General features: G+C 33.1%; 188 protein-coding genes, 1 tRNA gene, 2 pseudogenes and 2 other annotated features (2 of these 193 only partly in view). Of the genes and pseudogenes, 170 read left to right on the forward strand and 21 right to left on the reverse strand.

Annotated features, from left to right (window positions below; all coding sequences use genetic code 11):
- The 11 genes from galE to DWW96_RS02020 form a co-directional block, all read left to right on the forward strand.
- A protein-coding gene (gene galE, locus DWW96_RS01970; RefSeq protein WP_022089684.1) for a UDP-glucose 4-epimerase GalE crosses the window boundary here: on the forward strand, positions 1-537 show its 3' portion. Its footprint begins 489 nt before the window's first position; the window shows 537 of its 1,026 coding nt (coding positions 490-1,026); its start codon lies beyond the left edge, outside the window; its stop codon occupies positions 535-537.
- Positions 538-552: 15 nt separating this feature from the next.
- Entirely contained in the window at positions 553-1,866 is a 1,314-nt protein-coding gene (locus DWW96_RS01975; protein ID WP_117908650.1) for an LCP family protein, read from the forward strand.
- A gap of 239 nt (positions 1,867-2,105) precedes the next feature.
- Complete coding sequence (locus tag DWW96_RS01980; RefSeq protein WP_117908652.1) at positions 2,106-3,722, forward strand: trypsin-like peptidase domain-containing protein; 1,617 nt, start codon at positions 2,106-2,108, stop codon at positions 3,720-3,722.
- Positions 3,723-4,059: 337 nt separating this feature from the next.
- On the forward strand, positions 4,060-5,625 hold the full coding sequence (gene clpX / locus DWW96_RS01985; RefSeq protein ID WP_117908654.1) for an ATP-dependent Clp protease ATP-binding subunit ClpX: 1,566 nt from the start codon (positions 4,060-4,062) through the stop codon (positions 5,623-5,625).
- Positions 5,626-5,878: 253 nt separating this feature from the next.
- On the forward strand, positions 5,879-8,086 hold the full coding sequence (locus DWW96_RS01990; protein ID WP_117908656.1) for a glycosyltransferase: 2,208 nt from the start codon (positions 5,879-5,881) through the stop codon (positions 8,084-8,086).
- Positions 8,061-9,296 carry a nucleotide sugar dehydrogenase gene (locus DWW96_RS01995; protein ID WP_117908658.1) on the forward strand — a complete coding sequence of 412 codons (1,236 nt, stop codon included), beginning with the start codon at positions 8,061-8,063 and terminating at the stop codon, positions 9,294-9,296. Before DWW96_RS01990 ends, DWW96_RS01995 begins: the two co-directional genes overlap by 26 nt.
- Before the next feature lie 32 nt (positions 9,297-9,328).
- Positions 9,329-10,018, forward strand: a complete 690-nt coding sequence (locus DWW96_RS02000; RefSeq protein WP_022089690.1) for a glycosyltransferase family 2 protein — start codon at positions 9,329-9,331, stop codon at positions 10,016-10,018.
- A 3-nt stretch (positions 10,019-10,021) separates the two neighbouring features.
- Positions 10,022-10,381, forward strand: coding sequence for a DUF2304 domain-containing protein (locus DWW96_RS02005; RefSeq protein ID WP_022089691.1), 360 nt, complete (start codon positions 10,022-10,024; stop codon positions 10,379-10,381).
- Between the two features lie 284 nt (positions 10,382-10,665).
- Positions 10,666-12,381 carry a S8 family peptidase gene (locus DWW96_RS02010; RefSeq protein WP_022089692.1) on the forward strand — a complete coding sequence of 572 codons (1,716 nt, stop codon included), beginning with the start codon at positions 10,666-10,668 and terminating at the stop codon, positions 12,379-12,381.
- Positions 12,382-12,525: 144 nt separating this feature from the next.
- Positions 12,526-14,259 (forward strand): proline--tRNA ligase, encoded by a 1,734-nt coding sequence (locus tag DWW96_RS02015; protein WP_117908660.1) that lies wholly within the window; start codon positions 12,526-12,528, stop codon positions 14,257-14,259.
- 310 nt (positions 14,260-14,569) lie between these two features.
- Positions 14,570-15,883 carry a HEAT repeat domain-containing protein gene (locus tag DWW96_RS02020; RefSeq protein ID WP_158562624.1) on the forward strand — a complete coding sequence of 438 codons (1,314 nt, stop codon included), beginning with the start codon at positions 14,570-14,572 and terminating at the stop codon, positions 15,881-15,883.
- A gap of 151 nt (positions 15,884-16,034) precedes the next feature.
- Here DWW96_RS02020 and DWW96_RS02025 read toward each other — a convergent pair whose 3' ends face one another.
- Positions 16,035-16,571, reverse strand: coding sequence for a hypothetical protein (locus tag DWW96_RS02025; RefSeq protein ID WP_117908662.1), 537 nt, complete (start codon positions 16,569-16,571; stop codon positions 16,035-16,037).
- 355 nt (positions 16,572-16,926) lie between these two features.
- Between DWW96_RS02025 and DWW96_RS02030 the strand changes: the two genes are divergently transcribed.
- The 23 genes and pseudogenes from DWW96_RS02030 to DWW96_RS02145 all read left to right on the forward strand — a co-directional run bounded on the left by DWW96_RS02030 (position 16,927) and on the right by DWW96_RS02145 (position 42,462).
- Positions 16,927-17,346, forward strand: coding sequence for a transcriptional repressor (locus DWW96_RS02030; protein WP_022089696.1), 420 nt, complete (start codon positions 16,927-16,929; stop codon positions 17,344-17,346).
- A gap of 81 nt (positions 17,347-17,427) precedes the next feature.
- Positions 17,428-18,468, forward strand: a complete 1,041-nt coding sequence (locus DWW96_RS02035; protein ID WP_243002993.1) for a metal ABC transporter substrate-binding protein — start codon at positions 17,428-17,430, stop codon at positions 18,466-18,468.
- 15 nt (positions 18,469-18,483) lie between these two features.
- The gene (locus tag DWW96_RS02040; protein WP_336306647.1) at positions 18,484-19,173 is read left to right on the forward strand and encodes a metal ABC transporter ATP-binding protein; all 690 of its coding nucleotides are present in this window, start codon (positions 18,484-18,486) and stop codon (positions 19,171-19,173) included.
- Entirely contained in the window at positions 19,173-20,012 is an 840-nt protein-coding gene (locus tag DWW96_RS02045; RefSeq protein ID WP_117908670.1) for a metal ABC transporter permease, read from the forward strand. Before DWW96_RS02040 ends, DWW96_RS02045 begins: the two co-directional genes overlap by 1 nt.
- Positions 20,013-20,039: 27 nt before the next feature.
- A complete protein-coding gene (locus tag DWW96_RS02050) occupies positions 20,040-22,466 on the forward strand; it encodes a DUF4125 family protein (RefSeq protein ID WP_117908673.1) in 2,427 nt (808 codons plus the stop codon).
- A gap of 16 nt (positions 22,467-22,482) precedes the next feature.
- Positions 22,483-24,558, forward strand: a complete 2,076-nt coding sequence (locus DWW96_RS02055; RefSeq protein ID WP_243002994.1) for a YgiQ family radical SAM protein — start codon at positions 22,483-22,485, stop codon at positions 24,556-24,558.
- Positions 24,559-24,687: 129 nt separating this feature from the next.
- On the forward strand, positions 24,688-26,634 hold the full coding sequence (locus DWW96_RS02060) for an oligopeptide transporter, OPT family (RefSeq protein WP_117908677.1): 1,947 nt from the start codon (positions 24,688-24,690) through the stop codon (positions 26,632-26,634).
- Positions 26,635-26,719: 85 nt separating this feature from the next.
- A complete protein-coding gene (locus DWW96_RS02065; protein ID WP_117908679.1) occupies positions 26,720-27,061 on the forward strand; it encodes a PqqD family protein in 342 nt (113 codons plus the stop codon).
- Positions 27,058-27,405: a hypothetical protein gene (locus tag DWW96_RS02070; RefSeq protein WP_117908681.1), complete on the forward strand. Its 348-nt coding sequence runs from the start codon at positions 27,058-27,060 to the stop codon at positions 27,403-27,405. The genes DWW96_RS02065 and DWW96_RS02070 overlap by 4 nt, the downstream gene beginning before the upstream one ends.
- Positions 27,406-27,644: 239 nt before the next feature.
- A complete protein-coding gene (locus tag DWW96_RS02075) occupies positions 27,645-29,141 on the forward strand; it encodes a hypothetical protein (RefSeq protein ID WP_117908683.1) in 1,497 nt (498 codons plus the stop codon).
- Positions 29,142-29,163: 22 nt separating this feature from the next.
- Positions 29,164-29,601 carry a GatB/YqeY domain-containing protein gene (locus DWW96_RS02080; RefSeq protein ID WP_117908685.1) on the forward strand — a complete coding sequence of 146 codons (438 nt, stop codon included), beginning with the start codon at positions 29,164-29,166 and terminating at the stop codon, positions 29,599-29,601.
- Positions 29,602-30,021: 420 nt separating this feature from the next.
- Positions 30,022-31,002: a LacI family DNA-binding transcriptional regulator gene (locus DWW96_RS02090; RefSeq protein ID WP_158562625.1), complete on the forward strand. Its 981-nt coding sequence runs from the start codon at positions 30,022-30,024 to the stop codon at positions 31,000-31,002.
- A gap of 287 nt (positions 31,003-31,289) precedes the next feature.
- Positions 31,290-31,940 (forward strand): ribulose-phosphate 3-epimerase, encoded by a 651-nt coding sequence (locus DWW96_RS02095; protein ID WP_117908689.1) that lies wholly within the window; start codon positions 31,290-31,292, stop codon positions 31,938-31,940.
- Between the two features lie 125 nt (positions 31,941-32,065).
- The gene (gene alsK / locus DWW96_RS02100) at positions 32,066-32,956 is read left to right on the forward strand and encodes an allose kinase (RefSeq protein ID WP_117908691.1); all 891 of its coding nucleotides are present in this window, start codon (positions 32,066-32,068) and stop codon (positions 32,954-32,956) included.
- 325 nt (positions 32,957-33,281) lie between these two features.
- Positions 33,282-34,202, forward strand: a complete 921-nt coding sequence (locus tag DWW96_RS02105) for a sugar phosphate isomerase/epimerase family protein (protein WP_117908692.1) — start codon at positions 33,282-33,284, stop codon at positions 34,200-34,202.
- 35 nt (positions 34,203-34,237) lie between these two features.
- The gene (locus DWW96_RS02110) at positions 34,238-35,353 is read left to right on the forward strand and encodes a substrate-binding domain-containing protein (RefSeq protein WP_117908694.1); all 1,116 of its coding nucleotides are present in this window, start codon (positions 34,238-34,240) and stop codon (positions 35,351-35,353) included.
- Positions 35,354-35,436: 83 nt separating this feature from the next.
- Complete coding sequence (locus DWW96_RS02115) at positions 35,437-36,933, forward strand: sugar ABC transporter ATP-binding protein (protein WP_117908696.1); 1,497 nt, start codon at positions 35,437-35,439, stop codon at positions 36,931-36,933.
- A gap of 1 nt (position 36,934) precedes the next feature.
- Entirely contained in the window at positions 36,935-37,912 is a 978-nt protein-coding gene (locus tag DWW96_RS02120) for an ABC transporter permease (RefSeq protein ID WP_117908698.1), read from the forward strand.
- Positions 37,913-38,126: 214 nt separating this feature from the next.
- Complete coding sequence (locus tag DWW96_RS02125) at positions 38,127-39,026, forward strand: ribokinase (RefSeq protein ID WP_117908700.1); 900 nt, start codon at positions 38,127-38,129, stop codon at positions 39,024-39,026.
- Between the two features lie 156 nt (positions 39,027-39,182).
- Entirely contained in the window at positions 39,183-39,923 is a 741-nt protein-coding gene (locus tag DWW96_RS02130; protein WP_022089716.1) for a DeoR/GlpR family DNA-binding transcription regulator, read from the forward strand.
- 80 nt (positions 39,924-40,003) lie between these two features.
- Complete coding sequence (gene rpiB / locus DWW96_RS02135; protein WP_022089717.1) at positions 40,004-40,456, forward strand: ribose 5-phosphate isomerase B; 453 nt, start codon at positions 40,004-40,006, stop codon at positions 40,454-40,456.
- Positions 40,457-40,474: 18 nt separating this feature from the next.
- Entirely contained in the window at positions 40,475-40,711 is a 237-nt protein-coding gene (locus DWW96_RS02140) for a hypothetical protein (protein ID WP_022089718.1), read from the forward strand.
- Positions 40,712-40,829: 118 nt separating this feature from the next.
- Positions 40,830-42,462: pseudogene (locus tag DWW96_RS02145) on the forward strand (Na+/H+ antiporter NhaC family protein).
- Positions 42,463-42,547: 85 nt separating this feature from the next.
- Here the strand turns inward: DWW96_RS02145 and DWW96_RS02150 are convergent.
- Positions 42,548-43,360 (reverse strand): polysaccharide deacetylase family protein, encoded by an 813-nt coding sequence (locus DWW96_RS02150; RefSeq protein ID WP_243002995.1) that lies wholly within the window; start codon positions 43,358-43,360, stop codon positions 42,548-42,550.
- Between the two features lie 139 nt (positions 43,361-43,499).
- Between DWW96_RS02150 and DWW96_RS02155 the strand changes: the two genes are divergently transcribed.
- The 7 genes from DWW96_RS02155 to DWW96_RS02180 all read left to right on the forward strand — a co-directional run bounded on the left by DWW96_RS02155 (position 43,500) and on the right by DWW96_RS02180 (position 51,646).
- Positions 43,500-44,132 (forward strand): peptidoglycan recognition family protein, encoded by a 633-nt coding sequence (locus tag DWW96_RS02155; protein WP_117908702.1) that lies wholly within the window; start codon positions 43,500-43,502, stop codon positions 44,130-44,132.
- A 90-nt stretch (positions 44,133-44,222) separates the two neighbouring features.
- Positions 44,223-44,396, forward strand: a complete 174-nt coding sequence (locus tag DWW96_RS13815; protein WP_147339787.1) for a M20 family metallopeptidase — start codon at positions 44,223-44,225, stop codon at positions 44,394-44,396.
- A gap of 143 nt (positions 44,397-44,539) precedes the next feature.
- A complete protein-coding gene (locus tag DWW96_RS02160) occupies positions 44,540-46,315 on the forward strand; it encodes an Ig-like domain-containing protein (protein ID WP_117908704.1) in 1,776 nt (591 codons plus the stop codon).
- Positions 46,316-46,839: 524 nt separating this feature from the next.
- On the forward strand, positions 46,840-47,412 hold the full coding sequence (locus tag DWW96_RS02165; RefSeq protein ID WP_117908706.1) for a manganese efflux pump MntP family protein: 573 nt from the start codon (positions 46,840-46,842) through the stop codon (positions 47,410-47,412).
- 121 nt (positions 47,413-47,533) lie between these two features.
- On the forward strand, positions 47,534-48,508 hold the full coding sequence (locus tag DWW96_RS02170; protein ID WP_117909029.1) for a calcium/sodium antiporter: 975 nt from the start codon (positions 47,534-47,536) through the stop codon (positions 48,506-48,508).
- Positions 48,509-48,705: 197 nt separating this feature from the next.
- Positions 48,706-48,942, forward strand: a binding site (T-box leader).
- A 110-nt stretch (positions 48,943-49,052) separates the two neighbouring features.
- Entirely contained in the window at positions 49,053-50,810 is a 1,758-nt protein-coding gene (gene aspS / locus DWW96_RS02175; protein ID WP_117908708.1) for an aspartate--tRNA ligase, read from the forward strand.
- Positions 50,811-50,995: 185 nt separating this feature from the next.
- Positions 50,996-51,646: an HAD-IA family hydrolase gene (locus tag DWW96_RS02180; protein ID WP_117908711.1), complete on the forward strand. Its 651-nt coding sequence runs from the start codon at positions 50,996-50,998 to the stop codon at positions 51,644-51,646.
- A gap of 142 nt (positions 51,647-51,788) precedes the next feature.
- Here DWW96_RS02180 and DWW96_RS02185 read toward each other — a convergent pair whose 3' ends face one another.
- Complete coding sequence (locus DWW96_RS02185) at positions 51,789-54,458, reverse strand: YfhO family protein (RefSeq protein ID WP_117908713.1); 2,670 nt, start codon at positions 54,456-54,458, stop codon at positions 51,789-51,791.
- Between the two features lie 423 nt (positions 54,459-54,881).
- Here DWW96_RS02185 and DWW96_RS02190 point away from each other — a divergent pair, with 423 nt between their 5' ends.
- The gene (locus DWW96_RS02190; protein ID WP_199522660.1) at positions 54,882-55,601 is read left to right on the forward strand and encodes a PIG-L family deacetylase; all 720 of its coding nucleotides are present in this window, start codon (positions 54,882-54,884) and stop codon (positions 55,599-55,601) included.
- A gap of 48 nt (positions 55,602-55,649) precedes the next feature.
- Here DWW96_RS02190 and DWW96_RS02195 read toward each other — a convergent pair whose 3' ends face one another.
- Together DWW96_RS02195 and DWW96_RS02200 are read right to left on the reverse strand one after the other, a co-directional pair.
- Positions 55,650-56,330: a ribonuclease H family protein gene (locus DWW96_RS02195; RefSeq protein WP_022089731.1), complete on the reverse strand. Its 681-nt coding sequence runs from the start codon at positions 56,328-56,330 to the stop codon at positions 55,650-55,652.
- A 20-nt stretch (positions 56,331-56,350) separates the two neighbouring features.
- Entirely contained in the window at positions 56,351-57,310 is a 960-nt protein-coding gene (locus DWW96_RS02200; protein WP_117908715.1) for a L,D-transpeptidase, read from the reverse strand.
- A gap of 276 nt (positions 57,311-57,586) precedes the next feature.
- On the opposite strand from DWW96_RS02200, the gene DWW96_RS02205 reads away from it, so the two are divergent.
- The 5 genes from DWW96_RS02205 (at position 57,587) to DWW96_RS02225 (ending at position 77,028) form a co-directional block, all read left to right on the forward strand.
- Positions 57,587-58,915 (forward strand): glutamine synthetase family protein, encoded by a 1,329-nt coding sequence (locus DWW96_RS02205; protein ID WP_117908717.1) that lies wholly within the window; start codon positions 57,587-57,589, stop codon positions 58,913-58,915.
- Between the two features lie 17 nt (positions 58,916-58,932).
- A complete protein-coding gene (locus DWW96_RS02210; RefSeq protein ID WP_158562626.1) occupies positions 58,933-59,481 on the forward strand; it encodes an ANTAR domain-containing protein in 549 nt (182 codons plus the stop codon).
- A gap of 33 nt (positions 59,482-59,514) precedes the next feature.
- Positions 59,515-60,735, forward strand: a complete 1,221-nt coding sequence (locus tag DWW96_RS02215; protein ID WP_117908721.1) for an LL-diaminopimelate aminotransferase — start codon at positions 59,515-59,517, stop codon at positions 60,733-60,735.
- A gap of 304 nt (positions 60,736-61,039) precedes the next feature.
- A complete protein-coding gene (locus DWW96_RS02220; RefSeq protein WP_117908723.1) occupies positions 61,040-62,644 on the forward strand; it encodes a Tad domain-containing protein in 1,605 nt (534 codons plus the stop codon).
- Positions 62,645-62,802: 158 nt separating this feature from the next.
- Positions 62,803-77,028, forward strand: a complete 14,226-nt coding sequence (locus DWW96_RS02225) for a PKD domain-containing protein (RefSeq protein WP_117908725.1) — start codon at positions 62,803-62,805, stop codon at positions 77,026-77,028.
- Between the two features lie 106 nt (positions 77,029-77,134).
- On the opposite strand, the gene DWW96_RS02230 is transcribed toward DWW96_RS02225, so the two are convergent.
- Positions 77,135-77,974 (reverse strand): PD-(D/E)XK nuclease family transposase, encoded by an 840-nt coding sequence (locus DWW96_RS02230; RefSeq protein ID WP_117908727.1) that lies wholly within the window; start codon positions 77,972-77,974, stop codon positions 77,135-77,137.
- Positions 77,975-78,308: 334 nt separating this feature from the next.
- The gene (locus DWW96_RS02235; protein ID WP_117908729.1) at positions 78,309-78,956 is read right to left on the reverse strand and encodes an orotate phosphoribosyltransferase; all 648 of its coding nucleotides are present in this window, start codon (positions 78,954-78,956) and stop codon (positions 78,309-78,311) included.
- Positions 78,957-79,363: 407 nt separating this feature from the next.
- Here DWW96_RS02235 and gatC point away from each other — a divergent pair, with 407 nt between their 5' ends.
- The 17 genes from gatC to DWW96_RS02320 all read left to right on the forward strand — a co-directional run bounded on the left by gatC (position 79,364) and on the right by DWW96_RS02320 (position 98,423).
- Complete coding sequence (gene gatC / locus DWW96_RS02240) at positions 79,364-79,657, forward strand: Asp-tRNA(Asn)/Glu-tRNA(Gln) amidotransferase subunit GatC (protein ID WP_022089739.1); 294 nt, start codon at positions 79,364-79,366, stop codon at positions 79,655-79,657.
- Positions 79,658-79,689: 32 nt separating this feature from the next.
- Positions 79,690-81,156 carry an Asp-tRNA(Asn)/Glu-tRNA(Gln) amidotransferase subunit GatA gene (gatA, locus tag DWW96_RS02245; RefSeq protein WP_117908731.1) on the forward strand — a complete coding sequence of 489 codons (1,467 nt, stop codon included), beginning with the start codon at positions 79,690-79,692 and terminating at the stop codon, positions 81,154-81,156.
- 12 nt (positions 81,157-81,168) lie between these two features.
- Positions 81,169-82,596: an Asp-tRNA(Asn)/Glu-tRNA(Gln) amidotransferase subunit GatB gene (gene gatB / locus DWW96_RS02250; protein ID WP_117908733.1), complete on the forward strand. Its 1,428-nt coding sequence runs from the start codon at positions 81,169-81,171 to the stop codon at positions 82,594-82,596.
- A gap of 67 nt (positions 82,597-82,663) precedes the next feature.
- Positions 82,664-84,106 carry an amidophosphoribosyltransferase gene (purF, locus tag DWW96_RS02255; protein ID WP_022089742.1) on the forward strand — a complete coding sequence of 481 codons (1,443 nt, stop codon included), beginning with the start codon at positions 82,664-82,666 and terminating at the stop codon, positions 84,104-84,106.
- Positions 84,107-84,129: 23 nt separating this feature from the next.
- Positions 84,130-85,560 carry an adenylosuccinate lyase gene (gene purB, locus DWW96_RS02260; RefSeq protein ID WP_022089743.1) on the forward strand — a complete coding sequence of 477 codons (1,431 nt, stop codon included), beginning with the start codon at positions 84,130-84,132 and terminating at the stop codon, positions 85,558-85,560.
- Between the two features lie 130 nt (positions 85,561-85,690).
- Positions 85,691-86,947, forward strand: a complete 1,257-nt coding sequence (locus DWW96_RS02265) for an FKBP-type peptidyl-prolyl cis-trans isomerase (protein ID WP_117908735.1) — start codon at positions 85,691-85,693, stop codon at positions 86,945-86,947.
- Positions 86,948-86,979: 32 nt separating this feature from the next.
- Positions 86,980-88,152, forward strand: coding sequence for an FKBP-type peptidyl-prolyl cis-trans isomerase (locus DWW96_RS02270; protein WP_022089745.1), 1,173 nt, complete (start codon positions 86,980-86,982; stop codon positions 88,150-88,152).
- A gap of 24 nt (positions 88,153-88,176) precedes the next feature.
- Positions 88,177-90,114, forward strand: a complete 1,938-nt coding sequence (locus tag DWW96_RS02275; protein WP_117908737.1) for a DUF2142 domain-containing protein — start codon at positions 88,177-88,179, stop codon at positions 90,112-90,114.
- A 47-nt stretch (positions 90,115-90,161) separates the two neighbouring features.
- On the forward strand, positions 90,162-91,601 hold the full coding sequence (locus DWW96_RS02280; protein WP_117908739.1) for a solute carrier family 23 protein: 1,440 nt from the start codon (positions 90,162-90,164) through the stop codon (positions 91,599-91,601).
- A gap of 412 nt (positions 91,602-92,013) precedes the next feature.
- Complete coding sequence (locus DWW96_RS02285; RefSeq protein WP_158574507.1) at positions 92,014-92,613, forward strand: C39 family peptidase; 600 nt, start codon at positions 92,014-92,016, stop codon at positions 92,611-92,613.
- Between the two features lie 5 nt (positions 92,614-92,618).
- Entirely contained in the window at positions 92,619-93,095 is a 477-nt protein-coding gene (locus tag DWW96_RS02290) for a hypothetical protein (RefSeq protein WP_022089749.1), read from the forward strand.
- A 322-nt stretch (positions 93,096-93,417) separates the two neighbouring features.
- A complete protein-coding gene (locus tag DWW96_RS02295) occupies positions 93,418-94,005 on the forward strand; it encodes a hypothetical protein (protein ID WP_022089750.1) in 588 nt (195 codons plus the stop codon).
- Complete coding sequence (locus DWW96_RS02300; RefSeq protein WP_022089751.1) at positions 93,992-94,297, forward strand: transcriptional regulator; 306 nt, start codon at positions 93,992-93,994, stop codon at positions 94,295-94,297. The genes DWW96_RS02295 and DWW96_RS02300 overlap by 14 nt, the downstream gene beginning before the upstream one ends.
- Positions 94,298-94,568: 271 nt before the next feature.
- Entirely contained in the window at positions 94,569-95,222 is a 654-nt protein-coding gene (locus DWW96_RS02305) for a response regulator transcription factor (protein WP_022089752.1), read from the forward strand.
- Positions 95,223-95,317: 95 nt separating this feature from the next.
- Positions 95,318-96,745, forward strand: coding sequence for a HAMP domain-containing sensor histidine kinase (locus DWW96_RS02310; RefSeq protein WP_117908744.1), 1,428 nt, complete (start codon positions 95,318-95,320; stop codon positions 96,743-96,745).
- A complete protein-coding gene (locus DWW96_RS02315) occupies positions 96,746-97,537 on the forward strand; it encodes a hypothetical protein (RefSeq protein ID WP_117908745.1) in 792 nt (263 codons plus the stop codon). It begins immediately after the preceding gene.
- Between the two features lie 91 nt (positions 97,538-97,628).
- Positions 97,629-98,423 (forward strand): M15 family metallopeptidase, encoded by a 795-nt coding sequence (locus DWW96_RS02320; RefSeq protein WP_117908747.1) that lies wholly within the window; start codon positions 97,629-97,631, stop codon positions 98,421-98,423.
- A 100-nt stretch (positions 98,424-98,523) separates the two neighbouring features.
- Here DWW96_RS02320 and DWW96_RS02325 read toward each other — a convergent pair whose 3' ends face one another.
- Together DWW96_RS02325 and DWW96_RS02330 are read right to left on the reverse strand one after the other, a co-directional pair.
- Positions 98,524-98,826, reverse strand: a complete 303-nt coding sequence (locus DWW96_RS02325) for a DUF6120 family protein (RefSeq protein ID WP_022089756.1) — start codon at positions 98,824-98,826, stop codon at positions 98,524-98,526.
- Between the two features lie 29 nt (positions 98,827-98,855).
- A complete protein-coding gene (locus DWW96_RS02330; protein ID WP_022089757.1) occupies positions 98,856-99,188 on the reverse strand; it encodes a PadR family transcriptional regulator in 333 nt (110 codons plus the stop codon).
- Positions 99,189-99,554: 366 nt separating this feature from the next.
- Here DWW96_RS02330 and DWW96_RS02335 point away from each other — a divergent pair, with 366 nt between their 5' ends.
- The 5 genes from DWW96_RS02335 (at position 99,555) to coaBC (ending at position 104,054) form a co-directional block, all read left to right on the forward strand.
- The gene (locus tag DWW96_RS02335; RefSeq protein WP_117908751.1) at positions 99,555-100,394 is read left to right on the forward strand and encodes a Rossmann-like and DUF2520 domain-containing protein; all 840 of its coding nucleotides are present in this window, start codon (positions 99,555-99,557) and stop codon (positions 100,392-100,394) included.
- Positions 100,391-101,218, forward strand: coding sequence for a 3-methyl-2-oxobutanoate hydroxymethyltransferase (gene panB, locus DWW96_RS02340; protein WP_022089759.1), 828 nt, complete (start codon positions 100,391-100,393; stop codon positions 101,216-101,218). The genes DWW96_RS02335 and panB overlap by 4 nt, the downstream gene beginning before the upstream one ends.
- Before the next feature lie 154 nt (positions 101,219-101,372).
- Entirely contained in the window at positions 101,373-102,215 is an 843-nt protein-coding gene (gene panC, locus DWW96_RS02345; protein WP_022089760.1) for a pantoate--beta-alanine ligase, read from the forward strand.
- Positions 102,216-102,386: 171 nt separating this feature from the next.
- A complete protein-coding gene (gene panD / locus DWW96_RS02350) occupies positions 102,387-102,782 on the forward strand; it encodes an aspartate 1-decarboxylase (protein WP_022089761.1) in 396 nt (131 codons plus the stop codon).
- A gap of 81 nt (positions 102,783-102,863) precedes the next feature.
- Positions 102,864-104,054: a bifunctional phosphopantothenoylcysteine decarboxylase/phosphopantothenate--cysteine ligase CoaBC gene (gene coaBC / locus DWW96_RS02355; protein WP_117908753.1), complete on the forward strand. Its 1,191-nt coding sequence runs from the start codon at positions 102,864-102,866 to the stop codon at positions 104,052-104,054.
- Between the two features lie 117 nt (positions 104,055-104,171).
- Here the strand turns inward: coaBC and DWW96_RS02360 are convergent, their stop codons facing one another.
- The gene (locus tag DWW96_RS02360) at positions 104,172-104,978 is read right to left on the reverse strand and encodes a zinc dependent phospholipase C family protein (protein ID WP_117908755.1); all 807 of its coding nucleotides are present in this window, start codon (positions 104,976-104,978) and stop codon (positions 104,172-104,174) included.
- Positions 104,979-105,553: 575 nt separating this feature from the next.
- On the opposite strand from DWW96_RS02360, the gene DWW96_RS02365 reads away from it, so the two are divergent.
- From DWW96_RS02365 to DWW96_RS02380, 4 genes are all read left to right on the forward strand, one after another.
- The gene (locus DWW96_RS02365) at positions 105,554-106,852 is read left to right on the forward strand and encodes a putative DNA modification/repair radical SAM protein (protein WP_243003004.1); all 1,299 of its coding nucleotides are present in this window, start codon (positions 105,554-105,556) and stop codon (positions 106,850-106,852) included.
- Positions 106,852-107,616 (forward strand): TIGR03915 family putative DNA repair protein, encoded by a 765-nt coding sequence (locus DWW96_RS02370; protein ID WP_117908757.1) that lies wholly within the window; start codon positions 106,852-106,854, stop codon positions 107,614-107,616. Before DWW96_RS02365 ends, DWW96_RS02370 begins: the two co-directional genes overlap by 1 nt.
- Before the next feature lie 109 nt (positions 107,617-107,725).
- On the forward strand, positions 107,726-111,478 hold the full coding sequence (locus tag DWW96_RS02375; RefSeq protein WP_117908759.1) for a phosphoribosylformylglycinamidine synthase: 3,753 nt from the start codon (positions 107,726-107,728) through the stop codon (positions 111,476-111,478).
- A gap of 87 nt (positions 111,479-111,565) precedes the next feature.
- On the forward strand, positions 111,566-112,153 hold the full coding sequence (locus tag DWW96_RS02380; protein ID WP_117908761.1) for a DUF308 domain-containing protein: 588 nt from the start codon (positions 111,566-111,568) through the stop codon (positions 112,151-112,153).
- A gap of 162 nt (positions 112,154-112,315) precedes the next feature.
- On the opposite strand, the gene DWW96_RS02385 is transcribed toward DWW96_RS02380, so the two are convergent.
- On the reverse strand, positions 112,316-113,203 hold the full coding sequence (locus DWW96_RS02385) for a DegV family protein (RefSeq protein WP_117908763.1): 888 nt from the start codon (positions 113,201-113,203) through the stop codon (positions 112,316-112,318).
- 270 nt (positions 113,204-113,473) lie between these two features.
- Between DWW96_RS02385 and DWW96_RS02390 the strand changes: the two genes are divergently transcribed.
- From DWW96_RS02390 to DWW96_RS02475, 18 genes are all read left to right on the forward strand, one after another.
- Positions 113,474-114,760 (forward strand): dihydroorotase, encoded by a 1,287-nt coding sequence (locus tag DWW96_RS02390; protein ID WP_117908765.1) that lies wholly within the window; start codon positions 113,474-113,476, stop codon positions 114,758-114,760.
- A gap of 35 nt (positions 114,761-114,795) precedes the next feature.
- The gene (gene pyrF, locus DWW96_RS02395; RefSeq protein WP_022089770.1) at positions 114,796-115,713 is read left to right on the forward strand and encodes an orotidine-5'-phosphate decarboxylase; all 918 of its coding nucleotides are present in this window, start codon (positions 114,796-114,798) and stop codon (positions 115,711-115,713) included.
- A 173-nt stretch (positions 115,714-115,886) separates the two neighbouring features.
- A complete protein-coding gene (locus tag DWW96_RS02400; RefSeq protein ID WP_117908767.1) occupies positions 115,887-116,657 on the forward strand; it encodes a dihydroorotate dehydrogenase electron transfer subunit in 771 nt (256 codons plus the stop codon).
- The gene (locus tag DWW96_RS02405) at positions 116,657-117,559 is read left to right on the forward strand and encodes a dihydroorotate dehydrogenase (protein ID WP_117908769.1); all 903 of its coding nucleotides are present in this window, start codon (positions 116,657-116,659) and stop codon (positions 117,557-117,559) included. Before DWW96_RS02400 ends, DWW96_RS02405 begins: the two co-directional genes overlap by 1 nt.
- Positions 117,560-117,665: 106 nt before the next feature.
- Positions 117,666-118,346: an orotate phosphoribosyltransferase gene (gene pyrE, locus DWW96_RS02410; RefSeq protein ID WP_022089773.1), complete on the forward strand. Its 681-nt coding sequence runs from the start codon at positions 117,666-117,668 to the stop codon at positions 118,344-118,346.
- Positions 118,347-118,415: 69 nt separating this feature from the next.
- Positions 118,416-118,823 (forward strand): VanZ family protein, encoded by a 408-nt coding sequence (locus tag DWW96_RS02415; protein ID WP_243002996.1) that lies wholly within the window; start codon positions 118,416-118,418, stop codon positions 118,821-118,823.
- Between the two features lie 8 nt (positions 118,824-118,831).
- Positions 118,832-119,158, forward strand: a complete 327-nt coding sequence (locus DWW96_RS02420; protein ID WP_022089775.1) for a hypothetical protein — start codon at positions 118,832-118,834, stop codon at positions 119,156-119,158.
- A 175-nt stretch (positions 119,159-119,333) separates the two neighbouring features.
- The gene (locus DWW96_RS02425; protein WP_117908771.1) at positions 119,334-119,927 is read left to right on the forward strand and encodes an HD domain-containing protein; all 594 of its coding nucleotides are present in this window, start codon (positions 119,334-119,336) and stop codon (positions 119,925-119,927) included.
- A 17-nt stretch (positions 119,928-119,944) separates the two neighbouring features.
- Positions 119,945-121,945 carry an aminopeptidase gene (locus tag DWW96_RS02430; RefSeq protein ID WP_117908773.1) on the forward strand — a complete coding sequence of 667 codons (2,001 nt, stop codon included), beginning with the start codon at positions 119,945-119,947 and terminating at the stop codon, positions 121,943-121,945.
- A 204-nt stretch (positions 121,946-122,149) separates the two neighbouring features.
- The gene (gene purE, locus DWW96_RS02435) at positions 122,150-122,650 is read left to right on the forward strand and encodes a 5-(carboxyamino)imidazole ribonucleotide mutase (protein WP_117908775.1); all 501 of its coding nucleotides are present in this window, start codon (positions 122,150-122,152) and stop codon (positions 122,648-122,650) included.
- Positions 122,651-122,806: 156 nt separating this feature from the next.
- Positions 122,807-123,832, forward strand: coding sequence for a phosphoribosylformylglycinamidine cyclo-ligase (gene purM / locus DWW96_RS02440; protein WP_117908777.1), 1,026 nt, complete (start codon positions 122,807-122,809; stop codon positions 123,830-123,832).
- A complete protein-coding gene (gene purN / locus DWW96_RS02445) occupies positions 123,826-124,449 on the forward strand; it encodes a phosphoribosylglycinamide formyltransferase (protein ID WP_117908779.1) in 624 nt (207 codons plus the stop codon). Before purM ends, purN begins: the two co-directional genes overlap by 7 nt.
- 19 nt (positions 124,450-124,468) lie before the next feature.
- Entirely contained in the window at positions 124,469-125,743 is a 1,275-nt protein-coding gene (gene purD / locus DWW96_RS02450; protein ID WP_117908781.1) for a phosphoribosylamine--glycine ligase, read from the forward strand.
- Between the two features lie 117 nt (positions 125,744-125,860).
- A complete protein-coding gene (locus tag DWW96_RS02455; protein WP_117908783.1) occupies positions 125,861-127,342 on the forward strand; it encodes a cadherin-like beta sandwich domain-containing protein in 1,482 nt (493 codons plus the stop codon).
- A 182-nt stretch (positions 127,343-127,524) separates the two neighbouring features.
- A complete protein-coding gene (locus DWW96_RS02460) occupies positions 127,525-129,990 on the forward strand; it encodes an ATP-dependent Clp protease ATP-binding subunit (RefSeq protein ID WP_117908785.1) in 2,466 nt (821 codons plus the stop codon).
- Positions 129,991-130,134: 144 nt separating this feature from the next.
- Positions 130,135-130,548 (forward strand): hypothetical protein, encoded by a 414-nt coding sequence (locus DWW96_RS02465; protein ID WP_022089784.1) that lies wholly within the window; start codon positions 130,135-130,137, stop codon positions 130,546-130,548.
- 566 nt (positions 130,549-131,114) lie between these two features.
- Positions 131,115-132,473 (forward strand): DNA repair protein RadA, encoded by a 1,359-nt coding sequence (radA, locus tag DWW96_RS02470; RefSeq protein ID WP_117908787.1) that lies wholly within the window; start codon positions 131,115-131,117, stop codon positions 132,471-132,473.
- A 281-nt stretch (positions 132,474-132,754) separates the two neighbouring features.
- Positions 132,755-134,881: a hypothetical protein gene (locus DWW96_RS02475; RefSeq protein WP_117908789.1), complete on the forward strand. Its 2,127-nt coding sequence runs from the start codon at positions 132,755-132,757 to the stop codon at positions 134,879-134,881.
- A 223-nt stretch (positions 134,882-135,104) separates the two neighbouring features.
- Here DWW96_RS02475 and DWW96_RS02480 read toward each other — a convergent pair.
- Positions 135,105-135,175, reverse strand: a tRNA-Trp gene (locus tag DWW96_RS02480).
- A gap of 533 nt (positions 135,176-135,708) precedes the next feature.
- On the opposite strand from DWW96_RS02480, the gene DWW96_RS02485 reads away from it, so the two are divergent.
- The 74 genes from DWW96_RS02485 to DWW96_RS02840 all read left to right on the forward strand — a co-directional run bounded on the left by DWW96_RS02485 (position 135,709) and on the right by DWW96_RS02840 (position 221,055).
- A complete protein-coding gene (locus DWW96_RS02485) occupies positions 135,709-137,286 on the forward strand; it encodes a bifunctional GNAT family N-acetyltransferase/class I SAM-dependent methyltransferase (protein WP_117908791.1) in 1,578 nt (525 codons plus the stop codon).
- Positions 137,287-137,359: 73 nt separating this feature from the next.
- Positions 137,360-137,569 carry a fibronectin type III domain-containing protein gene (locus DWW96_RS02490; protein ID WP_117908793.1) on the forward strand — a complete coding sequence of 70 codons (210 nt, stop codon included), beginning with the start codon at positions 137,360-137,362 and terminating at the stop codon, positions 137,567-137,569.
- A gap of 196 nt (positions 137,570-137,765) precedes the next feature.
- Entirely contained in the window at positions 137,766-138,335 is a 570-nt protein-coding gene (locus DWW96_RS02495; protein ID WP_022089921.1) for a sigma-70 family RNA polymerase sigma factor, read from the forward strand.
- Complete coding sequence (locus DWW96_RS02500) at positions 138,328-138,588, forward strand: hypothetical protein (protein ID WP_117908796.1); 261 nt, start codon at positions 138,328-138,330, stop codon at positions 138,586-138,588. Before DWW96_RS02495 ends, DWW96_RS02500 begins: the two co-directional genes overlap by 8 nt.
- Positions 138,589-138,724: 136 nt before the next feature.
- The gene (gene acpP / locus DWW96_RS02505) at positions 138,725-138,955 is read left to right on the forward strand and encodes an acyl carrier protein (protein WP_022089919.1); all 231 of its coding nucleotides are present in this window, start codon (positions 138,725-138,727) and stop codon (positions 138,953-138,955) included.
- Complete coding sequence (gene fabK, locus DWW96_RS02510) at positions 138,956-139,879, forward strand: enoyl-[acyl-carrier-protein] reductase FabK (protein ID WP_117908798.1); 924 nt, start codon at positions 138,956-138,958, stop codon at positions 139,877-139,879.
- 90 nt (positions 139,880-139,969) lie between these two features.
- On the forward strand, positions 139,970-140,896 hold the full coding sequence (gene fabD / locus DWW96_RS02515) for an ACP S-malonyltransferase (protein ID WP_117908800.1): 927 nt from the start codon (positions 139,970-139,972) through the stop codon (positions 140,894-140,896).
- Positions 140,890-141,630 (forward strand): 3-oxoacyl-[acyl-carrier-protein] reductase, encoded by a 741-nt coding sequence (gene fabG, locus DWW96_RS02520; RefSeq protein WP_117908802.1) that lies wholly within the window; start codon positions 140,890-140,892, stop codon positions 141,628-141,630. The genes fabD and fabG overlap by 7 nt, the downstream gene beginning before the upstream one ends.
- A complete protein-coding gene (fabF, locus tag DWW96_RS02525) occupies positions 141,627-142,862 on the forward strand; it encodes a beta-ketoacyl-ACP synthase II (protein WP_117908804.1) in 1,236 nt (411 codons plus the stop codon). The genes fabG and fabF overlap by 4 nt, the downstream gene beginning before the upstream one ends.
- Positions 142,863-142,906: 44 nt before the next feature.
- Positions 142,907-143,356 carry an acetyl-CoA carboxylase biotin carboxyl carrier protein gene (gene accB / locus DWW96_RS02530; RefSeq protein WP_022089914.1) on the forward strand — a complete coding sequence of 150 codons (450 nt, stop codon included), beginning with the start codon at positions 142,907-142,909 and terminating at the stop codon, positions 143,354-143,356.
- Positions 143,357-143,462: 106 nt separating this feature from the next.
- Complete coding sequence (fabZ, locus tag DWW96_RS02535; protein ID WP_022089913.1) at positions 143,463-143,885, forward strand: 3-hydroxyacyl-ACP dehydratase FabZ; 423 nt, start codon at positions 143,463-143,465, stop codon at positions 143,883-143,885.
- 30 nt (positions 143,886-143,915) lie between these two features.
- Positions 143,916-145,262 carry an acetyl-CoA carboxylase biotin carboxylase subunit gene (locus DWW96_RS02540; RefSeq protein ID WP_022089912.1) on the forward strand — a complete coding sequence of 449 codons (1,347 nt, stop codon included), beginning with the start codon at positions 143,916-143,918 and terminating at the stop codon, positions 145,260-145,262.
- A 113-nt stretch (positions 145,263-145,375) separates the two neighbouring features.
- On the forward strand, positions 145,376-146,212 hold the full coding sequence (gene accD, locus DWW96_RS14595) for an acetyl-CoA carboxylase, carboxyltransferase subunit beta (RefSeq protein WP_117908806.1): 837 nt from the start codon (positions 145,376-145,378) through the stop codon (positions 146,210-146,212).
- Between the two features lie 15 nt (positions 146,213-146,227).
- On the forward strand, positions 146,228-147,025 hold the full coding sequence (locus DWW96_RS14600; protein ID WP_336306685.1) for an acetyl-CoA carboxylase carboxyltransferase subunit alpha: 798 nt from the start codon (positions 146,228-146,230) through the stop codon (positions 147,023-147,025).
- A 129-nt stretch (positions 147,026-147,154) separates the two neighbouring features.
- A complete protein-coding gene (locus DWW96_RS02555; protein WP_117908810.1) occupies positions 147,155-148,321 on the forward strand; it encodes a nitronate monooxygenase family protein in 1,167 nt (388 codons plus the stop codon).
- 223 nt (positions 148,322-148,544) lie between these two features.
- Positions 148,545-150,236 (forward strand): L,D-transpeptidase family protein, encoded by a 1,692-nt coding sequence (locus tag DWW96_RS02560; protein ID WP_117908812.1) that lies wholly within the window; start codon positions 148,545-148,547, stop codon positions 150,234-150,236.
- Positions 150,237-150,686: 450 nt separating this feature from the next.
- Positions 150,687-152,420, forward strand: coding sequence for a tetratricopeptide repeat protein (locus DWW96_RS02565; protein ID WP_117908814.1), 1,734 nt, complete (start codon positions 150,687-150,689; stop codon positions 152,418-152,420).
- 81 nt (positions 152,421-152,501) lie between these two features.
- Positions 152,502-153,713: a transglutaminase domain-containing protein gene (locus DWW96_RS02570; RefSeq protein WP_117908816.1), complete on the forward strand. Its 1,212-nt coding sequence runs from the start codon at positions 152,502-152,504 to the stop codon at positions 153,711-153,713.
- Positions 153,714-153,721: 8 nt separating this feature from the next.
- Complete coding sequence (locus tag DWW96_RS02575; RefSeq protein ID WP_347496326.1) at positions 153,722-154,279, forward strand: NUDIX domain-containing protein; 558 nt, start codon at positions 153,722-153,724, stop codon at positions 154,277-154,279.
- Between the two features lie 402 nt (positions 154,280-154,681).
- The gene (locus tag DWW96_RS02580; protein ID WP_117908820.1) at positions 154,682-156,541 is read left to right on the forward strand and encodes a hypothetical protein; all 1,860 of its coding nucleotides are present in this window, start codon (positions 154,682-154,684) and stop codon (positions 156,539-156,541) included.
- Positions 156,542-156,561: 20 nt separating this feature from the next.
- Positions 156,562-156,714, forward strand: a complete 153-nt coding sequence (locus DWW96_RS13915) for a hypothetical protein (RefSeq protein ID WP_158562627.1) — start codon at positions 156,562-156,564, stop codon at positions 156,712-156,714.
- A 132-nt stretch (positions 156,715-156,846) separates the two neighbouring features.
- On the forward strand, positions 156,847-160,815 hold the full coding sequence (locus DWW96_RS02585) for a glycosyl hydrolase (RefSeq protein WP_117908822.1): 3,969 nt from the start codon (positions 156,847-156,849) through the stop codon (positions 160,813-160,815).
- A gap of 243 nt (positions 160,816-161,058) precedes the next feature.
- Positions 161,059-161,997: a hypothetical protein gene (locus tag DWW96_RS02590; RefSeq protein WP_117908824.1), complete on the forward strand. Its 939-nt coding sequence runs from the start codon at positions 161,059-161,061 to the stop codon at positions 161,995-161,997.
- Positions 161,998-162,187: 190 nt separating this feature from the next.
- Positions 162,188-162,394: a hypothetical protein gene (locus tag DWW96_RS02595; protein WP_117908826.1), complete on the forward strand. Its 207-nt coding sequence runs from the start codon at positions 162,188-162,190 to the stop codon at positions 162,392-162,394.
- Between the two features lie 22 nt (positions 162,395-162,416).
- A complete protein-coding gene (locus DWW96_RS02600; RefSeq protein ID WP_243003005.1) occupies positions 162,417-163,298 on the forward strand; it encodes a YitT family protein in 882 nt (293 codons plus the stop codon).
- A 139-nt stretch (positions 163,299-163,437) separates the two neighbouring features.
- Positions 163,438-164,778, forward strand: coding sequence for a BMP family ABC transporter substrate-binding protein (locus tag DWW96_RS02605; RefSeq protein WP_117908827.1), 1,341 nt, complete (start codon positions 163,438-163,440; stop codon positions 164,776-164,778).
- 126 nt (positions 164,779-164,904) lie between these two features.
- Entirely contained in the window at positions 164,905-166,440 is a 1,536-nt protein-coding gene (locus DWW96_RS02610; protein ID WP_117908829.1) for an ABC transporter ATP-binding protein, read from the forward strand.
- Positions 166,433-167,548, forward strand: coding sequence for an ABC transporter permease (locus tag DWW96_RS02615; protein WP_117908831.1), 1,116 nt, complete (start codon positions 166,433-166,435; stop codon positions 167,546-167,548). Before DWW96_RS02610 ends, DWW96_RS02615 begins: the two co-directional genes overlap by 8 nt.
- A gap of 4 nt (positions 167,549-167,552) precedes the next feature.
- The gene (locus DWW96_RS02620; protein WP_117908833.1) at positions 167,553-168,545 is read left to right on the forward strand and encodes an ABC transporter permease; all 993 of its coding nucleotides are present in this window, start codon (positions 167,553-167,555) and stop codon (positions 168,543-168,545) included.
- A 453-nt stretch (positions 168,546-168,998) separates the two neighbouring features.
- The gene (locus DWW96_RS02625) at positions 168,999-171,293 is read left to right on the forward strand and encodes a hypothetical protein (RefSeq protein WP_117908835.1); all 2,295 of its coding nucleotides are present in this window, start codon (positions 168,999-169,001) and stop codon (positions 171,291-171,293) included.
- 17 nt (positions 171,294-171,310) lie between these two features.
- Entirely contained in the window at positions 171,311-171,460 is a 150-nt protein-coding gene (locus DWW96_RS13920) for a hypothetical protein (RefSeq protein WP_158562628.1), read from the forward strand.
- Between the two features lie 172 nt (positions 171,461-171,632).
- Positions 171,633-172,427 (forward strand): glutamate 5-kinase, encoded by a 795-nt coding sequence (proB, locus tag DWW96_RS02630; protein ID WP_117908837.1) that lies wholly within the window; start codon positions 171,633-171,635, stop codon positions 172,425-172,427.
- Between the two features lie 121 nt (positions 172,428-172,548).
- Positions 172,549-173,787 carry a glutamate-5-semialdehyde dehydrogenase gene (locus DWW96_RS02635; RefSeq protein WP_117908839.1) on the forward strand — a complete coding sequence of 413 codons (1,239 nt, stop codon included), beginning with the start codon at positions 172,549-172,551 and terminating at the stop codon, positions 173,785-173,787.
- A gap of 285 nt (positions 173,788-174,072) precedes the next feature.
- Positions 174,073-175,008, forward strand: a complete 936-nt coding sequence (locus DWW96_RS02640) for a YegS/Rv2252/BmrU family lipid kinase (protein WP_158562629.1) — start codon at positions 174,073-174,075, stop codon at positions 175,006-175,008.
- Positions 175,009-175,072: 64 nt separating this feature from the next.
- On the forward strand, positions 175,073-176,434 hold the full coding sequence (locus DWW96_RS02645; RefSeq protein WP_117908844.1) for a citrate/2-methylcitrate synthase: 1,362 nt from the start codon (positions 175,073-175,075) through the stop codon (positions 176,432-176,434).
- Between the two features lie 11 nt (positions 176,435-176,445).
- A complete protein-coding gene (greA, locus tag DWW96_RS02650) occupies positions 176,446-176,943 on the forward strand; it encodes a transcription elongation factor GreA (RefSeq protein WP_117908846.1) in 498 nt (165 codons plus the stop codon).
- Positions 176,944-177,104: 161 nt separating this feature from the next.
- Complete coding sequence (locus DWW96_RS02655) at positions 177,105-178,094, forward strand: WYL domain-containing protein (RefSeq protein ID WP_022089888.1); 990 nt, start codon at positions 177,105-177,107, stop codon at positions 178,092-178,094.
- A 43-nt stretch (positions 178,095-178,137) separates the two neighbouring features.
- Positions 178,138-179,352 carry a PAS domain-containing protein gene (locus tag DWW96_RS02660; RefSeq protein WP_117908848.1) on the forward strand — a complete coding sequence of 405 codons (1,215 nt, stop codon included), beginning with the start codon at positions 178,138-178,140 and terminating at the stop codon, positions 179,350-179,352.
- 1 nt (position 179,353) lies between these two features.
- Positions 179,354-180,397, forward strand: a complete 1,044-nt coding sequence (locus DWW96_RS02665; protein WP_022089886.1) for a DMT family transporter — start codon at positions 179,354-179,356, stop codon at positions 180,395-180,397.
- A gap of 141 nt (positions 180,398-180,538) precedes the next feature.
- Positions 180,539-181,852, forward strand: a complete 1,314-nt coding sequence (locus DWW96_RS02670) for a phenylacetate--CoA ligase (RefSeq protein ID WP_117908850.1) — start codon at positions 180,539-180,541, stop codon at positions 181,850-181,852.
- 137 nt (positions 181,853-181,989) lie between these two features.
- Positions 181,990-182,424 carry a hypothetical protein gene (locus tag DWW96_RS02675; protein ID WP_117908852.1) on the forward strand — a complete coding sequence of 145 codons (435 nt, stop codon included), beginning with the start codon at positions 181,990-181,992 and terminating at the stop codon, positions 182,422-182,424.
- 886 nt (positions 182,425-183,310) lie between these two features.
- Complete coding sequence (locus tag DWW96_RS02680) at positions 183,311-183,850, forward strand: inorganic diphosphatase (RefSeq protein WP_117908854.1); 540 nt, start codon at positions 183,311-183,313, stop codon at positions 183,848-183,850.
- 106 nt (positions 183,851-183,956) lie between these two features.
- Entirely contained in the window at positions 183,957-185,738 is a 1,782-nt protein-coding gene (locus tag DWW96_RS02685) for an aminopeptidase P family protein (protein ID WP_117908856.1), read from the forward strand.
- A 459-nt stretch (positions 185,739-186,197) separates the two neighbouring features.
- A complete protein-coding gene (locus DWW96_RS02690; protein WP_117908858.1) occupies positions 186,198-186,656 on the forward strand; it encodes a DUF2798 domain-containing protein in 459 nt (152 codons plus the stop codon).
- Positions 186,657-186,824: 168 nt separating this feature from the next.
- Positions 186,825-187,079 (forward strand): sporulation transcriptional regulator SpoIIID, encoded by a 255-nt coding sequence (gene spoIIID, locus DWW96_RS02695; RefSeq protein ID WP_117909042.1) that lies wholly within the window; start codon positions 186,825-186,827, stop codon positions 187,077-187,079.
- Between the two features lie 410 nt (positions 187,080-187,489).
- Positions 187,490-188,485, forward strand: a complete 996-nt coding sequence (locus tag DWW96_RS02700; RefSeq protein ID WP_117908860.1) for a rod shape-determining protein — start codon at positions 187,490-187,492, stop codon at positions 188,483-188,485.
- A gap of 53 nt (positions 188,486-188,538) precedes the next feature.
- Entirely contained in the window at positions 188,539-190,830 is a 2,292-nt protein-coding gene (locus DWW96_RS02705; RefSeq protein WP_347496327.1) for an ATP-dependent RecD-like DNA helicase, read from the forward strand.
- 220 nt (positions 190,831-191,050) lie between these two features.
- Complete coding sequence (locus DWW96_RS02710) at positions 191,051-191,755, forward strand: ComF family protein (RefSeq protein ID WP_022089875.1); 705 nt, start codon at positions 191,051-191,053, stop codon at positions 191,753-191,755.
- A 162-nt stretch (positions 191,756-191,917) separates the two neighbouring features.
- The gene (gene rpmG, locus DWW96_RS02715; RefSeq protein WP_022089874.1) at positions 191,918-192,067 is read left to right on the forward strand and encodes a 50S ribosomal protein L33; all 150 of its coding nucleotides are present in this window, start codon (positions 191,918-191,920) and stop codon (positions 192,065-192,067) included.
- Positions 192,068-192,094: 27 nt separating this feature from the next.
- Positions 192,095-192,301 (forward strand): preprotein translocase subunit SecE, encoded by a 207-nt coding sequence (gene secE, locus DWW96_RS02720; RefSeq protein WP_022089873.1) that lies wholly within the window; start codon positions 192,095-192,097, stop codon positions 192,299-192,301.
- A gap of 26 nt (positions 192,302-192,327) precedes the next feature.
- Positions 192,328-192,846, forward strand: coding sequence for a transcription termination/antitermination protein NusG (nusG, locus tag DWW96_RS02725; RefSeq protein WP_022089872.1), 519 nt, complete (start codon positions 192,328-192,330; stop codon positions 192,844-192,846).
- A 91-nt stretch (positions 192,847-192,937) separates the two neighbouring features.
- Positions 192,938-193,363: a 50S ribosomal protein L11 gene (rplK, locus tag DWW96_RS02730; RefSeq protein ID WP_022089871.1), complete on the forward strand. Its 426-nt coding sequence runs from the start codon at positions 192,938-192,940 to the stop codon at positions 193,361-193,363.
- A gap of 117 nt (positions 193,364-193,480) precedes the next feature.
- Positions 193,481-194,176, forward strand: coding sequence for a 50S ribosomal protein L1 (gene rplA, locus DWW96_RS02735; protein WP_022089870.1), 696 nt, complete (start codon positions 193,481-193,483; stop codon positions 194,174-194,176).
- 85 nt (positions 194,177-194,261) lie between these two features.
- Positions 194,262-194,392: a sequence feature (ribosomal protein L10 leader region), on the forward strand.
- Between the two features lie 55 nt (positions 194,393-194,447).
- Positions 194,448-194,942 carry a 50S ribosomal protein L10 gene (gene rplJ, locus DWW96_RS02740; RefSeq protein WP_022089869.1) on the forward strand — a complete coding sequence of 165 codons (495 nt, stop codon included), beginning with the start codon at positions 194,448-194,450 and terminating at the stop codon, positions 194,940-194,942.
- A gap of 76 nt (positions 194,943-195,018) precedes the next feature.
- Positions 195,019-195,384: a 50S ribosomal protein L7/L12 gene (gene rplL, locus DWW96_RS02745; protein ID WP_022089868.1), complete on the forward strand. Its 366-nt coding sequence runs from the start codon at positions 195,019-195,021 to the stop codon at positions 195,382-195,384.
- Positions 195,385-195,877: 493 nt separating this feature from the next.
- Complete coding sequence (locus DWW96_RS02750; protein ID WP_117908864.1) at positions 195,878-199,705, forward strand: DNA-directed RNA polymerase subunit beta; 3,828 nt, start codon at positions 195,878-195,880, stop codon at positions 199,703-199,705.
- An 18-nt stretch (positions 199,706-199,723) separates the two neighbouring features.
- A complete protein-coding gene (gene rpoC / locus DWW96_RS02755; protein ID WP_117908866.1) occupies positions 199,724-203,503 on the forward strand; it encodes a DNA-directed RNA polymerase subunit beta' in 3,780 nt (1,259 codons plus the stop codon).
- Between the two features lie 215 nt (positions 203,504-203,718).
- Complete coding sequence (locus tag DWW96_RS02760) at positions 203,719-204,447, forward strand: radical SAM domain protein (protein WP_022089865.1); 729 nt, start codon at positions 203,719-203,721, stop codon at positions 204,445-204,447.
- Complete coding sequence (locus tag DWW96_RS02765; protein ID WP_022089864.1) at positions 204,441-205,157, forward strand: queuosine precursor transporter; 717 nt, start codon at positions 204,441-204,443, stop codon at positions 205,155-205,157. Before DWW96_RS02760 ends, DWW96_RS02765 begins: the two co-directional genes overlap by 7 nt.
- A gap of 328 nt (positions 205,158-205,485) precedes the next feature.
- Positions 205,486-205,632 (forward strand): hypothetical protein, encoded by a 147-nt coding sequence (locus DWW96_RS13925; protein ID WP_158562630.1) that lies wholly within the window; start codon positions 205,486-205,488, stop codon positions 205,630-205,632.
- Between the two features lie 142 nt (positions 205,633-205,774).
- Positions 205,775-206,347, forward strand: coding sequence for a 2-oxoacid:acceptor oxidoreductase family protein (locus DWW96_RS02770; RefSeq protein WP_022089863.1), 573 nt, complete (start codon positions 205,775-205,777; stop codon positions 206,345-206,347).
- On the forward strand, positions 206,348-206,659 hold the full coding sequence (locus DWW96_RS02775; RefSeq protein WP_022089862.1) for a 4Fe-4S binding protein: 312 nt from the start codon (positions 206,348-206,350) through the stop codon (positions 206,657-206,659).
- Positions 206,652-207,845 (forward strand): pyruvate ferredoxin oxidoreductase, encoded by a 1,194-nt coding sequence (porA, locus tag DWW96_RS02780; RefSeq protein WP_117908868.1) that lies wholly within the window; start codon positions 206,652-206,654, stop codon positions 207,843-207,845. Before DWW96_RS02775 ends, porA begins: the two co-directional genes overlap by 8 nt.
- Positions 207,846-208,778, forward strand: a complete 933-nt coding sequence (locus DWW96_RS02785) for a thiamine pyrophosphate-dependent enzyme (protein ID WP_117908870.1) — start codon at positions 207,846-207,848, stop codon at positions 208,776-208,778.
- Between the two features lie 144 nt (positions 208,779-208,922).
- The gene (locus tag DWW96_RS02790; RefSeq protein ID WP_117908872.1) at positions 208,923-209,345 is read left to right on the forward strand and encodes a hypothetical protein; all 423 of its coding nucleotides are present in this window, start codon (positions 208,923-208,925) and stop codon (positions 209,343-209,345) included.
- 181 nt (positions 209,346-209,526) lie between these two features.
- A complete protein-coding gene (locus DWW96_RS02795) occupies positions 209,527-210,942 on the forward strand; it encodes a hypothetical protein (protein WP_117908874.1) in 1,416 nt (471 codons plus the stop codon).
- Positions 210,943-211,061: 119 nt separating this feature from the next.
- Entirely contained in the window at positions 211,062-212,474 is a 1,413-nt protein-coding gene (locus DWW96_RS02800) for a sodium:alanine symporter family protein (RefSeq protein WP_117909043.1), read from the forward strand.
- A 259-nt stretch (positions 212,475-212,733) separates the two neighbouring features.
- Positions 212,734-213,087 carry a DUF4234 domain-containing protein gene (locus DWW96_RS02805; RefSeq protein ID WP_022089856.1) on the forward strand — a complete coding sequence of 118 codons (354 nt, stop codon included), beginning with the start codon at positions 212,734-212,736 and terminating at the stop codon, positions 213,085-213,087.
- 271 nt (positions 213,088-213,358) lie between these two features.
- Positions 213,359-213,778, forward strand: a complete 420-nt coding sequence (gene rpsL / locus DWW96_RS02810) for a 30S ribosomal protein S12 (RefSeq protein ID WP_022089855.1) — start codon at positions 213,359-213,361, stop codon at positions 213,776-213,778.
- 255 nt (positions 213,779-214,033) lie between these two features.
- On the forward strand, positions 214,034-214,504 hold the full coding sequence (gene rpsG / locus DWW96_RS02820; RefSeq protein WP_022089854.1) for a 30S ribosomal protein S7: 471 nt from the start codon (positions 214,034-214,036) through the stop codon (positions 214,502-214,504).
- A gap of 113 nt (positions 214,505-214,617) precedes the next feature.
- Positions 214,618-216,735 carry an elongation factor G gene (gene fusA, locus DWW96_RS02825; RefSeq protein WP_117908880.1) on the forward strand — a complete coding sequence of 706 codons (2,118 nt, stop codon included), beginning with the start codon at positions 214,618-214,620 and terminating at the stop codon, positions 216,733-216,735.
- A 138-nt stretch (positions 216,736-216,873) separates the two neighbouring features.
- The gene (gene tuf / locus DWW96_RS02830) at positions 216,874-218,061 is read left to right on the forward strand and encodes an elongation factor Tu (RefSeq protein WP_117908882.1); all 1,188 of its coding nucleotides are present in this window, start codon (positions 216,874-216,876) and stop codon (positions 218,059-218,061) included.
- A gap of 193 nt (positions 218,062-218,254) precedes the next feature.
- Entirely contained in the window at positions 218,255-219,877 is a 1,623-nt protein-coding gene (locus DWW96_RS02835; RefSeq protein WP_158562631.1) for a sigma-70 family RNA polymerase sigma factor, read from the forward strand.
- 164 nt (positions 219,878-220,041) lie between these two features.
- Positions 220,042-221,055, forward strand: a complete 1,014-nt coding sequence (locus DWW96_RS02840; RefSeq protein ID WP_117908886.1) for a virulence RhuM family protein — start codon at positions 220,042-220,044, stop codon at positions 221,053-221,055.
- Positions 221,056-221,560: 505 nt separating this feature from the next.
- Here the strand turns inward: DWW96_RS02840 and DWW96_RS14605 are convergent.
- Positions 221,561-221,683 (reverse strand): annotated as a pseudogene (locus DWW96_RS14605) (site-specific integrase); the annotation flags it as partial.
- 120 nt (positions 221,684-221,803) lie between these two features.
- Between DWW96_RS14605 and DWW96_RS02850 the strand changes: the two are divergent.
- Positions 221,804-222,046, forward strand: a complete 243-nt coding sequence (locus DWW96_RS02850) for a hypothetical protein (protein WP_117908888.1) — start codon at positions 221,804-221,806, stop codon at positions 222,044-222,046.
- 58 nt (positions 222,047-222,104) lie between these two features.
- Here the strand turns inward: DWW96_RS02850 and DWW96_RS02855 are convergent, their stop codons facing one another.
- The 8 genes from DWW96_RS02855 to DWW96_RS02885 form a co-directional block, all read right to left on the reverse strand.
- The gene (locus DWW96_RS02855) at positions 222,105-222,533 is read right to left on the reverse strand and encodes a hypothetical protein (protein ID WP_147339789.1); all 429 of its coding nucleotides are present in this window, start codon (positions 222,531-222,533) and stop codon (positions 222,105-222,107) included.
- 93 nt (positions 222,534-222,626) lie between these two features.
- Entirely contained in the window at positions 222,627-222,764 is a 138-nt protein-coding gene (locus DWW96_RS13930; protein ID WP_158562632.1) for a hypothetical protein, read from the reverse strand.
- Between the two features lie 124 nt (positions 222,765-222,888).
- Positions 222,889-223,236, reverse strand: a complete 348-nt coding sequence (locus DWW96_RS02860) for a hypothetical protein (protein ID WP_117908892.1) — start codon at positions 223,234-223,236, stop codon at positions 222,889-222,891.
- Positions 223,237-223,423: 187 nt separating this feature from the next.
- The gene (locus DWW96_RS02865) at positions 223,424-224,029 is read right to left on the reverse strand and encodes a recombinase family protein (protein ID WP_117908893.1); all 606 of its coding nucleotides are present in this window, start codon (positions 224,027-224,029) and stop codon (positions 223,424-223,426) included.
- Positions 224,030-224,079: 50 nt separating this feature from the next.
- A complete protein-coding gene (locus tag DWW96_RS02870) occupies positions 224,080-224,784 on the reverse strand; it encodes a DUF6040 family protein (RefSeq protein WP_147349806.1) in 705 nt (234 codons plus the stop codon).
- Entirely contained in the window at positions 224,744-226,258 is a 1,515-nt protein-coding gene (gene mobQ / locus DWW96_RS02875) for a MobQ family relaxase (RefSeq protein ID WP_158562633.1), read from the reverse strand. The genes DWW96_RS02870 and mobQ overlap by 41 nt, the downstream gene beginning before the upstream one ends.
- Before the next feature lie 254 nt (positions 226,259-226,512).
- Entirely contained in the window at positions 226,513-226,833 is a 321-nt protein-coding gene (locus tag DWW96_RS02880; RefSeq protein ID WP_117908899.1) for a DUF3847 domain-containing protein, read from the reverse strand.
- Positions 226,826-227,098: a transposon-encoded TnpW family protein gene (locus tag DWW96_RS02885; protein ID WP_117908901.1), complete on the reverse strand. Its 273-nt coding sequence runs from the start codon at positions 227,096-227,098 to the stop codon at positions 226,826-226,828. The genes DWW96_RS02880 and DWW96_RS02885 overlap by 8 nt, the downstream gene beginning before the upstream one ends.
- Positions 227,099-227,359: 261 nt before the next feature.
- Between DWW96_RS02885 and DWW96_RS02890 the strand changes: the two genes are divergently transcribed.
- The 4 genes from DWW96_RS02890 to DWW96_RS14375 all read left to right on the forward strand — a co-directional run.
- The gene (locus DWW96_RS02890) at positions 227,360-228,004 is read left to right on the forward strand and encodes a hypothetical protein (protein WP_117908903.1); all 645 of its coding nucleotides are present in this window, start codon (positions 227,360-227,362) and stop codon (positions 228,002-228,004) included.
- On the forward strand, positions 227,988-228,863 hold the full coding sequence (locus tag DWW96_RS02895) for a hypothetical protein (protein ID WP_117908905.1): 876 nt from the start codon (positions 227,988-227,990) through the stop codon (positions 228,861-228,863). Before DWW96_RS02890 ends, DWW96_RS02895 begins: the two co-directional genes overlap by 17 nt.
- A 309-nt stretch (positions 228,864-229,172) precedes the next feature.
- Positions 229,173-230,234, forward strand: coding sequence for a recombinase family protein (locus tag DWW96_RS14365; RefSeq protein WP_243002997.1), 1,062 nt, complete (start codon positions 229,173-229,175; stop codon positions 230,232-230,234).
- 255 nt (positions 230,235-230,489) lie between these two features.
- On the forward strand, positions 230,490-230,686 hold the 5' end (the start) of the coding sequence (locus DWW96_RS14375) for a DUF4368 domain-containing protein (RefSeq protein WP_243002998.1). Its footprint extends 295 nt past the window's final position; the window shows 197 of its 492 coding nt (coding positions 1-197); it begins with the start codon at positions 230,490-230,492; the stop codon falls past the right edge of the window.

The raw sequence follows: 230,686 nt of genomic DNA on the forward strand, positions 1-230,686 counted from the left end.
TATGTCGCTGATAAAGAATGGAACATTCTTTTATTAAGATATTTCAATCCAATTGGAGCACATAAGAGTGGAGAAATTGGAGAGGATCCTAACGGAATTCCAAACAACCTTATGCCATACATTGCAAAGGTGGCAACAGGTCAGCTTCCAAAGGTAAACGTATTTGGCAATGATTATCCTACAAAAGATGGTACGGGCGTAAGAGATTATATTCATGTAGTTGATTTGGCAAAGGGACATGTAAAGGCAATTCAGAAATTAGAAAAATGTCCTGATATAGGTGTTAAGGCATATAATTTAGGAACAGGAATCGGATATAGTGTATTAGATGTTATTGAGAACTTCAGCAAGGCCTGTGGAAAACAGATTCCTTACGAAATAACAGAAAGAAGACCTGGAGATATTGCAGAATGTTATGCAAATGCATCCCTTGCAAAAGAAGAGTTAGGCTGGGAAGCAGAATATGGAATCAAGGAAATGTGTGAAGATACATGGAATTGGCAAAAGAAAAACCCTAATGGATATAAGGGAGTATAATATTGGAGAATACAAATGAGTTCAAAAAATAAAACAAAGCAGCAGAAGTTAAGGTCTTTATCAAGATTAAAGAAGGTCCTGATATTTTTTGAAGTACTGTTTGCAGTATGTGTTATTTTAATGGGCACGGTAATGTTTGTGCCAGCTGTAAAAGGAGCAATTGTTGAAGGACTTACAAAAACACCGGTAGGACAAAATATAATAAAATTGTTCGGAAGCAAATCTTATGATAAAAGTGTATTTGATGGTGATTTTAACAAGAATCAAGTAGAAACAAATAATCTTCAATACAATTATTCTGAAGAATATACTAATTTTATTTTATTTGGAATTGATTCACGAACAAGTCAGTTTGATGAGGGTACAAACAGTGATTCAATGGTAATTGTAAGTGTTCACAATACTACAGGTGAAGTAAAGATGGTGTCTATTTATAGAGATACATTTTTGAGAATATATAATAGCGATGGAACATATAAATATTTCAAAGTAAATTCAGCATATTCAGTTGGTGGTGCTGAAGGAGCTATTAATACTTTAAATAAAAATTTGGATTTACAGCTTACAGATTACGTTACTGTTAATTTTGCTGGTGTAGCAAAGATAATAGATACTCTTGGTGGAATTAAAGTTAATCTTACAGATGATGAGGTTAATCAGCTTAATCATCATATGAAGAGTACAATCAGTACTACAGGAGAATATGCAAAGCCTATAGCCAAAAGTGGAAAGAACATAAAGCTGAATGGTATTCAGGCCACTACATATTGTAGAATCCGTAAGGCAACATTTTATGATCCGGACACTGGTAAAGCCATAAGGGATGACTTTGGAAGAGCTGCACGTCAGCGTTCTGTTATTATGAAATTAGTAGACAGAGCTAAAAAAGCAAGTGTAAGTGAACTTCAGCAGATGATAAACACTGTTTTAGATGGAAATACAAAGAAAGAAAAGATAATTTCTACAAGTTTTGATTTTGATCAGATAGTAGGAATGTTACCAATCATTTTTGATTTTTCATTGAGTGGAAGTGAAGGATTCCCATCAGAACTTACAACAGGAACAATAGATAATACAAGTTATGTTTTACCGCAGGGGTTAAGCCAGAATGTAACAGCATTGCATGAATTCCTTTATGGAGAAGAAAATTATCAGCCAACTTCAACTGTTGAAGAAATAGACAGTAGTATTGTCAGCCAGACAGGTGTTTCTTCAAGTTCTACAGGTTATAATCCTACAGAGATGGGTGGAACAAGTACAGATGAAGAGGAATCGCAGACAGAAGAGTATTATGATTACGATGATGGTGGCGATACAGAATTTCATTAAAGAAATATAAAAAATAGCTGAGAAGTATTTTAGAGAGCAAATGTGTAACTATTTACTTTTCGGCTATTTTTATGAGCAAGCCCATGTGGCTTAGACTTTTAGACTTTGGTATCAAAAATTGCTGTGATTTCAAAACTTTTTAACAAAGGGAACACAAAAACATCACAAATTAAAACTAAACTGTTACTTGTAATAAAGATAGACGTTACAAAGAATGTGTACAGAAAGGGGAAAGCAATATGTACGATGAAGAAAATAATGTTAACAGCAACCAGACAGAGGAAACTGTAAACGATAATCAAAATAGTAACAATGAAACAAATGGTAACGTAAACGGAAATAGTGAACAAAGTGGCTCATATTATAATAGTGGCAACACAAACAACAATGGTCAGGGTTCATATTACAATAGTGGAAATAATTCATATTATAATCAGAGTAATAATTCGAACAACGGATATGATAATTCAAATTCAGGATATAACAATTACAATAATGGTTATAATAACTATAATGATAACAACAAAAAGCCAAAAAAGAATAAGACTGCAATTTTAATTTCATGTATAGCAGGTGTGGTTGTTGTTTTAGCTGTAGGAGTTTCGTTAATAACAAGTTCTATTGCTGGAAAAGGTAATAATACAAATAACATTTTATCATCAGATAACAGCAGCAAAAAGACAACAACAGCAGATAATAAAGATATTCCTAGTGTCGGCTCAACAGATGTTATTGAAGATACAAATTCAGGCTCAGATGGAAAAGTTGTAATAACAGATGTATCTGATGTTGTTTCAGACGTTATGAATTCAGTTGTAGCTATTACAAATACTACATTAGTTCAATCAAATTATTATGATAATTTTAGTTATTTCTATGGTTATGGTTTTGGAAATAATGATGGAAATAACAATGGACAGTCATATGAAGAACAGTCAGCAGGTTCAGGAATTATCGTAGAACAGACAGACACAGAATTGCTTGTAGTTACAAATAACCACGTAGTAGAGGGCGCAGATTCATTATCAATTCAGTTTGTAGATGGTGAATCAGTTGAAGGTAGTGTAAAAGGTACAGATACAAAGGCAGATGTTGCTGTAGTAGCAATTAAATTATCAGATATTAAGGAATCAACTTTAAAAACAATTAAGAAAGCAACACTTGGGAATTCAGATGAAGTAACAGTAGGTGAAGGTGTAATTGCAATTGGTAATGCATTAGGATATGGTCAGTCAGTTACATCAGGAATTATTAGTGCAAAAGATAGAGAAGTAACATTTGATAATAACAATACAATGAAATTACTTCAGACAGATGCGGCAATTAATGGTGGTAACAGTGGTGGAGCTTTAATTAATGCAAAAGGTGAAGTAATCGGAATTAACGTAGCTAAATATTCATCAAGTTCTACATCTTCATCAGCAAGCGTAGAAGGAATGGGATTTGCAATTCCAATTTCATCAGTAACAGATATTATTAATAATTTGGAACAGAGAGAAACAAGATCAAAGGTTTCATCAGATGAAAAAGGATATCTTGGAATCCAGGGATATAGTGTAACATCGGATGCAGTAGAACAGTATTCAATGCCGGAAGGTGTTTATGTATACGCAGTAACAGACGGTGCGGCAGCAGCAAAAGCCGGAATCGTAGCAACAGATGTAATCGTAGGATTTGACGGTCAGACAGTAAATTCAATGGATGATTTACAGAGTATATTGGAATACTATAAAGCTGGAGAAACAGTTACTGTAAAAGTCGCATACAGAGACGGAAGAGATTATAAAGAAAAAGATGTAAGCTTAACATTAAGTTCTTCAAGCGAAGCAGGAGCAAATGAACAGACAACAAAATAATATATAGACTATAAAGAGTGAATAAGAAGCCTATAGATTTGTTTTAAAACAATTCTATGGGCTTTTTGGTGTCGTTTATTCAAAGAAATTGCCATAGCATATGGTTTTGTGATAATATGTTACAAGATTTAAAAGAATCAGATATATAATGCCTGAGTCAAAAGGGCTAACCCCACATGAACTTGCTCATAAGTGGGTGAAAGACCTTAGGACCCGCGCCAATATGAGCAAAAAGCGGGAAGACTATCCCACGATATGCGAATGTTGGGTAGAATCAAAGTTGGGGTGCCCCTGAAATTATATAAAGTACTATGGTGATAACTGAAAGGAAAACAGCATGGATAAAGAATTTGAAACAAAAGAAGATATGAATATAAAAGAAAACAAAGAAATCATTAATGATAAAGAAACGACAGATGAATCATTAGACAATACTAATGAAACAAAAAAAGACTATATAAAAAAAGAAGACACAACTTCAACAGACAAAGATGATAATGAAGATGAATATGAAAAAATTTGTTATGTCTGCAGAAGACCTGAGAGCCGTGCAGGAAAGATGGTATCAATGCCGGGAAACATATATGTATGTACAGATTGTTTGCAGAGAAGTTTTGATACAATGAATGATGGATTAGCAGGATTCCCGGGATTTGGCGGATTAAATGGGATGAATGTGAACATAAGTGAAGAGGATTTGGAAAAATTATTAAAAATGCCTAATGTAAGAATGGTTACAAGTGATGATTTTAATAGAGAAATTCCAAAAAATCAGAAATTAAAGAAAAAGAAAAAAACAGAAGAAAAAGAAGTTAAGACTATAGATTTGGCAAATTTGCCTGCTCCACATAAAATTAAAGAGCAGTTAGACGAATATGTGGTAGGTCAGGACTATGCTAAAAAAGTAATGTCAGTAGGTGTTTATAATCACTATAAGAGAGTTGCTAACACGATACAGGATGATGTTGAAATTGAAAAGTCAAACATGCTTATGATAGGACCTACAGGTTGTGGTAAAACATTTCTTGTAAAGACATTGGCAAAAATATTAGATGTGCCTTTGGCAATCGCAGATGCAACATCATTAACTGAGGCAGGATATATTGGTGATGATATAGAAAGTGTACTTTCTAAATTGTTGGCAGCAGCAGATAATGATGTAGAAAGAGCTGAGACAGGAATTGTATTTATTGATGAAATTGACAAATTAGCAAAGAAACAGAATTCAACAAATAGAGATGTAAGCGGAGAATCTGTTCAGCAGGGATTGTTAAAATTGCTAGAAGGCAGTGAAGTTGAGGTGCCGGTTGGAGCAACAAGTAAAAATGCAATGGTGCCTTTAGCAACAGTAAACACAAAGAATATATTATTTATATGTGGCGGTGCATTTCCGGGATTGGAAGATATTATTAAGGAACGTCTTAACAAGCAGGCAACAATAGGTTTTATGTCTGATTTGAAAGACAAATATGATAAAGATGCTAAAATATTATCTAAAGTAATAAATGAAGATTTGAGAAAATTTGGTATGATACCGGAATTCATTGGACGTCTTCCAATAATATTTACATTGGAAGGTTTGACAGAAGAAATGCTTGTAAAAATACTTACAGAGCCAAAAAATGCTATAATTAAACAGTACAAAAAGTTGCTGGCTATAGATGAAGTAGATTTAAGATTTACAGAAGATGCATTAAAAGAAATAGCTGCAAGAGCGATAAATAAAAATACAGGAGCAAGAGCTTTGCGGTCTATTATTGAGGACTTCATGCTAGACATTATGTACGAAATTCCAAAAGATGATAATATTGGAACAGTTACTGTGACAAAGGAATGCATAGAAAAGAAAGGTGCTCCTATAATCAGATTCAGAGGACAGGAATTACTTGAACAAAATGATTAGATTTTAGTCTGACTAATGATAAAGTCGTTTTATTAACGAACGAATTACCTAAATGATAAATTTATAGGCATAATATTAAAATGATTTATTTTATTAAGTTTATTTTAATAATTATGCAATAAAAATAAATGTTTGATAGTTTATTATATGATGGGTAGGATTGTGAGAGTGTAAATTTAGAACAATCTGCAACCCATATGTTAATATAAGCAAAACATAGGGACATGAGAGGAAAACGGTAGGAGATGTTATTGTGAAAAATATATATTCTGTTTTTAAAAACATAATAAATGGTCAGGATAGCTTAGAATGGGCGTTAGATTTAAATGATGATGATTTAAATGACAAAGAAAATGAAAGAAAAGAAGAAGTATTTAAAGTAATTAAATCAGACATAGAAAAACTTCCTAACAGGGGAATAAAAGGGAAACCATTAGTTTCCATAATAATTGTCAATAGAGAAACTGAAAAACTTGAAGAACTAATAGAATCTTTGCAAAAATGCAAATTTTATGACAATTATGAAATTATTATCGTTGATGCATTATCAGATGGACATTTGACAGAATGTGTTGAAAAATGGAAAAAGAAAATGGCCCTAACAGTTGTTAATAATAAAAAGAAAATAACAACTTCTATGATGAATAATGCCGGCGTAAAGAAAGCAAAGGGTGAATACTTTGTATTTCTTGATAATAATGTAATTGTTTCAGACAGATGGCTAGATGAATTGCTATATGCTTATCAGAATTTACCGCAGGCAGGTATTGTGTCGGGAAGATTAATATATCCTGCAATGCCAAAAGATAATAAAAATAGTGGCAATAGTTTCTGTATTCAAAGTACAGGAATAGAAATTAAAGGCTCAATTTTTGAAGATGCATATTTTATGCAACCATTTGATGTGGATAATAAAAAAGAAATATGTGAAGCGGATAAAGAAATAAAAGAGAGAGCAGCAGTGTCAGGGGCGATGATGTTAGTGAGCAGAGAAGTGTTCAATGAAATCGGACCTTTTGACAGAAAATATAATTTAGGCTACGAAAGTACAGATTTATGCCTTCATGGATTTTACAAAGGGTATAAGAATTATTATATTCCTACATCTAATGCTTTTTTCTGTGATACGGAAAATAAGTTGTATGATGATGAAACAAAGGACTTAAAGCGTATAAGAAAGAATGTAAAGGTATTTAAATGCGTATGGCAGAGCTATTTGCTAAGACAGGTTATTAAGGATAAAATAGAAGAAAATAATATTTTTACAAAAAATCCATTAAAGATTACAATAATAGAACCTGAAAATGATGAAAAGTGTAGAGATTTAGGCGAATCATTAAGTGATAAAGGTTATGATGTAGAATATTTAGAAGCAGAGAAATTACCTCATGCAGTAGGAATCTATACTGATGTCATTGTAGATGGAACAAATAATACAGAGAGCTCTGATTATACAGATACAAGAGATAGTGTTATAATAGTTCCTATAGAAAAATTTGATAAATTAGATGTTGATAAATTTAAGGATTTAGTATATGAAATTAATGATTATGTTGATCCAAAGGGAATAGACATATGTGGATCAATGCCAAATACAGAAGCGATTTATAATTGGGGAGATTATCATTATGCATTAGCACTTGCTAAATCTTTAGAGAAACTCGGTTATCATTGCACTGTTAAGACAAGAGATGAATGGTATGAGAGAAGTCGTAATGCGTATTCAATTGTTCTTAGAGGAAAATATGCATGCTATCCTAAGATAGAACAGAAGTATTCAATTATGTGGAATATTTCACACCCTGACAGAGTAAAAGTAGAAGAGTATAATTGTTTTGATATGGTTTATGCAGCTTCTGATGTAATTGAAAAACAGTTAAAGGAAAAAATAAAAGTTCCGGTAAAAACACTTATGCAGTGTACTGATCCGGAAGTTATGACTAATGTTAATGAAGAGGCAGAAAAGAAATACGAGCTTTTATTTGTTGGAAATTCAAGAAATGTATTTAGAACAATACTTAAAGATTTACTTCCTACAGAACATAAACTTACAGTTTATGGAGATGGATGGGATGAATTTCCTGTTAAAGATTATGTAGAAGCGAAGTATATGCCTAATGAGCAGGTTGGACAGGCTTATCACGATGCAAAAATATTATTAAATGACCATTGGGATGACATGAAGGATAATGGTATAATATCTAATCGTATATTTGATGCATTGGCAGCAGGGGCATTTATAATTAGTGATGATATGCCACAACTTCATAAATACTTTGAAGGTTGTCTGGTGACTTATAGAGACAGGGAAGATTTGAAAAATAAGATTGATTATTATTTGACTCATGAAGATGAGAGAAAAGAAATTGTAGGGAAAGGTAAAAAGATTGTATTAAGAAATCATACATTTGATGCGAGAGCAAAAGAAATCAGTTATGATTTGGAAAATAAAAAGGAGTAGGATTTTGAGTAAAATAGCAATAGCCGGAACAGGATATGTAGGATTATCAAATGCAGTTTTGTTAGCACAACATAATGACGTAGTGGCTGTAGATGTGATTGAAGAAAAAGTTAATATGATTAATAATAAGAAATCACCTATTGTAGATAAAGAAATTCAGGAATTCCTTACAGAAAAGAAATTAAATTTAAAAGCTACACTAGATGGTGAAAACGCTTATAAAGATGCTGAATTTGTCATTGTGTCAACACCTACAAATTATGACCCGGATAAAAATTATTTTGATACTTCATCAGTTGAACAGGTAATTGAACTCGTTCTTAAAGTAAATAAAGATGCTATAATTGTAATTAAATCAACAGTGCCTGTAGGATATACAGAGAGTGTCAGAAAAAAATATGATACGGAAAATATAATTTTTTCACCGGAATTTTTGCGTGAAGGAAGAGCATTATATGACAATTTGTATCCTTCAAGAATAATAGTTGGTGCACCTGATGATAATGAAAAAATAAAACAAGCTGCACACACATTTGCAAAACTTCTTGTGGAAGGAGCATTAAAGGAAAATATAGACGTTTTGTTTACAAAACCTACAGAAGCAGAGGCTGTTAAATTATTTGCTAACACATATTTAGCACTTAGAGTATCATTCTTTAATGAACTTGATACTTATGCTGAGGTTAGGGGACTTGACACAAAACAAATTATAGAGGGAATCGGACTTGACCCAAGAATCGGAAATTATTATAACAATCCGTCATTTGGATATGGTGGATATTGTCTGCCAAAAGATACAAAACAGCTTTTGGCAAATTATGAGAATGTCCCTAATAACATTATTGGAGCAATAGTAGAAGCAAATAACACAAGGAAAGATTTTATTGCAGAACAAATACTTAAAAAAGCAGGATTTCCACAGAACCAGAATGGCGTTGTAGGAATTTACAGGTTGACAATGAAGGCAAATTCTGATAATTTCAGACAGTCATCTATTCAAGGTGTTATGAAACGAATAAAGGCAAAAGGACTTAAAGTCGTTATATATGAACCTACGCTAAAAGAAGAAACATTCTTTAACAGTGAGGTAATAAAAGACGTTAATGAATTTAAAGAAAAATGTGACGTTATAGTTGCAAATAGATTTAATAATGATCTTGAGGATGTTTTAGATAAGGTTTATACAAGAGATTTGTATTTCAGAGATTAAGTGGTAGTATTTAAATTAAAGGAGAAAGATGCATGAAGAAATTGGTAATTATTCCTGCATATAATGAAAAGGACAGTATTGTAAATACTGTAAAAGATATTAAAGACAATGCACAGGGTTTTGATTATATTGTTGTAAATGATTGCTCAACAGATAATACTTATGATGTATGTGTAGAGAATGGATTAAAGGTAATTAATCTTCCATTGAATTTGGGAATTGGTGGAGCTGTACAGACCGGATATTTATATGCGTTTCAGAATGGATATGATATAGCAGTACAGTTTGATGGAGATGGACAACATGATGCAGCATACCTAAATGAGATGGCAGATTATCTTGTGAAAAATGAATGTGATATGGTAATCGGTTCAAGATTTATTGAAAAAGAAGGATTTCAGTCATCGTTTATCAGAAGAGTAGGAATAAAATATTTCACATTTTTAATTCATTTGCTTACAGGAAAGACAATAACAGACCCTACTTCAGGTATGAGAATGTGTAACAGAAGAACAATTGAAATGTTTGCCAAAGAATATCCTATAGATTATCCGGAACCGGAAAGTACGGTTCGTCTTATAAGACATAAGAGAAAGATTGAAGAAGTTCCGGTAATTATGAGAGAGAGAGCAGAAGGCGTTTCATCACTTTCATCAGTTAGACATTCGGTATACTATATGATAAAAGTATCCATAGCAATTTTGGTTGAGAAGTGGAGGTAGAATATGACAATTCGTTTACAGATTGTAATGACAGTAGTATTTTTATTGTTGTTTTGCATTATATATAATATGGTCAGAAAGAGAAAACTTGATTTAAAATTATCATTGCCATGGTTTATTGTGTTAATAGGACTTATAATTTTAGTCTGGATTCCTGATGCAATAGCAAAAATATCAGATTTAATGGGAGTATATTCTCCTGTAAATATGATTTTCTTATGTGGATTTGTATTTGCATTAATTTTAATATTTGTACTTACAACAACAGTTTCAAGATTAGCTGTTCGAGTAAGAAAGTTAACACAGATGGTAGGAATATTAAATAAAAAATTAGATTCAATAGAAAAAAATGAATTAAAATAATAAATAAAATTAATCACAATAAAAAGAATTCGTGTTGGTATATGCTGATGTGAATTCTTTTTTTCTTTCCGCCAAGTGTGAAAGAAGAAATTGTTTCTTGCCAGGCATGGGAAATCAAAGTTTATAACCGAACGGTGAGTGTGGTCACTATCTGATATTTTTTTATTGAGCAAAAATAAAAAATAGCTTTTGTGAAATATACAATAGATTGAATTTTAAAGAGAAAATAATCATATACTTTATAAAATAATATTGGAGAGGAAGATGACCAAAGCCATTAGGCAATGGCATCAGAAAATATGATGAGTGAATGTGCGGAAAGAATTATATCGGAAGATTATGCTGATTTTATAATAGAGATTGGATTTAGGGAAAATGAAGCACGGCAGGAATATAAAGATTTGTGCATACAGGATATAGGGTATAAATTTTCCGCCATATATTATCCATTATCTGAAATAAATCCGATAAGTGTGGGTGAGGATACATATATTGCAATTCCCAAACTTTTTGGACTTATGGATACGTCTGCAGTCGAAGCAACGGGAGCATTGCGACTGCAAAGAGTAAGAGGCACATCTTTAACAGGAAATGGTGTAATAGTTGGTTTTATAGATACCGGAATTGATTATACAAATGACATATTTAAAAATGTTACGGGTAGGACGAGAATTTTATCTATATGGGATCAAAGTGATCAGAGTGGAACTCACCCGCAAGGAATAGAATTTGGGAGTGAGTATACAAGGGAAGATATTGACAGGGCATTGCAAAGTGAAAATCCGTATTCGATTGTTCCAACTAAAGATACACAGGGGCACGGAACATTTATGGCAGGAGTGGCATGTGGAAGTGAGGATGTGGAAAATAATTTTATTGGTGCAGCAAATGAAAGTCAGATTGCGGTTGTAAAATTAAAAAAGGCAAAGAAATATCTTAGGGATTTCTATCTCATAGAGGAAAATGTTCAGGATGTATATCAGGAAAATGATATTATGCAGGCAGTGACATATTTGAGAAATCTGTCAAGAAGAGAAAGCAAACCACTTGTTTTGGTTTTAGGTTTAGGTACAGGAAGTGGTCAAAGGTCCGGAGGTTCAGCTTTATCCCAACAATTAAATGATTTGGGTGAAATGATTGGATGTTGCGTAGTTACTTGCGCAGGAAATGAAGGAAATGCAAGACTTCATTATAAAGGCAGCGTGTTAAATAAAGAATATGAAGATGTAGAACTTAGGGTGGGCGAAGGAACAAATGGATTTACAATGGAACTTTGGGGAAATTCACCGGATATAATATCGGTTGCTTTTATTTCGCCTTCGGGAGAAATGATATCAAGGATTCCGGCAAGAGTAGGGCAAAGTGATACGGTAGAATTTTTGCTTGAAAAAAGTAAAATAGATATCAGTTATAGTCTTGTTGAAGCAGGCGGTGGTGTTGAACTAATATTTATGAGATTTATAGACCCTACGCCCGGAGTGTGGATAATCAGGGTATATGGAAATAATATATTAGAAGGTGATTACAATATCTGGCTTCCCATAAAGCAATTTATAGACAAAGAAACATATTTCTTAAAACCAAATCCTGATATAACTTTGACAGTTCCTTCGACAACTCAGGCTACAATAACGGTAGCGGCATATGATAATATGACAAATGCGTTATTTACAGATTCAAGCAGAGGTTTTACCAGAACAAATGAAATTAAGCCGGATATTACTGCGCCTGGTGTAAATGTCTATGGACCCGGAATAAACAATAATTATGTGCGAAAGTCAGGAACATCGGTTGCAGCAGCTTTAGTTGCAGGAAACTGTGCACAACTTATGCAGTGGGGAATAGTGGAAAAAAATGAAACTCAAATGAAAACAAATTATATAAAAAACTTTTTAATAAGAGGGGCAATAAGGGATAGAAACATAGTTTATCCATCTAAAGAATGGGGATATGGTAAAGTAAATGTATATGAAGCCTTTAGCATACTTAGAAATAAATAATAAAGTGTACTAATTCTCATCACCCATAGAATAAAGTGTACTAACTGTTCTCTCCCATTGATTTTTTTATAAATATATATTAAAATAAAGCAGTTAAAGACATAGCACATTGTGCCAGAATTTACATTAGTGAAGGAGAGAACGATGAAATTATCAAAATTAGTTGGCGACAGATTTAAAGAAAGACCTGCAAATTGTCAGATTGACAGTCATGCACTTATGGTTAGAGGAGGCTATATTAAAAATGTAGCAAATGGAATTTATTCACAGTTTCCGCCGATGAAGAGAATTTCACAGAAAATAGAAGCAATTATCAGAGACGAAATGGATAAGATTGATGGACAGGAAGTTTTATTCCCTGTTGCATTACCGGGTAGTCTTTGGGAAGAATCAGGAAGATATGAAAGTGTAGGTTCAGAACTCTTAAGATTTACAGACAGAACAGGAAGTAAGATGGTTCTTGGAATGACACACGAAGAAGCATCAGTTCAGTTAGTAAGAGAATACGCTAACAGTTATGCAAAATATCCATTTATGATTTATCAGATACAGACAAAATTCCGTGATGAGGCAAGACCTAGAGCAGGACTTATCCGTGTACGTGAATTTACAATGAAAGATGCATATTCATTTCATACATCACAGGAGGATTTGGAACAGTACTATCACAAGTGCTATGATGCATACTGCAGAATTTTTGCAAGATGCGGAATTCCTGAAGTAGCAGTTGTAAAATCTGATTCAGGTATGATGGGTGGAAATATTTCTCATGAATATATGCTTCTTACACCGGCAGGGGAAGATTCAATAGCAATTTGTCCTGAATGTGGATACAGTGCAAATGTAGAAGCAGCAGAATCAATTGTAGAAAATGAAAACAAACTTCCAAAAGAAGAATTGAAGGAAGTTCCAACACCTCATGCAGGAACAATAGAAGAACTTTGTGATTTCTTAAAAATACCTGCAGAAAATACTGCAAAGGCTGTTGTATATCAGAGAAATGAAGATGACACATTTGTTGTTGCGTTTATAAGAGGAGATTTAGATATAAATGAAGCTAAACTTACAAAGGTAGTAGGTTGTGACATTCATCCGGCTGATATTGTTGATGACAGTGTATTAACAGCAGGATTTATCGGACCTGTTGGTATTTCTGATAAAGTAACTGTGTTCTTTGACAGTTCATTAAAAGGAATTGATTATCTTGTAACAGGTGCTAATAAAGTTGACACTCATTATACAGGATTTAATGTTGAAAGAGACTGTGGAGATGTTGAATATTATGATTTGGCAAAAATTGCCGAAGGTGGAATCTGCCCACAGTGTGGAAAGAAAACAATTACAATTTCAAGAGGAATTGAAGTTGGTAATATATTCCAGTTAGGAACAAAGTATTCAAAGGCTATGAACTTTACATATACTGATGAAAATGGAGAAACACAGTATCCTATCATGGGATGCTATGGTATTGGTGTAGGTCGTATGGCAGCTTCAATTTGCGAAGTAAGACATGATGACTTCGGACCAATCTGGCCAATTACAATTGCTCCATGGCAGGTACACATTTGTTGCTTAAGAAGTGATGATGAAGAATGTAAGGCTTATGCAGATAATTTATATGAAACACTTCAGAATAAAGGCATTGAAGTAATATATGATGACAGAAAAGCAAGACCGGGAGCTATGTTCGCAGATGCTGACTTACTTGGAGTGCCTGTACGTGTTGTAGTAAGTCCAAGAAATATGGGAGAAGGTGTTGTAGAAATCTCAACAAGAGATAAGAGCATTCAGCAGAAGACACCTACAGATGATGCAGTAACAGAAGTTGAAAACATTATTGCACAGTTAAAAGAACAGATTTATTCACATGTAAAATAGCATTGAGAAATGTAACTTGATTGTTAGTAATTAAAAAGGTTAGAATGATGTATAACATCATTTTAACCTTTTTTTATATTATAGCTACTATGCTACATTTTACTTTTTTTATTGTGAATTAATATAGTTGATGATACAATAAATTTAAAATAAATGATAAATTGTATTGTGAAAAACATTAATAAATGACTTAATCTCTGAACAGAACCAGATTGATGTATCAGATAGAATCTGACATTTCAATATGATGTTGTTTGGGGATTTTTTTACAGGAGAATGTAATGAAATTCTAATGGTTGAGGAAGGAACAATGATGAATTTTAAAGAAAAATGTGAGCTGTTGACATATCTACAAGAAAAATCATACGTGGAAGATTTTGATGAAAAAGATTATAGTATATTAAGTGAATTATCTTATGATGAAGATGCCTATATTAGAGCTGTTGTTGCAGAAACTCTAGTAGAGTCTAGTGATGAAAAAGGCGAACAGATATTGTTACGATTAACTAAAGACCATGATTGGCTGGTAAGGACAGATGCATGTGATTCATTGTGCATAAGTGAATCTGTTGATACATATAATCTGTTAAAAGAAATTGCAAAGAAAGATACAAGTGGTTTGGTGCGGGGATATGCAATATTGTCATTAGAAAATATTGCAAATAGAATTAATAGGGAAAATGAGTTGATTGAATTTTTGGAAGAAAGGATAATAAAGGAAAAAGTTCAGTTTACAAGAATAAATACATATACTGCTTTATATAAATTGGGACGAGAGAAATATTTGAAAAATTTATTATCTATGTTTAATTCAAAAAAATATGAGAATAGACATTCGGTAGTTGAAAGTTTACATGAAATTTTTGATGATAGCAATAAAAATGAGATTATTACAGCCTTATTAGAGCATAAGAAAGTTGAAACAGCGGGGTCAGTAATTTATAGAATTAATGATATAATTGAGGAAATATTCTTAATTGATTTAAAGGAAAAGTCAGATGAGAAAGGCATTGATGAGAAAGATTTTTGTAGATTGAAAGAGATTTCAGTCGAGGGAAGTTGTAATAATAGAGGTTTCGCTGCTAGAGTATTAGTTAATTCGAATTTGAAAGAAGGAGAAAAAATATTGCAACGATTAGCTCATGATAATGATCTATTTGTGAGAATGGAAGCATGTGATTCATTATGTAATGGTAAATCCTTAAAAACCTATAAATTACTAAAGAATATAGGAGAAAAAGATACAAGTGGTTTGGTACGAGGATATGCAATAGCATCATTGGGAGATGTAGCGATTGAGATAAATCAGCAGCATGATTTAATTGAATTTTTGAAACGTAGATTGTTAAATGAAAAAGTTGAGTTTGCGAGAATATATATATTTAGTGTTTTATATAGTTTAGGTATAGAAGAATATTTAGCGAATTTATTATCAATGTTAAATTCAAAAAGATATCAAAACAGACAGACAGTAGTTGAAAACTTAAGTGAAATTGTAAATGATAGTAATAAAGAAGTGATACGTACAACATTAATTGAACATAAGAAAATTGAGACTAAATGTTCAGTTATTTCTGAAATTAATGAAGTACTTGAACAGATAGAAAGAGATTGGGATGAATAAAACAAGAAGTTATTATTTGGCAACGGTAATCTGTTTTGGTGGTCTTTTCCTGAAAATTTTGAAATTCCATAGCATAAATATAAAAGAATAATGAACTAAAAAAGGATTGATTCTATAATTTATATAGGTCCAATCCTTTTTTGTTATACAATTATCTTCTTCTGGCATATTTGCCTTTTTTCTTATTAGGATTAATCTTCTTTTGTTTTTTCTGAGTACATTCGCCAAAGAAATAAATAATTTTTCGCCCATTTTCTTTATAGTGTTCCTTCACGAACAAAAAGTATATGAAGAAAATTACTCCAATTATCATTATGTTAGGATTCTTATTCATAAACCAAAACATTAGCAATAAAGATACAATGGACAAAATAACAACAATATTAAAAATTGCTGACATAAAAGTAAAACCTTTTATAAAACATAAACCATCCTTTTCGATAATCTTACCAGTGAAAACATTGTTGATTGATGTAATAAAATCCTTTTGTTCATTGCCACTTATGTAATAAGTGCATAATTTTTTCTTTTCTTCATCATAAGAAACATGAACACCTGGTTCTTTACCTTCAAATGTCTCAATAGACCAATATCCGAAAGGCTCTTCGTCATTATAATGTTCTGCTTTTTTTAGTCGGTTTACCAAAGTGTTTAAGGGCATATTAGCCTCGAGATTTACGTATCGCATAAAATCACCTCATATCATTTAGTAACAGGTCGGTGAAGAATTATTAAATAAATAACACTTCGCCAAAACTTAATAAAGATTATAACATATTAAAGATGTCATGGTCAAAAAGTTTAAGCTCACATAAGTTTGATTATGAGTGAGTGAAAGAACTTTTGCCCCTGGCATCAAATTAAATTACAAGATAGCAAATTATACTTCAAAATATAACACGAAAAAAATGAGAACAAAATGAAAAAGATTTTCAAATTCGTTGACTAAAACAAAAAATAAGAGTAAAATGAAAAAGATTTTCAAATTGGATGATAATATAATGTACCAAATATATATATTTTCTGAAAGGCAGGAATATAAAATGAGTGGAAATAAAAATTATAAAACTAAACAGCAAAGTGCCATTATGGATTGTATAAAGACAAATGCTAATGGTTATGTAACAGTTAACGATATATGGAATTACTTAAAAGAACATAATTACTCAGTTGGACAGACTACAATATACAGACATTTAGATAAAATGGAAGAGGCAGGAATTGTAACAAGATTAAAAGTAGAAGGACAGGCAGGAGCATGCTATAAATATTTGAATCCTCAAGAAAAGATTGAAGATGGATTTTACATAAAATGCGAAGAATGCGGGGAGGTTACAAGAATGGAATGCCATCATTTAGAAGAAATATACAGACATATTGGTGATGACCATAATTTCAGAATAAATCCTAAAAAGACTGTATTTTATGGAAAATGTGAAAAATGTCAAAAGTCAGATAAATAGAGTTATATAAAAAACCGGAAGGCAGAAAGAATTATTGAATCTAATAAAAAAGCCGGAAAGCAGGTAAGCAGATTAATGAAAATGAAAAAAATATTAACAATTATCTTATCTATAATTGTGGCAGTATCGTTTAACGGATGTAAAGCTACACAGAATACAGAACCACAGGATGATGCAAGAATAAAGATAGTAACTACATTATTTCCATATTATGATTTTGTAAGAGCAGTTACAAAAGAAGTAGATGGAATTTCGATTACAATGACGGTTGCACCGGGACAGGACAGCCACTCGTTTGAGCCGACACCGAAAGACATAATAAAAATTGAAAATGCAGATTTGTTTATATATAACGGAGGCACTTTAGAAACATGGGTTGACTCTGTTTTAGGGGCATTGTCAAATGATGAACAGGTTATGCGAATGATGGACTATGTTGATGTTATGGAAGAAGAAACGGTAGAAGGAATGGATTTGAGATATGAGCATTCCCATGACCATAGTGAAGAAATGCATAGTCATAGTGAAGAAAGTGAGCATTCATATGACGAAGAAAGTGAACATTCACATGACGAAGAAAGTGAACATTCACATGATGACAAGGAATATGATGAGCATATTTGGACATCACCTGTAAATGCAATGAAGATGGTTGGGTATATATGTGATGAAATGATAAAGATTGACCCTGAAAATGCAGAAATATATAAAGCAAATGCGGATGAATATATAGGAAAAATACAAAACATTGATACACAGATAAGGAAAATTGTAAATAAGATGGACAAAAAAGAAATTATATTTGCAGACAAATTTCCATTATTATATTTTGCAAAAGAATATGGATTAAGTTATTATGCAGCATTTCCGGGATGTGCCGAAGACACAGAGCCAAGTGCAAGAACAATAGCGTTTCTTATAGACAAAATAAACGAAGATAAAATTAATAAGGTTTACTATTTGGAATTAAGCAGTAAGGCAGTGGCAAATACAATATGCGAAGACACAGGAGCAAAGGCATATGAGTTTAACAGTTGTCATAATATAACGGAAAAACAGTTTCAAAGTGGAGTTACTTATGTAGACCTGATGACAAAAAATCTTGAAGTATTAAAAAAATAGAGAGCAGGGATTGATATGATATTTGAATGTGAAAACGTAACGTTAGGTTATGAGAATAAAATAGTTATATCGAATTTATCATTTACAATTGATAAAGGAGATTATGTGTGTATTGTAGGTGAAAATGGAACAGGAAAAAGTACATTAGTAAAAACAATTCTTGGCCTTATAAAACCTCTTGAAGGAAAAATGAATTTAAAAGAAGGAAAGATTGGTTATCTTCCGCAGCAGACAATGATACAGAAGGATTTCCCGGCAAGTGTATGGGAAGTTGTATTATCCGGAAACTTAAATAATAAAAGAAAAATTCCATTTTACACAAAAGCAGACCGACAGGAAGCAATGAAAAATATGGAAAAACTTGGGATAACTAATTTAAAAAAGACATGTTACGGAGAACTTTCAGGAGGACAACAGCAAAGAGTACTTTTAGCTAGAGCATTATGTGCAATGAGCAATGTACTTATTTTAGATGAACCTGTTACAGGACTTGATCCTACAGCAACAAAGGAAATGTATGAATTAATAAAAGAATTAAATGTGAAAGACAATGTTACGATAATTATGGTAACACATGATATTGAAAATGCAGTAAATTATGCTAATAAAATATTGCATTTAGGACGAAAGAAATATTTTTACGGAACTGTAGAAGAATATGAAAAATCAAATACATCAGATGCTTTTTTAGGAGGTAATGAATAATGTCAGTAATTATAGAAATGATGTCATATCCATTTATGCAAAGGGCATTTATAGGTGGATTATTAGTGGCATTATGTGCTGCACTTTTAGGAGTGAGTCTTGTATTAAAGAGATATTCAATGATTGGAGACGGATTATCTCATGTATCATTTGGAGCACTTTCAATTGCGGTAGCATGCGGATTTGCACCAATAAAATTTTCAATACCTGTAGTAATTATTGCAGCCTTCTTTCTTCTTAGAATGGCTGAAAATGGAAAAATGCACAGTGATGCGGCAATTGCAGTTGCTTCAGCGTCAGCACTTGCAATTGGTGTAATTGTTACAAGTCTTACAACAGGTTTAAGCACAGATGTATACAGTTATATGTTCGGAAGTGTTCTTGCAATGTCAAAAGATGATGTGGAAATGAGTGTAATACTTTCGATTATCGTATTAATAGTATTTGTATTTTGCTATCACAAAATATTCGCAGTTACATTTGATGAAAATTTTTCAAAAGCATCAGGAGTTAAAGTGAATTTTTATAATACATTGATTTCTATCTTTACAGCAGTTACAGTAGTAATAGGTGTAAAAATGATGGGAGCGATGCTTATTTCAAGCTTAATAATATTTCCTTCCCTTACATCAATGAGAGTATATAAAAGTTTTTTAAGTGTAACAATATGTTCAGCTGTAATAGCGATGATTAATTTTATTGCAGGACTTATTGCATCATATGTATTATCAATACCGGCAGGTGCAAGTGTAGTAGTGGCAAATTTAATTATGTTTGTTGCGTTCATTATTGTTGGAAATATATTAAATGTAATTCGATTGAGAAAATATAGTAAATAAAATAGAAAAGAAAGGAAAGGACGAGCTATGGATATTCAGGCATTTTTAAATGGGTTAGATAAATTATTTGCAAAAAAGGCGATAGATGAGGTGGAGCCATTTTTAAATGAAAGTATGGAAAATGCAAAAAAAGAAAATGACAAATCAGCTCAGTTTACCATATTAAATGAAATGATGGGATTCTTCAGAGATACAAGTCAGTATGACAAGTCTATAAAAGCCTGTAATCAGTGCCTTTCTTTAATGAAAGAAATGAATATTGAAGGAACGGTTGATTATGCTACTTCTTTGCAAAATATAGCAAATGCCCATCGTGCTGCAGGTAAACTTGAACAGTCACTTATGTTTTACAATGAGGCAATGAAAATTTATGAGAAAAATATTGAACCAAATGATTTTAGAATGGCAAGCATAAATAACAATATAGCCCTTCTATATCAGGAAATGGGAGATTATGTAAATGCAGTAGCGCATTTGAAAATGGCATTGTGTATTATTGAACAACTAAGTGATTCCAGAATAGAGGTGGCAGTTACCCATTCTAATCTTGGAGCATCTTTGGTTCAGTTAGGAAGAATTGATGAAGCTGTAAAACATTTGAATAAAGCATTAGCACTTTTTAGGCAGGATGAGGTAAAAGATTTTCATTACAGTGCCGCTTTATCAGCGATGGCATCATTAAAAGCTCAGATAGGAGAATATGAAACAGCAGCCAAATTGTATGAGGAAGCCTTAGATGAGATAAGAATTAATATGGGCAAAGGAACTGCATATAAAATAACAGAAGATAATTTACGACAGATTTACAGTATTTTAGGAGTTCATACAAATTTAGATTCAGATAAAATAGAAAATGGAATTGAATTAAGCAGAAAATTTTATGAGACATATGGAGAACCGATGATTCACGAAAAATTTTCTGACTACGAAAATAAAATCGCAGTAGGTCTTGTTGGTGAGGGCTCGGAGAGGTTTGGATTTGATGATAAATATTCAAGAGACCATGATTTTGGTGCAGGTTTTTGTATGTGGGTTAGCACATCTACATATGATGCAATAGGCAAAGAATTAGAAGAAGAATATGAAAAAATAATTTCTGAACACGAAGAAGAATTTATGAAAAAATATGGGTTCTTAAGTGAAAATGAAAAATCATATAAAACACCAACAGCTGATGGAAGATGTGGCGTATCAAAAATAGGTGATTTTTATGAAAAATATACGGGATATAAGTTACCACCAAAGACTGTAGGAGAATGGATAGAAATTGATGATTACAAATTAGCGACAGTAACTAATGGAGCTGTATTTAAGGATAATGAAGATAAGTTCTCAACAATAAGAAGTGAGTTCGCAAACATTCCGGAAACAGTAAGAAAAGTTAAAATTTCAAGAGAATTGGCTGCAATGGCACAGACGGGTCAGAGTAATTACGAAAGGGCAATGGCAAGAAAAGATTTTGTTACTGCGAATATTTGTATTTCAGAATTTATGCAACATACAATGAAAATTGTTTATTTGCTTAACAGAAAATATGCTCCATATTACAAATGGATGCTTAAGGGAATGAAAGAACTGGAAATTTTGCCGGAGGTATCTGCGGTATTAAAGGCTTTAGCTGACTTGCCTGACCAAAGAGAAAACTGGAAAGATTATTCATATTCAAGTCGTGATAAGAACGAAAATGATATGAAAGTTGCAGCAATTGAAATAATCAGCAAGATGATAATAGAGCAGCTTGTAAAACAGAACATTGTTGAAGAAGGAAGTTGCACAACAACATTTTTAAATGATTATTCTAGAATAATTATGGAGAATCTGACTTTGAAAAATAAAGAAAACGCATTTGACAGGGAAAAAGTAATAGATAAAATTATAGATTTGGAGTTTGAAGCATTTGATAAAGTACAAAATGTAGGTGGAAGAGCGGAATGTCAAAACAATTTTCCAATGTTTTACATTATGCGTAAAAGCCAGTATTTGACATGGACAGATGAAATGCTTTCATGCATACTTGAACTGTGGACGGAAAACAGGGAAAAAGGACTGAATATGATTACGGAAAAATATGCAAGGATGATGGAAAGCACTTCACCTGATGAATATGCTGAATTTGCAGATAAGCTCCCTAAAAAAACAGAGAAGACAAGAAAAATTGTGGATGAAATCGCAAAAATTCAGGTTGATTGGATGGAAGAGTTTTCAAAAGAATATCCAAAACTTGCAAATAATGCAAGAGACATAACCAGCGATTCTGATAATTTATATAACACATCTTATGAAACATATTTAAAAGGTGAGTTGTTGACATATTCAGAAAAATTATTAAAATTGTATGGGCAGTTTGTAATTAATCTTGCAAAAGAAGGCAAAAATCTTGCGGAAATGACAATAAAAAATACAGCTTTACTGTCAGGTTACAAATCGTTAGATGAAGCAGAGAAAAACAATTAGTATAAGGAATAAAAGTATGAGTTTTTTACCGGTATCAAAACAGGATATGATAGACAGAGGAATAGAGCAGTTAGACTTTATCTATGTAATAGGGGATGCGTATGTTGACCATCCTTCATTTGGACACGCAATAATAAGCAGAGTTTTAGAATCTCACGGATATACAGTTGGAATTATTTCACAACCGGACTGGAAAGATGATAATAGTATTAACATATTAGGAGAACCAAGATTGGGATTTTTAGTAATGGGCGGAAATATGGATTCTATGGTTAATCATTATTATGTATCTAAAAAGCATAGAACAATGGATGCATATACGCCGGGTGGTGAAATCGGAAAAAGACCGGACCATGCAACGGTAGTATATTGTAATCTTATACGTCACACATATAAAAATAAGCCAATTATAATAGGCGGAATTGAAGCATCTTTAAGAAGAATGGCTCATTATGATTATTGGAGTAATAGTTTTAAAAGATCAATTTTGTTAGATAGTCAGGCGAATCTTATATCATATGGAATGGGTGAAAAATCTATTGTTCAGATAGCTGATGCCTTAGATAGTGGCTTAGACGTAAATGACATTACTTTTATACCGGGAACAGTATATAAGACAAAGAATTTAGATTCAGTATATGAACCGATTATTCTTCCAACTTATGAAGATATGAAAAATGACAAATTAGAATATGCTAAGAGTTTTAAAATTCAGTCTGAGAATACTGACCCATTTAATGGTAAAACTTTAGTAGAGGAATATCCGAATGGAAATTTTGTAGTACAGAATCCACCACAGGAGCCTTTAACTCAGCAGGAAATGGATGATGTGTATGATTTGCCTTATATGAGAACTTATCATCCGATGTATGAAGGAATGGGTGGAATTCCGGCAATTCAGGAAATACAGTTTTCACTTATAAGTTGTAGAGGATGTTTTGGCGGATGTAGCTTTTGCGCACTTACATTTCATCAGGGAAGAATTATACAGACAAGAAGTCATGAATCAATTATAAATGAAGCACAAAAAATAATTGAGATGCCAAACTTTAAAGGATATATACATGATGTAGGAGGACCTACAGCAAATTTCAGACATCCTTCATGTAAAAAACAGTTAAAATGTGGCGTATGTAAAAATAAGCAGTGTCTTTTCCCGGAACCTTGTAAGAATTTAAATGTAGACCATAAAGATTATTTGTCGCTTCTTAGAAAATTAAGAAGTCTGCCAAAAGTAAAGAAAGTATTTGTACGTTCAGGAATAAGATTTGACTATCTTATTGCAGATAAGGATGATACGTTTTTTAAGGAATTGGTAGATTATCATATTAGCGGACAGTTAAAGGTTGCACCTGAGCATATTTCGGATAAAGTTTTACAGAAAATGGGTAAGCCAAAGAATGCTGTGTATGAAAAATTTATAGATAAATATAAGAAATTAAATAAAGCTGCAGGGAAAGATCAGTTCGTAGTTCCTTATCTTATGAGCTCTCATCCCGGTTCAGATATGAAAGAGGCAGTAAAACTTGCAGAATATTTAAGAGATATAAATTATAATCCACAACAGGTTCAGGATTTTTATCCAACACCGTCAACAATGTCAACAGTAATGTATTACACAGGAGTTGACCCTAGAACAATGGAACCGGTGTATGTGCCTAAAAATCCACATGAAAAAGCAATGCAAAGAGCATTAATGCAATATAGAAATCCTGCTAACTATGAATTGGTAAAGGAAGCGTTGCAAATAGCAGGCAGAGAAGATTTAATTGGATTTGGACCGGAATGTCTTATCAGACCAAGACAATTTTCTAAGGAAAAACAGATGTATGGTAAGAATGGTGCAAATAAAAATAAAAGACAAAATAGTGGAAAGAATGATAAGGGTACAAATAGCAGAAATTTAAGAAACAAAAAAGGTGAAAAACAAAATAATAACAGCTCAAATGGTAAAAATACTAATAGGGATAAAATAAAGAAATTAGATAAAAGTAATAAAAAATCATTACAAAACAGTAGAAAATCACCAAAAAAAATAAAAAACGCACTAAAAAGTAAAAAAAATGTAAATAAAAGTAATAAAAAACAATAAAAAAGGTGGCTTGTTTAATGAATTTTTAGTATACTATAGTTTCGAGTAATATATAAAAAGATGCATGATATTAGTATCATCATCTGATATTATAGCTTTGCTATAAAAAATAAGAACAGGAGATAAAACATGGAAAAAAAGAATGAGTTTAAACCATTTATTCCTGCAGACAAAATTGTGCCTGAATTTACAGTGACATCTGTTATTCTTGGTGTTATTTTAGCAGTAATCTTTGGTGGAGCAAATGCCTACTTAGGACTCAGAGTAGGTATGACAGTATCAGCTTCGATTCCTGCAGCCGTTATTTCAATGGGTGTTATAAGAGTTATCATGAGAAAAGACTCTATCCTTGAAAATAATATTGTTCAGACAATAGGTTCAGCAGGTGAATCGTTAGCAGCCGGAGCAATTTTTACTATTCCGGCAATTTTTATCTGGGCATCAGAAGAAGGAAGTGGAATAAGTGAACCATCATTTATTACAATAGCCCTAATAGCACTTTGCGGAGGTATACTCGGCGTGTTATTTATGGTTCCGCTTCGTACAGCCTTAATAGTTGAAGAACATGGAGTTCTCCCATATCCTGAAGGAACAGCTTGTGCAGAGGTTCTTTTAGCAGGAGAAGAAGGTGGAAGGAAGTCAAAAGTAGTATTTTCAGGACTTGGAATTGCAGCATTATACAAATTTGTAGCTGATGGGTTAAAATTATTCCCAAGTGAAGTTGATTTTTCAATGCAGGGAAGTTACACATGTGGCATAGGTATGGATGTACTCCCGGCTTTATCAGGTGTTGGTTATATCTGTGGTATAAAGATTTCAAGTTATATGTTTGCAGGTGGTGTATTATCATATCTTGCATTAATACCGGCTATAGCATATTTTGGTGGAGACGCAGCCTCAAAGGTTGTCGACGATGCCGGAAAAGCAATTGCATTTAATCAGTTAGCACCGGGACAGATTTGGAGTAATTACATCAGATATATCGGTGCAGGTGCAGTAGCAGCAGGTGGTTTAATAAGCTTAATTAAGTCATTACCTACAATGGTTAAAACATTTAGTCGTGCAGTTAAAGGATTTGGTAAAAAAGGTGAAGCAGGAGATAGAACTCAGAGAGACATTCCAATGTCAGCAGTTCTTGGCGGAATCGTTGTTATAGCAGTAGCTATATGGTTACTTCCTGAAATACCGGTATCATTTGTAGGAGCAATTATTATTGTTGTATTTGGTTTCTTCTTTGCAACAGTATCATCTAGAATGGTTGGTATCGTAGGAAGTAGTAACAATCCTGTATCAGGTATGGCAATCGCTACATTAATTGTTACAACAGCTATCTTAAAAGCAACAGGAAGTACTGGTGCAAGTGGTATGGTAGCAGCAATCTCAATTGGAACAGTTATTTGTATCATAGCAGCAATGGCAGGTGATACATCTCAGGATTTAAAAACTGGATATATCGTAGGAGCAACTCCTGCAAAACAGCAGATTGGTGAATTAATTGGTGCTGTAGTATCAGCAATTGCCATTGGTGGTGTTATGTATCTTTTAAATGCAGCATGGGGATTTGGCTCAGAACAGATTCCTGCTCCACAGGCTACTTTAATGAAAATGGTAGTAGAAGGAGTTATGGGGGGAACATTACCTTGGGTATTAATATTCATGGGTGTGTTTATCGCAATAGTTGTTGAAATTCTTGGAATTCCTGTATTAGCATTTTCAATTGGTTTATATTTGCCAATTCATTTAAGTGCACCTATTATGGTTGGTGGTGTGATTAAATGGCTTATGGAAAATAAGAGAAAATATGCAAATGACAAAGAAAGAAAAGATTCAGTTGACACAGGCGTATTATATGCAGCAGGTATGATTGCAGGTGAAGGTATAATAGGTATTCTTCTTGCAGTTTTAGCGGTTGTAGGATTGGACAGTGTAATTGATTTATCATCAGTATATGGAGATGCTTTCCAGTCAGCAGGTAACTGGGTTGGATTAGTAGCATTTGTATTATTACTTTCAACATTATTTATCTTCACAAGACCAAAAAATGCAGTTGAAGTTGATGCAAAATTAGATAAATAAATTAGAAGCAAATTTAGAACAATAAAGCAAGGCACTGCTACAGAAAATGTGGTAGTGCCTTAAATAGTTAATAATTGGAGCGGCTATGAAGAAAGAAAATTATATTGATAATATTCCTAAAATAAATAAAAAATGGGAAACATTAGAAGATGGAATAGTTGAAGTTACAATAGAAAATAAAGGATTTTATAATACGTTGGCTCAGAAGTTATTTAAAAAACCAAGATACAGTTTTATAAAATTAGATGAGTATGGAAGTTGTGTGTGGAAACAGATTGATGGTAAAAAAACAATATATGAAATTGGAAAAATATTAGAAAAAGAACATAAAAAAGCAGGAGTTCAGTTGTATGAAAGACTTGCTAAATATTTTAAAATTTTAGAAACAAATAAATATGTCGTATTTGTAAATGAGGAAGATAAATGAAATTAGTAACGGTAATTGTAGGAGTTTTATTGTTTGCACTGGCTACAATGATTATTTATGGTTGGGGAATAGTAAAACAGAAAAATGAGTCACAGGATTTAATGAATCTTTTATTTAGCAAAGGTGAAAGTAAAGTAAAAAAATATTTAAAAAATCATGATTACATTACAATAACAGATGTTGAAAAGTTAAGCGAAAATTTAGAAGCAAAACAGGTATTTTCACCTAATAAAATAGTCGTAAAAGATAAGAAAGATTATGCAAAACAGCTTATGAATTACATGGTAAAAACAGGTCAGGTTGAAATAGAAGGAAACAGATATAAAAAGGCAGGCAAACATTAAGACTTTGCAATTATCTTATAGTATGACGTTGAGGTCAAAAACTATTAACTTTGATGTCTGCGGATTGTTAAAAATGTTAATGAAAAGCAGTTGAATTTGTGAAAATGTTAATAATATTAAAAATATCTCGAAATACTTTAAATTGTATTTTGTAATAGCATATTTTATATGGTATACTAAAGTATAAAAGTAAAAATACACGAATTAAGTGCTATATATGTACAGAGGAGGGTGTATCAATGGGATACGAAGAGTTGCAGGTGCGATGGATGTATTCAAAATTACCTGAAACTAAAGCAGAAGTTTTGAAACCACTATTACCACCTGAAAGTATATTACTAAACGTTGTTCTACAAAGAGGACGTTGGGACGAGTATGGTATATTGATGACAATAGATGCGACCTGTAAGGGAACCGCAGGATATCATGCAGCTTCGTTTTTTAAAGATTTTATTGTTATAACTGATGCCGGCATGAATCAGGAAAGAACTTTTGGTACAGGAAAGGTAAGAGGAATTATTCCTTATATAACTATAGAGAGATATGAAATTGCAAGTAATCAGATAAGTGAAGATTATACTGAATACTTTCTTGTTTTTTATATGAAAGACAAGAGAGAAAAGTTTTCATTCAGATTATTTGAAAAGAGAAAATATGATGATAACTTTAATTATCCATGGGAATTTACACCAAAAATGAACGGACGTGATATTAATTTCTATGACAAGGTTATGAAAGAAGTAATGGCAGACCCAATAGATTATGAAAGCAGGGCACATCTACTTTTGAAAGTAATGGGAATGCGTGAAGAAGGATTTACAAGAAAGTTCTTCGAACAGGAAATGGGTAAGTCGGAAGAGGAATTTTGGAAATCAGTTATGAAATTCCTTCAGGCTGAAAAAGAGGCCGGAAATAAAGAATTTGGAAATATTTATGATGAATACTCTAAGATAAGGGATGAGTCACAGAATTCAATTATAGAATTTAACAGAAGTATTAAGGAAAATCATCTTAGAGTAAAGAATATTGAAGAAGAAATGAGCAGACTTCAGGCAGAAATTCAGAATCTTGGAAGATTTTCTAAGAATATGAAGAATGAGAAACTTAAGCAATTAAGTGTAGACATGCAGATGATGCCTGAAATTACAAGAGAAAACGATGAGTTAAAGAGACAGATTGCAGAACTTAATGATAAAATTTATTCTGTAAGAAAGACTAAGCTTATTCAGGTATTTGAAACATTAGCTGCTGACGATGGAAATGACAAGGTTATTAATTGTGTATCAAATCTTATAAAAGCAACAGGAAAGATTTCTATTGAAGATTTGATATTTATAATAGACATGCTTGATTGGAAACATTATCCGCCAACAGAAACTGAGGCAAGAGCAGAGCTTACACCGCTTATTGCACAGGGCAAAGCAGTATATGAAAATGGTATTGTATATGATAAGTCAAGCATTGATGAATCATTACTTGAAGAAATTGAAGCAAGAAAAGATGAAATAGCTCAGGAAACATTTGACAGTTGTAGAGATAAGATTTATGACACAATATGTGCGCAGGTTATTAAGAGCAGAGTTGTAAGACGTCAGGCAATGGAAGATATGCTTAACCGTGAAATGATGGGCTCAATAGAATGTTTATCTGAGAAGTTTAATCAGGAAATTATTGATATGCTTATCAATAATGGCGTAATGAAAGATATGAATAAAATTTTTGTTGCATTAAAATAGCAACTGGAAAGAAGGCATATAAATGGACATTAAAACATTACAAAAAGACATGATTGCAGCTATGAAGAACAAAGACAAACCAAGAAAAGAATCAATTTCAGCACTTATTCAGGCTGTAAAGAAAATGGCTATTGATGAAGGATGCCGAGATGACATTCCAACAGAAATGGTTGACAGAGTAATTTTAAAGGAAATGAAAACTGTAAAAGAGCAGATTGATTCATGTCCGGCAGACAGAACAGATTTAAAAGATGAATATCAGGCAAGATATGATGTGTTTAGTGAATATGCTCCACAGCTTATGTCAGCAGAAGAAGTAGAAGCAATTTTAAAAGAAAAATTCGCAGATGTTCTTGCTACAAAGAATAAAGGTATGATTATGAAAACAGTTATGCCTGAATTTAAAGGCAAGGCAGATGGTAAGGTGATTAACCAGACGGTAGCAAAGCTTTGCCAGTAGATTAAATCTTAAAATAAATATAAAAAAATAAAAGCATCACAAATATGACAATTGATTAGTCGGATTTGTGATGCTTTTATTTTTTATGGTGTTGAGTTATTGCTGTTCGGGATATCGAAGTTGTAAAAGGTCTCAATGCGCTTACCAAAAATCTGGAGACCTGCAAAAACGATAACGGCTACTAATATTAACAGTAGTCCATATTCAACAAGACCTTGTCCATCTTCATCAAAAATAAAGTCTAGAATATTATTCATGTTAAAACCCCTTTTCTATTGAAAACTTACCTAACTCTATAATATAATAACGTTCAATATTTTACAATAAATATAGTAAATAAAAATGTATTTATTGATGTTTTATGCTAAAATTAGTAGAATAATTTGTAAAAGTTAAATGATGTGTATGAGGAATGTTAATATGAATAACAATGTGTCAATAAAGGATATTGCAAAAATGGCAGGGGTATCAATTGCAACGGTATCGAGAGTAATTAATAAAAGTGGAAAAGTGGCAAAGGAAACGGAAGAAAAGATTCTTCAAATTATGAAAGAAAATAATTATGTTCCAAATTTGTTGGCAAAAGGAATGCGAACTAATAAGGTTACGACCATAGGTATTGTTATACCTGATATTTCAAATGAGTTTTTCAGCAAGATAGCAAAACAAATTCAGACGTTATTTTTTAATAAAGGTTATGCATCAATTATATGTAATACAAGTGAAGATGATAAAATAGAAAAGCAATGTATAGAAATGCTTCAGGCACAGCAGGTAGGAGGCATTATCCATATTGTTTCAGAAAAAGCAAATAAAGAAAACAAAATATTAATTCCTACAGTATATTTAGATAGAGAGCCCAAATTTAGTAATAAAAGAAAAGATATGGCGATAATAGAAAGTGATAACTTATCAGGTGGATATATAGCAACAGATGCAATGATAAAGAAAGGATGTAAAAATATAATTTGCTTAAGCCCTAAAGACGTTGTTTCTACTCATAAAAAAAGATGTCAGGGCTATGCATATGCAATGAATGAGAACGGATTAAATCTAAAGATTATAATTGTAGATAATGTGTCTTTAGAAGAAGGATATAATAAAACAAAAGAATATATAAAGAATAATAAAATAGATGGGATTTTTGCAACTACAGATATTATAGCAATAGGAGCTATAAAAGCTATAAAAGAAGCAGGATTTAAAATACCGGAAAATGTAAAAGTATTTGGATATGATGCAAGCAATATGTCGGAAGTGATAGAAACACCATTGTCAACAATTGTTCAGCCAATTGAAGAGATGACATTGGCAGCAGTAGAAATGTTGGAAAAAAATATGAATGGAGAGAAGATAAAAGAAAACAGATTGATACTTCCGGTGAAAATAAAAGAAAGATAAGTACAGGTTAGATATTATTTTTAATAAAAATATGGTAAAAAAGAACACGTTATAAATAAAAAATAGAATTAAAACGATTTTAATAAAAAAGGAGTTAATGTTTAGCTCCTTTTACTTGACAAGAAAAATGTAAACGTTTACACTAATGATAACATAAGAAAAAAATTTATACAAAAATGTAAACGCTTACATAAGATAAGAACTTAAAAATAAAAAAGTAATATGAAAAGCAATTCAAGAAAATATTTAAAGTTAATCGAATTGCATAGTACGGAAAGGAGATTAAAATGGAAAAGTTATTATGTCCATCAATGATGTGCGCAAATTATGGAAATTTAAGTGAAGAGGTAGAAAAGTTAGAGAAGGCAGGAGCAGATATATTTCATATAGATATAATGGATGGACAGTTTGTCCCTAATTTTGGAATGGGACTTCAGGATGTGGAGTTTATATGCAAAAAAGCAACGATACCTGTAGATGCCCATTTAATGATTGAAAATCCCGGAAGTTATATTGAAAAATTTGCAAAAATGGGAATAAAAATTATTTATATTCATCCAGAATCAGATGTTCATCCGACAAGAACATTACAGTCCATTATAGATGCAGGAGCGACACCAGGGATAGCAATAAATCCGGGAACGGCAGTAGCAACGATTAAGCCATTATTGCCATTTGTAAAATATGTAATGGTAATGAGTGTAAATCCGGGATTTGCAGGACAAAAATATATTAGCTCTGTTGATGAAAAAATTAAGGAATTAATTGAATTAAAAGAAAAATATGGATATGAAGTAATGTTAGATGGAGCATGTTCTCCGGAAAGAGTAGAAACATTATCTAAGATGGGTGTAAAAGGATTTATACTTGGAACATCAGCTTTATTTGGAAAGGGAAAACCATATAAAGAACTTTTAGATGGATTAAGAGCATTATAGAATATGCGAAATTTGCATGACATCATATAGATGAAAAGAAAACGTATTAAGTTTATTTGGCAAAATGACACAGATAATTGATTGCCTGGTAGAGTGGTTAATGTGTATTAATAGGAGAAAACAAAATGAGTGTAATAGGAATAGATATCGGAGGAACAAATATCCGAATAGGTCATGATTGTAATGGTAAACTCAAGGATTTTGTTAAAATATCCACTAAGGAAAATTTAAAAGAAGGAAAAATAGTAGAGTGTTTAGCTAATATAATAAAAAAATATATAGGTGAATATTGCAAGGATGAAGAGATACAGCAGATAGCAATAGGTATACCTGCAACTTTGAGTGCTGATCGAAAAGAAATTTTGCAGGTTCCCAATATAAAAGGAATGAATAACATAAGACTGGGAGAGGAATTGGAGAAAGTTCTTGGAATTAAAGTGGCACTGGAGAGAGATGTTCATATGCTTTATTTTTGGGATAAATATGAGCAAAAAATTGCAGATGATGGAATTGGAATAGGAATATATATTGGTACAGGAGTTGGAAATGCAATATTCATAAATGGTAAACCTCTTGCAGGAAAAGATGGAGCAGCGGGCGAATTGGGACATATACCAATGATTGGAGGAAAAGAACAGTGCGGATGTGGAAATCTTGGATGCTCTGAATGTTATGCTTCAGGATGGAAACTTGTACAAATTAAAGATAAATGTTTTCCTGAAACAACTATGAATGAATTATTTGTAAAACATAGCAATAGTCATATATTACGTGAGTATGTAGATGCCATAGCTTGTGTGGCTTGCAGTGAAATAAATATATTAAATCCGGATTCCATAATATTTGGTGGTGGTGTAATTAATATGAAAGGGTTCCCAAAAGAACTTTTGGAAGAAAGATTGTATGTTCATGCAAGAAAACCATATCCGGCAGAGAATCTGGATATTAAATATTCTGTAGATAAACCTGATAATGGAGTAAAGGGTGCAATAATTTTTGCAAAAACTTTAATATAATTTCAAAAATATTCAAATTGTTGAAAAGAGAAATTAGAAATATTCTAGTTTCTCTTTTTTTACTGTAAAATTAGTCTAAACTAACTTAAGAATATTTGGTAATAATTTCTAAAAAGAAAAAGGATGCTAAATTTAAATGAAAGAAAATGAAACGTTTTTAATTAGAAAAAATTGTGCATAATGCACATAATATCGAGCCAATAATTGTAATAATAGTTGAAAATGATGAAAGATATTGACAAAAAAAGGCAAAAGGCATACAATTATGACAAGAGATGAAAATAAATGAAAACAAATGACATAAAAATAAAGAAAGGATGAGCATATGAATTACGCAGGAAGATTTAATTCTTTTATTTTAAAAGGTCAAAATGTATTTGATGCAATTAAAGCGTATCATGAAATGGATGGAATTACTCATTTAGAGTTTAACTATCCGGAACATTTTGAAGGATATGATTTAGAAGAAATTAAAAAAGCAATGGGTGATTTAAAGGTAAACGGTTTAGCAGTTCGTTGGAGAAATGATTTTACAAACGGTGATTTAACTAATCCTGATCCAGAGCTTAGAGAAAGAGCAATAAGGTATTGCAAAGAGGCAACAGATATTTGTAGAGAACTTGGAGGAACCTACATTACATTATGGTTGGAAAACGATGGTTTTGATTATGCGTTTCAGGTTGATTACGAAGAAGCATGGAAACAGATGATAGATGCATTCAGAGAAATAGCAGACTATGGACCGGATATGAAGTACAGCATAGAATATAAACCGTTTGAACCGAGAAACTTCTCAATGGTTGACAGTACAGGAATGACATTACTTCTTATTAAAGAAATTGATAAACCAAATGTTGGATGTACATTAGATTTTTGCCATATGTTAATGAAGAGAGACTCCCCGGCATATGGACTTGCACTTGCAGCAAGTATGGGAAAACTTTACGGATTGCATATGAATGACGGATATTCACAGATGGACAGCGGAATGATATTTGGTTCAGTTAATATAGCTCATGCAGCAGAATTTATATATTACTTAAAGAAATATAATTATCAGGGAGTTGTATTCTTTGATACATTCCCAATAAGAGAAAATGCAAAACTTGAAACACAAGCAAATATTAATTCATTCGAAAAGATTTCTAAGATAGTAGATGAAATCGGAATGGACAGAATAGCCAAAGTAGTATCTAAACGTGACGGAGTTGAGGCACAACGCCTTGTTCTGGACATGTTAAAATAAGGAAAATTAAAGCATAAGAAAAGGAGAAAATGCAAATGAGAAAGAAAATTTTAGCAACAGCATTAGTTGCAACAATGGTATTTGGTTTAGTAGGATGCGGAAGTGGCTCAGGAGATAGCAGCCAGGCATCAAACAGTGGTTCAGGTTCTTCAGCAAAAACACAGACAGAAGAATTTAACCCGGACACAGTTGAAGATAGTATGACAATCGAAGAAATTCGTCAGAACTTAGGAGATGAAGTTAAGGTTAAAGGTGGACTTCAGTTAGGAGCTATCGCAAAATCATTCTCAAATGAATTTTGGCGTAACTTCAAGAATGGTTATGAAGCAGCAGAAAAATCACTTAAAGATGCAGGAGTTGATGTTAAAATCAAAGTAGACGGAACAACAGATGAAAGTGATGAAATCGGACAGCAGACAATGACAGATAACTTAGTTAACCAGGGATATAACGCATTAATGTTAAGCCCAATTTCAGATTCAAACTTAACATCATCAGTTGACAATGCTAAGACAAAGAAGATTCCTACAATCAACGTAAATGACGGTTTAATTTCAGCAGCAGATTATTTCGTAGGACCTGATGCTTACCAGAATGGTGAATTGGCAGCTGAATGGGTTTCAAAACAGCTTGGTGACAAAGGCGAAGTTGCTATCGTAGTAGGTATGGCAAAGGCATTTGCAGCTCGTGAAAGAACAGCAGGATTCAAAGGATGGATTAAGGACAATAACTCAGGACTTAAAGTAGTAGCAGAACAGAATGCTGACTGGGATAGACAGAAAGCAAAAGAATTAGCAAGCACATGGATTCAGCAGAACCCTGACTTAAAGGCAATCTTCTGTAACAACGATGATATGGCTTTAGGTGTTGTTGAAGCAGTAGAAGAAGCAAAAGCAGACATCTTAGTAGTAGGTGTTGACGGTATCGGCGAAGCTTATGATTCAATTAGAGAAGGCAAGTTAGATGCAACAGTTGACTCATTTGGATACTATATGTCACAGGTTGCTACAGAAGTAACATTACGTGTATTAGCAGGACAGGATATTCCAAGAGTAACACATACACCACAGGCTCTTATTGATTCAACAAACGTAGACAAAGACGCAGCTGAAATCATTGGATGGACAGATGCTAAATATGTAACTGAATAGTAAAAAATAAAAAGGAACAGTTAGGTTTAGATAATGGGAGAAAGTGAGAACTTTCTCCCATCTATAAAGAAGGAGGAACTATTATGGCGAAGGCTGTTGAATTTGTTAATATTAACAAACGCTTTCCAGGAGTACACGTCCTTAAAGATATATCTTTTTCAGTAGAAGAAGGAGAAGTTCACGCACTATTAGGTGAAAATGGAGCAGGAAAATCAACTCTGCTTAATATTCTTCATGGTGTTTATCCGGAATATGAAGGTGAAGTAAGACTTCATGGAGAAAAAGTAAGCTTTAAAGACACAAATGATGCTATTGTAAATGGCAAAATATCTAAAGTTCATCAGGAAACACTTGTAGTAAAGGATCTTACAGTTGGTCAAAATGTAACAATGGGTTATGAACCTAAAAAAGGAATTTTTATAGATTTCAAAAAAATGAATAAAGAAGTAGATGAAATATTGGCAGAATTAAATTGTAACTTCAAATCATCTGATTTAGTTAGTACATTGACAGCAGGTGAAATGCAGATGTTAGCAATAGCAAGAGCGTTGTATCATCATTCAACGATTATTTCTCTTGATGAGCCAACAGCATCTATTACATTAAAAGAAACAGAAGCCCTTTTCGATGTAGTTAGAAAATTGAAAAAACAGGGTGTTACAATTCTTTATGTAAGCCATAGACTGGAAGAAATTTTCCAGATTTGCGACAGGGCTTCCATTCTTAGAGATGGTGAATACATTCAGACAATGGATATTGCAAACACAACAAGAGATGAACTTATACATGCAATGGTTGGTAGAAATGTATCAGCAGTTGCATCAAGACTTAAACCAAGTCCAAAAACTGATGAAGTTGTATTGAGTGTAGAACATTTAACAAATGAAAATTATAACGATGTTAGTTTTGAACTCCATAAAGGTGAAATTCTTGGTTTCTTTGGCCTGGTAGGTGCAGGAAGAACAGAAGTAATGAGAACCATTATAGGAGCGGATCAAAAAACATCCGGAAAGATTATCCTTAAAGGAAAAGAAGTAAAGAATGGCTGGAATACTACAAAAGCGTTGAAGGCCGGAATAGGATTATTACCTGAAGATAGAAAAACACAAGGATTTATGAATCTTTCTAACAACTATGAAAATATAGCAATTTCAAGTTTGGAAAAATATATGAAAGGTCCGTTTACGGATGAAAAGAAGAAAATAAAAAATGCAGAACGCTTTTTTGAAGAAATGGATGTACATCCAAGAAGAGTTGATTATCTGACAAGTAACATGTCAGGTGGAAATCAGCAGAAAGTAATTTTAGCAAGATGGATGGCTACAGATGTAGATATAATCATATTTGATGAACCTACAAAAGGTGTAGACGTAGGTGCTAAAGCAGAAATTTACAGATTGATGGAAGAACTTGTTGAAGAAGGTAAGAGTATAATCGTAGTTTCTTCAGAGTTACCGGAAGCAATGGGTATTAGCGACAGAATCATCGTAATGAGTGAAGGAAAAGTAACAGCTGAACTTACAAGTAAGGTTGATTTTGTAGAAGATTCAATTCTTGATTTGGCAATTGGAGGTAATTAGAATGAAAGGTATATGGAATAAATATAAACGTGAATTTGTAGTGTTAATAGCTACACTTGCAATGTGTGTAGTATTCACAGTGTTAAATAAAAATTTCTTAAATTACAGTAACTTTTTAACAGTTTTGCAACAGATGGTATTAAATGGTATACTTGCCGTAGGTATGATGTTTACAATCATTACCGGAGGTATCGATCTTTCAGTAGGATGTACATACGCAATCACAGGTATTGTAGTAGCTTCATGTACAGTTAACTATGGAATGAATCCATTTTTAGCTATTTTAGTAGGTATATTAATTGGAGCAGTTCTTGGAGCATTCAATGGTTTCCTTATTAATCAGTTAAAACTTCAGCCTTTCATTGCTACATTAGGTACAATGAGTTTATACAGAGGTATTGCTTACGTAGTAACAGGTGGTGTTCCTGTAACTAATGTTCCAACATCATACAGAGACATTTTCAATGGAATCGTGTTTGGTGGTGTAAGAAACTACATCATCGTAATGGTAGTAGTATTCGTAATAGCTCACATTCTTTTATCAAAAATGAGAAGCGGAGATTACTTATATGCAGTAGGTGGAAATGAAGAAGCAGCTAAATTATCAGGTGTTAACGTAATTAAAACAAAGTATATCGCTTACATTTTCTGCGGAATATGTGCAGCAATAGCAGGTATGATTATGTTAGCAAGTTTAGGTTCAGCAGAAGCTACAGCAGGTCAGGCTTATGAAACAAATGCCATCGCAGCAGCAGCTATCGGTGGAACAAGAATGGCAGGTGGTAAAGGTACAGCACTTGGAACATTCATTGGAGCATTAATGCTTGCAGTATTAAAAGTAGGTATGGTAGTTATCAACGTTGACTCTTTCTGGCAGTTCGTTGTAACTGGTATTATAATCATTGTAGCTTCATACTTTGAATTTATTCAGCAGGATATTAAAGGATTTGTTGCACGTCATAAAAAAGCTGCAAACTAAATAATGGCATTATATTATGAACATTATAAGAAACTAAAATAAATATTTGATTTAAGAGGTGCAGGAATATTAATTTAAATATTTATGCACCTCTTGTTGTATAATTACATAATGTAAGTGTCAAAAGAATAAATGGCGATTGTGTTTGTGAAAATAAGAAACTTGTGTTGACACTTAGCAATGTGAACGGAAAAATGTCAAAGGAGAAACATAAATGAAAGATAAGATTACAGTTATTGGTAGCCTGAACTATGATATTATTTTAAAAATATCAAGATTGCCATATAAAGGAGAAACATTACCGGCAAATGAAGCTGCATATAGTGCGGGTGGAAAAGGCGCAAATCAGGCAGTTCAGGCAGCAAAGCTCCATACACCGACATATATGGTTGGTTGTGTTGGAACAGATGCAGCAGCAGATTTCCTTGTAAGTACAGCAAAGCAGTATGGAGTAAATACAGATTATATTAGAAAAGTTCCGGGAAGCAGCGGAATGGGAATTATAAACGCAATTGATGACGGTAGTGTATTTGCTTGCATAGTAAGAGGCGCGAATTATGAAATCACAAAACAGGATATCGACCATGCAATGCCTGCATTAAAGGAATCGAAAGTATGTATTTTGCAAAATGAAATTCCTGTAGAAATGATTGAATATGCAATTGATAAAGCTAAGGAAGCCGGATGTATTGTAGTTTTAAATGCGGCTCCGGCGATAGAACTCAAAGATGAATATTTGGCGAAAACAGATATATTAGTTGTTAATGAAGTAGAAGCAGCTTTTTATTGCAAGACAGAAATTGATTCTCTTGATAAAGCAAAAGAAGAAATAAAGAAAACTGCTGAAAAATATGGAAACAATGTAATCTTTACATTAGGTAAGGATGGAGCGGTTGTATACGAAGATGGTAAAATAGAAGTAATTCCGGCAATGAAAGTAGATGCGGTAGAAACTACAGGTGCCGGAGATTCATATATTGGAGCAGTAAGTCATTCGATAGTTGAAGGAAAAGGATTAATAGAAGCTTGTAAATTTGCAACAAAGTGCAGCGCAATAACTGTATGCAGATATGGCGCACAGCCTTCAATGCCAACTTTAGAAGAAGTTGAATAGAAATGACAAAAAATGACAAAAAATGATTGAAAAGTTTTCCGCAAAAGTATAAACTATAAATAGGTATAATTTATCTAATAAAACCAAGAAGGAATAGGATATAGAAAGTATAAACTATAACTGTTTATTTATACTTTTCAATGTTAGGAGGCAGATATGATTCCATATGAAAGAAGGTTACAAATATTAGATTTACTGGAAAAAAGCGAAGTCGTATCTTTGGATGAGTTCTGCAAATCTTTAGGGGGCGTATCGGAGTCTACCGTTAGAAGAGATTTGAAGACTATGGAAAAAGAAGGAGAGATAACTTTACTCAGAGGTGGTGGTGCCTGTTTAAAGAGAGGAAGTTATGAAGTACCTGTAATTTCTAAATTTAGTAAAAATGTCGAAGAAAAAGAACGTATTGCAAAGTATGCGGCTGATTTAGTTAAAGACGGTGAATCAATTTATATTGATTCAGGAAGCACAGCTTTAATGATGATAAAATATTTGAGAGAAAAAAATATTACTGTTGTAACAACAAATGCAATGATTTATCAGGAGTTGCAGACCAATAATATTAAATGTATTGTTGCAGGAGGAGAGATTAATATAACAACTGCATCAATAATAGGAATTACAACAAATAATTTCCTTAAAAAATATTATTTTGATAAAGCATTTATTGGAATGTCCGGTTTCTCAGAAGGGGCAGGATTCAACACACCTGATTTACTTGAAGCTGAAAAGAAGCGTATAGTACATCATAATTCAACAAAATCATACGTTCTTGCAGACAGCACGAAATCAGGCAAAAATACATTATGCAAAGTTATGGAATTAGAGGAAGCAACAATAATTTGTGATAAGAAAACAAGTGTTGTTGAAGCAGGCAATAATTACATAATAGCAGAATAAACATAGTATTAAATTTGTTGCAAAAATTTTCACAAAAATAAAACATGTGAATACAAAAATAAATATTAGAGGTGTGAACTATGAAGATAGGAATTGGAAATGATCATGTTGCAGTAGACATGAAAAATGAAATTAAAGAATATCTTGAAAGCAAAGGATATGAAGTTGTAAACTTTGGAACAGATTCTAAGGAAAGATGCAATTATCCTGTTTATGGTGAGGCAGTAGCAAATGCTGTTGTAAGTGGAGAAGTAGACTGTGGTGTTTTAATTTGTGGAACAGGCGTAGGAATTTCACTTGCAGCTAATAAAGTTAATGGAATAAGAGCATGTGTATGTAGCGAACCATATAGTGCAAAATTATCGAAGCAGCATAATAATTCTAATATCATAGCATTTGGCGCAAGAGTAATTGGTGTTGAAACAGCCAAGATGATAGTAGATGAGTGGTTAAATGCTGAATATGAAGGCGGACGTCATCAGGTTAGAATTGATATGATTAAGGAAATTGAAGAAAAGCAAAAACAAAAATAAAAAAGGAGATAGAAAGCTATGAAGGTAAAAAATATTTCAAATCCCGAAGAATTTTTAAAGGTTATTGACAGTTGTGAAGGCAAAGTAGAATTAATTACAGATGATGGAGACAGATTAAATTTAAAATCAAAATTATGCCAGTTAGTTTCATTATCAACAATTTTTTCGTCAGCAGCAAAAATACCTGAAATGGAAATTATTGCCCATGAATTGGAAGATTCTAAAAAGATAATGGATTATCTTATGCGTGGATAAATAAAAAAGTAACTTAATATTTAAAGGAATAGTAATAAAGCCGATGCGAAAGCATCGGCTTTATGTTATAATGTGCGATATGGGTAATGAAATAAAAAAAGACAAGGAGAAGAGTTTTATGAAACGAAGAAACAAAGGTTTAATGTTGCTTGTTACATTGCTGTTGATAACATTATTTTCAACAACGGTATTTGCAGCAGATGAAGCAGAGTATGTTCCTAAATTATTTGGGACATTTTGGGCGTTGATACCGCCACTTGTGGCAATTGTACTTGCATTGATTACAAAGGAAGTTTATAGTTCATTGTTTATCGGAATTGTAATTGGTGGAGTACTATATGCGGGTGGTTCATTTGAAAAAAACACTTACACATGTACTTAGTGATGGAATAGTTGGTTCACTTTCAGATTCTTATAATGTTGGTATTTTAGTATTCTTAGTTGTTCTTGGAACAATAGTTGCATTGATGAATAAGGCAGGAGGATCAGCAGCGTTTGGAGAATGGGCTTCTAAGCACATTAAGACAAGAGTAGGAGCACAGCTTGCAACTATAGCACTTGGTTGTTTGATTTTTGTAGATGACTATTTTAACTGTCTTACAGTAGGTAGTGTTATGAGACCTGTAACAGACAGACATAATGTATCAAGAGCTAAGCTTGCATATTTAATAGATGCTACGGCAGCTCCCGTATGTATTATTGCACCGATTTCTTCATGGGCAGCAGCAGTTACAGGATTTGTAAAAGGTGAGGACGGATTTGTAGTATTTATAAAATCAATACCATATAACTATTATGCTTTATTGACGATTGTTATGATGATTACAATTGTTGTAATGAAAGTAGATTTTGGCTCAATGGCAAAGCATGAAGCAAATGCAGCTAAAGGAGATTTGTTTACAACAGGTAAAAAAATATATGAAGAAATTGATAATGAAGGAAAAGAGAAAAAAGGTAAAGTATGTGACCTTGTAGTTCCTGTAATTACACTTATTATATGCTGTATTATTGGCATGATTTATACGGGAGGATTTTTCTCAGGTACAGATTTTGTGACAGCATTTTCAAATAGTGATGCATCAGTTGGTTTAGCATTAGGTAGTATATTTGCACTTGTTATTACATTAGTATTTTATGTTGTACGAAGAATATTACCGTTTAATGAGTGTATGGATTGCCTTCCGGAAGGATTTAAGGCAATGGTTCCTGCAATTCTTATTTTAACATTTGCATGGACATTAAAGAACATGACAAGTAGTTTAGGAGCAGCAGAATTTGTTGAAGTAATAATGAAGAATAGTGCTGAAGGTTTTGCAATATTCCTTCCTGCGGTTATATTTGTAGTAGGATGTGGACTTGCATTTGCAACAGGTACATCATGGGGAACATTTGGTATCCTAATTCCTATTGTTGTACAGGCATTCCAGAAAACTGATCCTGCAATGATGATTATTGCCATATCTGCATGTATGGCAGGAGCTGTTTGCGGAGACCATTGTTCTCCAATTTCAGATACAACAATTATGTCATCGGCAGGAGCACAATGCGAACATACAAATCATGTATCTACACAGATTCCATATGCAGTAACAGTTGCTGTAGTTTCATTTATAACATACATAATTTCAGGAGCATTGCAGAAAGCAGCAGGAATTGGATGGGCTGCACTTCCTATCGGAATTATTCTTATGATTGGAACTATTGTAGGAATTAAAGTTTTAGGCTCGGGAAAAGAAGTAGTTAATGATTAGTATTATTAAGCTAGATTTCTTAATTGTAAATATATTTAACGTTAATATATAAAACAGAGGAGTATCCGTAGAGGGTACTCCTATTTTATTGGGAAGAAGCCGGTTGCTCATTTTTTATTTGTTTTCCCTCTGAATCTATATGATAATTATCAGTATAAATAAGCTGTGAAACAGGCACAATCTCATATCCTTTTTCTTTTAAACCTTCAATTACTTTAGGAAGAGCCTGAATAGTATATTTTGCACTATTATGCATTAAAATGATGGCGCCGGGTTTTAAAGACTTATTATTAAGAACTTCATTTACAATTGCATCAACACCATAGTTTTTCCAATCTAGAGAATCTACAGACCATTGTATTGTAAAATAACCACATTCTTTTGCTTTAACAATAACATGATTATCATAATCGCCGTAAGGAGGTCTAAACAAATTCATTTGATAGGAAGTAAGATTTTTAACGTTTTCGGTAACAGTATTAAGTTCATTGCATATTTCTTCGTTTGACAGAGAACTCATATTCTTATGATTTGCACTATGATTGCCTAAATCATGCCCTTGCTCGTAAATCGCTTTTACGTCATTAGGGTATTGCTTAACCCAGCCACCTGTCATAAAGAAAGAGGCTTTAATATTATTTTCTTTTAAAATATCTAATATTTTTTGTGTATCATCATTTCCCCAGGCAGCATCAAAACTAATGGAAACCTGAGGTTTAGCAGTATCTACACAATAAATTGGAAGTTCTTTTGCAGTAGATGAAACAGGGAGAGAATCAAATGTATCTTTATAGGAAAAACCCTGAAAATAATATGTAACACCAATTGCTAATGCGATAAAGAAAAGCCAGGAAATACTCCTTTTTGTCATACTAAGATATTCAGAATTATTTGACATTGTAACCTCCTATGTTTTATTGTACAGTTTATGAAAAATACGGGATGGATATGATTACAAATTTATAAATTATAGAGTATAATAAGCCGTGGAAAATATATGAAATTTTATTTAATTAAGAAACATAGGATGGCATAAAATGAGATACATGAGAAAATCAAAACGTAGAAAAGAAAGAATTAAAAAAATCGGAATATTATTAATAGTTGCATTAGTGGCTATGGTTGCATGGAAGGCAAGTGAAATTTATTATGGCAAAATAAATTTGAGTAAGTTGGAAAACATGGAAAGACCGGAGTGGATAGATGACCAGATTATAGATGTGGATGGAGCATCAAGAAGTGGAGAAAAACTTGACAGCGTTAAAGATATAGTTATTCACTATGTCGGAAATCCGGGAAGTACGGCACAGCAAAACCATGATTTTTATGCTGGAAATCAGTCAAATGTAAGTTCTCATTTTGTGGTTGGATTAGATGGCGAAGTAATTCAATGTATTCCGTTAGATGAAATGTCAGCAGCAAGTAATTGGCGAAACAATGACACTATATCGATAGAGGTATGTCATCCGGACAAATCAGGAAAATTTAATAAAAAGACTTATAAATCTTTGGTAAAACTTACTGCATGGCTCGAAATGGCATGTGGGTTAAATGAAGACCATGTAATTAGACATTATGATATAACAGGAAAAGAATGCCCAAGATACTATGTTAAACATGAAGATGCGTGGAAAAAATTTAAAAAAGATGTAAAGAAATACAGAAAATAATCTGAAAAAACCATAAGAAAATACTCACGTGAAAATAACAAAAAAGAAAATGTTATACGAATATAATCACTGAAAAGAAGCGAAGCGGATTTGGCATGTCAGGAAGAAAAAATAAAAGAAAATTTGCCTAAAGTGGCTATTATATGTGAATATGATGCAATGCCTGAAATTGGACATGGTTGTGGGCATTCGGCAAGTTGTGCAGCAGGAATTATATGTGCACTTGCAATTAAAGAAGAACATAGTGAGTATAGAAACCGATAATTGGGATTTTTTTATCCTAAATAAAAAAGGCAAAACTGGGGCAAATTCTTAATTTTACTAATTTGCCCTTTAAGAAATAAAAAAATGTATTATAATATGTTAGGTGTGTAAAGCACAAAAATATATGAGTAAGGAAGAAAATCATGGGAAATCAAGTAAAAAAAATGGGAAAAGCATTAATGCTTGTTCTTGCAATGTTAGTATGTTTTAACATTGGTGTTATGGCGCAGGAAATAGAGGCAACAATGGCACCGGAAAATGTAAAAGAAGCAGAAACGACAAAGGTAGCAGGAGAAACAGAAACAACAAAACATACAGGTGAAGTTGAAACAACAACTAAAGCAAATGAGACAGAAACAACAAAGCCTTCAGGAGAGACAGAAACAACAACCCCTAGTGAAAACAATAATGGAACAAATACAACGCAGCCAAATGTAAGAATTTTATTTGTTGGTAATAGTTCAACTTATTATAATGATATGCCACAGATGGTAAAAGGACTTGCACAGGCTGATGGAGTGAATGTAACAATTCAGGCACTTACAGCAGCAAATTACAAACTTTATCAGTTCGCTGATGAAAAGGACACATATGGTTCTCAGCTTATAAGTGCATTAAAAAATTATAAGTGGGATTATGTAATCCTTCAGGATCACAGAGAAATGATTATCACAGATATTGCAAAAACTCAGACAGCAATCGAAACATTGAAACCATTAATTCAGAGTTCAGGTGCAAAGATGCTTCTTTATGATACACAAGCTGATTATATTGGAAGAAGTTTTACTGCAACAGGATATAGTTACTATTTATCACATAATGAAATACAACATTATATGATAAAGGGTTATTATATGATGGGAAATAAGTATGGTGCACAGGTTATTTCATCAGGAGTTAATTTTGAAAGATGCTTAAAACAGTTCCCTGATATAAAATTATACAATGCGGATAACATACATCCTACACCTACAGGAAGTTATTTGGCAGCGTGTACAATTTATGGAACAATATTTAATACAACTGCATTAGAAAATAAGTATTTACCTGAAAGTGAATACGATTCTAATGGACTTCTTAAGAAAGTTACTAAAGAAGCTGCTTTAAAAATGCAGGCTATAGCAGACCCAAGACTGACAATTGATACTTCATATGTAGAGGTAAATAAAGGATTTAATTCAAAAGTAACAGCAACATTGATTGCAAATGAAAAGAATGAAATTTTGAAAGATTATAAAAATGAAATTCAGTATTCAAGTTCAAACGATACAGCTATTTCAGTAAACAAATATACCGGAAGTTACAATGCAATTGGCGTTGGAGATTCAATGATAATGGCAACAACAGACAGTGGATTGATTACAATGTGTACAATAAGTGTAAAGCAGCCTTCGACATCATTTGCAATTAACGAAACAGGAATAGCCAAATTATATAAGGGCGATACTATTCAGTACACAACAAAGATAGCACCAAGTGATACAACAGATACAGTTAAATGGACAAGTAATAACACATCTGTAGCAACTGTAAGTGATACAGGTCTTGTTACAGCAAAGAAAGTAGGAACTGCAAAAATAACAGCAATTACAACAAGTGGTATTAAGGCAGTACGTTACATAAGAGTAAAACTTATTAAACCTAAAAATGTAAAAGTTAAGAAGCTTTCAACAAAAGCAAAAGGAATAAGATATGCAAATATAAGAATTACATGGAATAAGAATACTAATGCAGTTAAGTATTATGTATATCGTTCATCAGGTTCAGGATACAAAAAAATTGCTACAACTAAAAAGCCAAAATATATAGATAAAAATAAGAAAAAGGGTGTTAAATACTATTATAAAGTAAGAGCAGTTTATTCAAACTCTAAATGCAATAGTTATTTGTCAGATACAAAATCAATTTCTTTGAAATAATAGAGAAATTGATTAGAACTTAAAAAGATTAATCTATTAGAAATGACTGACAAAGCAGAATAAATTATGACAAAAGTTTTAAATAAAAATAGAGTTGACATTTTACGACTATTTAAATATAATTACACAAGAAATTAATAGTCCGTGAGGGAGTAGTTCGCGTGAAAGCGTGATTTGTCAACAATCCCGATAGCATAAGCTATCTGGCAAATATTAAAGAATGAGACTTATGGTTTTGAAGATACTAATAATTATTAGTATCTTCAAAATTATGAGTCTTTTTTTATACCTGTAATATCAAGACATGGACATATGAGATTAAATCTGTTTTGAATATGGCAAAAATGTATATTTTAGATATCGTTAAAACATTAGATTGTTAAAATGTATATTTGGGACAAAAGACGTTAATTTTTAAATAATTTACATGGGAAATAAATTATTAAGTATAAATACAAGATATATACTATGAACAAAGCGGATATTAAATCTAATTCTATTATACAAAATGGCAGGAGATAAAAATGGAATATTTAGTTGAATTCTTATTGTTAGGAGTTGGACTTGCAATGGATGCATTTGCAGTATCTATTTGCAAAGGATTAGCTATGCGCAAAGTCAATAAAAAACAGGCAGTTATCATAGCGCTGTTTTTTGGTGGCTTTCAGGCAATTATGCCGGTTATCGGATGGCTTTTATGCAAAGGTTTTCAAACTTATATAGAAGCTTTTGATCATTGGATAGCTTTTGCGTTATTAGCATTTATCGGAGTAAAGATGATTATCGAAACCTTGAGGGAAAAGGAAGACGATGTAGTTATTGAAGAAATGGATCCGCCACTTGATATGAAAGAAATGCTTATGCTTGCAATTGCAACAAGCATAGATGCTTTGGCAGTTGGTATATCTTTAGCAGCTCTTGACAGACCAATAGTGGAATCAGCAGCCATTATCGGTGTGGTTACATTCGTTATATCTATTATTGGTGTTTATATTGGAAACTTTTTTGGAAACAGATACAAAAAAAGAGCAGAACTTACAGGTGGAATTATTTTAGTATTAATAGGTGTAAAGATTTTATGTGAACACATGGGATAGATAGCATTTTAAATTTTGAAAAGAAAACAAAATGAAAGAAATTCATTTTTAATAAATGTTTTCGACAAATGGCTGCCGACCGGAGGGAGGGGCAGTACATCTTTTTATGGAGGAAAAAGATATGATAATAAGAATAATAACAGCATTAGTACTTTTGGTAGTTGGATTTATATTGCTGGTTAAAGGAGCAGATTTTTTTGTAGAAGGAAGTGCAAGCGTTGCGAAAAAATTAAAGATTCCATCACTTGTAATTGGTATGACAATTGTGGCAATGGGAACCAGTTTGCCTGAATGTTCAGTCAGCATTATTGCTTCAATGAATGGAAGTAATTCTTTATCAATTAGTAATGCAGTTGGTTCAAATATATTTAATCTGATGGTTGTATGTGGAATTTGTACTTTGTTTATTCCACTTGAAGTAGCTAAGGATACGATAAAAAGAGACTTTCCACTTTCAATAGCATGTGCAATACTTTTATTATTTACGGGTTATACATCAATGACATTGGGAAGAACAGAAGGAATAGTATTTTTAATCTGCTTTGCATTTTTTATTCTTATAATGGTTAAAAGTGCAATGAAATCAAGAAAGATTTCAAATGAGGCAATGCAGGAAATTGATGAAGAACTTGAAGAAATATCAGAGGATTTGTCAGGAATAAAATGTTTGTTGTATATAGTTGGAGGAGCTATTGCAATAAAATTTGGTGGTGATTTTGTTGTAAATGGTGCTACCTCTATAGCAAGAACAGCAGGAGTGACAGAAACCGTTATAGGACTTACTATCGTAGCACTTGGAACCAGCCTTCCTGAACTTGTAACATCAATTGTGGCAGCTAGAAAGAAAGAAGTTGATATGGCTGTTGGTAATGTAATAGGTTCGAATATATTTAATATTTTGATGGTACTGGGAATTGCAGCAACAATAAGTCCGATTACATTTTTAACAGAAAACATAATAGACATTATTGTATTAGTAGTATTTAGTGGTCTTGTATGGGCATTTGCATGGACAAAGAAGCAACTTGATAAAAAAGAAGGAATAATGATGTTAGTTCTTTATGCTATTTATACAGTTTATATTATTATGAGATAAAAGAAGTTCCACATTTAGAATCGAATGATCATGAGATGATTACGGAAGTGTAAGACTAAAATCTACTTTGCCCCACACTTCAAAGTGAAAATAAACTTTTAATTTCACAAATGATTACGGAATATTAAGTTTAGTTTGACAATGAAAAAAAGGTGGTTTATAATCACATTAATTAGGTGCTTTTGGCACAATATATCAGTAAGGCTATGACAAAGAGAAGTAACATAGATTATCGCTTCAAGAGAGCGGATGATGGTGAGATGTCCGCAGAATGAATTTATGTGAATAACACTTTCGAGCTGCAATCCGAAAGCAATGGCAAGTAGGTGCGACGTAGTTGTACGACACACAACAGGGTTTATCCCATGAGTGGCTGCATGGCAGCAAATCAGGTGGTACCGCGGAATAAGTTAGATTAACTGTCCGTCCTGAACTATAGTAGTTTAGGATGGGCTTTTTTTGTTTGAGTTTGCTATAAAATTTGAACAATATAGTTTAATTGTTTTCCTAAACAATATATATAAAAATGAAGGAGACTAACAGAATGGATACAAACACAAATAACATTTATCGTGATGTTACAATGGACAACATATCTGAAGCAAATGTTGGACAGACAATGAAGATTTGCGGATGGGTTGAAAACATCCGTGACCATGGTGGTGTTTCATTTATCGATTTAAGAGACATGTATGGTCAGATGCAGGTAGTAATGAGAGATACTTCATTACTTGATGGAATTAATAAGGAAGATTGTATTTCTGTAGAAGGACCAATTCAGCATAGAGATGAAGAAACGTACAATGATAAGATTGCAACAGGAACAATCGAATTAGAAGCACAGAAAGTAACGGTTTTAGGAAAAGTTTACAGACAGCTTCCATTTGAAATAATGACATCTAAGGAAACAAGAGAAGATGTCAGATTAAAATATCGTTATCTTGATTTAAGAAATAAGAAAGTAAAGGATAACATGATTTTCAGATCAAAGGTTATTTCTTTCTTAAGAGAAAAGATGACAGAGATGGGATTCTTAGAAATCCAGACACCAATTCTTTGCGCATCATCACCTGAAGGTGCAAGAGATTACATTGTGCCTTCAAGAAAATTTAAAGGAAAATTTTATGCTCTTCCACAGGCACCACAGCAGTATAAACAGTTGCTTATGGTATCAGGATTTGATAAATATTTCCAGATTGCACCATGTTTTAGAGATGAAGATGCAAGAGCAGACCGTTCACCGGGAGAATTTTATCAGTTAGACTTCGAAATGAGTTTTGCTACTCAGGAAGATGTTTTCAGAGTAGGAGAGGAAGTGTTAAGTGCAACATTTGAAAAATTTGCACCTGAAGGATTTGAAGTGACAAAGGCTCCATATCCTATTATCAGTTATAAGCAGGCAATGCTTGAATTTGGTACAGATAAGCCTGATTTAAGAAACCCATTAAGAATAGTTGATGTTACAGATTTCTTCCAGAGATGTACATTTAAGCCATTCCATGGTAAGACAGTAAGAGCTATTAAAGTTCATGCTGATATGTCAAAGGGATTCCATGAGAAATTATTGAAATTTGCTCAGAGCATCGGAATGGGAGGACTTGGATATCTTGAAGTTAAAGAAGATATGACATATAAGGGACCAATTGATAAATTTATTCCGGATGACATGAAGACAGAAATTAAGGAGATTGCAGGATTAGAAGCAGGAGATACAATTTTCTTTATCGCTGATAATGAAAAGCAGGCTGCTTTATATGCAGGTGAAATCCGTACAGCATTAGGAGAAAGACTTGATTTAATTGAAAAGAATGCATATAGATTCTGCTACATCAATGACTTCCCAATGTATGAATATGATCCTGAAGCAAAGAAGATTATATTTACACATAACCCATTCTCAATGCCACAGGGTGGACTTGAAGCATTAGAAACAATGAAACCTGAAGACATTCTTGCATACCAGTATGATATTGTATGTAACGGTGTTGAATTATCATCAGGTGCTGTTAGAAATCACGATATGGAAATCATGGTTAAAGCATTTGAAATTGCAGGTTATACAGAAGATGATTTGAAAGAAAAATTCGGAGCACTTTACAATGCATTCCAGTTTGGAGCACCTCCACATGCAGGAATGGCTCCTGGTGTAGACCGTATGATTATGCTTCTTACAAATGAAGAAAATATCAGAGAAATTATTCCATTCCCAATGAATGGTAACGCTCAGGATATGATGTGCGGAGCTCCTAGTGAAGTTACAGAACAGCAGCTTAGAGAAGTTCATATTAAAGTTAGACAGTAATAAAGATATAAATACAGATCCCGGGGTTTTAACACTTGGGGTCTGTTTTACTTTATATAATGAGTTGGGCATTTGCGTAAATAATACAAGGCAATATGACAAAAAGCAATTTTATTAACATATTTTAAAATGAAATTAAACATTTAAACATATGTAGAAATGGGATAAGCAGATTGGAGAAAAATATGTACGATACAGTTATTTTTGATTTAGATGGAACGTTACTTAACACAATAGATGATATAGCAGCAGCAGTACAATATGCTCAGAAAAAATATGGCTTTCCGGTTCACACAGTAGACGAAGTAAAAAAACACGTCGGAAATGGTCTTAGACTTTTGATGCACCGTTCAATTCCTGAAGGTGAAAATAATCCGGATTTTGATAAGATATTTGCTGATTTTAGTGAGTATTATCAGAAACATTGTCAGGTAAAAACAAGAGCTTATGACGGTATATTAGATTTGATAAAAGAATTAAAAAAACTAAATATTAAAATGGCAATTGTATCAAATAAGAATTACAAGGCAGTTGAATCTTTGAAAAATATTTATTTTGAAGGTTTAATAGATGTTGCATTAGGAGAAAATGAAACTGCCGGAATTAAGAAAAAACCGGCAAAAGACATGGTTATGTCAGCACTCGATAAATTAGGCAGTACACAGGAAAAATCAATTTATGTAGGAGATTCAGAAGTTGATAGTCAGACTGCTGTTAATTCAGGACTTGATTGCATTCTTGTAAGTTGGGGATTCAGAACAAAAGACATTTTAGAAAAACTTACTTATAAGAAAATAATAGATGAACCAATGAAGTTATTAGATGTGATTGCGTAAGTAATATAATAAAGAGGGGCGAATTTATTCGTCCCTCTTTATTATTAAATATAGATTATAAAACATTTGTTAGGCAGGTAGTGACCATTTTCTGTATTAAATAAACAGGGTTTTCATTGTATCTAATGTTCGACCCACTTTATCATTGGTTACTTTCAAGACTATCATTCTGATAAACAATATTTCCTGAAAGACCATTTGAGTACGTAAGTTTTTTCCGTTTAAAATGGTTCAATATCTGAATCCACAATCGAATAAAATCATTGCCACAAAATATAAGAAAAAGAACAAGTCCTAATAAGGATGTGTATTTACCAACCTTTATAAGAGGTGCATGATAAACTAATTTAATAATATGATGTCCTGATGAAAGAGAAAATCCTAAAAAGGCATTATCAGTCATAAAGTAATCAATTTTTTGGCCGTCCACATATACTGAGAATCCGTTGTCGTAAGGAATTGTTGTAGTAAAATAACTATCTTTATCTAAAGTAATGTTCCCTGTAATCATATTATTTTCATAAGCAACATCAGTCATCATTGTAATGTTATTTTTTAAGGCAGAAACCTGGTCATAATCAATTTTATAAATTTCAAATTCACTGAATTCAAAACTACATCCTTTAGGAAAACGAATGTTTAATATATTATTGTCAGCAGAATCTGATACAACAAATTTAAAATTGAAATTTTTATTAGGATAAGCAGAATTAAGACCACTTAAACTATTTTGAATACCATTAATTTTAATTGTTGAACGGTTTCTACCATATCCTTTGATATTGCATTTTATAATATAAATGCAGTCCTTTAAATTATCAGGAATCTCAACATTAAAAGTTTTTGCACCATTCATAGTATCAACATGATAATATCCATCTGTAGTACGTTCTAATTTTAAATCCATATTAAGATTAACCTTCTTTAACATAGAATGATAAGAAGATTCGACGTCATCATCAACAACAATATATTTTAATAAAGCAACCTCTTTTTCTTCAGGTGAAAGAGAAAGATATTCGTTTAAACTCATAGTATCTTTAGATGCAAATCCAAGAGAATAAGCATTATCGGATTTATATACCTTGACATTGCCTGCCTGACAGATTGCCTTGTATCCTGCAGGAGCAGTTGTTGTGGAAGCAATGTATTTAACACCCATAAGCGTTTTAAACAAAACATCATTTGATGAAGTGATGGAAATGTCATTAACGGTAGGATTACTCAACTGAAGGTCATAATTACACATATTTAAATATGGCTTATTGAAAACAGATGAGTAACAACCTTCTGAAAAATATTTCTTGCCATAAATGATGTTATTTGTAAATTTACTATCAGTTATATTGCTCGTTCTGAAAAATGTATCATCACCATTTAATGCAATTGCAATAGCAGCGTTTTTACTTTTATCATAATATTTTGCAGCATCTTTTTTTGCAACCAAAGTGTCAGAAGCATTTCCAACATAGCAACAGAAAATTGCAATTAAAATTGTAGGCAACATAAAAACATAGTTCTTATTTATTTGGCAATAGGCAGCAATAAAACAAAAAGTAATTATAAGGTCAATAACTATTGCAATGTATATTGGATTTTCATGCATATATGCAGAAATTGCAATAAGAACTAATATGCCAAATGTAACGAGTGCTAATTTACCGGTTTCATATTTTTTAGCTAATAAATCCCTTACAAAAAATGCGGTAACAAGCAAAATTAAAGGAACAAATGGAATAAGAGTTTTCCCTCTAATGTATAGAAAACCGTTTAATAAATATTGACCTACAGGAAATGCTGAAACAAACAAAATACAAATGCAAAGAAACTTCTTTGAAAAATCTTTGCTTAATATTAATATGCAGGCTAAAGCTAAAAATGCAATAGCGGTCACACCCATTCCATATGGTGTGTAAAACATTTCGTTATTAGGAAACTGAGGTATAAATAATTTAGCTAAAGAAATTGATTTACCATCAGAAGAACCACGTCCTGATAAAATAGCAGCAAGACTTGGAAGTAAAATTACTGCGGAAAGCATAATTCCAATAATTGAACTTGCACCATATCTTAAGGCAAAGAACCAAAATGGCTTTTTACCATCTGGAAGTTTGTAGTATAGTTGCTGATTTTCTTTGTACTCAAAAAATTTGTAAATAGCATAAATACTTATGGCAACAATTCCTGATACAGCAAAGAAATAACTTGTTAAAAACATACATGTAATGCTTAGAATAAGAAGTATCTTTCTGTCCTTTTTATATAAACGGTCAATACCAACTAAAGCTAATAATAAAAATGGAATATAATCCATGAACATTACCTGCTTATGGCTGTGGTACAATAATGGACCGGCGCAGGCAAATAAAAAAGTAATAAAATAAACAGTGCTTCGATTCATGTTGTTGTGTGATTTAAGCCAAAAGTAAAAAATATAAATAGATAACAAAACAACAATGATACTTGAAACGCTTATATATAATTGCATAGGTACATTTGGCAAAAAATAACTTATTAAAATAATTGGATTCATAAATCCGTAATAAGAAAAATTATAAGCATTTTGTCCGGCACCTAAATTAAGATTAAACTCAGGAAAAAGTCTTCCCGTATCATAAAATGACTGCCTAAAATAATCAGGGAGTACACTGTGCTGGGACAGCCAGTCTACGGAAGAACCATAAATATAATCAGAACCTGTTATAAGAAAAACAATTCCAAGAATAAAAGCAGTCACCAAAGAAAGGTAAATGAAATCATTTAACTCTATATATCTTTTGGACGATTTTTTTATAGATTTAATAAAATTCATAATTTACTCCTTTTCCCGAAAACAAATTTTATTTCAAATTAATAAGTACTAACTTCATTAATAGAATTATTAATAAATATGCCAAATAATCATCAAAACAGTTAATAACTTTATTTTTATCTTACATAAATAATGTACAATTCAAAATTTAAAGAACCATATTGAAATATCTTAAGTATTCTTTAAGAATGAAAAAAAGACCGCTTCGTATGTTACAATAAGTCGAAATAAAAACTTACCGGATAATCTTTAAAATAGAAAATAAAATGAACTAGGTTTAGATTTTATAAATATTTCCGATGACGAGTTACTGATAAAAAGAAAGGAGAAAGTAGCACACAGTATTTTGCGTTAAGAAAGCAAAAAATACTTATTTTGTAAAATTTTAGGACATACGATATAGTCGGCTGCTAAAAATAATTTATGAAGAAAAATATAAAAATAAAGAAAAAAATAGCGATTGTTTCTACAGTAATTGTAATAATAGCAATAGTTGTGGCAACGATAATGGAAATAGAATACGGAAAATTTTTATTTATTCCGTCTGTAAAAAACAAGCAAATGGACGAGCTTGATTTAGAAAAATATAATAAATTAATGATTGTGGCACATCCTGATGATGAACTTATATGGGGTGGAGCACATCTTTTAGAAGATGATTATTTGGTTGTATGCATAACAAGGGGGTATGATAAAACAAGAAAAAAAGAGTTTGAAAATGTAATAAATGCAACCGGTGATAAAGGACTTATATTGTTATATCCTGATAAAATAGCAGGGCAAAGAAGCGATTGGGGCAGATGGAAAAAAGATATTGAAAAAGACATTGAAACAATAATTAATTATAAGAATTGGGACGAAATAGTAACTCATAACGAAAAGGGAGAATATGGGCATATACATCATATAATGACACACAATATTGTAGATGAAGCGTGTGATAAAACAGAAACTGATGCAAAAATAATGTATTTTGGAGAATATTATAAAAAAATAAATTTGCCGGAAACAGGGCTTGAAAAGATAGATGAAAGTTTACTTAAGCAGAAAGATGAAATATCGAAACTTTACTCAAGTCAGAAAAAGACAATTGATAAATTACATCATATGTTTCCGTATGAAAATTGGACAGAGAGGGAGTAAGAAAAAATATGGGAATAGATTTCGTACAAATCTATTCCCATATTTTTTCTAATCTATCCCGCAGGCTTTTTTTGCAAGCATATCAGCAAGATCGTTATATTTGTCACCGGAATGACCTTTAACTTTACAAAATGTAATGTCAACTTTTTTCTTTGCCTGTTCATAGTATTTTTTATAGGCAATTGTGCCAGGCTTATTTGCACGCCAATCGCCCGTACACCATTTTTCTATACCGGCATAATCGTGGTAAATTGCGATATGTTTTATGCCGTGTTCTATAGCAAAATCCATTGCTGCCATTGAACCAAATATTTCACCTGAGACATTTCGCATAGAAGCGAGTTCAGGGTCATCAAAATCTTTAGAAAGATGAAATTCCTCTCCATTATAGAAAATAACACAACCATATGAAAAATGCTTTGTAGCAATATTATAACTTCCGTCTACATAAGCAACGGCTTTTACGGAATTAGAAAATGGTTTGTCATCATCTTCAACAGATTCTTTTATGACAGGAAAATCAGAATCATCAACAGAATCGTCAGATGGCATATCGAAGAGAGACATCTGCTTACTTTCCAAATTAAGATATGCGTAAGCGTCAGCCATATTTGTGAAACTTTTATACAAGGCACCGGGATATCCGTTTACACTTGCTTTACATTCATCCCACGTTTCAAATATTCCGTTTGTTCTTCCAACTTTAACAGCGTATATTTTTTTTGCCATAAAACATATTCCTTCCGTAATTATTTTGTGGTTGTTTCTAAATCCTTTTTGGATGTAGTTTTAGAAACTGATTTATCTTTAACTTTAGAAGTAGTTTCTGAATTGTTTTTAGAAGTAGTTTCTAAATTATTTTTATTAGAAGTAGTCTCAGAAGGATATTCCATATATTCTTCGCTTTCATCAGTCTCTTTACCATCTTTCCAAGGATTTCCTGCAACCGGGTCAGTAGGGTCCCAATTAGCTCTCTCATCGTTTAAGTCGATTTTTTTTACTTTTTTAATTTTTACAGGTGGAACTTCTGAATCTGAATCGTAAATTGTAACAGGAGTTCCTTTTGGACAATTATCATATATCCATTTTATTCCGTTAATGTTAAGTCTTACACAGCCAAGGGAAGCGTTGCTTCCAAGTTTATTATATTCTTCACTTTCCAAATCATCGTTGTGTGCACTGTAATATGGAATAGAATGAAGCATGATTGAACCGTTGATACGGATTGCATATTGGGCATAAGAACCATCAACCATTAGTCTCCAAGGATAATAATCGCTTGTTTTAAATGAACCTGTAGGGGTGTCTTTTACATCTTTTCCGACAGAGCACATAAATCCTTTATAAGGAATGGAGTATCTTCCGTTCTTGTCAATTCCATATATAATTACATAATTCTGAGTTCTGTTAACTCTTATCTGATAAGGAAAATCAGCATCAAAATCAATCAAATGCTTTGCAGCATCGCCTGAAGGAACTGTACTCATCTCTTCTATGGCAGAATCAGCAGGATTGTATGATGTTGTTTCTTCAAATGAAGATGAATCTTCGGTATTTTTTGTTGTAAGTTTTTCGGTATTACTTTTATTATTCATATTTGCATCAGACCTGTGTTCGGTTATTGATATTAAGAATATGCTGATTATTGCAAATAATGCTAAAAATATTATTACAAGTACGTATTTGTTTATTGGATTATTTTTTTTCATGTGTATTAATTCTCATCTTTCAAGTTTTGTCATATAAAGTAAATAAATAAGAAGGCATATATTAATTATGATATGATGCCGGAACAAAAAGTCACCGACTTTGATGCCTGTTTTCTCACATAATTCTATTGTAAAAACGGAGTAATTGCAATAGGCGGATTTTGTAAATTTAATTAAATTTTATTTAAGAATCTAACGTTGACTATCAAATTGTGGTTTGTTATTATTTTATAAGGGTTAGACGCCACATACTTTGTTTTGTGAAAGGAGAAACACATGAGATATACAAAACAAGAAATTATTAAAATTGCAGATGAAGAAGATGTTGAATTTATACGTCTTCAGTTCACAGATTTATTTGGGACATTGAAGAATGTTGCAATAACAAGAAGTCAGTTAGAAAAAGCATTGGATAATAAATGTATGTTTGATGGTTCTTCAATTGAAGGATTTGCCAGAATCGAAGAGTCAGACATGTATTTATATCCTGATTTAGATACATTTGAAATATTACCTTTCAGACCGCATCAGGGAAAAGTTGCAAGACTTATTTGCGACGTATATAAAACAGACGGAACACCTTATGAAAGTGATCCAAGATATGTCTTAAAGAAAGTATTAAAAGAAGCAGAAGATATGGGCTATACATTTAATGTAGGACCTGAATGCGAATTCTTTTTATTCCACACAGATGACAATGGATGTCCAACAACAATTACACATGAAAATGCAAGCTATTTTGATTTAGCACCTACAGATTTAGGTGAAAATGCAAGAAGAGACATGGTTCTTAATCTTGAAGATTTAGGATTTGAAATCGAAGCATCACATCACGAAGTAGCACCTGCACAGCATGAAATTGATTTTAAATATGATGAAGCATTAAAGACTGCTGATAATATTATGACATTTAAGCTTACAGTAAAGACAATAGCTAAGAGACATGGACTTTATGCATCATTTATGCCTAAGCCAAAATACGGAGTATGTGGTTCAGGAATGCATACTAATATGTCATTGTTTAAAGAAGGAAAAAACATTTTTGCAGATGAAAATGATGAAAGAGGATTAAGTAAGGAGGCTTACAGTTTCATAGCAGGTATCATGGAACATATGAGAAGCATTTCAGCAATTACAAATCCTATCGTAAATTCATACAAGAGGCTTGTACCGGGTTATGAAGCACCTACATACATTGCATGGTCAGCTACTAACAGAAGCCCGCTTGTAAGAGTACCGGCAGCCAGAGGTGTAGGTACAAGAGTTGAACTTCGTTGCCCTGACTGTGCAGCTAATCCATACTTAACATTAGCAGTATGTCTTGCAGCAGGACTTGATGGAATTAAGAGAGGATTAGTTCCGAAAGAAAGTGTACAACAGGATATTTACTCAATGACAAGTAAAGAAAGAGATGAGGCGGGAATTGAAAACCTTCCAAAGAATCTTTATGAAGCTGTTAAGGAAATGAAGAAATCTTCATTTGTTAAGGATGTTTTAGGAAAAGAAACATTTGATAAATATGTATATGCAAAAGAATCAGAATGGATGGAATACACATCTCAGGTTACAGATTGGGAAATTAACAAATATTTAGACAGAATTTAATAACCGGAGGAATGAACGTGGTTGGAATTATAGTAGCATTTCCAAAACCTGAGGACAGCCGGGCAATCAGAAGTTTGTTATCCCGAAATGGGTTTAATGTAGTGGCCAATTGTACTACGGGGGCCAGTGCAATAAACAGAGCTGACGATATTGGTGAAGGCATTATTATAACAGGATATAAACTGCCTGATATGTTATACAGTGATATTGTAGACAATGTAGGAAGCAGTTTTGAAGTGATATTACTTGCATCAAAAAACAGACTGATGGAAGATAATACCGGGGTGGCAACTCTTGAGATGCCATTAAAGGTTAGAGATTTGATTAATTCTGTTGAGATGATGGAGAATCAGATACTGGCAAAAAGACATAAGAAAAAAGGTAAGCCGGGAGCTAGGAGCCCGAAAGACCAGGCAATAATAAATCAGGCCAAGGAGGCATTAATGACGGTACAGAATTTAACAGAAGAGCAGGCCCATAGATACTTACAAAAGAACGCCATGGATAGTGGTTGTACAATGGTTGAAGTGGCAAAGATGGTTTCAGTTATGTTGTATCGCGATTAACATATATTAATTAACATTAGGAGGATTGAAAAAATGTTTAAAATTAATGAAAATTACTTGAAACTTAGGGGAAGTTATCTTTTCTCAACAATTGCAAAAAAAGTTGCAGCTTACCAGGAAGCACATCCTGATAAAGAATTAATCAGATTAGGAATTGGAGATGTTACATTGCCATTAGCACCGGCAGTAATTGACAGCCTTCATAAAGCAGTAGATGAAATGGCATCTGCAGAAACATTCCATGGATATGCACCTGATTTAGGATATGAATTTTTGAGAAAAGCAATTGCCGACAATGATTACAAGGCAAGAGGTGTTGAGATTGCGCTTGATGAAATATTTGTAAGTGATGGTGCTAAATCAGATTCAGGTAATATTGGAGATATTTTCTCACAGGATAATAAGATTGCAGTATGTGACCCTGTTTATCCTGTATATGTAGATACAAATGTAATGGCAGGAAGAACAGGAACTTTTCTTGAAGATGAAGAAAAATGGAGTAATGTAATTTACATGCCATGTACTGCTGAAAATAATTTTGTACCTGAACTTCCTAAGGAAACACCGGATATCATTTATCTTTGCTATCCAAATAACCCAACAGGTTCTACAATTACAAAATCACAGTTACAGGAATGGGTTGATTATGCAAATAAGGTTAAGGCAGTTATTATTTATGATGCAGCATATGAAGCTTATATTTCAGAAGAAGATGTTCCGCATACAATCTATGAATGTGAAGGTGCTAAAACATGTGCCATTGAATTAAGAAGCTTTTCAAAGAATGCAGGATTCACAGGAACAAGACTTGGATTTACAGTAATTCCTAAAGAATTAAAGCAGGGCGATGTAATGTTAAACAGCCTTTGGGCAAGAAGACACGGAACAAAGTTTAACGGAGCTCCATACATTATCCAGAGAGCCGGCGAAGCAGTTTACTCAGAAGCAGGAAAGAAGCAGACAGCTGAGCAGGTAGCTTATTACATGAACAATGCAAAGACAATTCGTGAAGGACTTACAGAAGCAGGATATAAAGTATCAGGTGGTGTTAATGCACCTTATGTATGGTTACAGGTACCTGAAGGAATGACATCATGGGAATTCTTTGACTACTTATTAGAAAATGCAAATGTAGTAGGAACACCTGGTTCAGGATTTGGACCAAGTGGTGAAGGATATTTCAGACTTACAGGCTTTGGAACATATGAGAATACAGTTAAGGCTATTGAAAGAATTAAGGCTTTGAATAAATAGAGGATGTATAGTAAGGTTGAAAGTATAAAACTTTAGTAAGTACAACTATAGAATAATTGAAATAAAATTATGGACTATTAATTGATAAGTTTTCTTACAGTAGGCAGGCAAAATAGTATAGCCTGAAACTTAAAAATATTATTAATTGATAGTCCTTTTATTGTTGCTTTTGTGAAAAAAGTAGTGAAAATAACCAAAAATACAAAAAAAGGTTGATTTTATAAAAAGAAAATTTGTATAATGTATTTAATATAGATACGTGATAAATAGTTAGTTTATTTATTTTTGTATGGAGGGTTAAACAATGGAGAGGTTTTTAGAAAATCGTAAAGGTAAAGACGAAGAAGGATCAGTTGTAATACTTGTTGCAGTTCTTATGGTTGTATTTCTTGGAATGGCAGCATTAGTTGTTGATTTAGGCGCGGATTATGTGTATAAGGCAAAGATGCAGACAGCGTGTGATACTGCATCAAGAGCAGCAGCTTCAGCCTTGCCGGATACTACGAAAGCTACGGAACTTGCTAAGTATTACATGAAGGAAAATGGGTTCACGGACACAAGAAATGTGCAGGTGGAATTTAAAGATTCTAATTCAAAAGTGCAGGTATATCTTAAAGAAGAAAGAAAGACAACGTTTGCAAGAGCCCTTGGTATTAAGAGTAATAAGATAAGTACGGTTGCAGTAGCACAAAAATATGGAACATCAAAAACTGAAACAAAGAAAATAGGAGCTATTTTTGATTTTTTATTGTTTCAAGGTAGTGATGATGTTTTTGATTCGTTGGGAAGTGGTAGCCAGTATATATATGGAGCAGTTCATGCGAATGGTGATATTAAATTAAGTGGTTCTGTTGGAGCAATAGGTGGATTTTCACAATCTTCAGATACTTTTACAGTAAATTCACCGTGCAATTTAGTTAAAAAGAATGATGAGTCGGGCGAATATGAAATAGTTGGAAATCTGTATACGAAGTGGGGGGAAACGAATAGTGTAGTAATTCAAAGAAAAGGTAGTTCTGACACAGAAATATTAAAAAATACAGAATTCTATACAAAACAATCACAAAAGATTGATATGCCTAATTATATATTAGATAATGTAGATAAGATATTACCACCAAAAGATAATGAAACAAATCGTCCAAAGTTACCTGAAATAACTAATTTCTCAGGATGGAATGTTATTTCAAGTAATTTAAACAGTAGTATTACGGATGGTGATGTTCACTATACAGGAAGTTTTGCAGACTTAGAGAAAAGCCATACAGGGAAAATTGTGGCGGATAACGGAATTAAAATTACTACTGACGTAACAGCAATAAATATTAACGGAGATGTTTATAGCAATTCAAACACAGAGATTAGAGCATGTAATGGCGGAAAGATTGTTATAAATGGAAATTTATATGTAAAGGGAGATTTGAAGTTTGAATCATCGCAAATAACAGACGTTATTATAAATGGTAATATATTCTGTACAGGGAAGATTACAACAGCAGGTCAAAGCTTTGTAGCTAATTCGACGTATGTATATTGTGATACATTTCAACCGGGAAATCAGGTTATAGTTAATGGAACATTGGTGGCTGAAAATGATATTACATTTACAGGAAGTGGAAATGCTTTAACTGGTTCAACAGCAGTGGTTTCTAAACATGGAAATGTTAATATGACTGCCGGTTCACAAGGATTTAATGGAATAATTTATGCTCCGGAAGGAACTGCAGTATTTGGCGGAGAAAGTGCGATATATGGAAATGTAATCGCAAAAACCATAAAAGCGGATTCAAGTTTAAAAATTTATCCATTGCAAGATAAAACAATAGATGATTTATATGATTCTGTTTTAAAAGATGATAGTGGTGAAAACAAAGATATTGTTGTTAATGGCGTTAGATTGGTAAAATAAAAACTAAAAATAACACTTTGGCAAAATGACTTGTCAAAGTGTTATTTTTTTAGTAGAGTGATATTGGTATTTGTTAAGGGGATATTATACAAGGAGAAAGTGTATTAGTATGTAGGTATAGTATGAGTAAAAAACAAAATATAATGAGGGAGGAACATATGGTAAAAGTAAAGAGAAAAAGACATTTAGTTTCAAAATTAATAGCAGTAGGTTTAACCCTTTCGTTGATGACGCAATCGATGGAAGGGTTTTTGTTTGTTACGAATGCTAATGAATTAACTGAAACAGAAGTTGAAACAAATGCGAATATTATTAGCAGTGTTAACAAAAGTGATAAGCTAGAAGAAGCAATTGATAGCAAAGAAGAAGAGGAAAATCAAAAAGAAGAAAAGGTATTAAATCAATTTAAAAATGAGAATATAAATGAAAGTATATCACTTGACGTAGAAGATTATTCTTCTGAGTATATAAAAATAGTTTGGGAGAATCATGACGAAAGTAATATATTATCATACAATGTATACAGAAATGGAAAATTTATTAAAAATGTAATAGGTAAAGATTATGTAGATAAAAATATAGAAGCTAGTGATGATTTAAAAGATAGTTACATTTATGAAGTTAGAAGTGTAAATGAAGAACGAGAAGAAATATCACAAAGTAATAAAAAAGAGGTATATGCAGTTGATGATTTGACATTGACAGATTATACACAATTAAATTGCGATTTGATTGTAAAAAATTTAAATATGACGAATGGGGGCTCAATCTATTTAAATGGATATACACTAAAAACTACAGAAAATACATATATGGAAGATGGATACATTAACTTAGAGGATGGAAACTTAGCAGTAGGAAAAGACTTAATTGTGAATAAATCACACATCATTTGTGTCAGAGGCAGACTGGATGTAGGTGGATGTTTAGTAATGAATAATAATTCGTATTTGATAACATATAACGAAGAAGGAGAAGCATATATAGATGGGGATGTTGAGGTGGATGAAAGTCAAATAATTATTGACAGAGGTATATTAGATATAAAAGGAAATCTGAATGTTAAAAAGCAAAGAGATGATGCATATGATATTATTGTATTTGGTAATGGCGTTATAATATTTAGTGGTGAACATCCACAAAAAATCAATTTAAGTGACAAGAGTTATTTAGAAAATGTAGAATTCAGAAATACAAGTGAAGAAGGTATAGTGCTTGAAGAACCGTTAAATGCGTTGAATGTTAAAAGAAATGACACAAGAATAACATATGGACTAGCTAATGAAAAATATGGTTGGACATTAGAAGAAGATACTGTTTACGAGGGAGATTTATATTTAGTTAGTGATGAACTTAATCTTAATGGACATAAGTTAGAAGTTACAGGAAGTATTATCCAATTAGGCGGAGAAATAAACATAAATGAGGGAAAATTAACCGTTAATGAAGATTACTGCATTGCCGGGAGAAAAATGGTTAATGGAGAATACGTTTATTCTAAATCAAATGGAAAACTTATTATGAATAAAGAAAAGGATGAAATTCATGTAAATGGAAATTTTGTATCTGCATCAGTGGCTACTTATGATACACGTATAACAGATGGTAAGGTTTATATTGGTGGGGATTATATTCAAAAAAGAGATGTTGAAAGATATGGATTTGGATTTACGAGGAATTGTCAGGTAATTTTTACTGAAAATAAAGAACATCTAGTTAATGAATTAATGATGGCAGAAAATATTATTATTGAAAAAAATACAAGTGTAAATTTCGAGGATGGAACTACAAGTGTAAACAATCTAACAATTGAGCAAGATGCAAAAGTAAATATAAATGGTAATGGAATTAAAGTCTTAAATAAGATAGTTAATCACAGTAATTACATAAATGGAATAATAGAAATAGATAGTAAGACAGAAATAGAAGGTGAATATTATAATGGAGATATTTGTTATACAGGGAATGATGCATACGCAAAAAAGTTAAAGGTAGGTGGCACACTCTACTTAAATGGAAATCTCGTAAAAAGAGATTTAGATAATATTGAATATGATTCATTAAATATATGTGGTGGAGAATTTGCATTATCTGATGAGGATTTGGAAATAAATAAAGACTTAACTGTATCAGGTGGAAAGTTTGTAGTTGGGGCAAGTAAAGTAACTGTAGGAAATAATTTAATGGTTACAAATACCGGAGTAGTTGATATGTCTACAAATGATGGAAATGTAGAAGTTTATGGAGCTGTACTTTGGGATTCAAATAACATATCAAACCTTAAAGCAGGGTGTATGAAAGTATATGGAGACTTCATTCAAAATAATGAAGAAAATCCTGGTTTAAAGTGCTCAGGAAATCACAAGATTACGTTATGTGGGGAAAAAAGTCAGAAGTTATCTATATGTAACGAAGACGTACAATTTAATATATTGGAGATAACAAATATTAGTGAAGATGGAGTTCTGTGCGAAAAAGAATTAAGAACTAATAAACTGATTGGTAATACCGAGAAAATAAAATGCATGGAAAATGGACGAATTGGTTGGACCTTACAAAAAGATGAAGAAATTGATGAAGACATGACATTAGTGTTTGGAAAACTTGACCTTAATGGACATACACTTCACATTAAAGGTAATCTTATCCAAAACGGAGGTGACATTGAGGTAGATGGGGGCAACTTAATAGTAGATGGTAACTATTCTATAAGTAAAATAAAAGTGAAAGATGATATATATGAGTATGGAAAATCTACAGGTACATTGAAAATGAAAAAAACGCAAGACTATGTTTTAGTTAAAGGTGATTTTATAAGCGCATCAGGTAAATTTGATGAAAATGATATAACTGATGGAAATTTAGAAATAAAAGGTGATATATATGTTAAAAAGATAGGAAATAAAACTGGATTTATGTGTACTAAAAATAATACAGTTATTTTAAGTGGAGATAAGCAACAGTATATAACATTTGAAGAATCAACTAAAAATAAAGCTCGCATTTCAGGAATAGAAATAAAAAATACAAGTGAGCAGGGAATTGTAGTTGATAAGCCATTAACAATTACAGGAAATATAATTACAAATAATTGTAATATAGATGGAACTATAAATGTTACTAAGAATACTATATTTGAAGAAAAATCTTTTAATGGAAATATTATAATATTGGAAAATTATACATTTTCAAAACTTGAGTCAGTAAAAGGAAAAGTAACTATAAAAGCAGGAGTCAATTTGTCATCTGATTTGGAAGTAAATGATTTAGATATTGATGGGGGAAATATATATTTAAATGGCTATAATTTGAGCGTGAAAAGTGATTTAAAACTTAATGGAGGAAGTGTATATATAAAAAGAGGAAAAATAAATATAGATGGGAATTTAAGTGTTAGTGGGGAGTCTGATATTTTAATGCAATATGATGAAGATTATATTTGTGTAAATAAAGATGTTATATGGGCTCAGAATAATAAAATTAATTTTTCTATTGGCACATTAGAAATAAAAGGAAATATATATGATAATACAGGAAAAATAAATGCAACGGATGAACATAAATTAATTTTAAGTGGTACGAGTAAACAAGAAATAGAATTTATTGAGTGTGGTAGCATATATAATGTTGTGGAAATAGAAAACACAAGTGAAGAAGGAGTATTCTGTGAAAAAGGAATTCCGTGTCAAAAATTAGAAACACATAACAATAAATATATAACAGGAGATGGCATATTAAATGGATATACTTTAAATAGTGATGTATTAATTGATGGAAGTGTAGAATTTTCTGCAGGGACATTAAACTTAAATGGGCATACATTAACTGTTAATGGAGACTTAATACATAAAGCAGGTGAAATATATGTAAATAATGGAAAATTAGTAATAAATGGTGATTATAGAATTCAGATTCCAAAAACAGATGGTACATTTATGGGAAGTTATGGAAAATTGATAATGAAACAAACAAAAGATGAAGTGCATGTAAAGGGCAATATCTACTATGGAGCATATAAAGATGCAGAAGATAATCTTATAAATGGTAGATTGTCTGTAGAAGGAAATGTTTATCAGTTGACGTACGAAAGTGATACAAACTTTACATCGAGTGATGCTTTTTGCCTTGTATTAAATGGAAAAAAGCAACAGGTTATTTTTGAAAGTGATAATGCAAAAATAGCTAATTTAGACATATGTTGTGAAGAAACAGAAATAGAAAATCCTATATATGTAACCGGATTGGTAAGTGACAACAAAAATAAAGTTAACGGATTTGTAAAGATAGATCAGACAACACAATTTGTAAATGGTACATTTACAGGAAATATATTAATTGAAGATGAAAAAAGTTGTTCATTAGATAAAACTATTAATATAGAAGGATGTATGAGAATAGACGGAGATGTTCAGCTTGAAAATGACATTACTGTTGGAGAATTAATAGTAAATAAATCTTTGTCATTAAACGAAAACAAAATAATTGTAAAAAATAATGCATACATTAATGGCTATTTTTACATTGAAAAAGGACAGGCATATCTGGAAAAAAAGTTAACAATTAATCCTAAAGGATATTTGTTTATGACAGAACCTGAAGGTGGGATTAATGTTAAAAATATTGAGTGGAAGTGGAAATCATATGGCTTTTTATATGATGGAATTATTAATATATCCGGAAATTTATCTGTAGGAAAAAACAATGAAAATATATTCAAGTACTTTATAAATAAAAATATAAAAGTTTGCCTTACAGGAAACGGAAAGCAGATTATTGATTTTAAGGATGACAATAGTGTATTAGAAAATATTGAGATAAAGAATTCAAGTGAAGAGGGAGTATATTTTAAGAATAATAGAATTAATGCATGGAGTGTTATTACTAATGGCAATAAGATAACATTGGATAGTAAATGCTTATCAGGATGGAAATTGGATTCAGATGTTATTATGGATGACGATGTGTATTTTGTTGCTGATGAAATGGACTTAAATGGACACAAACTAACAATAAATGGAGATTTAAATATTGGTTCAGGTAAAATCAATATTAATAAAGGACAATTAATTGTTAATGGAAATCTGAGATATAGTACAGTTAAAGAATTAGACGGACAAAATGAATATGGAAAAAGCTATGGAAGTATAGAAACAAAAAATGATGAAGATTATGTTTTTGTTAAAAAGGATTTTGTGATAAATAGAGTGTCAAGTAGTAGTAAAATAGAAGAAAATGGTTCATTCGAGATTGAAGGAAATATAATAAACGAGGGAAAAGAACGATGTAAAATAAATGGAAAAACAATACTATCTGGAGAAAAAGAACAAAGTATAAAAGATGTAAATAATAGTATGATAACCTTTGAAAATTTAATAATTAAAAATACAAGTGAAGAAGGCGTAAAATGTTCAGAACCAATATTTATATCGGAAACATTGACAGATGAAGATAATAAATTGATTTTGGAAAAAACTTTGACGGTAAAAACACTTAATGTATTACAAAGTAAAGAATATAAAGGGAATCTTATACTATCTTCAAATGAGCCACTTAATAAAGATTTGAGTATAGATGGACAATTAACAGTAAATGCAGGTTTAGATTTAAATAAACATAATTTGGAGGCTAAAGACATTGTAATTTCATCTGATAATTATATATATGTTAATGGTGGAAGATTAGATGTTGAAAAAGATTTGAAATTAGATGGAAGTTATTCTTATTTGAAAATGGACAATGGAAATGATTATGTTTGTGTAAGTGGAAGCCTTATTGTAAACTCATCTCAGATTAACTCATATGGAAATGACATTAAATTAAAAGCAGGAATATTAGAAATTAAGGGTGATTTTATTCAAAGTGGGAAACAAAACATCTTTAAGGCAGAAGGAACTCATACAACCATACTAAGTGGAAATGAACTGGAAAATGGAAAAAGAAAAGTACAAAATATAAGTTTTGAAAATCTAAATAATTGTTATTTTAACAAAGTTATATTAACAAAAGATTTGAAAACAGGATATGTTTTTAATGCAGATATAAGTAAAATATGTAAAGAATACGATGTGAAAACACAAAAAGCTATGGAACTTGAAAAAGTAGATAAGCCTCAGGTGATGGGGGTTACATCTACAACTGCTGAACTTAAGTGGGAAGCTGCGAAGGAAGATAGTGTAATTGGATATATAATATATCGAAATGGCAGTAAATATGATATATCAGGTACTAATTCATATTATGATATCAATATGGAACCGGATAGTGACTATGTTTATTCTGTGAGTTCAATGGATTCGTACAGGAATACATCAGAACTTTCTGATGAAGTAATGGTTCATACTGATTTAGATACGGAATCACCGACTAAACCGATACTAACGGTAGACACGAAGACAGGTTCTTCAGTAACTTTGAAATGGCAGGAATCCATTGATAATTATAGAATTTCAGGATATGAACTCTATAGAGATGGTGAATTGCTTAAATGTATTGATAATGGTAACAACTATTATAAAGATTCGGGACTTGCAAATAATATACAGCATAAATATAAGATTAGGGCATTTGATAAGGCAGGAAATTATTCTAAATTTAGTGATGAGATAACTGCTTATGCTGAAAATCCGACAATATATAGAATGACTCCGGAAGAAAATATAATTGGTGGAAATAAAGTTAAATTATTAGTGGAGTATAAAAATATTGGAAATAGTGTAGGAAACAAAGTTCAGTTTGAATATCTTATTGATGAAACTAATAATAAGTGGGAAAAAGTGAACGAATATCTATTAGGACAAAATAATTATGGAAATATAAGTTCGTATTTATATTCAAGTATAGAGTGGGATATTTCCAAATTAAATATGGAAAATGTAACTATAAGATGTACAGTATATGACGATGATGATAATTATACTTCGTTAGTAAAAACATATGAAGTTGATAGAGAAGCACCACTTGCACCTGAAGAATTATCTGCAATTTCTAATAATGGGACAACACAGCTTACATGGATTTCTTCTAGTAGTGAAGATTGTAAGGGCTATAAGATTTATAGAAGAAGTCGGGAAAGCGAGTATAAACTTATTGAAGAAATAACTGGAAAAGAAAACATTTCATTTGTAGATAATAATGTTGTGCAAGATGAAACTTATTGGTATAAAATTTCTGCAATAGATTATTTTAATCAGGAGAGTGAAACAACAGAAGAAGTAAAAGTTATTGTAGAAAAGGACAGAGAAGCTCCTAAAGTTATAAAAATAAATGTTAATAATAAAAAAGTAAATGGAAATGCCGAAGTTGTAGTTGAAGCAGTAGATAATATAGCGGTTGATACTATAACACTACAATATCAGGAACCATATACAAAAAAGAAAATTACTATTGGAACTCAGGCAGCTAAAGATGGAAAGGCAACATTTAATTTTGATACGAAAAAATTGCAGGATGGAATGGTTCTTTTAGGTGCTATTGCTACAGATGTTAATGGTAATAAGTCAGTTGTTGATTATGAAGATGATATGTCCACGGCTGTTGCGGCAGCATTAATTGATAATACGGGAATAAGTAAGCCGAATATATCAGATGTCATTGGATATGAAGATAGTGTTTTGATAAAATGGGAAGAATGTTCTGATGATGATTTAGGATATTATGCTATTGAACAGATAATAGATGGAGAGTATGTCAGAATTTCAAAAACAACAAACAAGACAGGTATATTAATTGACAATTTGGAAAGTAATACAATTTATACTTTTAGAATAGTTGGTTATGACAATATTGGAAACAGAGGAGTTGCTTCTGAAGATGTGCTAATTAGTACTTCATCAGATAATACACCACCGGTTATTTCAAAAGTTGAATCAGATAGGCTGTATTACAATAATTTGATTAAAGTAAACATTTCTGCATTAGATAATAGTGAAATTGATAGAATTGAAGTGTCATATTCTTACGATAAAAAAGAATGGAATAATTTATCGGAAATTAAGAAACAAATCGTAGGAAAAGAATGTAATTTATCATATAACATTGATTCAAGTGCATTTGCAGAAGGAAAAGTATTCATAAAATTTGTCGCAGTAGATAAAGAAAGCAATTTCAGTGATGAAATAATTAAAGAATATGTTATAGATCATAAGCAACCAAATAAAATTAATAATTTAGTTTCACAAGGAAAAGAAGGACTAATTTTACTTAATTGGGAAAAGACAGATGATGACATATTAAGATATGATGTTTACAGAACAGTATATGGAAGAAATGCATATTCCAAAATTGGTTCATGTGAAGGAGAAACTTTTGAAGATAAGACTTGTAAATATGGAACAACTTATAGTTATAAAATTAAGGCTATTGATAATGCTGAAAATGAAAGTGATTATTCAAATGAAACAATTGTAAAGAGAATTAGTGATACTCAGGCACCTGTTGTATATGGAATATTGCCGGCAAATGGAAAAAGAATTTCAGGCAATGTTACTTTAAAGGCTATGGCGGAAGATAATATTAAACTTAAAAAGGTTACTTTTTCTTATAAAGCTGTAGATAGTAGAGAGGATATTTGGACAGAAATAGGAACAGTAAGTAATGGATTTGATGCAGATTATCCTAAAGTGACATTTGGTGTAGAAAATTTAGCAAACAAAGAATATTTTGTAAAAGTCGTTGCTACAGATACTGAGGGAAATAATAGTGATGCATATATTACAAAGTATGTGATAGATAATGAAGCACCTGAAAAAGTAAGCATTAAGGCAAAAGCTATAGGGTACGGAGCGCAATTAACATGGGATAAATGCAAATCGGATGATTTTACAGAGTATGAATTATACAGATTAAGTCCTGAAAGTGATAAATTTGAATTGATATTAACTACTAAAGATTTGACGTATGTGGATACGAAATTAAAAGCAGATAAGGAATATCAGTATAAAATTTATACAATTGATGAAGCTGGAAACAGAAGTGAAAGTGAAATTGTTGGTGTTATACCTACTAATGAAGACAATGAAAAACCGATTGCCAAAGTAAAAGACAATTTCTCGGTAAGAGAAGGTGCAGAGGTTATATTAGATGCCGGCAGTTCCAGCGATAACGTGAAAATACAAAAGTACGAATGGGACTTGGGAAATGGAGATAAAAAATCCGGAAAGAAAATAAAATATATATACACGGAAAAAGGTACATACAATGGTAAACTTTTAGTTACAGATACAAGTGGAAATACTGCAACTAAAAAATTTACAGTTAAGGTACGAAGTAGAAATTGTTCAAACGTAAAGCTTGTTGTTACCGGAACAAATGCAGGCAACAAAATGCTGCTGAGTAATGCATATGTATGTATTGATGGAGAACAGGTATCGGATGAATTGTATGAAACAGATGAACTGGGAAATGTAGAAATAGTATTAAAGCCGGGAGCATATCAGGCATCAGTTTATAAACAAGGATATGTAGCACAAAAAGTTTCATTTGCCGTAGATGCAGGTGATGATAAGGAGATAAACATAAATCTTCAAAAAGGTGGGTTAGTATCATGCTCATTAACACAACGTAGACTTACGTTGGATGAAATTAATGCTTTAGGTGTTGATATAAAGGATGAAAGTAATTGGTATATATATGAAATCGAGTACAATAAAACAAAAAAAGAAAAAATTAATGTAGATAAAAATGGCAATTTTTCATGTAGTGAGGGATCGGGAAAGGTAGTAAAGTATAATGATGAAGAGTTTATTATAATAACTAATGTAAAACGATATCTTAAAAAGATGTATGAAGTTAATCTTACAGTTACAAATACAACAGATTCAACTAATGAATTTGTAATTGAAAATAGTAGTGCTACATTAAATTTACCGAAAGGCTTATCTTTTGTTGAAACAATTAAAGAAAATAATAATGCAGTTGAAATTGGCAATTTATCAGGACAACAGACAAAGACGGCATCGTGGTATATAAAAGCTGATGAGCCAAATACATATCAAATTGATGCAGTGTTTAATGGAATGTTAATGCCATTTAATGTCCCTATTAGTGAAAAGATAAAGGGAGAACCATTTACTGTATCAGGAGATGAAGAAAATACATTCACTGATGATGGTTTTATAACCGGCGAGGCAAAAGAATATAGTGTATTTGTTAAGGATGCACAACAGAATAGTTATATAGAGGGTGCCAGAGTGAAACTTATTGCATCAGATGGGAAAAAATGTGATTCTTTAACTAGTAGTGAAGGAGTTGCAAAACTTCAAATTAATAAGGATGACAAAAGGGTATTTAAATTACAGATAGATTGTAATGGAAAAGAAGAGACTTATGTAGATTATAATTATTCTCCAGACTGTATAAACTATTCAGATTGCATAGAAGTAAACGAAAAAGGAAAGATACCTAATAAAGAGCATAAAATAAAAATGTCATCTGCTAATATTAATGGACATAATATTTATGGTGACAAGTTATATGAGATTAATAGATTAAAGAACGAATCACATATGTTTGAATTTAGTTTTGAACAGGAAATTAAAAGTTACCAATTATTATCCGGTAAGAATGTATTGATTAGTTCGGATAATCAAGGAGACAAAGTTTCATTTTCTTTGAATGGAAGAGATATTGAATCTAATTCAGAGCTTAAACTTAAAATCAGTGGAATGGTAGACGGGGAAAAAGTTACTGAAACATATAGTTTCAAGGGATATGTAGCAGTTGTTGATTTTATTTATAACAAAGTAATAATAAAAGGAATCGGAAAGGAAAAGGACGTTTTAAGAGAGACTAAGGGAATAAGTCAATATTTTGCAGATAAAGCGATTACAGTTAATATTGATGCAGATAAGGATATAGATATATCTAAATCTCAATTAGTACAAGATGGACAGGTAATTGCTGAATCTCAAAATAGAACGGTAACTTGTTTTGTAAAAGAGTTAAAATGTAATCAGAACGTTTATTTAGTTACTTACGATAAACAAAATAGGCTATTAGACAATAGACAATTGTATATTAAAGTTACAAAAAATCCTCTTAATGATAATTGGAATTTTGGTATGGGAGGTGGCAAATTAAAGTTTGTGATTCCGGATACAGATGGAATTCCTGATATATTAAAAGGAGCAAAAATAGAAATTAACGTTGATGATTTAGAAGATCTTCCTTTAACAGTTTATGCTTCGGAAGAAGAGATTGTGATGAAAGCATCATTTGTACTTTTTTCAAATGACAATGAGTTTATTAAAAATACATTTGATATTAAAGCACCATTAGAATTTATTCTAAAAGTAAATCCTGAAGAAAATATAACAACAGGACAGGTTAAGGTTGGGTTAGATGTTTCTGTAGATAAAGAAATGCAGATATGTGATACACCGCCACTTGTGTTAGGTATAGGTGGAAATGCCGGATGTGATGTAATAGGAGAACTTGTAGTGCAATCAGGAGACTGTGTCTACAGTTTAGATATAAAACCGATAATGGGGTTGAGTGCTAAACTGGGTGCCGGAGTTAAGGATGTAGTATCAGGTGGGGTTTATGGTGATGCAAATCTTAATTTTATGATGAATGTTTCAAACAATGTCGGATTTGGACTTAAAAAGATAAGTGTTAAAGGGGATGCAGGAGTTTATGTTGAATTCTTAGATAAAGAATTTTCTAAAAGCTTTTTTGAAAAAGATAAAGAATATACACTTTATCAAAGTGATTCTAAAAAGAAAATAAAATCATTTTTAAAACAAAACATAACGGATAATGCAATGACGGATAATTTTGGTATGAGTAATTATTCTTTGATTACAGATGAAAATAATTATAAAGCTGCCAATAGAGATTATTTGCAGAGTATAAGTGAATGGGATGAAAGTGAAAAGTCTGAAGTTAATAAGATTATTACTTTACAATCATCAGTGTATACAAACTCTAAACCAAGAGTAATATCGTGTAATGGTATAACTATGATGGTGTTTAATGAAGATGATGAAACAAGAACTGCTGAAAATAGAAGCAGACTTATGTACTCGATATTAAATTCAGAAACAAAATCATGGAGTAAGCCAATAGCAGTAAAAGATGATAAAACAGCAGATTATGGTTTTGATATATATGATGATGGAAAAGACATCTATATAGTATGGCAAAATGCAGATGAAATTTTAAAAGAAGGTTACAGTTTGTCAGAAACAGCAAAACATTTAGGAATCAGCATGGCAAAATATGATTGTAAAGAAGGAAAAATGATATTTCTGGAAAATGTAGCAGATACTCTAAATGATGAACAATGTCAGATGGAACCACATATCGTAAGTAATGATGGTCATATATATGTATGTTGGTATGAAAATAGTAACAATAATGTATTTGGAACATCAGGTATTAATACAATATATTATAAAGAAATAATAGAAGGTTCAGAAATTGTTAAAGTTGAGGAAACAACAAAAACAATAAAATCGTTAGACATTGGGCTATTAGAAGACAAAGTATGTGTGTCATATTCAATTGGAGAATTAGAAAATAAAGGAGGAGAAATAAAAGTTTTAGACATTACCGGTGATGAAATAAAGCAAATTACATCAGAAAATCAATTAGGAACTAATGTTATATTTACTAATGTAAATGGAAAAAATATTCTAAGCTGGTGGGAAAATAATAATATAAAATATATCAATTCATTGTCAGATAATGCAAAAAACATACTTAATAATAAAATTAGTGTAAATGATTATGAATTTGTAAGTGATGGGAATAAAAGCAGTATTATTTATACAAATGTAAAAGACAATAAAGCTCAAGCCTATATTATTAATTATGATAACATAATTGGTAAATGGGGAAATGTTGTTGAACTTACAAATCAGGATAAATATATTGAAAATATTTCCGGTACATATTCAGATGGACACTTGATTACGGCATTTAATCAAACTGACGCAACAATAAAAGAGGGGAAGGTAAGTTTGAAAAAAGATATTTGCTTTATGAATATTGAACCAGAATTAAAATTAACAATAGATGATGTAAATTATGAACAGGAGGTAGTTCCGGGAGAAGATTTAGAGTTATCTGTTAATGTTAGAAATGCAGGTTTAGAAGCTGTAGATGATATACGCGTAGAAGTTAAAGATTGCTTTGGAAAACAATGTGGTATGGGTGAATACAGCACATTATTGTTGTCAGGAGAGAAAGAACAATATAATGTCAAATTTAAAATGCCATATATATTTAAAGCTGGCGAGTACACAATTAATGTTTACAATGGTGAGCAGCTGTGCGGAAGCTATACTAAAAAGATAGGATATACAGATTTAAGTGTTTCAAGACGTATATTTAACCAAAGTGGAAGTTATACAATTCAAGCAGATGTTGTAAATTATGGATTAGAAAAATCTTCAGGAAAAGTTGTATTTTATAATTACTATGATGAGAGTAAAATATACTATACAGAAGAATTTGAGGAATTGTCATATGAAGAAGAAACTTCAATAGTATATAATGTTCCGGATAACCTTATATCAGATGATAAAGACTGTATTATCGGCATCAAAGTAGTTTCTGATAAAGAGCAAATAAATACATTAAATGATGTTACGACTGCAACTTTGAGTGAGGTAAAGGAGAAGAAACTATGTGTTGTTAGATTTGAAGATACAACGACTAAAATGAGTGAGTATAGATATACTGATTCAGATGGAAAAATAGATGAATTTCCTAAAGCTTTATCAAGAGACGGATACATATTTGCAGGTTGGTATAATGACAATGAAAAAGTGAGTAAGGATACTGTCTTTACAGAAAATACCGTAATTGTTGCTAAATGGGAAAAAATAAATTCTGATAATAGTAATAATGATTTAGAAAATTCATCAAAAGGTAATGGTGGAGACACAAATGCTACTGATGTGCCTGCAGATAATAAAACATACAACAGTGAGTTTTCAAATGGCAATATTCAAAGCGTTATTCCTGCAAAAAATGAATTGTACATTATAAAAGGAATAGTTTATGAATTAGTTGTTTCTCAGAAAAAGAGTGAGGCTAAGGTAGTAGGTGTTAAATCACATTCTTTAAAGAATGTTAAAATACCGGATATGATAAAAATAGGAGGATGTAAATATAAGGTTGTTGAGATAGGAAATAAGGCATTTGCAAATTGCAAAAATTTAAGAAAAGTAACAATCGGGAAAAATGTCAAAAAGATAGGAAACAGAGCATTTTTTAAATGTACTAAGTTAAAGAAAATTGTTATAAAGAGTAAAAAAATAAAAAGTGTAAAATCTAATTCTTTTAGAAAGACATCAAGGAGTCTGATTGTATTTGTTCCGAAAAAGAATTATGCAACTTACAAAAAAATACTAAAAAAAATTAATGTCAAATTTAAATAGACTTATATAACATCTAATAAATAACGGCTTAACATCAAGTGACGATGTTAAGCCGTATTAATTATCATAGAAAACCTGAACTTAGAAAAAATTACACCATTCATATTTAAACTCTTGTAACCTGTTCTTCTAATTCTTTTAATTCGTCAATTGATAATGTGGGAACATATGTAGCAATTTCATCAAGGGACATTTTGCCGATTTTTATCATCCGTTCTGCAGTTTCTTTCGCAGTTGCCTTAGCAGTTTCTTTTGCAACTTCATTTCTCATATCTTCTAATATTTGTGACATAGATGCAACACCTTCTTTCTCTTCTTTGAAATATCTTGCTTTTTTTGCTAATTCTTTATAATTCATATCGTTAGGATTTGTACATGAAAAATCATGCATGAGTCTTCCAATCGCATCATTTCCCTGATATGCTCCATTAACATATATTATATGAGAGCCATCACCAAAAAGTTTCTTTTCGCCTTCCATCACAACGTATCTGTCTATATGATATAAAGGTTGATTTCCATGCATAACATCATTTTCTGTAATGAAAATCACATAACTATCGGGCATGTTATCAGTACTCTCACCAGGCTTTAATATATGAGCGTCTAACAGGCTGCTGTTATAACGGGCTCTTTTGGAACCTGCACCTTTATTAGCTCTTTGAATTTCAATATCAAATTTTCTACCGGTACTGTCTGATGCATGCACATCTAATACAGCAGAGCGTCCTTGTAGATTTTTAAGAGGATCCTGTGTCTTTATAGACTTAATAATAATATCATCTTGGTTCAATATTATTCTAAGTATTAGTTCAACAGCTTCGAAGTTATCTTCTAAGCATACTGTCATAAAATCATCATCTATATATCGTAGAGCCTGTAGGCGTTCTAAATCTTTATTGTTTTGTAGTTGTTCACTTATGCTCAATCTTTTATTACCTTTCATTATAATTGTTCTTTTGTTCATTGACAACTATATAAAAATCTAAATTATGCAGAAATAATACTTTATTACGTAGATAATTTGATTTATACCATAGTTTTCACCGATTGTACACATACTGTATGTGTACAACTAATTATACATCACAATTTATCAAAATGTCAATAACAACAATATGTTGCGTATTACTAGCCGGAATAATATTAAATATTAGCAGAGAAAAATAAGATTTTACATAAAAAGGTATTGCATTTAGTCGATGCAATACCCTTAAAATATTATTACTATTCAGTTTTATATTTCGTATAGTAGTCTGACCTTTAATGCAAAGATTACATTATAATTCACTATACCCATATCCATTAACGATGGCTTCAATTTTCTCATTTGCCTTGCACATAGGGCAATCATTGTGAGAGTAAATGTTGTATCCCGGAATATCATCTGCCTTAAACAGAGAATCGATGTGGTAACCGTCAACGTTATCAACGGCACTGAATATAGCAGATATACCCTGAAGAATTCCACCATAGTAGGAAACACATTCAATACAATTCTTTACAGTAGTTCCGGTACTTGCAGAAGCAAGCAATAAAAGAACATTTCTATTCTTAATTTCATGCTTAAGATTATCCCTAAATATCATAAGGCCGTTAGAATCATATTCAGGTGAAATAACATAAATTGTCTTGTGTGCATTCATAGATAATACTCCGGCCTTAGTAAGTTCGCTTGCTAAGAAAGCTCCAATGACCTCGCATCCGTCCATACATACGATTGTGTCAATAGGTTTCCCCATAACGTTGTAGTAATCCTTCATTGCGACTGCAATCTGCTCAGCTTCACGTTGTCTTGTTTTCATTGTAGTCATATCAAGATAATGACTAACGTGTGAATGAGTAGTAGCAAAATGTCCCTTTATAACTTTAAGGGCAATGTTAGGATTTTTTGAAGCATAATATTTTACAATTCTTCCCTCGTCCATAATGTGTCTACCTCCTTGTAGTAACAGAGCATTATGCTCTTTATTATTTATAAAATCTGAGAAATTGTTTCTACTCAAATTTATTTGTCTCCGCTCAAAAATATACTAATATTATACATCACAAAGCTGACAAATGAAATAATTAAGTGTAATTTAAAGGTTAAAAATCGTTATTAATTTAGTGGAAATCTTTAATGGAAGAATGATAAAACCTGCATTATGAATAAAAATGAAGAAATTCGTGAAACTATTTGCAAGTAATACGGTGATTATGCTATATTGAAGAGTAGATGTTTATGGTTTAATGGGGTAAGTCTGTATATTTAATATAAAAGTTAATTTATTTGAATAAAACAGATTGTTCATTATAATAACCATAACTTAAAGGAATGCTAGAGGAGGAAGATATGGCAAATATAATTTCAGACGAGACAATAGAGTATGTTGGAATTTTAGCAAAGCTTGAACTTTCAGATGATGAGAAAGAAAAAGCAAAGAGTGATATGGGCAGAATGCTTGATTATATTGATATGTTAAATCAGTTAGATACAAGTAATGTTGAGCCGATGAGCCACATATTCCCTGTAAACAATGTATTTAGAGAAGACGTTGTTGTAAACGGTGATGACAGAGAAAATATTCTTGCAAATGCACCGGAGGAAAGAGGCGGAGCATTTGTTGTTCCAAAGACAGTAGAATAATTTACTTACAGCAAATGAAAGGATATAGTGTTATGAATTTAATGAGTTTAACAGCCGTTGAACTTGGGAAAAAGATTAAAAGCGGCGAGGTTAAAGTTGTAGATGCGGTAAATGATGCATTTGCCCATATAGAAAAGCAGGACAAGACAATTAATAGTTTTGTTACTGTAACGAATAAAGAAGAGGCATTAAAGAAAGCTGAAGAAGTTCAGAAGTTAATTGACGAAGGAAAACTGACAGGACCATTAGCAGGCGTACCGGTGGCAATTAAGGATAATATGTGTACTAAAGGGATGCTTACAACTTGTAGTTCTAAGATTTTAGGAAACTTTGTTCCTACTTATACAGCTACAGCAGTTGAAAATCTTGAAAAAGCAGGAGCAGTTATAATTGGAAAGACTAACATGGATGAATTTGCTATGGGAAGTACTACAGAGACATCTGCATTTGGAGCAACAAAGAATCCTTGGAACACAGAACATGTACCGGGTGGTTCATCAGGTGGCTCATGTACAGCTGTTGCATCAGAAGAATGCTCATATGCTTTAGGTTCAGATACAGGTGGATCAATCAGACAGCCAAGTTCATTCTGTGGAGTAACAGGAATTAAACCAACATACGGAACAGTTTCACGTTATGGATTAATTGCTTATGGTTCATCATTAGACCAGATTGGACCTGTTGCTAAGGACGTTACTGATGTAGCAACAATACTTGAAACAATTGCAAGTCATGATGAAAAAGATTCAACATCAGTTAAGAGAGATGACTACAATTTCACTGAAGCATTAGTTGATGATGTTAAAGGATTAAAGATTGGTATCCCTAAAGACTACTTTGGTGATGGATTAGATAAAGAAGTAAAAGATTCTATTTTAAATGCAGTAGAAGTTTTAAAGAGTAAAGGCGCAATCGTAGAAGAATTTGATTTAAGCCTTGTTGAATATGCAATTCCTGCATATTACGTAATTGCCAGTGCGGAAGCAAGTTCAAACCTTGAAAGATTTGACGGTGTAAAATACGGATACAGAACACAGGAATATGAAGGCCTTCATAACATGTATAAAAAGACACGTTCAGAAGGTTTTGGTGAAGAAGTTAAGCGTAGAATTATGCTTGGTTCATTCGTATTAAGCAGTGGATATTATGATGCGTACTATTTAAAAGCATTAAGAACAAAAGCTTTAATTAAAAAGGCATTTGATGAAGCATTCGCTAAATATGATGTTATCATCGCACCGGCTGCACCTACAACAGCTCCTAAGATTGGAAGCAGTCTTGCTGACCCAATTAAGATGTATCTTGGAGATATTTATACAATATCAGTTAACTTAGCAGGTCTTCCTGGAATTACAGTTCCTTGTGGAAAGGATTCTAACGGACTTCCGATAGGAATGCAGATTATTGGAGACTGCTTTAAGGAAAAGACAATCATAAGAGCAGCATATGCTTATGAACAGACAAGAGAATATGAGCATTGCCCATTAGTAGAAGCATAAGGAGTGAAGTAAATGAAACAGTACGAAACAGTCATTGGACTTGAAGTTCATGTAGAATTAGCAACAAAAACAAAGATTTTTTGCTCCTGTTCAACAGAATTCGGAGGAGCACCAAATACACATACATGTCCTGTCTGTACAGGAATGCCGGGTTCACTTCCTGTATTAAATAAGCAGGTTGTTGAATATGCAGCAGCAGTAGGACTTGCAACAAATTGTACAATCACACAGAATTGTAAATTTGACAGAAAGAATTATTTTTATCCTGATAATCCACAGAATTATCAGATTTCACAGTTATATCTTCCAATCTGTAGAGACGGATATGTAGAAATTGAAACAGAAGAAGGAAAGAAAAAAGTAAGAATCCATGAGATTCATATGGAAGAAGATGCAGGTAAGCTTGTACATGATGATTGGGCTGACTGCTCATTAGTAGACTTTAACCGTTCAGGTGTACCTCTTATTGAAATCGTATCAGAACCTGATATGCGTTCAGCAGAAGAAGTAATTGCATACCTTGAAAAATTGCGTATGATAATTCAGTATTTAGGAGCTTCTGACTGTAAGTTAAATGAGGGTTCAATGAGAGCTGACGTTAACCTTTCAGTAAGAGAAGTTGGAGCAGCTGAATTTGGAACAAGGACAGAAACAAAGAACCTTAACTCATTTAAGGCAATTGCAAGAGCAATTGAAAATGAAAGAGAAAGACAGATTGATTTATTAGAATCAGGACAGGAAGTTGTTCAGGAAACAAGAAGATGGGACGATACAAAAGAGTATTCTTATGCAATGCGTTCAAAAGAAGATGCACAGGATTACAGATATTTTCCGGACCCTGATTTGGTTCCAATCAATATCAGTGATGAATGGTTAGAAAGATTAAAGTCAGAACAGCCTGAATTCAGAGATGAAAAGAAAGAAAGATACATTGAGGAATATGGACTTCCTGAATATGACGCAAATCTTTTAACGTTATATAAGCCTTTAACAGTTTTATTAGAAGCAGCAGTTGCTAATGGAAGCAAACCAAAAGAAGCCAGCAACTGGTTGATGGTAGAAACAATGCGTCTTGTAAAGGAAAAAGGAATTGAACCTGACGAGGTTAAATTCTCTGCCGAAAACTTTAGTAAGTTCTTAAAACTTATTGATGACAACGTAATTAACAAAACAGTTGCCAAAGAAGTATTTGAGGCAATGTTTAATGATGACATAGACCCTGAAAAATATGTAGATGAACATGAATTGAAGATGGACAACAATACAGATGACCTTAAGAAGATAATCGAGGAAGTCATTGCTAACAACCCTAAGGCAGTTGCAGATTATCAGGGTGGAAATCAGAAGGCGATTGGAGCATTAGTAGGTCAGACAATGAAAGCTACACAGGGTAAGGCTAATCCGCAGATGATAAATCAGATGCTTAGAGAGTTGCTATAGTTGTCGCATTGATATATAATGCAATGGAAAAATATAAAAGTTAGTATACGTAGGTGGAGAAAAGAAAATGAATAGTATCGAGCTTCAACAAAATTGGGAAGATGATGGACTGCATGAAGAATGTGGTGTGTTTGGTATGTATGATTTAGATGGCAATGATGTTGCATCATCAATTTATTATGGATTATTTGCATTGCAGCACAGAGGACAGGAAAGCTGTGGTATTTCTGTATCAGACACGTTTGGACCTAGAAAAGTGGATTTGTTAAAAGGAATGGGACTTGTAAATGAAGTATTTAACAGCGAAAATTTGTCAAAACTTCACGGAAATATCGGTGTAGGACATGTTCGTTATTCTACAGCAGGTGAAAGTATTCCTAGTAATGCACAGCCACTTGTAATCAATTATGTTAAAGGAACATTGATGCTTGCTCACAATGGTAATTTGATTAATGCAAATGAACTTCGTGATGAGTTAGCATATACAGGAGCAATTTTCCAAACAACAATTGATTCGGAAGTTATTGCTTATCTTGTTGCAAGGGAAAGAATTAATGCAAAGACAGCACAGGAAGCAGTTACAAATGCGATGAAGAAATTAAAAGGTGCTTATGCACTCGTAATTTCAAGTCCTCGAAAACTTATTGGTGCAAGAGACCCATTTGGTTTTAAACCATTATGTATTGGCAAAAGGGACAATGCTTATATTTTAGCATCTGAAACATGTGCCCTTGATACAATTGGTGCTGAATTTGTAAGAGATGTACTTCCGGGAGAAGTTGTAACTATTGACAAGGATGGAATTAAATCAGATACATCAATGTGTCTTCCTAAGGCAAAAGAAGCAAGATGTGTATTTGAATATATTTACTTTGCAAGACCGGACAGCAATTTTGATGGAGTGAGTGTATATCATTCAAGAATTATGGCAGGAAGATTCCTTGCTATGGATTCACCGGTTGAAGCAGATGTTGTTGTGGGTGTACCTGAATCAGGAAATGCAGCAGCCATGGGTTATGCAATGGAATCAGGAATCCCTTACGGAACAGCATTTGTCAAAAACAGTTATGTTGGTCGTACATTTATTAAACCTCAGCAAAAGAGCAGGGAATCAAGTGTTAGAATTAAATTAAATGTTTTAAAAGAGGCAGTTTGTGGTAAACGGGTAATAATGATTGATGATTCAATTGTAAGAGGAACCACAAGTGATAGAATTGTTCAGATGTTAAAGGATGCAGGTGCCACAGAGGTACATGTAAGAATCAGTTCACCACCATTCTTATATGAATGTTATTTTGGAACTGATATACCATCAAGAGATCAGTTGATTGCCCACAATAGAACAATAGAAGAAATCAACGAAATAATCGGTGCAGATTCATTAGGATACCTTAGAGTTGAAAGATTAAAAGAAATCGCAGGCGGACTTGGAATTTGCACAGGATGTTTTGATGAAAAATATCCAATGGAGCCACCAAAAGAGGATATCCGTGGAGAATATATAAAATAAGGTCAAATGTTAAGGAGGAATTTATGAACGACAGATACCAAAGCCCATTATCAGAAAGATATGCAAGTAAGGAAATGCAGTATATTTTTTCACCTGATATGAAGTTTAAAACATGGAGAAAATTATGGATTGCATTAGCAGAATCTGAAATGGAATTAGGATTAAACATTACACAGGAACAGATTGATGAACTTAAGGCTCATGCAGATGACATTAACTATGATGTAGCAAAAGAAAGAGAAAAATTAGTTCGTCATGACGTAATGTCTCATGTTTATGCTTATGGTCAGCAGTGCCCTAAGGCAAAGGGAATTATCCATTTAGGAGCAACATCATGTTACGTTGGTGATAACACAGATATAATTATAATGACAGAAGCATTAAAGCTTGTTAGAAAAAAATTAATTAACGTAATCAATGAACTTGCTAAATTTGCTGATAAATATAAATCTCAGCCTACATTGGCTTTTACACATTTTCAGCCTGCACAGCCTACAACAGTAGGTAAGAGAGCAACATTATGGTTAATGGAATTAAAATTAGATTTGGATGATTTAAATTACATGATTGACAGCATGATGTTGTTAGGTTCTAAAGGAACAACAGGAACACAGGCAAGTTTCCTTGAATTATTTGAAGGAGACCATGAAAAGATTAAAGAACTTGAAAATAAGATTGCAAAGAAAATGGGATTTGAAAAATGCTTTCCTGTTTCAGGACAGACTTATTCAAGAAAGATGGATACAAGAGTATTAAACGTTGTTGCAGGAATCGCAGCAAGTGCTCATAAATTCTCAAATGATATTCGTTTGTTACAGCATTTGAAGGAAATTGAAGAACCATTTGAAAAGAATCAGATAGGTTCATCAGCAATGGCTTACAAGAGAAATCCTATGAGAAGTGAAAGAATCGCATCTCTTGCAAATTATGTTATGGTTACAGCATTAAATCCGGCTATTACATCAGCAACACAGTGGTTTGAAAGAACATTAGATGATTCAGCAAATAAGAGATTAAGCGTTCCGGAATGCTTCCTTGCTATCGATGGAATTCTTGATTTATACTTAAATGTAGTAGATGGTTTAGTTGTATATCCAAAGGTTATTGAAAAGAGACTTATGAGTGAACTTCCGTTCATGGCAACAGAAAACATTATGATGGATGCCGTTAAAGCAGGTGGAGACCGTCAGGAAATGCACGAAAAGATTCGTACACTTTCAATGGAAGCAGGAAAGAACGTTAAGGAAAAAGGCTTAGACAACAATTTACTTGAACTTATTGCAAATGACCCATCATTTAACATGAGTTTAGAAGATTTACAGAAGACAATGGACCCAAGTAAGTATGTAGGACGTTCACCTGAACAAGTTGAAGAATTCTTGAGAGATGAAATTCAGCCAATTCTTGATGCAAATAAAGAAATCTTAGGATTAACAGCAACAATTAACGTATAAATTTAATTGTGACGTAATTGTGAATAAGTAATAAAGTCTTTAAATATTAAATAAAATGTGATAAAATCGGTTGTATGTGTGTGACACGAAATACAACTGATTTTTTCAGTTATGAAAAGAGGAGAACAAGATGTTTAAGAAAAGTTTAGCAGTGGCAATGGCTGTGATGATGACAGTATCATTAGCAGGATGTGCCGCAGGGGAAAAGATAGCAGACGCTACAGGAAAGAGAAGCGACTATGATAAATGTAAATCAAGTTACTATGGAACAGTTAAGTTAGCTGATTACGATGAATTTGAAATATACTCAGATGAAGTTAGTATTTCAGATGATGATGTAGATAGTGAAATTAACTCAGTGCTTGAATCAGATAAGTCATACGAAGATACAGATGAAACAGATGTTACAGATAAGTCAATTGTTGACATCAGTTATGTTGGAACAATTAAGGTAAAGAAAAAAGATTTTGCATTTGATGGTGGTACAGCAGATAACCAGACATTAGATATTGCAAACAGCTCATATATTGAAGGATTTGCTGAAGGTTTAGTTGGACATAAAGTAGGAGAAAAGGTTGAATTAAACTTAACATTCCCTGAAAACTATACAAATTCAACAAAAGATGCTGATGGTAAAGAACTTAAATTAGCAGGAAAGAAAGTTAAATTTGAAGTAACAATTAATAAGATTGTAAAAGAAGTTACACCTGAACTTACAGATGATTATGTAAAGAAGAATTTAAAAGACAAATATGGTGTAGAAACAGCCGACGGCTTAAAAGAGTATTTTAAGAATCAGTTAGAAATTTCAAAAGTTGGAAGTACAAATGCATTAGCTGATTACGTTGAAAAATGTGATGTTAAAGTAGATGAAGATGGTGTAAAGAAAGAGGTTGATAAACAACTTTCAAGCTTTAAGGATACATTAGAACAGCAGTCAATGACAATGGATGATTACCTTACACAGTATGGTAATGGAGAATCAGAAGCAGATTTAAAGAAAAAGATAAAAGAAAGCATTACAAATCAGTTTAAGACATACGCGGTTATTTGTGCAGTAGTTGAAAAATCAGGAACAGTATTAAAAGAAGAAAGATACAATAAATGGTTAAAGCAGATTGCAGCACAGAGCAAGTATGAAAAGGTTGATGACTTTATCAGTGTTTATGAACAGTACTATAAATCATATTACGGACAGGAAATTGATGCCGAAGATACATTTACAATTCAGTGCACATATCTTGACGCAATGGAAATCTTAATTGATAAAGGAAATGTTAAGGAAGGTACAAGACCTGAAGAAACAACAACAGAAGAAGCAACAACAGCAGCAGAAGATGCATCAGTAGAAGAGACAACAGAGGCAGAAGAAACAACAGCTGAATAATTGGTGGGATTACTATAAAGGAGCGTATTACAATGAAAAAGGCTATAGCATTAACACTTACATTAGCAATGGCAGTAACAATGGCAGGTTGTGGTAATAACCAGAAGGGAACTGTTACCAGTGCCAGTGGTAAAAAGATTTCAACAGATTTAATAAAGGGTTCAATTAAACTTGCTGATTACAAAGGATTAGAAGTTTATGAAGATGAAATTAAAGTTGAAGATACAGAAGTTCAGAGTCAGATAGACAACCTTTTAAAAGAAAAGCAGGACAGCAATGTAGTTACAAAGGGTAAGGTTGTAGAATCTGATACAGTTAATATTGACTATACAGGAACAATTAAGTTAAATGGCGAAGATTTCAAATTTGACGGTGGTTCAGCAACTAATTATGATTTAGACATTGACAACAGTCAGTTTATAGATGGATTTGCAGAAGGGCTTGTAGGACATAAAGTTGGTGAAGAAGTAACTCTTAACCTTAAATTCCCTAAAGATTATTCACAGACATCTAAGGATGCAGACGGCAATGAATTAACTCTTGCAGGAAAGAAAGTCAAATTTGTAGTAAAGATTAATTCAAGAAAAGTTCTTCCTGAACTTACTGATAAATTTGTAAAAAAGAATTACAAAAAACAGTACGGAACAAAGACAGTAGATGAATTAAAGAGCTATATAAGCAATCAGCTTAGAACAAATAAAATTGTAAATGCAGTATTTAGTGATTATGTTGATAAATGTGATGTTGCAGCTTACGATGAAAAAGAAGTTGAAAGCATAGAAGATTTCAATAACAGCGCAATGGCTTCACGTCTTCAGTCTAAGTACAAGACAAATCTTGACACATATCTTAAAGCATGCAAGATGTCAAAGAAAGACTGGAACAAGAAGATGGAAGATTCAGCACAAAAAACTGCTAAGCAGGCAATGGTAATTGAAGGAATTGCAATTAGTGAAGGCCTTTGGGCATCAGAGAAAGATTACAATGCAGGACTTAAGAAAGTAGCTACATCAATGGGATATAAGTCTGTTGATGAATTAGAATCATATTTTACACAGTATCAGGCATACTATGGACAGGTTATTATTAAAGAATCAGTTGCATTTAACGAAGCTGTAAATCAGCTTATCGCAGATAATGCAAAAATATTAGAAGGTTCAAGACCGGCAGACGAGACAACAACAGAAGAAACAACAGCTGAGTAGAATAAATAAGGTTAAGGAAGTTAGATGAAGAATATATCATTAGAAAAAGTTAAGCCTCAGATTCGAATTATTTTAGAAATTGCATTTGCAATAATTATTGCAGTTGTAATTGAATTTGGGATGAACTATCCTTCCCTGACAAAAAGCTATGAAGCAGTTTTGTTTAGCAATTCAGGTGAAGTGAATGAAGATGGCGATTTAGTTTATTCACAGAATATGGACAAGGCTGTTTACGTAAACAAATTAAAAATTAAAGCTGAGACTTTGGAGAAAAATTCATATACGGTAGTGGCTACCGTTGTTAATGATTTTGGAAAGACAAAGTCAGTTGAAATTACAGATAAGGCATACCCGGAATTCGGGTATGCCTATACGAATGTTAGGGAGAAAGTTTCAAAACTCCAGGTAATATTTACTTCTCCGGAAAAAATCAATGTAAGTGAGATATCATATTCAAACAAGGCGAATTTTAATGGCTATAGAATGGCATTTTTTGCTTTAGTTATTTTCTTAGGCCTGATATTAATTTTTGAAAGAGAAATATATTTGAAAAAAGTCCAGATTTTCTATCTTATATTTGCACTTGGATTTGGAAGTCTGATTATTATGGCTTCAGGTCCTGTGTCAACGACATGGGATGAAGAAGTTCATTATAATTCAATTTACACATTAAATTTTCATCAGAAAGTTAAGTGGAATGAAGCATCAAAGTTAAATTGCACAAGAGAGGCTCCGGTAGCAAATACAAGAGAAGAGCTTAAAATGTTAAACAAGTACATGAATAACATTTCTAATAATGCATTAAAACAGCAGAAACCGGTTGGACTTATCAATAAAGGATATATAGTTTATCTGCCGATGATTGTAAGTTATCATATTTGTGAGGCGATAGGATTGCCTTATACGATGCAGTATACAATTGGAAGATTTGGAAATCTTATATTCTGTGCATTGCTTAATTGCTTTGTTATTTATGTGGCAAGGAGAAAGAAGTTACTTGTTGCTACATTAGCATTAATGCCTACTTTATTATTTCAGGCAAGTTTATACACTTATGATGGAGTAATATTTGCATGTATGAATCTTGGATTTGTACTTTGGATGAATTTAATGGATGATACAAATAATGACAAAGAAACTACATGGAAGCAGATTGCAATTGTGGCAGTATTGCTTGGCATAGGATGTATTGCGAAACCTGTATATTTTCCTGTTATGATTTTAATGGTTCCTATATTGTGGAAAATGATAAAGGACAGAGTAAAAGAATCTGCTAATGGAAAGAGGACAATAGCTCTTATAACAGTTGCAGTAATTGTAGTGTGTATGGTTATGGCACTAATTTCCATGAGACATGTAATCATAAATTTATTACATGGTAATTCAGGTTATGGTGGAGATACCAGAGGTGGAAATACGGGAATTATAGGTCAGTTAGTTTCAATAATTAAGCATCCTATAGCATTTATTAAGATGTTCATTCATGAGATATTTACTTTTGATAATTTTAGAAACTTTGGAGATAAGACTAAAAACCAGTTTTTACCAAGTAATTTAATGTTTTTAAATTTATATGGACTTGGAATGCTAAAAGATGCATGGTCATTTGTTCTATTACCTGTTCTTGCAATGTTGTTTTTAACAAATACAGATGATGAACAAAATGAACCTAAAAATATAAAGACAATTAGAGTTGTAAATGGAATTGCAGTTGTATGTAGTGTGGCTTTGGTATGGATCGCTATGTATTTGGCATTTACACCTATTGGAGCGGATGCAATAGAAGGAGTTCAGGCAAGATATTTTATACCGCTTTTGCTTCCGGCTGCGTACACTTTATGGAATAACAGAATTCAGATAAAGGTATCAAAGCAGCGATATTATCAAATTGTGCTAGGAGCGGCATTGGCGTTAGCCGGTGTGTGCTTTTATCAAACATTAATCTTAGGGAGGTTAATGTAGAAGTGCTGAATATTATTTCAGCGTTATATAAACTTTAGGAGGAAAAAATGAACAAAAACGAGAAAAACACAATTGGTGAATACGGTATTTACGATGCCAGTGTTCTTGGAGTACCAAAGATGCTTGTACTTGGTTTACAGCATACTTTCGCTATGTTTGGCGCAACAGTATTAGTTCCGCTTCTTACAGGGTTGGATGTTGCAACAACATTATTGATGGCAGGTTTAGGAACTTTATTATTCCACTTTATTACAGGTAGAAAAGTTCCTGCATTCCTTGGCTCATCATTCGCCTTTTTAGGTGGATATGCAGCTGTAGCTGGATTGAAGCCTGAAGGCTCAGATATTAATATGCTTCCATATGCATGCTTAGGTGTTGCTGTGGCAGGTCTTTTATATTTGGTAGTTGCAGCATTGTTTGCAATATTTGATATAAAGAAGATTATGAAATTTTTCCCACCTGTTGTAACAGGACCAATTATTGTATCAATCGGTTTAAGTCTTGCAGGAAGTGCAGTTTCAAACTGTCAGACAAACTGGGTTATTGCTTTAATTGCATTAGGTGCAGTAATTGTATTTAACATTTGGGGAAGAGGAATGGCAAAAATCCTTCCAATTCTTTTAGGTGTATTAGTAGCAATTGTAATAGCAGTTATTTTAGCTATCACAACAGGAAGCCATGTATGGGTTGATGGAAATGAATATGTGGCAATGTTTGGAAATCCAAACTTCTTATTAGTATCAATTGATAAATGGATTAACTTTAAAAATGCAGCTTGGATTGGATTACCAATTCATGGTAATGAAATTGTATTTGGTAATGTGCCGGATGCTAAATTAGCAGTAAGTGCAATTATCGCTGTTGTTCCAATCGCTATTGCAACAATGATGGAACATATCGGAGATATTTCAGCAATCAGTGCAACAACAGAAAGAAACTTCCTTGCTAAGCCTGGTCTTAAGAGAACATTAGTAGGAGATGGTCTTGCAACAACTCTTTCAGCTTTATTTGGTGGACCGGCTAACACAACATATGGTGAAAACACAGGTGTTCTTGCTTTAACAAAGGTTTATGATCCAAAGGTAGTTGAAATTGCAGCAGTATTTTCAATCTTACTTTCATTCTCACCAAAGGTAGCAGCAGGAATTAACCTTTTACCAACAGGTATTATCGGTGGTATTTCATTTGTACTTTACGGAATGATTTCAAGTATCGGTATCAGAAACATGGTAGAAAATAAAGTTGATTTAACAAAGAGCAGAAACCTTATGGTTGCCGCAATTATTTTAGTATGTGCATTAGGTATTACATCAATTGACTTCTCAATCGGAAACTTTGATATTAGCCTTACATCACTTGCAGTTGCCGCAATCGCAGGTATTTTATTAAATGCAATTCTTCCTGGAAATGACTATGAATTTAATGATGAAGAATTAGTTGAAAAAGAAATTGAAGAAGTTGCAGCACAAAAGACTGAACAGAAATAGAAACGCAGAAAAATAGATTACAGATAAATTAAAACCTTCAAAATGGGAGAAATCTTATTTTGAAGGTTTTTTATTTTGTAAAGTATGCTTTTTTGTACAAATAAAGAAATATACCGATTTTGACTTCAGTATTTGTATTGTTATATATAGGCAATGTAATTTTTAATTAAATTGATAAATCATTTTATTATATTAATGAAAAAAAGGATATATTTATTATTATTTATTATTACACGAATAATAAAATATAAAATATACAAATATATCATAGAAGAAAGCATTTGTTGACAAAAATATTGTTAATGATATAATTGAATTAAAAATATATAGTAACAGGAGGTAAGAATATAATGAAAGAAAAATTGTATGGAGCGAAGAAGGTTTATTTAAAAGCTATTTGTTAAAAATGAATATGAATAAAAAAATTGATTACATAATAAAAGGGATAAATATAAAAAATGATACTAATAGTGGAACTATTAGTTGTGAAATAGCTGATAAGGCGACATATACCCCGGAATTTCTCAATACAGCAAGTAATGTAGTTGTATGTGGATTGTTTAATCAACAAGGGCAAGGAAAATATGGATTATGTTGGGCGGCATCTGTTGCAACTATAGTAAACTATAGAAATGGAACGGCATATACAGCTAAAAATGTTGCGGATAGAATGGGAATAGAATATAATACAGGTGGAACATTAGAAAATGCGTCTTTAGCATTAAATCTATATGGAGTTATGTATAAGGCAATATATAACCAAATTAGTTGGACTCTGGTAAAAAAGAATATTGATCAGAAGAGACCTATTTATGTTGCAGCAACTTCGAGTGGAAACGGACATGCGGTTGCATGTTTTGGATATAAAGTTAATAATCAGAAAAAGTATGTATATTTTTGGAATCCTGGTACACAGAGTACTTCTATTGTATTATACAAAACGGCCGGAACAACGTTTTCATATAATAATAGTGTATGGACTTGGAAATATACAGCTGCTAGAAATGGATAAGAGTAATGAAGATAAAAGTATATATATTTGGTATAATAATTATAGTTGGATATTTACTCACAGCATGTAGTAATGATGAAATAAATACAAAAAATGAAAAAACTGATAAAAATAATATTCTTAACAATAAAGAATATAATAAGATTGTTTATTGGATAGGTGGGCAAGGTATTGAAATAACTGATAAAGTAGATGTAGAAAATATAGTAGAGATTTTATCAACTGTTCCGGTGGAACGTAAAGAAAAAGCAGAAGAACGGGCAGGTGGAATTTTCTTGGATTTAATAAGTGATGGTAATCAAGAGGAAAGAATAGTAATATTAAGCGATTATATTTCTTACAATAATGAATATTATTATACAAAATATGATGTTATTCCAAGTGTTGAAGAAATTATTGAAGATGAAGCAAAAAAAAATGGACTAGAATATTTATTTGAAGATACATCGACTGGTCATCAGGGGAAAAAGAAAGTTAAGTAAATAATTTATATAATATATTTCATAAAAATAAGATAAGTATTATATTTTTATATATTATATGAATTATAAAAAAATAGTTTAAGATAACAAAAATAGATAATGTTAATATTTGTAAAAAAGATAATCGATTCGTATAATTGATTATCTTTTTTCTTGACAATTTTACAATATAACTTTAAAATAAAAATAACTTTATAATATAAAGTGAATGAAAGGAGAAGGTATGGAATTAACGCAAAAAAGAATTTACAAAGATATTGAGGAAATTAAGAACACAATTTAATGTTCAAAAAGAAACTATACAGGGCCATATAAGTTATTTTTGCTATATGGAATATTACAGGGAGTTTTATTAGTACTAAATTTATTTAGTGCGGTAATATGGGGTGCAAGTGACAATGGAGCAATGTTCAATTTCGCATCACAAATGATATGCTCAGCAATTATTGGTATATTTTATTTCCTAATATACAAGAATGAAAGAAGGGCAAGTAATAGATACTATTTATCAACTCTTAGTATCTGGGGAATATTAGCAATATCAACACCATTTATATTGTTTGCAACAAGATTAGTGCTGGCTTTAAGTAAAAGTGAATTGGTAACTGATAACTTAGTATTCTTAACAGATTATGAGAACTTAATTAATATAGTGTTAGTTTGCATTGCAATAATTACTGTTGGATATATAGTAAACAAAAGAGGGTTAGTGGGATTGGCAATTTTAATTCTGTTTTGTTTTATAACTATTAAAGTATTGCCAACTGTAAATATTTATATTAAATTAAATTTGGATAACCAATTACAAATAAGCATATCCTCCATATTTTATTGTGTAGTTAATATATTTGGATATATCGGTCTAGGTTTAATATTGTTACGTCAGGAGAAAAAAAGTGCAAATATCTAATATACCGGAAGCATTTAGTTTATCGATAAGATTAAAGTTAATAAGTTGTTTGCTTAATGGAGAAAAGACTTTTAAAGAATTAAAGCAGATTACAAAAGCTACAGATGGTAATATCAGTGTGCAATTATCCAAATTGGAAGAATGGGGATATATTGAATCGAAAAAAACTATATGCGGAAAAAGACCTAAAACAAGTTATAAGATAACAGAATTTGGAATAGAACAATTTGAAGCCTATGTTAATTTATTAGAGAAAATACTCAATGGTACTTTTATTAATAATACAGAGTGATTCATGGAAAATTGTATAAGTAAATAAGATTCTTACTAAACATTAATAGTGGTTATAATAGAAAAATAAAAACAGATAGTTGTTACAGTGTGCCAATCTTCAAAAGTTAGAACAGAAGCTAACGATTGAAAGGTGGCACTTCGTAATAAAGACTATCTGTTTTTATTTTTCTAAAGTATGCTTTTTTGATGGCGTTTTGATGTATAATTAATTTCAAAATATACGAAAAATACATAAAATGCAAGAAAGCATGGCAGGAGTAATATAACAAATGATTAATATATTAGTAGTCGAAGATGATAAACCAATTTCAGATTTAATAAAGATGAGTTTAAAAAGAGTGGGGTATTTATGTGATACAGCATTAGATGGTGAAATTGCAATAGATAAAATAAATGAAAAAACATATGATTTAATTTTATTGGATATTATGTTACCTAAAGTAAATGGTTTTGAAATTTTAGAATATATAGAACCACGTAAAATACCTGTAATTTTTCTGACAGCAAAAAATTCAGTTGAGGATAAGGTTAGAGGACTTAGAATGGGAGCAGAAGATTATATAGTAAAACCATTTGAAACAACAGAATTGTTGGCAAGAGTTGACGTTGTACTTAGAAGATATAATAAGACAGACAATGTAATTAATATAGCAGGATTGCAGATAGACATGATTTCAATGAAAGTGAGCCGCGATGGAAAGGAAATTTTGCTGACACCAAAGGAATATAATATACTGTTATTATTTGCACATAATCCAAATGTGGCACTTTATAGGGAAACAATATATGAGAGAGTTTGGGGAGAAGAATACGAATATGGTACAAAAACTGTTGATTTGCATATACAAAGATTGCGAAAAAAAGTTGGATGGCAGAAAGAATTAAAAGCAGTTAATAAAGTAGGATATAGATTAGAAGTATAGAACAAATTTAAAATAAAAGCAGGACTAGGTTACAAATGAAAAATATATTTTTAATCAAAGAAGTATAGATAAAGGATAAAGATTGGAATAACGGAATGAAATTTAGAACCAAAGTAGTTGTATGCATGATAAGTATACTTTCAATTATATTTGGTGCAGGCTCAAGTGCACTGATTTTGAACTCATTTAACAGCGCATTGGATAGGGAAAAGAAAAGTGCAATCCAGTCATATGAAATGATATTAAATACACTAAAAGTAGTAAATGGTGTAGAAGCGTGGGCTGACAGCAAAGATATATCAAATACAATTAAGGAAATGTCAACTCAAAGAAATACATCATGGGCTGGAATACATATTTATACAGAAAAAAATGAATTGTATAAAGATGGAAAAATGAAAGATAAATCGGGAAGTTTATTAGAAAGTACAAAATCAAAGAAAAATGTCGACGAGAAAAGTTGCATTACAAAAGTAATAGCAGGAAATGATAAAGAAAAATATCTTAAAGTTTCAGGGGCATTAAAAGTAGGAAAAGAAAAATGTTATTTAGATGTAGCATATGATATTTCACCGATATATGAAGAAAGGGATAAACTACAGCAAATATATTATGAAGTATTTGCAATAATGATTGCTTTATGTGGAATACTTTCGTACAGCAATTCATTTATAATGACAAGACCATTAGTAAGATTGTCAAGAACATCAAAAGCAATTGCCGCAGGTAATATTTCGTATCGTTCAAGAATAAAGACAAAAGATGAAATAGGAACAATGGCAAGGGAATTTGATAAAATGGCGGACAAACTGGAAAATAATATAATTGAATTGAAGGATACAATGGAAAGTCAGAATCAGTTTATAGGAAATTTTACTCATGAACTAAAGACGCCTATGACCTCAATTATAGGATATGCGGATTTGTTACGAAGTCAGGCACTGACAATGGATGAACAGGTAGAAGCAGCAAATTATATTTTTTCAGAGGGCAAGAGATTAGAAAGATTGTCACTAAAACTATTGGACATATTTGTAACTGAAAATAGTGAGGTGAAATTGGTTTTAGTTTCGCCGGGGAAAATAGTTGAACAGTTAGTAGAAAATCTTAAAGCTGATTATTTGAAAAGAAATATTGCATTAAAATATAACTATGAAAAAGGAGTCTGCCTGTTAGAACCAGACCTTGTGCGTTCCCTTATAATTAATTTAATGGATAATAGTAGAAAAGCAATGACTGATAACGGGCATGGTATAATTAGTGTAGAAGTTAAAATGACAGATAATGGTTGTTCAATTATCGTAAAGGATAATGGAAAAGGAATGCCGCCGGAAGCATTACAACACATAACAGAAGCTTTTTATAGAGTTGATAAATCACGTTCAAGAAAACAGGGTGGAGCCGGATTAGGATTGGCGCTGTGTGCAAAAATTGTAGAAGTTCATAATGGCGATATTAAATTTGAAAGTAAAGAAAATGAAGGAACAACTGTAACGGTAGAACTGAAGGGAGGAAGAGCATAAATGTGGTATAGAATTAAAACAATAGCTTTGGTTGCCATAATGATAACTGTAGGTGCTCTTTTCCCAAAAACAGTTTTAACATATCAGGATAAAATTCTTCAGGGAAAAGTATCTAAATATAACATAAATCAAATTGAATTTAAAACTGAGAATGAAATATTTAATATATTAAACAATATATCAAATAATAATTTTTACTATTCGCGTGAAATAGTAAGTGGTATGGAAAAAAGCAGAGCTGAAATATATGAACAGGAAAAATCATTTTTGAAAATTATAAAAGAATATTGTTCTTCAGATTTAGACTTTGAGAATATAAAGTATCATAATGAATCAGCAGATTTATATATAGAAGACTCACAAAATTCAATATATGTAAACGATAATTTGAATTATGGAATATCAGGAACATCCAATGCAACTGCTAGTGATGAGAACAAAAAAAATAGTAAGATGCAGAAAAAAATTATGAGTGAAGCAACTGCAACTAAAATGGTTATATGGAATTGTAATTTAGAAGGTATTGAGGGAATTAGTATAAACATGCAGATAGAGGATGCAACAGGGCTTGTATGTGGATTTTCAATAGATTATGAAAATGTAGAATATACACCATTTATTACTGATGTAGAAGAATTTGTAAAAGCACTTGGAAAATATTATGGAGTGGAAGCGCAAATTAATAATAAAAATTACGGGCAGATAGAAATAATGTTATCTGATAATAATTCAAAAAAACAAATTATAGTGTATATGAATACCGATAAATACGGAGTTTATTTTAATCAGTAAATGATGCCAAAACGATGCCAAAACATAGCCGTTTTTTAGAAACACTTTACTATGATGATTTATAACAAAAAATCATAGTGAGGTGTTTTTTATGTACACAAGTGAAAATGGATACAAAATAAGAAAAGAAAAGGAAAGGGGCAATGAAATAAAAAAATTAAGAAAAAGTAAATTGAAAAAGTGCATAGGTGTATTAGGAATATTAATAGCATTGATTATTATTACAGGGTGTGTGAATAACTTTGGAAAATTAGTGATTACTAAAAATAATGTGAGAGCTGCTAATAAAAATGAGAAAACTATAGAAACAACTAAGCTATCTAAAAAATCAGATTGGAAATTGCTTCTTGTGAATTATCAAAATAAAATTAACAGTGATGCAAAAATTGATGTGGTGCAATTGAAGAATGGACAGGCAATAGATAAGAGATGCTATGAAGAATTACAGCAAATGATGGATGATTGCAGAGATGAAGGACTTGATCCTATTATTTGTTCATCATATAGAAGCTATAGAAAGCAAAAGATTTTATATGAACAGAAAATTTATGATCTTTTAAATGAAGGTTATTCACAAACGAAAGCAAAAAACGAAGCCGCAACCGTAGTGGCTATTCCGGGAACAAGTGAGCATGAAATCGGGCTTGCAGTAGATATAGTAGATGATAACTATCAAATGTTAGAGAACGAACAGGAGAATACACCGGTTCAAAAATGGTTGATGAAAAACTGTTGGAAATATGGATTTATATTGAGATATCCTGAGAATAAGAAAAAGATAACAGGTGTAATATATGAACCATGGCATTACAGATATGTTGGTAAAACAGCAGCAAAAGAAATAATGAGTAAAGGAATTTGCTTAGAAGAATATTTAGATGAATAATAACAGGTTGAGAGTGAAATAGAAGAGTAAAAACAACCTTCAAAAATAGAAATGTTTCTTATCTTTGAAGGTTGTTTTATTTCTCTCTGATAATCATAAATTACATAACAATTGAAAATAAAAGAAGAACTGCAATAATAGCAAGAAAAACACAACTTACGATATTTAATTTATGTATATTATAGTATGAATTGTTGTTAGCATTCCAAACAAAATATGAATTAATTACATCATCAGGAGTACCAAAATTTTTATATAGTTCTTCAAGAGAAGAAATATTATATTCGTTACAATATTCTTCAAGATAGTTTTGCAATTTTTTTATATATAGTCTTTCAGATTTACCTATAATGGGAAATGCTGATTTTACGTTCTTAACATATATCTTACATACTCTATTCATTAAATAGTTTATCCCCCTTTCGTAAAAAATTAATTAAGTGAATCTAAAATAGTCTTAACACCATTTATAGTATTGTTGTAATTATTTGATAATTGCTCAAGATAATTAATACCTTCATCTTCAATGTGATAGTAAATTCTAGTTCTCTTTCTACCAACTAATTTAGAATATTCACTAATTTTTCCTTCATTCTCAAGCTTGTATGTAGCTGTATAAATAGTATTTTGAGAAATAGAAAGAAGTCCACCTGATTTCTCTTCAATGCTTTTAGTAATCTCATATACATAAGCATCGTGATTCTTTAAAAAAGATAAAATAAGTAATTCAGTTATTCCATTAATAAAATAATTTCGTTCAGCCACAATTACACCTACTTTCAAATGCTGTGATAAGTATAATATATTTAATTATATAAATCAATATTTTGAACAACAAATTATAGAGGTTATAAGAATAACATTGAAAGATGGCAGGCTATTCTTATTTTAAGGCTATATATTTTTTCTATATTTAAAAGTTCAAAATGTAGATACCCTTGCGAAATTTTTGTAATTGTGATAGAGTGTCTCGAGGAAAGACCGTTGTGTTATTGCGGCTTTATGGATGGTATTCGAAAGAAACTATACCAAAAGACAATTTCTTATATTAATAATTTGAGTGTGCATAGCCGATATTTCATTTTAGAAAATCGGACTCATTATCCCGTAACTAAGGTTAGGAGGGATGCCATGAAAATTGGATTTATAGGAGCAGGGAAAGTTGGCTTTTCCCTTGGAAAATATTTTGCTGAAAATGGTCAGAATGTTTGTGGCTATTACAGTGAATTTGAACATGATGCTGTGGAAGCAGCAGAATTTACAAACAGTAAAGAATACAAAGAAATCAATGATTTAATAGTGGATAGTGATGTGATTTTTTTAACTGTATCTGATGGGCAGATTAAGTCTGTATGGAATCAGTTGAAAAGTCAGCACATTAAGAATAAGATTATTTGTCATTGTAGTGGCGCTATGTCGTCAGATGTCTTTTCGGATATAACCGACATGAATTGTTACGGTTACTCCATCCATCCACTCTTTGCAGTAAGTAATAAATACGATTCTTACAAAGAGCTTTCCAATAGTTATTTTACAATTGAAGGTGATACAAAATATTTAGACCGGATGATTAGTCTATTTGAAAATCTGGGAAATAAAGTTATTACCATAGACAAAAAAGATAAAGTCAAATATCATGCTGCGGCAGCTGTTTGCAGTAATCTTGTGGTAGGACTTATTAACATGAGTGAAAATCTGCTTAAGGAATGTGGATTTGATGAAAAAAGTGCTCATGAGGCAATTACGCCTATCGTTATGGGAAATATCAAACATATTATTAATGACGGAACGGTTAATGCACTTACAGGACCTATTCAGAGAAATGATATAGGCACAGTAAAAAAACATTTGGAATGCCTTAATGATGATCAAAAAAGAACATATAAGGCAGTGTCTTTGGAAGTTTTAAAAGTTGCAGAGAACAGAGATAAAAATATTGATTATAGTGAGATGGAGGAAATATTAAAATGAAAACTACAGTAACAACACTTCAGAATATGAAAGCAGAAAATAAAAAAATTGCAATGCTTACATGTTACGATTATTCAACAGCAAAGCTTATGGACGAGGCAGGAGTTGATACAATTTTAGTAGGTGACTCTCTTGGAAATACAATGCTTGGTTACGAAGATACAATCAGCGTAACAGTGGAAGATATGATTCATCACTGCGCAGCTGTTGCAAGAGGGGCAAAGAACCCGTTAATCGTTTGCGATATGCCATTTATGTCATATCAGTCATCAGTATATGATGCAGTTGTAAATGCAGGTAGACTTATGAAAGAGGGACGTGCGCAGATGGTAAAATTAGAGGGCGGAAAAGAAGTTTGCCCACAGATAGAAGCTATTGTTAAAGCATCAATTCCGGTTTGCGCTCATTTGGGACTTACACCACAGTCAATTAACGCACTTGGTGGATATAAGGTACAGGGAAAGACAGAAGATGCAGCTCAGAAATTAATAGATGATGCAAGAGCAGTAGAAGCTGCAGGAGCTTCAATGCTTGTACTTGAATGTGTTCCTGAAAAGCTTGCTACAAAGATTACGGAAGAACTTTCAATTCCTACAATTGGAATTGGAGCAGGAGCAGGTTGTAGCGGACAGGTTTTGGTATATCAGGATATGCTTGGAATGTTTACAGATTACGTTCCAAAGTTTGTTAAGAATTTTGCAAATGTTGGTGAAGTAATGAAAAACGCGTTCAGACAGTACAAAGAGGAAATTAACAATCAGACTTTTCCGGCTGCAGAACATTCATATAAAATAGATGATGAAGTAATAGGAAAATTATATTAAAGAATTGCAAAAAGCGAATAGCCGCCGACCGAAGGGAGGGGCAATACAGAATACAGGAGGAAACAAAATGAACGAAGTTCATTTTCTATAAATGTTTCCGACGAATAGCCGCTGACCGAATGGAGAGGCAATACAGATTACAGGAGGACGAACAATGAAAGTAGTAAAAACAATTAAAGAAGTTAGAGAAAATGTAAAGACTTGGAAAAAAGAAGGACAGACAGTTGGATTTGTACCAACAATGGGATATCTTCATGAAGGACATGGAAGTCTTATAAAGAAAGCAAGAGAAGAAAATGATAAAGTTGTAGTCAGCATATTTGTAAATCCAATGCAGTTTGGACCAACAGAAGATTTGGAAAGTTATCCAAGAGATTTAGAAAAGGATAGCAAATTCTGTGAAAGCCTTGGCGCAGATTTGATTTTTAATCCTGAACCTGAAGAAATGTACAAAGATGGTTTTAGTTCATACGTTGATATGTCAGTGTTGACAGAAGAATTATGTGGACTTAGCAGACCTGTTCATTTCAGAGGTGTATGTACAGTAGTAAGCAAATTATTTAACATCGTAAACCCTGACAGAGCTTATTTTGGCCAGAAGGATGCTCAACAGTTAGCAATTATTAAGCATATGGTACAGGATTTAAATTTTGATATTGAAGTTATCGGTTGCCCTATAGTAAGAGAAGAAGATGGACTTGCAAAGAGTTCAAGAAACACATATCTTTCAGCAGAAGAAAGAAAAGCAGCTTTAATTTTAAGCAGAACAGTTAAGCTTGGAAGAGAAATGCTTGAAGCAGGTGAAACTGATGCGGATAAGATTGTTGAAGCTATGAAGAAAAATATTGAAACGGAACCACTTGCTAAAATTGATTATGTTAAAGCGGTTGATGGCTTAACAATGCAGCAGGTTAAGAAAGTACAGAAGCCAATGTTAGTAGCTATGGCAGTTTACATTGGAAAGACAAGATTAATAGATAATACCATCTGGGATTAAGCCAAGCCATGCACCTGCAAATAATTTTTTCAGATGAGAGCTTGCTCTCAAATATGAAAAAAATTATTTGCAGGTATACGGCGCAGCCGTCCATGATAAAATGCGGAGCATTTTAGAATGGGGCATGGCAGACGGAATACAATGTAAAAATAAAAGCGGAAGGAAATAAAAATGCAGATAGAAATGTTAAAAAGCAAGATACACCGTGCAACAGTAAAACAGGCAGAATTAGATTATGTAGGAAGCATAACAATTGATGAGGATTTATTAGATGCAGCAGGAATTTTAGAATATGAAAAAGTTCAGATTGCTGACGTAGATAATGGAAATAGATTTGAAACTTATGCAATTGCCGGTGAACGCGGTTCAGGAATGATTTGCTTAAATGGAGCAGCAGCACATTGTGTATCATTAGGCGATAAGGTAATTATTATGTGTTATGCACAGATGACACCTGAGGAAGTTAAAGAAAACAAGCCAAAGGTTGTTTTCGTAGATGATGACAACAAAATTACAAGACTTACAAATTACGAAAAACATGGAAGATTATTTGACTTGGAAAAATAGAAAACATGGGAGATTGCCTGATTTAGAAAAATAGGATAAAATAGGGAAGAATATTTGATTTAGAAAAATAGGAGAACCGTTATGTTAAAAGGAAAAACAGTAGTGTTAGGCGTAACAGGAAGCATAGCAGCGTACAAAATTGCAAGCTTGGCGAGTGCTTTAGTAAAACTTCATGCAGATGTAAATGTTATAATGACTAAAAATGCAACAAATTTTATAAATCCTATTACATTTGAATCGCTTACGGGAACAAAATGCCTTGTAGATACATTTGACAGAAATTTTGAATTTCAGGTTGAACATGTGTCATTAGCACAGAAAGCGGATATATTTATGGTGGCTCCTGCCAGTGCAAATGTAATTGGAAAGATTGCAAATGGTATTGCGGATGATATGCTTACGACAACAATTATGGCAGCAAAATGTCCTAAATATATTTCTCCTGCAATGAACACGAATATGTTTGAAAATCCTATTGTTCAGGACAATCTTAAAAAACTAAAGGATTATGGCTATGAAGTTATTGAACCGGCAGTAGGATATCTTGCATGTGGAACTACCGGCAGTGGAAAAATGCCTGAACCTGAAGTGCTTCTTTCATATATTATGAAAGAACTAGCATTTGAAAAAGATTTGAAAGGCAAAAAGATTTTAGTTACTGCGGGTCCTACGAAAGAAAAAATTGATCCTGTTCGTTTCATCAGCAATCATTCTACAGGAAAGATGGGTTATGCAATTGCAAAAAATGCAATGCTTAGAGGTGCAGATGTAACTTTGGTTAGTGGACATACTTCTATAGAAAAACCTGATTTTGTTAAAGTTGTGGATGTCGAAAGTGCACAGGATATGTACGAAGCAGTAGCAGCTGAATTTGACAATCAGGATATTCTCATAATGAGTGCGGCAGTTGCCGATTATCGTCCGGTTAATCCTGCGGATAACAAGATTAAGAAAAAAGAAGGAGATTCTTCAATAGAATTAGAGAGAACAACGGACATCATTGGAACGCTTGCTCCTAAAAAGAAAAATCAGTTTGTATGTGGCTTTTCCATGGAAACTGAAAATATGCTTGAAAATTCAAAAGCAAAACTTGAAAGGAAAAATCTCGACATGATTGTTGCAAACAACTTAAAAGTTAAAGGTGCCGGATTTGGAACAGACACAAACATAGTAACAATTATTACTAAGGATGAAGTAAAAGAGTTGCCAATTATGTCTAAAGACGAGGTAGCAAATGCTTTGCTTAATGAAATAGTTAAAAAACAGAAATGAAAATAAACATATTTCAGACAAAATACTTTTAGTGTTAATACGAAAGGTATTTTTATGAATTGAAACAAACAACGGGTAAATAGCTTGACTGGCTATTTACCCGTTGTTTTATTTATTTTAATTAAGCCTGTTACCGTTAAAGTCATAATGGAATCTTGGTGACAAAGCAACTGAACCGGACAATACTTTTCTGTAGTTTTTTATAAGTGATACAGCCACAGGAACAGAATCTCTTAACATTTTTTCTAATTCAATTGTATTTTTACGACATTTCTTATTTGCCTCAGGTTCAATCATGTGACCTTTAAAAGATTTATAATGAAATGTTCCACGCATGAGAATGTCAATTATTTTTTGCTTTGGCTTTCTAGGAGCAACAAATAAATGCTTAATAAGTCGCATCCATCGCATGCATTTATGTGAAGCAATTGTTGAAAGTCCTTTATAAAATACAGCAGCACTTTTGGCGGTGGCATAATCTGTAGAAACAAGTTTGTGCATTGGGTAGCGTTCAGGTTTAAAACCATCTTTTGAAAGCAAAAGATTCTCCAAATCACCTTCAATTTCTATGTGACCGCAACCTGTTTCATTCATACTTAAATTAACATAGGGATGACAAATGCTGTCCAATGTAAAATGGCATATAAATCCCATGATATAACTGAATTCTGCACTGTGAATTCCATATTTATGTACTACATCAATGGAATTAAGCATAAATGTGTAAGCATCGGATTTGTGAAGCTTAACACCATATTGGTTGATTTTGTTCATTGAAAAGGCTCTGTAGAAAAATAGATAATCAGGGCCCTGAAGTCCAAGTCTGAATGAATTTGGATATCTTCTGATAATTTCTTTATATTCAACGGGCAAATTTTTAATTACAAGTTTGCCAAATTTGTTATGAGCATATAATGAGGGCATAGTAATTCCTCCTTCTTAAGTATAAAACTTTTGTATAAATTCTTCTGTAGTTAGCCGTACCAAGTTTTTTCACCCGCGTATGAGTAAACTCAAGTGGGCTTAGAAACTCCAACGTTGATACCTACGGATTGTTTCGTGCTACGCACTTTCACAATCCTCCCCAATATTCGCATATCGTGGGAATTATCCCACTTTTATGCTCATATCGGGGCGAGTCCCAAGTTCTTTCACCCTGGCATCGTATAATTTTATTGTAGCACAAATTAAAAATAAAATAACATTATGAATATTAAATTTTCATTAATAATGTATTACTCAATAAAAAAAGTTACAGAATTTGGCTATTGCAAATTGTGCAAAAGGGTGTTATTATCATAATAGAACATATGTTCGAGAAAAAGAAAGGCGGTGACACATACATGGATAGCATGGAATTGAGTAATAAATCAGACGTAATTAGTATTGACAATTTAAGTAAAGAGCTTAATGATGCTACATATAATAAAACCAGCGTTATTGATGACAGTAAATTTAATACAGATTCCGTGGAAGTTAATGTTACTCATAATCTTAGCATGTCAGAGAAGTTAAGAATATTGACAGATGCTGCCAAGTACGATGTGGCGTGTACAAGTAGTGGCGTCGACAGAAGCAATAAGGGAAGTGGACTTGGAGATACTCATGCGTGTGGAATATGTCATACATTTGCGGCGGATGGAAGATGTGTGTCACTGCTTAAGATATTATTTACTAATGAGTGTATATATGATTGCAAGTATTGTGTTAACAGAGTTTCTAATGATGTGCCGAGGACAACATTTACACCTGATGAAGTTTGTAAATTAACCATAGAGTTTTATAGAAGAAATTATATAGAAGGGCTATTTTTGAGCTCGGGAATAGTTAAGAATCCTAATCATACAATGTCACTTATTTATGAAGCAATTTGGAAATTGAGAAATATACATCATTTTTATGGCTATATACATGTAAAAGTAATTCCGGGTACATCACCTGAAATTATTGAAAAATTGGGTTTTCTTGTTGATAGAATGAGTGCCAACTTAGAATTGCCAACGCAGGAAAGCCTTTCTGAACTTGCACCGAATAAGCATCATAAGAATATAATTACACCCATGAAGCAGATTAAAGATGGAATGGGTCATTTGCTTCCGGGGAAGAATGACGGATATCATTATCCAATGAAATATGGAGGCTATAAGAGTTCTAAATTTGTCCCGGCAGGGCAGAGCACTCAGATGATTATTGGAGCAACAAGAGAAACAGATTACCAGATATTAAATGTAACAGCTACATTGTATGAGAAGTTTAAACTTAAGAGAGTGTTTTATTCAGGATTTGTAGATGTGAATCATAATATAGAGGCACTATCTTTGGGAGGTCATAGCATTTTACTTAGAGAACATAGATTGTATCAGGCGGATTGGTTGTTAAGATATTATGGCTTTACGGCAGGTGAATTATTAAGCAAAGAGAAGCCTAATTTTAATATGGCGTTAGATCCTAAGTGCGACTGGGCTATTAATCATATAGAACAGTTCCCTGTGGAGATTATGAGGGCAGATTATTATACGTTGTTAAGAGTTCCGGGAATTGGTGTAAAGTCTGCAAAACGAATTGTGTCAGCAAGACGATATGGTAAGTTGGAGTTTTCTAATTTAAAGAAGATGGGTGTTGCATTAAAAAGAGCAGCATTTTTTATAACATGTAACGGAAAGACAATGATGCCTCTTAATATGAATCAGGATTATATAGCACGTTCAATAGCGGATAGTGACAGAAAGAATACTTATGCCATTGATAATAATATTACTTATACGCAGATGAATATATTTGATATGGGGGTGAACTGATGAATGAATTTAAGGAAATAACTCTTGTATGTGATGACTCATTTGATGGAATTATGACTGCTGTATATGACGGATGGGTTTTAATGCTTAAGGGTAATAAAGTAAAGATTTATCCGGGAGATGATTATGCATATGAGTTGTTTTGTGAGAACATTAATTGTAAGACTAACGTAAAGAAGGCAATTAGTGTTGCACAGGCAATTCAGCAGAAGATATCGGTTGAAGCATATGAATATGTTTTCAGGGCAGCACATCATTATGATAAGAATCGCGGGAATGCTATTTTGGAATTCCTTAAAGTGGGATTTAGAGCAGGTAGTAGAACTACTAAGATGCTTAGTGAAAATAGAGTAATGACCGTAATGGAATTGGCAAGAAAGGCTTCTAATGAGGCGAATGTATTCAGAGAAATATTAAGATTTAAAGAAATTAACGGTAAATTTTTATTTGGCACAATAAGTCCTAAGTGTGATGTTTTACTATTAATTGAGAATCATTTTACATGCAGATATCCTGAAGAAAACTGGATTATATATGATGATATTAGAAAAAAAGCGCTAGTTCACAGGTATAAAAGTGAAACAATAGTTGTATCCGGAGAAGAGCTAGATAGAGTGATTGACCAGATTGATATAGATGATGATTATGAGGAATTGTGGAAAGTATTTTTTGATGCGATAGCGATAGAAGAGAGAAGAAATGAAAAGTGTCAGATGAGTCACGTCCCTAAATGGTATAGAAAACATATGAATGAATTTAATTAAAACATTTTTAAAGTGTACTTATTAAAAAAAAAGTGCTATACTATCGAATAAGTATGGGTTATGTCGCAATGACATAATCCATAATAAAACTACTATTCAGGAGGAACTCATGAGCAAGGTAAAGAGAGTTTATGTGGAAAAGAAACAGCCATATGCTGTTAAAGCCAAGGAACTTACAGAGGATATCAAGGGTTATTTAGGAATCAACACATTGGATGCCGTAAGAGTTTTAGTAAGATATGATGTTGAGAATTTATCTGAAGACACTTATAAGAAAGCATTAACAACAGTATTTTCTGAACCACCGGTTGATAATGTTTATGAAGAAAATTTTCCGTTTAACGAAACAGACAGAATTTTTAGCGTGGAATATTTGCCGGGACAGTTTGATCAGAGAGCTGATTCTGCAGAACAGTGTGTTAAGTTTTTAAATGAAGACGAGAAGCCTGTAATTAAAAGTGCAACAACATATGTTTTAGAAGGACATATGAGCGATGAACAGTTTGAACAGGTTAAGTCATATTGTATTAACCCTGTAGATTCAAGAGAAACAGGTTTAGAAAAACCTGAAACACTTGTAACAGAATTTGAAGAACCTGCAGACGTTATTATATTCGATGGCTTTAAGGATATGGAGGAAGCACCACTTAAAGAATTATATGATTCTTTAGGACTTGCTATGACATTTAAAGATTTTCTTCACATTCAGAATTATTACAAGAATGAAGAAGACAGAGATCCTTCAATAACAGAAATAAGAGTATTAGATACATATTGGTCAGATCATTGCCGTCATACAACATTTAATACAGAACTTACAGATGTTACATTTGATGATGGATATTTTAATAGTCCACTTGTTAAGACATACGAAGAGTATATGGAAACAAGAGAAAGTGTTTTCAAGGGTAGAAAGGACAAGTTTGTCTGCTTTATGGATTTAGCACTTATGGCTATGCGTAAGTTAAAGATGGAAGGTAAATTAGACGACCAGGAAGAATCAGATGAAATAAATGCATGTAGTATTGTTGTGCCTGTAGAAGTTGACGGCAAGGAAGAAGAATGGCTTGTTAACTTTAAGAATGAAACACACAACCATCCTACAGAAATTGAACCATTTGGTGGCGCTGCAACATGTTTAGGTGGAGCAATCAGAGATCCATTGTCAGGACGTACATATGTATATCAGGCAATGCGTGTAACAGGTGCAGCTGATCCAACTAAGTCAATGAGCGAAACTTTAAAGGGTAAATTACCACAGAAGAAGATTGTTCAGGGAGCAGCTAATGGCTATAGTTCATATGGTAACCAGATTGGTCTTGCAACAGGATATGTTAAGGAAATTTATCATCCTGATTATGTTGCTAAGAGAATGGAAATCGGTGCGGTTATGGGAGCAGCTCCTAGACGTGCAGTACAGAGATTAAATTCTGACCCGGGTGACATTATCATCTTATTAGGTGGTAGAACAGGAAGAGACGGTTGTGGTGGAGCAACAGGTTCTTCAAAGATTCATACAGAACAGTCAATTGAAAGCTGTGGAGCAGAAGTTCAGAAGGGTAATGCACCTACAGAACGTAAATTACAGAGATTGTTCAGACGTGAAGAAGTAAGTTATTTAATTAAGAAATGTAATGACTTTGGTGCAGGTGGTGTATCTGTTGCTATAGGTGAATTAGCAGACGGATTACATGTAAACCTCGATAAAGTAACTAAGAAATATGCAGGTCTTGATGGTACGGAAATTGCAATTTCAGAATCACAGGAAAGAATGGCAGTTGTTGTAGATCCTAAAGATGTAGAACAGTTCTTAAAATATGCTAACGAAGAAAATCTTGAAGCAACAGAAGTAGCATATGTAACAGAAGAACCTAGACTTGTATTAGAATGGAGAGGAAAAGAGATAGTTAATATTTCAAGAGCATTCCTCGATACAAACGGAGCTCATCAGGAAACAACAGTAGAAGTTGAAATGCCGGATGAAGATAAGAACTTCTTCAAGAAACCTCAGGTTGATGATGTTAAGGAAAAATGGTTAGAAACATTATCAGATTTAAATGAGTGTTCACAGAAGGGATTAGTAGAAAAATTTGACGGCTCAATTGGAGCAGGTTCAGTATTTATGCCATTTGGTGGTAAATATCAGTTAACAGAAACTCAGACAATGGTAGCTAAGCTTCCTGTACTTAAAGGTAAATGCGATACAGTAACAATTATGAGTTACGGATTTGATCCATATCTTTCAAGTTGGAGCCCATACCATGGTGCAATTTATGCAGTAGTAGATTCTGTAGCTAAGGTAGTTGCAACAGGTGGTGATTATAAGAAGATTAGATTTACATTCCAGGAATACTTCAGAAGAATGACAGAAGATCCAAAGCGTTGGAGCCAGCCATTTGCAGCACTTCTTGGTGCATATGACGCTCAGATGGGATTTGGTCTTCCATCAATCGGTGGTAAGGATAGTATGTCAGGTACATTTAATGATATTGATGTTCCTCCAACACTTGTTTCATTTGCGGTAGATGTTGCAAAAGAAAAAGATATTATTACACCCGAATTTAAAGAAGTTGGAAGTAAGATTGTTAAATTTGAAATATGCAGAGACCAGTACGAAAAGCCAAATTACGAATGTATGATGAAGTTATATGATGCAATTCATGAAATGATTCAGAATGGAACTATAATTTCAGCATATGCATTAGATAGTAAAGGTGTTATTCCAGCAGTAAGTAAGATGGCATTTGGTAATAAGATTGGTGTTTCTGTCAGCGGACAGATTCCTGGAGCAGATTTATTTGCACCTGGATATGGTGATATAATTGCAGAAATACCTGCTGATAAGATTGATGATGTAAATGTAAGTTATGTATTAATCGGTGAAACAACAGATGATGCTACACTTAAATATGGAGAAGAATCAATTTTATTAGATGATGCAATTAAGACATGGGAAAAACCACTTGAAAAAGTATTCCCAACAAGAAGTCATAAAGACACATCAGTTATCGATACTCCTGTATACGATAAAGGAAGTGTTTATGTATGCAAGAATAAGATTGCTAAACCTACAGTATTTATTCCTGTATTCCCAGGAACTAACTGTGAATATGACAGTGCTAAGGCGTTTGAAAATGCAGGCGCAAAAGTTATTACAAAGGTATTTAAGAATCTTACACCTGAAGATATCAGAGATTCAGTAAAAATCTTTGAAGAAAGCATTAATCAGTCACAGATTATTATGTTCCCAGGTGGATTTAGTGCAGGTGATGAACCGGATGGATCAGCTAAGTTCTTTGCTACAGCATTTAGAAATGAAAAGATTAAAGAAGCTGTTCATAAACTTTTAAATGAAAGAGATGGATTAGCACTTGGTATATGTAATGGTTTCCAGGCTTTAATTAAGTTAGGATTAGTTCCAAATGGACAGATTACAGGACAGAATGAAAATTCACCAACATTAACATACAACACAATTAACAGACATGTATCTAAGATGGTTTATACAAAGGTTGTGTCAAATAAATCACCTTGGTTACAGTTAGCAGAACTTGGTGGTACATATGTAAATCCTGCTTCACATGGTGAAGGAAGATTTGTTGCATCTGAAGAATGTATTAAAGAATTATTTGCTAACGGTCAGGTTGCTACTCAGTATGTAAATGAACAGGGACAGCCTACGATGGATGAAGAATGGAATGTAAATGGTTCATATTATGCAATTGAAGGTATTACATCTCCGGACGGACGATGCTTAGGAAAGATGGCTCATATCGAAAGAAAAGGAAACTCAGTAGCTATGAATATTTATGGTGAACAGGATCTTAAGGTATTTGAAGCCGGAGTTAAGTATTTTAAATAATAAAAACACTTATATTGTAAATAATAAAAATAAACAAAATTATGGGCCCGGAGTAATCCGGGCTCATATTGAAAAGGAAGATGCGATATGAATTATTTGAAAAGTCTTAAATGGGAAATGGTAATTTATGCTTTGTTATGTATATTAATGGGCATTTTGATGATGATTTATCCAAGTAGCATATTGAATACAATTTGTTATATAATAGCAGTTATATTTTTACTTTTAGCAATAAGATATTTACTTGAATATAGAAAAAGAGATTTGATAAATGATTTTTATAAATATGAACTTGTAGTTGGAATTATTTTTATAGTTGCTGCAATATTTGTTCTTGTAAAAAAAGATTTTGTTATATCAATCATTCCGTTTATAGTTGGAATAATTATAGTGATAAGTGGAATTATGAAAATTGAAAATGCTTTGGATTTGAAAAGAATGGATTCACATTGGGTATTTTTACTTATAGTGGCAATTGTTAATGTATTATTAGGAATTGTAATATTAATTAATCCTCAGAACACAGCAGTATTTGTTACAAGAATTACAGGAATAATTTTAACATACTCAGGAGTTGTAGATTTAATTACAACATTAACTGTATCAGGTAAAATTAGAAGATGGGTAAATGATAATGCAATTATAGATACAGAAAGCAGAGATATAGATGAATAAAACCAAAAGCCTCGCAAATTGCGAGGCTTTTGGTTTTATTGGCTCTTTGTCAAGAATGGGGGTAATCCGTGTTTTATTGTGCGCCTTTTGGCACACGCTTTGAATCTTTGTAAAATATGGTGAACCCCAAGTGTTTAAACATTTACTTCTTGTAATATATATCTATTTTAAAGTTTCGTATTTTTGAATAATGCCTACACCTATAGGATAAGGACCTGTGTGAACAGCAGTTGTCATACCGATATCAACATTAAGTTCATCTAAGCATTTTACTCCAAGTGTGCTTTCAGTATCCTTTAAGAATTCAGCTCCTTCCTCTTTATCATATCCCCAACCAACGTTGAAGTTGTAATCATCTTTGCTTAAATTGTTGTCAGTAAAGTGTTTGTTAACAGTATCTAAAACAGCTTTCTTTAATTTGGCACGACTTCTGCCGATTCCGCCTAAACCTAATTCGCCATTTTTAAGTAAAATGATAGGCTTGATTCCTAATTTTCCTGTTGCAATAGAAGCAAGTTTTCCAATACGACCACCGATTCTAAGATAATCAAGAGAACCAACAGTAAAGAAAATAATTGCTGTAGGAATTAATTTCTCAGTTTTTTCAACAGCCTGTTCAAAGTTAAGCCCGTCATTTTTCATTCTTACGATTTCATTTACTAATAATGCCTGAGTTGCAGTATTTTGTTTAGAATCAAATACAGCAATTTTCGCATCAGGATAGTCCTCTTTAATTAAATCAGCAGCTGTTCTTGCTGAATTATAAGAACCACTAAGAACAAGAGAAATTGTTAAACATATAACAGGAATATCCTGTTTAACATATTCTAAAAATGTATTCATATATTCTTCAACTGATGGAAGTGATGACTTTGGAAAAACATTTTCATTAACAAGCCTTGTGTAAAACTCATCTCTTGTTATATCAATGCTGTCTTTTAAATAATGTTCCTGGTCAAAAGAAACAGAGAAAGGAACAACTGTAATGTCATTTTTTTCAACATATTCTTTTGATAAATCACATGCGCTATCGCTAATTATTTTATACATAAAACTAAACTCCTTAAGATAAAAGAATCTTTTGTAAAATCTATATAGTTATCAATACTAGATGAAGTATAACACTAAACTATCATACTGGCAATAGATAAAATAATAATAACATAAAATAATGCAAAATAGCTATGAACTTTATATATTTCATTTTCTTTTACTTATATATTTCATTTTCTTTTACTTGCCTTGAAACGAATACATTTATTTGATATACTTTTAGATGGCGTATTCTGCCTGAAAACAGGCGGCCGGAAAGAGGTATATATGACAATTCTTATTAAGAACGGAAGAGTAATTAATCCGTCTGAGAAAATGGACAAGGTGTTAGATGTCTATGTTAAGGACGGAGTAATTGTTGAAAAAGGGGAAAACATCGAAAAAGAAGCTGATAAGGTTATTGATGCTAAGGGATGTTTTGTAATGCCGGGACTTATAGACTTACATGTTCATTTTAGAGACCCGGGGCTTACTTATAAAGAAGATATAATAACAGGAAGTATGGCGGCAGCTAATGGTGGATTTACATCTGTATGTTGCATGCCAAATACAAAACCTGTTACTGACAATGCAGAAGTGGTCAGATATATTATAAATAAAGGAAAAGAAGCAGGATATACAAATGTACTTCCTGTAGGTTCTGTTACTAAAGGAATGGCAGGAAAAGAAATAACAGATGTATTCGAACTTAAAGAGGCAGGTATATGTGCTATAAGTGAAGATGGTAAATCTGTTATGGATTCTAATGTATATCGTGATGCAATGAAAAATGCAGTTAAAGCGGATGTGCCGGTATTAGCTCATTGCGAAGATATCAATTTAGTAAATGGCGGCGTAATGAATATGGGCGACAAATCAGAAGAATTTGGAGTTAAGGGTATTAGTAACGCTGTTGAAGATATAATTGTGGCAAGAGATATTTTGCTTGCAAAAGAAACAGGGGCTAAATTACATTTGTGCCATTGCTCAACAAAAGACAGTGTAACAATGGTTAAAAAAGCAAAAGAAGACGGAGTTAAAGTTACTGCAGAAGTATGTCCACATCATTTTGCCATGAGTACAGATGATATGGATAGTGCAGATGCAAATTATAAAATGAATCCTCCACTTAGAACAAGAGAGGATGTTGACGCACTTATAAAGGGACTTAGCGAAGATGTTATGGATGTAATTGCAACAGATCACGCACCACATAGTGCAGAGGAAAAAGCAAGAAGCATAACAGAAGCACCTTTTGGAATTGTAGGATTGGAAACAGCAGTACCATTAACAGTGACTCATTTGCTTAAACCGGGATTTATCACACCTATGCAGATGGCTGAAAAGATGAGCTATAATCCTGCTAAAGTATTAGGAATAGACAAAGGTTCATTGGACGAAGGAAAAGTAGCCGATATTACAATTATCAATCCGGATGAGGAATACATTATTGATGTAAATGAATTTAAGTCTAAAGGAAGAAATACTCCATTTGGAGGAACAAAAGTATCAGGAAAAGTTAAATGGACAATTTTAGGTGGAAAGATTGTTAAGGAGCCTGAAGAAGAAAGATAAGTAAATTAATATAAAGCATAAAGGAGCAGAATAGAATGATTAACAAACTTGTAAAAAAGATTAAAGAAACAAATGCACCTGTAGTTGTAGGATTAGACCCAATGTTATCTTACATACCAAAGCATATTACAGATAAGGCATATGCTGAATTTGGAGAAACACTTGAGGGTGTGTCAGAAGCACTTTGGCAGTATAATAAAGGAATTATCGATGCAACATACGATTTAATACCTGCAGTAAAACCACAGATTGCAATGTATGAACAATTTGGAATTCCGGGATTAGTTGCATTTGACAAGACTGTAAAATATGCAAAAGAAAAGGATTTAGTTGTTATTGGAGATGTTAAAAGAGGAGACATCGGTTCAACTTCTGCAGCTTATGCAACAGGACATCTTGGGAAAGTTAAGGTTGGCAATAATACATATTCATTATTTGATGAAGATTTTGCTACAGTAAATCCTTATCTTGGAACAGATGGTATTAAGCCGTTTGTGGATGTATGTAAAGAAGAAAAGAAAGGTTTATTCATTTTAGTTAAAACATCAAATCCATCAAGTGGAGAATTTCAGGATAGAATGATTGATGGAAGACCACTTTACGAATGGGTTGGTGAACAGGTTGCTAAATGGGGCGAAGACATAATGGGAGATGACTACAGTTATGTTGGAGCTGTTGTAGGAGCAACATATCCTGAAATGGGAAAAGTTCTTAGAAAGGTTATGCCAAAGAGTTACATTCTTGTACCGGGATATGGTGCACAGGGTGGAACAGCAGACGGATTAAAACCATACTTTAATGAAGATGGATTAGGAGCAATTGTAAATTCTTCAAGAGGTATAATTTGTGCATACAAGCAGGATAAATATGCTAAATTTGGAGAAGCAAATTACGCAGATGCTTCACGTCAGGCTGTTGTTGATATGATTGAAGATATTAATTCAATTTTCTAAAATAGCTTATAATTAAAAGAGTAGTGGAATTGTATAATGCAAAAATGCATACCGGATTTCTACGTGAAATAAAAACTCATAATAATTCTAGAGTGTATAATGCAAAAATGCATACCGGATTTCTACTCTCAAATTAAAATATACAAACACAATCTAAGAAAGGTGCTGTTTAGATGAAACATAAAGAAATCGCAAAAGTAATTTCACAGGAATCCATAGCAACAGGAGTTTACAGTATGTGGATTCAGACAAAAGATATTGCAGCAAAAGCTGTAGCAGGACAGTTTATATCTGTTTATTGTAAAGATGGAGCAAAGCTTTTACCTAGACCAATCAGTATTTGTGAAGTTAATAAAGAAGAAGGAACTTTAAGAATCGTATATAGAGTAGTAGGTGGAGGAACCACCGAAATGTCCGGATATGTGTCAGGTGATGATATTGACATTTTAGGACCACTTGGAAATGGATTTATGCAAAGAGAAGGCAAAAAAGCGATTCTTATCGGAGGAGGTATAGGTATACCTCCAATGGTTCAGTTAGGAAAAGAATTAAAAGAAATCGCAGAAGTTCAGACAGTTGCAGGATATAGAGATGAATTGTTTCTGATTGACGAACTTGAAAAAAATGGTGATGTTTATATTGCTACAGAAGATGGAAGCACAGGAACGAAAGGAACAGTTATAGATGCGATTAAAGCATGTGCTGTAACAGGCGATGTAATTTATGCGTGTGGACCAACACCAATGCTTAGAGCGATAAAAGAATATGCTTTGGCAAATGACATTGAGTGCCAGATTTCATTAGAAGAAAAGATGGCATGCGGAATTGGTGCATGTCTTGGATGTGTATGCAAGTCAAAAGAAAAAGACCATCATACAAATGTAAATAATAAACGAATTTGCAAAGACGGTCCCGTATTTTTAGCACAGGAGGTTGAATTATAATGAATACAAAGGTTAATATTGCAGGCGTTGAATTCAAAAATCCTGTTATGGAAGCATCAGGAACATTTGGTTCAGGAGCTGAATACAGCGAATTTGTAGATTTAAATAAATTAGGAGCAGTAGTTACGAAGGGTGTGGCCAATGTACCATGGCCGGGAAATCCTACACCTAGAATTGCAGAAACTTATGGTGGAATGCTAAATGCAATCGGTTTACAGAATCCGGGATTTGATTTATTTGCAAAAAGAGATATCCCATTTCTTAAACAGTTTGATACAAAGATTATTGTAAATGTGTGTGGCCATTCTACAGAAGAATATATTGATGTTGTAGAAAAGCTTGGAAACGAGCCTGTAGATATGCTGGAAATCAATATTTCATGTCCTAATGTAAAGGAAGGCGGAATAGCTTTTGGACAGGACCCTAAGGCAGTAGAAGCAATCACTAAAGAAGTTAAAAAAGTTGCAAAACAGCCAATTATCATGAAATTAAGTCCAAATGTAACAGACATAACTGTTATGGCAAAGGCAGCAGAAGCAGGTGGTGCAGATGCATTATCACTTATTAATACAATTACAGGAATGAAGATAGATGTTGAACGTCAGAAATTTGCTTTGGCAAATAAGACAGGTGGTCTTTCAGGCCCTGCAATAAAACCGGTAGCAGTTCGTATGGTATATCAGGTTGCAAATGCCGTAAATATTCCTATAATCGGAATGGGTGGAATTAAAGATGCAAATGATGCGATGGAGTTTATATTAGCCGGTGCAACAGCAGTTTCAATAGGAACAGCAAATTTTACAAATCCATTAGTAACAGAAGAAGTTGTTGCAGGAATTGAAGACTATATGAGAAGACACAATGTTGAAGATATCAATTCATTAATCGGATTAGTAAAATGATAGAGGAGGAAACAAAATGAACGAAGTTCATTTTTTATAAATGTTTCCGACGAATAGCCGCTGACCGAAGGGATGGGGCAATACAGAATGATAAAGGAGAAACAAAATGGAAGCGTACAAGCAGGAATTTATTGATTTTATGGTAGAAAGTGATGTTTTAAAATTTGGAGAATTCACATTAAAAAGTGGAAGAAAATCACCATTTTTTATGAATGCAGGTGGATATGTAACGGGTTCACAGCTTAAAAAGTTAGGAGAATATTATGCAAAGGCAATTCATGATACATATGGAGATGATTTTGACGTATTATTCGGACCTGCATATAAGGGAATTCCTATCAGTGTTGTAACAGCTATTGCATATAGCGAATTATATGGAAAAGATGTACGTTACTGTTCAGACCGTAAGGAAGAAAAAGACCATGGTGCTGACAAGGGAAGTTTTCTTGGAAGTAAGTTAAAAGATGGTGACAGAGTTGTCATGATTGAAGACGTAACAACATCAGGAAAATCAATGGAAGAAACAGTACCAAAGGTAAGAAATGCTGCTGATGTTGAAATCGTAGGATTAATGGTTTCATTAAATAGAATGGAAGTTGGAAAGGGTGGCGAAAAATGTGCCCTTGATGAAATTAAAGAATTATACGGATTTGATGCAAATGCAATAGTAACAATGGAAGAAGTTGTTGAACATTTGTATAATAAAGAATGCAATGGAAAAGTAGTAATTACAGATGAGATTAAGGCAGCGATTGACGAATACTATGACAAATATGGAGTAAAATAGTCGGGAGATTTTAAAGTAGTGACAAAGACTCAAAAAAGGATACGGCTTTGGGGTCGTATCCTGTTTATATTGTATTTATTATGTGCTTTGTATGTAATGTTTTTTTCTGAAAGTTTAGATAGAGAGCTGGTTAGTGATACATACAGATATAATTTAACATTATTTAAAGAAATTAAGCGCTTTTGGAATATGCGCTACACATATGGCTGGAATGTTACACTTATAAATCTGGTAGGAAATGTAGTATGTTTTCTGCCTTTTGGATTTTTGTTGCCAACCATATCAAGAAAATCAATATTTAAAAATATAATAACAGTTACAATTTGGGCAATGCTGCTTAGTTTTGGAATAGAGACAGCACAGTTGCTGACAAAAGTAGGTGCTTTTGATGTTGATGACATTTTCCTTAATACATTAGGCGGATGTTTAGGATATATAATATTCAGATTAACAAAACTTCACAAACATGTTATGTAGGAGAAACAATGGCGAAAAGAAATAAAAAAGACAAAAAACAAAGAATAGCATTAAGCAGTTATACAAAGGGTGGAAGAATATCTTCGCTTATAGCACTTGAAGCTTTTATATTATTTGTTTTAACAGTTGCGTTATGCATAGTACAGAATGGAAACGCAGGTATATATGTAGGAATTTTGGCATGGGCTATATTTGGACTTGCGCTTGCCGGATTTGTAATAGGTTTAAAAAGTTATCAGGAAGAAACAAAGTTTCTAAAATACACATATATAGGAACAATTTCTAATGCAGTAATATGGATTGGAATTTTGTGCGTATTTTTAATATATGTATGATGTCATGGTGAAATTGTGGGAGTGCGTAGCACGAAACAATTCGTGGACATCAAAGCCGGGGAGGTTTGCTCCACCCGATATCATATATATGATCAAGAAAACGATAGCCGGATAATTAGATTACAATTTTAAAAATATAAGAAAGGATGCTTTGCACAGCAGTAATGGTAAGACAATGTCGGATAAAGAAAGATTTGAAAAGCAGATGGAATTTATCAGAGAAGTAGATAAATCAAAAGAAATTTTTAGACAATCATATGTGACAAGTGGCAGTAGACATGAAAATGATGCTGAGCATGCATGGCATCTGGCTATGATGGCAATGATAATGAATGAGTATGCAAATGAAAAAGTAGATTTGCTTAGAGTTATAGAGATGGTACTTGTACATGACCTTGTTGAAATAGATGCAGGTGATACATATGCATATGATAATAAGGGAAATGAAACAAAGAGAGAGAGGGAGTTAGTTGCCGCAGACAGAATTTTTAATATACTTCCAAATGACCAGGCAAAAATGATTAGAGGACTCTGGGATGAATTTGAAGCCGGAGAAACAAAAGAAGCAAAATTTGCAATAACATTAGACAAAACTCAGCCAATAATGTTAAATGATGCTACTGACGGAAGGGCATGGATGGAGCATGGTGTAAAAAAAGAACAGATTATGGCTAGAAACAAAAAAACACCGGATGGTTCCGTCAAAATATGGGATTATTTTGAAAATATAATTAATAAAAATGTAGAAAAAGGCAGAATTAAAGAATAGCCTTTAGGAGTAAATCTATGATTAAAGAAAGATATGATATTGCTATAGAAAGAATAAAAGAAATAATTACTGAAGATACAGTAGAAGAAAAATTTCTACCTTATTTTGTTGCAGCAGCACAGTTTATACTTAAAATAGATAATTTACTTGGGCTAATAGAAAGCAAAAAGATTGAAAAACTGACTTTAGAGCAGTTGACAGCTCTTAATAAAGATTTATATGAAGATGAAACGGAAATTGTATATGGAAAATGTTTCGCAAATCCTAAATTTGCAGTAGAAAAATTAGGAGAAGAATACGGACAGTTATTATGTTATGTATTTACGACAAACAGAAATATGATTTCTAATGCATTTCAGGGCAAATTAGAAGAAATAACATTGAGAATGGAATTGTTTATAGAAATATATAATCAATTTGAAGATAGAGAAAATCTTACAAAAAAATCAATTCATGATATAATTTATTCTTTTGAAAAAGATAATTCAGAAATTTTTATGACCAACAGAATAGATGAAATAATAAATCCTGAAAATGATTTTGCAGTTAAGATTGTAATGGAAAGTGATTTAGAAGATTTAAGATATTTATACAAATATGGTGAAAGCATTAGTGAAAATGAAATAGAAACAGCTAAATTCTTAAACACACTTTCACAGGAAAAAATAGATAAAATCGCAAGTGTTTATACAGAAGGATATAGACTGGGGTTTATAAATACAGGAAAGGATTTATCTATTAAAAGTGCAGTAGACATAAGATATTATATTGGATTTGAAAGAATAATCCGTGCGGCCATAAAGCAGTTTGAAAATATGGGCTTAAAACCGGTTATTTATAAAGGAGGATATGAATCTACCAAGATAAATAAGCAGTATTGGTTTGACCATAAGTTTGATGATGCATTATTCTTTGACAAAGGTTATGTACAAAGAAAGTTAGAGGTTGCAACTACAGCATTTGAAAATAGAAAGAAAACAGCAGCACTTATGGCAGGACCGGCGGTTATAGAAGTATTTGGAGAAAATCCATTTGAGCCGGAAAATAAAAAAGAAGCTTTACAGTTAAACAAGGAGCAACAGAAATTAAAAGTTGAATATGCAAGAGAATATACTCAGATAGTTCAAAAATATATTAAGGGCGATGAGAGAAGCTTTACGATTATTGCGTTTCCACTTCCTGAAATTGGAATGGATTATGAAGAATTATTCGAAGAGACAGTTAAAATTAACTGTTTAGATCAGGATAAATATCGCAAGGTACAGCAGAGTATAATAGATGCCCTTGATAAGGCAGATTTCGTAAGGGTCGAAGGAAAAGGAAGCAATAAGACATATATTACGGTTAATATGCATGAATTGAAAAATCCTGAAAAAGAAACTAATTTTGAAAACTGTCTGGCAGATGTAAACATTCCATTAGGAGAAGTGTTTACTTCGCCAAAACTTACAGGAACTAACGGAGTGTTACATGTGAGTCAGGTATATTTAAATGAATTAAAATACAATGATTTGGAAATTACATTTGAAAATGGATGCATAAAAGACTATACATGTAAGAATTTCGATACTGAAGAAGAAAATAAAAAGTATATAAAAGAAAATGTTATGTTTAATCATGACACTTTACCTATAGGGGAATTTGCCATAGGAACAAATACAACAGCTTATGTTATGGCAAATAAATACGATATAGTATATAAACTTCCAATTTTAATAGTGGAAAAAATGGGACCTCATTTTGCAGTAGGTGATACATGTTACAGTTGGGAAGAAGATGTTAAGACATTTAATCCTGATGGAAAAGAAATTGTAGCAAAGGAAAATGAAATCTCAGCTTTAAGAAATGAAGATTTGTCAAAAGCATATTTCAGTTGCCATACAGATATAACGATACCTTATGATGAACTTGGAGAAATTACAGCCGTAACTAAAAATGGTGAAGAAATTGTCATTATAAAGGATGGAAGATTTGTTCTTCCGGGAACAGAACTTTTAAATGAAGCTTTTGATAAATAAAATAAACATAAAAATGTAAATAAATGTAATAAAATTGTTAATTTAGTACCCCATTTATTGACGTGATAAGTCTTAACAGTTACAATGTAAGTGTTTTTATGATTTAAGAAGCCAGGGGAGGATTGTGTGAGTGCGTAGAACGGAACAATCCGTAGGCATCAAAGTTTAATACAATACTATAAGAAATTATGAAGGAGAATAGCAATGGCAAAAGTAGCAATTGTAATGGGCAGCGATTCAGATCTGCCGGTAATGAGCAAAGCAGCAGATTTTCTTGAAGAGATGGGAATTGATTATGAAATGACAATCATCTCAGCACACAGAGAGCCGGACATCTTTTTTGAATGGGCTAAGGGTGCAGAAGAAAGAGGAGTAAAAGTTATTATTGCAGGAGCTGGTAAGGCAGCTCATCTTCCGGGCATGTGCGCAGCTTTATTCCCTATGCCGGTAATAGGCATACCAATGAAAACATCAGATTTAGGCGGAGTAGATTCATTATACTCAATCGTTCAGATGCCATCAGGTATCCCGGTTGCAACAGTTGCTATTAATGGTGGACAGAATGCAGGTATTCTTGCAGCAAAGATTCTTGCAACATCTGATGCACAGTTGCTTGAAAAGTTAAAAGCATATACAGAAAAAATGAAAAAAGACGTTGTAGCAAAAGATACAAAGTTGAAAAAAGTAGGATATAAAAACTACTAAAATTATATTAAAGGCGTAACGGTATTATATTTTTATAAAATCGGTACTAAATTTTAATATGAAAAATAAAAAAACATATTTATTATAATTTGTTTTTGCATTATATGATTAAAAATGATTTAAGAAACCATTTGAAAGTAAGAGGAGAAAAGAATTATGGATTACAAGAAGGCAGGCGTTGATATCGAAGCAGGTTACAAGTCAGTTGAACTTATGAAAGAGCATGTAAAAGGAACTATGAGACCAGAAGTTTTAGGAGGTCTTGGAGGATTTGCCGGAGCTTTCAGTTTAGATTCTATTAAGAAAATGGAAGACCCTGTTTTGTTATCAGGAACTGATGGATGTGGAACAAAAGTACAGTTAGCTTATATTATGGACAAACATGATACAATCGGTATTGACTGTGTTGCAATGTGTGTAAATGATATTGCATGTTCAGGTGGAGAACCACTTTTCTTCCTTGATTATATCGCATGTGGAAAGAACTATCCTGAAAAGATTGCTACAATCGTAAGTGGTGTTGCAGAAGGATGTAAGCAGTCAGGAGCAGCATTAGTTGGTGGTGAAACAGCAGAACATCCGGGACTTATGCCTGAAAATGAATATGATTTAGCAGGATTTGCAGTAGGTGTAGTAGATAAAAAAGATTTAATTACAGGAGAAAATATTAAACCGGGAGATGCATTAATTGGTATTGCATCATCAGGTGTACATAGTAACGGATTTTCTTTAGTAAGAAAAGTATTTGAAATGTCAGAAGAATCACTTAATACATATTATGATGAATTAGGAAAGACATTAGGAGAAGCTTTACTTGCACCAACAAGAATTTATGTTAAAGCATTAAAGAATGTTAAAGATGCAGGAGTAACAATTAAGGGATGCAGCCATATTACAGGTGGTGGATTCTATGAAAATATTCCAAGAATGCTTCCTGATGGAGTAAAGGCAGTTGTAAAGAAAGACAGCTATGAAGTACCTGCAATTTTTAAACTCCTTGCTAAGACAGGAGATATTGCAGAAGAAATGATGTACAACACATACAACATGGGTATCGGTATGGTATTAGCAGTTGACCCTGCAGATGTAGAAAAGACAATGAAAGCATTAGAAGCTGCCGGAGAAACATGCTATGAAATCGGAAAGATTGAGGCAGGAGAAAAAGGAGCAGAATTATGCTAAGAGTTGGGGTTTTAGTTTCAGGTGGAGGAACAAACCTTCAGGCAATCATTGATGGAATTAAGAATAAAGTAATTACAAATACAGAAATCGAAGTAGTAATAAGCAACAAGAAAGATGCATATGCGCTTGTAAGAGCAAAGGAAAATGGAATTAATGCAGAATGTATTTCACCTAAGGATTTTGCTGAAAGAAAAGATTTTAATCAGGCGTTAATTGATACTTTAGATAAGTATAAATTAGATTTAATCGTTCTCGCCGGATTTTTGGTTGTATTACCTCCTGAAATGATTTCAAAATACAGAAATAAAATTATAAACATACATCCATCTCTTATTCCATCATTCTGTGGAAATGGTTTTTATGGATTAAAGGTTCATGAAAAAGCATTAGAAAGAGGTGTTAAGGTAACAGGAGCTACAGTTCATTTTGTAGATGAAGGAACAGATACAGGTCCTATAATTTATCAGAAGGCAGTAGACATTTTACCTGGAGATACACCTGAAGTACTTCAGAAAAGAGTTATGGAACAGGCTGAATGGAAGATTATGCCACAGGCAATTAATGATATTGCTAATGGCAAAATCAAAGTTGTAGACAATAAAGTAATATATCAGTAGACAATATAAGGAGAATACAATGAAAGTATTAATTGTTGGAAGCGGTGGAAGAGAACATGCCATTGCAAATGCAGTAGCAAAGAGTTCAAAAGTTGATAAGATTTATTGTGCACCCGGCAACGCAGGAATTGCAGAATATGCAGAATGCGTAAATATTGGTGCAATGGAATTTGATAAGTTAGTTTCATTTGCAAAAGAAAAAGAAATTGACCTAACTGTAATTGGTATGGATGATCCGTTAGTAGGCGGTGTTGTAGATGCTTTTGAAGCAGAAGGTTTAAGAGTATTTGGACCAAATAAGGCAGCAGCTATTTTAGAGGGATCAAAAGCGTTTTCTAAAGACTTAATGAAGAAATACAATATTCCAACAGCAGGATATGAAAATTTTGATTCTCCTGAAAAAGCATTAGAATATTTGGAAACTTCAAAATATCCAATTGTATTAAAGGCAGATGGACTTGCTTTAGGAAAAGGTGTATTAATTTGCAATACAAAAGAAGAAGCAATTGAAGGCGTAAAGAGCATAATGCTTGATAAGAAATTTGGCTCAGCCGGAAATACAATGGTTGTAGAGGAATTTATGACAGGAAGAGAAGTTTCTGTTTTATCTTTTGTTGATGGGAATACGATAAAGATAATGACAAGTGCTCAGGACCATAAGCGTGCAGGAGATGGTGACACAGGTCTTAACACAGGAGGAATGGGAACATTTTCACCAAGTCCTTTCTATACAAAAGAAGTTGATGAATTCTGTAAGAAATACATTTATCAGGCTACTGTTGACGCTATGAAAGCTGAAGGAAGAACATTTAAGGGAATTATCTTCTTTGGATTAATGATTACAGAAGACGGACCAAAGGTATTAGAGTATAATGCAAGATTTGGTGACCCGGAAGCACAGGTAGTTCTTCCAAGAATGAAAAATGACATAATTGATGTATTTGAAGCATGCATCGACGGAACACTTGATAAGATTGATTTACAGTTTGAAGATAATGCAGCTGTATGTGTAGTTCTTGCAAGTGACGGATACCCTGTAAGTTATGAAAAGGGATTTGAAATAAAAGGACTAGATACATTTAAGGATAAAGATGGATATTATGTATTCCATGCAGGAACAAAGTTTGATGACAATGGAAAGATTGTAACAAACGGAGGACGTGTATTAGGCGTAACTGCAAAGGGAAAAGATTTAAAAGAAGCCAGAGCAAATGCATATAAGGCAACAGAGTGGATAGATTTCGATAATAAGTATATGAGACATGATATTGGAAAGGCTATCGACGAAGCTTAAAAGTAAGGGAAAGAGATGAAAAAAATATGTGAGAAAGGAAAATTGCAAATCATATAAGCCTTTGATTTGCACCTTTTAAACACAAGATGTTTGTGATTAAAGGAATGGGTACAAATAATGAGAAAAAGTAAATCATTATTATTAAGTTTAATTGTGGCTGCAGGATTGACAACATTAATGGGAGCAAATGTTTTTGCAGATTCTTCTTTAAAAGAATTGACAGTTAATGGGAAAACAGATTCAGGTGACAGTACGGTAGTAAATTTAAGTCCTTCATTTTCAGAAGATGTAACTGATTATGAAGCTACAGTAAAAAACAGCGTGAAAAAATTAGACGTTAAAGCTGTTGCAAATGAAAGTTCAGCAAATGTAAAAGTCTCATGGGACACATTAGATGAAGGCGACAATAAGACATATGTTGAAGTGACAGATTCAAATGGTCAGAAAACTACATACACAATTAAAACAAAAAGACTTACAACAGATGAGGAAGAAACTTATAAAGAAGATACAGAAACTAAAAAAGATAGTGGAATTAAGGTTACTGTTAACAAAACAGAATTGACTATATCTTCAAAAATTAAAAAAAGCGATATTCCTGAAGGATTTGAAGAAAGCACATTTACATATAATAAAAAAGAAGTGCCTTGCATTGTAGGTAAAGTTAAACAACTCACAGCAGTCTATATGACAAATGAGGAAGAAGGCATAGCAGGATTTTATATTTATAATGAAAAGAAGGATACTTTTTATCCGATGAGAAACATTCTTATCAAGAGTAGAATGTACACTGTAGTAAGACCGGAAAAAAGAGATTCATGTCTTAAAAATTATACAAAAAAAAGAATAACAATTTATGACCAGGAAGTCAGTGCATGGGAACTTGATTCAGAAGAAAAACTGTATCTTGTATATGCAATGAACTGGGATGGAGATATAAATCTTTATTGTTATGATGATCAGGAAAAGGTATTCCAGAGATACATAGCTACAAGTGATGTTAACACACAGCTTGAGGCAGCAAATACTGCATACGGAAAATTACAGGATAAGTATAATAGCATTGTTGACAGATATAATATTTTAGTGAAAGCAATTGCAGGATTAATTATTTTAATCGTTATTCTTATATTTGCAGTTTTAAATCTTATATTGTCAAATAAGACAAAAAAAGTAAAAAAATTAAAAGACGAAGAAATTAATAATTTTGGAATCAATGTAGAAGGTCAGAATGATGATGTTAAATCAGATGATTCTGAAAACGAAGAAAATCCGGAGACTACAGATAGTGATGATACTACAGAAGAAACTCATGAAAAGACAGAAGAAGATGAAATAGAAGAAGCTATTTCAGAAGTAAATGAGGATTTAAAATTAGCTGTGGCAATGGAAACAGGTATATTTGACGATACAGATGAACAGAATGAAGATAATGATACTGATAATGGAATTAATATCGTAGAAGAAACAAATGAAATCGAAGAAAATGAAAATAATATTCTGATGGAGAATGAAAAAGACATTCAGACAGAGAATGATATGAAAGACAGCACAGGAAAATCAGATGATGACGATGAAGATTTTGTTTTCGTAGATTAATAACAAAATAGCAAGGATCCGGAGTGTTGCAAGATGTAGCTTTCGGGTCCTTTCTGACATATAATAAAAGTATTTTTTTAATAATCACAGTTTTATTAAATTATTAAAATAATGATAATAAAGATATTTGCAAATAAATCACAAATGTCTGATACAATAAATACAGAATAGGAGGGAAAGCAATGGAGGACAAAAAATATACAAAACAGACTTTACAGGCTTTAGAATATGCAAAAGATATTGCTGTATATTTTGAGGCTGATTATATAGAAACAGAGCATCTTCTAGGTGGGCTTGCAAAGGTTACTGACGGTGTCGCTGCGAATATATTATACAATTATGAACTTGAAGCTCACGATATAATCAGGGCAATAGGCGAAGACATTACAGAGCAGGATATTTTAAAAACGAAGAGAAGAATTTCAAGAAATAATTTAAAATTTACATCCCGAAGTCAGGGAGTTTTAGATAGAGCAAAACTTGAAGCAGGAAGAATGGGAGTAAATGAGGTTGGAACAGAGCATATCCTATTGGCAATAATTGCCGACCCTGAATGTCAGGCAAATAGAATGCTAACAAGTTTTGGACTTAGTTTGAAAAATTTGTGCATAGATATTTTAAAACTTACAGATAGAGACCCTAATGAATTTAGAGCATATGTTAAGCAGGGAAGAAAAGAGCCGGTTAGAAGGTCAGATGTGCCTACATTAGAACAGTTTGGACGAGATTTAACAAGAGATGCACATGAAAAGAGATTAGACCCTGTAGTAGGAAGAGAAACAGAAATCCAGAGAGTTATACAGGTTTTAAGTAGAAGAACAAAGAACAACCCATGTCTTATAGGTGAACCGGGTGTAGGTAAGACAGCAATTATAGAAGCAATTGCACAGAGAATTGAAGCAGGTGAAGTCCCTGAAACAATGCTCGATAAGAGAATATTTATTCTTGATTTGACAAGCACGGTTGCCGGTTCAAAATACAGAGGCGAATTTGAAGAAAGAATTAAAAGAATAATAAATGAAGTTCAGGCAGCAGGCAATATTATTCTTTTTATTGATGAAATTCATACAATCATAGGAGCAGGAAGTGCAGAAGGCTCTATGGATGCTTCAAATATATTAAAGCCATCACTTGCAAGAGGCCAGATACAAATAATTGGAGCAACAACAATAAATGAATACAGAAAAAATATCGAAAAAGATGCAGCATTAGAAAGAAGATTTCAGCCTATAATGGTGGATGAACCATCAGTAGAAGATACAATTACAATTTTAAATGGTTTGAAAGAGACTTATGAAAAATATCATAACGTTGTAATCTCAGAAGAAGGAATTGATGCAGCAGCAAAATTATCTGAAAGATATATTAATGACCGATACCTTCCTGACAAGGCAATTGATTTAATTGATGAAGCATGTGCAAAGGCAAGACTTAAAGGAACACCAAAAACAAAAGCAGTTATTAATGCTGAAAACAATGCGGAACTTTACACAAATATGTTGGAAGACTCCATAAAGAAGGGTGACTTTAAGACGGGAAGCGAAGCTAAGATTAATTTAGACAAAGCAATGACTAAGTTAGATAAAGTTACTGAAAAATGGAACACAAATAAATATGAAAATAAACCTGTAATAGGTGAAAGTGAAATAGCGGAAGTTGTTTCAATGTGGACCAGAATTCCGGTAAGCAAATTAACAAAAGATGAGACAAAGCATTTGATTAAATTAGAGGAAGTTCTTCATAAGAGAGTGGTAGGTCAGGATGAAGCAGTAAAAGCTGTAGCCAAGGCTGTACGAAGAGGAAGAGTAGGATTGAAAGATCCAAACAGACCAATTGGTTCATTTTTGTTTTTAGGACCTACAGGTGTAGGAAAAACAGAATTGTCAAAAGCACTTGCAGAATCTGTATTTGGTTCAGAAGAAGCAATTATCAGGGTAGATATGTCTGAGTACATGGAAAAGCACAGCGTTTCTAAAATGGTAGGTTCACCTCCGGGATATGTAGGATATGATGAAGGTGGACAATTAAGCGAAAAAGTAAGAAGAAATCCATATTCAGTTATATTATTTGATGAAATTGAAAAAGCACATCCGGATGTATTTAACATATTACTTCAGGTACTTGATGATGGTCACATTACTGATTCTAAAGGAAGAAAAGTAAGCTTTAAAAATACAATTTTGATTATGACAAGTAATGCCGGTGCTTCAAGAATTATGGAACCTAAAAAATTAGGATTCAATTCAGAAGAAAATGAAAAACAGGATTATGAAAAAATGAAAGCAAATGTCATGGAAGATGTTAAACGAATTTTCAGACCTGAATTCATAAACAGAATTGATGATATTATTGTGTTCCACAGTCTTGGAAAGAATGAAGTAGGAAAGATTGTAAACATCATGCTTAACCAGTTTAAACACAGAGTAAAAGAGCAGATGGATATAGATATCAGATTTGCAGATTCTGCCAAAAAGTATATAACACAGGAAGGTTATGACAAGAAGTATGGGGCAAGACCACTTAGAAGAATGATTCAAAATAAAATTGAAGATACATTGTCAGATGAAATATTAAATGGAAATGTTACAAATGGAGACAGTATTACTATTTCAGTTAGAAATAAAGAGGTTATTATTCTAAAGAAATAATTGAACGAATAGTGATAAATTTGTAATAAAAATTTAATAAATTATATACGACTTTTGGAAGAAAAAAACGGACAAGTATGTTATAATGAAAAAAACACTAGGACGCCTGACGGAATTAACGGGCGAAAATAACAGGAGGATAAGATGGCAGTAGTAAGCGAATTGATTAGAAAAGAAAGCGATGGTTCTATTAGCTTTGGTGATTATACATTAGATAAGAAGACAAAGCTTGCAGATTTTGAAGTTGCAGGTGATATGTACAAAGTAAAGACTTTCAATGAGATTACTAAATTAGAAAGAAACGGAATGTTTGTATATGAATCAACACCGGGAACAGCAGTAAATGCATTCAAAGCAACAGCTGATGAAGTAAGTTTCTTTGTTGAAGGATTAGGACAGACTCAGATAACACTTGAATTAACAGCAGAAAAAGAATATGAAGTTTTCATCAGCAACAGAGCAGTAGGAAAAATGAAAACTAATTTAGGCGGTAAGCTTACAATTAGTGTAGATGCTGATAAAGAGGCTGTAACACACGTAAAAGTTGTAGCAATTTAATAATCAATAAGCACAATAATAAAATAAAAATAAACTAAAAAAGTGTCAAACCACATGGCACTTTTTTTGTTATACGCAATGAGCCAAATACTTTCAGCTTTTTGCTTGCAAAAAAAGCTGAAAGTATTTGGCGAATGTATAATCACTGAGAAGAAGCAAAGCGGATTCGAAGTGATGTACATGGCGAAGCCATGGGTATAACAAAAAAAGATAAAGAATAAGAGTTGTCGAATGCATAATCACTGAGAAGAAGCGAAGCGGATTCGAAGTGATTACATGGCGAAGCCATGGGTATAACAAAAAAAGATAAAGAGTAAGAGTTGGCGAATGCATAATCACTGAGAAGAAGCGAGAGTTTTAAAGCCCGGAAGGTGAAGCAGGATAAATTTGAATAAAGAGCATTTGCCGCCGTCGGTTCAAATCTTTCGCCATATTCTGACAGAAACCAATGGTTTCGAAGTCAGAATGTGGCGAAAGATTTAGAACCGCTACGAGTGGCAAGCAGCGCGAGCGTACTTTAGTCAAAATTATCTTGCTTCACTCCCAGAGATTGAAAAAGGAGAAATATGGCAAAGGGAAAAACAACAGCATTTTTTTGCAAAGAATGCGGATATGAAACAAGCAAATGGTTAGGACAATGTCCGGGATGTAAAGAATGGAACACATTTGTAGAAGAATTAGTCACAAAGAAAACAAAGGGACTTACGGGAAGAAATATACTTGAAAGTAAACCGGTAGCAATAAATGAAGTTGATGCAGCAGATGAAGAAAGAATTTCAACAGGATTTTCTGAATTAGACAGAGTGTTAGGTGGGGGTATTGTGCCCGGAGGAATGGTACTTGTAGGTGGAGATCCGGGTATTGGAAAATCAACGCTATTGTTGCAGGTATGCAGAAACCTGTCAAATGATGGGAAAAAAGTACTTTATATATCAGGTGAAGAATCAGTTAAGCAAATAAAATTAAGAGCAAACAGAATAGGAAAATTTAATGACAAAATGCTTCTTTTGTGCGAAACAAGTCTTGATACCATAGAAGAACAGATAAAAGTATGTAATCCGGATATTGTTGTTATTGATTCGATTCAGACAATGTATCGTGAAGAAGTAGGTTCGGCACCGGGAAGTGTAAGTCAGGTAAGAGAATCTACAAACGCTCTCATGCAGGTCGCAAAGGGAAGTACAATTTCAATGTTTATAGTAGGTCATGTAACAAAAGAGGGGGTTGTGGCAGGACCAAGAGTGTTAGAGCATATGGTAGATACAGTTCTTTATTTTGAAGGAGACAGACACGCAGCATATAGAATTATAAGAGGTGTAAAGAATAGATATGGTTCCACAAATGAAATAGGAGTATTTGAAATGAGAGCAGAAGGACTTGAGCAGATACTTAATCCATCTGAGTTTATGCTGGAAGGCAGACCAACGGATGCTTCAGGTTCAGTTGTTGCGTGCCTTATGGAAGGAACACGTCCTATTTTGGTAGAAATACAGGCACTTCTAACAAGAAGCAATTTTGGTATGCCGAGAAGAACTGCGGTGGGAACTGATTATAACAGAGTAAATCTTTTGATGGCAGTTTTAGAAAAAAGAATTGGAATTCAAATGGGAGACTTCGATGCTTATGTAAACGTTGCAGGCGGAATGAAAATATCAGAACCCGGTCTTGATTTAGCGCTTGTAATTGCCATGCTTTCAAGTTACAAAAACAGAGTTATTGAGGCAGATACAATATTTTTTGGCGAGGTAGGTCTGGCAGGTGAAATAAGAGCAGTTGCAATGACAGATCAAAGAGTTGCTGAGGCAAAAAAATTAGGATTTAAACGCTGTGTTCTTCCAAAGGTATCAATGGATAGCTTAAAAGATACTAGTGGAATAGAATTAATAGGCATTAGTAATGTAAAAGAAGCACAGGATTTAGTTTGAAGTAACTAAAAGAGTTAATAAGGCAAAATTTATAGAATAAAAGTTAAAATTACAAATTAGCAATATATACGATAGAAATTAATAATTAATTTTGAATAAGAGAATAATTAATTGTTAAATAATAATATTAGTAAATTGCACTCGGAATTTTAATACAATAAAGTTGAGAAATGTCACATATTAATGTATAATATTTTGTGAGGTTCTAAATAATATGTACATTATGCATTAAATTTGTGAACTTATAAAGTAACAAAACAGATAAATGAAGGGAGAGTACAATGAGACAAAATGTAAAACGAACAATTGCATTTGCTGAAACTGTAGCAATGATTGCAACATTGACAGTAGGAATTACATTTGGCAACGCAACACAAGTAAAGGCGGATATAACATCCAGAACAAATAATATTCATATTGATACTTCAATTCCAATTTCGTCTCAGGGTGAAACAGTAGGTTATGAATTTACAGTTGAAAAAGATGGGTACTATATGTTGTACACACAGGGAGAGGATGATACATACGGAACTTTGTATGTAAAGGAAGGAACAACTTGGAAAGAACTTATCCATGATGATGATGGTGATGACGGCGATTCAAACAACTTTCTTTTAACAGCTACATTATATAAGGATAAAGAATATAAGATAGATGTTAGAGAATATGATAATAACAATTTTAGCACAGAATTATTTGCAACAGAATATACACCAATAATTAATGGGGTAAATTGTAGTTCTAATGTATATGCCAGGGTAGGTGATACAGTTGAATTGAAAACATATGCTGAAGATCAATATGGAAATCATATTGAGGATTTAGGAGATCTTGGAATAACATATAGATGGTATATGGAAGATGATGAGACAAGTAAAATTGACGAGTTAGGTACCGGAAGTTCTTATACAGTTAACAACGTAACGGAGCATATATTTAATGAAGTTACATACAAAGTTGATTGGCGTTATGGCGAATATAATGATACGCTTGAGTTTTATATATATGATATAGAATATTCTTATAAAATTAACTCAGATAATAGTGGCAATATATACGCAAGCCAGGGAGAATCTGTTTCATTAAATATTAAAGTTGAAAATTATAAAAAAGAAGAAGTTGACCCGGATGAAGAGGGAATTACTTGTACTTGGTATAAATGTAATGATGATGAAAGAAAAGAAATAGGAAAAGGAAAAAGCTATACAATTGATAGCGTTGAACAAAATGATTTATATGATGAAGATTCAAATATAAGATATCGTTGTATAATCAAAAAAAATGATAAATTTATTGATGCAACTACATTTTATATTTACGACAGAGTTTATGCATATGAAACACAGAGTATATGGATAAGAACAATGGCAGGACAGAGTTGTATACTTGAAGCTAATGTTGCTAATGCAGAAACATATAATGAAGTTAATCCTGCAAATGAAGGAATAACTGTAAAATGGTATAAGTATACAGGAAAGAGATATTATGATAGTGGCAATGACGATTATTATTATGAATATGGTGATCCTGTGGAAGTTTCTTCAGATGGATTTATTTTATTAAACAATTTATCTGAAAAAGATTTTTATAGAAATGGCGATACAAGTACATATTGGACATATGCAATCTATAAAAACGGGAAAAAGATAGATGAATCAGATGCACATATTAGTAAAGAAGATGCTGATTTTTCAGGTGTTACTGAAATGAAAGTTGTATATGCAAATGAAGGAAGTTCAGCGACACTTGTTCCGGACGTTTACGAAAATGGAACAAAAGTATCATTTAATAAAAATTATATATGTGAATGGTCAAATGAAAAGGATGAAAATCTTGGAACAAAATTAGTTTATGACATAAGTAATGTAACAGCAACTAATATTTATTCATATCAGAATCCTGTTTCCTATTATTGTGATGTTTATAAGGTAAGTTATGATGGAGATGGAGAGTATAGAGAGCGTATTGGATATACAAGATTTATTATTGTTAGAGGTAACTCACAGATAAATCAGCCAAATCAACCGAACCAATCAGGTCAGCCAACAACATTACCGGGACAGAATAATGTAACAACACCGACAACAAACAATACAGTAGGCAATGCAGCAAAAGATGCAACAATTAAAGAGACAGTTAAAGGAAATGTTTTAAAAGCCGGTAAAGAAAGTATAAAGATTTCTATTAAGAAAATCGCAAAAGCAAAAGGATATCAGGTACAGGTTTCTACTTCAAAGAAATTTAAAAAGAAAGTAACAATTACTAAATTAACAAAGAAAAATAGCATTGTTATTAAGAAATTAAAGAAAAAGAAACAGTATTTTGTAAGAACAAGATCATATACAATTGTTAAAAAGAAAAAGAAATTTGGTAAATGGTCAAAAGTAAAAGCTATTAAAACAAAATAGAAAAATGTTTATAAAGTAGTGTCGGTATAAAAGAAAATAATTAAATTTATTTTCGGAAATATATTAATGCCAATACGGCAAGCTGAATTATAAACTTATAAAATGAAACCTTCAGTGTCATTTGAGCACTGAAGGTTTTTTACAAGGTGTTGTTTATGAAATTAAATTTAAATAAGTTTATGTAAAAATAAAAAATCGTGTTAAAAACACGATTTTTTTATAACAGGGGTGGAAGGAATCGAACCCTCCTCTGGAGTTTTGGAGACTCTTATTCTACCGATGAACTACACCCCTAAAGGTTGCTGTGCGTTAAGCACTTGATATTTATATCACAAATAGAGAATATTGTCAAACAAAATATTAATAAAAGTGTTTTTATTAATTTGAATAAAAAAATAACACCTGCCTATAAAATAAAGGGTTGCATAATAAAAACAGTTCAATTACAATGAGAAAGAAGAAAGAAGTCGTTAAATTCCTAATATAATTATATCAAATACCTTCATATTTTATTAGAGACCCCAATCAATTAACGAACTTCTTTAAAATAATGAGCGTTTGCAATCGAAAGATTTGTGAATGCTCATTTTCTTTTGGCGTTATTTATACATATTATTTATTTAAATTATTGAGATTATATATTGTAAAATGAAAGATTAGATAATGAATGTTTTCTGTTTATATTATTACTTATCTCTAAAAAATTTTTACGTGAAGTTTATTTAAATAAAAGATTAGATAATACTAATATTTATTCTTATATTCTATGGAAAGAAAGTGCCAAATTTGATATTATATACATAGAGACTTTTAAGGAGAGAAAAGGAATGTACGATACTGTAGCATATATATACAAGGATTATCGAATTGAATTTAAAGAAGAAGGGTATCATGTGTACGGAGAGGCTTTTTATCCGGGAGAAGTTTTGCCGGTTGGAACAATTACAGGACATTCATATAACTCTAAAGACGAAAATGATATTTCACATATGAAAGACAATTCACTTCATATTGATATGCTTATTGTAAGTGAAAAGCATAATGGAAAAGGGGTAGGTTCAACCCTTATGAAGATGATGATGTTGTATGTTGAAAAAAGAAAATTTAAACATGTTACTACGAATCCAACTCCGATAGATGGGAGAACTACAAAGCAGTTGGAAAAGTTTTATCATAAATTTCATTTTAGCACAGGTATTATGATAAAACGAATTGAATTTGTAGATGACAAGGATATGTTTGAGTTAGATAGTGACGAGAATAGTGAGGAAGAATTTGAGACTCAGAAGATAAAAAATATTAACCACGATGTAGAAAAAGCCGTAAGTTCACAGAAGTCCGGAAGTTATCAGGAGGAAGAAGTTATTGAAGGACTTCAGCCTGTTGAAAAAATTGAACTTAAAGAAAACATACAGGCAGCGCTTAGAGTATTAGACGAGGAAGCTCATAAAATAGAAATGAAAAAAGTTATGCTTGAAGAGATATCTAATGCGAACGGAATAGAAGAATCTTTATATGAGTTAGAACAGGATGTTGAATTAAAGCAAGAAGCTACTAATAAAAGAACGGCTTCTGATAATGTTAAAATATCTTTAAAACAAGATGACAATAAGAAAAAACAGGAACTAAAGACTGAATGCAAGATAAGCGATAAATTGGAAGATGATTTTACTAAAGAGGGAAAAGACGATTATGCAGAGCATTTAAAAGAAAAAACGGGCTCAGAGGAAAAGGCAGCTTCACAAGTTAACCATATTCCGAATTCTTACAATATTGGTATATTGACAACGATCTATTATGTAGAGGAAAGATTGCCAAAGAAGAGCGATATTCTTGATATAAGCTCAAGATTTGTAGCAAAGAAAGCTTATTTTGAACAGAAAGGTCACAAAGTTACTTCTGTTAATTCCATAGATTTAACAGAATTTAATGATGAGAGTTTTGATGTTGTACTTGCAGTTGAACCTATGGATAAATTAAAGACAAAAGAAGAACAGGTGTCATTTCTTAAAGAAGCATACAGAGTGTGTAAAGTAGGCGGAAGAGTTTTCGTTTCATTTACTTCTAATGATATGATGCTTGCAAATGAAATTTTAAATTACGATCCTGATTTTCTTAAATCTGAAAATGTAGACAAGAAAACAATGAAGATTCTTCATGGAAGTAAAACTACATTTACCATAGATGAGATGGAAGATGTAATTCATTCAAGCGGAATGGAATTTACAAATAGATTTGCCATGGATGGAATAGGTTCTATGATGACTGAACAAATTGATGCAATGAATGATAGTCAGTTTAATAAATGGATGAGTTATCATTTATATACGTGTGAGAAAGAACATGGAATAGGATACAGTTCATCAATTGTTTATATAATTAAGAAGATAGACTTAAGTGTTTAGAATAATTAAGAAAAAGAACTTAACTAAAGATGAGAAAAATAGACTTAAATTTTTACAACAAAAATGAATTTAAGTGATTAGAATCATCGAGGTAAAAGTATCAACATCAAAGAAATTTGCTAAAAAGACAACAAAAACAGTAGATGCAAAGAAGTTATCTGTTACAGTTAAAAAGTTACAACCAAATAAAAAATATTTTGCAAAAGTAAGAGCGTATGTTATCGTTAATGGAACAAAAGTATATGGCAAATATTCAAAGGCTGTAAAGATTAAGTTAAAGTAAGGCTTGAAAAATAAGTTGTATTGAAAACTAAATTGTAAATGTAAAATATTATATTTGAAGAGCTGTCGTATTTATGCGGCAGCTTTTTTTAACCAAATTCAATCTAATTCAAAAAAATAGAGATTTTTTTGCAAGATTATGATAAAAATAGTGTATAAGTTAATGTACGTACAAAATCCTTAAGGAGAACAAAGAAGTGACAGATGAAAGAATTTTAAAGTTGCTGATAAATAAAGACGAAAAAGCTCTTTATAAATTATCAGGAAAATATGACAAGTTACTTAGTTACATTATTTCAAATATTGTGGGAAACAGACCGGAAGATGTAGAAGAATGCCTGAATGATACTTATTTTAAGGTATGGAAAAATGCACATAAAATCGATTTGAAAAAAGCATCACTTAAGACATATTTAAAATATGTAGCAAGAAATACGGCGATTAACAGAATAAGAGATTTAAGCAAAGATGAAATAATGCTTGAACATGGGGACGCGGAAGAAATGCTTAAAAATTATGTTTCCATAAGCAAAGGACCTGAAGACAGGGCAATGATTGAAGAAGATGTAAATTTGCTTAAAAATATATTAGATGATTTAAAACCAAGAGAAAAAGAATTGGTTATTAGAAAATATTTTTACATACAGAGTTCCAAAGTGATAGCGCAGGAAATGAATATGGAAGTTACTACGGTAGATTCATATTTATCAAGGCTTAGAAAGAAAATGAAAAAGGAATTCCAGAGGAGAGAAGAAAGTTATGAGTAATCCAATAATTGAAAATGCGATTTTTGAAAGCAAGTTAATTGATTTATTTAGTAAAATAGATATAAGTGAAGTTGAAACAGATTATCCGGACGAAGATATTGAAAAGCTAAAATTTGAAGAAACACTACTTGAAAAATGGTGGAATAACAAGAAAGTAAGAAGAGTTACTGAAGTGGGTGTGCTTGCGGCATCCCTTACAACAGGAATAATTGTTGCAATCAGAGTTATTCACAAAAAGCGAAAGGCTGCATAACAGTGAATCAATAAGATATTAAAAAAATAAAAAAAATAAAATTTTGCAAAAAAATTGCAAGGTTTTATTTTTTTTTGTGTATAAGTATATGTCCGCGTTAAAAAAGTGGAACAAAAAGAAAAGAGGAATTAAAAAAATGGTAGAAAAGATTATTGAATTAGCAAAAGAAAATTTAAGCATTGATGGAGAAATTACAGCAACAAGTTCTTTCAAAGAAGATTTGGAAGTAGATTCATTAGACTTAATGGAATTAGTTATGGCATTAGAAGATGAATTTAATGTAGAAATTCCATCAGAAGAATTACAGAATATCAAGACAGTTCAGGATGTTGCTGACTATTTAACATCAAAAGGCGTGGAGGCATAAATGAAAACAAGAATAACAGAATTGCTTAAAATTAAGCATCCTATTATTCAGGGAGGTATGGCATGGGTAGCTGACCATCATTTGGCAGCTGCTGTGTCAAATGCCGGCGGACTTGGAATTATAGGTGCGGCAAATGCTCCAGCAGAAGTAGTTAGAGAGGAAATAAGAAAGACAAGAGAATTAACAGATAAGCCTTTTGGGGTAAATGTAATGCTTCTTAGTCCATCAGCAGATGAAGTTGCAAAAGTAGTTGTTGAAGAAAAAGTTCCCGTAGTTACAACAGGTGCAGGAAATCCTGAAAAATATATGGAAATGTGGAAAGAAGCGGGAATAACTGTTATTCCGGTTATTGCTTCTGTAGCGATGGCAAGAAGATTAGAAAGAACCGGAGTTGACGCGGTTATCGCAGAAGGATGTGAATCAGGCGGCCATATTGGTGAATCAACTTCAATGACTTTAATACCACAGGTAGCTGATGCGATAGAAATTCCTGTAATTGGAGCAGGTGGCGTAGGCGATGGAAGAGGCATGGCAGCAATGTTTATGTTAGGTGCTGAAGGAATTCAGGCAGGTACATGTTTCTTAGTGGCAAACGAAACAAATATTCATGAAAATTATAAAAATAAAGTTTTAAAGGCAAAAGATATTGACTCGGTTGTAACAGGAAGAAGCCATGGACATCCGGCACGTTCATTAAGAAATAATATGACAAGACAATATGTAAAAATGGAAAATGAAGGTGCAGGATTTGAAGAATTAGAATATCTCACATTAGGCTCGCTTAGAAAGGCAGTGCAAGATGGAGATACACAGAATGGCTCTTTTATGGCAGGACAGATAGCAGGACTTATACACGAAACGAAAAGCTGCAAAGAAATAATTGAAGAAATGGAAAATCAGGCAGAAAAACTTTTGAAATTATAAAAAATTAATTGGAATTTTTTGAACAAAAAAATAAAAGTAAGTGTGTATCAAATAAAAAACATGAATTATAACTCAAAGTTAGGAGGAAACATGGGAAAGACGGCATTTATTTTTCCGGGACAAGGTGCTCAGTATTTTGGAATGGGAAAAGATTTTTTTGATAAATATGAAGACAGTAAAAAATACTTTGAAGAAGCAACGAAGATTCTTGGATTTGATATGGAAAAGATGTGCTTTGAAGAAAATGAAGATTTAAACAATACACAGTATACACAGGCAGCAATGTTTACAGTATGCGCAGCAATTTTACAACAGATTGAAAAAACAGGAGTAAAGCCTGACGTGTGTGCAGGATTAAGTCTTGGAGAATATGCAGCCCTTTATTCATGCGGAACAATTACATTTGAGGATGCGGTTTATCTCCTAAGAAAAAGAGGAATGTTTATGGATGAAGAAGTTCCGGATGGTAAAGGAACAATGGCAGCAGTGCTTGGAATGGATGCAGATAAAATTGATGATATTTGCAAAAATACAGAAGGAGAAGTGGCAGTTGCAAATTATAATTGTCCGGGTCAGATTGTTATAACAGGTGAAACTGATGCAGTAGAGAAAGCTTCAAAAACTTTAGCAGAAAATGGAGCAAAGAGAGTTTTGCCACTTAAGGTAAGCGGACCATTTCACTCTGCCATGCTAAAAGGGGCAGGAGAGAAGCTGGAAAAAGAATTGAAAAATATTGAGCTTAAAGAACTTAAAATGCCGTATGTGGCAAATTGTAATGCAAGTTACATATATGATAATTCACAAATAAAAGAACTTCTAAAAAAACAGATTTCAGCACCTGTAAAATTTATGCAGAGTGTTGAAAAAATGATAGATGATGGAGTTGATACATTTGTTGAAATAGGACCGGGGAAAACACTTTCTAAATTTGTTAAAAAAATCAATAAAGATGTAACGGTAATAAATATTGAAAAAGTGGATGATTTAGAAAAACTGAAAGGATTAGAAATATGTTAAGTAATAAAGTAGCAATTGTTACAGGAGCTTCCAGAGGAATAGGCGCTAAGGTGGCAAAGACATTTGCTGAAAATAACGCAGTTGTAATAGTAAATTATGCAGGCTCTAAGGAAAAGGCAGAAAATGTTGTTGACGAAATTATTAAATCAGGGGGAAAAGCAGAAGCTTATAAATGCAATGTAGCCTCATTTGATGAAGTAAAAGAAATGATGGAATATGTTGTAAAAACTTATGGAAGAATAGACATTCTTGTAAACAATGCAGGGATTACAAAAGATAATCTTTTGCTCAGAATGTCAGAACAGGAATTTGACGATGTAATAGATGTTAATTTAAAAGGAACATTTAATTGTATGAAAAATGTAACAAGACAAATGATGCGACAAAAAAACGGAAGGATAATTAACATGTCTTCAGTAGTTGGAGTTCATGGAAATGCAGGACAATTAAATTACAGTGCTTCAAAAGCAGGAATAATAGGAATGACTAAATCGCTTGCAAAAGAAATGGCTTCCAGAAATATAACTGTAAATGCAATTGCACCCGGATTTATTGAAACTGATATGACGGGTCAGCTGGATGAAAATGTGAAGAAACAGATTTTATCAGGAATTCCGGCTAATTGTCTTGGAAATGTAAATGATATTGCACAGACGGCGCTGTTTTTGGCATCTGATGGAGCAAGATATATTACAGGACAGGTTATCGGAGTAGATGGAGGTATGGGAATTTGAAACGAAGAGTAGTAGTAACCGGATTAGGAATAATATCACCAATTGGTAATGACATAGATACATTTTGGGAAAATGTGAAAAAAGGAACAGTAGGAATCGGAGAGATAACAAAATTTGATACTACGGATTTTAAGGTAAAACTTGCAGCAGAAGTTAAAGATTTTGATGCTACAAAATATATGGATAAGCGCGAAGCAAGAAGAATGGAATTGTTTTCTCAGTATGCAGTAGCAGCGGCAAAACAGGCAGTTGAAGATTCAGGGCTTGATTTGGAAAAAACAGATAAAAACAGAATGGGTGTTTCTATAGGCTCAGGAGTTGGAAGCTTGCAGGCGATGGAAAGAGAACATAAAAAGTTACTTGAAAAAGGACCGGGAAGAATTAGCCCGATGTTAGTTCCGATGATGATTACAAATATGGCAGCAGGAAATGTGGCAATTCAGTTTGGCTGTAAAGGCAAGTGTTTAAACATCGTAACTGCATGTGCAACAGGAACACATTCGATAGGAGAAGCATTCAGATACATTCAGTATGGCGATGCAGATATTATGCTTGCAGGTGGAACGGAAGCATCAGTTTGCCCAATAGGAGTGGGCGGATTTTCAGCACTTACAGCACTTTCAACACAGGAAAATCCTTTAAGAGCTTCAATCCCATTTGACAAAGAAAGAAGTGGATTTGTTATGGGTGAGGGTGCAGGAGTTGTTGTATTAGAAGAATACGAGCATGCAATAAAGCGCGGAGCAAAGATATATGGTGAAGTTGCAGGATATGGAGCAACATGTGATGCATTTCACATTACATCACCTGCCGAAGATGGTGAAGGTGCAGCAAGGGCTATGATGCTTGCGATGGAAGATGGAAATGTAAAACCTGAGCAGGTTGAGTATATAAATGCACATGGAACAAGTACACATCATAATGATTTATTTGAAACAATGGCAATTAAAAAAGCATTTGGTGATAAAGCATATGATTTAAATGTAAATTCAACAAAGTCGATGGTAGGTCATATGTTAGGTGCAGCAGGGGCTGTGGAATTTATCGTATGTATCAAATCGGTTATGGAAGATTACATCCATAAAACAGCAGGCTTTAAAGTAAAAGATGAAGAATTGGATTTGAATTACACACCTGAGGCTGTTAATAGAAAAGTAAATTATGCCATAAGTAATTCGTTAGGTTTTGGTGGACATAACGGCAGCATAATGGTTAAAAAATTTGAAGCATAATAGCTGAAAAAATAAATGATTATGATTATGAAAAGGAAATTAAAATGAATTATGAGCAAATAGAAAAACTGATAGATAAGGTTAATAAATCAAAAATAACAGAATTATCAGTTGAAGAAGGAAATTTTAAATTAAATATAAAGGCAGAACAGAGTGTGGCAATGGCAGCTTTAACAGTTCCAGGCAATTTGCCTGATGCAAATGTAGAAACTATTAGAACTGTGGGCGTGAATGAAAATGAAGGACAAAGTGATGATTTAGAAGAAATAAAAAGTCCTTTGGTTGGAACGTTTTATGCGGCAAGAGCTGAGGGGGAAGAACCGTTTATTAAGGTGGGAGACAAAATAAAAAAAGGTCAAACAATAGGAATCATTGAAGCCATGAAACTAATGAATGAAATTAGTGCAACATGTGATGGCGTAGTTGAAGAGATTCTGGTTGAAAATGAAGATTTAGTAGAGTATGGACAGGTAATCGTAAAAGTTAGCAAATAAGAAACTGTATTAATTAGAAGATTAGAAAAGTGAAGAATCGCTTTATAGAAATAATGAATCTTAAATGCTAAAAAAGTTGCGCATTTGCAACAGAATGGAGATTAATATGTTAAACACAAAGGAAATAATGGATATAATTCCTCACAGACAGCCGTTTTTACTTGTAGACAGAATAGAAGAAATGGAAGTAGGAAAGAGAGCAGTAGGAATTAAATGTGTAAGCTATAATGAACCGTTTTTTGCAGGACATTTTCCGGATCAGCCTGTAATGCCTGGAGTGCTTATTATTGAAGCAATGGCACAGGTAGGAGCTGTCAGTTTATTATCAGACGATAAATATAAAGGAAAAACTCCTTTGTTTGGTGGAATTAAAAACGCTAAATTTAGAAGAAAAGTTGTTCCGGGAGATGTGCTTAGAATGGAAGTGGAAATGACTAGAGTGCGTGGACCACTTGGTATAGGTGAAGGAAAAGCGTATGTGGATGGTGAACTTTGCGCACAGGCAGAACTTGTATTTGCAATACAGTGAAAATGTTGTTAGTCGAAAAGGAGAAAGTAGATGTTTGAAAAAATTCTAATAGCAAATCGAGGCGAAATCGCTGTTCGAATAATAAGAGCTTGTAGAGAAATGGGAATTCAAACAGTGGCAGTTTGCTCAGAAGTAGATAAAGATGCACTTCATGCACAACTTGCGGATGAATGTGTGTGTATTGGTTCTTATAAATCAAAAGATAGTTATTTAAATATAGAAAAAATATTAAGTGCAGCAATTGCTACAAAGGCAGATGCGATACATCCTGGATTTGGTTTTTTATCAGAAAACAGCAAATTTGCAAAAATATGTAATGAATGCAATATAGAATTTATCGGGCCTTCAGTAGAAAGTATGATAAATATGGGAAATAAATCTATAGCAAGACAAACTATGATTAAAGCAGGAGTACCTGTAGTTCCGGGAACAAATGAGCCTCTTACAGATGCTTATCAGGGAAAGAAAATAGCTGACGAAATAGGTTATCCGGTAATAGTAAAAGCAGTTTCAGGCGGTGGCGGAAAAGGTATGAGGGAAGTAAGAAAAAGCGAAGATTTTGTAAAATTATTTGAAACTGCAAAAAAAGAAACAGAAATTGCCTTTGGTGATGACCAGATGTATATAGAAAAATTTGTGGAAAATGCAAGACATATCGAATTTCAGATTATAGGGGACAAATTTGGAAATGTATTACAACTAGGAGAGCGAGATTGCAGTATTCAAAGAAGACATCAGAAGTTAGTTGAAGAAACTCCTTCGGTTGTTTTAAAAGAAGAAGTAAGAAAGAAAATGGGAGAAGCGGCAATTAAAGCCGCAAAGGCTGCAAAATATTACAGTGCAGGAACAATAGAATTTTTGCTTGATAAAGATGGTGAACATTTTTATTTCATGGAAATGAATACAAGAATTCAGGTAGAACATCCTGTGACAGAAATGGTGACAGGAGTTGATTTGATAAAAGAAATGATAATGGTAGCAGCAGGTGAAAAACTTACAATGACACAGAACGATGTAAAACATTCGGGATGTGCAATAGAGTGTCGAATAAATGCAGAAGACCCTGACAATCATTTTATCCCATGCCCAGGTACCGTAAATGAACTTCATTTCCCGGGAGGAAATGGAATACGGGTAGATTCCGCATTGTTTCACGGGTACAAAATTCCTTCGTGTTACGACTCGATGGTGGCAAAAATAATAGTTCACGGCCACGACAGAAAAGAGGCCATTGAGAAAATGAGAAGTGCGCTAGGGGAAGTTGTAATTGATGGGATAAAAACGAATTTAGATTTACAGTATGAAATTATTAATTCAAATGAATTTGCCAAAGGGAATGCACTGGAAATCAACAGACGTTTGGATGATAGAGGTTAAAAATCATTGCAATGAATAGTCATGTGCTAAAGACAATAAAAATTATGATGCCCGGGGATAGAGATAAAAATGGGTTGTAAAAATATGGATGCTTTGAAATCAGAGGTTAAAAAATGTTAAAAGAAATGTTGAAAAAAACTCCAAAAAGAATAGTAAAGAATGAAAGCAGCAAATCAAATGTTCCTGATGGAATGTTTATGCGCTGCCCTAAATGTAAAGAAATAATCTATTCTGAGGATTTAGTGTCAAATAAATATGTATGCCCTAAATGCGAACATTATTTCAGAATTAATGCAAAGCAAAGAATAGAAATGGTGTTAGACAAAGGGAGCTTTGAGGAATGGCACAAAGATATTACAACGGATAATCCGCTAAATTTTCCAAATTATATAGAAAAAATTGAAAAAACAAAAAAGATTACAGGACTCGATGAGGCTGTAATAACAGGTAAAGGAAAAATAAAAGGAAAGGACGTTGCAATCGGAGTAATGTCTGCGGATTTCATAATGGGAAGTATGGGAAGCGTAGTAGGAGAAAGAATTACAAGATTATTTGAGAAAGCAACTGAAGAAAAATTACCGGTTGTTATGTTTTGCTGTTCAGGTGGAGCCCGTATGCAGGAAGGCACAGTGTCTCTTATGCAAATGGCAAAAACGAGCCAGGCAGTTAAAAGACATGATGAAGCAGGACTTTTATATGTTTCAGTATTAACTGACCCAACAACAGGAGGGGTTACGGCGAGTTTTGCAATGCTTGGAGATGTAATAATTGCTGAACCGGGAGCATTGATTGGTTTTGCCGGACAAAGAGTAATTGAGCAGACAATTCATCAGAAACTCCCTGAAGGATTTCAACGGGCAGAATTTTTATTGAAACACGGATTTATAGATAAAATTGTGACTAGAACAAGATTGAAGAAAACATTGGAATTTCTTATTTTATCTAATTAAGCAAAGCGAAAGGGCATAGAAATGGAACAAATACTTACGCCATGGGAGCGCGTTAAAATAGCCAGAGATAAAGACAGACCATATAGTTTTGATTATATAAATGAAATATTTGACAGATTTTTAGAATTACATGGTGACAGATTTTATGGAGATGACGGAGCAATTGTAGGTGGAATTGGTGAAATCAATGGCAGCTATTTTACGATAATAGCTCAGCAAAAAGGAAGAAATGTAAAACAGAATATTACCAGAAATTTTGGTATGCCATCGCCTGAAGGATACAGAAAAGGAATCAGACTTATGAAGCAGGCAGAAAAATTTAACCGCCCAATTATTTGCTTTGTAGACACGCCGGGAGCATATCCGGGAATTGAGGCAGAGGAAAGAGGACAGGGAGAAGCGATTGCAAAAAGTATATTTGAAATGTCAGGACTAAAAGTTCCGGTTCTTACAATAGTTATAGGCGAAGGAGGAAGCGGAGGAGCTTTGGCAAATGCAGTGGCAAATAAAGTTTTAATGCTTGAGAATGCAATGTATTCAATACTTTCTCCTGAAGGATTTGCAACAATTCTTTGGAAAGACGGTTCAAGAGCGGATGAAGCTGCAAGCGTGATGAAATGCACATCTCATAAATTGCTTGAACTAGGTATAATTGATGGGATTATTGAAGAAGAACAGCAGGCATCACTTGAAAATGTAGATATAATAGCTGAAGAAATAAAAAAAGAAATTTTAAAGTTTGCTGATGAGTACAAAGACAAAAATCCTGAATATATCAGAAATCAAAGATATGAAAGATTCAGGCAAATGTAATATATGAATTCAAAAACATAAATAGCAGAGTTGGAAAATAAAAAATCGAAAACATAAATAGTTGAGTTGAAAAAAACGGAAAAATGAAAACACTACACAAATTTAGGCAAACTAAATATGGAGATATAAATGAAATCATTAAAAATTGGTGAATTAGAGGCAAAAATTCCACTCATTCAAGGTGGAATGGGCGTTGGAATAAGTCTTTCAGGACTTGCCGGGGCAGTGGCGCTTGAGGGAGGAATAGGTGTAATAAGCACGGCACAAATAGGTTATAAAGAGCCTGACTGGGATAGAAATCCTATAGAAGCAAATTTGAGGGCAATAAAAAAAGAAGTAAAGAAAGCAAAAGAAATCAGTCATGGTGGAATAATTGCGACGAATATAATGGTTGCGACAAAATTTTATGATAAATATGTTAAAGCTGCAATCGATGCAGGCGTTGATATGATAATATCCGGAGCCGGACTTCCACTCAATTTGCCTGAACTTGCAAGGAAAAGTAAAGTGAAATTAGCACCGATAGTTTCATCTAAAAAGGCTGCACAAATCATATTTAGAAGATGGGAGAGAAATTATAACACGACTCCTGATTGCGTTATAGTTGAAGGACCAAATGCCGGTGGGCATTTAGGATTTAAACCGGATGAAATTGAACAATATAATGTATGCCGAAATGACGAACCAGAAAATACAGACAAGTATAATAAAACAGAAACGAATAATATAAATGTATGCCAGAAAGCAAATTCTGTTAATTTAGAATTTGATAATAGGGCAAAAACAAAATTATACTCAGATGAAATAAAAGATATTATAGATTTTGTACACACATATGAAGAAAAATGTGAAAAAGATATTCCGGTTGTTGTTGCAGGAGGGATATATGATAAAGCGGATGCAGATTGTATATTCGAATTAGGTGCATCAGGAATTCAGGTGGCAACTCCATTTGTCGCCACAAAAGAATGTGATGCCCATGAAAATTACAAGATGGCATATGTGAATTGTAAAAAAGATGATATTGAAATAATAAAAAGTCCGGTTGGAATGCCAGCAAGAGCAATAAACAACAAATTTCTTAAAAGGGTTAAGAAAGAGGGGAGAATTGCACCTATAAAATGTCATCAATGTGTATCTACATGCAACATGTTAGAGACACCTTATTGTATCACGGATGCTTTGATAAATGCCGTAAGTGGAAATGTTGATGAAGGCTTAATATTTTGTGGAGCGTATGCATATAAAATTAACGATATATCAACAGTAAAAGATATTATAAAAAATTACTTTTAAATATGCTATAAGCAGTAAAAGATGTTAAAAAAAGTGGCTTTATAGGCAGTTAAATAGGCAATTTTAACAAAATTATTTTTCAACAGAACATACGGTTGTATTTTCTCACTGTTAAGATATAATTATGATGTGATAGGTCTGTATAGTAAGAAAAGTATACAAACTTATATCATTTTTTTACTTGAATTCTAATATACTTATGAAAAGAATATGGTGAGTGCGAATGGAGAACAACAAAAAAGACAGATACGAGAGTGTAAGTGGAAAAGGATACAAATCAAAGAAACCTGTAAAGAAGAGGAAAAGAAATAAGCCTGTTTTTTCTAATTTGAAAAAATACATAGGAATAGTTATAGGAATAGTATGCATAGCTTTGGTGGCAATATATGTAAATGGAACGGTTTATTATACAACTCATTTTTACAAGGGAACACATATTAACGGAATAGATGTATCTAAATTGACAGCAGATGAAGTTGAAAATGCTATAAAGGATTATGAACTTACAATTACTGAAAGAGGTAAAGAAAAGTCAGCTACATATATTGAAACTCTTGCAGGAAAAGATATTGATATGAAAGTAGTTTCAAGAGAGTCATTGGACAATCTTGTAAAAGAACAGAATCAATTTGTTTGGTTTACTGCAACCGGTACAAATCATGAAGAGAAGCAGATGATAGAATATGATAGCGACAAACTTGCTGAATTTGTAAATAACTTAAAAGGTTTAGATTCTAAATATGCTGATAAGCCGACTAATGCATCTATATCTGATTATAATAACGGATATACAATAGTTGAAGCTAAACAAGGGAACTTTCTTAATAAAAAGAAAACAATTGAGTGCCTTGAAAATACTATCTCTTCTTTAAAAGAAAAAGTTGATTTGGATAAAGAAGGATGTTATCGCGTGCCTAATATTGCATCTGACAGTGAACAGCTTACAACAGTTTTAAATCAGTTAAATAAATACACGGGAACAACAATTACATATAATTTTGGTGATACTCAGGAAGTTGTTGACGGAAGTGTTATTTCAGGTTGGCTTGTTGTTGATGGAAATAATGTTTCATTAAGTAAGGAAAAAGTTGATGAATTTGTTGACTCAATACGAAAGAAGTACGACACAATTTTTTCAAACAGAGAATTTAAAACAACATATGGAAAGACTGTAAAAGTTAATGGCGGTGATTACGGTTGGTGGCTTAATACAGCTAAGGAATCTGAGGGTTTAATGCAGCAGATTGAAAATGGTGAAAGCGGTGAAAGAAAGCCTGTTTATTACCAGGAGGCTGCAAGTCATGGCAAAAAGGATTATGGAGATTCATACGTAGAAATTAATTTGACTTCACAGCATTTGTTCGTATACAAAGATGGTCAGAAAGTTTTAGATACTGATTTTGTTTCAGGAAATGTTTCTACAAATCATGGAACACATACAGGTACTTATGGAATTACATACAAGGAAAGATATTCAGTGCTTGTAGGTGAAACATATGAGTCAACAGTATCATATTGGATGCCATTTGATGAAGATATAGGAATGCATGATGCAATATGGAAGAGCCAGTTTGGAAGCAATTTCTACAAAACAGATGGTTCTCATGGCTGTATAAATCTTCCATATCTTACTGCAAAAAAGATTTATGGATATGTTGAAAAAGGAACTCCTGTAATTGTATATGAACTTCCGGGAACAGAATCCGGCTCAGTTACATACCAGAATTCTTCTGAAATTGCTCAGGCTGCAATTGAAGCAATTGATGCCATCGGCACTGTAACTAAGAACAGTGGCGATACAATAAAAGATGCAAGATACATGTACAACAAAATCAACTCAGATGCTAAAAAATATGTAACTAATTATGACAAGTTACAGGCAGCTGAGAAGAAATTTAAAGAATATAGTAATTAGAGTAGTATTATGGTAGTTGCTATTTTAATATAGGAGTTAAAGCAACATAATGGAAATTACTATTTGAATATAGGAATTTGAATGTAATTATAGAGAGCACTCCATTCTAAGAAACAAGTTATTATACATTGACTTGAATATCTTAGAATGGAGTGTTTTATTATGTTTCAAGTGATTGAAGTGTAACATATAAGTTGGAACACTTTCGCCATGAAACAATCCACAATATTCCAAAAAAACCAAAAGCTTTTAATTATTCAAATTAACATGAACTCTTCCTTATGAATGATATTTGTGGTAAAATACAAAAGATGTAAATATAAAAATACAATTGAGAAGAAATTACGGATGTGTTTAGATAAAAAGAATAAATACGTAACAAACAAAAAGTCTATAAAATAAACACATCAAAACAATACTTCACAAGTAATAACAATAGGAGATAAAAAGATGGCTGAGAGATACGAAGATATATTAACACTTGAAAATAATCAGTGGACTTACGGATGTCCTGTCCTAATAGAGGGAGGCGTATTGCAGTATGACACTGTAAGCGAAAGAAATCTTTTAACAATTAATTTTATGAATATCTGCGATGCTGTTTTGTCAGAAGTAGATTTGACAATTTATGCATCAGATGAAGCAGAAGAAAATATATTAGAAATGGAGCATCAGTATTTGAAACTTCATTTAGAGCCGGGAGCAAAATTTGGAAACAATGTACATTTGCCAATAGAAGATAAAGAGGCAAAGAAATTTAAATTAAAAATAACCAAAGTTGTATGCGAAGATGACGGAAGTGAATGGATAAAGGATGATATATTTGAAGCACATCCTGAGATAACTAATCCTGAAGAATTTGGACAAAAGATGGATCAGGAATACGAAGACAAATACAATAAATGCGAAGAGTTGATTGTATTAGAGGATTCCGAAAATCTTAAAAAAGTTGTAGAGATTCTTGAAACATTAAGATGGTACAAGAACTGTGAAGAAATGTACGATTATGCTAAGAGAAAATATGATATAACTCTTAGAACAGAGAAAAGAAAAAAACGTGAAGGCGAAAGAAAAGATGCACGCAAGAAGAAACAGAAAATGGCAGCAGCAATTGCAGCTTGTATTGCCAGCGTAGCAGTCATAATATTCGCAATAGTTTACCTTACAGTAATCGGACCAAATCATCAGGTTAAAATTGCTAAAGAATACAACAATCAGGGTGAATTCCAGAAAGCAATTGAAATTTGTGAAAACCTTCATGGATTTGGAAACAGTAAAGAAGTATTAAAGGAAGCAAACTATCAGATTGGATTTCTTGCATTTAACCAGCAGGATTTTGAAACTGCATTAAAGTATTTTGAAAAAACAACAGGCTACAAAGGAACAAATAATTTACTTTCACAGTCTTACTACAATTTAGGACAGCAGTCAGCACAGGGTGAACAGTATGAAGCAGCATTGGATTATTATACAAAAGGATATAATACAGCAACAGAAGATAAAGTAAAACTAAATTGCCAGACAGGAATAGCATTAGCACAGTATAAATTAGCTTATGTAACAGAAGCATGGTCAACAATCAATGCCGTTTATGAAGCAGATAAAAATGTAAAAGCAGCATACGATGAATACGGATACGCTTATGCAATGAAAGTTTTATCAGAAGGAAATGTAGACGAAGCAACTGCAGTATTTAAGTTAATAAAAGGATACGCAGATAGTGCAGCACAGTATGGCAAGATTATTTATGAAAAGGCTGTTCCGGTTGCAGAAGCAGGAGATTTGGCTTCAGCATTAAGCACATTAAAAGAAGTTAAAGATGATTATGAACCGGCTGGAAAACTTTATAAAGAAATGGACGAGTTTATAGCAGCAAGTTCTAACTGGGTTGGAAACTGGAAAATGAAAGGTGACCAGGGTGATTACACAATGACAATAAGCACGTTATTGTATAAAGGAGAGTTGTGTCTTCATGTAACTGACACATATTTAGATTATGATAAAATCATAAGCACGAAAGAAAAGGTTAGAAAAATTTATGTTGCATCTGAAAGAGTTGAGTACAAATTAAAAGATGTTCATAATTATAAAATCATTCTTACAAGAGAAACTTCTAAGAAAATCAAGAGAGTTTTATCTTATGATGGAGCATCATATATAAGAAAATATAAGAAAACAAAATAATAAACATAATGAATGGGGCTGTTGTGCTAATTAAAGTTAGTGTAACAGCCCTATAATAAAATAAATAATTTGAGGGAAGAAATGAAGAAAAGAATATATTCAATAATTATAGCTGTGGTGCTTATGCTTTCGTCTATAGCAGCACCTACCAAAGTATCAGCGTTAGAAATTCCATACAGAGTAGATGTAACAAAATATACATCAGACGAAGCAAATGCCTCAGCGCAAATTAGGGAACAGGTAAAGGCACACGCAAATACAGTAACAGTATATGTAAGAACAAAAGACAAAGATTTGTATGCAGTATTTAATCGAATATGGAATAATGCATTTGCAGAAACTACAAATCCGGACGAAGGAGATTATTTATATTGGCAAATGTCAAGCATGGCAGCAAGCTACAACGCCCTTATGCGTAAAGAGAAGGGAAGCAATACATATTATACAAAATACACAATTAATGTAGATTACTTTATTTCTTTAGAACAGGAACAGATGTTGACACAAGAATTAAATATAATAAATGAGAGTTTTAGTTTCACGGAAACAACAACAGATTATGAAAAAGTAAAAACTATCTATGATTATATTTGCCACAATGTAACATATGATTACAGCGATAACAATATGAAATTTACGGCTTATGCAGCAGTGACTACAGGTAAATCAGTATGTCAGGGATATGCAACTCTGTTTTACAGATTGGTAAAAATGCAGGGGATTTCATCCAGAGTGATAGCAGGCCATGGAACAAATACAGATGTATATCACGGATGGAATATAGTTAAACTGGGAAATCTGTATTACAATGTGGATGCAACATGGGATGCGGCAAATTACAAACTTGGTCATCCATATGAATATTTCTTAAAAGGCGATGTATTTGAAGACCATACACGAACTGATGATTACAAGACAAAAAACTTTTATGCTGCATATCCTATGGCTGCAGATGATTATGTAGAAGGAGTTGAAGCTGTTGCATCGGCTGAAACAGTTAATTCAACATTTACAATGAATAAAACATCAATTAAGAAACTGACAAGAAAAAAAATCAGTTTTAATAAAATTGCAGAAGCGACAGGATATGAAATTCAATATTCGACAAATAAAAAATTTGCCTCAAAGAAAAAAATGACAACAATAAAGACAACATACAAATTTAGAAAATTAAGTAAAAAGAAAACATATTATTTTAGAGTACGTGGTTACAGAGAAGCAGGTAGTGGAAAAATATACACTAAATGGTCGACAGTTAAAAAAATAAAGAAAATAAAGAAAATAAAGAAATAATTATATGGATGGAGATGACAATGGAAATATTAGATGTGGTTGATGAAAATGGAAATCCGACAGGAGAAACAGTTGAAAGAACTGTAGCACATAAAACGGGAGTAAGACATAGAACGTCTCATGTGTGGGTGGTTCGCAAAAACAATGGAAGTATGGAAATTCTCTTGCAGAAAAGAAGTAAAAACAAAGACTCACATCCGGGGTGTCTTGACTGCTCAAGCGCAGGACATATTCCGGCAGGAGTGGATTTTATTCCGTCTGCAATTAGAGAACTCAAGGAAGAGCTTGGAATTGATGCTAAAGAAGACGAGTTTGTGTATTGTGGCAAGACCGTTGGAAAAAGAACAAATGTATTTTATGGAGAAACATTTATAGATAATCAGGTTAGCAACATTTACTACATAGAAAGAAATATGGAGGCCGACAAATTCAATATACAAAAAGAAGAACTTGAATCGGTTGTATGGATGAAATATGATGATGTAGTTTTTATGGTAGAGAATAATACAATACCAAATTGTATTAAAATGGAAGAGTTAGAGATGCTGGGAAAGAAAATTAAATAAATAATTATTGCGATAAAATAAACGCCGTTTAAGAAATTATTGAAATATTTGAATAATAATAAAAATGTTTCGGCAACTTTTTAAATGGCGTTTTATAATGTTTGCGATAACATTTAATACGCTTGCTTGTGCAAAATCACAAAAATAGTAAAAACATTTTTATGCTTGAAAAGATAAAAATGTTTTAAATTGTACATAATCAACAAAATATATGACTGTAAATTGTTAAATAATATGATAAAAAACAGTAAAATAGTGAGTAAAATGGAAAAAGTAAATAAAAAGTATACAACTATGACTATGGGTAATTGAAAAAACTGTTTTAATTTGGTAAAATTATCTAAGGAAATGGAAAATCAGTATATGATTTGACAGAATATTTTAACTGAAAGGGGAAAAAACATGAATGTTATTTCAAAGAAGAAACAAGGAATAATCGCAATAATATGTGCGATAGCAATGGTTGTAACATCACTTACGATTTACAATCCAAGAGAGGCAAAGGCTGATACAGATTATAGTCAACTTACTTATGATTATAAAAACAAAGGTGAATCCTATATGAAAGGGGCAGAGACAACAAAATCAAAGTGGAGAGTGGCTGTTGATACATCACAATCAACTGGAGATATTGTAAATTGGATGACAAAAGGTGATGGAAACTTAAATTTCTATGGTGAAATGTTTATGAATGTTACATGGCATGGAGTATATCCTGATGCAACATTAGAAATAAACGGCGTAAAAGTTGAAGAGGGAGCAGAAGGTGTTCAGGCATATGCATCTGCTGAAATTCATGTAAATGCAAAAACTTGGATTAATAATAATGCATATAATGTTGTTAAAGTAACAAGCAAAGATGAAACACAGTATGTTACTTTTATTGTTGCAACGGGTAATAAAGTTGATACTTCAACTGAAGAAAGCACAGAATTACAGAAACCAGTAGCACCAACAGGATTAGTTGCCAATATTAATGATTTAAAGACAAATTATACAATTGCATTTGCTAATGTGGCAACAGCTACAAGTTATAAATTTTATTTAGATGGTGAATATAAAAAAGATATAACAAATGGTGGAATTGTTACAATTGAAGAGTTGGGGCTTAAAGCTGGACAAACATACAAATTTGGTGTTAGTGCAGTAAATAAAGCAGGCGAATCAGATATTTCAGAGATTAGTGTTACAGTACCTTCTAAAGAAACAGAAACAACAGGGTCAGAGGAAACAACAGAGACGCTTGACCCGTCAACAATTAAAGATTGGACTGAAGTTAAAGATTCAAAAAATACAATGTTATATTATATCGCAAATAAAGCATCAGATAAAGTGTCAGTTAAACCGGAAATGCACGGTGACAATCTTTATGCGGCATTTACGTTAGCTGCTAAGTTTAAATCAGTTGAATTGAATGGAGAAACAATTATACCTCGTGAAGGTGCTGATATAGAAATTCCAAAGACTTCATTTAGTAAAGAATACAATAAATTAGTAGTAACAAATCATTATGGAAGCGAAACTGTTACAATATATTTTAAAGTTGTTTCGGCAACTGAAAAAACAAAATACAAAGTAACAGTAGACGGAACTCCTACAGAAGTAGAAGAAGGAAGCACATATACATTTGGCGATAATGCACAGGGTTATTATGATACAAAAAACAAAGTAGCATATGCTCCAGGTGATGAAATTACTGTAAACGAAAATATTACAGTTACAAGCATTGACTTAAAAGTAGCAATGGTAAAGGGAGCAAGTATTAGATTAGCAACACCAACAGGTTTAAGATTCCAGACAGTTATTACATCAGGTAATAATCTTAGTTTAGATGAAATACTTAATAACGGAACTGTTATAAAAACAGGAACAATCATTACTACTTCAACAATTTTAGGTGAAAATGGAGTTGTAAACGATGAATTTGTAAAAGATGATAGTAAATTAAAATTGGATATCACAAACAGTGGATGGTATGAAAATACAACTGGAACATTCTGTGGTTCAATTGTAAAACTTAACAAAGTAAATTATGGTACAGACTTTGTTGGCGTAGGATATGTTACTATCAAATATAATAATGCTGAAAAGACAGAAAAGACAATATATGCGTCAGTAGAGACAAAAGGTGATAATGTTAGATCTGCTTCAACAGTAGCTAAAAAAGTTCAGGGATCAGATGCATATAAAAATAAGTATACTCAAGCGCAAAAAGATGTTGTAGATGCATATGCTGCAGCAGCAAAAAAAGATAATCAGTAATTTGATGGAGGTAAATCTTAATGAAGAAAAAATATATTAGTCCTGAGATGGACATAATAGAATTTGATACAAAAGACGTAATAACTACAAGTGGTATAGGTGGAGAAGCAGGAGATTCTACAGATACTTTAATCGATGTTAATAAAAATACAAACTGGTCAGACTTCTATTAAAATTAAATACGACTAACAAAAAGATGCTCTTAGGTTGCACTAAGAGCGTCTTTTTTTTAAAAATAAAATTTAGGATTGGCATGTGACAGGTATTTGTACAATCCTTTAAAATGAAATATAAAGGAGTAACTTATGGGAAACAAATTAAAGAAATCAGTTGCGGTTTTACTTACAGCAACAATGATAGCAACACCTGTAACATCGCCTGAAGGAACGAAAGAAGTTCAGGCAGAGCAGTTAGGAAGCATTGCTAAGGAAGTAACAGGTACATGGTCTTATTGGGACGGAAATAAAGACGTAGTACAGACAAATAAGATGTTGCTAGACAAACTGCCAACAAGGGCAAATCAGGGAACTTACAGATTTACAACAGACAATTACGATGCAAATACAAATGCAATAGATGTTGGTGGTTTCTCATCATCAATGTTGTGGAATTATAATACATCTGCATTTGGAGAATGTGTTTATGCAATACCAATGTCATATTGTGGAACCGCAAATGGAATGTATGTGTCAAAACCATCTACTTTGATTATAAAAGATACATATACACAGACTGTTGTAATGTCGATGAACAGTATGGGAACAATGTCTGATTTTATTGTAGGTACAGACTATACATTTGCAAGTACAAAAGTTGATAAATCAGATGAGTGGTTAACAGACGTTGTAATGGAAAATGCAAATGATTCATCACAGTATTTGAAGACAACAATGGTACAGGGAAGCCCATTTGCATATTTCCAGGTTGAAGGTGGAAATACAATTACATTACAAAGACCTAGAACACTTCCTAGTGAAGTTGCATACTACAACGGAACTACATTAGAAGATTCAACACAGTTAATTATCAGAGTATATGATAATGCAGATTTAATATCAGGATATAGTGATTATGATTACTATGCAGTATATTTGCCTGAAGGTACAAAAGTATCACAGGCAGATGCAACAGCAAAATATGCTGATAACAAAATGGGTGATTTGACATTCACATTACCATCAGATAGAACTTATATGTCTATGGCATGGTTAATGGAATCAAATGGAAAGAAGGATGCAGATGCACAGAAAGTTAAAGATGCATTTGCACCATATGCTTATAATTTTATAACAGGTACAAAAACATCATTTACACAGAATGGTGCTGAAATTAAGACAACATACAAATATACAGTTGATAAAAAGGCTGAAAGTACAGCAGATGGTACTGTAATGGGAATTTTGCCACATCAGTATAAGAATATGAGCGGATATGACTACATGGATTATACTGCAAGAACAATCAGAGGAACAATGAAGTATTTGATTGGTGATTCTTATCAGACTACATTACAATATACAGGAATTCTTCCAACATTACCGGGTATTGATGAGTCAGACAAAGCTACACTTAGACAGTATGTAAATGATTTTATGGATGTATATGGTCCTACAGATGATGGTGGACTTACAAAAGAGTCATATGAAGTAAACACATACGACACAGGTAAGAAATTGAATCGTGCAATTCAGGTTATGGAAGCAGCAGAAGCTTGTGGAGATACACAATCAGCTGATAAATTATTAAAAGGCATAGAAAATGAATTGGCTGATTGGTTTACAGCAGATGGTGAAGATGATGACAAATATTTTTACTATGATAAAGAAGTAGGAAGCTTATTTGGATTCCCTCAGGCTTATTACACTGTAGATGGTATGACAGATCATCATTTTCATTACGGATATTTTGTAAATGCAGCAGCTCAGGTAGCAATGCGTGACCCTGAATTTATTCAGAAATATCAAAATGTAATTAATGAAATAATTGGAGATTTTGCAACATATGAAGAAAATAATTCAAATTCAAGATATCCATTTTTAAGATATTTTTCAACATATGAAGGACATTCATGGGCATCAGGTCATGCAAACTTTGGTGATGGAAATAACCAGGAATCAAGTTCAGAAGCAATTAATGCATGGGCAGGACTTATTTTATATGGTCAGGCTACAGGTAATAAAGAATTGACATCACTTGGAATGTACTTATATGCAACAGAAGTATCTTCAGTAAATTGCTACTGGTTTGATACTGATGGCGATATTTTAGATGAACAGTATACAGAAGGAAAAGGCGAAAACGCTAAATATAGTCAGGCATCAATGGTATGGGGTGGAAAATATACTTATGCCGCATGGTGGACTGATGAACCTTTACAGATACAGGGAATTAACATTTTACCTATGACTCCTGCTTCATTTTATGCAGCAGCTAATAAGGACTTCATTTTAACAAACTGGAAAACAGCAGAAAGAAATGAAAAGAATTATAATGGTAAAAATGAAAAAAATCCAAAGCGTTGGAATGAAATTTGGAGTGAATATCTTGCAATGGCAGACCCTGACAAAGCATTGGAGTATTTTGATGAACAGTGTGACCCGGAAGCAGGTGAATCAAAAGCACATGCATTTAACTGGATTATGGCAATGCAGAAAAATGGTACACCTGATTTGACAGTTACAAGTGATAATCCGCTTGCGTGTGCATTTAAAAATGCAGACGGCGAAATGACATACACAGCTTATAACACAACAGATGAAGATGTTAAAGTTTCATTCTCAGATGGAACAGAAATAGTTGCAAAACCACATTCAATGACAACAACAGGCGATGGAGAAGTCACAACAAAATCAACATATAAGGTTGAACATTATTTGTCAGATGGAAATGGAAATTACAATCTTTTTAATACAGAAAAGAAGTCAGGAAAGATTGGAAATGAAGTAACAGCTGTAGCAAATACATATCAGGGATACAAATTTAACCCTGAAGTAGAGGGTACAGTTCAGAGTGGTGTAATTGCAGAAGATGGTTCACTTGTATTGAAACTTTACTATGATATTACAGAGATAGAAACAACTAAGGAGTATGAAGATGATAGTAAGTATACGTCGCTTGGAGTATCTAACGGAGTTGAAATATCTTACAGAGTGTTAAGGAATGATTTCAATGCAGGTGTCAAATTATTGGATGCAAATGATACATTTTACATGGAATATCAGGGAATCTATACATCAGAAAATACGAATGCTTATTTGAATAAAAAGTCATTAAGTACGCTTAACGGAGTATTCAAATTTTCTGTTAAAAATACGTTGACTGAAAATACATATAACACAATTAAACTTGTTAGTGGCAATAAGCAGGTTTATATTCTTGTAAAATATGGAAAGCCTACTACAGCTCCTGATTTATCAGATTATGAAAGTGAACAGGAAGAAACAACAGTTGATGAAAATGCACCTACAGATGCAACAGGCCTTGTTTTAGGAACGCCTGCAGATAATGTGATTTCAGTTACATTTAGGGCAACACAGGAACAGAATGATAAAGGTCAGTTGTACAATGTATATGTTGATGGAACATTAAAATTATCATCAGTTGCAGCAGGAAATTATACAATTGATAAGATTTATGCCGGAACCCGTACTGTAGAAGTCAAAGCAGTATTAAATGGAAAAGAGTCAAAAGGTATTTCTTCAACAATAAAAGTTACAGGTGAAAAAGAACCAACAACTAAGCCGGAAACAACTACTAAAAATGAAGTGACAACAACTAAGTCAGATAATCCTGGTGAGACAACAGGAAAGGGTGAAACACCTGGTGAAGTGACAACAAACAATGGACAGGGCGAAACAACAAAAGCTCAGTCATCAGATACAACAACTAGGAAAGATGATTTTGCTAAGACAACAGTTACAAGTCAGGATACAATAAATGGCCAGAATCAGGCAAAGGCTGTAAAAGTTAGCAAAGCAAAGATTAAGAGTGCAAAAATTACAAAGAAAGCATCTGTAAAGAAGTTAATAATTACATTTAAGAAAATTAACAATATTTCAGGCTATCAGGTAAAACTTTCATCTTCAAAGAAATTTGCCAAAAAAGCTACAATGACAAAACTTGTTAAGAAAAATAAGAAATCTTATATCTTCAAGGTTTCAAGTAAAAACTTAGCAAAAGCAAAGAAACTTTACGTTAAAGCCAGAGCATATAGAATCGTTGATAATAAACGTATCTATGGCAAATGGACTAAGAAAAAAGTTGTTAAGAAATAAGAAGTTTAAGAATAAAAAATTTCTAGAAATAAAAGTTGTTTAGAAATTAAAAATGTAGTGTAAATAATTACATAATTACAAAAAAATATAGAATAGTGCCATGCTTCATTGCAAGATGGCACTATTTTATTTGCCAATTCTCGGATTATAAATAAAATGCTTGAAATATCTCATACAGTATGTATAATAAAAAGAAACACATACAATAAGCAACTAATACTACTTTGACGAGGAGGTATAAAGGTGGGAATAAACAGAAAGTATAAAGACAGGATTTTTTGCATGCTATTTGGATATCCGAAGTATAAGAAAAACTTACTTGAATTATTTAATGCACTGAATGGAACGAATTACGAAGATGAGAATGAACTTGAAATTAACACAATTGAAGACACCATATATATGGGAATGAAAAATGACGTGTCGTGCATCATACAAAGCAATATGGCAATGTATGAGCAACAAAGCACGTGGAATCCGAACATGCCTCTAAGAGGAATTCTTTACAGCGCAAGACTATTTTCAAAATACATAAAGGCAAATAAGCTTAACATATACAGCGAAAAGCTTATAAAAATACCGACGCCGCAGTATTATGTATTTTACAATGGAAAGAAAAAACTAGGGGATAAGGTAATATTGAAACTGTCAGACGCATTTTCAGCATTACAGAACGAAGGTCAGTTTGAATGGACAGCAACAGTGCTTAACATAAACAAAGGACATAATGAAGAATTATTATCCAAGTGCCAAATTTTAAAGGAATATGTTATACTTATAGACAGAATCAATGAAAATCAAAAGAAGTATGACTCGGTGGAAGAAGCAGTTGAAAATGCAGTGTCCTACTGCATAAAAAATAATATATTACAAGACTTCCTAACAGAGCATAAGGCGGAGGTAATTATGAGTTTGTTAACGGAATATGATGAAGAAGAAACGATGGGCTATGTAAGGCGGGATGCGTACCGTGATGGAGAAAAGGCTGGAATAGAGCAAGGTGAAATGTTAATGTTAATATCTATGGTAAATAAAAAGATACAAAAAGGAAAAAGCATTGAAGAAATCGCTGAAGATTTAGAAGAAGATAGGGAAACGATAGAAAAAATAGCCAAAGTAATAGAAGAAAACGGACATGACATCAATGCAGAAAAAGTGTATGAGATGATAAAAGGTAAATAAAAAAACAGAAATTTGAATAATGGTGTTATAATTATTAATGAAATAATAAATTTATTAATAAAACTTACAAGAAAGTATAATATTATTAATAAATAATTATCGATGCAAAGATAACATAATAATTGCTTTGAATTAATCGCAATTATAATTGTGGTATCATAATAAATATTTTACAAGGAGGCAGTTAATAATGAATGACGATAAGATGATTGATGACATCGTAGCAATGCTTGATGCAGGAGTGGCTAAAGGACAGGGACATATTAATGTAAAGGTTGAGGACAAGAATGCAACTGAAAAAGAAATTGTTAATGGAACAGCAGACTGCTCTATGAATTCAATGGCTTGTGCTGTGCCAACAATGATTTTGGATGATGACGATGAATTTGAACTATAAAAGAAGTGGTGAATAATTGAAAGTGGAAAATAAGGAAAAAGCAAAAAAAATAGCAAAATTCATATGCAGATATATAGTTATTACTTTTGCTGCCTGTATATATGCAGTAGGAATTTCTATGTTTTTAGACCCTAACAATTTGGCACCCGGAGGCTTGACAGGTGCGGCAGTAATTTTGACAAGAATTATACCAATAACATTAGGTACTTTAATTGTGATTATGAATATACCTATAATGATTTTAGGTGCATGGAAATTTGGAGCAAGATTTACGTTGTCAACATTATACACTCTTGTAGTTTCATCAGCATTTATGGAAATATTTGAGAGAATGGGATATGTTGTAACACACGATAAGATTTTAGCAGCATTAGTAGGTGGAACTTTAATGGGAGCAGGAATGGGACTTTGTCTTAGAATGGAAACCACGACAGGTGGTATCGATATAATAATTAAAGTTTTGCGTCAAAAATACAGGCAGGTTAAATCCGGTGAAATGTATTTGATAATTGATGGACTTATTTTAGCAGCGGCAGCATTATATTTTAAAGATATAGAAGTGTCAATGTATGCAGGAGTTGCGATTGTTATATCGACTTATATTTTGGACAAGGTTTTATATGGAAGCGATGAAGCAAAGTTAGTTTATATAGTAAGCAATAAGCGAAAAATAATAGCTACAAGAATGATGGTCGAACTTAATATGGGTGTCACATTGGTCGAAGGAAAGGGCGCATATAATATGGAAAATACAGAAGTTATTATGTGCGTTATGCATAAACAGAATCTTACAAAGGTAAGAAATCTTGTAAGTGAAGTTGATCCGGAAGCGTTTATGATAGTTTCTTCCGCTACAGAAGTGTTTGGTGAGGGATTTAAAGGACACACGGATGTGGAAATGTAAAGAAAAAACTTAATTTTGTAAGAAATTAAAATAAATTTAGTAAAATTTTGTTTACAAATAACAAAAGTATGCGATAAAATAAAAAAGTATTTTTTCTAATAAGAAAGAAATTATTTTTTATGATGGAGGAACAAAGCAAATGAAGAAACTATTAAGTTTAGTGCTTGTGTGCGCAATGACAATAGCCCTTGTTGGTTGTGGTCAGAAGGCAGAAAGAGTTGACAATGGTTCAGGTAGTGATAAGAGCTCAGCTAAGAAGATTGGCGCAATTCTTCTTGGAGATGAAACAGAAGGTTACACATTAGCTCATATTAACGGAATCAAGGAAGCAGCTAAAGAATTGGGAATATCTGACAGTGATATTGTATGGAAGTACAACATTTCTGAATCAGATGAAGTTAGTAAGGCAGCAGACCAGTTAGTAGCTCAGGGATGTAAATTAATTATTTCTAATTCATACGGACATCAGGATTATATGTATGCAGCAGCTCAGAAGTATACAGATGTTGATTTTGTAGCTATGACAGGTGATTATGCAGCAATTTCAGGATGTGACAATTTCTACAACGCATTTACAAAGGTATACGAATCACGTTATGTATCAGGTGTAGTTGCAGGTATGAAGATTGCAGAACTCGTTAAAGAAGATAAGATTCCGGCAACAGGATATGATGCGGATGGAAATGTAAAAGTTGGTTATGTTGGTGCATATCCATACGCAGAAGTTGTATCAGGTTATACAGCATTTTATTTAGGAATTAAATCAGTATATGATAAAGTAGCAATGGAAGTAAGTTATACTGATTCATGGTTTGATATTGAAGGTGAAGGTGCAGCAGCTGAATCATTAATGGCCGACGGATGTGTTATCATCGGACAGCATGCAGATTCGACAGGGGCTCCAAGTGCAGTTCAGGCAGCACAGGATAGCAGTAACACAGTAGCATTCTCAGTTGGATACAATGTAGACATGTTAGACGTAGCTAAGACAGCAGCTTTAACAAGTGCTACAAATAACTGGGCAGCATACTATACAACATTATTCAAGGCTTATGAAGATGGAAAAGAAATTCCTCAGAACTGGGCTGAAGGATATGATGCAGATGCAGTAGCAATCACTAAATTAGGTGATTCTTGTGCAGAAGGAACAGCAGATAAGGTTGCTGAAGTAGAAGCAGCGTTAAAGGATGGCTCATTACATGTATTTGATACATCTAAATTCACAGTAACAGGAAAGAATGTTAAGAAGAATGAGGACAATGGTTTAGACCTTGAAATTGATGATAACGGAGCTGTTACATCAAATAAGATTGATTTATCAATCATTGATTTTGCAACAGGAGATGTAACATACAAGGGAGATACAGTTGAAGCAATCGTAAAAGATGACAACGGTGCAACATACTTTGATGAATCATCATTCCGTTCAGCTCCATATTTCCAGATTAGAATTGATGGAATTACAGAATTGAATAAGTAATCAAATCAGACATAATTATATAAGACATAAAAGGGAACTGTCGCTTTAGCGGTTATTAAATATAAATCGTTGAAGCGACAGTCCCATTTTTACAAAGAAAATCTAATGATGCAAGGAGAAACAAAAGTGGAACAAAAATATGCTGTTCAGATGAAAAATATAACTAAAACTTTTGGTCATGCTATTGCAAATGATAATGTAAGTATTGACTTAGAGTACGGTGAAATTTTATCTCTATTAGGTGAAAACGGAAGTGGGAAAACAACTCTTATGAACATGCTTTCAGGTATTTATTTTCCTGACAGCGGAAAGATATTAATAGATGGAAAAGAAGCAACAATTCGTTCGCCACATGATGCAATGGAACTCGGAGTGGGAATGGTTCATCAGCATTTTAAATTAGTTGATGTATTTACAGCTGCCGAAAATATAATATTAGGTTTAAAAGAAAAAGAACCGCTTAAAAATGTAATAGATAAAATAAAAGAAATTTGTGATAAATATGGATTTGAAGTAGACCCAAATCAGAAAGTATATAATATGTCAGTTGCACAGAAACAGACATTAGAAATAGTAAAAGTATTGTATCGTGGTGCAAATGTTTTAATACTTGACGAACCTACAGCAGTATTAACTCCACAGGAAACAGAAAAGTTATTTAAAGTAATGCGTAATATGAAAGAAAATGGAAAATCAATTATTATCATTACGCATAAACTTAACGAAGTATTAGAGATTTCTGATAAAGTTGCCATTTTAAGAAAAGGCGATTATGTAGGAACAGTAGAAACAAAAGATGCTACAGAACTTTCACTTACAGAAATGATGGTGGGAGAAAAAGTAGAACTAAACATAGAAAGACCGGAAGTGGAAAATAAAGAGGTAAGACTTGAAGTTTCACATTTAAGTTGTAAAAGTCCGGATGGAATTAATATATTAGACGATGTATCATTTGAAGCTTACAGTGGTGAAATATTAGGAATTGCCGGAATTTCAGGATGTGGTCAGAAAGAATTACTGGAAGCAATTGCAGGATTACAAAAAACAGAAGATGGTAGCAAGATAACATATGTTAATCACCAGGGCGAAAAAGAAAGTCTTTTGGAAAAGTCACCAAGACAGATTAGAGAATGTGGCGTTGCTTTATCATTTGTTCCTGAAGACAGACTTGGAATGGGACTTGTAGGTTCAATGGGAATGCCTGAAAATATGCTTTTGAGAAGTTATGATGAAGGAAAGAAATTTTTCATATCAAATAAAGAACCTAAAAAACTTTCTGAAAGAATTAAACAGACTTTAAATGTTCAGACAACAAGCATAAATGCCCCTGTAAGAACAATGTCAGGTGGAAATGTTCAGAAAGTATTAGTAGGAAGAGAAATTGCAAATGCACCATCTGTTTTAATGACGGCATATGCAGTTCGTGGACTTGATATTAACACATCTTATACAATTTATGATTTATTGAATGAACAGAAAAAGAAAGGTGTAGCAGTAATCTACGTTGGAGAAGATTTAGATGTATTGCTTGCCTTATCAGATAGAATTCTTGTTTTGTGTGGCGGAAAAGAAAATGGAATTCTTGATGCAAGAAAGACAACAAAAGAAGAAGTAGGATTACTTATGACAAATTTGCAGAATGGAGGTGCCGACAATGAGTAATAAGCCAAATCAGGTAACGAAAGTAAAGGAACCTCTTGTAAGAGTAACAAAAAGAGATGTAATACCAACATGGCAGAAGTGGGCAGTAAGACTTATAGCAATTTTATTATCTCTTGTAGTAGTTACAATATTTGTATTCAGCCTTACGGGAATTGGACCGGGAGAAACATTTGGTCTTATGTGGGAAGGCGTATTTAGCAATATGTACTATAGAAAAGGAACGATTTTCTTTACTGCAAAATTGCTTTGCATAGCAGTAGCACTTGCACCTGCATTTAAAATGAAATTCTGGAATATCGGTGCTGAAGGCCAGGTGTTAATTGGTGCTTTATCAACAGCGATAGTAATGGTTAATTTTTCAACATTATCAACACCATTATTATTTACACTTATGATTGTTTCATCAGTTGTAATGGGTGCAATCTGGGGATTGATACCTGCAATTTTTAAAGCAAAATGGAATGTAAATGAAACACTTTTTACTTTAATGATGAATTACGTTGCAATGCAGTTAGTTGATTATTATTACAACATATGGAAAGGCTCAAAGGCTTCGCTGGGAATGCTTAATCCTGGAACAAAAGCAGGATACCTTCCCGAATATAATGGAAGTTCAAATAACATAATTGTAACAGTTGTATTGATAATAACCGTATTAATGTATATTTATTTAAAGAAGACAAAACATGGTTATGAAATAGCAGTAGTAGGTGAATCAGAAAATACGGCAAGATATGCAGGAATTGATGTTAAAAAAGTAATTATCAGAACAATGCTTATTTCAGGTGCAGTATGTGGTATCTGTGGATTCTTAACAGTATCGGGTCAGGATCATTCAATTGCGTCTGATTCAACAGCAGGCGGTTATGGTTTTACGGCCATTATCGTAGCATGGCTTGCAAAATTTAACACAGCAATAATGATAGCAATTGCGTTACTTATAGTATTCCTTGAAAAAGGAACAGCTCATATCGCAGATACATTTGTAGGATTTGATGCAAATGCTTCTAAGATTGTAATTGGTATTGTATTATTCTTCATAATTGGAAGTGAATTTTTCATTAATTATAAATTAAACTTCCCTAAAAAAGAAAGTAAGGAGGCGTAATCAGATGGCAAATTTAATATCATGGATTAATATTGCAGTAGTGTTTGGTTCAATAGTATTATTTGGCGCTGTTGGCGAAACCCTTACGGAAAAAGCAGGAAATCTTAATTTGGGAACACCGGGTATTATGTGTATGGGAGGAGCTTTCGGTTTTGTTGGAGCTTATATTTATGAAACATCAGTTGGTAATCCCAATGCGTTTATGTGCATATTAGTTGCTTTAGGAACAGCATTTATAGTTTCAGCATTAGGCGGACTTATTTATAGTTTCCTGACAACAACTCTTCATGCAAATCAGAATGTAACGGGTTTAACACTTACAATATTTGGTGTTGGTCTTGGAAAATTCTTTGGAACATATGTAATTCCAAAGGGAGCAGTATCAACAAAGGCTGATTTTGCTACAAAGATTTTTAGAGCAAGAATACCATTCTTAAGTGATAAATTAGGTGTAGTCGGTGATATATTATTTTCATATGGATTTATGATGTATCTTGCATTAATAGTTGCCATCTGTGCAACATTGTTTTTAACAAAAACAAGAACAGGATTAAATCTTAGAGCAGTAGGTGAAAATCCGGCAACAGCAGATGCAGCAGGAATTAACGTAACAAAATATAAATATCTTGCAACATGTATTGGCTCAGGAATTACAGGTCTTGGTGGCGTTTACTACATTTTAGATTACAGTAAAGGAACATGGGCTACTGCATCAGGAACAGCGATTGAAAGCCTCGCATGGCTTTCTGTAGCATTGGTAATATTTATCAGATGGCGTCCGGTTCATGCAATATGGGGTTCATATTTATTTGGATTATGCTATTGGGCATATCAGTTCCTTCCAAAAGTAATTGGTATAAAGGTAAACACAGACCTTGCAAAGATGATTCCTTATGTAATTACAATACTTGTTTTAATTATTTCAAGTATGCGTAAGAGCAAAGATAATCAGGCACCTGCAAGTCTTGGATTATCATATTTTAGAGAAGAAAGATAGTAAAATACAAAGCATAAATTGTTTATAAAGTGATGTAAACACATGTTTTGAAATATATTTAGAAAATAGTATAAAATATTTAATATAAAGTTATGCAAGAGCTATTGCGCAAAACTAGTAAAGTTGCACAATAGCTCTTTTTATGTAAGTAGAATCATGTCGAAAGTATATAAGTAGTTTTTTGAAGCAACATTGTTAAAAAAATAACAATAAAACAATTTTTGAAAAATGATTTTATATATGAAAATTGCTTAAAAAGCCGTTAAATAAAGGGTTTTATAAAAAAACAAAATAACAATAAATGAAATGAAAATATTGAAATTTTGCACAAAAATAAAAGCAGTTTTATGCTGTACGTTGGTTGTTATTACCAAATTGGAGTGATAGAATATACATATGTAATATAACATATAAAGGGACCAGAGGGGTCTAAGAAAAGAAGGGAGTTACAAAATGAAAAGGAACTTGAAAAAATTTATTTCTATGCTGTTAGTGTTAACAATGATTTTTACATCAATAACAGTAAGTAATACTACAGCAAAAGCAGCAGACGAGGAATTGGTACAGTTGACAAGCTCTAAAACATCTTTAAGTGGGCAATCAACAAAAGGAACTGTTGCTTGGGTATCATCAGATACCATAGGAACGTTAATTAATAAACCTCATGAGTTTTGTGGTTTTTTAATAGCAGGAACTGACCATGATGGATGGGGAAGAATTGGAACAACACATCCGTTATATAAAAAAGGAGTTTTGGCTATTCCATCAAAATGGGGAGATACAGCAAGTATGTCTGTTAGTAAAATGGATGAAGAAGATACAAGTATTAATCTTGTTGATACAGGCGTATCTGCAAACATAAAAGATGAAACTGGTAATGCAATGTTTGGCGGAGATTGTATAGCTATTGATGAATCTATTTTTGATATTGGAGATTCAGAGCAGGGAACTTTTAAAATAAAAGCTACAAGTGTGGCAGGAAATGAAGTTTCTTTTAGTGTTATAGTAAAAAAATATGAACATATTGCTAATTATACTTTGAATTTACATCAGACAGAAGGACAAAATGCAGGACAAGCAAATTTTAGATTTGATTGGGACAAAATTGATGATGCTGCAAAATATAAATTGACATCACTTAATGCAGATGGTACAGAAGTGCATAGCGAAATAATAAGTACAAATTTATTTGAATATTATTCAGCAATTACAACAGAAACTGTAGGAGAAACATATACAGTTACAGTTACAGCGTTAGATAGTGATGGGAACGTATTAAAAAATCCACAAGGAGAAGACATTAAAGAAAGTATAACAGTCAATAAGAGATATGTGGCACCGTCTACTCCAGACAATACACAGGATTTGTCGGAAGAAGATAATGAAAAATTATCAGCTATTGTTCCGGAAGAAATTTCTGAGGATAAATGGATAGAATTAAAAGGACCTTCAAAGAATGGTTCTAAAGTATATGCTTCATCAGTAGATAATATGGGTAATGATGGTTTAAGGGGATTTCATAATGATGGAACTCCTGATTGGAATAGAGGAAACGCAGTTAATTTTAAAACCATGGCTGTTTTCGGATTTGTAACTACAGGAACGAATGCAACTTCTTTAATTTTTGACGATAAAGAATATATAAATCCAAACTATTATACAAATGAGAAAGTCTTTATTGGTAGTGATTGCGTATATATCAATCAGGAATTAGTTGAAGCAGGTGTAGGTGAGACTAAATATCATATTATATGGGCTAAAGGAAGTAATGTAGCTCCGTTTGCAATTAAAGTAGTTGGACCATCTAAGGCAATTGATCCTGATGCACCGGCTAAACCGGTTGGATTGGTAGTGAGTGAGACGAATCCATACTATTATTCTTGGGGCGCAGTTGAATGCGATTATTATAATATATATGTAAATAATAAATTAGTTGGTGAATCAACAAATGCTAATTATGATGTAGTAAACTATTTATCTGATAATAATTTCGCAGCAGGAGCATATAAATTTGGAGTTAGTGTTGTTAAAGATGGTCATGAGTCAGAAATTACAGAAGCTGACTTGATAGTTACAACAGTTAATGTAACAATAGGAGAAAAAGTAACACCAGCGGTTAAAGGTGGAACATTCACATTCCCAACTGACGCAACAGGTTATGATTTGGATGGAGATCTTTATGCACCAGGTTCAAAATATACAGTAACAAAAGATGTAACATTTGAAGCAGTTGATATCAAGGCTACAATGGCTACAGGAGCAGGAATCAGATTCTCAACAGAAAATCCGGGATTAAGATTCCACACTACAATAACAGCAACTAAAGCAGGAACTGCAATAAATGATTTTGAAAAGTATATTTCAGAAGAAGGCACATTAATTACAACAAGTGAATTAAATACAGAAAAAGGAAATCCAACTATTGAGTCAGATTCAGTTTATACAGTAGGAAAAGATTTAATACAGATTAAGAATAGTGGCTGGTATAAGGAACAGACAGGAGTATATTATGGCTCTGTTGTAGGCATCAAGAATTACACAACAAACTTTATTGCAAGATCTTATGTTGCTGTTAAATATGCAGATGGAACAGTAAAGAATATTTATTCAGATATGAGTGGAGTAAGAACTGTACAGCAGGTTGCTCAGGCAATAAAGAAAGATACAAAGTATTATGAATCTTTATCTGTAGCAAATAAAGAAATTGTAGATGCATTTGCAGGAACAGAAACATCTATAGAACAGTAATTAATGGGAGGCATTAAATGAGAAAATTATACACAAGTCCTGAAATGGAAATAATAGAATTTGATACAAAGGACGTAATAACAACAAGTGGAATAAATGGATTTGGTGATTCTGCTAATAGTGATGTAGATGCAGAAGGAAATCTTATTTGGTCAGATTTATATTAAAATTTAGAGTTAAAACTAAGTGGCAAAGTCTCAGAAGGAGGCTTTGCCATTTTTTTTAATATATAAAATAATAAAGAAAACCCCCTGAAATCTTCTATTTATCCCTAATTTGTGGTAAAATAAACAACATATGCAAAAAAATGAAGAAACATAAAACAATGGGAGAAGAGAAATGGCAACGTTAAAGGACGCAAAAAGAATTGTAATTAAAGTGGGAACATCAACATTAACTCATTCAACAGGTAAGACAAATATCAGAAGAATGAAAGCGTTAGTTGCGGTGATTTCGGATATTGTAAATTCTGGTATTGAGGTGGCACTTGTAACTTCAGGAGCGATTGGTGTAGGCGTAGGAAAATTAGGATTAAAGGACAGACCGACAGATACAGCAGGAAAGCAGGCAGCAGCTACTGTAGGACAATGTGAATTAATGTTTATGTATGACAAGATGTTTGGCGAATTTGGTCATGCAACAGGTCAGTTCCTTATTACAAAGAGAGACGTTGAGCATGAAGAATGTCATAACAATTTGATAAATGCATTTGAAAAGACATTTGAATATGGAGCAATTCCGATTATTAATGAAAACGATGCAGTAGCAGTAGAAGAAATTGTGTACGGTGATAATGACAGTCTTTCAGCCATTGTTGCTAAATTAGTTAAAGCAGATGCGTTATTAATATTAACAGATATAGATGGATTGTATGATGATAATCCTAATGAAAATGAAGATGCAAGAATTATTCCTGTGGTGGAAGAAATTACAGAAGGATTATTTGAAATAGCAGGAGGAAAAGGCTCTAAGTTTGGAACAGGTGGAATGATTACTAAACTTATTGCAGCACAGATTGCAACAGAAGCCGGCATTGATACAATTATAATTAACGGATTTGATGCAGATAACATTTATAAGGTATTAGAAGGACATCAGGTTGGAACTTTCTTCGTTGCTAAGAAAAAGAAATAAATTCCAGATGAAAAATAAATTTTAAATAAAAATGAATTACAAATAAATCATTAATGATACATAGTTTATGGAAAGCATTTGCCTTACATAAACTTATCAATAATATATGGAGGACTAAGGTATGTTGGAAGAATTGGGTGTAAAGGCAAAAGAAGCTGAGCGTAAACTTAGTGTTGCCACAACAGAAGAAAAAAATAAAATTCTTACTGCAATTGCTAAAGCTTTGATTGATAATACAGAAAAAATCGTAGAAGCTAATGCAATTGATTTGGAAAATGGAAAGAAAAACGGTTTGTCAGATGGAATTCTTGACAGACTTATGCTTAATGCCGACAGAATAAAAGGAATGGCAAAGGGCGTAGAAGATATAGTAAAACTTCCTGACCCGGTTGGTAAAATTTTAAATACGACAGTAAGACCTAATGGTCTTAAAATAGAAAAGGTTTCAGTTCCTTTAGGAGTAATAGCTGTAATATTTGAGGCAAGACCAAATGTAACAAGTGATGCTGCAGCTCTTTGCCTTAAGTCTGGAAATACAGTAATTCTTCGTGGAGGAAAAGAAGCCATCAATTCAAATAAGATGATTACATCAGCTATGCGTGATGCGGTTAAAAGCGTAGGCATGAATGAAGACGTAATTCAGTTAGTTGAAGATACAAGCAGAGAAAGTGCTACAGCGTTAATGACAATGAACAAATACGTTGATGTGCTAATCCCAAGAGGTGGTGCAGGTCTTATTCAGGCAGTAGTTAGAAATGCAACGGTTCCTGTAATAGAAACCGGAGTTGGTAACTGCCATATTTATGTTGATAAAGATGCAGATTTAGATAAGGCAGTAGATATAGTGTTTAATGCAAAAACTCAGCGACCATCGGTTTGCAATGCTGCAGAAAGTCTTTTGATACATAAGGATATTGCAAAGGAAGCTCTTACAAGAATTAAACAGATACTTGATACAAAGGATGTTGTTTTGATAGGTGATAAAGATTCAAGAACAATTGCTCCTGATATAAAAGAAGCTACAGATGATGACTGGGGCACAGAATATCTTGATTATAAAATGTCAGTAAAGATTGTAAATAATGTAGATGAGGCAATTGACCATATTTACAAATACAGCACACATCATAGTGAATGTATCGTTACTGAGAATAAAGAAACAGCAGAGAAGTTCTTAAATGAAGTAGACTCAGCGGCTGTTTATGTAAATGCAAGTACAAGATTTACAGATGGTGGTGAATTCGGTTTTGGAGCTGAAATTGGAATTTCAACTCAAAAGCTTCATGCAAGAGGACCTATTGGATTGCCTGAGTTACAGTCGTTTAAATACAAAATATACGGAAAAGGTCAAATTAGATAAAGTACAATAGTCAAAGTATAAAGGATTTGTATAAAGTTTATTAATGCCACAATTTAGTAAATCAAAATACAGCGTTGAAGAATTTTACTTCAATTTTACAAAATACGGTGGTTTTACAAAATATTCATAAATTGTTAAATTATTAATTTTATAATAATAGACATGGTGTTTATTATTGAAAATTATTAGATAGCAGGTTTTTGTTATGAACAGATTAAGAAAATCAGATATGATTACAGCATGGCAAAAATATATAGAATTTAGAAGTTTTTCAGGAGGATGGTTATGGATGATATAAAAGAAACGACTGTTACTGAAGAAAAGAAAGAAATTGTAGAACAATATAAGAAGCTATTATTTATAGTAAATCCTAAGGCAGGTCAGAAGAAGAGAGAAGATATACTGGTAGATGTTATTAATATTTTTAATGACTATGGTTATGAAGTGTTAATAAAATTCACAAGAAGAGAAAAGCATGCTACAGAGATTGTGAAAGCTCTCGGTAGTCAGGTTGATATGATTGCCTGCATGGGTGGAGATGGTACATTAAATGAAGTTATGGCGGGAATGCGTTCAGCCAGACTTAAAAAACCGTTAGGATATATACCGGCGGGTTCAACAAATGATTTTGCAAACAGTCTTAATTTGCCATCAGACCCTGTTGAGGCAGCAAAGCATATCATGACTCATAAAGCAAAATATATAGATATTGGAAAATTTAATGACAGATATTTTGTCTATACGGCATCGGCAGGAATATTTACAAAAGCCTCATATTCAGCACCACAGAATATTAAAAATCTGCTTGGACATTTTGCTTACGTTTTAGAGGGAGTTAAGGATTTAACTCAGGTTAAGCGAATGAAATTAAAGATTGAAAATGAAGATGAAGTAATCGAAGGCGAATACATATTTGTGGCTATTTGTAATGCCACATCAATTGGCGGTGTAATGACAATTGATGAAGGAAAAGTTGATTTTGCAGATGGATTATTTGAGTTATTGCTAATTAAATATCCGAAGGATTTAATCGAACTTGGAATAATTATAAATGAACTTACAAATCAGATATATGATAAACATATCAGATTATTAAAAGTTTCAAAACTTAAAATTTCAGACAGCAGTGATATTGACTGGTCACTGGATGGAGAAAAAGAGGATGGCAGAAAGAACATGAAATTCAGGGTCATCCACAATGCAGTTAAATTAGTATATTAAAGAATATATGAAAGGCGAGATTTGAAGTAGTTAGAAAGTTAGTAAGAAAAGGAGTGTACAATATATGACATTAAACAAAGAAGACATGAAAGCACTTACAGATAAGTACGCAAAAATGTGTGGGGAAAATGATACAGTTGAGCAGAATTTATTTGCAGAATACGGTGTAAAAAGAGGTCTTAGAGATATAAATGGAAAAGGTGTTCTTACAGGAATTACAAATATTTCACGTGTTGAATCTACACAGATAATTGATGGAAAATCAGTTCCATGCCCAGGTAGATTATTTTACAGAGGTTATAATATAAAGGACCTTGTAAACGGATTTATTTCAGAAGACAGATTCGGATTTGAAGAGACAGCTTATTTATTGCTTTTTGGTAAATTACCTAAAAAAGATGAAATAGAAGATTTTAGCAAAATGCTTTCAGCACAAAGAAAATTACCTACAAACTTTGTAAGGGATGTAATTATGAAAGCACCAAGTGCTGATATTATGAATTCTTTGACAAAGAGTATACTTACATTAGCATCTTATGATAAGAATGCATCCGATACATCAGTGGAAAATGTAATTCAGCAGAGTGTCAAACTTATAAGTACATTCCCAATGATGGCTGTGTATGGATATCATGCATATAATCACTATCATTGTGGAAAGAGTATGTACATTCACAGACCGCTTCCGGGACTTTCTACAGCAGAAAATCTTTTAAGAATGCTTAGACCTGATAAGAAATATACACATTTAGAGGCTAAGGTTCTTGATTTAGCTTTAGTTTTACATATGGAACATGGCGGTGGAAATAACTCGACTTTCACAACGAGAGTTGTTACTTCATCAGGTTCAGATACATACGCAACAATTGCAGCAGCTCTTTGTTCTTTGAAGGGACCAAGACATGGTGGTGCAAATGTAAAGGTTGTTGATATGTTCCAGGATATTAAGCATAATTGCAAACATTATGATGACGAACATGAGATTAAAGAGTATTTAAGAAAAATATTAAATAAAGAAGCATTTGACAAAAAAGGTCTTATATATGGAATGGGTCATGCGGTTTATTCTGTTTCTGATCCTAGAGCAGAAGTGTTTAAAAGATTTGTTGAACAGCTTGCAGAAGAAAAGCACAGACAGAAAGACTTTAAGTTATATAGTATGATTGAAAGATTAGCACCTGAAGTAATTGGCGAGGAACGTCATATTTATAAGGGAGTTAGTGCAAATGTCGATTTCTACAGCGGACTTGTATATAGCATGTTGGATATTCCTAAAGAATTATATACACCAATATTTGCAATCGCAAGAATTGTAGGATGGAGTGCACATCGTATCGAAGAAATAATTAATGCTGATAAGATTATGAGACCTGCTTATGTAAGCAACTGTGCTTTTAATGATTATATAGAAGTTGAGGACAGATAGAAGGTAGAGTTATGCAGTTAACACAAAGTGATATTGAAAAAATAAAAGAAGAAATAGAACATAGAAAAATCGTAGTTCGAAAGGAAGCGCTTGAAGATGTTAAGGTTGCGAGGGCACAGGGAGATTTGAGCGAGAATTTTGAATATAAGGCAGCAAAACAATTTAAAAATAAAAATGAAAGCAGAATTCGATATTTAGAGAAACTTCTTAAAACTGCAACTATTATTTCAGATGATTCTAAAGAAGATGAAGTAGGTTTGAATAAAACTGTGGACATTTATTTTGAAGAAGATGATGAAGTCCTTACTTACAAAATAGTAAGTACAATGAGAGGTGATTCCATGAGTGGACGAATCAGTAATGAATCGCCTATCGGAAGAGCACTTATGGGACATAAAGTTGGAGACAGAGTGGAAGTGAAAGTTAATGACAATGTAAGTTATTTTGTTGTAATTAAGAAAATCGAAAATACCGGAGAAGAAGAAAAAGATAATATACGAAGCTTTTAATATGAAACTGTTACATTAAGACGTTGGAATATATATTTAGTTAAGTAAAATCATTTGAGTGTTAATGATATGACAAAACTACGATATTTTTATTTATTTCAAGGTCTTGGTGCGGCAGTTTTTTTTAATGATTGATAAATTTTGTGAAAGGGCAGGAGAATATGAGAAATAGCAAACAGAAGTTAAAACTGTTATATCTTATACAGATTTTTGATGAATATACGGATGAAGAACATGGAATAACCATGAGTGAGATAATAAAGAAGCTGGATGATAATGGCATCAAAGCTGAACGAAAATCAATATACGACGATATAGAACAACTTGGAACTGTAGGATATGAAATAGTAACTGAAAAATTAAATAGGGAAACAGTATATAAAACAGTAACAAGAAAATTTGATGTTTCTGAATTAAAAATGTTAGTAGATGTAGTGCAGGCGTCAAAATTCATATCAAAAAAAGATAGTGAAGAGCTTATTAAGAAATTAGAAGGATTTACAAGTAAATATGAAGCTAAGAAACTGCAACGTCAGGTTTATGTGGCAAATCGTGTGAAAGCTATTTCAAAAAGTGGTTACTACAATATAGACGCCATTCATGATGCAATATATGAAAATAAACAGATTGCATTTGATTATTATATGTGGAACACAAAAAAAGAACTTGTTATAAGAAATGACGGAAATAAAACGGATATAAGTCCGTGGGCTTTGTCTTGGGATGATGAAAATTACTATATGGTAGCATTTGATTCAGCAAAACAGAGTATAAGACATTATCGTGTGGACAAAATGAAGGATATTAAAATTTTAAATAAAGAAAGAGACGGCAAAAAAGAATTTGAAAAATTTGATGCTGCAAAATATACAAAGCAGACATTTGGAATGTTTACCGGAAATATTAAGAATGTACAGATGGAATTTGATAACAGTTTAGTAGGAGTAGTGGTAGACAGATTTGGTACAGATGTAATGATAATTCCAAAGAAAGATGATAAATTTACAATTAATGTGGATGTGTCTGTAAGTTCAATGTTTTACAGCTGGGTAGCGGGATTTGAAGATAAGGTTAAGATACTTGGACCGCAGGAAGTTGTAGATGGTATGAAAAATATGATAGAAAAACTTAGTAATCAGTATAAATACTGATGGATAGTAATAAGAAATGACTGAAAAATATTGGGAGGATTAAATGGAAGGAGCATTTGAAGTAATAAAAGATTTACTTGGTGGATTATCATGGGACAGAGAATCGGTTTATGCAAGATTGAGTCAATGTATTGATAGTGCTATAAGGAGTAGTCTGGTAATTGTGTTGTATAAAGAAGGGAAAGAAGAACTTATATTTGCAAATGATATGTTCTACGAAAATATAGGTGAGGACAGGGATGGATATGAATATAAAGAAGCTGATATTAAAAAGAGAATAAAGCCTGAAAATAAGGTGGTTAAATATGAAAAATGTGTTGAAAAATCGATGCTTACAGGTGAGACTCAGGAAATCATATATCAGTTTGAAAGGTATGATGGAAAGGTGATATGGGTAAGAAAAAGATTTGCAGCTATTTGCAATGAAGGAGAATATATAATCGTATCTGTAGCCACAAATATTACTAAAAGTATAGAGATAAGCCGGCAGATTGAGATTGAAAAAGATAGATTTCAGAAAGTAATTGAGCAGACGGATTTAGCAATAATAGAATGGGATTATTATAATAATACATTTTATTCGACAGAGTCATATAAGAAATATAAAATGAGTGAGGGCAATCAGGACCGTATTTTTAAGAAAAAATCGATTATTGGCTACACTCATCCGGATGATGTAGAAAAAATGAAAAAATTTGTATCAAATTGTATTTTGACACCAGGTAAAATGGAATGCATTGTAAGACTTAAACTTATTGATGGTACTTATAGCTGGAGCAAAATAACGGTTGTTTCAGAGTATGACATAGATGGAAATAAAATGAAGACATTAGCAATTATAGCTGATGTAAATGAGGATATGGAACGCCGGAAAAAAGTAAGAATCGCAGTAGATATAGTAAATACTTTGGCGGCAAATGAGTATGAGGAAATATTTACAATTAATGCATTTACAGGTGAACCTGTAGTTTATAAAGAAGGCATATCAAAAGTTATAGAGGAACAAAATAAAGTAGGATTTAAATTGGGTGTTGAAAACTATATGAAAACTTATTGTATGGATGAAAATCCTGAACAAACAGCTAAAGAATTGAATCTTGATTATGTAAAAGAACAACTTGAAAATAATAATACATATCAGAAAATTTATTCAATAATGGATGAAAATAATAATATAAAAATGAAAAGGGCGTTTTACACATATTTAAATAAACACAAAGATACTATTGTGTGCACAATAATGGAAGTAGGAAAATAATATGAGTGTAAATAGAGAATTGAATAGTATGGAGAAAAGACGTGATACTATTTTGGATGATGACAATGAAAATGCTATAAAATTAAATGATGAAGATCGAAATACAATCACAAAGAATAAATCTAAAGATAAATTACTCAAGAAAACATGGGTGGTATGTCTTCTTGCAATGGTGTGCTGTTTCCTTTGGGGCAGTGCATTTCCATGTATAAAAACAGGCTACAGAATGCTTGATATTAAATCAGGAGAATATGCCTCACAAATATTATTTGCGGGTATAAGATTTGCATTAGCCGGTATTTTAGTAATTGTAACTAACAGCATAATACGAAGAAAAGTAATTCTTCCAAAGAAACCAGGATACATTTTTACGCTCAGTATATTCCAGACATCAGGACAGTACCTGTTCTTTTATATAGGAATGGCGCATACGACAGGAGTACGTAGTTCTATTATTACAGGTTCAGGTGTATTTTTAGCAATTGTGGTAGCGGCTTTTATTTTTCATCAGGAAAAATTGAATGCAACTAAGATAATAGGTACGTTGATTGGATTTGCAGGAGTTTTAATTGTAAATATAACAGGAATAAACGGTGGCGGACAATGGTCATTTATGGGAGAAGGATTTATATTTCTTGCAGCGATTTCGTCCGCATTTTCATCTTCATTTATTAAGAAATTTTCAAATGACGCTGATGTTGTAATGCTTAGTGGATATCAGTTTTTTTCAGGTGGAGTAATTTTGGCTGTGATTGGCAAACTGCTTGGCGGAAATGTAGTTATTTCAACTCCTAATGTTGTTATAATGATTATTTACATGGCATTTATTTCGGCGACAGCATATACAATATGGAGTATATTATTAAAATTTAATACGGTATCAAAAGTTTCTGTATACAAATTTATGAATCCTGTTTTTGGAGTTATTCTTTCAGCTTTATTTTTACCGGGAGAAAGCAGCCAGATAGGTGGACAGGTTATTGTAGCACTGATGTTTGTATGTGTAGGAATTGTGATTGTAAATAACGTTCAAACACACCAATAAATTTGCAAAAAAAGTAACGAAATTATGCAGATTAACAAGTTTTACATTGTTATAGTCAATTGTTTTTAGTATAATAGAGTTTATCAGTTTAAAGTGTTAGCGTAAATACTGCTAAAATTTATTACATAAGGAGATAACATAATGAGCGTAAAGGAAATGATTTTAGACTCAAAGCATGAGTGTATGAGCCGGGACGAGATGGCAGCACTTCAGGGAGAGAGACTTGTTGATTTAGTAAACAGAGTTTATAACAATGTACCATTCTACACAAAGAAGATGAAAGAATTAGGTGTAGAACCCGGTGATATTAAAGGAATTGAAGATATTGTTAAACTTCCATTTACCACAAAGGAAGATTTGAGAAATAATTATCCATTCGGACTTAGAGCAGTACCGCAGTCAGAAATTGTACGTGTACAGGGAACTTCAGGAACAACAGGTAAGCTTACTATAGTGCCATATACACAGAAGGACATTGATGTATGGGCAGAATGTGTAGGAAGATGTATGACAATGGCAGGACTTACAAAGGAAGATGTAATTCATGTATGCTATGGTTATGGTTTGTTTACAGGTGGACTTGGAATGGATTTTGGTGCAAGAAGAATTGGCGCTATGACGGTTCCTATGTCTGCAGGAAATACACAGAGACAGATTATGTGTATGGAAGATTTTGGCGCAACAGCTCTTACATGTACACCATCATATGCTTTGCATCTTGCAGAAACAATTACAGAGATGGGCAAGGTTGATGATATGAAATTAAAAGTCGGAATTCATGGAGCAGAGCCTTGGACAGAAGAAATGAGAAAGAAAATTGAAGACATTTTACATATTGAATGTTTTGATATTTACGGATTATGTGAAATTACAGGACCAGGTGTTGCAATGGATTGTAAACAACACAATGGATTACATATTAACCATGACTTCTTCTATCCGGAAGTACTTGATCCTGTTACAAATGAATCGGTAGGAGACAATAATTTAGGTGAACTTGTATTTACTACTTTAGTAAAGGAAGGTATGCCGTTACTTAGATATAGAACTAAAGATTTAACAAGCATTGACCATACTACATGTGAATGTGGAAGAACAACACCTAGAATTTCTAAATTCAAAGGACGTACAGATGACATGAAGGTTATTCGTGGTGTAAATGTATTCCCAACACAGGTTGAAACAGCACTTTTATCAATGGGTGGAGATATTTCTAACCATTATATGATGATTGTAGACCGTGAAAATAATACAGATAAACTAACAGTAATGGTTGAAGTAAATGAGAATCTCTTCTCAGATGAAATTAGCAAGTTAAATGATTTGAAGAAGAAGGTTGGAGCTAAATTAAAACATGCTTTAGGTATATCTGCTGAAATTAAATTAGTAGAACCTAAGACAATTCAGAGAAGTGAAGGTAAAGCAGTACGAGTAATTGATAATCGTAATTTGTAATAGCAGGAGATAACGGATATTTATAATCGTAATTTGTAATAGCAGGAGATAACGGATATTTATAATAATAAATAATAAGTTTTTATTATAAATAATCGTAATCTTAATCGAAATCGTAATTTATAGGAGGTAATTTTATGGCATTAAAACAGTTGACAGTGTTCCTTGAAAATAAAGAAGGACATTTAAATGATGTATTAAAGACTTTGGCAGACAATGATGTTAACATTATTGTAGCAGCCTTAGCGGAATCAGCTGATTTCGGAATATTAAGAATGATTGTTCCAGAACCTGAAAAGGCTAGAGAAATTTTAAAGAATGCAGATTTTTCTGCAAAATTAACAGAGGTACTTTGTGTAAGCGTTCCTCATAAAGCAGGTTCACTTGCAAAGACTTTAAAGGTTCTTGCAGATGCTAATGTAAATGTAGAATATATGTATGCATTTTCAAGTGGAATCAACGCAGCAGCAGTTATTAAGACAAAAAATGTAAATGTAGCTACAAAGGTTCTTGAATCTGAAGGATTTGAATTCTGGGATGAAGAAAAAATTAAAGATATTAGTGAACAGTAGGATAGTTTAACAAATTAAAAAGCATTGTTAAATTGTTAAATGGAAAGCAATAATGTGCATAAAAGTATAAAGAAACTAAAAAAGTTTTAATAATAGTACATAAAAAGAAACTAAAAAAGTTTTATTAATTCAAAGAATTAAAGTATGTATAAAAGAGACTTAAAAAAATACGGATGACTTGCAAAAGACAAATTTGCCGGATATTTTAAGTCTCTTTTTAATGCTCTTAATGATTCTTTATTCTGTATTTTGTTATTAAAAGTGTTTATATAAGTAATATTTGCAATAGTGTTTGAGTGGAGTTTTAACTCCGAAGTTAGTTTAGATTGTTCCGTAAATTTTTCAAATAAAAGTGTACCATATAAGTAAGGACACATCTGCCATGGCACAAAACTAATTCAATGAAAATAATTATATTTTTTACGGAATATATCGAAAAAATAATATATATCCGTAAATTGGTTTACATAATGAAAAAGTAACTTATTTATATTATGGTTTTCCACCCCAATAAAAAATATTAAATTTCCATATTATATTATAGTTTTTTTATATAAATATTAAATTCCTAAAATTTAGTTTCCATAATAAAAAATAATAATCATATATTAATTGCTCTATATAATGAAAAAATAGTGATTATACATAATTTGATTAGCATAACAAAAAAAGAAATTTTTGCCTTGAAATAAACGAAAAGTTAGCTTTCACTATATATAGTGCAAAATAAAATTTAACATTATATAGAATTGTAAAATAAATGATTGTATAATTTTCTTATGATATTTGACACTGTATAACAATACAGTTAGTAACAACGGAGATGTCATATTTTGAAAAAGATATGTTAAGTAGTACAAAATGTACAGAAGGGTGAGGTGTAAATATGAATATTTGGCATGATATTAATCCAGAAAGAATTCAGCCATCAGATTTTATTGCAACTATTGAAATTAGCAAAGGAAGCAAGAAAAAATATGAATTAGATAAGGAAACAGGTTTGATTATATTAGACCGTATCCTGTATTCATCAGTTCATTATCCTGCTAATTATGGATTTATTCCACGAACACTTGGAGATGATAAAGATCCGCTTGATGTGTTGGTATTATGTTCAGAAGAAATAGAACCAATGTCACTTGTAAGATGTTATCCGATAGGTGTTATGTATATGACTGATAATGGGGATAATGACGAAAAGATAATTGCAATTCCATATGGCGACCCAACATATAACGGATATGTGGATATACAACAATTACCAGAACATATATTTGCGGAAATAAAGCACTTCTTTAATGTATATAAGGATTTAGAGGGAAAACAGACTGCTGTTAAGGAGTTTGGCGGACCTGTTGAGGCTGCTAAAATAATATATCAATGTTTGGATAATTATAATGAAAAATATGGGAAAAAAGATGAATAGTCTGCTATGAAACAGATTCAACTTGCTTTGAAAATAATTAAATTGATTTGAAAAATAGAGATTCATTTTTGTTTTACAAATAACATATTTTAAAGGTGGTAAGATTATGATTAATGAAAGAATTTCAGCCCTTAGAAATTTAATGGAACAAAATAAAATTAATGCTTATGTAATTCCGACAAGTGATGAGCATGGTTCAGAATACTTGAGTGACCATTTTAAAACGAGAGAATATATGTCAGGATTTACAGGCTCAGCAGGAACATTGGTAGTTACAATGTATGAGGCACTATTATGGACTGATGGAAGATACTTTATTCAGGCAGCAGAACAACTTCAAGATAGTGAAATTAAACTTATGAAAGCCGGAGAAGAAGGGGTGCCTTCTGTAGAAGAATATTTAAAGAAGAACCTTATTGAGGGCAGTGTAATAGGATTTGACGGACAGACAACTAATGCAAGACAGGCAGAAAAATTAGCTGAAATTTCAAAAATGAAAATAAAGAGTGACGTGGATTTGGTTGGAGAAATATGGAGTGACAGACCTGCTATAGAATTTAAACCTATATGGAGATTAATGGATAGATATGCAGGAGTTTCTTATCCTGAAAAAGTAGCTAATATAAGAAAAAGAATGGAAGAGGAAAAAGCGGACACATTACTTTTGACATCGTTAGATGAAATTGCATGGGTTACAAATATCAGAGGTGATGATATTGAGTATAATCCGGTATGCTTTTCGTATATGGTAATTACAAAATATGATAGTCTGTTATTTGCAAATACAAAATCATTTGATGAAAAAACAATATACCGTCTTTCGGAAGAAGGGGTTAAAATTAAAGAATATGATGAAATATATGATTATGTAAAAGTTATTCCTGAATATACAACATTATGGTTAGATAAAACAACAACAAATTATAGTATTTTACGTTCCATAAAACCAGAAGTAAAGATTATAGATAAATTTTCACCTGCATTGCATTTGAAAGCAATCAAAAATAATGTGGAAATTGAAAATATGATTAATGCTCATATAATGGATGGCGTTGCAGTGACCAGATTTATTTATTGGTTAAAACATAATGTAAGCAAAGAAAAAATGACAGAAATATCTATTGCAAATAAATTAGAAGAATTTAGAAAATCATGGAAAACATATTTGGCACCAAGTTTTGAAACTATAGTAGGATATGCAGACCATGGCGCAATAGTTCATTACAGCGCAACTAAAGAAACAGATTATGAAGTTAAAGCAGATAATTTTGTTTTAATTGATTCAGGCGGACATTATGTAGAAGGAACTACAGATATAACAAGAACAATAGCCCTCGGAAATATATCTACAGAGCAGAAGAAGATGTATACAGCTGTTCTTAGAGGAAATTTGAAGCTTGCAAATGCAAAATTCTTATCAGGATGTACAGGAGTATCACTTGATTATGTTGCAAGACAACCACTGTGGGAAATCGGATATGATTATAGACACGGTACAGGTCACGGTGTCGGTTATCTTCTTAATGTTCATGAGCAGCCGAATGCATTTAGATATATGTTAAGAGAAAATGTTGAAGAAAATGCAGAATTTAAACCGGGAATGATTACTTCAGATGAACCAGGTGTTTATTTGGAAGGACAATATGGAATAAGGCTCGAAAATCTTTTGCTTTGTGTTGAAAAACAGGTGACTGAATACGGACAGTTTTTGGGATTTGATACACTTACATTAGTTCCATTTGATGTAGACGCTATAGATGTAAATATAATGTCTGACTATGAAATACGCCTTTTAAGACAGTATCATAAACTTGTTTATAAAAAGATTTCTCCATATCTTAATATTGAGGAACAGGAATGGTTATACGAAGTATGTATGGAAATTTAAATATATTTTTGTATAATAATGACTAAATTATGTGCGAAATAGATGAATTACAAAAAAATACTTGTCTAAATTGTATGTTTTATGATAGACTACTCGCAATTAATGGTAATTGTATATGTTAGTGAAGAAAAGCACGGTACAGTAGAACGAAAGTTTACTGCACCGTGCTTTTTTGTGCGTTAGCAATGAGGCCACGTACCATAAAAAACAAATATTTCTGTGAAAGCTTGCTTTCAAAAAGAAATATTTGTTTTTTATGTGATGCGGCGAATGCCGCATCAGTGAAATGAAGCGAAGCGAAATTGAACTGTGCGTGGACGAAGTTAAGGCGAATGCCGCATCAGTGAAATGAAGCGAAGCGAAATTGAACTGTGCGTGGACGAAGTTAAGGCGAATGCCGCATCAGTGAAATGAAGCGAGTATACAATGAAAGTTAAAAAGAGACAAAAGGAGGTTCTTATGCCAAAGAACAGAAAAGAAGAAACGATTTACACAATAATGATGGTCATAGTAATGGTTTATGCAATGGTATGTTATAACATAGCAATGGATGTAGGTGGAATGAAGAATTTTGTATTTTTAGCAGCACTTAGTGAACTGCCGATAATGTGTATAGCAGCATTTTTACTTGATACATTTATAGCCGGACCAATAGCAAAAAAAGTAGCTTTCAGACTGGTAAATCCAAAAGAAGATAAGCCAATATTTGTTATTTTGGCAATATCAGTATTATCAATCTGGCTTATGTGTCCGATGATGAGTTTTGTGGCTGTAGTTTTGTTTAAAAATGCTTTTGGTCCACAACTTATAGCAGTGTGGATTCAGACAACTATAATAAATTTTCCTATGGCATTTTTCTGGCAATTATTTGCTGCCGGCCCGCTGGTAAGAACGATATTTGGAAAAATATTTAAATAATCGTAAATTTGAAAAAATATATTATGAAAAATCGCAGAGTCGATTTTGAAAAAAGCAAAACAAGAAAATATATTTGAAAATTACAAATTTATTCGATTGATAAAAATTCAACATATTAATTTCGCCTTTTGCATAAATTATAAAAAAGAAAAATGCAAAAGGCGAGAAGTGAAAGAATATATTGAAGAAAGAACGATTGAAATAGCAAATTACATTATTGAATGCAATGCTACTGTAAGACAGGCAGCAAAGACATTTGGTGTAAGTAAAAGCACGGTACATAAAGACTGTACAGAACGGTTAGGTAGGTTAAATCCCGGATTGGCAAAGCAGGTTAGGAAAGTTCTTGATGTAAATAAGTCGGAACGTCATATTAGAGGTGGACTTGCAACAAAAGAAAAATACGCACATAATCATGTGTGAAGAAATAAAAGCCATTTAGTTATGGCTTTTATTTTATTATGACAATAAAAAAACCACATCTTACGATGTGGTGTTAATTTCGGGGGACCTGGCGGGAATTTCACCCACCAGGTTGAGTATGAAAAACTTAAAAATACGTCATTATAGGGTATGACGTATACAAACTATGCTGCACTACCTAAGTAGTACTCTATTATGTTACGGTACATATATGAACGAAATATGAACGCGATGTAAATAAATTTTTAAATGCAAAAAAAATAAAACATACTTTAATTTTTATATAAAATTGTATATAATATTTGTGCGGGAAATCGTGATTAATACGGGATTGAAAGATGTATAACGTGTTTATTTTTTATAACAACTTTTAATCTGTCATAAATATCCAATTTTAAAAGGAGAAAGATATGTTTGATACAGACATTGGAATAGATTTAGGTACAGCAAGTATTTTAGTATATATAAAAGGAAAAGGTGTGGTTTTAAAAGAACCATCAGTTGTTGCTATAGATAGAGATACGGATACTATAAGAGCAATTGGAGAAGAAGCAAGATTAATGATAGGAAGAACACCTGGAAATATTGTTGCGGTAAGACCTCTTAGACAGGGAGTGATTTCTAATTATTCAGTTACTGAACAGATGATAAAGTATTTTATTCAGAAAGCTGTAGGAAAACGTTCTTATAAGAAACCAAGAATTAGCATTTGCGTTCCTAGTGGAGCAACAGAAGTTGAAACTAAAGCTGTAGAGGATGCATCATTCCAGGCAGGGGCAAGAGAAGTATTTATAGTGGAAGAACCGTTAGCAGCTGCTATTGGTGCAGGAATAGATATTTCAAAACCATGTGGAAATATGGTGGTTGACATAGGTGGTGGAACAACAGATATAGCAGTTATTTCTTTAGGTGCTACTGTTGAAAGTACTTCTGTAAAGGTTGCGGGAGATGATTTTGATGATGCGATAGTCAGATATATGAGAAAAAAACACAATCTTTTAGTAGGAGAAAGAACTGCTGAAGAAATTAAAATCGGAATAGGTACATGTTTTAAGAAAACAGAAGTTAAGAAGATGGAAGTAAGAGGTAGAAACCTTGTTACAGGCCTTCCTAAGATTATAGAAGTTACATCAGAAGAAGTTGAAGAAGCTTTAAGAGAAGCGACAACACAGATTGTTGAAGCTATTCATGGAGTGCTTGAAAATACACCTCCTGAACTCTCAGCAGATATTGCGGTAAGAGGAATTGTTCTTACAGGTGGTGGTTGTCTGTTAGACGGATTAGAAGAATTGATTGAATCTAAGACGGGAATCAATACAATGACAGCTGAAGATCCGATGACTGCGGTCGCTATTGGTACAGGAAGATACTTAGAAGTTATGGATGAAATGAACCAGGAAAAATAATAGATAATAAGGCTGTCTGGAAAAGGCAGCCTTTTAAATTAAAAGGAAAAGATATGTCGATGAAAACTATTACCGGATATGTAGAAATAATTACATTTAGAAATGAAGAAAATGGCTATACTGTTTTAACTATGTCTGTGGGAAAAAAAGATGTAAAAGTAACCGGAGTATTTGGATATATTGGTGAAGGGGAATATATCGAAGTAGAAGGCGAGGAAGTATTTCATCCTGTTTTTGGTGAACAGATAAAAATGAAATCGTATAAAACAATTCCGGCAAATGACGAATATTCAATTAGAAAATATTTAGGGTCAGGAGCAATTAAGGGGTTAGGTCTTGCTCTTGCGGACAGAATCGTAGACAAGTTTAAAGAAGATACATTTAGAATAGTTGATGAAGAGCCTGAAAGATTAGAAGAAGTCAGAGGAATAAGTTATAAGAAAGCCATGGATATTGCAAGCCAGATTCAGGCAAAAAAAGATATAAGAGACGCAATGATATTTTTACAAAAATACGGTATTTCGTCGGCGATGAGTCTTAAAATTTATAATTATTATGGCGAAGAAATTTATCAGATTATAAAGAAAAATCCATACCGAATTGCTGATGAAATACGAGGAATAGGATTTACAACAGCTGATGAAATAGCTAAGAGGGCAGGAGTGGAAGTTAATGCTTCTATTCGAGTTAAAAGTGGAATGGTATATGCACTTTCTAAAGCATCAGAGTCAGGGCATACATATTTGCCAAAAGAAAATCTTATTCAGGCAACTATTAGTTTGCTTGGGTTAAGAGACCAGTATCAGAATGCCGATGGTACATATAATATGGACTTGTTGGACAACTATTTTATTGACCTTGTAATGGAAAAGAAAATTATTGTTAAAGAAATCAATGAAGTACAGGCTGTATTTTTGTCTACATATTATTACACGGAAATGAATGTAGCAGGAATGCTTCTTGATTTGGATTTATCAATGCCGGCGGATGAATTTGTGGAAAGTGTAAAATTAGATACCATCCAGAGAAAAAATAATATTGTACTTGATGATTTGCAAAAAGAAGCGGTTATGGCTACGCAAAGCAATGGAGTGGTAATTTTAACAGGTGGACCGGGAACGGGAAAAACTACTACAATTAATGCGATTATTCAAATGTTTGAAAGTGATAATTTGGAAATCAGCCTTGCGGCGCCTACAGGAAGAGCAGCAAAACGAATGACTGAAACTACAGGTTGCCAGGCGCAGACAATACACAGGCTGCTTGAAATAAACGGAAGTACCGGAACGGATGATTCATTGGATATGGACGCTAAGTTTGAAAGAAATGAAACAAATCCAATAGAAGCAGATGTAATTATAATAGATGAAATGTCGATGGTTGATATTTTTCTTATGCATTCTTTGCTTAAGGCTGTAGCTCATGGAACAAGACTTGTTCTTGTAGGGGATATTAACCAGCTTGCAAGTGTCGGACCGGGAAATGTATTAAAAGATATCATTGATTCCGGAAAATTTAAAGTGGTAACACTTAATAAGATTTTCAGACAGGCGGGTGAAAGCGGAATAGTAACAAATGCCCATAAAATAAATGAAGGAAAAGCAGTTGAACTAGACAATAGCACGAAAGATTTCCTTTATATAAGAAGAAATACACCTCAGGAGGCTTTGAATGCAACAATAGGTCTTATAATGACAAAACTTCCTGACTATGTAAAATCAACACCGCAGGAAATACAGGTTCTTACACCTATGAAGAGTGGAATTCTTGGTGTTGAGAATATGAATGTTGAATTGCAAAAATATATTAATAAGCCGGACAAATATAAAAAAGAACATGAATTTGGCAAATATATATTTAGAGAAGGCGACAAGGTAATGCAGATAAAAAACAATTATCAAATTGAATGGGAAGTTAGATTGCCTAATGGAGCCTGTATCGATTCAGGAAAAGGTGTATTTAATGGAGATTTGGGAATTATAAAAAATATGAATAACGATTCACAGATTTTAGAAGTTGAATTTGATGAAAATAAAATGGTGACATATACATTTAGGGAAGCGGAAGAATTAGAACTTGCATATGCAATAACTATTCATAAATCTCAGGGTAGTGAATATCCGGCAGTTATCATGCCTCTTGTTACAGGGTATCAGCAACTTATGACGAGAAATCTATTGTACACCGGAATAACAAGAGCGAAAAGTTGTGTATGTATTGTTGGAAGAGAAGATACATTTCAAGGTATGATTAAAAATGAAGACCAGCATAAAAGGTATTCAGGATTACAATGGCAGTTGCAGACATTTGAAACAGAGGAAGAACCTGTAGAGAATGACAAATAGAACAGTATGAGTTAATGGAATAATGTTGTAAATATGCAAATAATAAACAAAATAGAAATATTAAGAAAGGAAAATAAATATAAATTTTAATTAATATTATAATGCTTTGCTAGAGTTTATTTTATAAAACCTGGTTTATTATTGGAAATTTATTGAGTTAAATACATAAATACATAATATAAGATTATTTGAATTAATTAAAAAAAGATTTACGTAGGAAATGAAGGAGAAGATTTTAAATGTATTTTTCCCTAGAACCTGTCCGGTATGCGGGGAAGTGGTCAAAGGACAGGACAAATTTGTATGTGACAAATGCAAGGGTAAAGTGTTTTACATGAAAGAGCCTAAATGTGCAAAATGTGGAAAAAGTCTTAAAGAAGACGGCACATTGTGCAAAGACTGCAGAGAGCATAAGCATGCATATGAAAAAGGCGTGTGTCTTTTTCAATATGCAGGTGGAATAAAAGAATCCATGTATAGATTTAAATATAAAAATGCAAGAGAATATGGAGCGTATTATGGATGGGAGACTGCAAAGCGTTATGGAAAATTATTCGAACAATGGGGAATTGACTGCATAATGGCAGTACCGGTTTCTAAAAAGAAGGAAATAAAGAGAGGATATAATCAGGCGTATGTATATGCCAAAGAAATTTCCCGATATACGAAAATACCTATGGATAAAAAATGCCTTGTGCGAGTTGAGGATACAAAGCCGCAAAAGGAATTTGTAGGGATTGCAAGAAAGAAGAACGTTGAAAATGCATTTGCTATATATGAGGAAAAGGCAAAAGAATATAATAAGGTATTATTGGTGGATGATATTTATACGACAGGTAGTACTATAGATGCGTGTACACGGATCCTTAAGGCGGCAGGCGTTAAAGAAGTATATTTTGTATGCATAAGTGCCGGAGTGTTGTAACCTTAAAAAACAGCCACCTTAAAAATAGCCTTAAAAAATATCTTGACGCTATATACAGATTATGTTATATTAATCAAGCGAGGACTAGGTCTTTTTTTTTGCAGAAAAAATGACTTAAAACAAGATACAAAAAATGATTATAAATAAAGTGGAGGTTAAGCCATGAGAACAAGAATTACATTAGAATGTACAGAATGCAAACAGCGTAATTACAATACTACAAAGGATAAGAAGAGTCATCCGGACAGAGTAGAAACAAAGAAGTACTGCAAGTTCTGTCAGAGACACACAATGCATAAAGAAACAAAATAGTCAGTTTTATATAATGGAGGGATTAAGATGGGAGAAGCATCTAACAAGTCAAAGGGCTCTGTAAAAAAATGGTTTGCAGGCTTGAAGGCTGAATTCAAAAGAATAATCTGGCCAACAAAAGCATCCGTTATAAGACAGACTGTTGTTGTAACAGTGATCACAGTTATTTTAGGTGTTCTTATTAGCTTAATTGATCAGCTCATTCAGTTTGGGTTGGATCATATTATAGGATAAGAATAAAATAATGAAGAGGTGATTATATGTCAGAAGCAAATTGGTACGTAGTTCATACTTATTCAGGTTATGAAAACAAAGTAAAGACTAATATTGAACAGACAATTGAGAATAGAAAATTGCAGGATCAGATATTAGAAGTATCAGTTCCGATTCAGGAAGCAGTTGAAATTAAGAATGGTGTAAAAAAAGTTACACAGAAGAAGATGTTTCCGGGATATGTACTCATTAATATGGTTATGAATGATGATACATGGTACGTTGTTCGTAATACGAGAGGAGTTACAGGATTTGTAGGACCGGGATCAAAACCTGTTCCACTTACTGATGCAGAAATGCTCTCACTTGGAATTAACAAGGGTCCGGTTACTCTTGAATTCTCAGAGGGAGATACAGTTGCAGTAATCAAGGGCGTATGGGAAGGCACAGCAGGTGTCATTAAGCGCATTGATGAAAACAGACAGACAGTCACAATTAATGTGGACATGTTTGGTAGAGAAACTCCGGTAGAATTAGATTTTACTGAAGTTAAAAAGATGGATTAGAACCATTTGGTTTTAATAGATTGCTTTACATATTTGTAGAGCAGTGGGAGGGATTCCCGATAATACCACAAATTTTAGGAGGTGCCGAAAGATGGCAAAGAAAGTAGAAGGATACATTAAATTGCAAATCGAAGCTGGCAAAGCAACACCAGCACCACCAGTTGGACCAGCACTTGGTCAGCATGGTGTAAACATCGTTCAATTCACAAAGGAATTCAACGCAAGAACTGCAGATCAGCCGGGAATGATTATTCCAGTTGTAATCACAGTATACCAGGATAAGAGTTTTAGTTTTGTGACAAAGACTCCACCTGCAGCAGTTTTATTAAAGAAAGCATGTAACATCCAGAGCGGAGCTGGTAACTCACTTAAAGAAACAGTTGCTACTATTTCTAAAGCAGATATCCAGAAAATCGCTGAAACAAAGATGCCGGATTTAAATGCAGCTAGCATTGAAGCAGCAATGAGCATGATTGCCGGAACAGCTAGAAGTATGGGAATCAAAGTTGAAGACTAATTTTCGTAGATAAATAATATCGCGAACAACAAAAAGTTATTAAACGACTTATGTTGTAATTTAAAATGAATTGAGAAATGTGGGAGGTTTATCCGTTATTACCACAAGGAGGTTTAAATGAAAAGAGGAAAGAAGTATTTAGACGCAGCTAAGTCAATTGACAGAGCAGCTCAATATGACACAGAAGAAGCAATTGCATTAGTTAAGAAATCAGCTACTGCAAAATTTGATGAAACAATAGAATGTCACATCAGAACAGGATGTGATGGACGTCACGCTGACCAGCAGGTTCGTGGTGCTGTTGTATTACCACACGGAACAGGTAAGACTGTTAAGGTTTTAGTTTTCGCTAAGGGAGACAAGGTAGACGAAGCATTAGCAGCTGGTGCAGATTTCGTAGGCGGAGATGAATTAATTCCAAAGATTCAGAATGAAGGATGGTTCGACTTTGACGTAGTTGTTGCTACTCCTGACATGATGGGTGTTGTTGGTCGTTTAGGACGTGTACTCGGACCTAAGGGATTAATGCCAAACCCTAAGGCTGGAACAGTAACTATGGACGTAACAAAGGCTGTTAACGACATCAAGGCTGGTAAAATTGAATACAGACTTGACAAGACAAACATCATCCACGTTCCAGTTGGAAAAGCTTCATTTACAGAAGAACAGTTAACAGATAACTTCAACGCATTAGTTGATGCTTTAAACAAAGCTAAACCAAGCGCATTAAAGGGACAGTACTTCAAGAGCGTAACTCTTACATCTACAATGGGTCCTGGAGTTAAGTTAAACGTTGCTAAGTTAAGCAATTAATTAACAAATATAGATTAATACAATCTGATTGTTATTAATTAATAAAATTATTGACAATTCAATAATTGTGTGCTAGTATGCACAAAGTGGTTAATACCAATTGCCGAAGACAGTAGGTGACATTAGTCGTAAATCATAAGATGCCTACCGAGGGATAAGAATTTTTAATGACTTATACACCTCTCTGTCTAGGCAGAGAGGTTTTTATATTGAAAATCTATTCGGCTTAATGTTTGGTTGAACCTAATTTTAATAAGGAGGCAAAACATTCATGGCAAAAGTAGAAGTAAAGAAACCTATAGTAGACGAAATTGCTGAATTACTTAACGGTGCTGCAACAGCTGTTGTAGTTGACTACCGTGGTCTTACTGTTGAACAGGACACAAAGCTTCGTAAACAGTTAAGAGAAGCTGGTGTTGTATACAAAGTATACAAGAACACAATGATTAATTTCGCTATTAAGGGAACAGAATTCGAAGGTCTTGCTGAATACTTAGAAGGACCAACAGCTATCGCTATTTGTAAAGAAGATGCTACAGCAGCAGCTAGAGAATTAGCTAAATTTGCTAAAGACGCTGAAGCTCTTGAAATCAAAGCAGGTGTAGTTGAAGGTGTATGCTACGATGCAGCAGGAATTGCTCAGATTGCAAACATCCCATCAAGAGAAGTACTTATTTCAAAGTTACTTGGATCTATGCAGTCACCAATTACAAACTTCGCTCGTGTTATTAAGCAGATTGCTGAAAAGAACGAAGAAGTTGCATAAATCTGAATTATCAGGTTTTTATTGACTGAACGAAAGTTCAAAGAATTAATTAATTTATTATATGGAGGATTAAACAATGACAACAGCAGAAATCATTGAAGTAATTAAAGGTTTATCAGTTTTAGAATTAAACGATTTAGTAAAAGCATGTGAAGAAGAATTTGGCGTATCTGCAGCAGCAGGTGTTGTAGTTGCAGCAGCAGGAGATGCTGGAGCAGCAGCTGAAGAAAAGACAGAATTCGATGTTGAATTAACAGAAGTTGGAGCTAACAAGGTTAAAGTTATCAAGGCTGTTAAGGATGCAACAGGATTAGGACTTAAGGAAGCTAAAGAAGTAGTTGATGGAGCACCTAAGGTAGTTAAAGAAGGAGTTTCTAAGGAAGAAGCTGAAGCTCTTAAGGCAGCTCTTGAAGAAGTTGGAGCAGTTGCTACAATTAAATAATTATCGCGAAGCTTTGAGCAAAGCGACGTAACATAAAAAGAGATAGGTTCTATTATGCTTGCATAAATAAGAACCTATCTCTTTTTATGTTACGCGGCATTCTGCGAATGCCGCGTGCTAATTGATTTGCGAAGAAAATCAATTAGAGGAACGAGCTTTAAAAAAAACAGCGAATGCCGTGTGCTAATTGATTTGCGAAGAAAATCAATTAGAGGAACGAGCTTTAAAAAAAACAGCGAATGCCGTGTGCTAATTGATTTGCGAAGAAAATCAATTAGAGGAACGGCTCTTTGTCTAGCATTGGGGTAATCTCTTATATATATCGTGTGTAATTCTGCAATAAAATTAAAAAAATGGTAAAAACATCAAAAAAGTCGTTGACATATAGATGAGTTTATGCTAAAGTGTAGAGTGCTTTATTGTGAAAATAGGGGTAATTTGCGCCCTATTGAATGAACAAAAAGACAAATTATAGACAAGGGGTGAAATGTCGATGGAGAAAAAGAGAATCCGTCCTGTGAAATCAGGTAGAAGCCTTCGTATGAGTTATTCTAGACAAAAAGAAGTTTTGGATATGCCAAATCTTATTGAGGTACAGAGAAATTCTTATGAATGGTTCCTTAGTGATGGACTAAAAGAAGCGTTAGATGATATCTCTCCTATTGAAGACTACAGCCAGAACTTAAGCCTTGAGTTCGTTGACTTCAAGTTATGTGTTGAAGATAAGAAGTATACGATTGAGGAATGTAAAGAAAGAGATGCAACATATGCAGCTCCTTTAAAAGTAAAGGTTAGACTTCATAACAAGGAAACAGGTGAATTTACTGAACATGATATATTTATGGGTGATTTGCCTTTAATGACAGAAACCGGTACATTCGTAATTAACGGTGCAGAACGTGTAATTGTCAGTCAGTTAGTACGTTCTCCTGGAATTTATTATGGTGTAAGTCATGATAAAGTTGGTAAAGAAATCTTTACATCAACTGTAATTCCTAACAGAGGTGCATGGTTAGAATACGAAACAGATTCAAATGATATATTTAGCGTTCGTGTGGACAGAACAAGAAAAGTGCCTGTAACAGTTCTTATTAGAGCTTTAGGAATAGGTACAAATGCAGAAATTATTGACTTGTTTGGCGAAGAACCTAAACTTCTCGCAAGTTTTGAAAAAGATCCATCAGAAGGATATCAGGATGGTCTTTTAGAACTCTATAAGAAGATTCGCCCAGGTGAACCTTTAAGTGTAGATAGCGCAGAATCATTAATTACAGGTATGTTCTTTGATTCAAGAAGATATGATTTGGCTAAAGTTGGACGTTATAAATTCAACAAGAAGCTTGCATTAAAGAACAGAATCAAAGGTCATGTACTCGCTGAAGATGTAGTAGATGCTACAACAGGTGAAGTACTTGCAAGCGCAGGTGACCGAGTAACAGAAGAAATGGCAATTAAGATTCAGAACGCAGCAGTACCAGCAGTTTGGATTCAGACTGAAATTAGAAATGAAAAAGTTCTTTCTAATATGATGGTAGATATTAATAGCTACGTTGATTTTGATTGCACTGATTTAGGCGTTAATGAAGCAGTATTTTATCCGGTTCTTGAAGAAATACTTCAGGAAAACGATACAGAAGAAGATCTTAAGGATGCAATTTCAAGAAGAATACATGAATTGATTCCTAAGCATATTACAAAGGAAGATATTTTAGCATCTATCAATTACTGTATGAATATCGAATGCGGTATTGGTACAGCTGATGATATTGACCATTTAGGAAACAGACGTATCAGAGCCGTAGGCGAATTGCTTCAGAACCAGTACAGAATAGGTCTTTCAAGAATGGAAAGAGTTGTTCGTGAAAGAATGACAACACAGGATCTTGAAGGAATTTCACCTCAGACTTTAATTAATATAAAACCAGTAACAGCAGCTGTGAAGGAATTCTTCGGAAGTTCTCAGTTATCACAGTTTATGGATCAGAATAACCCACTGGGTGAGTTGACACATAAGAGACGTCTTTCAGCGTTAGGACCTGGTGGTCTTTCAAGAGACCGTGCCGGATTCGAAGTTCGAGACGTACATTATACTCATTATGGTAGAATGTGTCCTATTGAAACACCTGAAGGTCCTAACATCGGTTTGATTAACTCATTTGCAACTTATGCAAGAATTAATGAATATGGATTTGTAGAAGCTCCTTATAGAAGAGTTGATAAGTCAGATCCATCAAACCCAAGAGTAACAGATGAAGTTGTATATCTTACAGCTGATGAAGAGGATAATTATACAGTAGCACAGGCTAATGAACCACTTGATGAAAATGGATACTTTATCCATAACAACGTATCAGGTCGTTACAGAGAAGAAACATCTCAGTTCCCTAAGAAGAGAATTGATCTTATGGACGTTTCTCCTAGAATGGTATTCTCTGTTGCTACATCAATGATTCCGTTCTTGCAGAACGATGATGCTAACCGTGCGTTGATGGGATCTAACATGCAGCGTCAGGCTGTTCCACTTATGACAACAGAAGCTCCTGTAATCGGTACAGGTATGGAAGCAAAAGCAGCTGTTGACTCAGGTGTATGTGTTGTCGCTAAACGTGCCGGTGTAGTTGAAAGAGCTACTTCAAAGGAAATTACTATTAAGTATGATGATAATGGAGAAAAGGAAACATATCATCTTTTGAAATTCCAGAGAAGTAACCAGGGTAACTGCTATAACCACAGAACAATCGTATTTAAGGGTGATCATGTGGAAGCAGGAGAAGTTATTGCCGATGGTGCATCAACATCTAATGGTGAAATCGCACTTGGAAAGAACCCATTAATTGGTTTCATGACATGGGAAGGTTATAACTACGAAGATGCTGTTTTACTTAGCGAAAGATTAGTACAGGATGATGTTTATACATCAATTCATATAGAAGAATACGAAACAGATGCAAGAGATACAAAACTTGGACCTGAAGAAATCACAAATGATGTTCCGGGTGTAGGTGATGAAGCACGTAAAGACTTGGATGAAAGAGGTATCATCAGAATTGGTGCTGAAGTTCGTGCCGGAGATATTCTTGTTGGAAAGGTTACACCAAAGGGTGAAACAGAACTTACACCTGAAGAAAGACTTTTAAGAGCTATCTTTGGTGAAAAGGCAAGAGAAGTAAGAGACACATCACTCAAAGTGCCACATGGTACTTCAGGTATCGTTGTAGATGCTAAAGTATTTAAGAGAGAAAATGGAGATGAATTAGCTCCTGGTGTAAACGAATCAGTTCGTATTTACATCGCACAGAAGAGAAAGATTTCAGTTGGTGATAAGATGGCCGGACGTCATGGTAATAAGGGTGTAGTTTCACGAGTATTACCAGTTGAAGATATGCCATTCCTTCCAAACGGAAGACCACTTGATATCGTACTTAACCCATTGGGTGTACCTTCTCGTATGAATATTGGACAGGTGCTTGAAATCCACTTTAGTTTAGCTGCTAAGGTATTAGGATTTAACATTGCTACTCCGGTATTTGATGGCGCGGATGAAAATGATATTATGGATACTCTCGAATTAGCTAATGATTATGCTAATATGGAATGGGGAGATTTCAAAGAAAAATATAATGATACATTACGTGAAGATGTAATGTCTTACCTTGAGGAACATCTTGACCACAGAGAAGAGTGGAAGGGTGTACCAATTTCAAGAAATGGTAAGGTAAGATTAAGAGATGGTAGAACAGGTGAATATTTTGATAGCCCGGTTACAATCGGATTCATGCATTACCTTAAACTCCATCACTTGGTTGATGATAAGATTCATGCACGTTCAACAGGTCCTTACTCACTTGTTACTCAGCAGCCACTTGGTGGTAAAGCTCAGTTCGGTGGACAGAGATTTGGTGAAATGGAAGTTTGGGCGCTTGAAGCTTATGGCGCATCATATACTCTTCAGGAAATCTTAACAGTTAAGTCTGATGATGTTGTTGGACGTGTTAAGACATATGAAGCAATTATTAAAGGTGAGAATATTCCACAGCCTGGAATTCCAGAGTCATTTAAGGTTCTTTTGAAGGAACTTCAGTCACTTGCCTTAGATGTTAAGGTATTAGATGAAAATGACGAAGAAGTAGAATTAAAGGAAAGCATTGATTATGGTGAAACAAACATAAATGCAATTATTAACAACGATAGAAACTTTAATTCAAATAAAGAAAATGCCAATGATTTTGAAAAAGCTGGTTATACAACACAGGAATTCGTTAACGAAGAACTTCAGGCAGTTGGCGCATCAGAAGATGTTTCTAGTGACGACAACGAGTAGTAGAAGGGAGATTTGATCATGACAGATAACAACATTAGTGAACAGGTGGCATTTGACAAGATTAAAATCGGTCTTGCATCACCGGAAAAGATCAGAGAATGGTCAAAGGGTGAAGTAACAAAACCAGAGACAATTAACTACAGAACTTTAAAGCCTGAAAAGGACGGATTGTTTTGTGAAAAAATCTTTGGACCTAGCAAAGACTGGGAATGTCATTGTGGAAAATATAAGAAAATCAGATATAAAGGTGTCATTTGTGACAGATGTGGTGTTGAAGTAACTAAGGCCAGCGTTCGTAGAGAGCGTATGGGTAGAGTTGAACTTGCAGCTCCTGTATCACACATTTGGTACTTCAAGGGTATCCCATCAAGAATGGGATTAATCCTTGATATATCACCAAAGGTATTGGAAAAAGTATTGTATTTTGCATCATACATTGTACTTGATCCAATGGATACAAATCTTGAGTACAAGCAGGTTTTATCTGAAAAAGAATTCAGAGAAGCTTATGAAGAATATGCAGGAAAATTCAGAGTAGGCATGGGTGCTGAAGCTATTAAAGAATTACTTGCAGCTATAGATTTGGATAAAGAAGCTGAAGAACTTAAAGCAGAGTTATTTGAAGCAACAGGTCAGAAAAAGACTAAGATTGTTAAAAGACTTGAAGTTATGGAAGCTTTCAGAAGTTCAGGAAACAAACCTGAATGGATGATTCTTGATGTAGTACCTGTAATTCCACCTGACTTAAGACCTATGGTACAGTTAGATGGTGGTAGATTTGCTACATCAGATTTAAATGATTTATACAGAAGAATCATAAATAGAAATAACCGTCTTAAGAGACTTCTTGAATTAGGCGCTCCGGAAATCATTGTTAGAAATGAAAAGAGAATGCTTCAGGAAGCTGTAGACGCGTTAATCGATAATGGTAGAAGAGGAAGACCTGTAACAGGTCCTGGAAACAGAGCTCTTAAATCATTATCAGACATGCTTAAAGGTAAGCAGGGACGTTTCCGTCAGAACTTACTTGGTAAGCGTGTTGACTATTCAGGACGTTCAGTTATCGTTGTAGGACCGGAACTTAAGATTTATCAGTGTGGTCTTCCAAAGGAGATGGCTATTGAATTGTTCAAACCATTTGTTATGAAAGAATTAGTAGCAAATGGAACAGCACACAATATTAAGAGTGCTAAGAAGATGGTAGAAAGATTGCAGACAGAAGTATGGGATGTATTAGAGGATGTAATTAAAGAACATCCGGTTATGCTTAACCGTGCCCCTACACTTCACAGACTTGGTATTCAGGCATTTGAACCTGTTTTAGTTGAAGGTAGAGCTATTAAGCTTCATCCACTTGTATGTACAGCTTATAATGCCGACTTCGATGGTGACCAGATGGCCGTGCATCTTCCATTGTCAGTAGAAGCACAGGCAGAATGTAGATTCTTATTATTGTCACCAAACAACTTATTAAAACCATCAGATGGTGCACCTGTAGCAGTTCCTTCACAGGATATGGTACTTGGTATTTACTATTTGACAATGGATAAATATGTTGATTATTCAGATGATGAGAAACTTGTTAAGACATTAGAAAAGGCAAAAGTTTACGAAGATGAAGACAGTATCAGAAAAGAATTAAATGATGGAAAAATTGATGTTGATTCAATGATTAAATTCCATGCAGATGACAGAGTTGTAATTTGTAAAACTATTGACGTTTTAGGACGTAGCTTTAGCAATGAAAATCAGGCAATTCTCGCATATGAAAATGGAGAAATTACTCTTCACCAGAAGATTCGTGTAAAGAGAACTGTATGCAACAATGAAGGTAAGGAAATTACAGGTGTTGTTGATGCGACTCTTGGACGTTTAATATTTAATGAAATCCTTCCACAGGATTTGGGATTTGTTAAGAGAGAAACAGATGAAGACTTCCTTAAATTAGAAGTTGGATTCCACGTAGGAAAGAAACAGTTGAAACAGATTCTTGAAAAAGTAATCAATAACCATGGCGCAACAAAGACTGCTGAAGTTTTAGATGATATCAAGGCTATGGGTTATAAGTTCTCAACAAGAGCTGCCATGACAGTTTCAATTTCCGATATGACAGTACCTGCAGCTAAACAGCAGATTTTAGATGATGCTGAAGAAACTGTAGAAAAGATTACAAAGAACTATCGTCGTGGTTTCTTAACAGATGAAGAAAGATACAAAGAAGTAATTACAACATGGCAGAAAGCCGATGATGAAATTACAAAAGCCCTTCTTACAGGACTTGATAAATATAATAACATCTTTATGATGGCTGACTCTGGTGCCCGTGGTTCTGATAAGCAGATTAAACAGCTTGCCGGTATGCGTGGTTTGATGGCCGATACATCAGGTAGAACTATCGAGTTACCTATTAAGTCAAACTTCCGTGAAGGTCTTGACGTTTTGGAATACTTCATTTCAGCTCATGGTGCTAGAAAAGGTATGGCAGATACAGCGTTAAGAACAGCCGATTCAGGATACTTAACAAGACGTCTTGTTGATGTATCACAGGATTTAATTATTCGTGATGTTGACTGTTGTGAAGGAAAGGCAATTCCATTTATGGAAATCGAAGCTTTCACAGACGGCGGTGAAGTAATTGAAAGTCTTGAAGAAAGAATTACAGGAAGATATTCTGCAGAAACAATTTATGATGCAGAAGGAAATATCATTGTAAAAGCAAACCACATGATTACACCAAAGCGTGCAGCAAAGGTTGTAGCTACAGGTGTAGACAAGGTTAAGATTCGTACAATTCTTACATGTAAATCACATGTAGGTGTATGTTCTAAGTGTTACGGTGCTAACATGGCTACAGGTCAGTCAGTACAGGTTGGTGAAGCAGTTGGTATTATTGCTGCTCAGTCAATCGGTGAACCTGGTACACAGCTTACAATGAGAACATTCCACTCAGGTGGTATCGCCGGAGATGATATTACACAGGGTCTTCCTAGAGTAGAAGAATTATTTGAAGCTAGAAAGCCAAAGGGTCTTGCTATTATTGCTGAATTTGGTGGAAGAGCTGAAATTAAAGAAAATAAAAAGAAACGTGAAATTGTTATTACTAATGATGAAACAGGCGAATCAAAGACATATTTGATTCCTTACGGTTCAAGAATTAAGATTCTTGACGGTGCAATCCTTGAAGCAGGTGACGAACTTACAGAAGGTAGTATAAACCCACACGATCTCTTAAAGATTAAGGGACTTCGTGCAGTTCAGGATTATATGATTCGTGAAGTACAGAGAGTTTACCGCTTACAGGGTGTAGAAATTAATGATAAGCACGTTGAAGTAATTGTACGTCAGATGCTTAAGAAGATTAAGGTTGACACAGCAGGAGATTCAGAATTCCTTCCAGGTACATCAGTTGACGTTCTTGATTTCAATGAAACAGTAGAACGTTTGCAGGAAGAAGGAAAAGAAGTTCCAACAGGTACTCAGGTAATGCTTGGTATCACAAAGGCCAGCCTTGCTACAAATTCATTCTTATCAGCAGCTTCATTCCAGGAAACAACAAGAGTTCTTACAGAAGCAGCTATTAATGGTAAGGTTGATCCACTTGTAGGTCTTAAGGAAAACGTAATCATTGGTAAATTAATCCCTGCAGGTACAGGTATGAAGAGATACCGTTCTGTAAAATTAGATACTGATGACAATATTGCAAATGCAATAAACGATGATGATGTTTTATCATTCTCAGAAGATGAAGAAATTACATCAGAAGACGTTGTTGCGGTTAGCGAAGATACAGAAGAATAAAAAAATCAAAAGCAATATACTTGCATTTGATAATATAAAAGACAGTTCGTAACCATCCTGTCTATAAACAAAACTAAGGATTTAATTTATGAAAAAAAGAGCGCCTTAGTGTGCTCTTTTTTTGTTACGAACTATAAAACATCTGCTGTACGAGTGGTGATTATAGTTTAAATAAGTATATTATAAAGTGCTGTTTGATAAAGGAGCAATTAATTATGGTAGAAGGTTTTAATCCTGTAAGATATTCAATTATTAAAGGTAAATGTCCAAGAGAAATAGTAATGCTTGTTGGAAATGGGTGTAAATGGCGTAAATGCAGATTTTGTGATTATCATTTAGACTCAAGCCCTGACAAAGAATTTAATTATAAAATAAATAAAGCTGAACTTGAAAAAGTGACAGGAATGTTTGGTGAACTTGAAGTAATAAATTCAGGAAGTTTTGTAGATTTAGATGGAAATACAATTAAAATGATTAAGGATATTTGCGTAAATAAAAAAATAAAAAAAATTCATTTTGAATGTCATTGGATTCATAAAGATGAAGTTAAAGAATTTAAAAAGGAATTTATGGATTTGGGAGTAGAACCTGTAATTAGACTCGGATTAGAAACTTTTGATTATGACTTTAGAGAAAATTATCTTGTTAAAGGAATAGATGAAAAAAATCCGAAAATAATAGCTGAATATTTTGATGAAATTAATTTGCTTCAAGGAATAGAAGGACAAACAGCCGAATCTATGATTTGGGATATAGAAATGGGCTTAAAGCATTTTAAACGTGTATATGTAAATATTATGACAGAAAATAAAATGCCGATAAAGCCTGATAAAATGGTTATTGAGCAATTTAGAACAAAAGTATATCCACGATTTAAAGATAATGATAAAGTGGATATTCTATTAGAAAATACAGATTTTGGAGTTGGAGAGAATAAATGTTAAATGAAATTTTATTAATAGGTTCAATAATTGTAATTTATGGAATGACGCTTGTATTGTATAGAATTTTTGGAAAACAGGGATTATATACATTTACAATAATTGCAACAATAGGCGCTAATATCGAAGTTTTAATAGTTATTAATGCATTTGGAATGGAAATGACATTAGGAAATGTGTTATTTGCTTCTACATTTTTAATAACGGATATAATAAGTGAAATATATGGAAAAAAAGATGCTAAACTTGCGGTATATTTGGGTATATCTACATCAATTGCTTTTATAATTTTGTCGCAGTGGTGGCTTCAGTATATCCCTGCAGAAAGCGATTTTGCGATGCCTGCAATGAAGACAATTTTTTCAAATACACCAAGATTAATGCTTACAAGTATGATTGTATATGCCATAGTACAGCAATTTGATGTGTGGGCATATCATAAATGGTGGGAATTTACTAAAAAGAAGTTTGGTAATGAAAGAAAATATTTATGGATTAGAAACAATGGTTCAACACTTGTATCACAGTTCTTAAATAATCTATTATTTTCACTTGGTGCATTTTGGGGAATACATTCAACATCAACAATAATAAAAATTGTAATTTCCAGTTATGTGATATTTATTGTAACAAGCCTTGCTGATACACCTTTTGTATATTGTGCAAGATTGATTTATGATAAAAATAAAGAAAAAGATAAATTTAAAAAGTAAAGATTAAATGTACACGTGATGTAAGAAAAAATAATATAATATATAAAAATGGTGCCTTATAGATTGAAAGAACTTTTAGCTTGAAACAATCTGTAGGGCATTTTTTGTGTGCTGATTATGTACAAAATTCTAAGCAATTAAAAATATTATTTTTACTGAATTACTATATGAAAGATTTTAAGCAATTAACATTAATGCTATTTTTTGATAAAAAAGAGAACTAAATATACCGACAATACAGCAACAGATTATTATTACAAAATAACATCTTATGTAAATAATAAGGAATCGGGTTTATCAGATCCTATTTCAGAAAATTTGTTATGTAATGCTTACAGGAAGTCCTGGAATTTCTCATGTAGTAAATTATTCAGGGGGAGCTGTAACATATGTGGGACAAAGACAGATTCTTACTTCATACGGTTCAGGTTTGGCATTGCTAACTATTAAATTAACTAACAGTTTAACATATTAAAGCGTTAACTATTGAAAATAATGTGTAATTTGCTTATAATACTCTTTATATGCAGTTAGTTAAAGTGCTTTCGAATTTATTAATTCAATCCAGATAACACATAAATGCATAAAGAACAATTTATGAAAAGGAAAGAAAAAAGATGAAAGATACGCTTGAAATCAGATGGCACGGACGTGGAGGACAAGGTGCCAAAACAGCAGCTTTGCTTTTAGCAGAAGTGGCGTTTAAAACAGGTAAATATGCTCAGGGTTTCCCTGAATATGGTCCTGAAAGAATGGGTGCGCCAATTACTGCTTATGACAGAATAAGTGATTCAGAAATTCGAGTTCATTCGAATATTTATGATCCGGAATTTGTAGTTGTAGTTGATGAAACTTTATTAGAGATTGTTGATGTTACAGCAGGTCTTAAAGAAGATGGAGCGATTCTAATTAATACTGCAAAAAGTAAGGAAGAAATATTACCACTGTTAAAAGGATATAAAGGAAAAGTTTACACAGTTGATGCCAGAAAGATTTCAATGGAAACTCTTGGTAAAAATTTCCCTAATACACCAATGCTTGCAGCTATAGTAAAGGTTACAGGAGTAATCGATGATGAAACATTCTTGAATGAGATGGAAGGTTCATTCAAGCATAAATTTGCAAGAAAACCTGAAGTAATTGAAGGAAATATGCAAGCTCTTAAGGTAGCTTTAAGGGAGGTTAAATAAATGGCAAAGACAGATATAACAAAGTTAGGAACTGATGTAGCATGGCAGGATGTTACAAGAGGTAACACAGTTGTAGGCTGCGGAACAACAAAGCAGTTTGTAACAGGTGACTGGACAAATGTAGCACCTGTTATAGATGAAGAAAAATGCAAACAGTGTTTATTATGCGTACCTTGTTGCCCGGATAGCGCAATTCCGGTAAAAGATTACAAGAGATGTGCAATAGATTATGATCATTGTAAAGGATGTGGAATTTGTGTTAAAGCATGTCCATTTGGAGCAATAAAGATGGAGGTGAAGAAGAATGCCTAAGAAAGTACAGATGTCAGGAAATGAAGCAGTTGCAAATGCTTTAAGACAGATTAATCCGGATGTATTTCCAATGTTTCCGATCACACCATCAACTGAAATTCCACAGTATTTTGCAAATTATGTATCAAATGGATTAGTTGATACAGAATTTATTACAGTTGAAAGTGAACATAGTTCAATGTCAGCAGCAATTGGTGCATCAGCAGCAGGAGCGAGAGCATTGACAGCAACATCATCTGCAGGACTCGCATTTATGTGGGAAGTATTAGGTGTTGCAGCATCTCATAGAGTACCTGTTGTATTAGCAGCAGTTTGTAGAGCTCTTACAGGCCCTCTTAACATTAACTGTGATCATTCAGATACAATGGGAGCAAGAGATTCAGGTTGGATTCAGTTATATGCTGAAACAAATCAGGAAGCATATGACAATATGGTTATGGCTTACAGAATTGCAGAACATAAGGATGTTATGTTACCAATTATGATTTGTCAGGATGGATTTATTACAAGTCATGCCGTAATGAATATGGAATTACTTGATGATGATGTAGTAAAGAATTTCGTTGGAGAATATGAGCCGGAAGATTATTTGCTCAATCCAAATGAAACATATGCAGTAGGACCATATGCCATCACTGATTACTATATGGAATCAAGAAAAGCACAGGCTCATGCAATGGAAAATGCAAAGCAGGTAATTAAAGATATTGCAGAAGAATTTGAAAAAATATCAGGACGTAAATACGGTCTTATTGAAGAATATAGAATGGAAGATGCTGAATATGCAGTTGTTATTATAGGTTCAGCTGCAGGAACAACAAAGGAAGCAATCGACCATATGAGAGAAAATGGTGAAAAGGTAGGTCTTATAAAAGTAAGATCATTCAGACCTTTCCCTGGAGAAGAAATTGCAGCTTCACTTAAAAAATGTAAGGCTGTAGCAATAATGGACAGATCTGAAAGCTTTTCAACAAATGGAGGCCCATTAGGAGCAGAGACAATGCAGGCAATGTACACAGCAAGATGTACAGCTCTTACAATTGATATCATGTATGGTATTGGTGGACGTGATGTTACAGTTGATGACATGATTAATGTATATGATACATTAAAAGACATCGCAGCAACAGGAGAAACAGGTGACGTTTACAGATACATGGGATTAAGAGATAAGGAGGCAAAATAAATGGGTTACAATTTTAAAGAAACAATGAATAAGCCTGAAAGATTTGCTCCCGGTCATAGAATGTGTGCAGGTTGTGGAGCTACTATAACAGCAAGAAACGTTCTTAGAGGACTTCATGAAGGTGATAAGGCAGTTATTTCATGTGCAACAGGATGTTTAAATGTATCGTCATTTATGTATCCATATGTAGCATGGGAAGACAGTTATATACATAGTGCATTTGAAAACGCAAGTTCGACAATGAGTGGTGTTGAAGGTGCATATAAGGCTTTAAAGAAAAAAGGTAAATTAAAAGAAGATTATAAATTCATTACATTTGGTGGTGATGGTGGTACATATGATATCGGTATCCAGTCTCTTTCAGGAGCAATGGAAAGAGGAACAAATATGACGTATGTATGCTACGATAATGGAGCATATATGAATACCGGTACACAACGTTCATCAGCAACTCCAATGTATGCGGATACAACAACAACACCTGTTGGACCAAAATGTAAAGGTAAAGCACAGTATAGAAAAGATTTAGCAGCAATACTTGCAGCACATGACATTCCATACGTTGCACAGACAACTTTACTTCAGGGATTTAAAGATATGCATGTTAAGGCTGAAAAAGCTATCTATACAGATGGACCAGCATTTTTAAATGTTATGTCACCATGTCCTACAGGATGGAAATATAAAGCTGACGAAATAATGGAAATATGTAAGTTAGGTGTAGAAACTAATTACTGGCCATTATTTGAAGTGATTGATGGCAAATGGATTTTGAATTATGAACCAAAGAAGAGACTTCCAATTGAAGAATTTTTAAGAACACAGGGAAGATTTAAACATTTGTTTAAACCTGAAAATGAACACCTGATTGAAGAATTCCAGAAGGAAGTTGACAGAAGATGGGATGATTTGTTATTCAAATGTAGCAGATAACAGTATGAAAAATGCTGTTGTAAAATTACACAAAATGGTGTAAATTAAGATAGATTAATATTGACATATAAAGGCTGCCAAAAATAGAGAATATAATTTCTGTTTTTGACAGCCGATTTTTCTGAAAGAAAGAATAGGAATAAGATGGAATTTGAATTTAATCGAGAAAAAAGCAGTTTCATAAAAGTCTTAAAAGGAAAATGCGAAAAAAATGCATTAAAGTGTAGTGTTGAAGATAATAAAATAATGATTGAAACATTTGCTAATTCAGAAGGAAAGTTAGAAGATACTATACCGGCAGTTTTTAAAGGAACAATTGAAGCTAAAGAAAATAAAACATTAATTAAAGGAAGATTTACAAACGGATTTTATTTGACGACATTAGTGGCTGTAGCAGCGATATTAATAATTGCAAGATTATCATGGTCAATATATCAGAAACAGTTAGACAATATTATTATGTGTGCCATAGCTACTGCAATATTAGTAATTGTTTGTGTAGTTGTTAACATTAAAGGGAAAAAATCAAAAGAAAGAATAATAACTTTGTTAAAACAACTACAATAATGTTAATAAAGTATGAAACAAGGATGGGTATGTTGCCTTTTGAAATCTGTCTGTTATAATGATATGAAAAAAGTATTTGTTGAATTATACAAGAAATGATTTTATTGACTTATACTCGTATAAATACAAAAAATAATTTTATTGACTTATGTCCGTAGAATGGTAAAAGGAATAATTAGTAATGAATAATAAAGTAAGTTCAGCTACAAAAAATATAATAATGGTATGCTTAAGTAACGGTCTGACTATTTTAGTCGGGCTGTTCATGGGATTTATTTTGCCAAAGAATATTAGTGTTGATAGTTATGCAAATTATCAGATTTATAATTTATATATAGCGTATGCGGGGTTCTTTCATTTTGGACTTGTAAACGGAATATATATTAAGTATGGAAAATATGATTATGAAGATATTCCATACAGTAAGTTTAAAGCATTTTTTAAAAGCCTGATAGTAATTCATATAATTTCTGCATTGGCGTTGTTAGCATTTGTTATATTTGCAAGTGGCGGAAATGATATAGATCAAAGAATTGCATATCTTTTTGTAATAGTAAATATTCCGTTGATTAATATTAAATGGTTCTTTTCATCTATAAATCAGTTTACAAAGAGATTTGTTATAGACAGTTATCTTACAATAACTCAGAATATTTTAAATGTTGTAGCAGTAGGATGTATTATAGCATTTCATCTGTACACATATTTAAGTATTTTAATATTCACAACGATAATGAATTTTGTATGTATGAGTTTGTCTATATATCAAAATAAAGAAATTATACTTGCAAAATCAGGAAAAGTTCAGTTATCAGAAGTTGGTGGATTAATAAAAACAGGTTTTTTCCTGATGCTTAGTGAGTTTGTTGGAATTATTATTTTAGGAATAGATAGTATATTTGTACAACAGTTTATGCCTAAATATACATTTTCAATGTATCAGTTTGCAGTTTCAATAGTAAGTCTTGTATTTACAATGGTAACGGTTGTTACAAATCTTGTTTATCCATATCTTGTAAGAGCAGATGAAAATAAATATGGATTATATTATACGATGCTTAGTGATGTAGTATCTGTTGTTTCAGCAGCAGCAATGGCGGCATTTTTCGCAGCAAAATTTATTATACAATTATGGATACCTAAATATAATGATAGTATTCCTATAGTTGCAATTTTATTTGGAACTATTGTATTCAGAATTTTAATAATGTTAGTATGTGGAAATTATTTTAAAGTACTTAAGATGATAAAGGAATACACTGCTAACAACATTATGGCAATTACCATAGGCTTTGCGTTTGATGTAATAGCATTGGTTGTGTTTAATGATTCATGGTACATTGCGTTAGCAAGTCTTGCGTCATTTATAGTATGGTATTTAATTACAGATAGAAAATTTATCAATCATTTTAAACTGAAAGTTAAGGATTGGATGCCAAGATATTTTTATATACTAGTAAGTTTGGCTGTATTTTATTTCTTTGCAAATCATAATTGGGTAGTAAGTATTTTTGTCTATGGAATATTTACGGTTATATTTGGAATAGCATGCTTTGCAAAATATATAAAAGTAATAAACGAGATGAGAGTAAAATAAACTTGACAATAAACGGATGACAAATTAGTATATTAGTAAGTTCCAAAGGCGGTAACCCGGAGTCGGGTTGCCGCTTTTTGTGTTTATGGTAAAAAATGAAAAAGGAAGGGAGTATGTTTATGAAAGGATTTGCAAAGACACTGGGAGATGTTTTGTCAACAATTGACGGAATTGTATGGGGACCAATTATGTTATGCTTATTAGTTGGAACCGGAGTAATTTTAACTATCAGAACAAGAGGATTAGGATGGAGAAATTTAGGTTATGCCCTTAAGTCGACACTTAGTAAAGAAGCAAGAACAAAAAGTAGAGGAAGTGGAGATATTTCACCATTTTCAGCTCTGACAACAGCGCTTGCAGCAACAATTGGTACCGGAAACATCGTAGGTGTTGCTACAGCCATGGTATCAGGTGGACCCGGAGCATTAGTATGGATGTGGTTGTCGGCAGCATTTGGAATTACATCAAAATTTAGTGAATGTATGCTTGCAATTAAGTACAGAGAAGTAAATGCTAATGGGGAAATGTCAGGTGGTCCTATGTACACAATGAAAAAGGCATTTAAAAATAAAAAGATTGGAGCAGTACTTGGCTGGGTGTTTGCCTTATTCGCTGTAATAGCATCATTTGGAATAGGAAATCTTACACAGGCAAACTCGATATCAGAGTCATTAAAATCTACATGGAACATCCCGACAAATGTTGTTGGGGTAATTCTTACAATTTTAGCTTTAATTATAATTGTAGGTGGAATCAAATCAATATCAAAAGTATCACAGGTTGTAGTACCTGCAATGGCAATATTTTATGTAATAGCAGGTTTAGTGGTAATTATAATTAATATAGAAAATGTTCCCGCAGGATTGACAGCAGTTTTTCAATCTGCAATAGGGATACAGCCACTTGCAGGAGGAGTAGCAGGAACAATTACAGCTTCAATGATGAACGCAATGAGATTTGGTGTAGCAAGAGGTGTTTTTTCAAATGAAGCAGGTATGGGCTCAGCTGCCATAACTGCAGCAGCAGCTACAACAGATAACCATGTAAGACAGGGATACATAAATATGACAGGAACGTTTTACGATACAATAGTTGTATGTACTATTACAGGATTATGTATTGCAAGCTCAGGTGTACTTGGAACAACAGATGCATCAGGAGAATTAGTATCTGGAGCTGCCTTGACAATTGCAGCATTTAGTACGGCTTTAGGTAAATGGGGAGCTTACCTTGTTACAATAGGAATTGCATTATTTGCATTTTCAACAATACTTGGATGGGAGTATCATGGAGAAAAAGCATTTGAATATATTTTGGGAACACACAAATACAACATGATTTACAGAATATTATTTTCTTTAATTGCATACATAGGAGCTACAACAACATTACAGATTGTATGGGATTTCTCAGATATAGCCAATGCGCTTATGGCTATTCCGAACTTAATATGTCTTCTTGCTTTAAGCGGTGAAATTGCAAAAGATATGATAGAATTTCAAAAAGTAATTAAGGCAGAGAAAAATAAGTAATAGAATATTATTATTGAAATATGAATAAAATGCAATGTTTTGTATCATAATAAATGAAAAAATAGTTTAAAATTTTTAGAAAAGAGAGATAAAAAGTAATAAAACAGGGCCAAATTTATATGCGTTTATAAAATGCAATAAATTTGGCCTTGAAATATAATAGGCATAATTTGTAAATAAATGTTTCAAATGGTATATATGTGTGTTATACTAAATGGGTGAATTTATTTACCAAAAAAGAGAAAAGGAGGAGAAAGGTATGATTCAGAGAAGAAGTATTGCAATGTGCATAATTCTCTCACTCGTAACATGCGGGATTTACGGAATATATTGGTTTGTTGTTTTAACAGACGATGCGAACACATTATTGCCGGATAACAAAGGATTGAACAATACATCAGGAGGTGTAGCATTCTTGCTTTCACTCGTAACATGTGGAATATATGGTCTTTATTGGGCTTATAAGCAGGGTGAAAAGATTGACGAAGCAAAAACAGCAAGAGGAATTATGTCAAGTAACTCAGGAATTATTTATTTGTTATTGACTATTTTTGGATTCGGAATTATTGCAGAAGCTTTAATGCAGAATGAATTAAACAGCATGGCGTTTTAATAATAAATTAAATAGTATGGTGTTTAAAAATGAATTAAATAACATGACATTTAATTTATAAAAAGTTACAATGTATGAAAATATCGAAAGAAATTAACAATTTTTACATTTTTATAAAGAAAAGTATCGAAAATTAATTTTTTAAATGATATGTTGACAAAAAAATATAACACATATATAATGGCATAGTATGCGAACAGGCATATTATGCCTTTTTGCTACAAATAAATGTGATTTACACATAATTCTAATAACAGGAGGTGAAAAAAGGATGCCTACATTTAACCAGTTAGTAAGAAAAGGACGTCAGACTTCAGTTAAGAAGTCAACTGCTCCAGCATTATTAAAGAGCTATAACTCTTTAAACAAGAAGATGAATGATACAGCTTCTCCACAGAAACGTGGTGTTTGTACAGCAGTTAAGACAGCTACACCTAAGAAGCCTAACTCAGCTCTTAGAAAGATTGCCAGAGTACGTCTTTCAAATGGTATTGAAGTAACAAGCTACATTCCAGGTGAAGGTCATAATCTTCAGGAACATAGCGTTGTACTTATCCGTGGTGGTAGAGTAAAAGATTTACCAGGTACAAGATACCATATCATCAGAGGTACACTTGATACAGCAGGTGTTGCTAAGAGACGTCAGGCCCGTTCTAAATACGGCGCTAAGAGACCAAAAGACGCTAAGTAGGAAAGGCTTTTATAAGTCAATCACAGGTTGAATGATTTTAGTGCCGGTTATTAGAATTATTACAGGGCAGAGTTTGACACGAAAGTTAAACTTTGCGGTGTTAGAAATAGAGTCTAAAGCCGTGCGCAAGGACACAACTTATGTGAGTACCGAAGATCTAATCGCAGGAGACTCACAAGTGAGGAAACCTGCAAAATCTAAATTTGTGAATATTTTAGGCAAATTTAGGAAAAATTGATTAAGGAGGGAAGTAACATGCCACGTAAAGGACATACTCAGAAAAGAGAAGTATTAGCAGATCCAATGTATAATAACGTAGTAGTTACAAAGCTTATCAACAACATTATGTTAGATGGTAAGAAAGGCGTAGCTCAGAAGATTGTATACGGAGCTTTTGATAGAGTTGCAAACCAGACTGGTAAAGATGCAATCGAAGTTTTCGAAGAAGCTATGAACAACATCATGCCAGCACTTGAAGTTAAAGCAAGACGTATCGGTGGTGCAACATACCAGGTTCCTATTGAAGTTAGACCTGAAAGAAGACAGGCTTTAGGACTTCGTTGGATTACATTGTATTCTCGTCAGAGAAGTGAAAAGACAATGGAAGAAAGATTAGCTAACGAAATCATGGATGCTGCAAACAATACAGGTTCTTCAGTAAAGAAGAAAGAAGATATGCATAAGATGGCTGAAGCAAACAAAGCATTTGCTCACTATCGTTTCTAATAAAACTGTAAGTGTTACAAGACAGGTTGCATAGCAATAACTGTTTTGTAACAAATATACAGTTTTAATTTTAAATTCATGCAAATGAACAATAAATTAAGGAGGAAAAAACCTTGGCTGGAAGAGAATATCCACTAGATAGAACAAGAAACATTGGTATTATGGCTCATATCGATGCCGGTAAGACTACATTAACAGAACGTATCTTATATTATACTGGTGTAAATTATAAAATTGGTGAGACTCATGATGGCGCTTCTACAATGGACTGGATGGAACAGGAACAGGAAAGAGGTATCACAATTACTTCAGCTGCTACAACATGCCACTGGACATTAGAAGATCATCACAAACCAAAAAAAGGTGCGTTAGAACATCGTATCAACATTATTGATACTCCCGGACACGTTGACTTTACAGTAGAAGTTGAGCGTTCACTTCGTGTATTAGATGGTGCTGTAGGTGTATTTGATGCTAAAGCAGGTGTTGAACCACAGTCAGAAAACGTATGGCGTCAGGCTGACACATACAATGTACCTCGTATGGCATTCATCAACAAGATGGATAAAATGGGTGCAGATTTCTTTTATTCAGTTCAGACAATCATTGATCGTTTGGGCAAGAATGCAATCCCAGTTCAGATTCCAATCGGTAAAGAAGACGATTTCGCCGGATTAATCGATTTATTTGAAATGGAAGCATATTACTATAAAGATGATAAGGGTGAAGATATCGAAATTACAACAATCCCTGATGACTTAAAGGATCTTGCTAATGAATGGCATGACAACCTTGTTGAAAAGATTTGTGAATTAGATGATGACCTTACATTAATGTATCTTGAAGGTGAAGAACCATCAATCGAAGAAATGAAGAAGGTTCTTAGAAGAGCTACAATCGCTTGTGAAGCAGTTCCTGTATATTGTGGATCAGCTTACAAGAACAAAGGTGTACAGAAGATGTTAGACGGTGTTATCGAATACATGCCAGCTCCAACAGATATCCCTGATATCACAGGTGTTGATGAAGATGGTAACGAAGTAGTACGTCATTCATCAGATGATGAACCTTTTGCAGCTTTAGCATTCAAGATTATGACTGACCCATTCGTAGGTAAGTTAGCATTCTTCAGAGTTTACTCTGGTACAATGAACTCAGGTTCATATGTATTAAATGCTACAAAGGGTAAGAAAGAGCGTGTTGGACGTATCGTACAGATGCATGCTAACAAGCGTACAGAAATAGATAAAGTATATTCAGGAGATATTGCAGCTGCTGTAGGTTTCAAGTTGACTACAACAGGTGATACAATCTGTGATGAACAGCATCCTGTAATTCTTGAATCAATGGAATTCCCAGAACCAGTTATCGAGCTCGCAATTGAGCCTAAGACAAAGAATGACCAGGGTAAGATGGGTGAAGCTTTAGCTAAATTAGCTGAAGAAGATCCTACATTCCGTGCTCACACAGATCGTGAAACAGGTCAGACAATCATCGCTGGTATGGGTGAACTTCACTTAGACGTAATCGTAGATCGTCTTCTTCGTGAATTTAAGGTAGAAGCTAACGTTGGTGCACCTCAGGTTGCATACAAGGAAACATTTACTAAGGCAGTTGACGTTGATAGCAAGTATGCTAAGCAGTCAGGTGGTCGTGGTCAGTATGGTCACTGTAAAGTTAAGTTTGAGCCAATGGATCCAAACGGTGAAGAACAGTTTAAGTTTGAATCTACAGTAGTTGGTGGTAACATTCCTAAGGAATATATCCCAGCTGTTGGAGAAGGTATCGAAGAAGCTGCACAGTCAGGTATCATCGCAGGATTCCCAGTACTTGGTGTACATGCTACAGTATATGATGGATCATACCATGAAGTCGATTCTTCAGAAATGGCATTCCACATTGCAGGTTCTATGGCATTCAAGGATGCTATGGCTAAGGCAGATCCTGTATTGCTTGAGCCTATCATGAAGGTTGAAGTAACAATGCCTGAAGAATACATGGGTGATGTTATCGGAAGCTTGAATTCAAAGCGTGGACAGATTGAAGGTATGGATGACATCGGTGGCGGTAAGATCGTAAGAGCTTTCGTTCCATTGTCAGAAATGTTTGGTTACTCAACAGAACTTCGTTCTACAACTCAGGGTCGTGGAAACTACTCAATGTTCTTTGAAAGATATCAGGCAGCTCCAAAGTCTGTTCAGGAAAAAGTTGCTTCATCAAGAGCAAAATAATATATTGATTTAGATTATTAATTTAACTTAAAGGCTTGAAAATATTCCCATTATAAAATATAATGGGAACTAAGCCTATGTAAAGACGACCATTAGGTCAGTTATTAAAATATTTTATTATTAGGAGGATTATCAAAAATGGCAAAAGCTAAGTTTGAAAGAAACAAACCACATTGTAATATTGGTACAATCGGACACGTAGATCATGGTAAAACAACATTAACAGCTGCTATTACTAAAGTTCTTTCTGAAAGAGTTGAAGGTAACGAAGCTACAGATTTCGAAAATATCGACAAAGCTCCAGAAGAAAGAGAAAGAGGTATCACAATCTCTACAGCTCACGTTGAATATGAAACAAAGAAGAGACATTACGCTCACGTTGACTGTCCAGGACATGCTGACTATGTAAAGAACATGATCACTGGTGCTGCTCAGATGGATGGTGCTATCCTTGTTGTAGCTGCAACTGACGGTGTTATGGCTCAGACAAAGGAACATATCTTACTTTCACGTCAGGTTGGTGTTCCTAAAATCGTTGTTTTCTTAAACAAATGCGATATGGTAGACGATGATGAATTACTTGAATTAGTAGAAATGGACGTTACAGAAATCCTTGAAGAATATGGATTCGACGGAACTCCAATCATCAAAGGTTCAGCTCTTAAGGCTCTTGAAGATCCATCATCAGAATGGGGCGACAAGATCATGGAACTTATGGACACAATTGATGATTACTTCCCAGATCCACAGAGAGATACAGATAAGCCATTCTTAATGCCAGTAGAAGACGTATTCACAATCACAGGTCGTGGTACTGTTGCTACAGGTAGAGTAGAACGTGGTGTTCTTCATATGAACGATGAAGTTGAAATCGTTGGTGTTAAGGAAGAAATCCAGAAGACAGTTGTAACTGGTATCGAAATGTTCAGAAAGCTTCTTGATGAAGCTCAGGCTGGTGATAACATTGGTGCTCTTTTAAGAGGTATCAACAGAGACCAGATCGAAAGAGGTCAGGTTCTTGCTAAACCAGGTTCAGTAACATGCCATAAGAAATTTACAGCTCAGGTTTACGTATTAACAAAAGATGAAGGTGGACGTCATACACCTTTCTTCAACAACTACAGACCACAGTTCTACTTCAGAACAACTGACGTAACTGGTGTTTGTGAACTTCCAGCTGGTACAGAAATGTGCATGCCTGGTGACAACGTAGAAATGACAATCGAACTTATCCACCCAATCGCTATGGAACAGGGTCTTGGATTCGCTATCCGTGAAGGTGGTAGAACAGTAGGTTCAGGTAAGGTTGCTACAATTGTTGAATAATTAACGTTATCAATGAATAGAGCGCAAGCTCACCATAAATAAAGAAGACCACGGTCGTGTTTACACGAAACCGTGGTTTTCTTTTATTTATTTTCAACACTACTTAATTTTTACCCAACCATATTGAACCTAAGCGACACTATATAATTGAAAAACAAAAAAGTGCACGTTTGTTTATCATAGGAGGTTAATAGTGAATAAGGCGGATGCAGACAGATTAATAATTAAATATCAGCCGAAGGTTTTGGGATTTGCAATGTCCAAAGTTAGAAATATATCAGATGCAGAAGAATTGGCTTCAAATATTATATTTGAGCTTTATAAATCATTTCTCAAATCGGAGAATATAGTAAATATCGATGGATATGTATATAGAATAGCAAGCAACGTTTATGCAAAATATGTTGATAATGAAGTTAGAAATAAGCATATAGACATTCTTCAGGTGGTATGTCCAATGAATGAAAGCGGATATGAAAGTTTAGAAGATGAGGAAGTATACAATAACTTGAGAAAACAAATCAGTAGGCTATCTAATCGGCAGAGGGCAATTACATATATGAAGTATTATAAAGATATGTCTGTTACTGATATTGCAAATCAGTTGGGGATTTCTGTTGGGACTGTTAAATGGCATTTGTCTGATATCCGAAATGGATTGAAGGAGGAAATCAAAATGGTAAAGAGTAATAATTTAAGTGTGAATCCAATATATTTTAATGATATGGGGCACAGTGGCACTCCCGGAAAAACTGGGGATACAATGGATATGTTTGACTCAAGATTGAAACAAAACATTGCATGGAGTTGCTATTATGAATCAAAAACAATGACAGATATAGCAAAGGACTTAGAAGTTCCGGTAGCTTATATTGAAGGTGAGTTGAAAAAACTTGTTGAGTGGGGATATATTGACCAGGTAGACAATTCAAAGAATTCAAAGTATCTGACAAATATGTTTATTACAGATGATAGGGAAGATTTTTCTGATAATATTGAAATTAAAAAAAATGCTGCTAAATTTTTGGTTGATAATCTATATAAAGATTTATTTGAAAAGTTTGATAAAGCAGAAGACAATTGGGGAATGATTTGTCCGGATAATGATAAGAATTATTTGAAATATAATCTTGTAATGATGACTCCTAGCAGTATAGGAAGTGATTGGCAGAATTGGGAAGATTTTGCAGTGAAAAGACCAGATGGAGGTTATTTTATTGCATATGCAACTGTTACAGATGACTGTACAAAGAAAATTAATGATTACAAATACGCAGGATGTGGATACATGTTAGATCAGGTTTGGAAAGATGCTAAATGTGTTCTACAGAGCAAACAGTATAATTGTATGTATAGTGACAGAGAAATTAGTTGGCGGAGTAACAGGTATGAGGACTGGCAGGATTTGTATTCATTCTTATCTAATGATTGTAACAAAGATAAAATAAGTCTTGAAAGTTTTTCGAACTTGTTAAAAAAAGGCTATGTGGCAGACGATGAAAGTCAGGTTACTGTTATAAAAACCAATAAAGCTAATTTGGGTGAAGCATTAGATTCTTTTGTAAGTGAGCATTTTGCTATTCCCGACAAAGTAATTAAAGAGAGTAAAAAGGTTGATGAAAGATTATATGCAGCAAATAAAATGAAATACCCAAAGCATCTTGAAGGATTGGTAAAATACAACAATAGCAATTCATTCACGTGGGCAGAAATGATTCCGTTTGTTATAGAAATATTGTTAGAAGAAGGTATCTTAAAGCCATTGACTGCTAAACAGAAAAAGGCTGTTTTCTCGGTAGTTATGATTAGAGAATGAGCAACGATCAACTATAATCTTGAATTTGGTAAACAATCATGTTAATATAATCATACAATGTAAGTGTAACAAGTGTTGCACATGTGGGCTGGTCGAAAGACCCAGGTCCAACCTAATCGGCGGGGAGGCTCCCCGCCATTTATTGTATTAGAGGAGTTTGACAAATGAAAGAATTTCCATTTTTACTTTATAAAACAGAAAAGGAAGATATTTCCATTAATGCTTTAATTAAAGATGATTCAATTTGGTTGACACAGAAAGCAATGGCGGAATTATTTGGAATAGATAAATCAGGCATTAGTCGTCATCTTGCGAATATTTTTGAAACAGGTGAATTGGATGAAGAAGTGGTTGTTGCAAAAATTGCAACAACCACTCAACATGGAGCAATAGAGGGAAAAACCCAATCTAATTCTACTAATTTTTATAATTTAGATGCAATCATTTCCGTAGGCTACAGAGTGAATTCTATTCGAGCTACTCATTTTCGTATTTGGGCAACAAACGTTTTAAAGGAGTATATGACAAAAGGATTTGTGCTGGATGATGAACGATTAAAACAGGGAAAGACTGCATTTGGTAAAGATTATTTTAAAGAATTACTCGAAAGAGTTCGTTCTATTCGTGCGAGCGAAAGAAGAATCTGGCAACAGATTACGGATGTTTTTGCTGAGTGTAGCATTGATTATGATAAAAATGCGGAGATTACACATCAGTTTTATGCAATGGTGCAGAATAAATTCCATTATGCAATTTCGGGACAGACAGCAGCAGAAATTGTTTATTATAGTGCAGACCATACAAAGGATCGTATGGGGCTTACTACATGGAAGAATGCTCCTGATGGTCGGGTATTGAAATCAGATGTAACTATTGCAAAAAACTATTTGGATGAAAAGCAAATTCGTAGTTTGGAGCGTGCGGTGACAGGTTATTTTGACTACATAGAAGATTTGATTGAACGTGAAAATACATTTACGATGGAAGAATTCGCGGCAAGCATAAATGAATTTTTGGCATTTAGAAGGTATGAGATTTTACCTGATAGGGGAAAGATTTCGAGAAAGATGGCAAATGATAAGGCTGAACAGGAATACCAGATTTTTAATAGAACTCAAGTTATTGAATCGGATTTTGACAGGGAAGTGAAGAAGATGATTCAAAAGAATGATGATTGAAAAGAAACTATGTCATTTTAATTGTGGCGGTTAGCGTAGTTTTGTTATATACTAAAGGTGTCGTCAAAGTGTCGTCAAATTTTTCGAAAACTAAAAATAGTGACGATATAAGATATAGAAAAAGCCTATAAACAGGCGATTTGATAAGTCGAAAATTAAGAAAAAAAGTCAATAAGCTCCGTGAAGGTGGTAGAACAGTAGGTTCAGGTAAGGTTGATACTATCATTGAGTAATTAAATACTGTTTGAGTATTAATTGACTTTATTGGCTCAGCCCTTTGTTTACAAGGGGTTGAGCCTTTTTATATGCGTCCGGCGAAACCCGCGCATGGGCTTAAGTCATTTTTGTGGATTTGTTGTGGGCTTATTTTATCCTTTGGACTTACGACTTTGAACTTTGTGCCTTGTGGTTTGGGTTCTTCCGATGTTTCTGCCGGGGCAGTTACATCGGATGCTACCATATCCTTTTTATGCTGGTTCTGCATCATATCCACCACTTTCTGGTGCTTGTTCGGATACAGGTGGGAATAGGTGCTTAAGGTGGTCTGCACCTTTTCGTGTCCTAACCGTTCCGATATGAGTAGTGGTGTGCATCCTAAGTTGATAAGATAGCTGGCGTGGGTTTAACGTTCTAAAGGACACTTCGAGGAAAATAACGAAATAACCGGCTTAACTACATATATAATTTATTTGATTTGTATTTATTAATTTTATGGATTTTTATTATAATTAAAGAAAGGATTTTTAATATGAATAAGATTTACTTTGCCATCTATAATGACATAACTGACTCAATAGAAGTTTACATTGAAAAAAATCTAAAATTTGTACTAAACTGTACCAGATTAAATAATAATATTTGTTTTGAAGATTTGTTAGATATTGCTTATTTACATAGATTAGCTAGAGAAGAACCTTTTAATTATATTTACTTTGCTTTACAGCCTGACGGGCTACAGGGATATGTGGAGGCTATGAATGTATTTAACTAATCCTTTGTAAGAGTCAAAAAAGAGGCATATCACGTGATTGACAGCCCCTTTTTGACTCTTATAATTCTAATTCTGCTTTTTGTTTCAAATCTTTTATATTTTGTTTAAACTCATTAACTTTATCTGAATAATCTGCCAAATTTCCTGATGGTTCTAATGCTATACCTGCATATGATTGAATTTTTAAATAATAGTCTTTAATATGGCTAAATGTTTCTTCATCCGCACTCTTTATAGCTTGAATTTCCGACTCCAATTCTTTCAAATTCTCTGATATTTTGTTGCAATTATTACTATAATTTTTACATACATTGCAGAATCCTTCTTTATCTTCATCAAAAAATATCTTAGGAGAATTTCCTATAATAGTTGCGAACCCCATTTTATAAGCAACCTTATGTATATCAGTATCATAAACACCTCTACCCGTTAGATAGTTATGATAAATAACATCATCAAGAATATCTTTTGATGTAATCTCTTTCATCACGTCCAAGCATGGTAATATACGTTCGGGCCCTACTACATCCCATGATGTTAACACAAGATCAGTCACTTCATCACAACTTTTACTCGTTTCTTACAATAAGTTCATAATCGTGCTTGTATCGACACTTTCAGCCTTTTTTTCACTCTTTCCGCACCCACTCATCATGGTTGCTAAAATCACTATTATACATAAAGATGTAATAACTTTATTTTTCTTCACTTTTTTCATATTTCTTATATCCTTTCATCAATTTGGTTAAATTTTCTACTGTTCATATTCATAAAAAACTCCTATATTTTACTATTAATAATGCAAGTTAATCACTTGTTAAAACTCCTTTATTAATTCACAATTAGGTTCTTATTTCAGCATTTATATTTTCATAAATTCTATCAATAGCATCTTTACAATATATTTTTTTGCCATATAGTTTTCTCCTTTGAAATAATAGATTTTCCTCTTGATCAAAATACTTAAATATATACTTACCATCTATATTCTCAATCTTAGTATTGCATAAGTTATTTTGATTTATTTTTCTGCTTGCTACATACTCTTTAAAATATTCAAGTGCTTTTTTGCAATCACAATAATTATCATAACCAATAGATGCACCTATTTCTTGAGAACCGTTATTACCAGGAATTAACTTAAAAAAGAATTTTCTGTTTTCCTTTTGTATAACAAAATAATATCCCATTACATTCCTCACCTCCCGTTCTAGAATTTATAAGTTTTATAACAACCTTCTGTTTCACAAATCAGACTTTTTGAAATTCATCTGCTATAATCAATTTATTAGAAAAATAGGTCAGATTTTATCAAAAAACAGCCCATTTTAGGCTGTTTCAAAAAGTCTACTTTATGAAACACAAAAACTGGCAGGATTATCCACTATTTTCTTCCTTTTCCCTGCATCTTCTGTAAAAAGTAGAAGTGCTCATGCCGACTGCTTTTGCTGCCTCCCTGACAGATATTTTTTTATCTTTCCAAAGTCTGTGGTATTCTTCAAAATTCCTTGGTAAATCCAGCTTTTCTCTTCCAAACTTCACACCGTTTTTCTTTGCAATGGCAATGCCTTCCGCCTGTCGCTGTTTAATAAAGGCACGTTCCGTTTCTGCCACATAAGCCAAAATCTGCAATACCAAATCTGAAATAAATACCCCCGTTAAATCTCCATGTCCGGTTTCCGTATTAAGAAGCGGCATATCAATCACTTTGATGTTTGCCTTTTTGTTCTTTGTAATGACACGCCACTGTTCCAATATCTCCGTGTAATTTCTTCCCAGCCGGTCAATACTTTTTATCACAAGCAAATCTCCCGGTTTTAGTTTTTTCATCAGCCTGTTATATTTCGGTCTGTCAAAATCTTTTCCTGACATCTGGTCTGCATAAATGTTTTTATCCTCTATTCCTTCCTCTTTCATTGCCAGTATCTGCCGTTCAAGGTTCTGTTCCCTTGTCGACACCCTGACATATCCGTATTTTTTCATTTTCCTTTGTCTCCTTTATACTTTAATCATCTTTTATTAAAGCCGGAGAACTAAAGAAGTCCTCTGGCCCTTTTCCATCCTTTCACATAGTTTTTTATAATCCCTATCAGTGCATGAATGACAAATAAGAGAAGCAGCAGATTGACTGGCACAACCCTTTTGATTGGCTTCCCTAAAAATACCATTACTGCCATGCTTATCATCATTGTGGTTACAGTGATATAATCCGGTGGATTATTACTGTAGTAGTCCATGACTTTAACACTTATAAATTTGAGAATCAGTCCGACACTAACAATGCTTATTCCACATATCAGACATACAATAATCCAATACATAATCCTTTCTGCCATGTGACCTGAAATGTTCTCTGACACATTTGCGACAGCTACTGCAAGTTGAAAATCCTTCCTTATCAGAAATAAAAAAACATTAACAATCATTCTGAAAAAAGCACCCACATCCTGCACAAATATCTTTGACCTTACCGCTTCAAGGACTGTAACTGATATGCCATATGCCAGCAGTCCTTTTAGATAATGCTGTTTTATGGTCCAACGTTTTTCATAAATCCTTTTAAACTGCGCAGCCTTATTTGAAACTTTCATTTCAGCTCTTCCTTCAATCAGTTCTTCAAGATTTTCTCTCTGCATAAGCAGACATCTTTTTTCATTATTCAGCAGTTTATATTCATCATCTAACTGTTTTCTTTTCTCATCGGTTTCTTTTACCATAGCCATCATCTCTGATTTCAATTCGCTGTTCTGTTTTATTAGATTCTCGTTTTCTTTCAGTATTGAAGTGGCTTGGTTCATCTTTATGATTCTGTCCGCCAGTTCCCGTACTTTGGATTTCAGTTTCGATTTCTCTGAGGAAATCGTCTGTATCTGTCGTAAAAGTTCTGACTTTTCCAGTTTCTGACTTTCTATCTGTTCTTTGTAAGATTCCAACTCTTTCATCCGCTCTGACAGCTCCGATTTCAGATTTGTAATCGCCGCATCCTGACTCTCCAGTGTCTGAAGCATTTCTTCGATATTTACTAATTCGTTCATTTAATTCCCTTATCCTTTCTGTTATTTCTGATTTAATTCGATTAACTGCAAGTTCTGTTGATTCAACTTTTCGTTTAAGTTCAGCAATTCGCTGTTCTGTTTCTTTAATGTCATAATCTCCGTTTCCAGAAGTTTCGTAAACTCCGAAGCCTTTTGGTATTCCCTCTCCAGCTCCGTCAGAAGTTCCTGCTGTTCTGTCACCAGTTGCATAAACTGCTCCATCAGTTCCAGCTTTTCTGTCGTAAGTTTTTCCATTTTCATCACGCTCCTTTTCAAATCTCTGTTTTAAATTTCTAAACTTTTCAAATATGCCAGAGAGCAGAAGATGAATCTTTTGGGTTACATTGTTTTGATGTCTGATTTCTTCATTTATCCGTATTCTCTCAGACATCTTACCTTTTTCTTTCATCTGCCTTGCGGCATATCCTTCATGAATGGTCGGGATTTTCTCAATGCCCTGTTCCTTATAACTTCTGTGGTCGATATGTTTCTCCTCCGGCAGATATCTGTTGCATTCCTCCGCCCAGTTTTTCCGCCACTCGATTAACTGTGTTCTTGAGTTCCATTCGTTACGTTTTACCGTAACCCTTTTCCATTGAAGGTCATTTTTCTTTCCCCTTTTCTGCAACCCGGTAGCAGGATCAATGATAGGAATGCGGTTTCCATTTTCATCTCTTGCATAATCTTTTTTCTCCATCGCCGCCCACTTTCCCGATTTGGTAAAACCACGAACCGTAGTCATCACATGGATATGATTGTTTCTCTCTTTTTTGTGAAGTGCAAAGTCCGCAATCATTCCCTTGTCAACAAAATTTTTCTGAATAAAAGTTCTTGCAAGTTCAATCTGTTCTTCGGTAGTAAGTTCATTCGGCAGAGCCATTTCAAACATTCTGGCATATCTTGAATTGGATTTATTCTGAACCTTTTCCACCGCATTCCACAACGTTTCCCTGTCCTTAAATTCCTTTGGTGCATTTTCAGGAAGCATTATCTCTGTATAGACAACTTCCTCTTTTCGTGTATAGGAAAATGTCATTCCAAGCCGCTCATCATACAGTTTTCCTGCAGAAATGTAGGCAGCAGAAGCTATGGCACACTTTCCCTTTGATGCCTTAATAATGCTTGTAGTAAAATGATAAATTGCCACGATAACACCTACATTTCTGTAATTTATCAACAGTAACAGTCAAGGCAGCAAGCCTGAATGTTACTGTATGCTGTCCGCAGGACCGTTCTCTGCGTAAGAGCCTCCATGGAATGGTGCTGTCTGCACAAGACTGCCGTCCGCACAGGACTCTCCATGAAATGGTGCTCCACGCACAGTGGTCCTCAAAGAGCGCACCCTGCAGAGCAGGAAAAGGACAGTCCCTGACTGTCCGTAAGTGCGCCCTATACGACTTTATCGGATAGGGAACAGGGGAAATATGCTTTTTATAAATTTCCGTTTTCATTTCCGGTATCATCATGTTTACCCATTGCCCTTGAAAAATACTTTCCATTAGCTTCCTGCCTTTTAAGAAATGCGATAAGTTTTGGCAAATCTTCTTTAGTCACAGGACATCCCAGAACTGATTCAACCGCTGCACCGACTTCAATCAGTCTGTGGGTTCTTGCCCTCGCCTCCTCATCTTTTTTTCTGCGTTCAAGCTGTTTCTTTCTCTCCTCATACTTCTTTGCAGTTTCAAGAGCAGCCTGTTCCTTAATTCTCAGCTCTTCAATTCTTTCTTCATAACTTCTTTTTGATTTACTCATAAATGCTCCTTTCCCAAGTCTTTGCCGCAATCTCTGTATTTACTAAATGCATTAACTTGTCAGCCACTGATTCCATAGCTGTTTCATCAAAGAATACCTTTACCCTGTAAGTGGTATTGCCGATACGTTTTGTAAAAGTATCTTTTGTTCCTTTTGTAAAAAGTTCTTTTGCCATAGTGTTGTAGGCAAAAATTAATTTCATCATCTGTAAGGTTTGCTGCTTAACATCTGTAAAATCAATATTGTTTCTTATTATTTCTTCCATTCTGATTCCTCTCTTTCTTAATTAAATTTTCTTCTTGTTATTCGAACGTACGTTTGTTATAATAAAATTCACATCCGGTGGTTCACGACAGCAGAAACTATATTTCTGTTTTTTAAAATTTGACTTTGTAACCATTTTGTTTTTCTCCTTTTTGTTTTTTGGGAAGTAAAAGTTTCCCTTTCACTAATAGGAGAAATGCGGATACGGATTCGGAACCATCCGGAAAAATTTATTCATTTTTTTACAAAGGGGGTGAGACTTATGAAACAGGAGAACGTATTTAATGACAGTCCGGAAGATATGAACTTTGAAATTTTATCTGCCATTGAAGAAGAAAAGAGACTTAATAATAATTCTTATTTCCCTAATGATTTTTATAATAATGAAGAACCGGCAGACGAATCTTCGCCCCGGAAATTTTTAAAAAGGGACATCAGGCGTATGGCACTTTTAAGACTGGAGGATTCGGCAAGAACGGAAGAAGATTTTAAGGAAGTTATAAATATATGGGACAGAAATGATTCCAACAGAGAGCGTAAGGAACGCTACCACGAAATTGGTCGCTCCGTTGTTCCCCTTGAATATGGTGCTGCTAAAGACGGCGTAATATTTCCACTTCCACATAACAAAGTTTTATGGAAACAGATATTAAAAGGAGACTTCATTGACACCATTTTCAACTGTCCCTTTGAAATGCATGAGCTGGTTGAAGATGAAAAACTGTCAGATACGATTTACAATCTGAAACCGGAGCATAAGGAACTTCTCTATTACCTGATTGTGAAAAATCTTTCGCCCCGGCAGATTGCAGCCATAAAGCAATGCACGGACAGGAATATCAGAAAAGTAAAAACTACACTACTTAATAAGTTACGATTGGAGGCAGGTTATGAACAATATATTTAAAAACGCAAGTTCCTACTGGGTAAAATATAATAAATACGAATGGAGAACGGATAAGGATAATGTTCTGTTTCTGACACCGGCAGACGGTTCAGAACTTAAAATGTATAATCCGATGGTAAATTACAAGGATATGATTCTTGAGGCATTAAATGTCGGAATTGCCTGCATGAATAAAGATACCGATAAGGAAGAATTGAAAAATAAGATTCTTGATTTTGTGCAGCACTACGGTCTGATTGGATTTATGACTGCACTTCCAACCACTCCTGATTTTATTACCTATAATGATGTATATCTTCCAAAGAACCATTACATTAAGAAAGAACGTTTATCCACGAAAGAGTTTCTTTCCTGTTTTTTCCCGTTTGAGGAAATCGACTTTGTTAAGAAAAAACTGGAATCAAGCTGGAGCGTAACGGATGCTTCAGTGGGTGCACTGATACTGACATTAAAGAATGCACCACAGGCGGTTCTTATGAGTTTTCAGAAAGAGTATGCAGAAAGATTTGACTGGCTGATAAATGCTTTCTCTGACCTTGCATTTACATTTTTCTCGTCATTTTTGTATTATCAGGACTTTGATGTTTTGGATGAGGAACAGAAAGACTTATATAGAAAGGGCATGGCAGCATTTGGCAGCGTTGCCCCGACCTACCACATAGAACTTCGTGACACGCCCGTAATTATATGGGAATTCAATTCCCTGCTGTTGCAGATACAGATGATGTTAAGCCTTATGATAACGGATACGGATTCGGCAATCAGGGTTTGCAGGAATTGCGGAAAAGCATTTATCAGCAGACATAAAAATGCCGGCTACTGTTCCAAAGAATGCAGGGACGAATTCAAAAACAGGTAGGTATGGATTAAAACAAAAACTGCCAGTCAATATCAGAAAAAGATTTTGAAGATTGTATATTTCATGGTTCCGGTTTTGTATGGAGATTTCTCCTATTTATGAAGAGATAAAAATTTCTTCATAAAAAATATAGCCACAGCTGGGCAGACCATATTAATATAAAAATGTAACTGTTCCAAACGGACTTTGCATTATGGATTTTTTCCTAACGCACTTTCCAAAGGTTTGATTTTAGTATCTGACTTTTCGGAGCAGTTCTTATAAAATAAATATATATGGTTGAGCCGGTTGTGTGAAAGGAGATTTTAAATGAAACAATCGGACAACACAAAAATAACAGCCCTTTATGAGCGGCTTTCACGTGATGATGAATTAAACGGAGAAAGCAACAGCATTGTAAACCAGAAAAAGATGCTTGAGAAATATGCTCTTGAGCAGGGATTTACAAATTTAAGACACTATTCGGATGACGGATGGTCAGGTACAAACTTTGAAAGACCGGACTGGAAAAGACTGCTTGATGATATTGAAAACGGTCTTGTAGGTACAGTCATTGTAAAAGACATGAGCAGAATCGGAAGAAACTATTTACAGGTAGGATTTTACACTGACGTATTCTTTCGTGAAAAGGGAGTAAGGTTTATTGCCATATCAAACGGCGTTGATAATACCCGGAGCGACAGTAATGAGTTTGCCCCTTTTCTTAACATTATGAATGAATGGTATGTAAGGGACACAAGCAGGAAAATCAAAGCGGTAATGCATGCAAAAGGTATGGATGGGAAACATCTTACAAGCACTGCAATATACGGATATAAAAAGGATCCGGAAGATTCCAATCACTGGATTATTGATGAGGAAGCAGCAAATGTAGTCAGACGAAATTTCAATCTTGTTCTTGAGGGAAAAGGACCGATGCAGATAGCAAGGATTCTCTATAATGACAAGGTGGAAAGACCTTCTTATTATCTTGCAATGCGTGGACTTGGAACATGTCGTGGCAGTTGTGATATGAACGAGCCATACACATGGACAGCATCCACAATATCTGATTTGCTTAGAAAACCTGAATATATGGGGCATACTGTCAATTTCAGAAACTACAAAGACTCCTACAAGGACAAGAATTTCAAACGTGCCGATAAAAAGGACTGGGTTATATTTGAAAACACTCAGGAGGCCATAGTTGATGAAAATACATGGAATATGGTTCAAAAAATCAGAGAAACAAAACACCGTCCTACCGTAAAAGGTGATTTCAGTCCGCTTACCGGACTTGTCATCTGTTCAGACTGTGGCAGACCACTGTACCATCATCAGACATGGGGATATGAGAAAAAAGATAAAGACGGTAATCCCACAGGTAAATAGACTAATGCACAGGATTATTACAGATGCTCAACCTATGGACTATCCTCTGGCAAATTTGCTACGAAGTGTTCAGGACACTATATAAGAACAGCCGTACTTAACGAACTTATTCTTGATACAATTAAGTACACCTGCAAATATGCAAAAGAGAACAAGGAAGAATTTGCAAAGAAAGTTGAAGATTCTTTTAATCTAAGGAGAGTTTCTTCCCTGAAAGGTATTAAATCAAATATTACCAAAAAGGAAAAACGAAGTATGGAACTGAATAATCTTATCAAAAAAATCTATGAGGATAATGTTAATGGGAAGTTATCTGATAAGAGATTTCAGATGATGTTATCCGACTATGAAAAAGAACAGGACGAAGTTGATAATGCCATTCTTGCCTTAAATGAGGAACTGGAAAAATATCAGACTGACAGTATGCGAACAGAAAACTTTATGGAACTTGT

It is taken from the genome of Eubacterium sp. AF17-7 (genome assembly GCF_003461285.1).
Lineage (GTDB): Bacteria > Bacillota > Clostridia > Lachnospirales > Lachnospiraceae > Eubacterium_U > Eubacterium_U album.

Excerpts from the sequence above, each read along its gene's own strand:
- DWW96_RS02880 (WP_117908899.1), bottom strand. The coding sequence starts at position 226,833 with ATGAGTAAATCAAAAAGAAGTTATGAAGAAAGAATTGAAGAGCTGAGA.
- DWW96_RS02785 (WP_117908870.1), top strand. The coding sequence starts at position 207,846 with ATGGGTTACAATTTTAAAGAAACAATGAATAAGCCTGAAAGATTTGCT.
- proB (WP_117908837.1), top strand. The coding sequence starts at position 171,633 with ATGGCAACGTTAAAGGACGCAAAAAGAATTGTAATTAAAGTGGGAACA.
- DWW96_RS02155 (WP_117908702.1), top strand. The coding sequence starts at position 43,500 with ATGAGATACATGAGAAAATCAAAACGTAGAAAAGAAAGAATTAAAAAA.
- DWW96_RS02775 (WP_022089862.1), top strand. The coding sequence starts at position 206,348 with ATGGCAAAGACAGATATAACAAAGTTAGGAACTGATGTAGCATGGCAG.
- DWW96_RS02180 (WP_117908711.1), top strand. The coding sequence starts at position 50,996 with ATGTACGATACAGTTATTTTTGATTTAGATGGAACGTTACTTAACACA.
- rpsG (WP_022089854.1), top strand. The coding sequence starts at position 214,034 with ATGCCACGTAAAGGACATACTCAGAAAAGAGAAGTATTAGCAGATCCA.
- DWW96_RS02430 (WP_117908773.1), top strand. The coding sequence starts at position 119,945 with ATGATTAAAGAAAGATATGATATTGCTATAGAAAGAATAAAAGAAATA.
- DWW96_RS01980 (WP_117908652.1), top strand. The coding sequence starts at position 2,106 with ATGTACGATGAAGAAAATAATGTTAACAGCAACCAGACAGAGGAAACT.
- DWW96_RS02075 (WP_117908683.1), top strand. The coding sequence starts at position 27,645 with ATGGGATACGAAGAGTTGCAGGTGCGATGGATGTATTCAAAATTACCT.
- DWW96_RS02615 (WP_117908831.1), top strand. The coding sequence starts at position 166,433 with ATGAGTAATAAGCCAAATCAGGTAACGAAAGTAAAGGAACCTCTTGTA.
- DWW96_RS02280 (WP_117908739.1), top strand. The coding sequence starts at position 90,162 with ATGAACAAAAACGAGAAAAACACAATTGGTGAATACGGTATTTACGAT.
- purN (WP_117908779.1), top strand. The coding sequence starts at position 123,826 with ATGCTAAGAGTTGGGGTTTTAGTTTCAGGTGGAGGAACAAACCTTCAG.
- coaBC (WP_117908753.1), top strand. The coding sequence starts at position 102,864 with ATGTTAAAAGGAAAAACAGTAGTGTTAGGCGTAACAGGAAGCATAGCA.
- DWW96_RS02385 (WP_117908763.1), bottom strand. The coding sequence starts at position 113,203 with ATGTATAAAATAATTAGCGATAGCGCATGTGATTTATCAAAAGAATAT.
- DWW96_RS02010 (WP_022089692.1), top strand. The coding sequence starts at position 10,666 with ATGGCATCAGAAAATATGATGAGTGAATGTGCGGAAAGAATTATATCG.
- DWW96_RS02560 (WP_117908812.1), top strand. The coding sequence starts at position 148,545 with ATGGAGAACAACAAAAAAGACAGATACGAGAGTGTAAGTGGAAAAGGA.
- DWW96_RS02080 (WP_117908685.1), top strand. The coding sequence starts at position 29,164 with ATGGACATTAAAACATTACAAAAAGACATGATTGCAGCTATGAAGAAC.
- DWW96_RS02205 (WP_117908717.1), top strand. The coding sequence starts at position 57,587 with ATGAGATATACAAAACAAGAAATTATTAAAATTGCAGATGAAGAAGAT.
- DWW96_RS02390 (WP_117908765.1), top strand. The coding sequence starts at position 113,474 with ATGACAATTCTTATTAAGAACGGAAGAGTAATTAATCCGTCTGAGAAA.
- DWW96_RS02215 (WP_117908721.1), top strand. The coding sequence starts at position 59,515 with ATGTTTAAAATTAATGAAAATTACTTGAAACTTAGGGGAAGTTATCTT.
- DWW96_RS02020 (WP_158562624.1), top strand. The coding sequence starts at position 14,570 with ATGATGAATTTTAAAGAAAAATGTGAGCTGTTGACATATCTACAAGAA.
- pyrF (WP_022089770.1), top strand. The coding sequence starts at position 114,796 with ATGATTAACAAACTTGTAAAAAAGATTAAAGAAACAAATGCACCTGTA.
- DWW96_RS13925 (WP_158562630.1), top strand. The coding sequence starts at position 205,486 with ATGCTTACAGGAAGTCCTGGAATTTCTCATGTAGTAAATTATTCAGGG.
- secE (WP_022089873.1), top strand. The coding sequence starts at position 192,095 with ATGGGAGAAGCATCTAACAAGTCAAAGGGCTCTGTAAAAAAATGGTTT.
- rplL (WP_022089868.1), top strand. The coding sequence starts at position 195,019 with ATGACAACAGCAGAAATCATTGAAGTAATTAAAGGTTTATCAGTTTTA.
- DWW96_RS02320 (WP_117908747.1), top strand. The coding sequence starts at position 97,629 with ATGTACACAAGTGAAAATGGATACAAAATAAGAAAAGAAAAGGAAAGG.
- fabZ (WP_022089913.1), top strand. The coding sequence starts at position 143,463 with ATGTTAAACACAAAGGAAATAATGGATATAATTCCTCACAGACAGCCG.
- DWW96_RS02485 (WP_117908791.1), top strand. The coding sequence starts at position 135,709 with ATGTACGATACTGTAGCATATATATACAAGGATTATCGAATTGAATTT.
- DWW96_RS02000 (WP_022089690.1), top strand. The coding sequence starts at position 9,329 with ATGAAGAAATTGGTAATTATTCCTGCATATAATGAAAAGGACAGTATT.
- DWW96_RS02045 (WP_117908670.1), top strand. The coding sequence starts at position 19,173 with ATGTCAGTAATTATAGAAATGATGTCATATCCATTTATGCAAAGGGCA.
- DWW96_RS02770 (WP_022089863.1), top strand. The coding sequence starts at position 205,775 with ATGAAAGATACGCTTGAAATCAGATGGCACGGACGTGGAGGACAAGGT.
- DWW96_RS02665 (WP_022089886.1), top strand. The coding sequence starts at position 179,354 with ATGAGTGTAAATAGAGAATTGAATAGTATGGAGAAAAGACGTGATACT.
- DWW96_RS02225 (WP_117908725.1), top strand. The coding sequence starts at position 62,803 with ATGGTAAAAGTAAAGAGAAAAAGACATTTAGTTTCAAAATTAATAGCA.
- DWW96_RS02315 (WP_117908745.1), top strand. The coding sequence starts at position 96,746 with ATGTGGTATAGAATTAAAACAATAGCTTTGGTTGCCATAATGATAACT.
- DWW96_RS02635 (WP_117908839.1), top strand. The coding sequence starts at position 172,549 with ATGTTGGAAGAATTGGGTGTAAAGGCAAAAGAAGCTGAGCGTAAACTT.
- rpiB (WP_022089717.1), top strand. The coding sequence starts at position 40,004 with ATGAAGATAGGAATTGGAAATGATCATGTTGCAGTAGACATGAAAAAT.
- DWW96_RS02710 (WP_022089875.1), top strand. The coding sequence starts at position 191,051 with ATGAAGGAGAAGATTTTAAATGTATTTTTCCCTAGAACCTGTCCGGTA.
- DWW96_RS02765 (WP_022089864.1), top strand. The coding sequence starts at position 204,441 with ATGTTAAATGAAATTTTATTAATAGGTTCAATAATTGTAATTTATGGA.
- alsK (WP_117908691.1), top strand. The coding sequence starts at position 32,066 with ATGAGTGTAATAGGAATAGATATCGGAGGAACAAATATCCGAATAGGT.
- DWW96_RS02040 (WP_336306647.1), top strand. The coding sequence starts at position 18,484 with ATGATATTTGAATGTGAAAACGTAACGTTAGGTTATGAGAATAAAATA.
- DWW96_RS02690 (WP_117908858.1), top strand. The coding sequence starts at position 186,198 with ATGCCAAAGAACAGAAAAGAAGAAACGATTTACACAATAATGATGGTC.
- rplJ (WP_022089869.1), top strand. The coding sequence starts at position 194,448 with ATGGCAAAAGTAGAAGTAAAGAAACCTATAGTAGACGAAATTGCTGAA.
- DWW96_RS02540 (WP_022089912.1), top strand. The coding sequence starts at position 143,916 with ATGTTTGAAAAAATTCTAATAGCAAATCGAGGCGAAATCGCTGTTCGA.
- DWW96_RS02055 (WP_243002994.1), top strand. The coding sequence starts at position 22,483 with ATGAGTTTTTTACCGGTATCAAAACAGGATATGATAGACAGAGGAATA.
- DWW96_RS02060 (WP_117908677.1), top strand. The coding sequence starts at position 24,688 with ATGGAAAAAAAGAATGAGTTTAAACCATTTATTCCTGCAGACAAAATT.
- acpP (WP_022089919.1), top strand. The coding sequence starts at position 138,725 with ATGGTAGAAAAGATTATTGAATTAGCAAAAGAAAATTTAAGCATTGAT.
- pyrE (WP_022089773.1), top strand. The coding sequence starts at position 117,666 with ATGGAAGCGTACAAGCAGGAATTTATTGATTTTATGGTAGAAAGTGAT.
- fabD (WP_117908800.1), top strand. The coding sequence starts at position 139,970 with ATGGGAAAGACGGCATTTATTTTTCCGGGACAAGGTGCTCAGTATTTT.
- DWW96_RS02890 (WP_117908903.1), top strand. The coding sequence starts at position 227,360 with ATGAAACAGGAGAACGTATTTAATGACAGTCCGGAAGATATGAACTTT.
- DWW96_RS02670 (WP_117908850.1), top strand. The coding sequence starts at position 180,539 with ATGAGCGTAAAGGAAATGATTTTAGACTCAAAGCATGAGTGTATGAGC.
- DWW96_RS02585 (WP_117908822.1), top strand. The coding sequence starts at position 156,847 with ATGGGAAACAAATTAAAGAAATCAGTTGCGGTTTTACTTACAGCAACA.
- DWW96_RS02700 (WP_117908860.1), top strand. The coding sequence starts at position 187,490 with ATGTTTGATACAGACATTGGAATAGATTTAGGTACAGCAAGTATTTTA.
- DWW96_RS02335 (WP_117908751.1), top strand. The coding sequence starts at position 99,555 with ATGAAAATTGGATTTATAGGAGCAGGGAAAGTTGGCTTTTCCCTTGGA.
- tuf (WP_117908882.1), top strand. The coding sequence starts at position 216,874 with ATGGCAAAAGCTAAGTTTGAAAGAAACAAACCACATTGTAATATTGGT.
- DWW96_RS02095 (WP_117908689.1), top strand. The coding sequence starts at position 31,290 with ATGGAAAAGTTATTATGTCCATCAATGATGTGCGCAAATTATGGAAAT.
- DWW96_RS02025 (WP_117908662.1), bottom strand. The coding sequence starts at position 16,571 with ATGCGATACGTAAATCTCGAGGCTAATATGCCCTTAAACACTTTGGTA.
- DWW96_RS02420 (WP_022089775.1), top strand. The coding sequence starts at position 118,832 with ATGGCGAAAAGAAATAAAAAAGACAAAAAACAAAGAATAGCATTAAGC.
- DWW96_RS02465 (WP_022089784.1), top strand. The coding sequence starts at position 130,135 with ATGGCAGTAGTAAGCGAATTGATTAGAAAAGAAAGCGATGGTTCTATT.
- DWW96_RS02475 (WP_117908789.1), top strand. The coding sequence starts at position 132,755 with ATGAGACAAAATGTAAAACGAACAATTGCATTTGCTGAAACTGTAGCA.
- DWW96_RS02860 (WP_117908892.1), bottom strand. The coding sequence starts at position 223,236 with ATGGGATATTATTTTGTTATACAAAAGGAAAACAGAAAATTCTTTTTT.
- panB (WP_022089759.1), top strand. The coding sequence starts at position 100,391 with ATGAAAACTACAGTAACAACACTTCAGAATATGAAAGCAGAAAATAAA.
- DWW96_RS02125 (WP_117908700.1), top strand. The coding sequence starts at position 38,127 with ATGAAAGATAAGATTACAGTTATTGGTAGCCTGAACTATGATATTATT.
- DWW96_RS02400 (WP_117908767.1), top strand. The coding sequence starts at position 115,887 with ATGAAACATAAAGAAATCGCAAAAGTAATTTCACAGGAATCCATAGCA.
- DWW96_RS02005 (WP_022089691.1), top strand. The coding sequence starts at position 10,022 with ATGACAATTCGTTTACAGATTGTAATGACAGTAGTATTTTTATTGTTG.
- DWW96_RS02375 (WP_117908759.1), top strand. The coding sequence starts at position 107,726 with ATGAGCAAGGTAAAGAGAGTTTATGTGGAAAAGAAACAGCCATATGCT.
- rpoC (WP_117908866.1), top strand. The coding sequence starts at position 199,724 with ATGACAGATAACAACATTAGTGAACAGGTGGCATTTGACAAGATTAAA.
- DWW96_RS02895 (WP_117908905.1), top strand. The coding sequence starts at position 227,988 with ATGAACAATATATTTAAAAACGCAAGTTCCTACTGGGTAAAATATAAT.
- DWW96_RS02150 (WP_243002995.1), bottom strand. The coding sequence starts at position 43,360 with ATGTCAAATAATTCTGAATATCTTAGTATGACAAAAAGGAGTATTTCC.
- rpsL (WP_022089855.1), top strand. The coding sequence starts at position 213,359 with ATGCCTACATTTAACCAGTTAGTAAGAAAAGGACGTCAGACTTCAGTT.
- DWW96_RS02365 (WP_243003004.1), top strand. The coding sequence starts at position 105,554 with ATGTCAGAGAAGTTAAGAATATTGACAGATGCTGCCAAGTACGATGTG.
- DWW96_RS02790 (WP_117908872.1), top strand. The coding sequence starts at position 208,923 with ATGGAATTTGAATTTAATCGAGAAAAAAGCAGTTTCATAAAAGTCTTA.
- DWW96_RS02230 (WP_117908727.1), bottom strand. The coding sequence starts at position 77,974 with ATGAAAGGTAATAAAAGATTGAGCATAAGTGAACAACTACAAAACAAT.
- DWW96_RS02120 (WP_117908698.1), top strand. The coding sequence starts at position 36,935 with ATGAAAGGTATATGGAATAAATATAAACGTGAATTTGTAGTGTTAATA.
- DWW96_RS02565 (WP_117908814.1), top strand. The coding sequence starts at position 150,687 with ATGGCTGAGAGATACGAAGATATATTAACACTTGAAAATAATCAGTGG.
- DWW96_RS02235 (WP_117908729.1), bottom strand. The coding sequence starts at position 78,956 with ATGGACGAGGGAAGAATTGTAAAATATTATGCTTCAAAAAATCCTAAC.
- DWW96_RS02455 (WP_117908783.1), top strand. The coding sequence starts at position 125,861 with ATGAGAAAAAGTAAATCATTATTATTAAGTTTAATTGTGGCTGCAGGA.
- DWW96_RS01975 (WP_117908650.1), top strand. The coding sequence starts at position 553 with ATGAGTTCAAAAAATAAAACAAAGCAGCAGAAGTTAAGGTCTTTATCA.
- DWW96_RS02090 (WP_158562625.1), top strand. The coding sequence starts at position 30,022 with ATGAATAACAATGTGTCAATAAAGGATATTGCAAAAATGGCAGGGGTA.
- DWW96_RS02850 (WP_117908888.1), top strand. The coding sequence starts at position 221,804 with ATGAATAAGATTTACTTTGCCATCTATAATGACATAACTGACTCAATA.
- DWW96_RS02580 (WP_117908820.1), top strand. The coding sequence starts at position 154,682 with ATGAATGTTATTTCAAAGAAGAAACAAGGAATAATCGCAATAATATGT.
- DWW96_RS02555 (WP_117908810.1), top strand. The coding sequence starts at position 147,155 with ATGAAATCATTAAAAATTGGTGAATTAGAGGCAAAAATTCCACTCATT.
- panC (WP_022089760.1), top strand. The coding sequence starts at position 101,373 with ATGAAAGTAGTAAAAACAATTAAAGAAGTTAGAGAAAATGTAAAGACT.
- nusG (WP_022089872.1), top strand. The coding sequence starts at position 192,328 with ATGTCAGAAGCAAATTGGTACGTAGTTCATACTTATTCAGGTTATGAA.
- DWW96_RS02405 (WP_117908769.1), top strand. The coding sequence starts at position 116,657 with ATGAATACAAAGGTTAATATTGCAGGCGTTGAATTCAAAAATCCTGTT.
- purE (WP_117908775.1), top strand. The coding sequence starts at position 122,150 with ATGGCAAAAGTAGCAATTGTAATGGGCAGCGATTCAGATCTGCCGGTA.
- DWW96_RS02425 (WP_117908771.1), top strand. The coding sequence starts at position 119,334 with ATGTCGGATAAAGAAAGATTTGAAAAGCAGATGGAATTTATCAGAGAA.
- DWW96_RS02795 (WP_117908874.1), top strand. The coding sequence starts at position 209,527 with ATGAATAATAAAGTAAGTTCAGCTACAAAAAATATAATAATGGTATGC.
- accB (WP_022089914.1), top strand. The coding sequence starts at position 142,907 with ATGAATTATGAGCAAATAGAAAAACTGATAGATAAGGTTAATAAATCA.
- fabG (WP_117908802.1), top strand. The coding sequence starts at position 140,890 with ATGTTAAGTAATAAAGTAGCAATTGTTACAGGAGCTTCCAGAGGAATA.
- aspS (WP_117908708.1), top strand. The coding sequence starts at position 49,053 with ATGGATACAAACACAAATAACATTTATCGTGATGTTACAATGGACAAC.
- DWW96_RS02840 (WP_117908886.1), top strand. The coding sequence starts at position 220,042 with ATGAAAGAATTTCCATTTTTACTTTATAAAACAGAAAAGGAAGATATT.
- DWW96_RS02805 (WP_022089856.1), top strand. The coding sequence starts at position 212,734 with ATGATTCAGAGAAGAAGTATTGCAATGTGCATAATTCTCTCACTCGTA.
- DWW96_RS02575 (WP_347496326.1), top strand. The coding sequence starts at position 153,722 with ATGGAGATGACAATGGAAATATTAGATGTGGTTGATGAAAATGGAAAT.
- DWW96_RS02035 (WP_243002993.1), top strand. The coding sequence starts at position 17,428 with ATGAAAAAAATATTAACAATTATCTTATCTATAATTGTGGCAGTATCG.
- DWW96_RS02170 (WP_117909029.1), top strand. The coding sequence starts at position 47,534 with ATGATAATAAGAATAATAACAGCATTAGTACTTTTGGTAGTTGGATTT.
- gatB (WP_117908733.1), top strand. The coding sequence starts at position 81,169 with ATGAAACAGTACGAAACAGTCATTGGACTTGAAGTTCATGTAGAATTA.
- DWW96_RS02570 (WP_117908816.1), top strand. The coding sequence starts at position 152,502 with ATGAAGAAAAGAATATATTCAATAATTATAGCTGTGGTGCTTATGCTT.
- DWW96_RS01995 (WP_117908658.1), top strand. The coding sequence starts at position 8,061 with ATGATTTGGAAAATAAAAAGGAGTAGGATTTTGAGTAAAATAGCAATA.
- DWW96_RS02140 (WP_022089718.1), top strand. The coding sequence starts at position 40,475 with ATGAAGGTAAAAAATATTTCAAATCCCGAAGAATTTTTAAAGGTTATT.
- DWW96_RS02290 (WP_022089749.1), top strand. The coding sequence starts at position 92,619 with ATGAAGATAAAAGTATATATATTTGGTATAATAATTATAGTTGGATAT.
- accD (WP_117908806.1), top strand. The coding sequence starts at position 145,376 with ATGTTAAAAGAAATGTTGAAAAAAACTCCAAAAAGAATAGTAAAGAAT.
- DWW96_RS02275 (WP_117908737.1), top strand. The coding sequence starts at position 88,177 with ATGAAGAATATATCATTAGAAAAAGTTAAGCCTCAGATTCGAATTATT.
- DWW96_RS02750 (WP_117908864.1), top strand. The coding sequence starts at position 195,878 with ATGGAGAAAAAGAGAATCCGTCCTGTGAAATCAGGTAGAAGCCTTCGT.
- DWW96_RS02460 (WP_117908785.1), top strand. The coding sequence starts at position 127,525 with ATGGAGGACAAAAAATATACAAAACAGACTTTACAGGCTTTAGAATAT.
- DWW96_RS02645 (WP_117908844.1), top strand. The coding sequence starts at position 175,073 with ATGACATTAAACAAAGAAGACATGAAAGCACTTACAGATAAGTACGCA.
- DWW96_RS02310 (WP_117908744.1), top strand. The coding sequence starts at position 95,318 with ATGAAATTTAGAACCAAAGTAGTTGTATGCATGATAAGTATACTTTCA.
- gatC (WP_022089739.1), top strand. The coding sequence starts at position 79,364 with ATGGCAAATATAATTTCAGACGAGACAATAGAGTATGTTGGAATTTTA.
- DWW96_RS02760 (WP_022089865.1), top strand. The coding sequence starts at position 203,719 with ATGGTAGAAGGTTTTAATCCTGTAAGATATTCAATTATTAAAGGTAAA.
- DWW96_RS02270 (WP_022089745.1), top strand. The coding sequence starts at position 86,980 with ATGAAAAAGGCTATAGCATTAACACTTACATTAGCAATGGCAGTAACA.
- DWW96_RS02185 (WP_117908713.1), bottom strand. The coding sequence starts at position 54,458 with ATGAATTTTATTAAATCTATAAAAAAATCGTCCAAAAGATATATAGAG.
- DWW96_RS02220 (WP_117908723.1), top strand. The coding sequence starts at position 61,040 with ATGGAGAGGTTTTTAGAAAATCGTAAAGGTAAAGACGAAGAAGGATCA.
- greA (WP_117908846.1), top strand. The coding sequence starts at position 176,446 with ATGCAGTTAACACAAAGTGATATTGAAAAAATAAAAGAAGAAATAGAA.
- purM (WP_117908777.1), top strand. The coding sequence starts at position 122,807 with ATGGATTACAAGAAGGCAGGCGTTGATATCGAAGCAGGTTACAAGTCA.
- DWW96_RS02265 (WP_117908735.1), top strand. The coding sequence starts at position 85,691 with ATGTTTAAGAAAAGTTTAGCAGTGGCAATGGCTGTGATGATGACAGTA.
- fabK (WP_117908798.1), top strand. The coding sequence starts at position 138,956 with ATGAAAACAAGAATAACAGAATTGCTTAAAATTAAGCATCCTATTATT.
- DWW96_RS13915 (WP_158562627.1), top strand. The coding sequence starts at position 156,562 with ATGAAGAAAAAATATATTAGTCCTGAGATGGACATAATAGAATTTGAT.
- DWW96_RS02165 (WP_117908706.1), top strand. The coding sequence starts at position 46,840 with ATGGAATATTTAGTTGAATTCTTATTGTTAGGAGTTGGACTTGCAATG.
- DWW96_RS02605 (WP_117908827.1), top strand. The coding sequence starts at position 163,438 with ATGAAGAAACTATTAAGTTTAGTGCTTGTGTGCGCAATGACAATAGCC.
- panD (WP_022089761.1), top strand. The coding sequence starts at position 102,387 with ATGCAGATAGAAATGTTAAAAAGCAAGATACACCGTGCAACAGTAAAA.
- DWW96_RS13920 (WP_158562628.1), top strand. The coding sequence starts at position 171,311 with ATGAGAAAATTATACACAAGTCCTGAAATGGAAATAATAGAATTTGAT.
- DWW96_RS02660 (WP_117908848.1), top strand. The coding sequence starts at position 178,138 with ATGGAAGGAGCATTTGAAGTAATAAAAGATTTACTTGGTGGATTATCA.
- DWW96_RS02160 (WP_117908704.1), top strand. The coding sequence starts at position 44,540 with ATGGGAAATCAAGTAAAAAAAATGGGAAAAGCATTAATGCTTGTTCTT.
- DWW96_RS13930 (WP_158562632.1), bottom strand. The coding sequence starts at position 222,764 with ATGAAAAAAGTGAAGAAAAATAAAGTTATTACATCTTTATGTATAATA.
- DWW96_RS02030 (WP_022089696.1), top strand. The coding sequence starts at position 16,927 with ATGAGTGGAAATAAAAATTATAAAACTAAACAGCAAAGTGCCATTATG.
- DWW96_RS02885 (WP_117908901.1), bottom strand. The coding sequence starts at position 227,098 with ATGGAAGAAATAATAAGAAACAATATTGATTTTACAGATGTTAAGCAG.
- DWW96_RS02640 (WP_158562629.1), top strand. The coding sequence starts at position 174,073 with ATGGATGATATAAAAGAAACGACTGTTACTGAAGAAAAGAAAGAAATT.
- DWW96_RS02685 (WP_117908856.1), top strand. The coding sequence starts at position 183,957 with ATGATTAATGAAAGAATTTCAGCCCTTAGAAATTTAATGGAACAAAAT.
- DWW96_RS02065 (WP_117908679.1), top strand. The coding sequence starts at position 26,720 with ATGAAGAAAGAAAATTATATTGATAATATTCCTAAAATAAATAAAAAA.
- purF (WP_022089742.1), top strand. The coding sequence starts at position 82,664 with ATGAATAGTATCGAGCTTCAACAAAATTGGGAAGATGATGGACTGCAT.
- DWW96_RS02130 (WP_022089716.1), top strand. The coding sequence starts at position 39,183 with ATGATTCCATATGAAAGAAGGTTACAAATATTAGATTTACTGGAAAAA.
- DWW96_RS02305 (WP_022089752.1), top strand. The coding sequence starts at position 94,569 with ATGATTAATATATTAGTAGTCGAAGATGATAAACCAATTTCAGATTTA.
- DWW96_RS02015 (WP_117908660.1), top strand. The coding sequence starts at position 12,526 with ATGAAATTATCAAAATTAGTTGGCGACAGATTTAAAGAAAGACCTGCA.
- DWW96_RS02655 (WP_022089888.1), top strand. The coding sequence starts at position 177,105 with ATGAGAAATAGCAAACAGAAGTTAAAACTGTTATATCTTATACAGATT.
- DWW96_RS02855 (WP_147339789.1), bottom strand. The coding sequence starts at position 222,533 with ATGAAAGAGATTACATCAAAAGATATTCTTGATGATGTTATTTATCAT.
- DWW96_RS02325 (WP_022089756.1), bottom strand. The coding sequence starts at position 98,826 with ATGAATAGAGTATGTAAGATATATGTTAAGAACGTAAAATCAGCATTT.
- DWW96_RS02620 (WP_117908833.1), top strand. The coding sequence starts at position 167,553 with ATGGCAAATTTAATATCATGGATTAATATTGCAGTAGTGTTTGGTTCA.
- DWW96_RS02380 (WP_117908761.1), top strand. The coding sequence starts at position 111,566 with ATGAATTATTTGAAAAGTCTTAAATGGGAAATGGTAATTTATGCTTTG.
- gatA (WP_117908731.1), top strand. The coding sequence starts at position 79,690 with ATGAATTTAATGAGTTTAACAGCCGTTGAACTTGGGAAAAAGATTAAA.
- purD (WP_117908781.1), top strand. The coding sequence starts at position 124,469 with ATGAAAGTATTAATTGTTGGAAGCGGTGGAAGAGAACATGCCATTGCA.
- DWW96_RS02190 (WP_199522660.1), top strand. The coding sequence starts at position 54,882 with ATGAAGAAAAATATAAAAATAAAGAAAAAAATAGCGATTGTTTCTACA.
- DWW96_RS02680 (WP_117908854.1), top strand. The coding sequence starts at position 183,311 with ATGAATATTTGGCATGATATTAATCCAGAAAGAATTCAGCCATCAGAT.
- DWW96_RS02195 (WP_022089731.1), bottom strand. The coding sequence starts at position 56,330 with ATGGCAAAAAAAATATACGCTGTTAAAGTTGGAAGAACAAACGGAATA.
- DWW96_RS02070 (WP_117908681.1), top strand. The coding sequence starts at position 27,058 with ATGAAATTAGTAACGGTAATTGTAGGAGTTTTATTGTTTGCACTGGCT.
- DWW96_RS02360 (WP_117908755.1), bottom strand. The coding sequence starts at position 104,978 with ATGCCCTCATTATATGCTCATAACAAATTTGGCAAACTTGTAATTAAA.
- DWW96_RS14365 (WP_243002997.1), top strand. The coding sequence starts at position 229,173 with ATGAAACAATCGGACAACACAAAAATAACAGCCCTTTATGAGCGGCTT.
- DWW96_RS02115 (WP_117908696.1), top strand. The coding sequence starts at position 35,437 with ATGGCGAAGGCTGTTGAATTTGTTAATATTAACAAACGCTTTCCAGGA.
- DWW96_RS02705 (WP_347496327.1), top strand. The coding sequence starts at position 188,539 with ATGTCGATGAAAACTATTACCGGATATGTAGAAATAATTACATTTAGA.
- rpmG (WP_022089874.1), top strand. The coding sequence starts at position 191,918 with ATGAGAACAAGAATTACATTAGAATGTACAGAATGCAAACAGCGTAAT.
- porA (WP_117908868.1), top strand. The coding sequence starts at position 206,652 with ATGCCTAAGAAAGTACAGATGTCAGGAAATGAAGCAGTTGCAAATGCT.
- DWW96_RS02285 (WP_158574507.1), top strand. The coding sequence starts at position 92,014 with ATGAATAAAAAAATTGATTACATAATAAAAGGGATAAATATAAAAAAT.
- DWW96_RS02050 (WP_117908673.1), top strand. The coding sequence starts at position 20,040 with ATGGATATTCAGGCATTTTTAAATGGGTTAGATAAATTATTTGCAAAA.
- DWW96_RS02625 (WP_117908835.1), top strand. The coding sequence starts at position 168,999 with ATGAAAAGGAACTTGAAAAAATTTATTTCTATGCTGTTAGTGTTAACA.
- DWW96_RS02865 (WP_117908893.1), bottom strand. The coding sequence starts at position 224,029 with ATGAAAAAATACGGATATGTCAGGGTGTCGACAAGGGAACAGAACCTT.
- DWW96_RS02595 (WP_117908826.1), top strand. The coding sequence starts at position 162,188 with ATGAATGACGATAAGATGATTGATGACATCGTAGCAATGCTTGATGCA.
- radA (WP_117908787.1), top strand. The coding sequence starts at position 131,115 with ATGGCAAAGGGAAAAACAACAGCATTTTTTTGCAAAGAATGCGGATAT.
- rplK (WP_022089871.1), top strand. The coding sequence starts at position 192,938 with ATGGCAAAGAAAGTAGAAGGATACATTAAATTGCAAATCGAAGCTGGC.
- DWW96_RS02110 (WP_117908694.1), top strand. The coding sequence starts at position 34,238 with ATGAGAAAGAAAATTTTAGCAACAGCATTAGTTGCAACAATGGTATTT.
- DWW96_RS02105 (WP_117908692.1), top strand. The coding sequence starts at position 33,282 with ATGAATTACGCAGGAAGATTTAATTCTTTTATTTTAAAAGGTCAAAAT.
- DWW96_RS02675 (WP_117908852.1), top strand. The coding sequence starts at position 181,990 with ATGGCATTAAAACAGTTGACAGTGTTCCTTGAAAATAAAGAAGGACAT.
- purB (WP_022089743.1), top strand. The coding sequence starts at position 84,130 with ATGAACGACAGATACCAAAGCCCATTATCAGAAAGATATGCAAGTAAG.
- DWW96_RS02370 (WP_117908757.1), top strand. The coding sequence starts at position 106,852 with ATGAATGAATTTAAGGAAATAACTCTTGTATGTGATGACTCATTTGAT.
- DWW96_RS02800 (WP_117909043.1), top strand. The coding sequence starts at position 211,062 with ATGAAAGGATTTGCAAAGACACTGGGAGATGTTTTGTCAACAATTGAC.
- clpX (WP_117908654.1), top strand. The coding sequence starts at position 4,060 with ATGGATAAAGAATTTGAAACAAAAGAAGATATGAATATAAAAGAAAAC.
- rplA (WP_022089870.1), top strand. The coding sequence starts at position 193,481 with ATGAAAAGAGGAAAGAAGTATTTAGACGCAGCTAAGTCAATTGACAGA.
- DWW96_RS02500 (WP_117908796.1), top strand. The coding sequence starts at position 138,328 with ATGAGTAATCCAATAATTGAAAATGCGATTTTTGAAAGCAAGTTAATT.
- DWW96_RS02200 (WP_117908715.1), bottom strand. The coding sequence starts at position 57,310 with ATGAAAAAAAATAATCCAATAAACAAATACGTACTTGTAATAATATTT.